This window comes from Williamsia sp. CHRR-6 (assembly GCF_018474015.1).
GTDB lineage: Bacteria > Actinomycetota > Actinomycetes > Mycobacteriales > Mycobacteriaceae > Williamsia_A.
The window spans coordinates 1-230,686 of record NZ_JAHCSG010000001.1; the positions used below are offsets into that span (position 1 = coordinate 1).

Sequence of the window (230,686 nt, forward strand, 5' to 3'; positions counted from 1 at the left end):
GAAAAACCAAACGAAACAACCACCCACACCCACAGGCACAGACAGCCGAATCAACACAACGTTTCCCAGCAGAGCAAAACCCCAACCAAAAAACAAACCAACACACAAAGCGCTGGCACAACAAAAACAACCCACCCACAACAGGCAGGCCAAAAAACGGCATAAACAAAATGTCAACACACTATTGAGTTCTCAAAGAACACACACCCACGGCCAGGCCGTGATGACCTGGGGGTCGTGAGCTCCCGTAGAGCGCGCTGTTACCCAACGTTCTCGATCGGGGGTTCGCACCCGAGTGCACGAAGCTCGGCGGGATTTCCCCGCTCTGCGCCGCGCTGCGGTGCAACACGTAAGTTACACAGATGGGAACAGGGCGTCAAATCGCCTGGTCACAGCGTTGTGTCCGCTTGGGAGAACCGTGCGCCGGCGATCGACTTCTTACCCCGTCGGACCACCAACCACTCGCCGCCCAGCAAACCTTGTGGATCGACCGTCCAGTCCTCGTCGGTCACCTTCGCGTTGTTCACGTACGCCCCTCCCTCGCCCACCACACGCCGAGCCGCCTTGTTGCTGTCGCACAGTCCCGTCGCGACCAGCAGTTCGACGATCGTCGGCGTAGATGTTGCGGCGAACTCCGCGACATCGGTCTCCGACACTGCCGCCCGCAACGTCGCAGCGTCGAGTTCGTCGAGCGCGGCCCGGCCGAACAACGCCTGACTGGCCAGCTCCACCGATCGCGTCGCCTCTGCCCCGTGCACCAGCGTCGTAGTCTCGGCGGCCAGACGCTTCTGCGCGGTCCGAAGATACGGAGCCTCGCGGGTAGCGGCGTCGAGCTCCTCGATCTCCGTGCGTGACAGGAAGGTGAACCACTTCAGGTAGCGGATGACGTCGGCATCTGCGGTGTTGAGAAAGTACTGATACCAGGCGTACGGGCTGGTCAACTCGGGATCGAGCCAGATACTGCCCCCGCCGGTGGACTTGCCGAATTTCGTGCCGTCGGCAGCGGTGACCAGCGGAACGGTCAGTGCGTGCACCGCCTCGCCGTCCACCCGGCGATTGAGATCAACCCCCGCGACGATGTTTCCCCACTGGTCGGAACCACCGAGCTGCAGGCGGCATCCGTAATCGCGGCGCAGCTGCAGGTAGTCGTTCGCCTGCAGCAACATGTAGCTGAACTCGGTGTAGCTGATCCCGTCGCCCTCGAGTCGCCGTCTCACCGTGTCACGGGCGAGCATCACGTTCACCGAGAAGTGTTTGCCGATCTCGCGCAGGAAGTCGATCGCCGAGAGCTGCGACGTCCAATCGAGGTTGTTCACCACCACCGCACCCGTCGCTGAATCGTCACGTGTGACGAAGCGCTGCAGCTGCGTGTCGATCCGCGCCGCCCAATCCGCCACGGTCTCGCGGGAGTTCATCACCCGTTCCCCGACATCACGCGGATCTCCGATGAGACCCGTAGCGCCTCCCGCCAACACGATCGGGCGGTGACCCGCAAGTTGGAATCGACGCAGGGTCAACAGAGGTACGAGGTGCCCCGCGTGCAGACTGGGACCGGTCGGATCGAAGCCGTTGTACACCGAGATGACGCCGGACGACAGGTCCCGGCGAAGGTCGTCAAGGTCGGTGGACTGCGCGATCAGCCCACGCCACTGCAGCTCGTCGATGATGTCGGTGCTCACGAGTCTGATCCTTGCCTATCGCGCGCAGCCGTCGCCACCTGCCGTCCGGCCCGGTAAGCCGACACCGCGGGCGAGTCGGCAAGCCACCAGCGCCACGCGCGGCGGGTAGCCACGCTCACACCCACCCGTGGACCCGAACGGATCTCCGTCGTGACACCCTCGCCCTCGATGCGGATCCGGCTCGACGGCGCCAACACATCGACACCGGTGTCGTCCAGGCTCACCCCGAGCGCGGCACCGAGGTTGCCCGGCCCCCGGGCCAGGCGATGGTCGATGACCGTTGCGCCGCGTCGCCGACGCGCGATCTCACCACCCACGGTCACCTCACCGGCCCGCAACAACACTGCGCCGCAGTGTCTCCCGGGTAAACAGGTGACGTTGACACACAGATGGATCCCGTAGGACCGGTACACATAGAGGTGTCCCGGACCGCCGAACATGATCGCGCTGCGTGGGGTGGGGCCACGCCACCCGTGCGAGGCCGGATCGGGATACTCGCTCTCAGGTGGCCCACCGTAGGCCTCCACCTCCACGATTCGGACCCCGACCACACCCGCCGCGCTCCGAGACACGACCATCGAACCGAGCAACGAGAGCGCTGCGGACTCGAGTCCGGTCTCCAGGGTCGCGCGCGAGAGTTCGATGGGCGTGGGTTCGTCGCTCAGCCCTCAGCCCTCAGTCCCCGACCTGGCGACCAAGGCGGCATGTTCGGCTTCGTCGGCCGTGCGTCCCTCGGAGACGAGCAACACGGGGATCCCGTCATCGATGCGGTACACCCGACGCAAGCGCGGGTTGTAGAGGATCTCTGATCCGTCGGTGTCGGTCACGTAGAGCAGGGGTCCGTGATCGTCGGGGCAGACCAAGCGTTCGAGCAGAATCGGGTCAAGCGGCATCGTGGTGGGTCCTAGCGTCGTGAAGAGTCCGGATGGAGCGCGTTCCCCACTCTACGAATCTCACCGCAGTCCGGCGGCCAACGCGTCGGGACCGTCGATCACCTCACCGAGCCCGTCCTGCGTCCAGTCCTTCTCCGCGAGCACCGTGCGCGTCAGCCTGCGGTAGCGCCCGTTGTCGTCGCGGTACCAGACGCGCGAGCTGGGTTTGGGAACGCCCTGTGCGGCAAAGGAGTTCACCAGCGGACGGAACGAGTGACTGAGCGGGATCTCGTCCACGGCCCAGATGATGTGTGGGCGTTCGACCGCGGGCAGCCCGGCCAACGCCACCCGCAAAGACGAGACCGTGAGATTGTTGGCCTGATCGCGCGGTGAGACGACCGCCACCGCCAGCTGCGACCCGGGAGCTCCTACCGGGTAGACGACCACGTGTTCGACGTCGGCGTGGCAGCTCAGCGCCGACGCGATGGGGTGTGAGTGGATCGGCCCGTCCGAGGACTTGATGACGCCGTGCACGCTGCCCATCAGCCAGTGATCGCCGTCGACGTCACGACTCATCAGTTGACCCGAGTTCTCCCAGCGATCCCGCGGACCGAACACATCGCGCAACACCGTGGCACCGAACTCATCTCGCTGGCGCGTCTGGGCCAACAGCACGCCCACCTCGTCGACGCCGGCCTCACGGACATAGCCGCGCGAGTCGAGCTGGAATCGTTCCTCGATCACATCCCAGGCGGCGATACGAACGCGATTGGTCTCCGGCAGCGGGCGCCCCATGGAACCGACCTTTGTGCCCGACAGATTGGCCAAGATGGCCGCGCCGTCGGCGGTGGCGAAGAACTCGATCACGCCCGCATCAGGGAATCGGGCGACGACGTCGTGCCACAGTCCGGCGGGCATACCGGAACCGATCAGCAGACGGATCGGATTGTGGTCGGTGATCGCGAGGTCGGGGTCCCGCACGATCTCACCCATCATCGTCCAGGTGTAGGACACCACCGTGATGCCGTACCGGTAGACCTCACGCGCAAAGCTCTCGGCGTTGATGCCCGACGACAAGGCGATGCGAGCGCCGCCGACCACCGTGGCACCCAGCGTGGTCAGGAGTCCCGAGGCGTGATGCAGCGGGGTGAGGCAGTACACCGTGTCGTTGTCCGAGAGGGCCGCAGCCGAGGCGGCACCGAACGCAGAGATGGCCCACCGGTGATTGGTGATCGGCCACTTCTGCAGTGACCCACCGGTGGTGGTGAACAAGATGAACGCGAGGTCTCCGGCTTGACCAGGATCGCGCCGGTACCAAGACGGGATCTCCACCGCGTCGGGATCGATGCGCTCCATGTCGACGACGTGATCGCCATCAGCATCGAGAATGCACCGAGAGTCACCGCCGCCGAGGACCAACACCCGTTCGGCGTGTTCAGAACAGCGCTGCAGGCTGGCCGGATCCGCGATCACGACGTGGACGTCGCCCAGCCGCAACATCTGATCGAGCTCACCGGCATCAGGCGGCAACGGGACCACGACCGCACCGAGACGTGAGAGGGCGGCGATCGCGACCAGAGCGCTCGGTCGCGTCTCCATCATCACCCCGACGTGTTCACCGGGACGGATCCCACATTCGATGAGACCGCGCACCACGTTGTCGATGCGTCGGTTCACCTCGTGGTGACTCAGTACGCGGTCCTCGAACAAGAACAGTTCCCGGTCGCCGGACCGGTCGGCGTTCTCGGTCATCAACTTGCCCAACGAGATGCGCGTGCCGGGCTGGATCTGCCCCAGCCGCACCAGGCGCGGCAGAGTGCGCACGGACTCCCGGAGCACTGCGTGCGAGGTCCGCTGGATGGTGGCGGCGGCGTTGACCAGATCACGCCCGACGCCCGCACCCACGTCGGCGACCGCGCCGATGCCGTGGGTGACACGTGAGGACAGGCTGACTCCAGACCCCGTGACACGCTCGGGATTGTCGGCCATCGGAGCCACGGCGCGTGGCATCTCCCCCAACCCCTCCTGCCACCGCAGCCACTCGACCGTCGTCGGCCAGCTCTGGGTTCCCGACGCCGACCCGACCACGAGCCCGAAGTGACCGACCGGAACCAAGGACTCGTAGACGCGGGCGCGCGGCGCTGCCCGTTTGATGCCACGGACCGCAACCGGTTGCCCGATGTCGTCGGCCTCGCCGATGAAAGCCAGGACCGGGCTGTCGATCTCGGCCAGGGTAACGAGCTGATCGCGGATCACGAATCCACCCGAGACCATCCGGTTGTGGACCACGAATTGCCGCAGCAGCTCCGCGATCGCCGGGCCCGACCACGCCACCCACCCGTCGGCCTCGAGGAACCGCCGCTGGTCCTCGCGGGGCAGTAGAGCGTCACGGTCGTGCAGCTGCAGCAGGAAATCGACCCGACTGCGCGCCGCCTTCACCGGATCGAGGAGCTGGAATCCGGTGCGCGCCATCCACCCTGGAAGCGCGATGCGGCTGAAGACGTTGTCGGCCATGAAATTCGCAAGCGGAGCCGCCACGTTTGCCGGCACCCCGAGCGGCAGCCCGGCCAGGACGTCGACCGGGCTCCCGAAGGTGGTGACGCTGGCGATGCTGCGCGAACGGCGATACGCCGCAGTCTGATACGCGAACATGCCGCCTTGTGAGTACCCGATGAGGTGGACCTGTTTGCCGGTCTCCTCGTGGATGAGATCGATGATCTCGCTGATCGCGATGACGTGATCGGCGAGAGTGCGTTCCTTGCCGCCGACCTCCTTGTCCGGGGACCCGAAGTCGGCCACCCACGGATCGATCCCACCGCGGTGCAACACCGATACCGCGCCGTAGTGCGGCGTCACGTCATAGACGTTGGCCGACACCATCATCGGCGGCACCAGCAGTGCCTGTGGTCCTTCGGTCAAGGCGTCCGGGAAATACCGGCGCAACCGGTACATGGGCGAGGTCTCCTCGACCCGGAACGGGGTGGGCCGGGTGCCGGTGTCGAGGCCGCCCATCCGGATGACCTCGAGTCCGTTCTGGGCGGTGGCCATGATGCGGTCGAGCGCACGACCCACGTTCGGAAGACCGACCACCTCAGCAACCTCCAGAAATCATTCTTGTGACCGCTGTCACTGTACTCAGGATCGTGAATGCCGGTTCGCCAGGTGCGTGTCGATCAAGGCTCGTCTCAGCCATCGGTCCACGCTCGCAGAGCTCGCGCACGATCGATGACACGCTCACGTTGCTCGGCGACCCGTGGTCCGGCGGTTCCGCCGTAAGCCGACCGCGACGCGATCGAGCCCTGCACCGTGAGGACCTCACGCACCTGCGGGGTGAGCGCGGGATCGACCCCGGCCAACTCGGCGTCGCTGAGCTCGTCGAGTCCCACCCCACGGCCTTCGGCCAGACGTACACACGCCCCGGCGGCCTCATGCGCCACCCGGAACGGGATGCCTTGACGCACCATCCATTCGGCGATGTCGGTGGCAAGGCTGAAGCCCGCCGGTGCCAGTTCGGCCATCCGCTCGGTGTGGAACTCCAGCGTCGCCACCAGCCCGGTCAGCGCGGGGAGCAGCAACTCGAGCTGGGCCACCGAGTCGAAGACCGGTTCCTTGTCCTCCTGCAGGTCGCGGTTGTAGGCCAGGGGTTGGGCCTTGAGGGTGGCCAACAGCCCCGCAAGATTGCCGATCAACCGACCGGCTTTACCTCGGGTGAGCTCGGCGACATCGGGATTCTTCTTCTGCGGCATGATGGAGCTCCCGGTGGACCAGGCATCGGCCAGCGTCACATAGCCGTATTCCGGTGTGCTCCAGGAGATGATCTCCTCGGCCAACCGCGACAGGTCCACCGCCGCCATCGCGAACACGAATGCCGCCTCGGCCGCGAAATCGCGCGCCGAGGTGGCGTCGATCGAGTTCTCGGTCGGCCCGTCAAAGCCGAGTTCGGCTGCGATCTTCTCCGGACTGAGCCCCAATGACGAACCTGCCAGCGCCCCGGAACCGTAGGGCGACAACGCGGTTCGACGATCGAAGTCCTGCAGGCGTTGCACGTCACGCAGCACCGACTGCGCGTGGGCCTGCAGATGGTGGGCCAGCAGCACCGGCTGAGCGGCCTGCGAATGGGTCTTGCCCGGCATCGCCGCATCGGCATGCGCGCCAGACTGCGCGACCAGTGCGTCGACCACGTCGAGCAGGCCCGATCCGACTCGTCGGGCGGCGTCGCGCAGCCACATCCGGAACAGGGTGGCCACCTGATCGTTGCGCGATCGCCCGGCCCGCAGACGTCCACCCACATCGGCACCCACGCGTTCGATGAGTCCCCGCTCCAACGCGCCGTGCACGTCCTCATCGGTCGCGGCGGCCACGAACTCCCCCGAGGCGACGTCGGCGGCGAGCTGTTCGAGTCCTGCGAGCATCGTCTCGAGGTCGGCTGATGAGAGGAGGCCGGCCGCGTTGAGCACTCGTGCGTGCGCCATCGAAGCCCTGATGTCGTACGGCGCGAGCACCCAGTCGAAATGCGTCGACTTGCTCAGGGCCGCCATCGCCTCGGCCGGGCCCGCCGCGAAGCGCCCACCCCACAACGCACCGGTGTTGGTGCCGTGGACGTGGGCGTCGGACGCATCGGCGGGCGGGTGCGCCGATGTCACAGCCCGAGGTCCCGTTTCGCGGAGATCTTCGACGACAACCCGTGGAGTTGGACGAAACCCTTGGCCGAGGACTGGTCGAAGGTGTCGCCCTCGTCGTAGGTGGCAAGGTTGAAGTCGTAGAGCGATTGCTCGCTGCGCCGACCGTTGACCACGATGGTGCCGGCGTGCAGGACCAGCCGGATGTCGCCGGAGACGTGCTCCTGGGTGTGGGCGACGAACGTGTCCAACGCCCGCTTGAGGGGTGAGTACCACAGCCCGTCGTAGACCAACTCGGCCCACTTCTGATCGGTCCGCCGTTTGTAGCGCCCCAACTCGCGTTCGAGGGTGACGTGTTCGAGTTCCTCGTGCGCCCGTATCAGCACCATCGCCCCCGGCGCCTCGTAGACCTCTCGGCTCTTGATGCCCACGAGGCGGTCCTCGACCACGTCGAGTCGACCCACACCCTGCTTGCCTGCGCGGGTGTTCAGTTCCTGGATGGCCTGCAGCACCGACACCCTTCGTCCGTCGATGGCGACGGGTCGACCCTTGTCGAAGCTGATGACGAGCTCGTCGGGAGCGTTGAAATGGACCGTCGGATCCTCGGTGTAGTCGTAGACGTCCTTGGTCGGCGCGTTCCACAGATCCTCGAGGAAACCGGTCTCCACTGCACGGCCCCACACGTTCTGGTCGATGGAGAACGGCGACTTCTTCGACACGTTGATCGGGATGTCGTTGGTCTCGGCGAAGGCGATCGCCTTCTCCCGGGTCCAGGCGTAGTCACGAACGGGTGCGAGGACCTCAAGTTCGGGGGCCAGGGTGTTGAACCCGACCTCGAAGCGGACCTGATCGTTGCCCTTGCCGGTGCACCCGTGAGCGACCACCGTGCCTCCGTGCGCGCGGGCGTTGTCGACGAGGTGCTTGACGATCAGCGGTCGGCTGATGGCCGAGACCAGCGGGTAACGGTCCATGTACAGCGCGTTGGAGGTGATGGTCGGCAGGCAGTACTCGTCGGCGAACTCGTCACGCGCGTCGACCACCACCGCCTCGACCGCACCGCAGTCGAGCGCTCGTTGCCGGATGATCTCCATGTCCTCGCCGCCCTGGCCGAGGTCGATCGCGACCGCGACCACCTCCTTGCCGGTTTCGGCGCCGATCCAGCTGATGGCCACCGAGGTGTCCAATCCGCCGGAGTAGGCGAGGATGACGCGTTCAGCCATGGTGTGAGATCTCCCGGTCCGTGAGGTTGTGGTGGTCGTGGGGGTGGTGGTCAAGGGTCAGACAGTCGAGGTGTCGGCGACAACGTACGGCAGCACCAGGCGCCCGAGCCCGGCGCGGGGGCGTGAGGTCGATCACCGCGCACGCCTGGTCACCGGAGAGCCTCGATGAGCTGCGCGAGCTCGGCACCGGTCATCGGCTCTCGGGCGATCACGAAGATGGTGTCATCACCGGCGATGGTGCCGACAACCGCAGGCAGACTGGCCCGGTCCAAGGCGCTGGCCAGGTACTGCGCGGCCCCGGGTGGGGTCCGCAACACCGCCATGTTCCCGCTGTGATCGGTGGCCACCAGCAGGTCGGCGAGCAGCCGTGAGAGCCGATCGGTACCGCCGGACACCCCTCGTACCGGCGAACCGTCTTCGGGCACCACGTAGACGCCCACTCCCCCGTCGGCGGCCCGTAGCTTGACCGCGCCGAGCTCGTCGAGGTCACGCGACAGGGTCGCCTGGGTCGCCTCGATCCCGGCCTCGGCCAGCCGTGCCTGTAGCTCGCCTTGGCTGCGTACCCGATGTTCGGCGAGGATTCGCACGATCTGCGCGTGGCGACCGGCACGCGTCGGCGACAGCCGACCTGCGGTGGAGTGCTGCTCGGAGATGCTCACGAGTGCTCCAACAGCCAGATCAGCAACGCCTTCTGTGCGTGCAGGCGGTTCTCGGCCTCGTCGAGAACGACACTGCGGGGACCGTCGAGGACCTCGTCGGTGATCTCCTCTCCCCGATGCGCGGGCAGGCAGTGCAACACGATCGCGTCGGAGGCGGCGTGGGCCAGCAACGCCTCGTTGACCTGGTAGGGCCGAAACGGGGCCACCCGGTCGAGTCCGTCGTCCTCGTCGCCCATCGAGGTCCAGGTGTCGGTGACCACGACATCGGCACCGGTCACCGCCTCGATCGGGTCGGCAGTGACCTTCGCGGTTGCGCCGGTTTGGGCGGCCCGCGTCCGCACCGCCGCCAGCACCTGCGGCGCAGGGATGAACCCCTGCGGAGCCGCGACGGTCACGCTCATCCCGGCCGTCACACCACCCAGCAGCAACGAGTGCGCCATGTTGTTGGCGCCGTCGCCCAGGTAGGCCAGCGACAGACCCGCCACGTTTCCCTTGTGCTCGATGATGGTCTGCAGATCTGCCAGCACCTGACACGGATGAAAACTGTCCGACAGTGCGTTGATCACCGGAACTGTTGCCGCCGAGGCCATTTCGTCGAGTCGGTCCTGACCGTGCGTGCGCCAGACGATCGCCTTGACGAACCGGGACAGCACCCGCCCGGTGTCGGCGAGGGTCTCGTCGCGACCCATCTGGGTGCTGCGCCCGTCGACGATGACCGCGTGCCCGCCGAGTTGGGCCACACCGACCTCGAACGAGAACCTGGTGCGGGTGGAGTTCTTGTCGAAGATCACCCCCACACCATGCGGACCCGCCAGCGGCCGGTGTGCGAACGGCTCCGCCTTCACCTGGGCCGCGAGCGCCAACACCTCGGCCTGCTCGGCCGGAGACAGATCGTCATCACGCAGGAAATGCCTGGGCGCCATCAGTTCTGACCGCCTGAGTGCGCGGCGACGGCGTCGTCGAGGATGCCGGGCAGGTCGGCGACGAACGCATCGGCCTGCGCGTCGGTGAGGACCAGCGGCGGCGCGAGGCGCACCACGTCAGGTCCGGGCGCGTTGACGAGATACCCAGCCGCCCGCGCGGCCGCTTCGACCGCAGCCGAGAACGGTTGGGTGAGAACAATTCCCAGGAGCAGCCCAGACCCACGCACGTGCGAGACCAGTGGATGCCCCAGCCCCTGCACTCCGGCGACGATCGACTTGCCCACCGCAGCGACGTGGTCGACGAGTCCGGTCGACTCGATGGTGTCGATCACCGCCAACGCCGCGGCAGCGCACACCGGGTTGCCACCGAAGGTGGTGCCGTGTTGACCAGGCGAGAGCAGTTCTGCGGCTGCCCCGGTGGCCAGGCAAGCCCCGATGGGCAGACCGCCGCCAAGCCCTTTGGCCAGCGTCATCACGTCGGGCACGATGCCGGCCGCCTGGTGGGCGAAAAACGTTCCGGTACGGCCGATCCCAGTCTGCACCTCGTCGAGGATCAGCAATGCACCCCGATCAGTGGTGATGCGGCGAGCTCCCGAGAGGTAGTCCGGCGGGGGCACGACCACACCGCCCTCACCCTGGATCGGCTCCAGGATGACCGCGGCGGTGTCGGTGGTGACCGCGGCGTCGAGTGCGGCAAGGTCACCGTAGGGGACGAAGGACACTCCCGCAGGCATCGGTTCGAAGGGTGCACGTTTGCCCGGCTGGCCGGTCATCGCCAACGCTCCCATGGTGCGCCCATGGAACCCGTTCTGGGCCGCCACGATTCCCGTCCGTCCGGTCCGACGCGCGATCTTGAAGGCCGCCTCGTTGGCCTCGGCGCCGGAGTTGCAGAAGAACACTCGACCCTCGACCCCGAACCGGGCCAACAAAGCCTCGGCCAGTTCAACCACTGGCTCAGTGAGGTAGAGGTTGGAGACGTGCCCAAGGGTGCTCAACTGCCGGGTGACCGCGTCGATCACGGCCGGGTGCGCGTGTCCGAGCGCGTTGACAGCGATGCCGCCGAGCAGATCGAGGTACTCACGGCCCTCGACATCGGTGACCACTGCCCCAGATCCGCTGCGTAGCGCGATCTTCGGGGTTCCGTAGTTGTCCATCAGCGCGGTGTGCCACCGCTGCTGCAGAGGTGTGGTCATGGGGTGGACTCCTCAGTGGTCGCCGTCGATGTCGGGACGACCATCGTCCCCACACCGTCCTCGGTGAACAGTTCCAACAACATCGAGTGCGGCACCCGACCGTCGATGACATGCGCGCGGGGGACTCCCCCGAGCACAGCCCGCAGGCAGGCTTCCATCTTCGGCACCATTCCCGAATCCAACTGCGGGAGCAGTTTTTCGAGCTCACCGGTGTCGACCGAGCTGACCAGCGACTCACGATCGGGCCAGTCGGTGTACAGCCCCTCGACGTCGGTGAGCATCACCAGCTTCTCGGCCCCCAGCGCCTGCGCCAGCGCAGCTGCGGCCGTGTCGGCGTTGATGTTGTGCACCACGCCGTCGACATCGGGTGCGATGGACGACACCACCGGGATCCGGCCGGCGGCGATGAGGTCGGTCACGGCGACCGGATCGACAGCGGTCACGTCCCCGACGAGGCCGATGTCGGTGGCCACCCCGTCGACGGCCACGGTGCGGCGGGTCGCGGTGAACAACCGCGCATCCTCGCCGGTGATGCCGACCGCGTAAGGACCGTGGGCGTTGATCAGGCCGACGAGCTCACGGCCGACCTGACCGAACAGCACCATCCGCACGACGTCCATCACCTCAGGTGTGGTGACGCGGTATCCGCCCCGGAACTCTCCGGACAGCCCGAGCCGATTGAGCATCGCCGAGATCTGCGGCCCCCCACCGTGCACCACCACGGGATGGATCCCGCACGTGCGCAGGAAGACCATGTCGGTCGCGAACGCCGCCTTGAGGTCGTCGTCGATCATCGCGTTGCCGCCGTACTTGACGACGATGATCTTGCCGGCGAACCGCTGCAGCCAGGGCAGCGCCTCGGTGAGGACGTGCGCCTTGTCCAGCGCACTCAAACCCACCGGTGCCGCCGACGCGAGAGGACCGGTCATGAGGAGTAGGCCGAGTTCTCTTCGACATAGGCGTGTGAGAGATCTGTGGTGCGGATCGTCGCCGTCGCCGACCCCGACTGCAGATCGATGTGCACCGCGATCTCCGGCCCGCCGAGGTCCACCTCGCGGGCACCGGGCACCCCGTGGCCATCGCGACAGACCGCATTCCCGTTGAACGACACCGCAATCCGATCCGGATCTATCGGGAACGGCGACATTCCCACCGCAGCCAACACCCGACCCCAGTTGGGGTCGGAGCCGAAAAGGGCGGTCTTGACCAGACTGTCTCGGGCCACCACCCGGGCCGCGACAAGGGCCTCGTCCTCGGTACGAGCACCGGCGACGGTCACCGCGATGCGCTTGGTCACCCCTTCGGCATCGGCCTGTAACTGCGCAGCCAGATCGTCACAGACCGCGAACAGCGCGTCGGCGAACTCGACTGAGTCGGGGGCGATGCCACTGGCACCCGACGCCAGCACCAGCACCGAGTCGTTGGTCGAGCACGACCCGTCGATGTCGAGGCGGTCGAAGGTACGCGCGGTGGCCGATCGCAGAGCCGAATCGAGTTGTGCTGCATCGACATCGGCATCGGTGGTGATGACCACCAGCATCGTGGCCAGCGACGGCGCCATCATGCCTGCACCCTTGGCCATGCCTCCGACGTTCCAGCCACCCACGTGGTGTAAGGCAACCTGTTTGGGCACGGTGTCGGTGGTCATGATCGCGTGTGCGGCATCGGTGCCACCGGTGAGACCGCCGCCCATGTCGTGCACGATCGTCTCGATACCCGACAGCAGTCGGTCCATCGGCAGCCGATCACCGATCAGTCCGGTGGAGCAGATCGCCACCTCGCCGGCACCAGTCTCGGTACCCCAATTGCTCAGTGCCGCAGCGGTCGCCTCGGCGCTGGCGTGGGTGTCACCGAACCCGAGTGGTCCGGTGCACGCGTTGGCCCCACCCGAGTTCAGCAGCACCGCCCGCAGTCGGCCGCCGGTGAGGACCTGTCGGCTCCAGAGCACCGGTGCCGCCTTGACCTGATTGCGGGTGAACACTCCGGCCGCGTGGTACTCGGGACCTTCGTTGAACACCAACGCGAGATCGGGCTTGCCAGATGCCTTGATACCGGCGGCGAGCCCGGCCGCGCGGAAACCGAGGGCAGCGGTGACACCCTGATCCCGGCGCAGCGAGAATCCTGTCTCAGTCATGGCGCCAGGCCCACAGTCGTCAGACCCTCGGTCTCACCGAAGCCCATCGCCAGGTTCATCGACTGCACCGCAGCGCCTCCGGTCCCCTTGGCGAGGTTGTCGATTGCGCCGACGACCACCATGGTCTGCGCCCGCTCGTCGACTTCGACGGCCAACGCGACGGAGTTGGAACCCAGCACCGAGGCCGTGGTCGGAAGCTGCCCAGGCGGCAGAACGTGCACGAAAGGCTCTGGCGCATAGGTCTCTTCGTAGACCTGGCGTACGTCGGCGACCGACATGTCGGTGCGGGCGGTGCAGGTGGCCAAGATGCCACGCGACATCGGCACCAACACCGGGGTGAAAGAGACGCTGACCGGCTGGCCGGCCGCTACCGAGAGCGCCTGGGTGATCTCGGGCGTGTGCCGGTGGCTGCCGCCGACGCCGTAGGCGCGCGCGGATCCGCTCACCTCCGAGGCCAACAGGTCCACCCGCGGCGACTTGCCCGCACCGGAGGTACCGCTGACCGCGACGATGGTGACGGCCGGTTCGATCAGGCCGTGTGCGACCGCAGGACGCAGGGCCAGCACCGACACCGTCGGGTAGCACCCGGGAACCGCCACCCGCGTGGCCCCGCTGAGCACCTCACGCTGGCCCGGGATCTCCGGCAGTCCGTACGGCCACGTGCCCGAGTGCTTCGACCCGTAGTAGCGCTCCCACTCCCGCGGATCGCTGAGCCGGAAATCCGCGCCACAGTCGATGACCACGGTGGTCGGCGGGAGACGATCGACCAGCGGACCCGACGATCCGTGTGGGAGCGCCAGAAACACCACGTCGTGGCCAGTGAGGACCGCTCCTGTGGTCTCCTCGAGGACGCGGTCGGCGAGCGGGTACAGATGCTGATGGTGCACACCGAGCGTCGATCCTGCGTTTCCGCCCGCGGTCAACGACCCGATGGTCACCTCCCCGGACACCACCCGCGGATGACCGAGCAACATGCGCAGGATCTCTCCGCCCGCGTACCCGCTCGCGCCGGCCACGGCCACAGAAATTGTCATGCGATCATTATGCAGCCTGGCGCAAGTTCATTCATCAGCGGGGGTGCGGGTTCAGCGCAGTCGGGCTCCACACTCCACCGAAGCACGCTCGACCGCTGCGGTCCGTGCTGCGGTGGCGTCGTCCTCGGTCAGGGTGCGGTCATGCGCGCGGAACCGCAGAGCGAAGGTCAACGACTTGTGTCCCTCGCCCACCTGGCTGCCGACGAAGACGTCGTACAACCGGATGTCCTCGAGGAGCTCACCCGCGCCGAGAGTGAGGGCTCGTTCGACGGCTGCTGCGGGCACGGTGTCGGCGACCACCACCGCGACGTCCTGCAGTACCGCCGGGAACAACGACAGCTGCGGCGCGGGCAACTCGGTGCGGATCGGCAGTCGGTCGAGCTCGAGTTCGACAGCGCAGGCCCGTGCGGGCAGCGCGGACTTCTCCACGATGCTCGGATGCAGCTCTCCTGCCCATCCGACGGTGATCGCATCATCGTCGTCGGTGACGACGCGTGCGCATCGACCCGGATGGAACGGCACGTGGGTGTCGGCCTCCAGACGCACCCGCACGCCCGCCGCGCGCGCCACCACCCGCGCCGCCTCGAACGCGTCGGCGGCCTCGGCCGGCCGACCCGTCCCCCACGGTCCAGGCAACTCACGAGATCCGGTCAGCACTGCGGCAACACGCAGCGGTTGATCCGGCAGCGAGCCCATCAGCGTCGCCACCTGCTCGTCGGACGGACGACCGGAGACGTCGATCGCCTCGACCGGCCCCGTGGCGTCGGTGCCGATGACGACCTGTCCGATGGTGAACAGGGCGAGATCGCGTTGCCCTCGGGCGATGTTGCGCGCCGCCATCTCCACCAGACCCGGCAGCAGCGTGGTGTTGAGCTCAGCGCGGGCCGATTCGAGCGGGTTGAGGACCGACACCACGCGACGGCGCACGTCATCGGCAGGGACGTCCCACAGGTCCATCACATCGGTGGGCATGAACGGGAACGGCAACACCTCGACGAACCCGGTTCCGGCCAGGGCACGTCCCACACTCCGACGACGCCGCTGGGCCGCAGTCAGGCCCGACCCGGCGGGTGCGGCGGGTGCGATGGGAGGGATGTTCTCGAGCCCCTCGAGCCGCACCACCTCCTCGACCAGGTCAGCAGGCTGGCGCAGATCCGGGCGCCAGGACGGCGGGGTGACCTCCACCATCGCCGCAACGGTGTCGCCGACCTGCACCACGCAGCCGACCTGCTCGAGTCGGCGCACGGTGGCGCCCTCGGGGTAGCTGACTCCGGCGACGCGCGCGGGTAGATCGATCGGCATGGTGACAGTCGGTCGAGCCACGTCGACACGAGCCTGCGAGACACCCGTTTCGGCTGTGCCGCCTGCGATCTCGGTGATCAACGCAACCGCGCGAGCAAGGGCGACGTCGGTGACCTCGGGGTCGACCGACCGTTCGAACCGCTTGCCCGCCTCGCTCGAGAGACGATGGCGGCGACCGGTCCGGAACACCGCCACCGGATCGAAGGTCGCCGCTTCGATGATCACGTCGGTGGTCTGGTCGCCGACCTCGGAGACCGCCCCGCCCATCACCCCGGCCAGCGCAATGGGCCCGTTGTCGTCGGCGATGACCACGTCGTCGGCGTCGAGGGTGCGCTCCACGCCGTCGAGGGTGTGCAGGCGCTCCCCGACCGCAGCCCGACGAACCGTGATGGTGCCCCCGACGCGGTCCGCGTCGAAAGCGTGCAGCGGCTGGCCGAGTTCGAGCATCACGTAGTTGGTCACGTCGACCACCGCCGAGATCGGGCGCACACCGGCCACGAGCAGCCGCTTCTGTATCCACCACGGCGAGATGGCTGCCGCGTTCACACCCGTGATCAGCTGAGCGCAGTACCGGATGGCCTTCGAATCGGGATCGATGCGGACTGGCCGGGCTCCGGGTCCCGGTGTGGTCGTCGATCCTGGCGCGGCGGGATCGACGAACGGGAGGTCGAAACTCGCGGCGAGCTCTCGCGAGAGTCCACGTGCACTGAAGGCATACCCCCGGTCGGGGGTGACGTTGACGTCGATGGCGACGTCGTCGAGTCCGAGTACCTCGTGCGCCGACGCGCCGGGCGTGGCCGTCCCCGGTGCGAGCACCAGGATGCCGGAGTGATCGTTGCCGATGCCCAGTTCCGACACCGAGCAGATCATCCCGTCGGAGGTACGACCGTAGGTGGAACGTGCGGCGATGGCGAAGTCTCCAGGAAGCACCACACCGGGCAGAGCCGCGACGATGAGGTCGCCTTCGGCAAAATTTCTTGCCCCACATACGATCCCACGCGGCTTATCTTCGCCGACGTCGACCTGACAGAACCGGATGGGTTTCTTGAAGCCGTCGAGCTCCTCGATCGCGGACACTCGACCGACCACCAACGGACCGGTGATGGTCGGAAATGCCGCCACCTCCTCGATCTCGAACCCGACGCGGACAAAGCCGGTGTCGAGTTCGTCGGTGGTGGCCACGAAGTCCGGCGCGCCCGCGCGCAGGGACTCGATCATCCAGGACTGGGGAACACGCACGGTGGCTCAACTACTTTCGAGTTCGAGAAGGGTGTCGGGGAGGCGCGGCGTCGCTACAGGGCGGGCCCGAACGGCAGGGTGAAACGGATGTCACCTTCGACCATGTCGCGCATGTCGGGCAGATCGTTGCGGAACTGCAGGGTGCGCTCCAGACCCATCCCGAACGCGAACCCGCTGTAGACCTCCGGGTCGATTCCACTGGAGCGCAACACGTTCGGATGCACCATTCCGCAACCACCCCACTCCACCCAGCCGGCGCCACCCTTCTTGGCCGGGAACCACACGTCGACCTCGGCCGACGGTTCGGTGAACGGGAAGTAGTTCGGCCGCATTCGCGTGGTGGTGTCGGGCCCGAACACGGCCTTGGCCAACAACTCCAGGGTGCCGCGCAGGTTGGCCATGGTCAGACCCTTGTCCACTGCCAGACCCTCGACCTGGTGGAACACCGGGGTATGGGTGGAGTCGAGCTCATCGGTGCGAAAGGTCCGACCCGGACACGCGACGTAGATCGGCAACTCACGCGACAGCATGGTGCGTACCTGCACCGGCGAGGTGTGGGTGCGCAACACCTGTCGTGAACCCTCGGGTGCGATGTAGAAGGTGTCCTGCATGGACCGCGCCGGGTGGTCGGGCAGGAAGTTCAGTGCATCGAAGTTGAAGTGCTCGGTCTCCACCTCGGGGCCTTCGGCGATCTCCCAACCCATCGCCACGAAGATGTCGGCGATCTCCTCGCCGATGACGGTGATGGGATGGCGCGCACCCAGCGGGATCCGGCTGCTCGGCAGCGTGACGTCGATGGCTTCGGACACCAGCACCTGGGCGTCGCGCTCGGCCACGAGGATCGCCAGGCGCGCGTCGTAGGCGTTCTGCACGGCGGTGCGCGCGGTGTTGACCAGCTTGCCGACGACCGACCGCTGATCCTTGGGCAGATCGGCCAGCGAGCGCCGCGCCAACGCGACCGGGGATCGATCACCGAGGTGGTCGGTCTTGGCCACGGCCAACGCCGCGAGATCGGGCGCCGCGGCGAAGGCCTCGACCGCAGCAGCCGTGGCAGCGGTCAGATCGTTCTCGGTCGGGACGACCGGATCGGTACTCGTCACGGGGGGCCGACTCCTCGAAGTGGTGGGGCTGCAGCGGAACGGGCGGGTCAACGCTGCGACGAGCGTATCCGATCGGGATGATCACAATCCGGGGCGGCGGCGAGCCCGGGCTCCGGCGTACATGCAGATCGCGGCCGCCGCAGCGATGTTGAGGCTCTCGGCGCCGCCGACGATAGGAATGGATACCCGGTGATCGGCGGATTCGACGAGAGCTTCCGGCAGCCCGTGCGCCTCGTTGCCGAACAACCAGGCAACGGGTCCGGCGATGATGTCGTCGGCCTCGTCGAGCGACAGCTCACCGCCGACGGTGGTGGCCAGCGTGGTGAACCCGACACCACGTAGCTCGGTCATGACGTGTGCGACGTCGCGCTCTCGGACGACGGGGAGGTGAAAGACGCTCCCGGCGCTCGAGCGCACACACTTGCCGTTGTGGGGGTCGACCGCTCCCGGACCGATGAGCAGGACGCCCGCGGCCCCCATCGCGTCGGCGGTGCGGATGAGGGTGCCGGCGTTGCCCGGGTCGGACAGACCGACGGCCACCGCAAGCATCGCGCCTCCCGCCGAATCGGCCAGCACATCGGTCAGAGAGTGCGTGAGCAGTGCGCACACGGCGAACACGCCGGGAGTGGTCTCGGTGTCGGCGAGCTTCGCTGCAGCGCGCGCGGTGACCTCGAGTACCTCGAGGCCCGCCGACCGAGCTGCTGCCTCGATCGTTGCGTGTCGTTCGCGGTGGTCGAGGCTGACGATGATCACTCGGGCGCGGCCGCTGGCGATCGCCGCATCCACCGCGTTGGCCCCCTCGACCAGGAAAAATCCGCGGTCCCGGCGCTCGGATGCTCGATGCAGCTTGGCAAACGAAACGACCCGCGTGGACCGCTCGGTAAGAGCGGTGTCCACAGCGGGTCGTGACGAACGAGATCGCGCCGGGTCAGACAGAGGAGCCGTCACCGGTGTCGCGCTTCTCGACTCAGGCAGCGGGTGCGTTGACGTCAGCGGGCAGGGCCTGCTTGGCCACGGCGACCAGACCGGTGAACGCCTCGGGATCGCTGACCGCGATCTCGGCCAGGATCTTGCGATCGACCTCGACCCCGGCGATCTTGAGCCCCTGGATGAAGCGGTTGTAGGTGATGTCGTTGGCGCGAGCCGCGGCATTGATGCGTGCGATCCACAGCTTGCGGAACTCACCCTTGCGCGCCCGACGGTCGCGGTAGGCGTAGGTCAGCGAGTGCAGCTGCTGCTCTTTGGCCTTGCGGTAGAGCCGCGAACGCTGTCCGCGGTAACCCTTGGACGCCTCCAGCGTTGAACGACGCTTCTTTTGGGCGTTGACCGCCCTTTTCACGCGTGCCACGTGATGTACCTCTTACTGTGTCGAGACCGCGCTCGGCGATCAGGGAAACGGATTGGGATGAGCGCGAGCTCAGATGTTGAGCAGCCGCTTGATGCGCGGGGCATCGACGTCGGCGACCACTGCGGTGCCCTCGAGACGACGAGTCCGCTTGGTGGCCTTGTGCTCCATCAGGTGGCGACGGTTGGCGCGCTGACGCAGTACCTTGCCGCTGCCGGAGACCTTGAAACGCTTTGCGGTCCCCTTGTGGGTCTTTGCCTTGGGCATGTTGTTCCTCGATGTCGGTGATCCCGCCGAGGGCGATGGCGGAATCCGTGTGGGTGCGGTGACGTTCCGACGGTGTCGGATCGCCACCGCAGGGGCGGTGCAGCCGGTGTGGCTTGGCGACCGTCAGGTCGCCGGCGGGGCGTCCGGTGCGGCGTCGGCGTCCGGGGCGGGAGCGACGTCGTCGCGCACCTGGGTCACCTTCGCCCGAGTCTTGGCACCCTTGTGCGGGGCCAGGACCATGGTCATGTTGCGGCCGTCCTGCTTGGCCGAGGTCTCGACGAAGCCGTACTCGCCGACGTCGGCGCCGAGGCGCTGCAACAGCCGGTAGCCGAGTTCGGGCCGCGACTGCTCGCGACCACGGAACATGATCGTGACCTTGACCTTCGACCCGGCTTCGAGGAAGCGGATCACGTGACCCTTCTTGGTCTCGTAGTCGTGGTCGTCGATCTTCGGCCGAAGCTTCTGCTCCTTGATGACGGTCATCTGCTGGTTACGGCGTGACTCACGCTGCTTCTGCGCGGCCTCGTACTTGAACTTGCCGTAATCCATGATCTTGCAGACCGGCGGCCGGGCGTTGGGGGCCACCTCGACGAGGTCGAGGTCGGCTTCGATGGCCAGTCGCAAGGCATCTTCAACACGCACGATGCCCACCTGCTCCGAGTTCGGCCCGACGAGTCGGACCTCCGGGACGCGGATGCGCTCGTTGATGCGGGTCTCTGTGCTGATGGGGCCTCCTAGTTCAAAACCAATGGGTGCCGCTGGCAGTCGCAGCGGTTGCGGGTGGCAGAGCCACCGACCGTGCACGCGAGCAACCGCACATCAGCACAAGGGCCCCTGTCCGACAACGCCGGAAAGAGGCCCGCTACTGACCGATCGATACCGTGCGAGAGCTCACGCCCAGCGGGTATCTCCTCCAACGCGAGGAACCGGCCCGGTGTTCCCGCAAGGGATCCGAGCTGGCGACCGGACCGGGCAACAAGCCCCGATCGCATCGGGCGTCGCACGGTGGGAGCGGAACTCCACTTGCAACCCCAGCGCTGGCCGGGGTGGTCTGACGTGAAAGTCTAACAGCCATGACCGAGAATCCCCATTCCGCCGACGACGTCGATGTGCGCGAGCTCGGCGACATCCCTGCGGTGGAGGTGATCACCCGGTCGATCGTGATGTTGATGAGCTCGGCCGCCGAGAAGTTAGGCCTGGCCGACGACCCGGCGGCGCAGTCACGGATCGACCTCGACGAGGCACGGCGACTAATCACCGCACTGGCCGGATTGGTCACCGCTGCCCTACCAGACCTCGGCCTGCACGCGGCGCCCATCCGAGACGGGCTCAAGAGCTTGCAGCTGGCGTTTCGCGAGGCCAGCAGCGTGCCCGACGAGCCTGGTCACGGACCCGGCGAGAAGCTCACCGGCCCCGTGCATTGACGCCGTCTGACCCCCGGACCCCGGCGTAGCGCGCGAGCGCTCCCGCCACCGCGGCGCCTTCACCTCGCCACGGCGCGGGACCGTTTGGTCGGGCCGGCCCCGGCCTTGTGGGTGGCCGACTTCTTCGTCGTCGACCTCTTGGCAGCGGCCGTCGCCTTCGTCGCCGGGGCACGGCGCGCGTTCGATGACGGCGGGGCTGATTCCGCGGACACCAGTTCGGCGAGGAAGCCGCCCGTGTGGCTCTCGGCGACTGCGGCGACCTCCTCGGGGGTTCCCTCGGCCACCACGCGTCCACCACCCGAACCGCCCTCGGGACCCATGTCGATCACCCAGTCGGCGGTCTTGATGACGTCGAGGTTGTGCTCGATGACGATGACCGTGTTGCCCTTGTCCACCAGTCCGTTGATGACGACCAGCAGCTTGCGGATGTCCTCGAAGTGCAGGCCGGTGGTGGGTTCGTCGAGGACGTAGATGGTGCGCCCGGTCGACCGCTTCTGCAGCTCGGCCGCGAGTTTCACGCGCTGCGCCTCGCCACCGGACAAGGTCGGCGCCGGCTGGCCCAGCCGCACGTAACCCAGCCCGACCTCGACCAACGTCTTGAGGTATCGGTGGATGGAGGTGACGGGCTCGAAGAAGTCTGCGGCCTCCTCGATGGGCATGTCGAGGACCTCGGAGATGGTCTTGCCCTTGTAGTGCACCTCCAGTGTCTCGCGGTTGTACCGAGCCCCGTGGCAAACCTCGCACGGCACGTACACGTCGGGCAGGAAGTTCATCTCGATCTTGATGGTCCCCTCACCGGTGCACGCCTCACATCGGCCGCCTTTGACGTTGAAGCTGAACCGGCCCGGCTGGTAGCCGCGCACTTTGGCCTCGGTCGTCGCCGCGAACAGGGTGCGGATCTTGTCGAACACGCCGGTGTAGGTGGCCGGGTTGGACCGTGGGGTGCGCCCGATCGGCGATTGATCCACCTGCACGAGTTTGTCCAGGTGATCCAGACCTGTGATGCGGGTGTGTCGGCCGGGGACCTGGCGGGCACCGTTGAGCTTGTTGGCCAGTGTGGTCGCCAGAATGTCATTGACCAGTGTCGACTTGCCCGATCCAGACACCCCGGTCACCGCGGTGAGAACGCCAAGCGGAAACGACACGTCGACACCGTCGAGGTTGTGCTCACGAGCGCCCACCACGGTGAGCTGACGCTTGCGGTCCACCGCCCGCCGAACCGTGGGGACGGGGAGTTCCTCTCGCCCGGAAAGGTAGGCGCCGGTGAGGGATTCGGTGTTGGAGAGCAGTCCGGCGTAATCGCCGCTGTGCACCACACGACCGCCGTGCTCGCCGGCGCGGGGACCGATGTCGACAATCCAGTCCGCGGCCCGGATGGTGTCCTCGTCGTGCTCGACCACGATGAGCGTGTTGCCGAGGTCGCGCAGCCTGGTCAGCGTCTCGATGAGTCGACGGTTGTCGCGTTGATGCAGTCCGATCGACGGCTCGTCGAGCACGTAGAGCACCCCGGCCAGTCCGGACCCGATCTGGGTGGCGAGCCGGATGCGCTGGGCCTCGCCGCCGGACAACGACCCCGCCGCGCGCGACAGCGACAGATACTCCAGGCCGACGTCGAGCAGGAATCGGATGCGCGCCTGAACCTCCTTGAGGACGCGGCCGGCGATGGCCGCCTCGCGTGCCCCCAGGGTGAGATCGGACAGGTAGTCGGCGCAGTCGGCCACCGACAGCGCACAGACGTCGGCGATCGACTTCTCCCCGAAGCGCGGATGGTCGAGGGTGACCGCGAGGATCTCCGGCCGCAGCCGAGCGCCGGAGCACTCCGGGCAGGGCACGTCGCGCATGTATCCCTCGTAGCGGTCCTTCATCTGCTCGGAGTCGGTCTGTTCCATGCGGCGACTCAGGAACGCCATGACACCTTCGAACTCGGTGTAGTACGAGCGGGTGCGTCCGTACCGGTTGCGGAACCGAACGTGCACCTGATGATCGCTGCCGGTCAGGATGGCGCGTCGAGCCTTGGCGGGCAACTGGTTCCACGGGGTGTCGACATCGAAACCCATCTCGTCGGCCAGACCCGTCAGCAACCGCAGGAAGTAGTCGGCGTTGTGTCCGGTCGACCACGGCGCGATGGCCCCATCGGCCAGACTCAGCTCCTGGTCGGGCACGACGAGCTCTTCGTCGACCTCTTTTCGGATCCCGAGACCGTCACATTCGGGACAGGCCCCAAACGGCGAGTTGAAGGAGAATGCGCGCGGTTCGAGATCGTCGATGGCGATGGGGTGGGCGTTGGGACATGCCATCTTCTCTGAGAACCGCCGCTCACGGTTGGGGTCGTCCTCGTCGAGGTCGACGAAGTCGAGGACGACGATGCCGTCGGCGAGGCGCAGAGCGGTCTCCACCGAGTCGGTGAGGCGCTGTTTGGCCGACCCCTTTACGGCCAGCCGATCCACCACCACCTCGATGTCGTGTTTCTCCTGCTTCTTCAACGTGGGGGGACTGGCCAACTGATGTACCACCCCATCGACCCGCGCACGCGAGAAACCTTGTGTCTGAAGCGATGCGAACAGATCGACGAACTCGCCCTTGCGGGTGCGCACCACCGGGGCGAGGACCTGGAACCTGATCCCCTCGTCCATCGCCAGCACCTGATCGACGATCTGCTGGGGTGTCTGCTTGGCGATGATGGCATTGCAGACCGGACAGTGCGCCTTGCCGGCGCGGGCGTAGAGCAGGCGCAGGTAGTCGTAGACCTCGGTGATGGTCCCGACGGTGGAACGGGGGTTGCGGTTGGTCGACTTCTGATCGATCGACACCGCCGGCGAGAGTCCCTCGATGAAGTCCACGTCGGGTTTCTCCATCTGCCCGAGGAACTGTCGGGCGTAGGCCGACAGGGACTCGACGTAGCGGCGCTGACCTTCGGCGAAGATCGTGTCGAAAGCGAGGCTGGACTTGCCCGATCCCGATAGACCGGTGAACACGATCAGGCTGTCGCGCGGGAGGTCTACGTCGATTCCTCGTAGGTTGTGCTCGCGAGCCCCTCGCACGATCAGACGATCTACCACCGTTGTCCTCTGCTCTCCGCCCGCAGATCTCGGCCTGCCGGCGCATCGACGTCTCGCGCGGGTCCTCGCACCCGACGTCGATGCCGGAGCGAGCGCAGCGCGCGCACTCGTGTTCATCGTAGGGGCGAGGTGAGACATTCACTGCGACGTGCGGATCGAGGGCGAGCGGATCACGGCTGCCCGGGTACCCACGCAGCGTGGGTACCGTTGTCCCATGACTTCTTCGGCCGTCGAGATCTCCGACCACTACACCGGTGACCTGTCCAGTGGGGCCCGCGTCCAGCGGCTGCACACCGACCACGCCAGTATCGCCAAGATGTCGGTGGGACCGATGGACAACAACGTCTACGTCGTCACCTGCACCGCGACCGGAGATCAGCTGCTCATCGACGCCGCCAACGACGGTCCCGACATCCTGGCCGCACTCGACCAGCTGCCGGGACAGCTGCGGATGATCCTCACCACCCACCAGCACCACGACCACTGGCAGGCGCTGTCGGAGGTCGCCGCGGCCACCGAGGTGCCCACCGCGGCCGGGCGCGTCGACGCGGCGGGGATCGACGTGGGCACCGACCGGCTGATCAGCGACGGCGAACAGGTCAGGGTCGGCGACCTGACCTTGACAGCCATCGAGCTCGTGGGCCACACCCCGGGTTCGATCGCCCTGGTGTTGCGCGACGGCGACTCGACCCACCTGTTCAGCGGCGACTGCCTGTTCCCGGGCGGGGTGGGCAAGACCTGGCAGCCCGGGGACTTCGAGACGCTGCTCGACGACGTCGAGTCCAAGGTGTTCGCGGCGTTGCCCGACTCGACGGTGGTCCATCCCGGGCATGGTCTCGACACCACCCTGGGTGCCGAACGTCCGCACCTGCCGCAGTGGCGAGAACGCGGCTGGTGACGCTCCCGCAGCCTGCCCCCCGCGTCCAACCCCGACGCACGTCGCGAGCGGTCAGCCTCAACTGAGGTACATCCTGGTCACGGTATGGGCACAACTCTGGGGCCGCTGCGCCCTGAACTGCAGCAACAGAGACCCGAGTCCGGTGTGCCCATCCCCCTGAAGCCTGTCGGGCGGTAACGTCGTTTGGGCTGTGCGGCCGATCCGCGCGAGGTCGCCGGCCCCGCGGTCCGCTCATGCGATGGTGTCCATCCGCCGAGCGCCCGGGCCCAGCCAGACGTCGACACGCGACCGCGAGAGGTGGCAGATCCAACCCATGATCCGAGGCCGGGAGAACAACGCCATCGCCACCACCGCGGGCGATTCGGAGCAGACTCGCCTAGACGCCGAACAGGCACACCTCGATGCTGTCTACGGACGCCTCGATCGGATGCGTCGGACCACGAACCGACGCCTGCAGACCGCGCTGCGGGAGAGCGACGGGACTCCGCAGTCGTACAGCGAACGCGAGTCCTATGAGCGGATGTACACCGACGACCTGACGAAGTACGACGCGGCCGAACACAACCTCTATTTTGGGCGGCTCGACCTCATCGACGGCGAGGTACGCCGGATCGGCCGCATCGGCATCCTCGACGACGACGACGAGGACACGACGCTGCTGTTGGACTGGCGAGCGCCGCTGTCTCGGCCGTTCTACCTGGCCACCCCGGCGTCGCCGGACGAGGTCGCGGTACGTCGCCACATCCGCACCCGCAACCGTCGGGTCACCGCGGTCAACGACGAACGGCTCGACATCGGCGACGTGGACGCATCCACCCGCGGCGACGTGGTGAACGAGACGGCACTGATCGGTGCGCTCAACGCAGCACGCACCGGCGAGATGACCGACATCGTCGAGACCATCCAGCGGGAGCAGGACCTGATCATCCGGTCCAGCCATCGCGGGGTGACCGTGGTCCAAGGCGGGCCGGGGACCGGCAAGACCGCAGTCGCCCTGCACCGAGCCGCCTACCTGCTGTACACCCACCGCGAGTCCCTCGCGCGCAGCGGCGTTCTCATCCTCGGCCCCAACGACGACTTCCTGCGATACATCGGGCAGGTCCTGCCGTCGCTCGGCGAGACCGGTGTGCTGCTCTCCACGATCGGGAACATCTTCCCCGGCGTGCGAGCCTCCCACGACGACTCCCGACGCAGCGCCGAGGTGAAAGGTCAGGTCAGGATGGCCGACGTGCTCACCGACGCGGTCCGGGAGTACGAGGCGCTGCCCACCGAGCAGGTGTCGATTCGTTTCGACGGCTACCCCCTCATCATCGACCGCGCCCTGGTCAAGAAGGCCCGCGGACGCGCCCGATCGAGTCGACGTCCGCACAACCAGGCGCGGCCGATCTTCATTCGATCGGCCCTCGACAGCCTGGCCCAGCAACACGCCCGACGGATCGGCGCGAGTGTCATCGACGGGTCACAGCTCCTCAGCGCCGGCGATGTCGCCGACATCCGGGAGGAAATGGACGGTGACGCAACGATTCTCGCCGCGCTTGCCCAATTCTGGCCATCACTTTCGCCCGAGCAGGTGCTGCACGATCTGCTGCGCTCACCCGACCGCATTCGTTCGGCCACAGCGGGATGGGAAGCCGGCGACCGGGATGCGTTGCTCCGATCACCCGGGGCACCGGCCGGATTCTCGGTCAGCGACATCCCGCTGCTCGACGAGCTCGCCGAGATCATCGGCTTCGACATCCGCGACGACGAACAGCAGGCCCAGGCTCGATGGCGTCGTCAGCTCAGCGAGGCTCAGGAGGCGTTGGACATCCTGACCGGTTCGGCCCCACAGGATCTTGAGGACGAGGTCGACCCCGAGATCCTGATGGCCTACGACCTGATCGACGCCGAGCAGCTGGCCTCGAGGCAGCTGACCCGCGAACACCTCACCACCGCCGAACGCGCCTACGGCGACCGAAGCTGGGCCTTCGGTCACGTGATCGTCGATGAGGCCCAGGAGATCTCGCCGATGGGCTGGCGCATGATCATGCGCCGCATACCGAGCCGGTGGATGACGATCATCGGCGACACCGCCCAGACCGGCGACCCGGCGGGCAGCACATCGTGGAGTGAGGCGCTGGCCCCGTTCGTGGCCTCGCGCTGGAAGCTGCACGAGCTCACCGTCAACTACCGCACACCCGCCGAGGTGATGGCGGTGGCGGCGCGCGTGCTCCACGCCATCGACCCGAACCTGACTGCGCCCACATCGATTCGGCGATCGGGTGTCGACCCCGTCTTCCGGGAGGTCGATCGCGACCGATTGGTCGATCAGGTGACCACCGAGGTCGCTGCACTCGGATCCGGGCGCGAGGGGATCACCGCGGTGATTGCACCTGTCGACCTGATCGACGAGGTCGCAGCGAAGGTCGCACACGACGTCCGGGTTCTCCGCGTCGCCGCGTGCAAAGGCCTCGAGTTCGATCGGATCGTGGTCGTCGAGCCCGCAGCCATCGTGGCCGCATCACCGCGCGGGCTCAACGACCTGTACGTGGCGCTCACCCGGGCCACGCAGCAACTCGCCGTCGTCCACAGTGCGCCGCTGCCCGACGCGCTGATCGGACCGAGGAGCACCTGACCGACGTGGCCTGGAGATGACAACGGCGGCCCGGTGCAGGGCCGCCGTTGTTGTTGTGCGCCAAACGATCAGACGGTGTGCACAATCAACACATCCGATCGCGACTTGCGCGCGACGTCGGCGGGAACCGAGCCCAGCAGTCGCCCGGTGATCGAGTTGAGTCCCTTGTTTCCCACGACGAGCAGGTCGGCGTCGATGTCTTCGACCAACTGCAGCAACGCCTCCACCGGCGCTCCCTTGACCGGGCGCACCGTCACGTTCGCGACGCCCGCACCAGCCTTGACCGCTCGCTCGCGGCCGGTCCGCAAGATCTCCTCGGTCGGGGTGGTGCCGTGCACCTGGTAGGCCTCATCCTTGAGCAGGTCCGACACCGCGCTGACATCACGCCCCTCGTTAGGGAAGAAGGCGCAGGCGATCACCAGCTGGGCTGTGGTCCCGACGATGGCACCGGCACGTTCGACCGCCTTGAGAGACGACTCCGATCCGTCCGTTCCGACGACCACCTTCGTGTACGCGCTCATCAATACCTCCGTCATCGCGGCTGATGGCTCAGCCTTCGAACTGGGACATTAATTGCAGCATGGCACCCTTGTCCGTCATTCGTGGGTATCGCCACACGGGCCGGGTCGGTGCGACCAAGCGCTCACAACCACGGTCGAGCGTGCCCACCATCGCCCGGCCCAGCGTGAAATGTGTTGTCCGTTCAGCGGATTCCCGCCGCGTCCATCCCCCGCAGTTCCTTCTTGAGGTCAGCAATCTCGTCGCGAAGACGGCCCGCGAGCTCGAACTGCAGATCACGGGCAGCGTTCATCATCTGCGCGGTGAGCGCGGCGATGAGATCAGCGAGCTCGGCGCGGGGCATCGCCGACACGTCACGCTTCTCGATGACGCCCGCCGATGTCCCCGATCGACCCGGCTCGCCTTGCGCGCGGCGACCGCGGCTGGCGTTGCGGCCTGAACCGCCGATCTCGGCGACCTCGTCCTCGGCCTCGCGGTACACCTGATCGAGGATGTCGGCGATCTTCTTCCGCAACGGCTGCGGATCGACACCATGAGCCTTGTTGTAGGCGATCTGCTTCTCGCGGCGCCGCTCGGTCTCCTCGATCGCATTGCGCATCGAGTCGGTCATCTTGTCGGCGTACATGTGCACTTCACCGGAAACATTGCGTGCGGCTCGACCGATGGTCTGGATGAGACTGGTCGTCGACCGCAGGAACCCCTCCTTGTCGGCGTCGAGGATGGCCACCAACGACACCTCGGGCAGATCGAGACCCTCACGGAGCAGGTTGATCCCGACGAGAACGTCGTATTCGCCCGACCGCAGCTGGCGCAGCAACTCGACGCGACGCAGGGTGTCGACCTCCGAGTGCAGGTAGCGCACGCGGATACCCAGCTCCAGCAGGTAGTCGGTGAGGTCCTCGGACATCTTCTTGGTCAGGGTGGTGACCAGCACGCGTTCGTCGCGTTCGGTGCGTACCCGGATCTCGTGGACCAGATCGTCGATCTGACCCTTGGTCGGTTTGACCACCACCTGCGGATCGACCAGACCGGTCGGGCGGATGACCTGCTCGACGAACTCGCCGCCGGACTGGCCGAGCTCATAGGGCCCCGGGGTGGCCGACAGGTACACCGTCTGCCCGATCCGGTCGACGAACTCGTCCCAGGTCAGCGGTCGGTTGTCCACTGCCGACGGCAACCGGAACCCGTACTCGACAAGGTTGCGCTTGCGGGACATGTCGCCCTCGTACATGCCTCCGATCTGCGGCACGGTCACGTGTGACTCGTCGATGACCAGCAGAAAATCGTCGGGAAAGTAGTCGATGAGGGTGGCCGGAGCGGTCCCGGGGCCTCGACCGTCGATGTGGCGCGAATAGTTCTCGATGCCCGAGCAGAAGCCGACCTGCCGCATCATCTCCAGGTCGTAACTCGTCCGCATCCGCAGCCGCTGGGCTTCGAGCAGCTTGCCCTTGTTCTCGAGTTCGGCCAGGCGCTCCTCGAGTTCGGCCTCGATGCTCGTCATAGCCCGTTCCATCCGCTCGGGTCCGGCGACGTAGTGCGTGGCTGGGAAGATCCGCAAGGTGTCGACCTGACGGATCACATCGCCGGTCAACGGGTGTAGGTAGTACAAAGCCTCGATCTCGTCGCCGAAGAACTCGATGCGGACGGCGAGCTCCTCGTACGAGGGGATGATCTCGACCGTGTCGCCGCGCACCCGGAAGGTGCCGCGCGTGAATGCGACGTCATTTCGGGTGTATTGCACGTCGACCAACAGCCGGAGCAACGCGTCGCGATCCACCTCCTGGCCTACGTCGAGGTGCACCGAGCGGTCGAGGTAGGACTGAGGCGTGCCCAGGCCGTAGATGCACGACACCGAGGCGACCACGACGACATCGCGGCGCGACAGCAGGCTCGAGGTGGCCGAGTGACGCAACCGCTCCACGTCGTCGTTGATCGACGAGTCCTTCTCGATGTAGGTGTCGGTCTGGGCGATGTAGGCCTCGGGCTGGTAGTAGTCGTAGTAGGACACGAAGTACTCAACAGCGTTGTTGGGCAACATGTCTCGTAGCTCGTTGGCCAGCTGCGCCGCCAAGGTCTTGTTGGGCGCCATCACCAGGGTGGGTCGTTGCACCCGCTCGATGAGCCAGGCCGTGGTGGCCGACTTGCCGGTACCCGTGGCACCGAGCAGGACGATGTCTTTCTCGCCTGCCCGCAGGCGCTGTTCGAGTTGCTCGATCGCGGCGGGCTGATCGCCGGCGGGCTCGTATTCGCTGACCACCTCGAACGTGGCCTCCGAGCGCTCGATCTCCCCCACCGGACGGAACTCGGAGTGGGCCACGATGGGATGTTCTGCCGCAAACGCCATGACACCAGCGTAAGCCTGTCCTGTGACACTCACAGCGATGACGATGAGCGGGCGGGCCTCACGCCGGCGCCGCACACCTCAGGCGCCGATCCGCGAGCTGACCTAGAGTCGCGGCCATGAGCGAGTCCGTCGCACATCCGCCGAAACGGGAGATCTTCGACGTCCCCGCCCGGGTCAACGTGGACAACAAGGGGGTGGCGCGGCCTGTCGAGGTGTATCAGACCACCGACTTCGGGCTGTACATGTCACGCGCGGCGGACCATCCCCTCTTCTCCCACCTCGAGTCATGGTTGTTGCCGCGACTCGGTTTACGGGTGAGCATCTTCCACTTCGTCCCCGGTCACCCGAGCAGGCAACGGCTTTACCTCGACGTCGGCGATTTCGAAGGTCCTGACCCGGCTGGGCGGTGGCACGCGATCGACTGGTATCTCGATCTGATCGACGTGCCCGGCGCCCCTCTCGAGTTGGTCGACGTCGACGAGCTGTTCGACGCACACCGTGCCGGACTGCTCGATCGCGGGGACGCGATCCGTGCCGTGCAGCTGGCGACTGATGCCTTGGTCGGGGCTGCGCGGCACGGTGACGTGGAGTCCTGGCTGGCCACCGTGGGCTGTCCCCTCACCTGGCGGGACTCGGGGTGAATCAGGTGGCCGGGGCTGACCAACCCGTCAGTGCTGCCCACTCGCGGACGCGTGGATACGTTGCGGCAAACCATGGCTCCTTGACCGCCAGGTACGCCTCGCGCTCACCCGTACGCGCTGCGGCTCGCTTCACGGCCTCGTACTCGGACCGAACCTGCGCCTCAGCGATCAGGAAATCCCGGAACTGCAGCGCAAACGTCTGATTCGCGGCGCCGTCGACTCGCACGTGGACGTTCGCGGGCCGACCGGGATCGGCGCTGCCGTGGCCGCGCTTGATCCATGCGGCCGGGTCGACCACATCGCCGTGTGGTTCGTCGGAGGTGTAGCCGGTGGCGGGGAAACCCGCCTCGACCAATCGGGCCGACACCGCATCGAGGTCATCTGGCCGGGCCACCGTCACCTGCAGGTCGATGACATCCTTGGCAGCCAGACCAGGCACCGCGGTGGAGCCGACGTGATCGACACCGATCGCCTCGGCCCCCGCCACCAGCCTCAGTCGGGCCGCGAGCCGCCGCGCCTGATCGGGCCAGGACGGGTCGGACTCGACGATCTCGTACCGACTAGGTGCAATGCGCTGCGCGGTCACGTTGGCGGCGAACGGGATCAGACGCTCGTCCCACACCACCGCCGCTGCCTCAGCCAACGCGGCTGGATCGCCACTGTTGTCCAACCACACATCGGCGACGGCGCGTCGTTGCTCGTCGGTGGCCTGGGCGGCGATCCGTGCCCGCGCATCGGCCGGAGCCATCCCCCGGTGCTCAGCCAGCCGGGCGATGCGGGTCTCGGTGTCGGCGTACACGATGACCACGAGGTTGAACATCGGCGCGAGACCGTTCTCCACCAGCAGCGGGATGTCCTGCACCACAACAGCATCAGCAGGCGCGGCGGTCAGCAGCTCCCAGGTCCGGGCGCCTACCAACGGATGGGTGATGGCGTTGAGCACAGCCCGCTGCTCGTCGTCGACAAACGCTCGTGCGGCCAGAGCCGGTCGGTCCAGCGACCCGTCCTCGGCCACGATGTCGGTTCCGAACGCCTCGATGAGCGCGGCGAGTCCTTCGGTCCCCGGCGCCACCACCTCACGGGCGATGACATCGGAGTCGATGAGGTAGGCGCCGCGATCGACGAAGGTGCGTGCCACGGTCGATTTGCCGGCCCCGATTCCACCTGTGAGCCCGATTCTGATCACGGCCCCAGTCTTGCAGACGCGAACGCGCGACCTACCTCGATGCCGCCGCGGGAAAGACTCCGAGCAGGTAGGACAGCTGCGTCGCGAGCGGGTTGAGGTCGAGCTTGTCCGGATCGCGTTTGGGTGTGGAGTCCCACGGCTGCGTGATGCGCGGGTCGCCGTATTTGGCGTTCTGCGCCCCGCGGACATCGGTCGGATTTCCCTGCGGCACAGCACAACGCGCATCGGTGTTGAACGGGAAGTCGTCGTAGTTGATGTCGAAGTTCGGGTTCTTGCGCTTCTCTTCGGCGATGATCTTCTGAGTGCCCTCGTACCCGACCGTGCAAGACGGCGGGTTGTTGGTCTCGAAGGTGATGCCGAAACGGATGTGCCCGTCACCGTTGGCGGTGCTGCTCGATCCGCCGGACATCTGCGACAGCATGGCCAGGGCCGGCGAGGCATTGAAGAACGTGCCCCGGACGTTGCGGACGTCGAGTGCGAGGTTGCGCACCGCCGTGGTGATGTCGCCGCCACTTCGGGTGAGCAACGCCGAGAGCTCGGAGGCCGAGGTGGTGCCGGTGGTCAGCAGTCGCCGAAGATCGGGATCGCTGGTGGCCAGCTGGGCGGTGATCAGCCCGAGGCTGCGCGACCACTCCAGGATCGCGTCGGACTGCTCGGACTGGGTCTGCAAGACGGTGTCGGAGTTACGGATCAGCGAGATGGTCTGCGGCAGATTGTCGTTGCCCGACTTGGACAGATTGCTCAGCGCGTTCACCAGCGATCGCAGATCGTCGCTGCGGCCGTTGAACGCCTTGCCCAGCTCGGTGATCACCGTGTTCAGGTCGTCCAGCGGCACCGACGAGGTGAGTTCGATGGTGCTGGCCACGAAATCCTCGACAGCGACCGGGACGCTCGTGTCGGTGATGACCGAGTTGTCCTCCAGGTAGGGACCCCCGGGGCGTACCGGTCGCAGATCGACGTACTGCTCCCCGATCGCCGAACGATTGGCCACCACCGCCTCTACTGACGCCGGGATCTTGGGGCCTCGGGAGGCCAGCTGCAGATCGACTCGGACTCCGTTGCGGGTCAGCTTCAGGTCGGTCACCCGACCCACGGGCACGCCCTGGTAGGTGACCTCTGCGTTGGTGAAGATGCCGCCCGAGTCGCCACTGAAGTCCGCGTGCACGGTGTATTGGCCGATCCCGGCCAGCGCATCGATGCGCGCGTAGCGAACGGCGACGACGGACAGAGCGATCAACGCCACGATGACCAAAGCGATCAGTTGCTTGATCTGCAACCTGCTCACCATGTTCATACGCGTGGTCCCCTCGTCCTCACAGATCGTTGCAGCCCGATGCGGGCAACAGAGCCGATTCGAGATTTGTCCGGCACCGTGGGGCCACCGGAGGCGGTGAGACCGTGACGTGCTCGGAAATCAACATATCCAACCCACACGTCACGATCGCCATCGAGGGACCGAACGCACGAAATTCGCGGTGTCGGTTGGCTCACATCATTCGGCCCCCGCCGGTTGGCTCACAGCGGCCGGGTCTCATCGAACGCGACGGTGGCGTGAATCCACACCGACAACAGACGCCCCGACCGGCAGGTCGGGGCGTCTGAAGGTGTCAGAGCCAGGTGTCAGGCGTTGCCAGACAGCTTCTCCCGCAGCGCCGCGAGCTGCTCGTCGCTGGCCAGCGACCCGCCGCGCGGAGCGGCCGGAGCAGAACCCTCGCCGGCCGCAGCCGACGGATCCGACGACTCCGAGGAGTAGTCGCTCGGCGCGTTGGCGGCCTCGGTGGCTGCCGCCGCGAACTTCTCGATCTGCACGGTGTGCATCTTGTGGCGACGCTCAGCCTCGGCGTACCGGGCCTCCCACGCCTCGCGCTGCTTCTCGAAGCCTTCGAGCCACTCGTTGGTCTCCGAGTCGAAGCCCTCGGGGAAGATGTAGTTGCCCTGCTCGTCGTAACTGTCGGCCATGCCGTACTTCGAGGGATCGAACTCCTCGGTGTAGTCCTCGTTGGCCTGCTTGAGGCTCAAGGAGATGCGACGACGCTCGAGATCGATGTCGATGACCTTCACCAATGCATCGTCGTTGACCGCGACGACCTGATCGGGCACCTCGACGTGACGCTCGGCCAGTTCCGAGATGTGCACCAGGCCCTCGATGCCCTCCTCGACGCGGACGAAGGCACCGAACGGCACCAGCTTGGTGACCTTGCCCGGCACGATCTGACCGATCGCGTGGGTGCGGGCGAACTGACGCCACGGATCCTCCTGGGTCGCCTTGAGCGACAGGGAGACACGCTCGCGGTCCAGGTCGACGTCGAGCACCTCGACGGTGACCTCGTCGCCCACGGCCACGACCTCCGACGGATGGTCGATGTGCTTCCACGACAGCTCGGAGACGTGCACCAGACCGTCGACGCCGCCGAGGTCGACGAAGGCGCCGAAGTTGACGATCGAGGACACCACGCCCTTACGGACCTGACCCTTGGCCAGCTGGTGGAGGAACTCGCTGCGGACCTCAGACTGGGTCTGCTCCAGCCACGCGCGGCGCGACAGGACCACGTTGTTGCGGTTCTTGTCGAGCTCGATGATCTTGGCCTCGATCTCCTTGCCGATATACGGCTGCAGATCGCGGACGCGACGCATCTCCACCAGCGACGCCGGGAGGAAGCCGCGCAGACCGATGTCGAGGATCAGACCACCCTTGACGACCTCGATGACGGTGCCCTTGACAGCCTCGTCCTTCTCCTTGAGCTCCTCGATGGTCCCCCAGGCGCGCTCGTACTGAGCGCGCTTCTTGGAGAGGATCAACCGGCCTTCTTTGTCCTCCTTGGTGAGGACCAGCGCCTCCACCGCGTCACCGACGTTGACGACCTCGTTGGGGTCGACGTCGTGCTTGATGGACAGCTCACGCGAGGGGATGACGCCCTCGGTCTTGTACCCGATGTCGAGCAGGACCTCGTCGCGGTCGACCTTGACGATGGTGCCTTCCACGATGTCACCATCGTTGAAGTACTTGATCGTGGCGTCGATGGCGGCGAGGAAATCCTCGGCAGAGCCGATGTCGTTGACGGCTACCTGCGGCGAGGTGATTGTGGTGGACGGCATGTGGTGGGTTGCTCCGGACACGTTGTTGTAGTTTGAGTCGATCGGGCGACCGTCGACGCGACGGACCCGCGCACGCATGGGCGCGCGCGCAGATCAGCGTACGCTCACGCCCGTGTCCTGGGCAAATGGCCATCGAACCCACGCGTGCGTCACCCCACCACCGGCGCATCAGCCGCCTCGGGCCACCGCCAGTTCCTCCCGGATCGTGCAGGAGCACGCATGAACACACCGACGACACGACTACGTCCCGACTCGGCCGTCAGCGAGGACGCCAATCGCCGGTGGTGGGATGCCGACGCGGCGAACTACCACGCCGAACACGGCCGTTTCCTCGGTACCGACTCGGTGCACGGCGAGTTCGTGTGGTGCCCGGAGGGTCTCCACGAAGGTGACGCGGCTCTGCTCGGCGAGGTCGCCGGGCGCGACATCCTCGAAGTCGGATGCGGCTCGGCGCCCTGCGCCCGATGGCTGGCGAGTCGCGGTGCCCGGGTGATCGGTCTCGATGTCTCCGCCGCCATGCTGCGCAGCGGTCCATCCGCCGGCGCGGGCGCCGGGCCCGCCCTCGTGCAGGCGGGCGCCGAGAACCTGCCGTTCGCCGACGCGTCGTTCGACATCGCGTGCTCGGCGTTCGGGGCGGTACCGTTCGTGGCCGACTCGGCGCGGGTGATGGCCGAGGTCGCCCGCGTCCTACGGCCCGGCGGCCGCTGGGTTTTCGCCGTCAACCATCCGATGCGTTGGATCTTCCCCGACGACCCGGGTCCGGTCGGCCTCACCGCGACGATCCCATATTTCGACCGGTCACCGTATGTGGAGGTCGACGACGACGGCACCGTCACCTACGTCGAGCATCACCGCACCATCGGCGACCGGATACGTGAGATCCGCTCGGCGGGACTGATCGTCGACGACATCGTCGAGCCCGAGTGGCCGGAGTGGCTGGACCAGCAATGGGGTCAGTGGAGTCCACTGCGGGGCCAGTACTTCCCCGGGACCGCCATCTTCTGCTGCCACAAGCCTGACTGAGCGCGGCGCACCGTCAGTGGGCGGCTGCGTCCCAGGACGATCCGAACCCGACCGACACATCCAGCGGCACCGACAGCTCGATGGCCCCGCCCATCTCGCGACGCACCAGAGCCTCGAGTTGTTCGCCCTCGTCCGGGGCCACCTCGAACACCAACTCGTCGTGCACCTGCAGCAACATCCGCGACCGCAGGCCGGCCTGCTCGATCGACCGCTGCACGTTGATCATCGCGACCTTGATGATGTCGGCCGCGGTGCCCTGGATGGGGGCGTTGAGTGCGGCCCGCTCGGCCACCTCGCGGCGCTGCCGGTTGTCGCTGTTGAGGTCGGGCAGATACCGCCGCCGCCCGAACAGCGTCGAGGTGTACTCGTTGCGCCGGGCGATGTCGACGACCTCGCGCAGATAGTCACGCACCCCTCCGAATCGCGCGAAGTAGGCCTCCATCTGTTCCTTGGCCTCTGACGTGCTGATCTTCAGTTGCGCGGCCAGCCCGAAGGCGCTGAGCCCGTACGCAAGTCCGTAGGACATGGCCTTGACCCGGCGACGCATGTCCGGGGTCACCTCATCGATCGGTACACCGAATGCCCGCGACCCCACGAAACTGTGGAGGTCCTCACCGGTGTTGAAGGCCTCGATCAGGCCTGCGTCCTTGGACAGGTGCGCCATGATCCGCATCTCGATCTGGCTGTAGTCAGCGGTCATCAGATTGTCGTAGGCCGCCGCCTCACCCTGGCCCAGTCCCACCACGAACGCCTTGCGGATGTCGCGACCGGCGTCGGTGCGGACCGGGATGTTCTGGAGATTGGGTTCGGTGGACGACAGCCGCCCGGTGGCCGCGATGGTCTGGTTGAACGTGGTGTGGATACGCCCGTCGTCTGCGACCGACTTGAGCAGCCCGTCGACGGTCACCTTCAGCCGGGTGGCGTCGCGGTGCTCGAGCAGGTGCTCGAGGAACGGATGACCGGTCTTCTCGAACAGCCCCTCGAGTGCGTCGGCGTCGGTGGTGTAACCGGTCTTGGTCCGTTTGGTCTTGGGCATCTCGAGTTTGTCGAAGAGCACAGTCTGCAGCTGTTTGGGCGATCCGAGGTTGATCTGCTCCCCGATCACCGCGTACGCCGCCTCGGCGGCGTCGGAGATGCGGGCGGCGAACGACTCTCCGAGGTTCTCCAGATGTGCTGTGTCCACGGCGATCCCGGTGGCCTCGATCTCGGCCAGCACGGTCTGCAACGGCAGTTCCATGTCGGTCAGCAGGCCCAGCGAGTCGATCTTCTCCAACTCGGCGTCCAGCGTCGTGGCCAGCTCGTGCACAGCCTGTGCAGCGATCATCTGTTGTTCACCGAGCCGGACGGCGTCGCTGCCCTCTTCGTCGAGCAGCGACATCTGACCGTCGGAGGGTGCATCGTCGGCGGTGAGCTCGCGGCGCAGATACCGCAACGCCAGGTCGTCGAGTTTGAACGACCGTTGACCGGGCCGCACCAGGTAGGCGGCCAGCGAGGTGTCGCTGGTGATCCCGTCGATACGCCAACCACGCCCACGGAGCGCGTGGATGGCCCACTTCGCCTCGTGCACTGCTTTGGCGATGGCAGGATCGGCCAGCCACTCCCCCAACGCCGCCTCGTCCTCGGGGGTCATGACGGCGGTGTCCAACCACGCGGCGCGGCCGTCGTCGGCGGCGAAGGCGATGCCCTCGGTGTCGGACCCGAACACCTGCTGCGGACCCACCACCGACAGGGCGGTGCGCCCGGTGCGGGCGTGCTCGTCCAACCAGTCGCGCACAGATCCACCCAACAGCACCTCACCGCGCACCTCGAAGCCCGACTCGGCCTCGGGCTCGACCGATGCCAACGTCGAGAACAGGCGATCACGGAGCACTCGGAACTCGAGATCGTCGAACAGCCGATGGATGCGATCGCGGTCCCAGGGCTGCAGGGCCAGGTCGTCCGGGCCCATCGGCAAACTCATGTCGCGCACGATCTCGGTCAGCCGGCGATTCATCTGGACCGAGGCAAGATTCTCCCGAAGTGCCTCGCCCACTTTGCCTTTGACCTGATCGGCGTTGTGTACCAGGTCGGCCAACGACCCGAACTCACGGATCCACTTGGCCGCGGTCTTCTCACCGACACCCGGGATACCGGGCAGGTTGTCACTCGGATCGCCGCGCAGTGCCGCGTAATCGGGGTACTGCGCAGGGGTCAGACCGTACTTGGACTCGACCTCCTCGGGGGTGAACCGCGTCAGCTCCGACACCCCGCGTTTGGGATAGAGCACCGTGGTGTGGGCGTCGACCAGTTGCAGCGCATCTCGATCCCCGGTGACCACGAGGACGTCGTAGTCGGCGGCACGCGCCTGGGTGGTCAACGTCCCGATGATGTCGTCGGCCTCGTAGCCCTCTATGGCCAGCACCGGGACACCCATCGCGGCCAACACGTCTTTGGTCAGATCGACCTGCCCGTTGAACTCGTCGGGGGACTTGCTGCGCTGCGCTTTGTACTCGGGGTACATCTGCGAGCGGAAGGTCGCCCGCGACACGTCGAAGGCAGCAGCGATGTGCGTGGGCGCCTCATCGCGCAACAGGTTGATCAACATCGACGTGAAGCCGTAGACCGCGTTGGTGGTCTGACCGGAGGCCGTCTTGAAGTTCTCCGCCGGGAGGGCGAAGAACGCGCGGTAGGCAAGCGAGTGGCCGTCGAGCAACATCAACCGCGGGGGTGTTGGGTCCGGCGTGGATCGCGATGTAGACGATCGGCGGGCGTTCGTGGATGACTCGGACGTTCGACTCGGGCTCACACCCGAAGTGTAGTGAGGGCATCGGACACCCGGCCGCGACCGGAGCCCGGGAGTGCTCGGCGATGGAGCACGAGCACAAGCTCGGCCCGACACACCGGTCGAGCACCGGATCGGCTTTCGTCCGACCAGATGGTCAGCCGCGCACTAGAGTCCATCTTCAAGGTGACGCGCGTGCGAGGAACGGACGAACGGAACCGGGCAACGATCATTGGGAGGAACACCGCTGATGCCTGTCCGAATGCCGGTACCGACGCGGCGATTGCCGTTTCGCGCCGCGCGCATGTGTGCGGGTCTGCTGCTCGCCGCGCTGACGTTTCTGACCGTCGGCGCCGTGGTCGACTCGGCCACCGCGAGCGCCGCGCCCACCGATGTCAAGATCTTCGGCACCCTGCGCAACGGGACCGATCGGGTGGCCGATGTGACGGTCAAGGCCACCGACGCCTCCGGTGCGGTGGTCGGGACCGCGAAATCCAGCGCCACCGGCGCCTGGTCTATCAGCCTGCCCCCGGGCAGCTATACCGTCACCATCGACGAATCCACACTGCCCCAGGGCATCTCGCTCCAGGAGAAGACCCGGTCGATCCCGGTGGTGCTCACCGCGGGAACCGACCGGCCGGTCATCTTCTCGTTCGGCGCCAAACGCACCTCCACCCAGATCTCGGCGGTTTCGAAGCTGACCCGCCTGGCCATCGACGGCATCCGCTTCGGTCTCATCATCGCCATCACCGGTGTGGGTCTCAGCCTCATCTTCGGCACCACCGGGCTGACCAACTTCGCCCACGGCGAACTGGTCACCCTGGGGGCGGTGATCGCCTGGGCGATCAACGTCAAGTTGGGGCTCAACCTCATCCTCGCCACCGTGATCTCCATCGTGGTCGGTGCGCTGGTCGGCATGCTCAACGAGCTCGGCCTGTGGCGAATACTGCGGCGGCGACGATCGGGTCTCGTGGCCCAATTGGTGGTGTCCATCGGTCTGGCACTCATCGCGCGGTACCTGATCCTCATCTTTTACTCCGACCGGTCCAAGCCGTTCGACGACTACCAGGCCCAGAAGCAGATCGGCTCAGGGGCTTTCGCGATCACCCCGGTGAACCTGTGGTGCATCATCATCAGCCTGATCGTGCTGGTCGCCGTCGCAACCATGTTGCAGCGCACGAAGATCGGCAAGGCCATGCGCGCGGTCGCCGACAACCGCGACCTCGCTGCATCCTCGGGGATCAACGTCGACCGCGTCATCCTCTTCGTCTGGGCACTCGCGGGCGCGCTGGCGAGTCTCGGCGGCGTGTTGTTCGGGCTCTCCGAACTGTCCGGGCAGGTCCAATGGGAGATGGGATTCAAGCTGTTGCTGTTGATGTTCGCCGGGATCACCCTGGGCGGCCTGGGCACCGCCTACGGCGCGCTTGTCGGCTGCGTGATCGTCGGCCTGTTGGTTCAGCTGTCGACCTACTGGATCAACCCCGACCTCAAGTATGTCGGCGGCTTGGTCGTCCTGATCGTCATTCTCTCCATACGACCACAGGGCATCCTCGGATCCCGCGCACGGATCGGATGAGCTGATGGATCTCGTCTCTGCACTGCAGCTCTCCCTCGCCCAACTCGTCGGGCCCTCGGCGATCTTCTACGCACTGTTGGCGATCGGACTCAATCTGCACTTCGGCTACACCGGTCTGCTCAACTTCGGTCAGATCGGCTTCGCCCTGCTGGGCGGATACGGCGTGGGCATCATGGCGGTCAAACACGACTGGCCCCTGTGGGCCGGTTCGCTCGTCGGCATCATCGCGGCCGGGGTCCTCGCGTTGGTGCTCGGTCTACCCACCCTGCGTCTGCGCGCCGACTACCTGGCCATCGTCACGATCGCGGCATCGGAGATCTTGCGTCTGGTGTTCCGATCGACGTCGACGACGAGCGTCACCGGCTCGACCAACGGTCTTTACGGGTACGCGGGCGGGTTCTACTCCCAGAGCCCGTTCGACAACGGCAAGACCTACTCGTTCTTCGGGGTCAAGTTCCAGGGCAGCGATCTGTGGTCGATGCTGATCGGATGGAGCATCGTGGCGGTACTCTGCCTGTTGGTGTTCCTGCTGGTACGCAGCCCGTGGGGGCGTGTGCTCAAAGCGGTCCGTGAGGACGAGGACGCCGCACGCTCGGTGGGCAAGAACGCCTACTCCTTCAAGATGCAGGCACTGGTGCTCGGTGGCTGCGTCGGTGGTGTGGCCGGAGTCTTCAACGCTTTGCAGACACAGTCGGTCAACCCCGACTTCTACTCCACCGCACAGACCTTCTTCGCCTACGGCGCCTTGATCCTCGGTGGTGCGGCCACGGTGTTCGGGCCGGTGGTGGGCGCCATGCTGTTCTGGTTCCTGCTCACCATCCCCGATGTGCTGCTGCGCCAGGCGGTCTCGGCGGACTACATCGACCTGACCCAACAGCAGGTGGGCGCCGTGCGTTACGTGCTGCTCGGCCTGGCCATCGCCTTGCTGATGGTGTTCCGGCCTCAGGGCATCCTGGGCAACAAACGAGAGGTCCAACTCGATGCCAAGTGAGACCACCGGCCGACCGGCCGACGACGCGACCCGGCTGTCCCCTCTTTCGGCCGCGCAGCGGGCAGAGATCTTCGCCGCGCTCGATCCCGTACCCGGCTGTGCCAAGCCCGACCCGGTCATCGTCGTTGATGGGGTGACCCGCAAGTTCGGCGGCTTGACGGCGGTGGACGTAGCCCACCTGGAGATCCAACGGGGTGCGATCACCGGACTCATCGGCCCCAACGGGGCCGGCAAGACCACCTTCTTCAACCTGATCACCGGCTTCGACAAGCCGAACACCGGGACCTGGGCACTCAACGGCGAGTCGTTGGGAAAACTCGTGCCCCATCAGGTCTCGCGCCGCGGAATGGTCCGCACGTTCCAGCTGACCCGCGCGCTGGCCAAACTCAGTGTGCTGGACAACGTCCGCCTGGGCGCTCGGTCGCAACGCGGCGAGAACTTCTTCGCCGCCCTGGCCCCGTGGACCTGGCGGTCGCAAGAGGCCGACGTGACCGAACGGGCGCACGCCCTGCTCAAACGGTTCAAGCTGGACGCCAAGGCGCAGGACTATGCCGGATCGTTGTCCGGTGGGCAACGCAAGCTGCTCGAGATGGCACGCGCACTGATGTGTGACCCCGAGGTGGTCATGCTCGACGAACCGATGGCCGGAGTGAACCCGGCCCTCACCCAGAGCTTGCTCGAACACATCAAGTCGCTACGCGACGAGGGCAGGACGGTGGTCTTCGTCGAGCACGACATGGACGTGATCCGCGACATCAGCGACTGGGTGGTCGTGATGGCGCAGGGATCGGTCATCGCCGAGTCACTGCCGCATCGCCTCGGCGAGAACGAGGCTGTGGTCGAGGCGTACCTCGGCGGCCATCATGACCAGATGCTCGAGTTCGACGCCGACGGCAACCCGGTCGGCGCCACCGCCGAGTTGGCCGAGGAGGTGGACGACGCCGTGGCGAAGGCCCTGCAGGCAGGCGGCGATCTGTCCACTGCGGGCACGCATCCCACCGGAGCCGAGGAGAAGACACTGTGACCGATCCGCAGGCCCTGAGCCCGGCCGAACTGGCCGCGACCCCCGAGGAACACCAGCGTCGGGCGGTGAACTCCCTGATCCGCGCCGACGACATCACCGCGGGTTATCTTCCCGGGATCAACATCCTCGAAGGCTGCAACTTCTACCTCGACCAGGGCGAGATCGTCGGCATCATCGGCCCCAACGGCGCCGGGAAGTCGACGTTGCTCAAGGCCCTGTTCGGCCTGATCCCCATCCGCAAGGGTGCGGTCACCATGGGCGGCGAGAACATCACCTCCGCCAAGGCACACCGCCTGGTGCAGCTGGGGGTGGGCTACGTGCCGCAGACCCAGAACGTCTTCCCGTCCCTGACCATCGAAGAGAACCTCGAGATGGGGATCTTCCTGCGGCCGAAAAAGTTCGCGGAACGGTTCGATGCGGTCGCCGACCTCTTCCCGCTGCTGTCCGAGCGGCGCAAGGTGAAGGCCGGGTCGCTGTCCGGCGGAGAACGGCAGATGGTGGCGATGGGGCGCGCGCTGATGATGGAGCCCGCGGTACTGCTGCTCGACGAGCCGTCGGCGGGACTGTCCCCGATGTTCCAGGACCAGGTGTTCATCCGTTGCAAGGCCATCAACGCCACCGGCGTCTCGATCATCCTCGTCGAACAGAACGCCCGGCGCTGCCTGCAGATCTGCGACCGCGGGTACGTGCTCGACCAGGGCCGCAACGCCTACACCGACACCGGCGAGTCGTTGCGCAACGACCCCAAGATCATCGAGCTCTACCTCGGCACTCTGGCCGGCAGCTCCGAGAAGACAGTCGAGGCCCCCAAGAAGGTCGACACCCAGGAGTAGGTGACCGACCCGCCGAGCTGATCTGGCGCGCAGGGCCCACACGGCACACAGACGACGACCCCGGTACGGAGATCTCCGTACCGGGGTCGTGGTGTCAGACGCGGTGGATCGACCTACTTGGCGGCCACCGACACGTACTTGCGCACCGGATCGAGCAGCTTGTTGTCCTTGTCGAACTCCAAGATCCCGTACGACCCGATGGACGGCTCGCCCGCGGAGTTGAAGTCGAGCGTGCCGGTGATCCCGTCGTAGTCGATGTCGGTGCCCTTGTTCACCAGATCAAGGCAGGCCTTGTAGTCGGTGCACTTGGTGCCGCCGGAGGTGACCTTGTTGATCTCGGCGGCGATGGAGCGGCCGTTGGTCGACTTGGCTTGTGCTGCAGCCAAAGCCGAAATCACCGTGGCGTCGTAGCTCTCACCGCCGTAGTTGAAGTCGACCAGCTTCGGGTCGACCGACTTCAGGCGCTCTTGGAAATCCTTGCCGGTGTTGGTCAGCGGCGTGGTGCCCTTCATGCCCTTGAGTAGCCCCTTGCCCACAGCCTCACCGAGCGCGTTGCCCATGTTGCCGTCGACGCCGTAGACCGACTTCCCGTCGGTCGGGCCGATGCCCACCTCGTGCATGCGGTTGATGATCTTGGCGCTCTCGTCGAAGCCGATCACCGCGATGCCGTCGGGGTTGAAGTTCTTCACCTTGTCGATCTCGGCGTTGAACGACTGGGCGTTGGGGTCGTAGATGATCTTCTGGATCTGATCCGATGGGATGCCTGCCGCCTCAAGGTTCTTGATGGCGTTGTCGGCCAGGCCCGTTCCGTACGGGTCGTTGAGCGCCAGGATCGACAGCCGCTGCACACCGTCGGCCGCGATGGTCTGGGCGAGAGCCTGACCCTGCAGGGTGTCCGATGGCGCGGTGCGGAAGTACTGACCCTTGTCCTTGTAGCAGGTGAACTGCGCTGAGGTGTTTGCCGGGGAGAACATGACGACGCCGGCGGTGGCGATCTTGTCGATCACCTTCAGCGACACCGACGACGACGCGGCCCCGACGATCACCTGTGCGCCACCGGCGATCTCGCGGTCGACCGTGGCACTGGCGGTGTCGGTGGTGGTGTCACCGGAGTCACCGGTGATCTCCTCGACCGGCTTGCCGAGTACGCCGCCGGCCTCGTTGATGTCCTTGACCGCGAGCTTGACGCCTGCGAACTCGGGGGGCCCGAGGAAGGCGAGGCTTCCGGTGGCCGGGAGCAGAGTGCCCACCTTCAGCGGTCCGGTGCTGACCGGACCCGGCGTGGCGACATCCGGGGCGCAGTCGAGCTTCTGCGCCAGCCCCAGACCCGCAGGCGCCGGGGTCGATTCGACCGCGACGCTCGCAGGCGCGCCGGAACTGCTGTCGCCGCTCGAGCCAGAACTGTTGTCGCTGCTACAGGCAGCAAGCGTCAGCACCGATACCGCTGCGACGACTGCACCACTCATCAGATGGCGACCCGACATCAATGTTTCTCCTCATGTGGACGTTCGTTGTGCACAACACCGCAACCGGGCAAATCCGACCCCAGGGGACCCACGACCCGCCGGCGGTGCGGTAAAGCTAGCGCGCTTGTGTTGCCCGCGAGTAACGATCCCCGAAAACTGCGTCCGTGTCGCGCCGAGCACGCCTCGTCCGTGCCGTACACCCGAACGCAGGGTCGTAGGGACACTCGGCTCAGGAGAGGCGGGGCTCCCCGTCGGTGTCGAGGGTCTCGATGATCACCGTCGCCACCGCCTTCATCGTCGTCCGCCGATCCATCGCCGCGCGTTGAATCCACTTGAACGCCTCGGGTTCGGTCAGCGACTGACTGCTCATCAGCAGCCCCTTGGCGCGCTCGACCATCTTGCGTGTCTCCAGCCGGTCGCTGAGGTCGGCGACCTCCGATTCCAGCGTCGTCAGCTCGGTGTAGCGGCTCACCGCCAACTCGACCGCCGGGACCAGATCCGACTTGGTGAACGGCTTCACCAGATACGCCAGCGCACCGGCGTCGCGGGCCTTCTCCACGAAGTCGCGTTGCGCGAACGCCGTCAACATCACCACCGGCGCCAACCGCTTGCGAGCGATCTCCGCAGCGGCATCGATACCGTCACGCACAGGCATCTTGATGTCCATGATGACCAGATCCGGCCGTAGCGATTCAGTCAGGTCGACCGCGATCTGACCGTTCGGCGCCTCGCCCACCACGTCATAGCCCTCCTCGCGGAGCATCTCGATCAGATCCATCCGGATCAGCGAGTCATCCTCGGCCACCAACACGCGGTGAGCGGGAGCTGGTGATGGACCCGACGATGCCGCTGGTTCGACTGTCACTTCGAGCACCTCCAGATCGTGGGACTCGACGGCTGCGGGCCGCGACGAGCTGAGGAGACAGTACCGGTTGGCGATTGTCGTCGCTGATCCACTAACGTGGTCCCGCGCGCCGCTGCCGGGCAGCTGCGCCCGACGCCCCCGTAGCCCAATTGGCAGAGGCAACGGATTCAAAACCCGTCCAGTGTCAGTTCGAGTCTGACCGGGGGCACTCACCGCACGCGAACTTCTCAGCTCTGGTCACACGCCCCACGGGTGCGTGCAATGCACCCCGACCCCCGTGCGGCACCGACAACTGCCTACGAATCCGTTCCCGCCGTCTCGCATTGACTGTCAATTCGTGACCTTCGAAAACGGCAGGCGTCGGCTTCTGCCCCCAATCGTGACCGTGGACGACCCCGGGACCAGGGTCAGCTGTGGAGAATAAGAGGTGATGCCGTCCACCTCGTCGCCCCGCCAACCGTCGCCCACCGGCGATGAAAGTCGTTCCCGCACAACGTCGCGCGGCGCCACCCGGTTCGCGACCAACCGATCAGCGATGCGTGTCGACACCCGCGAGAACCAACGACACAGCGGCGTCGATGACATGGTCGCCGGGGACCAGACCGTGCATGAGGATCGGCCAGATCACCGCGCCGGTCAGCATCGCGACCGCGGCGTCGACCGCTGCCGCCGCGGACACCTCCGACAGCATCGATCGCAGTCGGCTCTCCTGATCGGCAACCAGCCTGCGCCGGATGTCGGCGATCTCTTCGTGATCGGCACCCCACTGTGCCAACGCGACGTACACCCGGCCCAGGTTGCGCTCGACCGTCCCGGCCCGCATGGCACGCAACTCGGCCGCGAGATCGACCTTCAGGTCGCCCGTGGGAGCGGCGTGCGGGATGGAGTCGACCGCGGTCAAGGCCATCGCGATGAGGTCGACCCGCGACGGCCAATGGGTGTAGAGCGTGGTCTTCGAGTAGCCGGCGGCGCGAGCGACGACAGAGTGGGTCACTTCCTCCCACCCACGCCTCACCAGGACATCGAGCGCGGCGCGGGCCACGTCGGCACGGGTCCGGGCAACCCGGGCGTCCTCCCCCGGTTCCCGAGAATGGCCGGTCGGCATCGGAGCTCGTCACCTCCTCGATCACGACGTCAATCGCACGTTTGTTGTCGGAGAGAAAATACCTGTTGTCCTGGCGGTCCAGTACTGTACTGTTGGGTCACCAATATCCGTCTCGGCGTGGAAAACTCACGGCGCCAACGGATTTCGACGAGTCGCGCGCCTGTTCGTCGCTCGTATCCCCTGCACGCGATCCGCCTCGACGGGCGCGTCTCACAGCCTCTTCAGGAGGAAAACCCATGCCGTACATACTCTTCGGGTCGATCAGCACCGTGGCCGACACGTCGGAACTGCAACGCCAGGCCTTCAACACCGCATTCGCCGCGCATCACCTGAACTGGTCGTGGACACGCGATGACTACCTCGCGATGCTCGACACCAGCGGCGGCGAGCATCGCATCCGAGAGTACGCCCACGCCCAGGGCCAGACCGTCGATGCCGCGGCAGTACACGCCACCAAGACCGCCGTGTTCGCCGACCTGATCAGCCCCGCCACCGTGACCGCCCGGCCCGGCGTGGCGGCCACGGTCACGGCCGCACGGGCCGCAGGCATCCCGGTGGCGTTCGTGACCTCGACTGCGCGGAGCACGGTCACCGCGCTGCTCGACGCCCTCGCGCCCGAGCTCGGCCGCGACGCGTTCGATCTGGTCGTCGACATCGAGTCGGCGGGTGCGGCCAAGCCCGATCCGGCCGCATATCTCTTCGCGCTGCGAAAGCTCGGTGCCCAGCCCGGCGACTGCGTGGCCATCGAGGACAACCTCGGCGGGCTCGCGGCAGCGCGCGCGGCCGGCATCACCTGCGTGGCCTTTCCCAACCAGAACACCGCACACGCCGACTTCGCCGACGCGCACACCGCCAGCAGCGAACTGGACTTCACCGAGCTGAAATCACTGGCTCTCGCCGGGGCCTGAGCAGCATCTGCCCACCCGGTCCCACCACCCGATTCATCTGTCTCGAGGAGTACCCATGAGCACCATCCAGGCCAGTGTCACCGTCACCGACACCTCGTTCCACGTCGAGGGTTACGAGAAGATCGAGTACGACTTGATCTATGTGACAGGGGTTTTCGATCCCGCCAACACCGAGCTCGCCGACAGCTACCGCGCCTACGGCCGTACGTTGATGGTGATCGACAAGAACGTGTTGGAGCTCTACCGCGAGCAGATCGAGGCCTACTTCGCCGCGCATTCGATCGAGCTGACGATCGTCGAGGTCGGAATCGCGGAGAAGGCAAAATCGCTGGAGACGTTCGAGGAGATCGTCACCGCGTTCGACGCCTTCGGGCTGGTCCGCACCGAGCCGGTGCTGGTCGTGGGCGGCGGCCTGACCACCGACGTAGCCGGCTACGCGTGCGCGAGCTACCGCCGCAGCACCCCTTACATCAGGATCCCGACGACGCTGATCGGACTCATCGACGCCAGCGTGTCCATCAAGGTCGCGGTCAACCACGGCAAGCACAAGAACCGGCTCGGTGCCTACCACGCCTCGAGCAAGGTGCTGCTCGACTTCTCCTTTCTGGCAACGCTTCCCGAAGATCAGGTGCGCAACGGGATGGCCGAGCTGATCAAGATCGCGGTGGTGGGCAACCTCGAGATCTTCGAGCTCCTCGAAGCCCACGGACCCGACCTGCTCCGTACTCGCTTCGGGCACCTCGACGGTTCGGCCCGACTCCGCGAGGACGGCGCCCGACTCACCCACCAGGCCATCGAGACGATGTTGCACCTCGAGGCACCGAACCTGCACGAACTCGACCTCGACCGGGTGATCGCGTTCGGTCACACCTGGAGCCCCACCCTGGAATTGGCACCGAGTGAACCGTTCTTCCACGGCCATGCGATCGCCATCGACATGGCCCTGTCGACCACGTTGGCCGAACGGCGCGGACACATCACCGTGGCCGATCGCGACCGGGTGCTGACCGTCATGAGCGACCTCGGCCTGTCGCTCGACAGCCCGTACCTGACCGCAGAGCTGCTGACCGAGGCCACCGCCTCGATCCTGCGGACTCGCGACGGGCTGCTCCGGGCGGCGGTGCCCAACCCCATCGGCATCTGCCACTTCATCAACGACCTCAGCGACGCGGAGTTGACCGACACCCTGGAGATCCACCGGAAGATCTGCGCCGAGTTCGCACGGGCGGGCGACGGCGTGGACGCTTTCACCGCACCCGTCGGATGACGCCGACGACCATCCCGCCCACCGCCCACACCGCGACGCGACCCGGTTCGCCGCCGGGTCGACCGGTCACCCCGTCGACCATCATCGCCGCGGAGATCGGCGCACTGCGCGATGAGTTGAGCGTCGCCGGTCACCTCACCCCCGAGCTCGGCGCTCGCCTCGATCGACTGCACCGTCTGGCTGCGGGACTCGAGCCCTACGTCGGCGAGTGCACCAGCCCACCGTCGCGTGCATTGACGCAACTGGCCCATCGGACCGCCGAGACCCCCTGGTTCGGTGACGGTGCCGCAGCGCATGTGGTGCCGTTGGAGCAGGAGATGCTCTCGGGGCATGTGGAGGGTGCCCTGCTGGGGTTCCTGGTGGCGATGTCACAGGCCCGTCGGATCCTGGAGGTCGGGATGTTCACCGGGTACGCCACGCTGGCGATGGCGCAGGCCCTCGACGACGACGGGACGGTGGTGGCCTGTGAGCTCGATCCGGCGGTGGCCGAGTTCGCGCGCGCTGGTTTCGCGGCTTCCCCTGCGGGACAGAAGATCTCGGTCCACGTCGGGCCAGCCGGCGACACCCTGACCGGGTTCGCCGCGCAACCACCCGCCGAGCGTCCGGTTTTCGACCTCGTCTTCATCGACGCCGACAAACCCGGCTACCTCGGGTATCTGGAGACCATCCTGTCGGGTGGACTGCTGGCCGAGCACGGAACCGTGGTGGTGGACAACACCCTCATGCAGGGCGAGCCCTACCTGGACTGCGACGAACGATCGCCCAACGGCGAGGCCATCGCGGCGTTCAACGCCGCAGTTCGCGACGACCCACGCGTGGTTCAGGTGCTGCTGCCCATCCGGGACGGAGTGACACTGATCCGGCGGCGACCGGAGGCGAGCACGCCCCGATGAACCGCCGGACGACGAGACGCACGATCACCAGCATCGGGACAGCGAACACCGGGGCGTCGAACACCGGCGGTGGCGTGGCCCAAGCGCTACGCACCATCGGTGTGCTCGGCCTGCTCGCCACCGTGCTGCCGATCAACCTGGTGATCACCACCGTCGCCTGGGCGACCACCATCGCCGGGGTCGCCTCGCCGACGGTGACGCCCGCGTCGCGTCGGCGCACCGTGCTGATCACCGGCGGCAAGATGACGAAGTCGCTGGCGATCGCACGGGCCATGCATCTGGCCGGGCATCGAGTGGTGCTGTGCGAGGCGGCAAAGTACCGGTGGACCGGACATCAGTTCTCCCGCGCGGTCGACGTCTTCTGCACCACCCCCGACCCGAGTGCACCTGGCTATGCCCACGCGCTTCGCGACATCGTGCTCGCCGAGGGCGTCGACGTGGTGATCCCCGTGTCGAGTCCGGCCTCGAGCATCCCCGAGGCCGCTGCTCGGGTGGTCCTCGACGAGGTGTGCGAGGTGATCCATGGCGACATCTCGACGGTCCGCATGCTCGACGACAAGGACGAGTTCACGGCCACCGCGCGAGCTCTCGGTCTGTCGGTGCCCGACTCGTGCCGCATCACCGACCCGCACGGGGTGGAGACCTTCGACTTCCCGCCGGGCCGCACGTACATCCTCAAACGCATCGCCTACAACCCGGTCGGACGGATGGACCTGACCCCCCTGCGACGCGAGACACCCGCCGAGAACGCCGCATTCGCACGCAGCCTCGGCATCACCGCCGACGACCCGTGGATCCTGCAGGAGTTCATCACCGGCCGCGAGTACTGCACGCACGGGACCGTGCGGGCGGGCCGACTGCAGGTCTATGCCTGCTGCGAGTCCTCGGCGTTCCAGATCAACTACGAGATGGTCGACAAGCCCGCCATCCGGACCTGGGTCGAGAGATTCCTCGCCGCAACCGATCTCACCGGGCAGGCATCATTCGACTTCATCGAGTCGGCCGACGGGACCCCGTATGCGATCGAGTGCAATCCGCGCACCCACTCGGCGATCACCATGTTCTACGACCACCCCGACCTCGCCGCCGCCTACGTCGACAACCGCAGCGGGACAATCGAACCCACTCTCACCTCCCGCCCCACCTACTGGCTGTACCACGAGATCTGGCGGCTGCTCACCGAACCGGATCGGCGTGCTCGGATCTCGACGATCATGCGCGGCACCGACGCCATCTTCACCCGCTGGGACCCACTGCCGTTCTTGATGGTCCACCATCTGCAGATACCGAGCCTGCTGGTGGCAAACCTGCGTGGCCGACGCCGATGGTCACGGATCGACTTCAACATCGGCAAGCTCGTCGAACCCGGCGGAGATTGATGACCAGGGCAGCCACCGGCACCTCCCGGACGGTGCTCCACCTCGTCGGCTCCCCTACCGACGACTTCCACCTCGATCTGTCGATCGTGTACGCCCGGGGATGCCTGGCGGCGTTGAGCGCGCGAGATCGCGACCAGCACCACATCGCTCTGGTACATCCGGACCGGACCTGGCGCTTCCCGGTCGACCTGACCGCCGATTCCATCGCCGACTCGACGCCGATGGCGATCGCCGAAGCCATCTCCCACATCCTGTCGTTGGGCGTGGATGTGGCTGTGCCCCAGATGTTCTGCCACGCGGGCATGACATCGTACCGCTCGTTGCTCGAGGTGATCGGCGTCGAGTTCCTGGGCAACCGTGGTGAAACGATGGCGTTGGCGGCCGACAAGGCGCGCACCCGCGCCGTGGTGGCGACGGCAGGCGTCGCGGTGCCCCGGGGCGAGGTGCTGGCCGCCGGCGAATCGGCCACGCTCACCCCGCCGGTGGTGGTGAAACCGGTTGCCTCGGACAACTCGGTGGGGGTCACGCTGGTGACCGAGGCGAGCCAGTTCCCCGCCGCCGTCACCGCCGCCCAGCTCCCCTCCGGGGTGGCGTTGGTGGAGGAGTTCATCGCTCTCGGCCGAGAAGTGCGGTGCGGCATCATCGTCCGCGACGGCGCTCCGGTGGTGCTACCCCTCGAGGAGTACGCCGTGGACGCCCACACCCGGCCGATCCGTCGGCCCGAGGACAAGCTGGCCCGCACCGACGGAGAGCTGTTCCTGGTGGCCAAGGACGTGACCCGGGCATGGATCGTCGACCCCACCGACCCGATCAACGCACGCGTGGCGGCGATGGCAGTGCGGGCACACCGAGCCCTGGGGTGCCGACACCACAGCCTCTTCGACTTCCGGATCGACCCGCAGGGCAATCCCTGGTTCCTGGAGGCGGGCCCCTACTGCTCGTTCTCGCCGAGCAGTGTGATCGCGGTGATGGCGCGGGCCGCAGGCATCGACGTCACCACCCTGTTCGACATCGCCGTCGACGAACTGCTCTCGACGCACGAACCCAGACCTGGCCGAAACCACCCCGACGACCCGACATCAGGAGTCTGAGCACGATGCAGATCCGAACCGAATCACCCTGTGGAGCAACGGTCCTCGACCATGACGTGGCGGCGACGAGCGAGGACGACATCGCGGTGCTGCGAGGTCTGCTCGGCACCCATGGGGTCCTGGTGTTCCCCGATCAGGACGTCGACGACACCGGATTCCTGGCCTTCCTCACCGCCTTCGGCGATCCGATGTTCACCCCCGGCGAGACCCCGGTACCCGGACACCCCGACCTCAACGTGATCTCCAATGTCGGGCGGACGACCACCCCGCGGTCGGTGTTCCACACCGACACCAGCTACGTCCCCACTCCGCCGGCGTACACGGCTCTGGTGGCCAAGCAGGTACCGGCGCGCGGCGGACAGACCCTGTTCGCCGATCAATACTCGGCGTATGACGCAATGCCCGCAGCGCTGCACGCCAAGCTGGCGGGACGGACCATCACCCATGCCGCCGGCGCCATCGACAACGGTGTCGAGGCCCGGGCCGATCATCCTGCGTTCCTACAGCACCCCGTGTCGGGCCGCACTGCGGTGTACGTCTCCACCCCAGCGCGCTGTGTCGCGGTCAGCGGGATGGACGACGAGCAGTCCGCCGAGCTGATCGGAGCGCTCTACGAGCACTGCACCCGGGATGAGTTCGTGCTCCGCCATTCCTGGCGCGCTGGCGATGTGGTCATGTGGGACAACCGATGTGTCCTCCATCGGGCCGATCACTCCGAGGTGATCGGCGATCGGGTGATGCACCGGGGAATGGTCTGCGACCGGGCGACGCCCGGCGACCACAGCTGACGATCACCGCAGCCGAGCTCACCCGTACTGTCGGGTGACCACCTGGGCCCGGATCTGGGTGATGTTGTCGCGCAATAAGTCTGAAACGAGCTCATCGGTACGCGGGTCGGCCAGGATCTCGAAGATGACGCGAAGCGTTGTCTCGCTGGTCAACTCGAGAATCTCCCGGTGGAACGGCAGGTACCGCACGTAGCCGGCCTTGGGGTCGGAGACGATCTTCTCGGCCACCATGGCCTTGATCTCCACACGGTTCTCTTCCAGCGCCGAGGCGATGTTGCGGGTGTAGTGGCCGGTCTTGAGCACCGCGGCCACCTCGTCGAGGACGGCCACCGTGATCGGGTGTTTGACGCGATCGACCACCTCGTCGGTGAAGCGGTTGATCAAGGTAACCACCCATGGGGGCTGCTTGCCGCGACGCACGAAGTAGCGACCGACCAGCCAACCGATCCCAACGAGAACCACGATCGCGAACAACACCCAGCCCAGGATCGCAAACGCTGCACCCACCGAAGTCTCCATCACCCCAGCATGCCGAGGAATCCACACACGCGCCCGTGGTGGGTGCGGATGGCCATCGCGGCTGCCACGTCAGGGGCCAGGAGGTCGGCGGCTGAGATGGTCGGTTGGGATGGTCGGTTGGGATGGTCACGGTTGGTGGACTCGGGGCGGAAAGTGCCGGATCAATGCCTCCTGTGCCACCGTCACCGCCAGTCGCCCCTCGCGGGTGAAGAACCGCCCGGCCGCCAATCCGCGTGAGCCCGATGCCACCGGCGACTCGGTGGCGTAGAGCATCCACTCGTCGAACCGGAACGGACGGTGAAACCACATCGAATGGTTCACGGTGGCCGCGAACAGTCGGTCGATCCCCCACGACAGACCGTGCGTGGTGATCACCGAGTCGAGCACCGTGGTGTCGGAGGCGTAGCAGGTGACGGCGGCGTGCAGCAGTGGGTCGTCGGGCAAGCGTCCATCTGCCCGCATCCACACCCGATTGTCCTGGCGCCGCTCACCGGAATCGCGTGCCTTCCAGGTCGGATCGTTGGCGAATCGGATGTCGATGGGATGCAGTGCGTTGATGAACACTGCGATGTGTTCTTCGAAACCCTCGAAGTGGTCGCCGAGCGGCGGTAGGTCTTCGGGATAGGGGACATCAGGGATCTCGACGGCATGTTCGAGACCGGCGGCGGTGTCCTGGAAGGCGACGAGCATGGTGAAGATCTCGAGGTCGCCCTGCACCGCGGTCACCTGTCGGTTGGCGAAGGTGCGAGCGTCGCGAGAACGATGGACGTGATACTCCAGCGGCTGGGTGACGTCACCGCTGCGGATGAAGTGCGCGTGCAGCGCGTGCACCGGTGGCGCACCTTTGAACAGGGTGCGCCCGGCGGCGATCACACCTTGCGCCAGCAACTGCCCGCCGAACGTTCGCGAGGTGGTCTGCTCAGGGTGGCGCCCGACGAACCGATCAGGACCGCACGCTGTGATGTCCAACAACGCGACCAGCGTATCGAGGTCACTCTGCATGGTCGGTGCTCCGCCGGTCGGGATGAACATCTGGTCCGACGGGTTCAGAAGGTGTCCTTCGGCTCCGCGATCAGGGTCTCAGTGATCCTCCTCACCGATGCGGTGAACGTGGATCAGATTTGTCGAGCCTACGGTACCCGGGGGTGCCCCGGCCACGATCACCACCTGATCGCCGACGTTGAGCCGTGAGATCTTCAGCAATGAGCTGTCGACCTGTCGGATCATCGCATCGGTGGTCTCCACCCGATCGACGAGGAACGTCTCGGTACCCCAACTCAGCGCGAGTTGACTGCGCACCTCCGGCAGCGGGGTGAACGCCAACAACGGCAGCCTGGTGTGCAGCCGCGCCAGTCGACGCACGGTGTCGCCGGACTGGGTGAACGCCACCAGCGCCTTGGCGTCGAGTCGCTCACCGATGTCGCGTGCGGCGTAGGAGATGATGCCGCGCTTGGTGCGTGGGACGTGACTCAGCGGAGGCACATCCCGCGAGCCGTTCTCGGCGGCCGAGACGATCCGGGCCATCGTGCGCACGGTCTCCATCACGTGCTTGCCCACCGACGTCTCCCCGGACAACATCACCGCGTCCGCACCGTCGAGCACGGCGTTGGCCACATCAGACGCCTCGGCCCGGGTGGGTCGAGAGTTCTCGATCATCGACTCCAACATCTGGGTGGCCACGATGACGGGCTTGGCGTTCTCCCGTGCGATCTGGATGGCCCGCTTCTGCACCAGTGGCACATCCTCGAGGGGTAGCTCCACCCCGAGGTCGCCGCGTGCGACCATCACGGCATCGAAGGCCAGCACGATCGCCTCGAGGTTGTCGACCGCCTCGGGCTTCTCGAGCTTGGCGATCACCGGTACCCGTCGGCCGATCCGGTCCATCACCTCATGCACCAGCTCGATGTCAGAGGGTGACCGCACGAACGACAGTGCCACGAGGTCGACCCCGAGCCGCAGCGCGAACTCGAGGTCGGCGATGTCCTTCTCCGACAGCGCCGGGACCGACACGTTCATGCCCGGCAGCGAGACGCCCTTGTTGTTGCTGACCGGTCCACCTTCGGTGACCCGACACAGCACGTCGTTGCCCTCGATGTCGACGACGCTCAGACCCACCTTGCCGTCGTCGACGAGGAGACGATCACCCGGTTGGGCGTCGGCGGCCAGCTCGCGATAGGTGGTGGAGACCCGATCGTGGGTGCCCTCGATCTCCTCGACGGTGATCCGGATCAACTCGCCGGTGGCCCACTCGGTGCGACCCTGGGCGAACCGACCGAGTCGGATCTTGGGCCCCTGCAGATCGGCCAGGATGCCCACCGCTCGGCCCGTCGTGTCGGATGCCTCCCGAACCCGCTTGTACATCGCCTCGTGGTCGGCGTGGGAGCCGTGGCTGAAGTTCAATCGGGCCACGTCCATTCCGCTCTCGACGAGTTCGCGGACCCGTTCGTTCGAGTCGGTGGCCGGTCCGAGGGTGCAGACGATCTTGGTTCGACGGTTCACCCGGACGAGCCTAGTCCCGAGGTGCTGTCATCTCCATCACAGCGCCGACTTGTCATCCGATGTGCATCGTCGAGCACAGCACACGACACTGAGCGCGGCCCGCACCGCCGCCGCGCCCCCTCGGATCTGGTCGCGCCCGCCGATCGAACACCCCGATCAGACACCCCGAGCACTAGCCGACGATGACCGATCGTCATCGCGGTGAGAGCGGCCGAGCAGCAGGATGCACCGGCGCGGGTAGATCCGAGGACCCCATCAGGTACTCGTCGACTCCCCTTGCTGCCGAACGTCCTTCGGCGATCGCCCACACCACCAGCGAGGCGCCGCGATGGGCATCACCGCACACGAAGACACCTTCGGCGTCGGTGTGCCAATCGGCCGAGCAGCCGATGGTCCCACGCGAGCCCCGCGTGAGCCCGAGATCGTCGAGCAGCGTCGATGGCTCAACACCTTCGAAGCCGATCGCGAACAACGCCATGTCACAGGGGATCTCGAACTCGGGGCCGACTGGACGGATCGAGCGCCCGCCGTCGTCAGCACGCACCACCTCGACCTCGGCGAGCACCAGGTGCGACACCTGCCCCGTCGAATCGCCTCGAAACCGTTGTACCGCAACCTGATGCCGGCGTTGTCCACCCTCGTCGTGCGACGACGAGCTACGCATCACCAGCGGCCAGGTGGGCCACGGCGAGAGCGCGTCGTCGCGTTCGGTCGGCAGGGCCGGGTTGTAGTCGAGCTGGGTCACCGAGGCGGCCCCCTGGCGATGCGCGGTGCCCAGACAGTCCGCGCCGGTGTCGCCGCCACCGATGATCACCACGTGTTTACCCGCAGCCGTGATGGTCGACGGGCCGTCGCCCTCGCACTCGCGGTTGGCGGCCACGAGATGTTCCATCGCCAGATGGATCCCCGCCAGATCACGACCTGGCACCGGGTTGTCGCGGGCATCGAGTGCGCCCAGCGCCAGCACCACCGCGTCGTGGGCGTCACGCAACTGCGCCACGGTGACGTCGACCCCGACCTCACATCCGGTGCGGAATCGTGTTCCCTCGTCTTGCATCTGACCGATTCGCCGATCGATGTCGGACTTCTGGAGTTTGTACTCGGGGATCCCATAGCGCAGCAGTCCCCCGAGCCGATCGTCCCGCTCATAGACCGTCACCTGATGTCCGGCCCGGGTAAGTTGTTGGGCGGCAGCCAATCCCGCCGGCCCCGAGCCGACCACGGCCACCGATTTCCCGCTCTGATGGGCCGCCACCTCGGGCTTGATGTGGCCGGCGTCCCAGGACATCTCGGCGATGGTCTTCTCGATGCGCTTGATCGTGACCGCGCCGCCGGTGTCGGACTCGGCGATGGACAACACGCACGCCGACTCGCAGGGGGCGGGACAGATCTTGCCGGTGAACTCGGGGAAGTTGTTCGTCGCGTGCAGTCGCGCACTGGCCGCCTCCCAGCGGTCGCGCCGGACGAGGTCGTTCCACTCCGGGATCAGGTTGCCCAGCGGGCAGCCCGCAGAACCCGAGTGACAGAACGGAATCCCGCAATCCATGCAGCGACGCGCCTGGGTGGCCACCTCGATGCGAAGCTCCCGCAGGTCACGATCGACGTAGACATCGCGCCAATCGCCCACCCGCTGCGCCGGTGGTCGGGCGATCTCGTCGCGGCGCGAGACCTCCAGGAATCCACGTGGGTCAGCCACGAGCAGCCTCCATGATCGCGGTGTCCACGTCGCGGCCCTCGGCCTGAGCCATTCGCGCGGCGTCGAGCACCCGTTGATAGTCGGTCGGCATCACCTTGGTGAAGGCCAGACACCGCCGGGGCCAGTCCGCCAGGATCGACGCACCGGCGGTGGACCCGGTGAGGTGAGTATGGGTGGTGATGGCTTCGCGCAACCAGAGCAGATCATCGGGGTCAGGGCGCTGCAACGCCACCATCGCAGTGTTCACCCGACTCGGGTCGAGGTCGTGGACGTAGGCGATGCCACCTGACATCCCGGCCGCGAGGTTGCGCCCGGTCGGCCCCAGCACCACTACCCGCCCACCGGTCATGTACTCGCACGCGTGGTCACCCACACCCTCGACCACCGCGGTCGCTCCGGAGTTGCGGACCGAGAACCGTTCGCCCACCCGGCCGCGCAGATAGACCTCACCGGAGGTGGCCCCGTACAGCAGGGTGTTGCCCGCGATCACCTGATCCTGCGCCACGAAGGTCGCCGCCGGGTCCGGACGCACGATCACCTTTCCGCCGCACAGTCCCTTGCCCACGTAGTCGTTGGCGTCCCCGGCCAGGTCGATGGTGATGCCGCGCGGCAGGAATGCACCCAGCGACTGCCCCGCCGACCCGGTGAGCCGCACCGTGATGGTGTCGTCGGCCAGCCCTGCGGCACCGTAGCGACGGGTGACCTCGGAGCCGAGCATCGTGCCCACGGTGCGGTTGACGTTGCGTACGGGCAGCTCAAGGGTGACCGGGTGCGCATCCTGCACCGCACCTTCGGCCAACGCGATCAGGGTCTGATCCAGCGCCCGGTCCAGACCGTGGTCTTGGGTCACCACACGCCGACGCGCTCCCTCGGTGGGCGGCGTGGTGAAGATCGGGCGCAGGTCGAGGCCTGCGCTCTTCCAATGCGCCACCCCAGCTGCGGTGTGCAGCAGATCCGCCCGGCCGATCGCCTCGTCCAGAGTCCGCAATCCCAAGCGCGCCAGGTGTTCTCGCACATCCTGGGCGACGAACCGAAAGAAGTTGACGATGTGGTCGGCCTTGCCGGTGTACCGAGACCGCAGCACCGGGTTCTGAGTGGCAATACCCACCGGGCAGGTGTCGAGATGACACACCCGCATCATGATGCAGCCGGCCACGATGAGCGGCGCGGTGGAGAACCCGAACTCCTCGGCCCCCAACAGGGCGGCGACCATGACATCGCGCCCAGTCCGTAACGCCCCGTCGCACTGAACGGTGATCCGATCGCGTAATCCGTTGAGCAACAGGGTCTGCTGCGCCTCGGCGAGTCCGATCTCCCACGGCGTACCGGCGTGCTTGAGCGAGGTGAGCGGCGAGGCGCCGGTGCCGCCGTCATGACCGGAGATCAGCACCACGTCGGCGTGCGCCTTGGACACCCCTGCGGCCACGGTGCCCACCCCCACGGCGCTGACGAGCTTGACGTGAACCCGGGCATCGGAGTTGGCGTTCTTGAGGTCGTGGATGAGCTGGGCGAGATCCTCGATCGAGTAGATGTCGTGATGCGGCGGGGGCGAGATGAGGGCCACACCAGGCGTGGAATGCCGCGTCTTTGCGATCCACGGATACACCTTGTAAGCCGGGAGTTGGCCGCCCTCACCGGGTTTGGCCCCCTGCGCCATCTTGATCTGGATGTCGCTGGCGTTGACCAGGTAATCACTGGTCACCCCGAAGCGTCCGCTGGCGACCTGCTTGACCGCGCTGCGCCGAGCGGGGTCGTAGAGTCGCTCGGTGTCCTCACCGCCCTCACCAGAGTTCGATCGGGCTCCGATGCTGTTCATCGCAATCGCCATGGTCTCGTGGGCCTGCGCCGAGATCGAGCCGTAACTCATTGCGCCGGTGTTGAATCGGGTCATGATCGACTCGATGGGTTCCACCTCGTCGATGGGTATCGCGGTCGCGACGTCGGCGAACTCGAACAAGCCTCGCAAAGTTCCGCCCTGCGCCGAGAGTCGGTTCACCTCATCGCAGTAGCGCCGGTACACCTGCTCCTTGCCCGTGGACGTGGCGTGTTGCAGCAGGAACACCGTCTCGGGGGTGAACAGGTGCAGTTCGCCCTCCCGGCGGAACTGGTACTCGCCACCGACCTCGAGGCGCCGATAGACCTGCTCGGTCGCGTTGTCCGGGAACGCGCGCCGATGCCGGATGGCGACTTCTTCGGCCAGTTCCTCCAGTCCCACGCCTTCGATCCGGGACAACGTCCGGGTGAAGTACTCCTCGATTACCTCGCGACTGAGACCCACGGCCTCGAAACACTGTGCGGCAGTGTAGGAACTGACGGTGGAGATACCCATCTTGCTCATCACCTTGAGCACGCCCTTGCCCAACGCCTGCAGGTAGTTGCGCACCGCGCGCGTGGGCTCCACGCCGGTCAGCTCACCTTCGGCGATGAGATCCTCGATCGACTCGAACGCCAGATACGGGTTGACCGCGGCGGCCCCGAACCCGATGAGCAACGCGATGTGGTGCACCTCGCGGGCGTCACCGGATTCGACCACCAACGCCACGCGGTTACGTTCTTTGGTGCGCACCAGATGGTGGTGGATGGCCGACACCGCCAGCAGCGACGGGATGGGGGCATGGTCGCGGTCAGATTCCCGGTCGGAGATGACCAGGGTCCGAGCACCCTCGGCGATCGCCGCGCTGGCGCGGGCACGCAGCTGGCTCAAGGCCGTGGCCAGTCCCGCACCGCCCCCGGTCACATCGAAGTGGGCACGCAGCACCCGTGCGGCAAAGCCCGGATGGTTGCCGTCGTCGTCGATGTGGACGATCTTGGCCAGCTCGTCGTTGTCGAGCACCGGCCAGCGCACCACGATCTGCCGACACGACGCGGCCGTCGGCTGCAACAGGTTGTGTTCGGGGCCCATGACCCGCTGCATCGAGGTGACGATCTCTTCGCGGATGGCGTCGAGTGGCGGATTGGTCACCTGCGCAAAGAGTTCTACGAAGTAGTCGTAGAGCAACCGGGACCGCTGCGAGAGCACAGCCACCGGGGTGTCGGTGCCCATCGATCCCAGCGGCTCGGCTCCCGTGGCCGCCATCGGAGCCAGCAACACCCGCAGGTCCTCTTCGGTGTATCCGAACGTGACCTGTCGTGCCACCACCGACTCGTGACTGGGGACGAAGCGCTCGCGGTCAGGCAGGGTGGCGATGTCGAGTAGCCCGGCGTGCAGCCACTCCTCGTAGGGTTGGGCCCTCGTCAGCTCGGACTTCACCTCATCGTCGGAGACGATGCGGCCGCGCGCGGTGTCGACGAGGAACATCTTGCCCGGCTCCAGCCGGCCTTTGGCCACGACATCGGCGACCGGCAGGTCGAGCACGCCGGACTCCGAGGCCAGGATCACCCGGCCGTCGCGGGTCTGCCACCACCGCCCCGGTCGCAGACCGTTGCGGTCGAGCACCGCCCCGACCACGGTCCCGTCGGTGAAGGTGACGCAGGCCGGCCCGTCCCACGCCTCCATGATCGAAGCGTGAAACCGGCAGAAGGCGCGCCGCGCCGGATCGTCGTAGACGGCGTTCTCCCACGCCTCGGGGACCATCATCATCACGCAGTGGGCCACGTCGCGGCCCCCGAGATGCAGCAACTCCAGCACCTCGTCCAGCGACGCCGAATCCGAGGCCTCTGGCGTACAGATCGGGAACAGCCGGCTCAGGTCTCCTGGGATCAGGTCGGTGGCCAGCAGCGCCTCCCGCGCCCGCATCCGGTTGCGGTTGCCGCGCACGGTGTTGATCTCACCGTTGTGCGCGATGAACCGGAACGGGTGAGCCAACGGCCACGACGGGAACGTGTTGGTGGAGAAACGCGAGTGGACGATCGCGATTGCACTCCGGCAGCGCGGGTCACGCAGGTCAGGGTAGTAGCGGCCCAGCTGGGCGGTGGTCAGCATGCCCTTGTAGACGATGGTGCGACTCGACAGGGACGGGAAGTAGACCCCGGTCCCGGCTCTGCGCACCTCGTCGTCGACCCGCTCGGCCCGTTTACGCAGGGGGTAGACCAGACGGTCGAGGTCGAGCCCGGCGGCCCGTGGTCCTGCGTCGACCGGGTCGACGGTGACGAAGAGCTGCATCATGACCGGCATGCAGGCGCGGGCGGTGGCTCCGATGTCGGCGCCGTCCACGTCGACCGGAACCGCACGCCACCCGAGGATGCGTACCCCTTCGTCGGCCGCGATGGCCTCGACGCGGGCGACCGCGCCAGCGCGCAGTCCGGGATCGACAGGCAGAAAGCAGATCCCCGCGGCGTAGGTGTTCGCGCCGGCGACGGTGGGTGCGGGAAGATCGAACTCCACCTCTGCGCGCAGCATCGCATCGGGCAGCTGGATCAGGATGCCTGCGCCGTCGCCGCTGGTGGTCTCGGCTCCGGCCGCTCCACGATGGTCGAGGTTCTCCAAGGCCAGCAGCCCGTCGGCGACGATGTCGTGTGACGACCGACCGTGCACGTCGCAGACCATGGCCACGCCGCACGCGTCGGACTCGTTGTCCGGGTGGTAGAGGCCCTGGGGGCCGGGGGCGCTGGAGAAGAGCATGAGAACCTCCGCGAGCGCAGCCTGCAATGGGCGGCGCGAAAACGTGGGAATCCTCAGGACGACAGTGGCCCGCGGTGAGAAGTCGACGCTGGCTTCACGGTGAAAGCCGATGGTAACACCGGGATCAGCCGAGTGCGCTGCCCTTTCGGGCCCACCGCGACGGCATCAGGCGGCCTACGGGTGCGTCAGCCACTCGCAGTCGGGGTAGCCGACCCAGAGGCGCTCTCGCCTGCACCGGGCTCTGCGTCGCGACCACCCGACCCGGTGGCCACCGACTCGCCGGTGTCGGGTTCGCCGACTGTCTCGTCGTCAGACCGGCTCGACCGGTTGCGGTACACCTGCGCCGATGTCTCCCGGCCCTTGGGCGCGAGGACGACGTAGGCCACCGCGCAGGCGAAGACGAGCGCCGCGGTGAACAGGTTGATCCGGATACCGAAGATGTGGGTGGCCGCGTCGTCACGCAACATCTCGATGAAGAATCGGCCGACGCAGTACCCGGCCACGTAGAGCGCGAACAGTCGACCGTGGCCGATGCGCAGCCGACGGTCGACGACCACGAGCACCACCACGATCAGCAGGTTCCACAGCAGCTCGTAAAGGAAGGTGGGCTGCACGATCGCGACGACCCTGCCGGTGGATACGCCGTCGATCAGGTTGGGGCCGACGTTGCCGCTGCTGTCGGACCTCTCGTAGATCTTCAAACCCCACGGCAGGCTGGTGGGTCCGCCGTAGAGCTCCTGGTTGAAGTAGTTGCCCACCCGACCGATGGCCTGCGCCAACAGGATCGGGGGCGCGATCGCGTCGCCGAAGGGCGGCAGTTTGATGCCTGCGCGTCGTGCCCCGATCCAGGCGCCGACCCCACCGAGGGCCACCGCACCCCAGATGCCCAGCCCACCGTCCCAGATCTTGACCGCGTCGATCGGCGACTTGGGGCCGTCGCCGAAGTAGGTGTTCCAGTCGGTGGCCAGGTGATAAAGCCGACCACCGAGCAGACCGAACGGGACGGCCCAGATGGCGATGTCGAGGACTTCGCCGTCGCGTCCGCCGCGGGCCTGCCAGCGCTTGTTGCCCCACCAGACCGCGACGATGATGCCGGTGATGATGCATAGCGCGTAGGCGCGGATGGGGAAACCCCCGAGGTGCCAGACCCCCTGCTGCGGGCTGGGGATGTAGGCCAGGACGGTCGGGTCGCTCACCGTGCCACAGTAGCCGAGGGTGCACTGGCCGAACGCACGCCGACGGCGAGCTCGGCGACGAGGTCGCTCAACGCGCTGCCACCGGCCTCGACGGCGCTCACCAGGGCGGATCCGACGATCACGCCGTCGGCGTAGGCCGCTATCTCGGCGGCCTGGGCACCGCTGCGCACGCCGAGTCCGACGCCGATGGGGATGTCGGATTCCGCACGGATGCGCGCGCACAGTTCCGGAGCCGCGTTGGATACCGCGTCGCGGGCGCCGGTGACTCCCATGGTGGAGGCGGCGTAGACGAAACCGCGGCACAGGCTGACCGTCGTGGCCAGCCGCTCCGGAGTCGACGACGGTGCGACCAGGAAGATCGGATCGAGGTGATGGGTGGCGGCCGCGGCCAGCCACGCGTCGGCCTCCTCGGGGATCAGGTTCGGGGTGATCATCCCGCGGCCACCCGCGGCGGCCAGATCACGGGCGAACGCGTCGATCCCGTAGCGCAACACCGGATTCCAGTACGACATCACCACCGGCGCTCCGCCGGCGTCGGCGACCACGTTGCACGCCTGAAAGACGTGGTGGACGCGCGAGCCGGCCCGCAGCGCGGTGTCGGCGGCGTTCTGGATGGTCAGGCCGTCCATCACCGGATCGGAGTAGGCGATGCCGAGTTCGACGATGTCGCAGCCGGCGGTGACGAGCTCACGCATGAGATGCATGGAGGTGGGCACGTCGGGGAAACCCACCGGGAGATAACCGATCAGAGCGGCGCGATTCTCCGCGCGACAGGTCTGAAACACCGACGCGAGCTGTGAATGCGGTTGTGCCCCTGCAACTTCTGGGCCCGCTTTCACTTCTGGGCCCGGTGTCACTTCTGATCTCCGGTCACGTCGGTGTCCTCGTCGAACAACCCGAACCAGCGGGCTGCGGTGTCGACGTCTTTGTCTCCGCGCCCGGAGAGGTTGATGACGATGATCGCGCCGGCGCCGAGTTCGTGACCGAGCGTCAGAGCGCCGGCCACCGCGTGCGCCGACTCGATGGCCGGGATGATCCCCTCGGTCCGGCTGAGCAATGACAGCGCGTTCATCGCCTCGGTGTCGGTGATGGGCCGATACTCGGCGCGGCCGATCTCCTTGAGGTGAGCGTGCTCGGGTCCCACGCCTGGGTAGTCGAGTCCGGCTGAGATGGAATGTGACTCGACGGTTTGGCCGTCCTCGTCCTGCAGCAGGTAGGAGTACGCCCCCTGGAAGGCCCCCGGGGTGCCGCCGCTGAAGGTGGCCGCGTGCCGCCCGGTCTCCACGCCGTCACCGGCCGCCTCGTAACCGATCAGGCGGACGTCGGTGTCGGCGAGGAACGGGTGGAAGATGCCGATCGCGTTCGACCCGCCGCCCACACACGCGACCACGGCGTCGGGCAACCGACCGGCCTGATCGAGGATTTGCGCGCGCGCCTCCATACCGACGATGCGTTGCAGGTCGCGCACCATCATCGGGAACGGATGGGGTCCAGCGGCGGTTCCGAAGCAGTAGTAGGTGGCTTCGGCGTTGGTCACCCAGTCGCGCATGGCCTCGTTGATGGCGTCCTTGAGGGTGGCCGAGCCGTTGGAGACCGCGACGACGCTGGCACCGAGCAGGCGCATGCGGGCGACGTTGAGCGCTTGACGCTCGGTGTCCACGCGACCCATGTAGACGATGCACTCCAGGCCCAGCAGCGCGCAGGCGGTCGCCGTGGCCACCCCGTGCTGACCGGCACCGGTCTCGGCGATGACGCGCGTCTTGCCCATCCGCTTGGCCAGCAGAGCCTGCCCCAACACATTGTTGATCTTGTGGGAACCGGTGTGGTTGAGATCTTCTCGTTTGAGGAAGATCCGCGCTCCCCCGGCGTGGGCGCTCAGGCGCGTGGCCTCGAACATCGGCGACGGACGCCCGGTGTACTCACGCTGTAACCGGTCGAGCTCGCCGAGGAACTCGGCGTCGCTGCGCATCTTCTCGTAGGTGACCGTCACCTCGTCGATGACGGCCATGAGGGCCTCGGGCACGTGACGGCCACCGAAGTCACCGAAGTAGCCCCGCGCGTCGGGGTCCACCTCAGAACGCTGGGAGACGCCATCACTGGCTTGGGGCAGGTCGCGGGTGGGGTGGATGTCGATCGTCATGGCTGCGTCTCAGCGTACCGGTTTGGGACACGACGGATGGGTACCGGCGGTGACCAGCTCGGCGACCGCCGCACGGGGATCACCGCTGGTGACCAAGCCTTCGCCGACCAGCACCGCATCGGCGCCGGCGCCGGCGTAGGCGAGCAGATCGGCCGTCCCACGGACGCCGGACTCGGCGATCCGGATTATCTCGGTGGGCAGGCCCGGCGCGATGCGGCCGAAGCAGTCGCGGTCGACCTCGAGGGTCTTGAGGTTGCGGGCGTTGACGCCCACGATGGAGGCACCCGCCTGCAGCGCGCGGTCGGCCTCTTCCTCGGTGTGCACCTCGACCAGGGCGGTCATCCCCAGCGACTCGGTGCGATCGATCAACGAGGCCAAGACGTTCTGTTCCAGCGCGGCCACGATCAGCAGGATCACGTCGGCACCGTGGGCGCGCGCCTCGTGGATCTGATACGGCCCGACGACGAAATCTTTGCGCAGGACCGGGATCTGCACTGCGGCCCGCACCGCGTCGAGGTCGGCCAGCGAACCACCGAACCGGCGTTGCTCGGTGAGCACGCTGATGATCCGCGCCCCGCCGGCCGCATACGCACCGGCCAGCGCGGCCGGATCGGCGATCGCGGCCAACTCGCCCTTCGACGGGCTGGCTCGTTTGACCTCGGCGATGACTCCGATACCGGGCTCGCGTAGCGCGGCGGCGGCGTCCCGGGGAGCGGGTGCCGCGGCGGCGGCGGCCTTGACCGCAGCGAAGTCGAGCGTCGCCTCGCGCGCGGCGACGTCGGCGCGGACACCATCGAGAATCGAATCCAGAACAGTCGGCGAACTCATGGCTGCTCAACCCCCCTTTCGGCGGTGTGGTGGCGTCCGCTCGGCGAGGCGGCCGTTGACGCGGTTCTCGTCCGCCACAGGGTAGCCCGCAGCCCACCCGTCAGATCGAGCGGGTCGGGGGTTCCCAGGCCCGCAAGATCCTGGTCTCAGCCACCGCGTCACTCACCGCTCCTGGTCGGACGGACCGGATGTGGCGCCGGGGCTGGTGGGGTCGTCGCCGCTGTCGAGGGCATCCCAGAGCATCCGCTCGGTCAGCTCGGGGTCGGCGCCGTGGGTCCCGGTGTCTGCAGCCCGCGGCGAGTTCTCGCCCGTCGCCGCCCGAGCACGCTCGGCGAACACCTTCTCCTCCAGCTCCGCACGCCGCGCCGCGGGCGACTGATAGCGGGTGGAGAGGGCACCGGCACCACGGGCTGCCCGCAGCAGCACCACCGCTGCGGCCACGGCCAGCGCCGAGGCAAGCAACACCAGCAGCGACACCGCCTTGTGCGTCTCCACCGACAGTGGTCGGTACAGCGACGGGAGGTCGACGGCCTTACTGGCATAGGTCACCGCGTTGGACTCGGTGAGCAGCGAGACGGCGGGGATGGCTCCCACCACGGCGACGATCGCCACGATCACCGCCACCAGAGCCAGCGCCCAGCCGCGCACCGCGACCGCCGCAGCGATGGCCGCCACCACCACGATCGCCAGCGGGGTCAGCACCGGGCTCCAGTCGGCGCCGTGCACGGTGAACTCGCGCGGTGGACTCATCCCGTCGGCGGCCACCAGCTTGGCCCACGGCAGCCGCGAGCTACTCCACATCGCTGCCGCGGCCAGCGCGAGCAGGACCGACGCGACGGTCAACCGACGTCGCCGGGCCGAGGCAGGCAGCGTGGGGTCGGGGGAACCGCTGGACTTCGCGGAATGGCCGGAGCGGGGGGTGGGATCGGAGCCGGGATCGGAGCCGGCGCTGGTCATGGGTTCTCCTCTGCGGCAGTCGCGGTGGTGACCGGGGCGTGCGCGGAGACCCGTTGCATCGTCTGCGCGGCGGCCACTGCCGCGAGCACGGTGCGTGCCTTGTTGCGAGCCTCGTTGAACTCGTACTCGCCGACACTGTCGGCCACCACTCCGCCACCGGCCTGCACATATGCGGTCCCCTCCGACATCACCGCGGTGCGGATGGCGATGGCGGTGTCGGCGTCGCCGGCGAAGTCGAGGTAGCCGACGATGCCGCCGTAGAGACCGCGGCGGGTCAGTTCGTGTTCGTCGATCAGTTCCATCGCCCGCACCTTCGGGGCGCCGGTCAACGTGCCCGCCGGGAAGCATGCGGTGACCGCGTCCAGGGCACCCGCCTCGGGACGGAGCCGACCGGTGACCGTGGAGACCAGATGCATGACGTGGCTGTACCGCTCGATGTGTCGGTAGTCGTGCACGCTCACCGTGCCCGGCTCGCACACCCGCCCGAGGTCGTTGCGACCGAGGTCGACGAGCATCAGGTGCTCGGAGTTCTCCTTCTCGTCGGCCAACAGGTCCTTGGCCAGCAGGGCGTCCTCTTCCTCGGTGGCACCACGCCACCGCGTGCCCGCGATGGGGTGGGTGGTCGCAGTGCGGTCAGACACCGTGACCAGCGCCTCGGGACTCGATCCGACGATGGTGAACGGCGCGCGACCGATCCCCGGTACCCGCAGCAGATACATGTAAGGGCTCGGATTCGATGCTCGCAGAACGCGATACACGTCGATGGGGTCGGCGTCGGTGGTCATCTCGAACCGCATCGACGGCACCACCTGGAAGGCCTCACCGGCCTCGATCTCGCCCACCAGGGTGGTGACGATGTCGTCGTAGTCGGCGAGGCTGCGTTGGCTGCGATAGTCGGGGTCGGGCCGCGAGTACGTCGACACCGTCGAAGGCGCCGGGGCCGCGAGCGCAGCGGTCATCCGATCCAGCCGGGCCACCGCGTCGTGGTAAGCCTCCTCGGCCCGATCGTCGGTGCCGTCGAAGTTGATGGCGTTGGCGATCAGGGTGATCGAGCCTTCGTGGTGATCCACCGCTGCGAGGTCGGCGGCCAACAGCATCATCATCTCGGGGATGCCGAGGTCGTCGACGGTGGTGTCGGGCAGCCGTTCGAGCCGACGCACCGCGTCGTAGGCGAGGAAGCCGACGAACCCGCCGGTGAGCGGCGGCATGCCCGGCAGCCGGTCGGTGGCGAGCAACCGCAGGGATTGCGCCAACGCCTCCAACGGATCGCCGTCGCGTGGGGCGCCCGCGGGAACGGTCCCCCACCAGTGCGCCTGGCCGTCGACCACGGTGAGTGCGGCCGGCGATCCGGCGCCGATGAACGACCAGCGAGACCAGGAGCGGCCGTTCTCGGCCGACTCCAACAGAAAGGTCCCGGGACGATCGCCGGCCAGCTTCCGGTACGCCGAGAGCGGCGTCTCGGAATCGGCGAGCACCTTGCGGGTGACCGGCACCACGCGGTGGTCGCGGGCGAGATCGAGGAAGTCGGCCAGGGTGGTCGTCGGGTCGTGCGGCGCGGAGGTCACCCCGTCATTGTCCCAACGGTTCGCCACCGACTCCCCAGTGGGACCTGGGGACCTCGGTGATGGTGACCCAGACCTGATCGGGGTTCTTACCGGTGGCCTTGGCGTAGGCCTCGGTGACCGCGGCGATCGTCTCGCGTTTGACGCGGTCGCTCAGGCCAGGCGTCTGGGAGATCTGGATGAGGGGCATCGGGTTCCTCTCTGGGCTGTGTCGTCCACCCTACGAGGCCGGGCGTGTCCGACGATCAGACTCGGTCGCCGCATCACGCAGGGGCCGGTGGCTGGGATGGTTCGAATGTCACCCACCCGCACCGGCAGTGGGGCCGGCGGCGGTGTCGGGGTCCTAGCCGCCGTCGGGGTAGGTGTCCATCAGCAAGCTGCGGGTGTCGTCGAAGCAACTGTGGGTGCCGGTGTGACACGCCGGACCCACCTGATCGACGACGAGCAACACCGCGTCACCATCGCAGTCGATGCGAACGTCGTGGACCGCCTGGGTGTGACCACTGGTCTCCCCCTTGACCCAGTACTGCTGGCGGGACCGCGACCAATAGGTGGCGCGCCCGGTCCGCAACGTGCGGTCCAACGCCTCGTCGTCCATCCACGCCAGCATCAACACCGCGCCGGTGGCGCGTTCCTGCACCACCGCAGCGATCAGACCATCAGCGTTGCGGGACAGGCGGTCTGCGATCTCCGGAGCCAAGGCCACGGCAAAATCCTCACTGTTGCAGCGGTTGAAGGTCAGCGCACGGTGACGCCGGCGGAGCGCATCGCGACCTTCACCTCGTCGATGCTCAACTCGCCGAAGTGGAACACCGACGCCGCCAACACCGCATCGGCTCCGGCGTGCACCGCAGGCGCGAAGTCCGCAGCGGCACCCGCACCGCCGGAGGCGATGACCGGCACCGACACCGCAGCACGCACCGCGGTGATCATCGGCAGGTCGAACCCGTTCTTGGTGCCGTCGGCGTCCATCGAGTTGAGCAGGATCTCGCCCACCCCGAGATCCTGGCCGCGCCGCGCCCATTCCACCGCGTCGATGCCGGTTCCGCGGCGACCACCGTGGGTGGTCACCTCCCACCCCGATGGTGTGCGCTGCGCGCCGGTCGGCACGGTGCGGGCATCCACCGACAGCACGATGCACTGGGCACCGAACTGCCTGCTCATCTCCGCGAGGACCTCCGGGCGGGCGATGGCTGCAGTGTTCACCCCCACCTTGTCGGCCCCGGCGCGCAGCAGCACGTCCACATCGTCGACCGTGCGTACACCGCCTCCGACGGTGAGCGGGATGAAGACCTGATCCGCGGTCCGCCGGACCACGTCGAGCATGGTGGCGCGCCCCGAACTCGAGGCCGTCACATCGAGGAACGTGAGCTCGTCGGCCCCGGCCGCGTCGTAGGCGGCCGCCAACTCGACCGGGTCGCCGGCGTCACGCAGATCGACGAAGTTGACGCCCTTCACCACCCGTCCGGCGTCGACGTCAAGACACGGGATCACCCGTACCGCGACGGTCATGACCGGCCCGCCGGGTCGCCCACTGCGGCAATGATCTCGAGGAGTTCGCGGTGCACGCCCGCATTCCCGGCGAGCATCGACGGCGACAGGGCCGTCCACGGCGCGCCGAAGAGGTCGGTGACCACGCCACCTCCGGCGCGGACGAGAGCGGCACCGGCCGCGTTGTCCCAGGCGTGGTGGCCGAAACACACTGCACCCCCGACGTTCCCGGCGGCACACAGCGCCATGTCCATGCCGGTGCTGCCCAATTGTCGGATCCGGGACACCCGCCGAGAGATCTCGCCGAGGACGTCCACCCGCCATCGGCCGGGGAATCGACCGCCGTGGTCGAGGTTGAAGGCCCCGAAGGCGATCACCGAATCGGCCAGCGCCGAACTACGCAGTGGCGCAATGGGTTCGCCGTTGCGGATGACCGGACCCTCGACGAAGGCCTGCAGGCGCATGTCCACCATCGGCAGCCAGGTGAGACCCAGGACCGGCTGTCCGTCGTGCAGCAGCCCGAGCAGGGTGCCCGCGAACGGCAACCCGGCCGAATAGTTGTAGGTACCGTCGATCGGATCGACCACCCACACCGTGCCCTCGGTGACCGGTGGTCCACCGAACTCCTCACCGTGGACCGCGATGCCCGTGCGCTCGGTCAGCTGGGCGGTGATGGTGCGTTCGAGCTCGAGGTCGAGCTCGGTGGCGAAGTCGTTGCCCCCCTTGTCGACTGCGCTCGGTGCCCCCACCCCCGCCAGGAACCGGGGGGTGATCTCGTCGAGCAGGTCGGCCGCGATCGACAGCAGTCTCGGCGGATCGAGCTCAGAGGGCAACTGCAGACTCATCGGGCCACCGCGGCCAGCGCCTCGGGCAGGGTGAAACGACCGGCGTACAGCGCCTTTCCGATGATCGCCCCCTCGACGCCGCGGTCGGTGAGCTCGGCGATCGCAGTGAGATCGGCCAGCTCGGAGATACCGCCGGAGGCGATGACCGGCGCGGTGGCGGCATCGGCAACCGCAGCCAACAGCTCCAGATTCGGTCCGGTCAGGGTGCCGTCCTTACCCACGTCGGTCACCACGTAGCGGCTGCACCCGTCGCGTTCGAGGCGTTCGAGGACTTCCCACAGGTCGCCACCGTCGGTCACCCAGCCCCGTCCGCGCAGCCGGAACTGTCCGTCGACGTTCATCGCATCGAGGCCGACCGCGATCCGCTGCCCGTGCTCACCGAGGACCCGCGCGCACCACTGGGGGTCCTCGATGGCCGCGGTACCGAGGTTGACCCGGGTGCATCCGGTGGCCAGGGCCGCCGCCAGTGACGCGTCGTCGCGGATTCCGCCGGAGAGTTCGACGTTCACGTCGAGCTCCCCGATGACCGCCGCCAACAACTCGCGGTTGTCGCCACGCCCGAACGCGGCGTCGAGGTCGACCAGGTGAATCCACTGCGCGCCGTCACGCTGCCAGGCCAGCGCCGCCTCGCGCGGCGAGCCGTAGGAGGTCTCCGATCCGGCCGCCCCCTGCACCAACCGCACGGCCTGACCGTCGGCCACATCCACAGCGGGCAGCAACTGCAACGTCGTCCCCATCGTCGCGTCCATCTCCTCGATACTCATGTCTGATCGGTGTTCATGTCTGATCTGCCTCCGTCGATCCCAGGGCAGCTGGATCCGGCCTCTGCGCACGGGCGCTCGCGGTGCTCGTCGCGGCCACCGCCCGGTTGACCATCCGGTTGGACACCAGTGCCATCACCGCGATCATCGCGACGATCGCCAGCACTGCGACCACCAGTGCCGCAGGCGGTGACACCCGGGTGACGGCGTAGACGACCGGTGTCGAGACGACCAGCACGAGCACCCCGGACCCCAGGGTGACCACCGCCAAACGCGCGATCGACAGCCGCGCGCCGCTCACAGCGACGCCACCCAGTTGGCCAGCAGCCGGGCCCCCGCGTCGCCAGACTTCTCGGGATGGAACTGGGTGGCACTGAGCGGACCGTTCTCCACCGCGGCCAGGAACCGCGCACCGTGCTCGGCCCAGGTGGTGATCGCGGGCGCGATCACCGAACCGTCGGAGTCCAGTTCCCAGGTCTGCGCGGCGTAGGAATGCACGAAGTAGAAGCGGGTCTGGGCGTCGAGTCCGTCGAACAGAACCGATCCGGCCCCGACGTCCACGGTGTTCCACCCCATGTGCGGCAGCACCGGTGCAGGCAACCGCGTCACGCTGCCCGGCCACTGGCCGCACCCTGCGGTGTCCACCCCGAACTCCACGCCGTGCTCGAACATGATCTGCATGCCCACGCAGATGCCCAAGACCGGACGCCCGCCGGAGAGGCGGCGGTCGATGATCCGCTCGCCGCGGACCGCGCGCAGACCCTTCATGCATGCTTCGTAGGCACCGACACCCGGCACCACCAGACCGTCACTGTCCCCGGCCACCGCGGCATCGGAGGTGACCGTGACCTGCGCACCGGTGCGTTCGAGCGCGCGCTGCACCGACCGCAGGTTGCCCGACCCGTAGTCCAAGACGGCAACCGTGGCCGTGGAGGTCACAGAGCACCCTTGGTCGAGGGCACCCCGGACACCCGCGGGTCGGACTCGGTGGCTGCGCGCAACGCCCGCGCCACCGCCTTGTACTGCGCCTCGGTGATGTGGTGTTGATCGCGTCCGTGGACGACCCTGACATGCAACGCGATTCGCGCGTTGATGGCGAACGTCTCGAAGACGTGCCGGTTGATCACCGTGTTGTAGGCGACCCCTGGGTTGCCGCCGATGACCGCGGTCAGCAGGTGGTCGGGTTCCCCGGTGTGCACGAAGTACGGACGACCGGACACGTCCACCGCGGCGTGGGCCAATGTCTCGTCCATCGGGATCCACGCGTCGCCGAAACGCCGGATGCCACGCTTGTCGCCGAGGGCCTGTGCGAACACCTGCCCGAGAACGATGGCGGTGTCCTCGACCACGTGGTGCGACTCGATCTCCACGTCGCCGATGGAGCGCACGGTGAGGTCGAAACTGCCGTGCGCCCCGAAGGCGGTGAGCATGTGGTCGTAGAACGGCACCCCGGTGCTGATCTCGGTGACCCCGGTGCCGTCGAGATCGAGGCTGACCTCGACCGACGACTCGCGGGTGGTCCGTGCGAGGTGGGCGGTGCGGTGCTCGGTCACTGGGGTCCTCCGGATGCTCGCAGGGTTCGGGCGGGTGCCGCCGACAGGTGGCCCGCGGCCACCAGCGCGTCGGCGGCGGCCAGGAACGCGTCGTTCTCTGCGGTGGTCCCGATGCTCACCCGCAGATGGTGTGCGATCCCTACGTCGCGGATCAGGACGCCGTGATCGAGGAAGAACCGCCACGCGGTCGCTGCGTCGTCGAGTCCCCCGAAGAGCAGGAAGTTCGCGTCGGACTCGACCACCGAGAACCCCAGTTCCAGCAACGCCGCCGCCACCCGCTGCCGTTGCGCGATCAGCTCGTCGACGGTGGCCAGGGTGTCGTCGGCGTGGCGCAGCGCAGCGCGGGCAGCAGCCTGGGTGAGCGCCGAGAGGTGATACGGGAGACGGACCAGCAGCACCGCCTCGATGAGCGCGGGCGCAGCGACCAGATAGCCCAACCGCCCGCCTGCGAAAGCGAAGGCTTTGCTCATCGTGCGACTCACCACCAGACGGTCGCCGAACCGGTCGAGCAACCCGATGGCGCTGGGGCGGTCGGAGAACTCGGCGTACGCCTCGTCGACCACCACGATTCCCGGCGCCGCCTCGATCAGGGCGGCGATGTCGTCGAGTGCGACCGAACTGCCGGTGGGGTTGTTGGGCGAGGTGAGAAAGACGACGTCGGGTGTTCGCGCACGGACCTGCGCCACCGCGGCCGCCACGTCGAGGCTGAAGTCGTCGGCGCGGATGAGCTCCAGCCAGGTGGTGTCGGTGCCGCCGGCGATGATCGGGTGCATCGAGTACGACGGCACGAACCCCAGCGCGGTGCGGCCCGGACCCCCGAAGGCCTGCAGTATCTGTTGCAGGATCTCGTTGGATCCGTTTGCTGCCCAGACGTTCTCGACACCGACGGGCACCCCGGTGCGCTCGGTGAGGTAGCGGGCGAGATCAGTCCGCAGCTCGACGGCATCACGATCGGGATAGCGGTGCAACGACCGGGCCGCATCGGCGACCGACGCGGCGAGATCGGCGATCAGCGCCGCCGAGGGCGGGTGGGGGTTCTCGTTGGTGTTCAGCGTGACCGCGACGTCGAGTTGTGGTGCACCGTAGGCCGATCGACCACGCAGCGACTCCCGCAGCGGCAGATCGGCGAGGGTGACCTCAGCGCCGGGTGCGTTCACCGCGGTCCGCCGGGCGATGCCGACGCGTCGCCTCGATCGTCGGCGAACCGCACCCGCACCGCGTCTCCGTGTGCGGGCAGGTCTTCGGCGTCAGCCAGGGTGGTCACCGCATCGGCGACGTCAGCCAACGCGGCACGGTCGTAGTCGACGATGTGCAGTCCGCGCAGGAAGGTCTGCACCGACAGTCCGGAGCTGTATCGGGCCGAACCCGAGGTGGGCAGAACGTGATTGGACCCGGCGCAGTAGTCACCCAGACTCACCGGCGAGTAGCGACCCACGAAGATGGCTCCGGCGTTGGTGATGCGTTCGGCGACCGCCGCCGCGTCCTGAGTCTGGATTTCGAGGTGCTCGGCGGCGTAGGCGTCGACCACCGCGATGCCGTGGTCGAGGTCGTCGACGAGCACGATCCCCGACTGCGGACCCGCGAGTGCAGCGGCCACCCGATCGGAATGCTTGGTGCTCGCCACCTGGCGATCCACCTCGGCGGCCACCCGATCGGCAAGTTCAGTGCTGTCGGTGACCAGCACCGACGCGGCCAACACATCGTGTTCGGCCTGACTGATGAGGTCTGCGGCGACAGCCACCGGGTCGGCGCCGGCATCGGCGAGGATGGCGATCTCGGTCGGTCCGGCTTCTGAATCTATCCCGACCACGCTGCGGCACAACCGTTTTGCCGCGGTCACGTAGATGTTTCCCGGTCCGGTGATCAGATCCACCGGGTCGAGCACCGAACCGTCGTCCTCCACTCCCCCGTAGGTCAACAGGGCCACGGCCTGGGCCCCACCCACGGCCCACACCTCGTCCACCCCGAGCAGCGCACATGCGGCCAGGATCGTCGGGTGCGGCCAGCCGCCGAACGAGGCCTGCGGCGGTGACGCCACCACCAGCGATCCGACGCCCGCCTCCTGCGCGGGCACCACGTTCATCACCACACTCGACGGGTAGACCGCGTTGCCGCCGGGCACGTAGAGGCCCACCCGACTCACCGGCACCCACTTCTCGGTCACTGTGCCGCCGGGTGCCACCTGGGTGCGCACGGCGTCGCGACGCTGATCGGCGTGCACGATCCGCACCCGGCGGATGGATTCCGACAGAGCTGCACGCACCGACGGGTCGACGGCCGCCAATGCGTCGGCGAGTACCTGGGCCGGAACCTGCACCGACTCGGGGGTGACGCCGTCGAACTGCTGCCCGAACTCCAGCGCCGCGATCGCACCTCGCTCCCGCACGGCCGCGACCACCGGGGCGACGGTCCCGAGTACCGAGTCGACATCGGTTCCCCCTCGGGGCAGCGCGCGACGAAGCTGTGCGGCATGACGGGTGCCACCACGAAGGTCGGTTCGGGAAAGCATGCGGGCGCGATCTCCTGGGTCGTTCGGGCCTGGTCAATTGAGGATATGCGGTCCGGCCAGCCGATTTTTCATCGCGGTACCCCGGTGGGTCGGGCGCGAGGTGATCGGCGACGATCACCACGCGCGACCCCGCGCATGACATCGGCCGCCGGATCCACCGAGTAGGCGGGTTCCGACGGCCGATGGCGTTCGGTCTGGCAGGTGCGATCGCGGGATCACCGCACACCTGGTGGGGTCAGACCGACGTCATGTCACCGCAGCATTCGCGGTGTACACCAGCGCACCGAGCACGCGATGGGGTCCAGCCCGGCGGGGTCGGTCAGGCGAGGCTGGCGATGTCGATGACGAAGCGGTATTTCACATCCGACTTCACCACCCGGTCGTAGGCCTCGTTGACCTGATCGGCGGTGATCGTCTCGATCTCGGCACCGATGTGGTGTTCGGCGCAGAAGTCGAGCATCTCCTGGGTCTCGGCGATGCCACCGACCAGCGATCCGGCGATGGATCGACGGTTGGTGAGCAGGCTGAAGGCACGGATCTCCAGCGGATGCTCGGGTACCCCCAGTTCGACCAGGGTGCCGTTGATGGCCAGCAGCGACAGGTACTTGTCCAGCGGCAGGTTGACCGAGACGGTGTTGACGATGAGGTCGAACTGCCCGGCCAGCTCGCTGAACGTGTTCTTGTCGGAGGTGGCGTAGTAGTGGTCGGCACCGAACTTCTTGCCGTCGGCCTCCTTGCTCAACGACTGGCTGAGCACGGTGACCTCGGCGCCCAGTGCGTGCGCGATCTTGACACCGATGTGTCCGAGACCGCCCATGCCGAGCACGGCGACCTTCTTCCCCGGCCCGGCACCCCAGTGCTTGAGCGGCGAGTACAGCGTGATGCCGGCGCACAGCAGGGGCGCGGCCTGGTCGAGCTCGATGCCGTCGGGGATGCGGACGACGAACTTCTCGGTCACCACGACCTGCTGGGAGTAGCCGCCATGGGTGGGTTCGCCGGTGTACTCGGCGGAGTTGTAGGTGGAGACGACGCCCTTGGCGCAGAACTGCTCGTAGCCGTCCTTGCACGCCGCACACTCACCGCAGGAGTTGACGAAGCAGCCGACCCCGACGCGGTCGCCCACCTTGTGCAAGGTCACCTCGGACCCGACCGCAGCGACGGTGCCCGCGATCTCGTGACCGGGGACGACGGGGTAGCTGGTGCCGCCCCATTCGTCGCGCGCGGTGTGGATGTCGGAGTGGCAGATGCCGGCAAAGGCGATGTCGATCAGCACATCATGGGGGCCCAGCTCGCGTCGCTCGATGGTGGTACGGACGAGGGGCTCGGTCGCCGACACGGCGGCCACGGCATTCACGGTTGGCACAAAAGATCCTTTCGAAACCATGCGTTCATGCGACCGGTGGGTCACATGGTCGTACGCGAGGCTCAACATCAGGCTCGCGCCGGTTTATGCCCGCATGCGCATGATTGTGGTCTGCGCCGCACCGTCGATGCCGGCCACCGGCCGGTGGGCCTCACATGTCCAGGCCGAGGTCCAAGACGCGTACCGAGTGGGTCAGCGCGCCCACGGCCAGGTAGTCGACACCGGTTCGCGCGTAGTCGGCCGCGACCTCCAACGACAGCCCCCCAGAGCTCTCGAGCTTGGTGCTCGGCGCAGCGGAGTTGCGCCGCTGTACCGCCACCCGGGTCTCCCACAATGCGAAGTTGTCCAGCAGGACCAGCCCTACGTCGAGGCCGAGGGCCTCGTCGAGTTGGGCCAACGAGTCCACCTCCACCTCCACCGGCAGCTGTGGCGCCATCGCCCGGACCGCCGCCAACGCTGCGGTCACCGAGCCGGCCGCCGCCACGTGGTTGTCCTTGATCAGCGCGGCGTCACCCAAACCCATCCGGTGGTTGTGGCCGCCGCCGGCACGAACGGCATATTTCTGCAGGCCGCGCAGGCCCGGCAGCGTTTTGCGGCTGTCCCGGATCACCGCGCCGGTGCCGTCCACCGCGTCCACCCACGCCGCGGTGGCCGTGGCGATTCCGGACAGGTGACAGAGCAGGTTCAACGCCGTGCGTTCGGCCGTCAGCATGCCTGCGGTCGGGGCGTCCAGGCGCAGCACGATCGACCCGGGCTGCACGCGGTCGCCGTCGGCCACCCGGTCCGAGACGGTGTAATCCGACCCGATCACCTCGTCGAACACCATCAGGGCCACGTCGAGGCCTGCGATCACTCCAGCACCTCGCGACGCGATGACCGCAGTGGTGCGGGCACCCGCGGGCACGGTGGCCGCAGTGGTGATGTCGGGCCCGTAGCGCAGGTCCTCGTCGAGGGCCCTACGGATCAGTGCCCTGACCTCGTCGTCGTCGAGGTGCTCGTCGACGAGACGACTCGGCTGCGTCATTCGCCACCCCCACCGGGGGTACCGATGGCGATCATCCGCTCGACGCTGGTCCGCGCAGCCGCGGTGATCTCGGCGGGTACGTGCACCTCGTCGGTCCCGTCGCGCAGGCTGCGCAGCAGCGCCTGCGGGGTGATCATCTTCATGTAGCGGCACGAGGCTTTCGGGTTGACCGGCTGGAAATCGACCTCCGGGGCTGCCCGTCGCAGTTGGTGCAACATACCGATCTCGGTGGCCACCAGCACTTCTCGCGCCCCCGTCGAACGGGCAGCGTCGAGCATGCCGCCGGTCGAGAGGATCTTGACCTTCTCGGCGGGCACCGCGCCCTCGCCGGCGAGGTAGAGCGCCGATGTGGCGCAACCACATTCGGGGTGCACGTAGAGTTCGGCGTCCGGGTGGGCAGTGGCCTGCGCGGTCAGTTCGTCGCCGTTGATACCGGCGTGGACGTGACACTCTCCGGCCCAGATGTGCATGTTCGTCCGACCGGTGACCCGCTTGACGTGCGCACCGAGAAACTGATCGGGCAGGAACAGCACCGTGCGATCGGGGTCGATGGAATCGACCACCTCGACGGCGTTGGACGACGTGCAGCAGATGTCGGTCAGCGCCTTGACCTCGGCAGTGGTGTTCACATACGACACGACGACCGCGTCGGGGAACTCTGCCTTCCACGCGCGCAGGTCACCAGCGGTGATCGAATCGGCCAGCGAGCACCCGGCGCGGGCATCGGGGATCAGCACAGTCTTCTCGGGAGCCAATATCTTGGCCGTCTCGGCCATGAAGTGCACCCCACAGAACACGATGGTCTCCTCCGAGGCCGCCGCCGCGATGCGCGAGAGCGCCAGCGAGTCCCCCACGTGATCGGCGACGTCCTGGATGGCCGGCAGCTGGTAGTTGTGCGCGAGGATCGTCGCGCCACGCTGCCGCGCCAGCGCTTTCACCTCCTGCGCCCACTCCGGGCCGGGATCACCGGACTGGGCATCGCCGGACTGGGCATCGCCGGACTGGGCATCGGTGGTGGGGAAAGCTGCAGTCGACATCGGCCGCATCCTCTCGCGAGTGGTGGGTCCCGTCAGGGCTCGGCGAGGCTGACGCCGAGGGTTTTCGACTGATGATCGACAACTTGCTCCCAGGGTAGCACCCCCGCGCCACGATCGGCGCGGACCGCACGTCCACGGCCCGCCCGCTCGACCCCGGCCGACCTGCTCCGTCGCCCTACACTGAGCCCCATGACGCCCCCGAGCATCGCCCATGAGGTTCTCGGCGCGGTGTTCGCGGTCGACACCGACAACACTCCCCCACGACTGTCGGTGCTGCTGTGGGAGCGCGCCCAGGATCCCGCCCGCGGTACCTGGTCACTGCCGGGCGGGGTGTTGAGCCCCGACGAGGACCTGAAGTCGTCGATGCGCCGACATCTCGCCGAGAAGGTGGACCTGCGAGAGGTGGCCCACCTCGAGCAGTTGGCCGTGTTCTCCGATCCACACCGCATCCCCGGCCCCCGCACCCTCGCCTCCACGTATCTGGGCCTGGTGCGGCCGGATTCGCTGAATCATCCCGACGCGCAGCTGCCCGCCGACACCCGCTGGCATCGACTCGACGACCTGCCGCCGATGAGTTTCGACCACGCTGCGATCGTGGCGCTGGCCCGAACCCGCTTGGCCGCCAAGCTCTCCTACACCAACATCGCGTTCGCCTTGGCGCCGACAGAGTTCTCGATGTCGACCCTCAGCGACGTCTACGGCGCGGCGCTGGGCTACCCGGTCGACTCGACCAACCTGCTGCGCATCCTCAGCCGACGTGGGGTGGTGGCGGCGACGGGGACCGTGGGGCGGACCGGGCGCAGTGGTGGTCGCCCACCCGCGCTGTACCGCTTCGCCGAGAACGGATTACGGGTCACCGACGAGTTCGCCACCCTGCGTCCGCCGCCGTGAACAGGCACCGCCGGCCAGTCGATCAGCGCCTGAACGCAGGTCAGTTCGTCGGCTCCCGCACACCAAGTGCTGGATCGCGGGCCCGCAGGACCGCCACCAGGTAGACGATCAGCGCCACGGTCGGGGTCACCGTCACGATGGCCCACGACAGGTCCAGAGCACCGATGCCGGCGCCGCCCAGTCGCAGGCTGACCGAGGACTGGAAATAGCCCCCCGGCGAGGTGTCACCGGCACCGGGATGACGAACTCCTGAGATCAGCCCACCGATGCCGACCCCGAGACCTGATCCGGCCGCCCCTGCCAGCACCAGGACCAGTACCCCGATCGGCCCGCGCACCGCGCGCACCGACCACACGATCACTGCGCTGATCACCCCCACCACCGCACTGATGCAGGCATAGAAGGCGATGGCGTCGAAACGGTGCACGGTGTCTGCGGTCAGGTCGGAAACTCGATCGGTTGCGATCACCACCCCCGCGACACCGGGGGTGATCAGTCCCCACACCACGCCGCCGAGGCTTCCGAGGAGCAGCAGGACACCTGTCACCACGGCGATCGGCGTGAGCGCGGCGAAGGGGTCGCGCCGTGACGGATCGATGCGAGGCGGGTCGGGGAACTGCCCGCTCGCAGCCGAGGTGGAGGTAGGCGCGATCGCCGACTGATCGTCGAACGATCCGGTCATCGTCGACCCAGTTCCGCCGAGTCGACCATTCCGTGCCGCGAGCAGCGCGCCGTCCACCCGGTGGGCACCACCTGCACGATCATCCGACGGCCACACTGCCCGCAGAACCGTGGCGGCTCCAGCCCCAACTGGGCGGCCCGCGGAACCCGTTGCGCGGCATCGTCATCGACCGGCGTACCGGTGTACACGGCGTATCGCAGCGGCTCGGCCAACGGCGACCGACCGGTCGCGGCGACCGCGCGGGGCTCGGCGTCGCGCGGGTCGGGCTGCACTGGGGTGACCGTCATCGCCGCACCTCAGATGCTGTCGTTGAGGGCCTTGATCGGCATCTGCAGATCAGCCAACAGATCCAGGTCGGCCTCAGCCGGACGACCCAGCGTGGTCAGGTAGTTGCCGACGATCACCGCGTTGATCCCGCCGAGGATGCCCTGTTTGGCACCCAGGTCGCCCAGGGTGATCTCGCGGCCACCGGCGAACCGCAGGATGGTGCGTGGCAACCCCAGTCGGAACGCCGCCACCGCGCGCAGGGCATCGGCGGCCGGCAGTACGTCGAGGTCGCCGAACGGGGTGCCCGGGCGCGGGTTGAGGAAGTTCAGCGGCACCTCGTCGGGATCGAGGGCGGCCAGTTCGGTGGCGAACTCAGCCCGCTGCTCCAGCGACTCGCCCATGCCCAGGATGCCGCCGCAGCAGACCTCCATGCCGGCCTCACGGACCATGCGCAGGGTGCCCTCACGCTCCTCCCAGGTGTGGGTGGTCACCACGTTCGGGAAGTGGCTGCGCGCGGTCTCGAGGTTGTGGTTGTAACGGTGCACGCCCATCGCGGCGAGCTCGTCGACCTGCTCCTGGGTGAGCATGCCCAGGCTGCAGGCGATCTGGATGTCGACCTCGTCACGGATGGCCTCGATTCCCGCGGCCACCTGGCTCATGAGTCGTTTGTCGGGGCCACGAACGGCGGCGACGATGCAGAACTCCGTCGCGCCGGTCTTGGCGGTCTGCTTGGCCGCCTCGACCAGCGACGGGATGTCGATCCAGGCGCTGCGGACCGGGGAGGTGAACAGACCCGACTGCGAACAGAAGTGGCAGTCCTCGGGGCAGCCGCCGGTCTTGAGCGAGATGATGCCCTCGACCTCGACCTCGGGTCCACACCACTTCATCCGGACGTCGTGGGCCAGCTGCAGCAGTTCGGTCAGCCGATCGTCGTCGAGGCGCAGTACCTGCAGCACCTGCTCGTAACCCAGGGGTTCGCCGCGCTCCAACACCTGCTCACGGGCGAGCGCGAGGATGTCACCCGCCATCTCGGCTGGGTTGTCTCCGGGGGTGTCGGGGCGTACTGGAGCCTGGGTCACGGGCCCTCCTCGAATGCGAGTCAGATGTGGTGGCCGATCGGCCAGAACCCGCCGTGGCGAGACCGGACGGAGACGACCGTTTCGCCATGAGTCTGCCTCATACCGAGCGAACGCTCTGCACCCAGTCCGGGACGAACCAGGTGGGCGCCGCAGCACAGAACGCGTCGCGGTCCCATGCCCCAGCGCCCTCGGGCACCACCCCGACCACATCGACGCCGGTCAATCGAGGCAGATCGGTGCGGTTGCACTCTTCGGCGAGTCCTGGCTGGGCGGGCCAGGAGCCGATCACCAGGCCCGCGACGCGGAGGCCGCGATCGGTGACGGCACCGACGGTCAGCTCGGTGTGGTTCAACGTGCCCAGCCCGGCCCCGACCACCACCAGCACCGGAGCCTGCAGTGCGTCGGCGACGTCGAGCAGGGTCAGGTCCGGGCCCAGCCGCACCAGCACCCCGCCGGCACCCTCGACGAGTACGTGGTCGTGGTCGTGGAGTTCGCGCACGGCGGCGACGATGGGCCCCAGCGTGGCCGGTGCCATCCCGGCGCGGGTCGCTGCTGTCTCCGGGGCCAGCGGATCTGGATAGCGCAGCACTTCTCGGGTGTCGCGAACGCCGGCCAGTCGAACTATCTCGGCCAGGTCACCGGGCTCATCGACCCCCACCCCGGTCTGCACCGGCTTGCACACCGCCACCGATGCGTCGCGACCGTCACCCCCGGTCAGCGTCGCGGCCAGTGCGGCAGTGGCCACCGTCTTGCCCACATCGGTCGAGGTGCCGGTGACGACGATGACGCTCATCGCGGCAGGCCGAGCTCAGCGACCGCCTCATCGGGCTGGTCGAGGACCTCAGCCCGCGCCGCGCAGACCACCGCGGCCACCCGATCGATCGCGGCGTCGGTCAGGTCGGCGCGCACCGTGAGCCGGATGCGGGAGGTGCCCGGCGGCACCGACGGCGGCCGGAAACACCCGACCAGCACCCCGTCGGCGCGACACCTCTGCGCGAGCGCCACCGCTGCGGCCGGGTCGCCGACGATCAGCGACACCACCGCCGCCGATGGATTGGGGGCGCCGCACGCCCGGGCCAACCGGGCGGCGTTGACGCGCACCCGGTCGACCACCTCTGGTTGCGCCCTCAGCACGTGCAGGGCGGCGCGCGCAGCGCCCACCGCGGCCGGGGCGAGTCCGGTGTCGAAGATGAAGGTGCGAGCCCGATCGATGAGGTGATCGCGAACCGCCTGGGATCCCGCCACCACGCCACCTTGGGCACCGAGCGACTTGGACAACACCCCGGTGACGATCAGATCGGCGGCACCGCTGAGCCCGAGCTCGTCGACGATCCCTCGACCACCGCGCCCCCGGACCCCGATCGCGTGGGCCTCGTCGACCACCAGGACCGCGCCGTGTGCGCGGGCGGCGGCGTAGAGCTCGGCCACCGGAGCCACCTCGCCGTCGATGCTGTAGACCGAGTCGGTGACCACCATCGCGCGTTCCTCGTCGCGGTGGGCCAGCGCTTGTCTGACCGCAGCGTGATCGCCACGATCGACCACCACGACCCGGGCCCGCGACAGGCGACACCCGTCGATGAGCGAGGCGTGGGCACCTGCGTCGCTGACGATCAGGTCGCCGCGACCCATCAATGCGGTGATCACCCCGACGTTGGCCAAGTATCCCGACGAGAAGACCACCGCTGCGGGTGTGCCCAGGAACTCGGCCAGATCGGACTCGAGCTGATCATGTAGCTCGGTGGTGCCAGTGACCAGACGTGACGAGGTGGCCCCGGTACCCCAGGTGCGCACCGCGTCCACTGCGGCGTCGACGACCCGCGGGTCGCGGGCCAGGCCGAGGTAGTCGTTGGAGGCGAGATTCAGCAGTTCCTCCCCGACCCGACGTGGCATCAGCGTGCGGTGCAGCCCCTCGTCGGCCCGGACCGCGGCAGCATCGGCCAACCAGGCCAGCGCCGAATCGGCCACAATCGGGTCCGACCCGGACGGACGCGACACGGCCGGGTTCGACACGTCACCGGGGTGGGGTTCATGGGCAGTCATCGTCTCCGACCATCTCACACCGGTTGGCTCAGCACGCCGACCACCGCGGTAGCGAGGCCGTCACCGGTTCTGACCGTCGAGGTGACGCGCATGGTCGGTCACCACCGCGGCGATGCCGGCGACGATGGTGTCGATGTCGGCGTCGGTGCAGACGAACGGCGGCATGGTGTAGACCAGCGCGCCGAACGGTCGCAGCCACGCCCCCGCCGCCGTCGCGGCCGCAGTGGCTCGTTCCATGTCGGCCGGGGAGTCGAGTTGCACCACACCGATGGCTCCGAGAACGCGAACGTCGGCGACGCCGGGACGGTCGCGCAGCGGTTCGAGACCGGCACGCAGGCGCGTCTCGATGCCCCGCACCCGGGTCCGCCAATCGTCGGCGAGCAGCAGGTCGATCGAGGCCTGCGACACCGCACAGGCCAACGGGTTGGCCATGAACGTCGGGCCGTGCGCCAGCACGCCCATGCTCCCGCCGCTGATGGCGGTGGCGATCTCGCTCGTGCAGAGCGTGGCCGCCAGGCTGAGGTATCCACCGGTCAGCGCCTTGCCCACACACATGATGTCGGGGGTGACCCCGGCGTGATCGGCCGCGAACAGCTCTCCGGTGCGACCGAACCCGGTGGCGATCTCGTCGAAGATCAACAACACCGCGTTCTCGTCACAGATCCGACGTAGCGCACGCAGCGTATCGGGCTGGTGAAAGCGCATACCACCGGCGCCCTGCACGATCGGCTCGACGATCACCGCCGCCACCTCGTGCGCGTGCTCCACCACCATGCGCTCGAGTTCGGCGACGTAGTCCTCGTCGTGTCGCGGCGGCGGCGCAGGCGCGAACAGGTGCTCGGGCAGCACCCCGGTCCACGCCGAGTGCATGCCGCCGTCTGGATCGCACACGCTCATCGGGGTGAAGGTGTCGCCGTGGTAGCCGCCGCGCCAGGTGAGCAGCCGCGTGCGATCGATCCCCTGACCGCGCCAGAACTGCAACGCCGTCTTGACGGCCACCTCGACCGCCACCGACCCGGAGTCGCTGAAGAACACGTGAGCCAGGCCCTGCGGGGTGAGATCGACCAGCGTGCGCGCCAGCCGTGCCGCGGGCTCATGGGTGAGCCCACCGAACATCACATGCGACATCGACTGCAGTTGGGTGGTGACCGCGGCGTCGAGTACCGGATGCGCGTACCCGTGGATGGCCGCCCACCACGAGCTCATCCCGTCGACCAACTCGGTGCCGTCGGCCAGGTGAAGCCGGACGCCCTGCGCGGAGGTGACCACCAGCGGCGCGGGGCGCCGTGCGGGCAGCGAGCCATAGGGATGCCAGATGAGGTCGGCATCGATCGCGGCGATCTCGGACGGGGTGAGACGAGGTGCAGACATCACCGGCCACGGTAATCGCCGCCATCGGTCACCGACATCGCCGCCATCGGCGACGACGTGACTCCCGCCGAGGCCACGACCGGGGCGCGCGCCGCGCCGAGTCGGAGCACTGCACACGCAGTCCGGCCGAGTAATCTCTCGATTGCCAGCGTCGGCGGATCGGTGGAGACCACCCGCGGTATTCGCCGCCCGGCCGTGGTCTCCCGAGCCAGGAACCGGCCACCGAGGTGCCTGGGGCGCGACGGCCCCTGACGCAAACAGGCCCAGCCGCAAACAGGCCCAGCCGCAACGGGCCCTGACGCAACCAGCCCTGACGCGACGACAATTTCTGAATCGAGCACAGCGACGTGGTGACCGCACCCACCCGACCGACCGCGTCGGCACATGCGCGTCGGGGCGCGGGCGGCCACCGGCGCGATCTCGACGGGTTGCGCGGCATCGCGATCGTGTTGGTGGCGTGTTTTCACATCTGGTTCGGCCGGGTGTCGGGAGGCGTGGACGTCTTCCTCACCCTGTCGGGGTACTTCTTCGTCGGTTCTCTTCTGCGTCACACGATCTCGTCGCTGAACCAGCAACCGTCCGGGTGGCCGCAATTGCTCTCGGCGGTGAACCCGGGGCCTCGATTGGTCCGGTTGGTGCGTCGGCTGCTGCCGGGTCTGATCGTGGTGTTGGTGGCGATCACCGTGTTGACCGTGGAGGCGTTGCCGCGCACCCGATGGATGCCCACCTTCCACGAGGTGGTCGCGTCGGCGCTGTACTACCAGAACTGGTTCCTGGCCTTGAACTCCGAGGACTACGCCGCGGCGAGCTCGGCGAACAGTCCGCTGCAGCACCTGTGGTCGATGTCGGTGCAGGGACAGTTCTTCGTGGTGACGCTGGTCAGTGCCCTCGCCCTGACCGGTGTGCTCTCCGGCGCGGCGCAGCTGCCGGTGCTGCAGCGCTTCGGTGTCCTGCGACGCGAGAGCGTGATCCGGGCAGTCGTCGGGGTGGCGATCGCAGCGGTGGCGGCGGTGTCGTTCGCGTGGGCGACCCACCGGATGTCGATCAACCAACCGTTCAACTACTACGACACGATCGCGCGTACCTGGGAGCCGCTGGCCGGTGGCCTCCTCGCCGTGTACACCCCCCGCCTGCGGGTGCCACTCGCGCTGCGTACCGGCATGATCGCGGTCGCGCTCGGGGTGATCGTCAGCTGCGGGTTCTGGATCGACGGCGTGGACTCCTACCCGGGCCCCTGGGCGCTGGTCCCGGTGTCGGCGACCCTCATCATCATCTGGGCCGGGGCGCAGGCACCGGACACCGCGCAACGTTCGCCGATGACCGCACTGCTGGCCGGTCGGGTGACCGTGTGGTTGGGGTCGATCTCCTACGCGTTGTATCTGTGGCACTGGCCGTTGCTGATCTTCTACCTGGCCCACCGCGGGATCGACCATGCCTCGTTCGTCGAGGGTCTCGGGATCCTCGTGGTGTCGATCGGGGCGGCGTGGATCACCACCGTCTGCGTGGAGAAGCCGTTGCGGGCTCCGTCATCGGCGGCCGGTTCGACCGGCACCCACCGAGCCCGGTCGAGTGTGCGGTGGCGCCGTGCATACCCGGTGCTGCTCACCGTCTGCCTCGTCGCCGCCACCGTGACATGCGGCGTCGGTATCCGCGCCTGGGAGCGCCATGTCGACCGGATCGTGGTGAACACCGCCGCCCTGGACCCGGAGGTGTATCCCGGTGCCCGCGCCTTCTTCGACGGTGTTCCGGTTCCCCGCGTGGATCCCGTGCCCGAGGCGTTGGCCGTGGTCAAGGACCTGCCCGCCACCGTTCGCGACGGCAACATCAGCAACTTCACCGACCCGACCATCCGGGTGGGCGTGTACGGCGACCCGACGGCCACACGCACCATCGCGCTGGCCGGTGGTTCGCATGCCGAGTACTGGATCACCGCACTCGACCTGATCGGAAAGATCCAGCACTTCCGGGTGACGACGTACCTGAAGTTCGGATGCCCACTGTCAAGCGACCCCGCACCGGTGGTCAACGGGGTGCCCTACCCGCAGTGTGGTGATTGGGTGAACCGCGTGATGGACCGGATCATCGCCGATCGTCCCGATGCGGTGTTCACCAACACCACCCGGCCCCGCGACGGCGTCGTCGGGGAATGGGTGCCACCGGATTACCTACCCATCCTGGACCGATTCGATCGGGCCGGGATCCCCATCCTCGGTGTGCGCGACAGTGTGTGGCCGCACAGCGCCACCGGCCCGATCGACACGCCCACCTGCCTGGCCGGCGGGGGCACCGCACGCAGTTGTGGGACCACCCGCGCGAGCGCGTACGACGAAGTCAACCCGACTCTCGCGCTGGTCAGCCGCTTTCGGATGCTCAAGCCGATCGATCTGTCCAACGGCTGGTGCGACCGCTCGTTCTGCCCGGCGGTGGTGGGCAACATCAGCGTGTACCGCGACTGGCACCACCTCAGCGCGACATTCGTGCGCAGCTTGGCCCCGGAACTGCAGCGTCAACTGCGCGCCGCGCTGCCGTGGGCGTGAGCGTGGCGTTCGGACTGAGAGCGCCACGCCGGGCGACTAGGGTTGCCTCATGACGTCGCGAGAGCACGAATGACCACAGCGCCCAGCGCAGGGCCGGAACCCACCGACCCGAAGGTCACCGACGCACCTGGTTCAGACACCTCTGCCACGCCGCTGATGGTGTGGCCCGGGACGGCCTACCCGTTGGGGGCCACGTTTGACGGTGCCGGGACCAATTTCTCGCTGTTCTCCGAGGTGGCCACCGCAGTCGAGCTGTGCCTGATCTCCGACGAGGGCACCGAGACCCGGATCCGCCTCGAGGAGGTGGACGGTTTCGTATGGCACTGCTATCTGCCTGCCGTCGCGCCTGGACAGCGCTACGGGTTTCGCGTCCACGGCCCCTACGACCCGGACCGCGGATTGCGTTGCGACCCATCCAAACTGCTACTCGACCCGTATGGGAAATCGTTTCACGGACACTTCGACGGCGATCGGTCGTTGTACTCCTACCCCATCGATCTGCCCGACATCGAGACCGACGGCGACGCAGGATCGAGCGATGTGGAGCCGACCAGTGTCGAGGCGGTCGATGGCCCCGGTTCCCACGTCACCGGAACCGACACCCACGCCACCACCCAGACCGAGACGGTCGACGCCGAATCCACCGACGCCGAATCCACCGAGGCCGATCTCCCCGAGTCCGGTACCAAGATCGCCGCCACCCCAGCCGAATCCGCGGGGACCATGAGCCTCGAGGAGGCCGAGACCCTGCCGGTGGAACCGGAGCGTCCGGAGCTGCCCGGCCTGGACTCGTTGGGCCACACGATGGTCTCGGTGGTGATCAACCCCTTCTTCGACTGGCAGAACGATCGTGCACCCAACCGCCCGTACCACGAGACGGTGATCTACGAAGCGCACGTGAAGGGCATGACCGCAACACATCCCGATGTGCCCGAGCAACTACGCGGCACCTATGCGGGGCTGGCCCACCCGTCGATCATCAACCACCTCAAGGGTCTTGGTGTCACCGCCATCGAGCTGATGCCGGTGCATCAGTTCATGCACGATCAGACCCTGCTCGACCAAGGGCTGCGAAACTACTGGGGGTACAACAGTTTCGGGTTCCTGGCACCACACGCCGACTACGCCATCCGCGGCCAGCTGGGAAATCAGGTGGCCGAGTTCAAGACTATGGTGCGGGCGTATCACGACGCAGGCATCGAGGTGATCCTCGACGTCGTCTACAACCACACCGCCGAGGGCAACCACCTGGGACCGACCATCTCGTTGCGGGGTATAGACAACGCCGCCTACTACCGCCTCGTCGACGGCGATCCGGCGATGTACATGGACTACACCGGAACCGGCAACAGCCTCAACGCCCGCCATCCCCACACTCTGCAGCTGATCATGGACTCGCTGCGGTACTGGGTGCTGGAGATGCACGTCGACGGGTTCCGTTTCGACCTCGCCTCCACCCTGGCCCGCGAACTGCACGACGTGGACAAGCTCTCGGCGTTCTTCGACCTGGTGCAACAGGATCCGGTGGTCAGCCAGGTCAAGCTGATCGCCGAGCCCTGGGACGTCGGTGAGGGCGGGTACCAGGTGGGCAACTTCCCGGGCCTGTGGACCGAGTGGAACGGCAAGTACCGCGACACCGTCCGCGACTACTGGCGGGGCGAGCCGGCCACGTTGGGCGAGTTCGCATCCCGGCTCACCGGGTCGTCGGACCTGTACGAGGCGACCGGTCGCCGGCCCAGTGCCAGCATCAACTTCGTCATCGCCCACGACGGATTCACCCTACGAGACCTGGTGTCGTACAACGAGAAACACAACGAGGCCAACGGCGAGGGCAACCGCGACGGCGAAAGCCACAACCGGTCGTGGAACTGCGGGGTGGAAGGCCCCACCGACGATCCGGCGGTCGAGGCGCTGCGGGCGCGCCAACAGCGCAACATCCTGGCCACCCTGGCCTTGAGTCAAGGCACCCCGATGATCGCCCACGGCGACGAGATGGGCCGAACCCAGTTGGGCAACAACAACGTCTACTGCCAGGACTCTGCTCTGTCGTGGATGGACTGGACCTTGGCGCAGACCAACGCCGACCTCGTCGAGTTCACCCGTCGCGCCTTCAAGCTGCGACGCCAGCATCCGGTGTTCCGTCGGCGCCGGTTCTTCGCCGGGCGTCCCATCCGCTCGGGCGATCAGGTCCGCGACATCGCCTGGCTCACCCCGTCGGCGCAGGAGATGACCGAGGCCGACTGGGACAGTGGATTCGGCAAGAGCCTGGCGGTGTATCTGAACGGCAACGGGATTCGCGAGAAGAATGCCCAGGGAAGCAAGGTGGTCGACGACAGTTTTCTCATGCTGTTCAACGCCCACCATGAGCCGATCGACTTCGTGGTACCCGGCGACTCCTACGGGTCGCACTGGGTGGGCGCACTCGACACCGCCACCGCCACCGGGAGCACCGAGGTGACTGCGTCGAGCGGGGCGACCGTGCGGGTGCGTGAGCGCTCGTTGCTGGTGTTACGCGCGCCCCGCTGATGCGCCCGATCCACGCCACCTATCGGGTGCAGTTGCACGCCGGGTTCACCTTTGCCGACGCCACCGCGATACTTCCCCATCTGCAGCGCCTGGGAGTGAGTCACCTGTACCTGTCGCCCATCGGGACTGCGATGGGCGGCTCGACCCATGGCTACGACTGGATCCCACCGGTCGAGGTGGCTGCCGTCCTCGGTGGAATCGAGGGTCTGCGGGCGCTGCGGACCGCAGGCCGCGACCACGACATCGGCCTGATCGTCGACATCGTGCCCAACCACACCGGGATCGACGATCCCCGCCAGAACATCTGGTGGTGGGATGTGTTGGGCAACGGTGAGGCCTCTCCCTACGCCGACTACTTCGACATCGACTGGGCGCCGGACAACGGGGCCGACGGCGCGATCGCTCTGCCGGTCCTGGGCTCGGCGGACGACCTGGCGGCCCTGTCGTTCGCCGAGGGTCCAAACGGGACAACGGAACTGGCCTTCTACGACCACCGGTTCCCCTTGGCGGCGGGTACCGACACCAGTGATCCGATCCGCGCCCACGATGCCCAGCACTATCGGCTGGTGCCGTGGGACAGCGGGGTGATCGGATACCGCCGGTTCTTCGCGGTGAACGGTCTGGCCGCGCTGCGACAGGAAGATCCTCGGGTCTACGACGCCACGCACATCATGCTGCGTCGGCTGATCGCCGAGGATCTCATCGACGGTGTGCGCGTGGATCACCCCGACGGTCTCACCGATCCGGTCGGATACCTGACCCGCCTGCGCGCCGACATCGGCCCGGATCGACTGCTGTGGATCGAGAAGGTGCTCGCCGTCGAGGAGGATCTCGATCCGGCGCTGCCGGTCGACGGCACCACCGGCTACGACGCCCTGCGGGTCCTCGACGGCGTGTTCGTCGACTCCGACGCCGAATCGGCGTTCGGTGAGGTGCACCGGCAGTGGACGGGAAACGACGGTGGGGCAACGTGGTTGGCCGAACACGAACACCAGGCGAAGCTGCAGACGCTCGCCGAGATGTTTCCCGCCGAACGCGCGCGGCTGATCCGATCGGTCCTGCAGGCCGCCCGCGATGACGGACACCTCGATCCCGCCGGCGTGCACCTGGGCGACCTCACCGAGGCCGTCGGGCAGGTCGTGGCCACCCTCGGGGTGTATCGAGCCGATTACCCCAGTCTGCGAGCGCGCTTGGACACCACCATCGCCCAGGTCGGCGACCGGATGCCAGGCCTGCGCCCGGCCCTACGGATGATCGCGCGCGCGGTGGGCGACGAGGGTGAGGCGTCGCAGCGGCTGGCGCAGGTCGGCGGCGCCACCACCGCCAAGAGCGTGGAGGACTACCTGTTCTATCGCACCGCGCGCCTGGTCAGCCTGCAGGAGGTGGGCGGAGACCCCGGTCGTTTCGGGGTGGAGGTGGCAGAGTTCCACGCGTTCAACGTGGCCCGGTCACGAGACTGGCCGTCGGCGATGACCACCCTGTCGACCCACGACACCAAACGCGGTGAGGACGTACGCAGCCGCATCGCCCTGCTCACCCATCACCCGGATCGTTGGCGGTCGTTGACCGACACGCTGCGCACTGCGACCGACGCCGGGGTGCTCGGCGAGATCGAGGGCACCACCGCACTGCTGTTGCTGCAGAACATGATCGGGGTGTGGCCCGCTCAAGGCGGCGTGGACGCGCCACGGCGTCGACGGCTACACGACTACGCCACCAAGGCGGCCCGGGAAGCGGGCATCATCACCGCCTGGACTGCGGTGGACGCCGCAGCCGAAGCCGCGATGCACGCCTGGATCGACGCGGTGATCGACGGCCCGGTGGGCGCCGAGGTGAGCCGACTGGTCACCGATCTGGGTCCTGAGATCGAGCGAACGAGTGTGGCCCACAAGGTTCTCAGCCTCCTCGTCCCCGGCGTCCCCGACGTGTACCAGGGCACCGAATGGTTTGAGGACAGCCTGGTCGACCCGGACAACCGTCGACCGGTCGACGTCTCGGCGAGCCCAGAGGTCAAGACCAGCGCGGTGCGCACCGCCCTGTCGGTGCGCCGCGCCCATCCCGAATCCTTCGGTGCCGCAGACAGTTATCGGCCACTCGCCGCTCGTGGCCGACAGGCACATCGGGTCATCGCGTTCCTGCGGGGCACCGACGTCGTGGTGATCACCTCCTGCCTACCGACCCTCGACCCCGACGACGACACCGCCGTCGACCTGCCACCGGGAAGGTGGCGACTGGTCGGGGCCACTGATCACCCCGAGCTGTCCGGATCGGCTCAGGTGTCGACGGTGTTGTGCGACAGGGCCGTTGCGTTGCTCGAGACGATCACGCCGAATCCTTGAGCAGCTCGTCCACCATCGCGCGGACACCCACCGTCCGCAGGCGCGCCAGCGCCCAGGTGTAGGGCTCGACGAACCCCGGTCGCTGGGCCAAGTCGCCGAACAGATCCGGGACCGACACGAAGGCCAGCGGCTCGTCGCGACTGCGTCGAGCCAACGGCACCAGCAGATCTCGCCGCTGATCGACGATCTCGATCGGTTCACCCTGCTCGTCGACGCCCTCGGCATATCGGGTCCAGGCCGCGATCACCGCCGCAGCGAATCGCACCGACCCGCCGGCATCGAGGCGCTGCGCCACCACCGGGACCAACCACTGCGGTATGCGGTCTGAGGATTCGGCGCACAACCGCGCGATGGTGTCGCCGATGGCGGGGTTGGCGAATCGCTCGATCAGCGTGTCGATGTATACGTCGAGGTCCACACCGGGAACCGCGGCCAGCGTCGGACGTCCCTCCTGCTGCATGTACGCACGTAACAGCCTCTGCACCAACGGATCCGCGGTGGCCTCGTCGACCTTGCGGTAGCCCATCAGGTAGCCGACGTAGCACAGCGTCTGATGCCCGGCGTTGAGCAACCGCAGCTTCATCAGCTCATACGGCGCGACGTCGGTCACCATCTGCACCCCCACCGCCTCGAAGGCCGGGCGCCCGGCGGAGAAGTCGTCTTCGAGAACCCACTGGGTGAACGGCTCGGCCACCACCGGCCACCGGTCGATCACACCGGTTCGGGCGGCCACCTCGTCGGCGAGGTCGGTCGGTGTGGCGGGGGTGATGCGGTCGACCATCGAGTTGGGGAAGCTGGTGTGCAGCTGCATCCATTCGGCCAGGGCAGGCTCCTGTGCTCGCGCGAAGGCCGTGAACACCCGCCTGGCCATGTGCCCGTTGCCGGGAATGTTGTCGCACGACATCACCGTGAAGGATGCGATGCCGCGGGCGCGACGCCGCCGCAGGGCCTCGGTGATCAGTCCGAACGTGGTGCGCGGGATCGCGTTCGGGACGAGATCGGCGGCCACGTCCGGCGCCGAGAGGTCGAACTCGCCGGTGGCACCGGAGATGTTGTACCCACCCTCGGTGACGGTCAGCGAGACGATGCGCGTGGTGGGTGCCGCCAGCGTCTCGATGACTTGCTCCGGATCGTCGGGGGCGAAGAGATAGTCCACGATCGACCCGATGACCGAGGTCTCGACCACGCCGTCGGGGTGTTTGAGGGTCAACGTGTAGAGCCCGTCTTGGGGCACCAGCGCGTCACGCATCCGCGCATCGCCCGGAAGCACACCGACGCCGCAGATCGACCACGGCGGCAACGGTGTCGCGGCGAGGAGACGATCGACGTACATCGCCTGATGCGCCCGATGGAACCCTCCGACCCCGAAGTGGACCATGCCACAGGGGTTCTGGCGCCTTCGGTAGGTCGGAACGGCGATCGAACCGATCTGGGGCAGATGCGCCTCGTCGAGGCGGACCGGCGAGGACATGTCACCCACGGCCTGGGTCATGATGTGTGCCTCTCGTCTGATGAAGCCCTGTTGCCCACGAGGCGCCCAGGGAAGACCACTGCCTTGATGCTGCCCGCCACGCGGTCGGCGTCGAGGGCATCAGCCACCTCGTCGAGCGCGAAACGCCCGGTGACCATCGCGTCGAGGTCGACCAGACCTGCGGTCACCAGCGCGGTGGCGGTGGGCCAGGTGTTGGCGTAGCGGAACACACCGGTGAGGACGAGTTCGCGGTTCTGCACGATCGACACCGGGATGGTGAGGTCGCTGGCGCCCATACCGACCAGGACGACCCGTCCACCAGGGCGCACCACGCCGATTCCGGTGGTGATGGCCGACGGCGCGCCGGAGGCGTCGACGAACGCGTCGACAGGCTCGAGTCCGACGACGTCGCCGGGACCGACGGTGGCCGTCGCACCGAAACGCGTGGCCGTCTCTCGGCGGGTGGAATCGATGTCGGACACCACGATCCGGGTGGCGCCGTGGGCTCGGGCGACCTGCGCGCAGGCCAACCCGATCGGGCCCGCTCCGGCGATCAGCACCGACCCGCCGACGGTGAGACCGGACTTGCCGATCGACGCGATCCCCACCGAGAGAGGTTCGAACAGCGCCGCAGCCACGTCGGTGACGGAGTCGGGCACCCGGTGGGCGAAGGCCGCACCGATGGTCGCGTACTGGGCCAGTGCACCGTCGATGGGGGGCGTCGCATAGAACTGCATGTGCGGACACAGGTGGTAGTCGCCGCGACGCGATTCGGCCGAATTCGGGTCGGGGCGTTGGGGTTCGATCGACACCCGCTCGCCGATCCGCGCCGGCGACACTCCCGCGCCCACCGCGACGATGCGCCCCGACGCCTCGTGACCGAGCACGATGGGGCCGGTCACCACGTGATCGCCGATGCGACCGTGGCGGTAATAGTGCGCGTCGGATCCGCAGACGCCGACTGCGGCGATCTCGACCAGGACGTCTCCGGGCCCGGGGGTCGGGACGGGCCGGGTCTGGGTCGCCACACGCCCGGTCTCCACCAGCACCGACGCGGTCATCGTGTCAGGAAGATGCGGATTCACCCCTGCGAGTGTTGTGTGCGTCACATTCCAGATGCTAGCGTACTGAACATATGAACCGCTAGTGAGCATATGCTCACCCTCGATGTGGAGGAGGTCGACGATGACCGCACCGCAGGCACCGCGGCAGACCCCGCCGTCACCGGGCGCCGGCGGCGACTCCGGCCACGACGTGCGGCTCCTGCTACGGGCTGCCACCATGTATCACCTCGAGGGGGCCACTCAGGCCGAGATCGCCGAGCGTCTCGGGGTGTCGCGCCCCACCGCCGGACGCCTCGTCGCCCGCGCGCGAGCCCAGGGTCTGGTCACCGTCTCGGTCACCGCTCCAGCTCACCTGCAGAACTCCATCCACCCCGACACCGAGCGGGCCCTCGAGCAGGCCTTCGGCCTCGACGAGGTTCTCATCATCGACTCCCCCGCCGACGGCACTCCATCGGGCGACGCCGCTCTTGGTCGAGCAGGCGCCTCGGTGCTGGCCCGCCGGGTCCATCCCACCGACACCTTCGGATTCACCTGGGGGCCGGAGCAGGTCGCCGTGGCCGACGCCCTGGCCACCCGCAACACCTCGTGCCGGCGAGTTGTCCAGATGGATGGATCGATGACCTCAGTCGACTACCAGACCGGTGTCGATCATGCGCTGACTCGTTTCGCCGAACAGCTTCGAGCCCAACCGATGCGACTGATCGCGCCGCTCTACGCCGACGCCGACACCGTGGCCGCCATGCGTCGCGACTCGGTGCTCTCGACCCCGCTGCGGGCTGCCGAGGATGCCGACATCATGCTTTTCGGCGTCGGATCGGTTTCCACGTCCACCACCTTGTTCGAGGGGGCGTTCATAGACAGCGCGGTTCTCGACGAACTGCTCGAGCTCGGCGCCGTCGGGGAGATAGGGGGACGGTTCTACGACATCGACGGACAGCCGGTCTCCTCCTCGCTGGCCGGTCGCACCGTGTCGGTACCGCTGGAACGCATCAACACCTGCGCCACCACCATTCTCGTCTCCGGTGGAACCCACCGGCAGGAATCGATTCTCGGAGCATTGCGCGGCGGGTTCGCGACCATCCTGGTCACCGATCTGCCCACCGCGAACTGGCTGCTCTCCGAACAGAAAGGTCAACGGTGACCGACAATCACGCCGCAACCGCGAACGCGATCGCACCGACCCGAGAACCACGGTCCCGACCACGACGACGCCGACGGACCGTGGCGGCGCTGCTGGCGACCGTCGCGATGATCGCCACCGGATGCGCGGGCGCCGGATCGTTCACCGACGGCGGATCCGGCGCTGTCACCATCGCACTGGTCTCCAATTCGCAGATGACAGATGCGATCTCGCTGTCCAATCAGTTCGAGCAACAGAATCCGGGGGTGCGTCTGAAGTTCGTCACGCTCTCGGAGAACGAGGCTCGCGCAAAGATCACCGCATCGGTGGCCACCGGCGGTGGCGAGTTCGACGTGGTGATGATCAGCAACTACGAGACCAAGATGTGGGCGCAGAACGGCTGGCTGGTCAACCTGTCGCCGTTCATGAACGCCGACCCGTCCTATGACGCAGCCGATTTCATCCCCACGCTCCGAGATGCTCTGTCGTACCGAGGTTCGATGTACTCCGCCCCGTTCTACGGCGAGTCCTCGTTCCTGATGTACAACAAGAAGATGTTCGCCGCGGCCGGGGTCACCCTGCCGGCGCAGCCGACGTGGCCACAGGTGGCCGAGGCGGCTCGAAAGCTCAACCGAGGCAAGGTCTCCGGGATCTGTCTGCGCGGCAAACCCGGATGGGGCGAGGTGCTGGCCCCGCTGAACACCGTCATCAACGCCTTCGGCGGTCGCTGGTACGACGAGAACTGGAACGCCCAACTCACCAGTCCCGAGGTGACCGAGGCGGTGACGTTCTACGTCGACACCGTCCGCAGGTACGGCGAACCGGGCGCGGCATCATCTGGCTTCCAGGAATGCGGAAATCTGTTGTCGCAGGGCCAGACCGCCATGTGGTACGACGCGACGTCGGCGGTGTCGGTGCTGGAGAGCCCAGACACCTCGACCATCGCCGGCGACGTCGGATACGCGCAGGCGCCGAGTATGGCCAAGGGTGCCAACGGCTGGCTCTACACCTGGTCGCTGGGTATCCCGTCGAGCAGCACGAAGAAGAACGACGCCTGGAAGTTCATCAACTGGATGACGAACAAGCGCTACATCGCCTATGTGGCAGCGAAACTGGGCCCCAGTCACGTTCCCCCCGGCAGCCGCCTGTCGACCTACCAGCTTCCGGAGTACCGGAAGATCTCGGCGGCCTTCGCCGAGCCCACCCTCTCGGCGATGAAGGCGGCCGACCAGCTCAAGCCGAGCCTGAAGCCGGTGCCCTACACCGGTGTGCAGTTCCTCGCGATCCCCGAGTTCCAAGACCTCGGTACTCGGGTCAGTCAGCAGATCAGCGCCGCGATCGCCGGTCAGATCAGCGTCGAGGCGGCCTTGAAGCAATCACAGATCTACGCCGAGGCAGTCGGCAAGACCTATCAGAAGGAGAGGTGAACAGCGTGGCCACCACACTTGCCGAACCCGGTCCCCCGCAGGACGTCGGCGAATCCAGCCGACCGCCCCGACTGAGGTCGAGGCGCGATCAGATCAGTCGTGCCGAAGGCTGGCGTCGACGCGGACCGCTGCTACCCGCGCTGATCTTCATGATCGTGGTCACCCAGATCCCGTTCCTGTTCACCCTCTATTACTCGACGCAGTCGTGGAACCTGGTCCGGCCGGGATCGCGAGAGTTCAACTGGCTCAACAACTACGTCGACGTCTTCCGCGACAAACAGTTCTGGTCGGTGACCGGTCACACCGTGCTGCTCATCGCGGGCACGGTCATCATCGCGGTGATCCTGGGTCTGGGGTTCGCATTGCTGCTCGACCGTTCGTTCGTGGGCCGCAACGTGGTTCGCACCCTGCTCATCACGCCGTTCCTCATCACCCCGGTCGCCTCGGCACTGCTGTGGAAGACCAGCCTGCTCTCGCCAACCAACGGATTGTTGCAATGGGCGCTGAGTCCGTTCGGGGTCACGACCGACTGGCTCACCGAGTACCCACTGGCCAGCGTGATGGCCGAGCTGGTCTGGCAGTGGACACCGTTCATGATGTTGCTCATCCTCGCGGGCCTGCAGTCGATGCCCAAGGACATCACCGAGGCCGCTCGTGTGGACGGTGCGAGCAGCCTGCGTCTGTTTCGTGAGCTGACGCTGCCGCACCTGCGACGGTTCATCGAACTCGGCACCGTGCTGGGCGCCATCTATCTGGTCAACACCTTCGACGCGGTTTACATGATGACCTCCGGAGGTCCGGGGGTGGCGAGCTCGAACCTGCCGTTCTACATCTATCAGCGCGCCTTCCTCGGCTTCGACATCGGACAGGCCGCCGCGATGGGCGTGGTCACCGTCGTCGCGACGATGGTCGTCGCCACCGCCGCCCTTCGCCTGATATTCACCAGTTTCAGCCCCACCGAGGAGTCGGTCTGATGGCCATCACCACACCCGTTCGCGCGCACCGCGACGACTCACCACGTCCCAGCCGCGCACGCAACCCGCGCGGCATCGCCCTGACCTGGCTCACCTGGATTCTTGCCATCGGGTTCTTCTTCCCGGTGCTGTGGATGGTGCTCACCGCGTTCAAGAAGGAGAGCGACGCCAACACCGATCCACCGACCTTCTTCTTCACCCCGACGCTGGAGCAGTTCCGCAACGCATTCGACGCGGGTATCGGTACGCCCTTGCTCAACTCCGTCTTCGCCACCGTCATGTCGACAGTCCTGGTGCTGGCGCTGGGCGTGCCGGCGGCGTTCGCGCTGTCGTTACGGCCGGTCCGCAAGACCTCCGATGCGCTGTTCTTCTTCATCAGCACCAAGATGTTGCCGATCGTCGCCGCGATCATCCCGCTGTACGTCATCGTCGGGAAGATCGGCATGCTCGACAACATCTGGACGCTGGTCGTGCTCTACACGGCGATGAACCTGCCCATCGCGATCTGGATGATGCGGTCGTTCTTCCTGGAGGTACCCGCTGAGTTGCTCGAGGCCGCAAGCATCGACGGCGCGAGCCTGTGGACCTCGGTCCGCGAGGTGAACCTGCCGCTCATCTCGCCCGGCATCGCGGCCACCGCACTGATCTGTGTCATCTTCTCGTGGAACGAGTTCTTCTTCGCGGTGAACATGACCGCGGTCAACGCCCAGACCATGCCGGTGTTCCTGACCGGGTTCATGTCCGGGCAAGGCCTGTACTGGGCGCAACTCTCTGCGGTGTCGGTGCTGGCGGCACTGCCGGTCGTCGTCTGCGGATGGATCGCCCAGAACAAGTTGGTCCGCGGCCTGTCCTTCGGTGCCATCAAGTGACGCCCCGCTGAGCCGACCATCGCGTGACCCCAGCCATCGCGTGACCCCAGCCATCCCGTGACACCGTGACCATCTGACCCGCTCACCGCGACCTCCCTTCGATTCCGATCCGCCTGCGACACAGGAGAACACCATGGCCTCGATCACCTACGACAAAGCGTGCTGCGTCTACCCCGGCGCCGACACGCTCGCAGTAGACTCCCTCGACCTCGACATCGCCGACGGCGAGTTCGTGGTCCTCGTCGGGCCGTCGGGATCGGGGAAGTCGACCGCGCTGCGCATGCTCGCCGGTCTGGAGGAGATCGACTCCGGGTCGATCAGCATCGGCGGCGCCAACATGGTCGGGGTCGCTCCGAAAGACCGCGACATCGCAATGGTGTTCCAGAATTATGCCCTCTACCCCAACAAGACCGTCGGGGAGAACATGGGTTTCGCGTTGAAGATGCGGGGCGTCGGCGTCGAGCAACGCAAACAAAAGGTCGCCGAGGCCGCGCGGCTGCTCGACCTCACCGACTTCCTCGACCGCAAGCCGGGCAAGCTGTCGGGCGGGCAGCGGCAGCGGGTTGCCATGGGCCGAGCCATCGTTCGTGATCCACGGGTGTTCTGCATGGACGAACCGCTGAGCAACCTCGATGCCAAACTGCGGGTGCAGACCCGCACCCAGATCGCGGCGTTGCAGCGACGCCTGGGCACCACCACCGTCTACGTCACCCACGACCAGGTGGAGGCGATGACGATGGGTGATCGGGTGGCCGTGCTGCGCAACGGCACCCTGCAGCAGTTCAGCACACCCACCGATCTCTACGACCGTCCCCGCAACGCCTTCGTGGCCGGGTTCATCGGCTCGCCGGCGATGAACCTGTTCTCGGCTCCACTGCACGATGAAGGGGTGTCCATCGCCGGGGCCACGATCGCCATCGAACGCTCGGCGCGCGCACAGCTCACCGGTCAGGGCCTGAGCACGGTGGTGGTCGGGGTGCGCCCAGAGTCGTTCTCCCTCAGCGATTCCGGTGATGGCGTGCCGGTCACGGTGAGCCTGCTCGAGGAGTTGGGCAGCGAGACCTATGTGTACGCAACCGTCGACGACCCGCGGGTGAGGACCATCGACGGGGATCCGGTCACCCTGGTCGCGCGCACCTCCCAGCGCCGTCCGGCCGCCATCGGCCAACAGATCCGGTTCACCCAGACCGAGTCCACCGTGCACCTGTTCCACCCGGACACCGGGGCCCGCCTCGTGGACTGAACACCCGGGGCTCGCACTCGGGCTTCGACAACCGCTGTTCGACAACCGTTGCTCGCCAACGCAGATCACTGCAGGCACCGTCGACGCCAGGTGGCACCGCGTAGCGTCACCGGAGAACGCTCGTGGCGGACAACCGCGGCGGTACGTCACACAACACCGTGAGGCGAGACAGCAGAGGAGGTGGCGTGGTGGGACTGGTGGCCGGGATCGATTCGTCGACCCAATCGTGCAAGGTGGTCGTCCGCGACAGCGATGACGGGCAAGTGGTACGCAGCGGACGCGCCCCTCATCCGGCTGGGACCGAGGTGGACCCGCGTGCCTGGGTGCGCGCGATGGAGGCGGCGGTCGCCGACGCCGGCGGGATAGACGACGTGGATGCGGTGTCGGTCGGCGCCCAGCAGCACGGCATGGTGTGCCTCGACAGCACCGGCCAACCGGTGCGAGATGCGTTGCTGTGGAACGATATCCGCTCCGCAGCGGCTGCGGAGGCGCTGATCGGCGAGCTGGGTGGCGCGGGTGAGTGGGCGCGTCGGGTGGGTGTGGTTCCGGTCGCCGCCATCACCGCCGCCAAACTGCGCTGGCTCGCCGACCACGAACCCCAGCACGCTGACGCGACTGCGGCGGTGTGTCTTCCGCATGACTGGCTCACCTGGCGGTTGAGCGGGTCGACAGACATCGCCACGTTGACCACAGACCGCAGCGACGCAAGCGGCACCGGGTACTTCTCGGCCCGGACCGGCGAGTACGACCCCGCTCTGCTGAGCCTGGCCATGCACGGTCGCACTCCGCTGCTCCCCCGCGTTGCGGGGCCGTCTGAAGTCGTCGGCCACACCGTCTCGGGCGCAGCGCTGGGACCGGGCGCCGGCGACAATGCGGCCGCAGCGTTGGGGGTCGACGCCGGCCCAGGCGACGTGATGGTGTCGGTAGGCACCTCGGGCGTGGTGTGCGCGGTCACCGACGTCGCCACCGCCGACGCCGACGGCTATGTCGCCGGGTTCGCCGACGCCACCGGCCATCAGCTGCCCCTGGTCTGCACGCTCAACGGCGCCCCGGTCCTGCAGACCATGGCGGCGCTGCTGGGCGTGACGCTCGACGAGTTCTCCGATCTCGCCCGCACGGCGCCCACCGGCGCCGACGGTGTCACCCTGATCCCCTACTTCGCCGGGGAGCGCACGCCGAATCTGCCCGACGCCCGGGCCGCCATCAGCGGGCTGTCGTTGCATTCCACAACACGTGCAAACCTGGCTCGAGCGACCGTCGAAGGTCTCCTGTGTTCGCTGGCCGACGGGCTGGAGGCGATCACCCGACACGGGGTGGGTGTCGAGAGGATTCTGCTCATCGGCGGTGGCGCACAGTCATCGGCAGTGCGAACGATGGCGCCGGCAGTGTTTGGCGTGCCGGTCTGGGTTCCCGATCCCGGTGAGTACGTCGCCGACGGCGCGGCCCGCCAGGCCGCATGGACACTCTCGGGTGGCACACGGCCCCCGGCGTGGCCGACCGCGGGCGGGCGGGAGTTCACGGCCGATCCGACGCCTGAGGTACTCGACCGGTACCGGGCGGCCCGCCCGATCGGCTGACCTCGTTCGGTCCCACGCATCGAATCGGCATCGGGCACGCCCACCATCGCCACGGCCCAGCCGTTACCGTCGACGCATGGGCACAGACGACGACTACGCAGTGTGGGCACCGAACGCACGACAGGTGATCCTCGTGCTGGACCGAACCGATCCGGGGCGCGAGGCGGTCGAGGTGGCCCTGCACGCCGACCTCGGGTGGTGGCGACTGCCCGACGACGCTCCCGAGATCGCTTCGGAGGTGGCGCGTTACGGGTATCGCATCGACGACGATCCCACTGTGCTGCCCGATCCGCGCTCGCCGCGCCAACCCGACGGCGTACACCGGCGCTCCGCACCCTTCGATGCAGGCGCCTTCGACTGGTCAGATTCGGCGTGGACCGGTCGGTCGGTGGCCGGCGCCGTCCTCTACGAACTGCACATCGGAACCTTCACTGCTCCAGGCACCTTCGACAGCGCCATCGAACGCCTCGATCATCTGGTGGCCCTGGGCGTGCAGTTCGTGGAGGTGATGCCCATCAACGCGTTCAACGGCACCCACAACTGGGGCTACGACGGCGTCGGCTGGTATGCCGTGCACGAGAACTACGGCGGCCCAGCCGGATTCCAACGTTTCGTCGATGCCTGCCACCGCGTCGGGATCGGCGTGATCCTCGATGTGGTCTACAACCACCTCGGGCCCTCGGGCAACTACCTGCCGCGCTTCGGCCCCTACCTCACCGACGGCGCGAACACCTGGGGACAGTCACTCAACCTCGACCGCGCACAGTCCGACCCCGTGCGCGCCTTCGTCATCGACAACGCCGTGCGGTGGATGCGCGACTTCCACGTCGACGGACTGCGGCTCGACGCCGTCCACGCCCTGGTCGACGCAACGGCGGTGCACCTGCTCGAGGAGTTGGCGATTCGCACCGAGGCATTGTCGACAGAGTTGGGTCGCCCACTGTCGCTGATCGCCGAGAGCGACCTCAACGATCCACGACTGGTGACCGCGCGTTCACTGGGCGGGTACGGGCTCACCGCACAGTGGGACGACGACGTCCATCACGCCATCCACACCGCGGTGTCTGGTGAAAGGCAGGGCTACTACTCCGATTTCGGCAGCTTCGAGTGTCTGGCTACGGTGTTGACCGGTGGCTTCTTCCACGCCATGACCTACTCGTCTTTTCGCCGACGTCGGCACGGACGCCCGATCGACCCCGATCGGGTGCCCTCCACCGCGATGGTCGTCTACACCTGCAATCACGATCAGATCGGCAATCGCGCCGTCGGGGACCGACCCACCGCCTACCTCGACGATGGACAGGTTGCCATCAAAGCGGCCCTGGTGCTCACCTCCGCCTTCACCCCGATGCTGTTCATGGGTGAGGAGTGGGGCGCTCGAACACCGTTTCAGTTCTTCACCTCTCACCCGGAGCCGGAACTGGGTCGGGCCACCGCTGACGGCCGCAAAGCGGAGTTCGCCGACCACGGTTGGGCCGCGGCCGATGTACCCGACCCCCAGGATCGGGCGACCTTCGAACGGTCACACCTGGACTGGTCTGAACTCGACCGAGGCGAGCACCGACGGATCTTGGAGTTCTACCGAGCACTGATCGCGTTGCGCGAGGACTACCCGCAGGATCTGCGCGCCAACGACTTCCGTTCCACCCGAGTCGAGTTTGATTCCGACGCAGGCTGGTTCATCGTCCACCGCGGTTCGGTGGTGGTGGCGTGTGTGTTGGGTTCCGATCCGGCCCGGATCCCCGTCGACATCGATCCGCTGCTGAGCTGGGTCCCGGTGCGGGTGGGCGCCGATGGCATCGACTCACCTGGACACAACGTGGTGATCGGACGGCGCTCAGGTGAGGTAGCGGTAGGCAGGTGAGCCCGGTTCGAGGCGCTCGGTCGTGAGCCGCGACTGCTTCATACGTTCGAGCAACGTGGGCAGACCAGCCGCCGAAGCGAGCTCGATACCGACGAGAGCGGCGCCGACCTCACGGTTGTTGCGTTTGACGTACTCGAAGAGCGTGATGTCGTCGTCGGGCCCGAGGACCTCGTCGAGAAACCCCCGCAACGCTCCGGGCTCCTGCGGGAAGTCGACGAGGAAGTAGTGCTTGAGTCCGCGGTGCACCAACGATCGTTCGATGATCTCGCCGTAGCGGGACACGTCGTTGTTACCACCGGAGAGCAGACACACCACCGAGGTGTCCGGTGCGATCGTGATCTCATCCAGTGCCGACACCGACAGCGCCCCAGCAGGTTCGGCGATGATCCCGTCGTCCTGATACAGCTCGAGCATGGTCGAACACAGCGCGCCCTCGTCGACGTGCATCACGTGGGCACTGCCCGCGGGCAGCGGGCCGGAGCCGGCCACCGTGCGATCATTCGGCAGGTCGGGGTGGTCGGCCACCGTCGGCGAGAGAGCGGAGATCACCGAGAAGCACAGGTTCCCCACCCGTTTGACCGCCGCACCGTCGACGAAGGAGTTGATCTCCGACAGCGTCACCGGTTCACCGGCGAGCAGTGCTGCGGCCAGCGACGGTGCGCCCGTCGGCTCGACCCCGATGATGGTGACGTCCTCGCGCAGTGACCGCAGGTACGTCGTCATCCCCGACAGGCAGCCACCACCGCCCACCCCGACGATCACGACGTCGGGTACGTGGCCGAGTTGTTCGACGATCTCCACCGCGATCGTGCCCTGCCCGGCCGCGGTGCGGGGATCGTCGAACGCGTGGATCCAGGAGGCCCCGGTGGCGGCGACGTCGGCCAGTGCTGCGGTGGCCGCCGCGTCGTAGGTGGGGCCGGTGGCGATGAGTTCGATGGCGTCGCCGCCGTGCCATCGGATGCGGTCGCGTTTCTGTTTGGGCGTGGTGGTGGGCACGTAGATGCGTCCGCGGATACCCATTGCGCGACAGGCGAACGCAACTCCCTGCGCGTGGTTGCCGGCGCTGGCGGCCACCACCCCGGCCGCACGCGCGCCCTCGTCGAGGAGGGCGATCGAGTTGTAGGCGCCGCGGATCTTGTATGACCGCACCGACTGCAGGTCCTCGCGCTTGAGATAGACCTGCGCCCCGGTCCGCGCCGACAGTCGGCCGTTGATCTGCAGCGGCGTGCGCGCCACCACGTCACCGATTCGTCGGGCGGCGGCGCGGATGGCATCGGCATCGAGCACCGGAGACTGCACGGAAGTCGGGTTGGTCACCGGCCCATCGTCTCACCACCGAGCCGCCGCATCACGCGCAGGAGCATCCGGTACACCGATGTCGCGAACGGACCGCCGACATCAGTTCTGGACGGGTTCGAGCACGAACACCGGGATCGAGCGATCGGTCTTGGCCTGGTAGTCGGCGTAGGGCGGATAGGCCGCAACGGCACGCTCCCACCACAGGGCTTTCTCGGCACCGTCGACCTCGCGGGCCACCATGTCGAACACCTGCTCGCCGTCGCGCAGCTCAACCCGGGGATGGGCGATGACGTTGTGGTACCAGACCGGGTTCTTCGGTGCGCCGCCCAGTGAGGCGACGGCCGCGTAGGCGCCGTCGTGTTCGACTCGCATGAGCGGGGTCTTGCGCAGCTTTCCGGTCTTGGCCCCGACCGAGGTGAGCAGCACCACCGGCATGCCGTTGAGCTCGGTCGCCTCGGTACCGCCCGAGTTCTCGATTCGTTCGGCCTGATCGCGAGCCCAATCACTGGTACTCGGTGCGTATTCGCCCTCGAGTGGCATCGTTGCTCCTTCGTTTCCTCGCCGCTGATGGGCGGCACGTACCCCGAAGTTCGGCTATCCGAACTCTGAGGTGTAGGGTGACCTATTCTTGCGAGGTCAGCTGTACACGCCCACCGGATCGAGTCCGTCGGATGACCACACCGAGCCAGTCGCCGCCAATCTCACGCACCCCCGAGGATACGTCGCGCACGATGCTCGTCGCGGGTGTGGCGTGGCCGTTGTACAAGGTGCGCACGCTCGTTATCGGTGCGCTGACCGCTCTGCTCGCGTTCGCGATGACCGGATCGGGTGAGGTGACCGCGTGGGCGGTCGTGGTTGCGGTGGGGCTGTGCTGGTGGCTACGGCATCCGGCGGTCGCCCGGCCGTGGCCGAACCCCACCGACCGCACCCCTGGCGCCGGTGGCGGCGCCGGGGGCGACATCACCGTCAGCTGAGACAGCTGGGTCCCAGCAGGGCCTTCAGGTCACCCATCAACGCCGAACTCGGGGTCACCCGCAACTTCTCGTCGAGGCGCAGCGTGGTCGAGGAGTCACCGCTGGTCAACCGCACGTGGACGTCAGCTGTTCCGGGATGGCGACTCAACACCTGCTTGAGCGCAGTGACCCGGTCCTGGGTGCACAGCCGAGTCGACATCGTCAGCGCCACCGGTTTGGACGCACCCGCCTGCGAGAGATCAGGCACCGCAAGGTCATTGGCGTTGATCATCATCGACTCGTCCCGGAAGCTGACACGCGCCTTGATGAGCACCACCGCGTCGGCCACGATGTCCATCCCGTAGGCCTGGAAGGCACGCGGGAAGAAGTAGACCTCCACCCCACCAACCATGTCCTCGAGGGTGACCACCGCGTAGGGCTCACCCTTCTTGTTCACCCGTCGGGTGACCGCGGAGATGATCCCGCCGATGACGATCTGTGCCCCGTCGGCGACGTTGCGCTCGAGCAGGGCCGAGATGGAGGTGTCGGTCTGAGCCGAGATGACGTGCTCCACACCGGCGAGGGGATGCCCGGACACGTACAGTCCCAACATCTCTCGTTCCAGCGCGAGCTTGTGCTTGGTATCCCATTCCTCCTCGGGCACCTTCACCGCGAACACGTCGTCGAGCACTCCCACATCGGTACCCACGTCGCCGAACAGGTCGAACTGACCGATCGCCTCGGCCTTCTTGGTCCCGAGCACTGCGTCCACAGCGTCGGAGTGGATGAGGTAGAGCCCCTTGCGGGGATGGCGCAGGGAGTCGAACGCCCCTGCCTTGACCAGTGATTCGGTCACCTTCTTGTTGCACGCGGTGACGTCGATCTTGCCGAGGTAGTCCGAGAAGCTGGTGAACTTCCCCTTTTCCTCCCGCGCGGCGATGATCGCCGAGACCACGTTGGTGCCCACGTTGCGCACCGCAGCCAATCCGAACCTGATGTCGCCGCCGACTGCGGCGAAGTTGCGCTGTGACTCGTTGACATCCGGTGGGAGAACCGTGATCCCGAGCTTGCGGCAGTCGGCGAGGTAGATGGCGGCCTTGTCCTTGTCGTCGCCGACCGAGGTGAGCAGACCGGCCATGTACTCGGCGGGGAAGTTGGCCTTGAGGTAGGCGGTCCAGAACGACACCAACCCGTAGCCGGCGGCATGGGACTTGTTGAAGGCGTACCCGGCGAACGGAAGCACGGTGTCCCACAGCGCTTTGATGGCGGGCGCCGAGAACCCGTTGCCGCGCATACCTTCTGCGAAACCCTCGTAGGCGTCGTCGAGGATCTCCTTCTTCTTCTTGCCCATCGCGCGGCGCAACAGATCGGCCTGGCCCAGCGAATAACCCGCCACCTTCTGAGCGATCTGCATGATCTGCTCCTGGTAGACGATCAGACCGTAGGTGTCGGCCAGGATCTCCTTGAGCGGTTCTTCGAGTTCGGGGTGGATGGGCGAGACCTCTTGGCGCCCGTTCTTGCGGTCGGCGTAATCGTTGTGGGCGTTCATGCCCATCGGGCCGGGGCGATAGAGCGCGAGCACCGCCACAATGTCCTCGAACCCGGTCGGCTGCATGCGCTTGAGCAACTCGCGCATCGGCCCACCGTCGAGTTGGAACACCCCCAGGGTGTCGCCACGAGCGAGCAGGTCGTAGGTCTTGGGGTCGTCGAGAGGTGCTGCGTCGGTGTCGAAGTCGATGCCACGGTTGGTCTTGATGTTCTCGATCGCATCGCCGATGACGGTGAGGTTGCGCAGACCGAGGAAGTCCATCTTCAACAGACCCATCGCCTCACACGAGGGATAGTCGAAGCCGGTGATGATCGCGCCGTCCTGGGCGCGTTTCCACACCGGGATCGCCTCGGTCAACGGTTCCGAGGACATGATCACCGCACACGCGTGGACACCAGCGTTGCGGATCAAGCCCTCGAGGCCCAAGGCGGTGTCGTAGATGCGCTTGACGTCGGGATCGGTCTCGATCAGGCCGCGCACCTCGGCGGCCTCGTTGTAGCGCTCGTGGTCGGGATCGGTGATGCCGGCGACCGAGATGTCCTTGGCCATGATCGGCGGCGGCAACGCCTTGGTGATGCGGTCGGCGATGGCAAATCCGGGCTGCCCGAACTGCACGCGCGCCGAGTCCTTGATGGCCGCCTTGGTCTTGATGGTGCCGAAGGTGATGACCTGGGCCACCTTGTCGCTCCCCCACCGTTCGGTGGCGTAACGCACCATGTCACCACGGCGGCGATCGTCGAAGTCGATGTCGATGTCGGGCATCGACACGCGCTCGGGGTTGAGGAACCGCTCGAAGAGCAGGCCGTAGGGAATGGGGTCGATGTTGGTGATGCCCAGCGCCCACGCCACCAACGAACCGGCTGCCGACCCACGGCCGGGGCCCACCCGGATCCCCACCTCGAGGGCGTGGCGGATGAGGTCACCGACGACGAGGAAGTACGCAGGGAACCCCATCTGGATGATGACGTCGAGTTCGTAGTCGGCGCGACGGACGTACTCCTCGGGTACCGGGCCGTCGGGAAAGCGCCGCGCCAGACCAGATTTCACCTCGCGACGCAGCCAGCTGTCCTGCGTCTCGCCCTCCGGGACCGGGAACACCGGCATCCGATCGCGGTGGGCGAACACCTCGGCGTAGTCGCCGATGCGCTCGCCGATCTCCACGGTGTTGTCACACGCCCCGGGGACCACGTGATCCCACTGCGCACGCATCTGGGCAGCGGACTTGAGGTAGTAGCCGTCGCCGTCGAACTTGAAGCGGGTGGGATCGGAGAGGGTCTTTCCGGTCTGGATGCACAGCAGCGCCTCGTGGGTGGCGGCGTGATCCTTCTCCACGTAGTGGCAGTCGTTGGTGACGATCGGCTTGATACCGAGCTTGCGGCCGATGTCGAGCAGGCCGTCCCGAACGCGACGCTCGATCTCGAGGCCGTGCTCCATCAACTCGAGGTAGAAGTTGTCCTTGCCGAAGATCTCCTGCCACTTGGCCGCCGCCTCCAACGCCTCGCGCTCGTGGCCGAGCCGCAGTCGGGTCTGCACCTCACCCGACGGACAACCGGTGGTGGCGATGATGCCTTCGGCGTGGGCGGCGATGAGATCGGCGTCCATCCGGGACCACTTGCCCAGCTGACCTTCGATGGACGCCATCGAGGACAGGGTGAACAGGTTGCGTAGTCCGGTGGCGTTCTCGGCCACCATCGTCATGTGGGTGTAGGCGCCGCTACCGGAGACGTCGTCGCTCTTCTGGTCCCGATCGCCCCACAGGACACGTTTTGTGTCAAAGCGTGAACCCGGCGCGATGTAGGCCTCGATCCCGATGATCGGTGTGATGCCCGACTTCTTGGCCACCGTGTAGAACTCACTGGCGCCGAACATGTTGCCGTGGTCGGTCATGCCCAGCGCCGTCATCCCCAACCGCTGCGCCTGCGCGAACAGTGGCGCCACCTTCGCCGCCCCGTCGAGCATCGAGTACTCGGTGTGATTGTGAAGGTGGACAAAGGATTCCGACACTATCGACCTCTCGATGACGCTGGTGGGCAACCGGCCCGGATCGGCTGCCCCGACGGCCCCACGCGAGGACCGACGAAGCCGCGACGATCATTGGTCTGGCTGCCCCAGTCTAGGGGCAGCCACCGTCGTCGTCGGGTTGCCACACCCGGCTCGACACCACCGGTCGGCCGCCACGCCGCGCGACACGCCGACGTCAGTCGCCGGAGCGGAATTCAGGCCGGAGGCACCGGGCCGGTGTCCACCGATGGGCCCACCCGCCCGGTCGTCTCCGGCAGCAGCGGCACCACCGCGAAACGTCCACCTGCGGCATCGGCAGGCAGCACCTCGACCGCCCGGACCTGCGGACGCGCTGCGAGCTGCCGCAGCGTCGACGGCAGTCCACGAACCACCAGCGCCACCACACACGCGCAGTCGCCGGAGAGGCGACGGACCACCAGTCGCGCGATCGCCGCACTGCGCGCGGTGTCGGGGTCGGGGGCAGGAGCAGGGCGGTCGCCGGCGGTGCTCGGGTTGGCAGACACCGCGTCTGCCTGCGCGTCCGACACCGCCTGACCACGGGCCAGGTCGAGTGATCGACGGATGTCGGTCACCGGGACCAGCAGCGTCGGCGTGGCCACCTGCGGCACCGCGACGTGGAACGCCACCTGCGACCGCATGGTCCCCGAGGTGACCGCCCAGGCGGCTTCGTCGTCGAGACCGGCGCGCAGCGACACCAACGCCCATCGGGCACCGGCACGAGCCCCGGCCAGCGACGCGGACGACTGTGACAGATACTCCTCGACCAGTTGCCCGTTCTCCGGTCCGAGCCGATCGGTCCCGACGGCAGGACGTGCGGGCGGATGGGTGAGGCCGACGACGTAGAGCAGACCCACGAACACCGCCGACACCACCACGACCACGATCGGGATGCGCCCGCAGCCGAGCAGCCGGCTCACCCGGCCCGCAGGAGATCCAACGCACCCCGCAGATCATCGGGGTACGGGCTGGTGAACTCGACGGCGCGACCATCGGCGGGATGGGCGAAGGACAACGCCCGCGCATGCAGCCACTGTCGCTGCAGACCGAGCCGCCGCGCGAGCACGGGGTCGGCTCCGTAGGTGAGGTCCCCGCAGCACGGATGGTGCAGGGCGGAGAAGTGCACCCGAATCTGATGGGTCCGACCGGTCTCCAGGTGGACATCGAGAAGGCTTGCCGCAGCAAACATCTCGAGGGTGTCGTAGTGGGTGACGCTGGGCTTGCCCGCGGTGGTCACCGCAAACTTCCACTCACTGCCCGGGTGACGCCCGATGGCCGCGTCGATGGTGCCCGAGGACGGATCGAGGTGACCTTGCACCAGCGCGTGATAGCGCTTGTCCACCGTGCGTTCCTTGAAGGCGCGTTTGAGCAGCGTGTAGGCACGTTCGGACACCGCCACCACCATCACCCCGGATGTCCCCACGTCCAAGCGGTGCACGATGCCTTGGCGTTCGTGCGCCCCCGAGGTGGAGATGCGAAAGCCCGCGGCGGCCAGTCCACCGATGACCGTGGGCCCGGTCCAGCCCACCGAGGCGTGGGCGGCCACGCCGACCGGCTTGTCCACCACCACGATGTCGTCGTCGGCGTAGAGAACGTCCATGTCTTCGACGGCCAAGACCGGGTTCTCGAGTTCTCGGGCCGGCTCGGGCAGGGTCACCTCCAGCCAGGAACCTGCGCTGAGCCGGTGCGACTTGCCCGCCGCGACACCGTCGATGCTGACATCGCCATCGTCGGCCAGCGCGGCGATGACTGTGCGAGAGAGCCCGAGGATGCGGGAGACCCCCGCATCCAGGCGCATCCCGTCGATGCCGTCGGGAACCGGCATGGAACGACTTTCACGCATCCGGCGAGCCGTTCGGCGACGGGGTAGCCGCGTTCGGGGTGGGCGATTTGGGGGTGGGCATTTGCGGGGTGGGCGATTTCGGGGTGGTCGCCTCAGGCGTCCCCGCGATGTTCGATGCCGCAGCGGCCGAGTCGGATTCAGTCTTCGGTGAGCGCCCAGAGGGTGTGCGGGTGCCGTCGAGTTCCACGCCGAACAGGGTCAGGGCCACCAGCAGCACCGCCCCGCACACCACGGCCGAGTCGGCGATGTTGAACACCGGCCACCACCCCACCGAGATGAAGTCGACGACGTGACCACGTAGCGGTCCGGGCGATCGGAAGATGCGATCGATGAGATTGCCCAGCGCACCGCCGAGTATCAGCCCCAGTCCCACTGCCCACCAGGCCGAGCGCAGCCGATTGGCGAAGCGGATGATCACGCCCACCACGATCAGCGCGACGATCGTCAGCACCCAGGTGTATCCGGTGGCCAACGAGAACGCTGCACCACTGTTGCGCACCTGGGTCAGGGTGACCGTGTCACCGATGATCTCGATGGGGTCGGTGGCCTTGATGGTTGCCACCACGACCATCTTGGTCACCAGATCCAGGATCAGTGTCACCCCGGCGACCAGCGGCAACAGGCTGACGATCCCGGGCCGTCGACCTCCGCGCACGGCGGACGCGGCCGGCGAGTTCGGGGCGGCAACAGTCGGGGCGGCAACAGTCGGGGCCGCGTCGTCGGAGTCGGCGCGGGCGTGGCTGGTGGAGAGGTCATCGGGGTCGGTGCTCACCCCGCCATTGTCCACGACGCCAAGCCCGCCGACGCCGACGGCCGACGTGCCGGCACCCACGACCTCCCAGCGAGCGTCTGCCGACAGTCGGCACCGATAGCCTCGAGTAGTGATCGATGTCCGCCCCTCCACCACACCCGTCTCGACTGGCGGGCACAACTCAGCACACTCCGGCCGTCCGCGGTGTGAGGTCGTGGCGGCGTTGCTCGCCGTGGCGGCGACGGCGCTGACCGCGTGTGGTTCCGGTGGCTCGGAATCGACGGCGAGCAGTCGCGCCACTACGTCGAGCACGAGTGCGGGCTGCACCACCGACTCGACGGTCAACGCGCCTGCGGTGTCTCTGCTCCCGATTCCGCCTGCCGCGGTCACCGTCGACGATCCGGGCGTCGAACCACGGGTCGTCACAGCCGCATCCGCCGACAACACCTCGCCACAGCGCGTGGTGCTACGCACGTCGTCGACCTCGACGAGCGCAGGACCCGGCCGTCCGGCGGAGAACAGAGACCAGAGCGTCGAGCTGGGTCTGACCGCACGCTTCCTGTGCACCGATCCCACCGACGTCGAGCTGGCGCTCGATTCGGCCACGTCGCCCGAGCCCGGATTGGCGTCGTCGCTGCGTAAGGTCGTCGGTTCTCGGGCCGGACTGGCGGTGGCCAGTGGTTCGGTCCCGGGGGCGCTTCGGCTGCTGCCCGCCGCCGAGGCCGACGATGCGGCCCGATCGGCGGTCGAGCAGTCACTGCTGCAGGCGCTGACCCAGTCGGTGACGTTGCCGACGGTGCCCATCGGAGTGGGTGCCCGCTGGCGCGCGGTCCGCACGGTGTCGGGCGGGGCGACCGTCACCCAGACCCTCACCGCGACGCTGCGGGCCCGCTCCGGCAACCGACTGACCGTCGACGTGGCCATCGACGAGGAACCGGTGAACTCAGTGTTCGTGGTGCCAGGGACCGACACCACCCTGACCATCGCCGCCTACAGCTCCAGCGGAACCGGAACCGTCACCCTCGACCTGTCCCGCGGCCTCCCGGTCGACGGCGGCCTGACCGTCTCGGGCGGACGTTCACTCGTCGGCGCCGACCCGAATGCTCCGCTGCTGCAGCGGACCAGCTTCTCGGCGCGCTGGCAGAGCCGCTGACCGATCCCGGCCGGCGGCCGGTCACGACCAGCACGCCAGCTGCACACGACGTCGCGGAGCACGACCGGTGCCCCCGGTAGGACGAAGCCCCCGAGAGCGGTCTCGGGGGCTTCGTGGTCGGGCCCGTGGTCGGCCCCGTGGTGATTGAACCTGCTCAGTTGGCCTGCGCGGGGCACATCGGGCTGGCCACCTTGTTGGTCTGCAGCAGCAGACAGACGGTGCTCTTGGCGAGCTTCCACTTGCCCTGGTCGTAGATGATCTGCGCCTCGACGGTGAGTGCAGGCTGCTGTGGCACGGTCACCTTCACCTTCACAGTCGCCTGACCCGGACCGGTGGCGATGACCGGTGCCTGCAGCACGTACGTGACGTCTGGGTTCTGCTTCTTGGCGGTCACCAGCTTGTCGAAGAGCTTGGGGTCGGCCGAGGAACCCTGCACCAGGGCCGTCTTGGCGCTGTTCGGTACCGCCGGGTCGAGCGCCTTCTCCAACAGTCCGTTCAGCGTGACTGCGCTCGGCGGCTTCGACGGGTCCGACACCCCGCCGTCGGCGCTGGTCGCCGCAGTCGTCGAGGCGGTGGTGGCTGCGGTGGTCTCGTCGCCTCCGGAGCCGCCGCTGTCACCGCAGGCCGCGATGGTGAGGAATGCGGCCACAGCCATACCCGCAGTGGCGATCTTGTGCAGCTTCACGTGTTCGTCCTTCATGTTGATTGCTCGTATGGATTCGGCCGATCAGGATTCCGCCGGTCGGGGTCCAGCTCGGGCGAGGCAGCGTGGTGGACCCGGGCCGACGGTCGGCCGAAACAGGGGCCCGGGTGACCGAACCGCGCACGGCACCGGCCGAGCCGAACTCGGCGGCCCCCGCGTCGGACCCACACTATGCCAAGTCGTTGTCCGATGATCCACCCCGTGACCGGCCACGGACGTCGGCGGACGGGCCCGATTTGACCGGTGACCAGGTACCCATCACTGTGATCGATCATGGCCGCTCCCCCGCACATCGTCCTCATCGGCACCGGCGGAACCATCTCGGCGGTGGCTGGGGGCGACGGGTTGATCGCGACCCGAACCCCCGACGAGTTGCTCGCGCCACACCGCGGTGACGACGTCACGGTGTCGACGCGCACAGTGCTCAACGTCGACAGCGCCGCCATCACCCCCGACGAGCAGTATCGACTTCTCGGCGCCGTGCTCGAGGCCCTCGACGACCCGACTGTGACCGGCGTCGTGGTCACCCACGGCACCGACTCGTTGGAGGAGTCGGCGATCCTGTTGGACCTCGCGCACCGGGATCGGCGGCGTGTCGTGCTGACCGGGGCACAGTTGCCCGCCGACTCCCCCATCGCCGACGGACCGGCCAATCTCACGGCGGCGTTGCGGTTGGCGGCCACCGGCCCCGGAGCTCCTCGTCCTGTCGCTCTCCGTCCCGACACCTCTCGTCCCGACACCTCCCGTCCCGACACCTCCCGTCCCGACACCTCTCGTCCCGACACCTCTCGTCCCGACACCTCCTATGTCTCGCATCCGGGAGCCGAGATCGGGGTGTCGGTGGCCTTCGGTGGACAGGTGTTGCCCGCTCGCGGGCTGTTCAAGTCCCACCTGACCGATGCGGCGGCATTCGACTGTGTGGCACCGGCACTGCATCGGGTGCTCACCCCGGACTGGGACCGCGCGCTGCTGACCGATCCGGCGGCGCGATCGGCAGCACTGGCGGCCGCCCGAGTCGACATCATCGCGCTGCACCCCGGCGTAGACCCCGACCTGCTCGCCGCCCATGTGGCCGCAGGTGCTCGGGCGTTGGTGCTGATCGGTCTCGGCTCGGGCAACACCCATCCCGGTGTGGTGGACTCCGTGCGCCGCGTCGTATCCGACGGCACGCCGGTGGTGGTGAGCACGCGCGTCCCGCATGGCGCGGTGCATCCGACCTACGGGGGCGGTGGCGGCGGAGTGGACCTGGTGCGCGCGGGTGCGACCCCGTCGACCTGGCTGCGGCCGCCACAGGTTCGAATGGCACTACAGGCCTTGCTGATCAGCGATCCGAGCGGGTTCACGGTCGGCGACTTCTTCGCCCGCACCCAGCCGATGTGAACGCGGCCGCACAGACCCCACGATCAGGCCTGCAGGGGCCCCTCGCGCTCGGCCGCGGTCCAGTCCAGGCTGTCGAGCGGGTCGGCGATCTGCAGTTCGGGTAGTGCGGCCGGGAATGTGCGGGCCGGGCCCGGACCACTCGCGCGGGTCTCGAACCGCACGGTGACCACTCCGTGGCCGCTGCCCTGCACCCAGCCGTGACCGAGGTCGGGGTGGTGGACATCGGTTCCGGTGATCCAGGTGACCTGCCCTGACTCGTCGACCACGCGTCCGCTGCGCTGTTGCACTCCGGCCACCTGGTCGTCGCCCCCACCGAGTGCCTCGGGGTCGTCGGAGACGGTCGGCGACTGCGGTTCGTCGGCGTTCGCCTCGGTGGGTGCCCCGATGGGCGGCACAGCCGATGCGGCGGGATCGAACAACAGGAACTGTTCCACCGAGCTCAGGCCGGCGTATCCGACACCCACCAAGCGCACCGGTCCGATGTCGACCGGGTCCAACGCCAGTCGCTGCGCCACCGCTTCGAGCACCTCCAGATCGGTGGTGGCCGTCGGCAGCGTGGCCGAACGGGTGAGAACCGCCATGTCCGCCTTCTTCATCTTCACCACCACCGTTCGCGCGCCGCGGCCGTCGTCGAGCAGCCGCCGGTGCGCAGCGGATGCGGCGCGAGAGATGGCCGGCCGCAACGCATCCAGGGTGATCACATCGTCGGCGAAGGTCGATTCGGCACTGATCTGTTTGGCCGAGGCCCGTTCGGCAACCGGACGATCATCGACGCCGTGGGCCAACCGGTGCAGCGCCGGACCCAACGCGGTGCCCAGGATCGAGGTCACCTCCATCGCCGACAGGTCGGCGAGCTGACCAACGGTGTCGATCCCGAGCCGGTGCAGACGATCACCGGCCACCGGGCCGATTCCCCACAGCGCCCGAACCGGTAGCGGCCGCAGGAAGTCCTGTTCGTCCTCGGGTGAGACGACCAGTACCCCATCGGGTTTGGCGAGACCGGAGGCGATCTTGGCGATCTGCTTGCCACTGCCGGCACCGAAGGAGACGGTGAGCCCCAGCTCGGCGCGCACCCGCGATCGGATCCGTTCGGCGAAGTCGACCACCTCGTCCACCGACGCCCCGACCAGCGCCTCCGGTTCCCCGAAGGCCTCGTCGAAGGAGAGCATCTCGATCACCGGAAGGTGCTCGCGCACCAGGGCGAACACCCGGCGACTGACCACCCGGTACACCCCGATGCGCGGCGGCACCACCACCGCACCGGCACCGACGAGTCGACGCGCCTGCTGCATCGGCATCGCCGAGTGCGCGCCGAACCGTCGCGCCTCGTAGCTGGCGCCGGCGACGACGCCGCGGCCACCGACCCCGCCGACGAGGACCGGCCGACCCCGCAGTGTCGGGCGGGTGAGCTGCTCGACGGAGGCGAAGAACGCGTCCATGTCGATGTGCAGGACCCACCGCGCCGTCCCCGTCCGGTCTGCCTGCACCACCGCTCCAGCCTAGGCAGCGCGCACCGACCGCCCGTCAGGCGCGGGGGTCAGCAGGAACGCCGGGATGAGTGACGCGATCGCGCGCAGTTCGGTGTCGGTCGAGCGGTGAGACACGTCGCCTCGGGGCCGGTCGCTGCGGGCGATCGCGCGGGACCTGGGCGTCGTCTGCTGCGCGGTCTACCGGTACGTCCGCAGCCGAGACGAACTGCTCACCCTGCTCGTCGTCGACGCGTCCACCGAGCTCACCGCCGCCGCGGTCACCGGGGTCGACGACGCCCGCGCCCGGATGGTGGCGCCCGGATGGTGGCGCCCGGCACGGCGACGCGGACCTGGGCACTCACCGAACCAGCATGCTGGGCCCTGCTGGACGGCACACCGGTTCCCCGGTTACGAAACCCCCGGTGAGCAGTGATCAGACCCGGGTCAGTTCCCCTCGTACACCGTCGCCGAGGTCCGTCGCCTCCGCGGCGAGGTCCGTCGGATCGACGACGTCGAGACGCACGGCGAGCACCTCGCCGGCGATGAGATCGCGGTGACGCCGCGCCCACTCCTGCCGCTCCTTCGGCACACCGAGACGCACCTCGATGCGGTCGGAGACGTCGAACCCGTGCGACCGGCGCGCGTCCTGCAGTTCCCGGATGCGATCCTTCGCCCACCCCTCGGCCTCGAGTTCCTCGGTGACGGTGGTGTCGAGCACCACCAGCCCCCCACCCGAAGGCAGCTCGGCCGTCGAATCCGGTTCCACAGCAACCAGTTTGCGACTGAACTCATCGCCGGTCAGGGCCAATCCGTCGGCCACCACCGTCTCGACACCATCGACGACCTCCAGACTCCAGGCCCCGGACTTGACCGCCTTGATGGCTCGCTGGACGTCCTTGCCCAGGCGAGGTCCGGCAGCGCGCGCATTGACCACCACCTCCACCTTCCCGAAGGCGTCGGCGTCGGCAGACAGCTGCACCGCCTTGACGTTCATCTCATCGGCGATCAGGTCGGTGTAGCCGACCAACCGAGCCGCTGAATCACCGGCGACGGTCAACGCGGGCAACGGAAGTCGCACCCGCAGCTTGTTCGCCTTGCGTAGGCTCGAGGCCACCGAACACACCTGCTGCACCTCGTCCATCGCGGCGACGAGGTCGGCATCGGCCGGTAGGTCACCTGCGGTGGGCCAATCGGCCAGATGCACCGAGCGACCACCGGTCAGTCCCCGCCACATCGCCTCGGTCAGCATCGGCAGCAACGGCGCCGCCAGCCGACAAGCCACCTCCAGGACCGTGTAGAGGGTGTCGAACGCGTCGGCTGCGGGCTCGCCGGCCACCTGCGCGTCTTGACCGGCCCAGAACCGTTGGCGTGAACGGCGGACGTACCAATTGGTCAGCGCATCACAGAAGTCGCGGAACGCCTCGCAGGCACCGGCCACGTCGTAGGTCTGCAACGCCGAGGTCATGGTGTCGCGGGTGACGGCGAGCTTGGCCAGGATGTAGCGGTCCAGAGTGTTCGTCGAGTCGGTCCGCCACGTGGCGGGCCGATCGGCGTAGAGCGCGAGGAAGCTGTAGGCGTTCCACAGGGGCAACATCGCCTGGCGCACACCCTCGCGGATGCCGCGCTCGGTGACGACGAGGTTGCCACCCCGCAGGATCGGCGAGGCCATCAGGAACCACCGCATCGCATCGGAGCCATCGCGGTCGAACACCTCGTTGACGTCGGGATAGTTGCGCTTGGACTTGCTCATCTTCGCGCCGTCGTCGCCCAGGACGATCCCGTGAGCGGCGGCCGTACGAAACGCCGGCCGGTCGAACAGTGCGGTGGCCAAAACGTGCAGGTTGTAGAACCAGCCGCGGGTCTGCCCGTTGTACTCGACGATGAAATCGCCCGGATTCCGCGCCGGCACCCCGGCTTCGGGGTCGCCGTCGAACCAGTCGGCGTTCTCGAACGGGTAGTGCACCTGGGCGAACGGCATCGAACCCGACTCGAACCAGCAGTCGAGCACCTCGGGGACCCGGCGCATGGTGGAGCGCCCCGTCGGGTCGTCGGGGTTGGGCCGGGTGAGCTCGTCGATGTGCGGCCGGTGCAGGTTGGTCGGGCGTACCCCGAAATCCCGCTCGAGCTCATCGAGGGAGCCGTACACGTCGACACGTGGGTGTTCGGGGTCGTCGGAGATCCACACCGGGATGGGCGCACCCCAGTAGCGGTTGCGACTGATGTTCCAGTCCTTGGCACCTTCGAGCCACTTGCCGAACTGCCCGTCCCGGATATGCGCGGGTGACCAGGTGATCTGCTGATTCAGCTCCAGCATCCGCTCCTTGATCGGGGCGACCGCGACGAACCACGACGGCACCGCCATGTAGATCAACGGTTTCCCCGACCGCCACGAGTGCGGGTAGCTGTGCTCGATCGTCTCGTGCCGCACGATCCGACCACTGTTCTTGAGGTCCTTGATGATCACCGGGTTGGCGTCGAACACCATGAGTCCCTCGTACGGGGCCACCGCGGAGGTGAAGCGTCCACCCGAGTCCAGCGGTTGCACCACCTCGATCCCGTTGGCGACTGCCAACTCCATGTCCTCCTCACCGAACGCCGGTGCCAGGTGCACGATCCCGGTGCCGCTGTCGGTGGTCACGTAGTCACCCAACAGAGTTCGATGCGCACGCGGATGGTCGACGAAGAAGTCGAACGGCGGCGTGTAGGTGGCCTCGGCCAGATCACGGCCGGCGTAGGTGTCGAGGACCTCGGCGTTGTCCCCCAGCTCGCGGGCGTAGCTCGCGATCCGGGCCGACGCCAGCAGGTACTCCTCGCCGTCCGCGGCGCGCACGCGCGCGTACTCGACATCGGGATTGACCGCGATGGCCAGGTTCGACGGCAACGTCCACGGGGTGGTCGTCCAGATGAGCGCTTTGACCCCCACCAGGTCCTCTGGCACCCCACCGGTCAGCGGCATGGCCACCGTCACGGCGGGATCCTGGCGCATCCGGTAGGCGTCGTCGAGCTTGGATTCCTGGTTGCTCAGCGGCGTCTGCTCGTACCAGCTGTAGGGCAGCACCCGATAGCCCTGATAGATCAGGCCCTTGTCGTGTAGACGTTTGAACGCCCACATGACCGACTCCATGTAATCCAGGTCGAGGGTCTTGTAATCGTTGTCGAAGTCGACCCAGCGGGCCTGGCGGGTGACGTAGGCACGCCACTCATCGGTGTAGCGCAGCACCGACTCGCGGCAGAAGTCGTTGAACTTCTCCACGCCCATCTTCTCGATCTCGGACTTGTCGGTGATCCCCAGCTGCCGCTCGGCCTCCAGCTCGGCGGGCAGACCGTGTGTGTCCCACCCGAATCGACGCTCCACCTTCTTGCCGAGCATGGTCTGGAAACGCGGAACGATGTCCTTGACGTATCCGGTCAACAGGTGTCCGTAGTGCGGCAGGCCGTTGGCGAACGGAGGGCCGTCGTAGAAGACGAACTCCTCGGCGTCGGCGCGCGCGGCGATCGAAGCGACGAAGGTGTCGTCGACGGCCCAGTAGTCCAGGACCGCCTTCTCCAGATCGGGGAATCGAGGAACTGACGCGCCGGTGCCGGTGACGTCGACGATCGGGTACGTCCGCCGACCTGTGGCCCCGTCCGACACAGCAGACTGGGCCGAAGCAGACTGGGCCGACGATGACTCGGTGGTGCGCTCGGTGCTCACAGCGAAAACTCCTCGTGCCAGGTCGTGGTGGACGACGTGTTCGGCACGGGGACGACGAAGACCTCGCCGCGGTACCACCCCGCTTGCACCGACATGCGGTGCCACTCATGACGATCCGCGGGTTCGCAGACCACCGACGGCTGTGTCGGGCCGTACCCGTCCGGTTCTACTGCCGCGACACGATGCCGCGGGTTCTTCCGGATGCTCCCCGGTGATGGCCGGATCGACGCTCCTGCGAGTCTAGGCCACAGTCGTCAACGACGTTCACAGGCCAACGCTCAGGAGCTCGACCCGTCGGCGCGGTGGCGGGCACGTGAATCGGCCCCGCGGCCTTCGACGGAGGGGACTTCGACGATGCGTGGGATCTCCGCAGTCGTCTCGGAGGCGGATTCAGATGCCGACACCTCGGTCGGCTCGGGCGGCGACGAGACCGGCTCAGGGGCCCTCGACGACCGGGCCATATCCGGCGCAGCAGGTGACCCTTCGCCGCCAGAGTCGTCGTGGGATCCGATCTGCGAACCCGAGACCTCGGGCTCAGGTGTGGGCGGGTCGGACACCACCGGGATCGGCGCGGTCAGCTCGGCTGCCGAGGGATCCTGCGAGGCCGGCTGCGCGGTGCGCCGACGACGGCGACCACTGCGAGCAGTGTGGACGGCGTTGCGGGTGCGAGTGACATACGGCGCCGCCGACCGCGTCAGCGCCGACGACAGCCCCAGAGTGTCGGCCAACAACAACAGGCCACCGACAACGCACACCACGATGCAAGCCACCGCCAACCACAGCGTCCCGGTGACCAGCGCCACGACCAGGAGGGCGAACCCGATGAGGGTGGCGGCCAGCGCCGACACGAGCACTGCGCTCAGCCTCCTCGAGCGGTCCAACAGATGTCACCGCCCAGATCACCCAGGCGAGAGCGGAACAAACCACCGTGTTGTCGGCAGAATCAGAGATCAGCCTGCCGACCGCCACGACGTCAGCCTGCCGGCTGCCACGACGTCAGCCTGCCGGCTTGGCGAACCCAGCCGAATTCGTGAAACCGCCATTGCCCGGGTCCGACGAGAAGGCGTCTGCGGGGCGCCCGCCGTTGTCCACCGGTGCCGCGCTGTCGCGCTGCTGCAGCTCCTCGAGCTGGGACTCCAGGTAGGTGCGCAGACGGGTTCGGTACTCGCGCTCGAAGTTCTTGAGCTGCTCGATCCGACCCTCCAGCACCGACCGCTGCTGGTTGATGGTGCTCATGATCTCGGTGTGCTTGCGCTCGGCGTCGGCGGCGAGGGCGTCGGCCTTTTCCTGGGCCTGACGCGTGGTCGCCTCGGCCCTGGTCTGCGAGTCGGCGAGAATGGCCTCCGAACGCTGCCGCGCATCGGCCAACATCCCCTCGGACTTGGTGCGTGCCTCGCTGACCATCGAGTCCGCCCGGGCCCGCGCGTCGGCGAGCAGTCCTTCGGACTCGGTGCGCGCATTCCCGGTCAGCCGATCGGCGGTGTCCTGGGCCAGGCTCAACACCTTGGCGGCGCGCACGTGTGAATCGTCGTCGGTGCTCGGGGTCGGGGCAGGCTCGCTGTAGGCCCGCGCCGGTGGCGCGAAAGACGCGGCCGGCGCTTCGTCGGCCCGCGGGCCCGACGATGTGGCCGAACGGGCCTGCGACAGATCCCCTTCGAGCTCCTCCACCCGCTGCTTGAGGTCGGTGTTCTCCTCGATCAGGCGCGCGAGCTCGGCTTCGACGAAGTCGAGGAACTGATCGACCTCGTCCTCGTTGTAGCCGCGTTTACCGATCGGAGGTTTGCTGAACGCGACGTTGTGCACATCAGCCGGTGTGAGCCGCATTGTCGGGTCCCCTTTAACAAATTGTGGTTCAGGCCATCAGGTAGTGGTCTTCAGGACATCCTCCACGGCACGTACGGTGCCGCCTTGGCCATCCCCGGTGTAACTAGCGTCCCATCCTGTCACATGAGAACCGTTTGTCGCACCCGGTCGCGGCATTCGCACCCCGGGAACCACAGCGTCGAACCCCATGCCCGCAGGTCGACGGCTTCCGGTGGTGTGGAGCCGATGATCACGTCCCCGGTCACAATAACGGCCCATATGGACTGTGATCCACTCACCGGCGCGGCGCACACACCCGAGGTGGGCCCATCGGCGGTCAGCCCGCGGTGGAGACCACCGACATCGCGATGAGGACCACGATCATCGTGATCATCAGCGACAGGTCCAGTCGGACCGGACCCAGCGGGATCGGCGGGATGATCCGACGAAGCGCCTTGATCGGCGGGTCGGTGCTGGTGAACACCGCTTCTATGGCCACCACCGAGGCACCCTTGGGACGCCACTCCCGAGCAAAGGAACGCACGAGCTCGACCACCAATCGCCCGAGCAACAGCAACCAGTAGATGAACAGCAGGGCGTAGAGCACCTCACGAACGATCGTCACGTCTCAACTCTGCCTGATGGTTGGATGGGCGGTGCAACCCGCATGTCCTCGACAGCGGGTCGCAGCAGGTCAGCTCTGGTTGTAGAACCCGGTCTCGACGATCCGGCGGCGGTCTTCGGGCGAGACGTCGACATCGGCGGGCGAGAGTAGGAACACCTTGGTGGCCACCTTGTCGAATGCGCCGCGCAGCGCGAACGCGAGTCCGGCCGCGAAGTCGACGAGTCGCTTGGCGTCCTCGTTGCTCATCTCGACCAGGTCCATGATGACCGGGCTCCCGTCACGGAACCGCTCACCGATCGTGCGGGCCTCACTGTAGTCACGGGGGCGCAGGGTGGTGATCTTGGCCAGCGGACTGCCCTCCTCGAAGACACGATCGATCGATTCCCGTGGATCCAGGGCCAGGGCGCCCCGGGTCACACGACCTCCCGCTCGCACCGGGCCCGCCGAACGCGCGGCGAGCGGCTCCAGGCGCGCGGGACGCCCGAGGCGCTCCATGGGTGCCGCGGTCCGGTCGGCTGCGCGTGCCGGACCGGCGTAGGCGTAGTCCGGAACTCGATCGAAATCACCGGCCTCGTCGCGGCTGACGTATTCACGGCCCAGGTAGTCCGGCTCGGCGTACCGGCGATCATGCACGTCGTACTCGGTCACCCCGCGCACGTCGTACTCGTCGGCGGCGTACCCGCCCCGCTCGGAGAACTCGTCGCGGCGCGACGATCGTGCGTAGTAGTCGTCACGTTCACGGCCGTCGTCGAGATAGTCGTCGTCGTAGTCACCGGGTGGGACCATGCCGAAGTAGGCCTTGAAGCGCTGCATGGTGGTCATTGTCTGCCTTCCTCACCTTCGGCTCCGCCGCAGGACGGTTGTGAAAGCTGGTGTCGCTGGTTCGCATGTGACTCATGTGGTTTAGCTAGGGCGAGACTAACGGCCGCGCACCCATGATCGCGGTACCGACACGCACGCAGGTGGATCCGTGGCGCACGGCCTCGTCGAGGTCCCCCGACATCCCGGCCGAGAACTCGTCGGCGTCGGGGTGGTGATCGAGGAAACCCGAACGGATCGCAGCTGCTCGCTCCATCCACATCGCCGGCGTCGATGACTGCGGAGCGATGACCATCAGGCCGCGCAGACGCAGCGCACGCTTGCTGCGCACGGCGGCGGCCAACGCGTCCAGATCGGTCGGCATCACACCACCTCGATCAGGCGCACCGTCGAGGTTGACCTGCACCAGCACATCCAGCAGGTCCGATCGCTCGCCCGAGTCCAGGGCGGTGCGCACGGCAACGTCGAGGGCATCGGCCAGCCGGGCGCTGTCCAGTGAGTGCACGACGTCGGCCCAACGACCGACCGAGCGGGCCTTGCGTCGCTGAATCTGTCCGATCATGTGAAACGCGATGGGGTCGTCGACCACGGCGCGCACCTGATCGGCCTTGGTGCCCGCCTCCGGTTCCCGAGACTCACCGAAGGCGCGGCAGCCCAGGTCGTAGAGGGCTAGGACGTCAGCGGCCGGAAAGAACTTGGTGACCACCAGCAGGTCCACCTCGGCCGGATCACGTGCGGCGCGCGCGCACGCCGCGTCCAGACGCGTGCGCACCTGCTCCAACCGGCCGGCCAGGTCGGCCACCCGCACAGGATCCGGTCGTCCGGCGCCGGGATCGTGGGCGGTCATCGGCCCGAACCGGCCGAGGCTTCCGAGTCGATCCAGATCACCGACGCCAAGCGTCCGGTGGGCGCACCTGCGCGATGGCTGAACAGGGTGGGATCGGCGATGGTGCAGCGCGGATCTCGTGCCACCGCAGAGACTCCGGCGTCCACCAGCTGCCGAGTGATCCCGGCCCGCAGATCCAGGCCCGGGGTCCCCTTGGTCGTGCGGGTGGCACTGCCGGGCAGGTGGGCCTCGACATCGGCCTGCATATGGGCGGGCACCTCGTAGCGGTCACCACCGGCCGCGGGACCCAGCAGCACGCCCATGCGCTCAGGCCGCGCACCCAGTGCGATCATCGCCTCCAGGACCACCGGGATGATCCCGATGCGAGCGCCCACCCGTCCGGCATGCGCGGCGGCGATGACCCCGGCCTCGTCGTCGCTGAGCAACACCGGCACGCAGTCTGCGGTGACGACCACCAACGCCAGATCGGGTTGGGTGGTCACCAGCGCGTCGGTGGCCGGCACCGCGGTGGCACGCGGACCATCGACCACGGTGACGGTGCGACCGTGGATCTGTTCCATCCACACCATTCGGGACTCGGCCACACCGATCTGCACGGCCAGACGAGATCGGTTGGCCCGCACGGCTGCTGGGTCGTCGCCCACATGATCGCCGAGATTGAAGGTGTCGTAGGGCGGGGCCGAGACACCACCGGCGCGGGTGGTGATGACCCGTCGCACCCGCCAGGTGGGGGTCGTGACGGAAGACACGGAGAGCTCAGCGCTTCATGAACGGCGGCACGTCCACGTCGTCGTCATCGTCGAGGGTGACAGCGTTGCGACGCGGAGCCGGGCTGTCGGCGAACGGATCACCTGGGGCGGGCCGATCGCCGAAGACACTGTCGGTCGAGGTGGGGCTGTTGACCGAGCCGGCACTGGCCGAACCCACCGTCGAGCGGCCCGTGGTGCTTGGTGTGCGCAGCCGCGACGGAGCGCCCGCGTCGAATCCGGCGGCGATGACGGTGACCCGTACCTCGTCGCCGAGGTTGTCGTCGATCACCGTGCCGAAGATGATGTTCGCGTCCTCGTGGGCCGCCTCCTGGACCTGGCTGGCCGCGTTGTGGATCTCGAACAGACCCAGGTCGCTACCACCGGCGATGGACATCAGGACACCGCGCGCACCCTCCATCGACGCCTCGAGCAGGGGCGAGTTGATCGCTGACTCGGCGGCCTTCTTCGCCCGGTCCTCACCGCGGGCGGAGCCGATGCCCATCAGCGCACTACCTGCGTCTTTCATGACGCCCTTGACGTCGGCGAAGTCGACGTTGATCAGTCCCGGGGTGGTGATGAGGTCGGTGATGCCCTGCACACCGTTGAGCAACACCTCGTCAGCGCTGCGGAACGCGTCCATCAGCGTGACTGCCGCGTCACCGAGCTGCAGCAGCCGGTCGTTGGGGATGACGATCAAGGTGTCGCAGGACTCCCGCAGGGAGGCGATGCCTGCGTCGGCCTGTCCACCGCGGCGCTTGCCCTCGAAGGAGAACGGCCGGGTCACCACACCGACGGTCAGTGCGCCGAGCTTGCGGGCGATGCTCGCCACGACGGGCGCACCACCGGTGCCGGTGCCACCGCCCTCGCCTGCGGTGACGAACACCATGTCGGCACCTTTGAGTAGTTCTTCGATCTCGTCCTTGGCGTCCTCGGCGGCCCGCCGACCCACTTCTGGATCGGCGCCCGCGCCGAGGCCACGGGTGGAGTCGCGACCCACGTCGAGTTTGACGTCGGCGTCGCTCATCAGCAGGGCCTGGGCGTCGGTGTTGATGGCGATGAACTCGACACCCTTGAGGCCCTGTTCGATCATCCGGTTGACGGCGTTCACGCCACCGCCGCCAATGCCGACGACCTTGATGACGGCCAGGTAGTTGTGCGGTGGCGTCATGACACTCGCCTTCTGTGCGTGGTTGTGCGTGTTCAGGGTCCGGCTGCGGCGACCGTCCGCGCAAAGGCGTTGAGGCACCGAGCCCGCACCCGACTGCTCGGAACCCTCGACCTCAACCATAGGGTTAGAGTTATGTCAAGTAGTCGGGCGCTGATGAGAACGCTAGGCACCCATCGGTCGTCGATCCAGGAGGCTGGCGGCGTGTCGCCGAGATATCGCCGCGCAGACAGGCGAATTCGGTCCTCCGCACGCCCAAGCGGTGAGCGATCGTTCAGCGGTAGGTGGGAAACATCGGGCTGGTGACGTCGTACTGGGTGGCAGGCCGGGTCAGCAGATAGCGCAGGGTGCGCGCCTTCTCGTCGGTCCGCTCGGCGTCGCCCCACACCACAACTCGCTTGTCGCGCAACGTCAGGCGCACGTCGGCGGGGGTGTTCGCCGCCACCTCGATCACCTGACCACGCACCGGATCGGGCAGGCGCGCGGCCACCTCGAGGGCCGATCGTCGCGACGCCTGATCCATCCCCGCCGCGGGCTCGACGAGCCGCGGCAACGCCGGCAGCACCGCCGCGCGACCTGACGCAGACCTGAGGGGGAGATCTGCGGCCGTGGGCACCCCGAGGTCCACACCGTCGACATCGAACAGATGTGGTGCACCCGAACGCATCACGAACACCACCGGAACCCGCTCGACGATCGAGACCGCGATCGCCGACGGGTAGGAGCGGGTGACGCGCACAGACTTCACCCGCACGATGCGCGCGATCCGTTCGGCGGCCGGCCGGGTGTCGACCTGCAGCAGCGGAGTCCCCGGTCGGATTCCCGCGGCGACCCGGATCTGTTGGTCGTCGACGGTGGCAGCCCCGGTGACCGTGACAGTGCGCACCGACATCAACGGCGAGACGTAGGCCACCACGCCTGCGGCGATCAGCGCCACGACGGCCACCACGGTTGCGATCGCGGTGCGTGCACCTCGTACTCGGCCCTTGCTCGTGCGAACCCGATCCACGCCCGCGCCACCAGAGCGCGCACGTCCAGACCGGGCACGCCTGGACTCCGACCCTCGAGCCGAAGCGGTTCGGGCAGAACCGGTTCGCTGCGCCTCGGGCTCGTCACCGTGATCGCGGTGCGCGGGCTCATCGCGGTCGGGGCGGGTGTCGCGGTCGATGACGTCGTCTGTGGTCACATCTGTCCCCGTCGCGTGAGTGCGCTGATGATCTCCGGCCCCTGCATGGTGATGTCACCGGCACCGAGGGTGATGATCACATCCCCGGGTCGGGCCAGGTCGGCGACGTGGCCGGCCACCGCCGACAGGTCGGCGACGAACTCGACGTCGACCGACACCAGTGCGGCCACCGTGCGCCCACTGATCCCGTCGATCGGCTCCTCCCGTGCGCCGTAGACGTCGAGCACCACCACATGGTCGGCGAGGTCGAGTGCCGTGGCGAACTCAGCTGCGAATGTCGCTGTGCGCGAATACAGATGCGGCTGGAAGACGGCGACCACCCGACCCCCGGTGGTGGCCTCGGCGAGCTGCCGCGCCGCGATCAGCACCGCGCGCACCTCCGTCGGGTGGTGGGCGTAGTCGTCATACACCGCCACATCACCCACCCGGCCACGCAGCTGGAACCTGCGGTGAACGCCGGTGAACGACTCCACCCCGGCGATCACCTCGGCGAGCTCCGCGCCCACCACGAGACCGGCGACCGCGGCGGCAACGGCGTTGCGGGCCATGTGAACACCGGGCACACCGACGGTCAGAGGCACCGAGGTGTCCAGGCTCAGCGGCGGGTGCAGTGTGACGGTCGCGGTGCTGCCGGCACCTCGCACCCGCCAGTCCGAGAGCACCGCCGCGTGGTGCACCATCGGCGCCAGATGCGCGAACTCCCCAGTGCCGTACCCGATCACCTGCACTCCGCGAGCGGTCAGCGGGGCATGTGTTCGGGCTGCCAACTCCGCAGCTCCTGGATCATCGAGGCAGACCACGAATGTGCCACCAGCGGTGAGCCGATCGACGAAGGCGTCGAACACCGCCGTGTAGGCGGCCACCGACCCGAAGTGGTCGAGATGATCGGCCTCCACGTTGGTCACCACGATCACGTCGGGGCGATATTCCAGCAGCGATCCATCACTCTCGTCGGCCTCGGCCACGAACACCTCACCCACACCGTGGTGGGCGTTGGTGCCCGATTCGTTGAGCTCGCCCCCCACCGCGAACGACGGGTCGAACCCACAGTGCTGCAGCGCGACCACGGTCATCGAGGTGGTCGAGGTCTTCCCGTGAGTGCCGGCGATCAACACGCTGCGATGATCGTTCATCAGCCTGGCCAAGACCGTCGGACGCAACAACACCGGGACACCGCGCCGATGTGCTTCCACCAGTTCAGGATTCGACTTCGGGATGGCGGCGTGGGTGGTGATGACCGCAGTGGGTCCACCGGGCAGCAGATCGAGTGCGCCGGCAGCATGACCGATGGTGATCACCGCACCGCGGGTGCGCAGCGCATGCACCCCACGACCATCCTTGGCGTCTGACCCCGACACCTGTCCGCCCCGAGCCAACAGGATGCGAGCGAGACCAGACATCCCGGCGCCGCCGATCCCCACCATGTGCACGCGTTCGAGTTCCGGCGGCAGCGCGACCGGCGGACCGACCGGGACCGCCGGGGACACTCCGGCGTGCTCGCTGTGCCCGGAACCGGGATTCTCCGGGGAAGGGTTCTCGGGATCGATCACGGTGCTGCCGTCCGATCCCGGTAGACGCGGGCCAGTTCGAGGCCCGCCTGCGCCACCGCGGCCGCGGCGTCACGGTGGCCCACCGACGCTGCGGCCAGCGACATCTGTGACAGGTGCTCGGCATCGGACAACAGCGTGGGAATGGTGTCGGCGACCCACTGCGCGGTGAGTTCGGAGTCGTCCAGCAGGATCCCGCCGCCCGCCGAGACCACCGGCACTGCGTTGAGCCGCTGCTCGCCGTTCCCGTGCGGAAGCGGGACGTACACCGCCGGCAACCCGGTCGCCGAGATCTCGGCCACCGTCATCGCTCCCGAGCGACAGATGACCAGATCGGCTGCGGCGTAGGCGAGATCCATCCGCTTGAGGTAGCCCACCGCCACATAGGGCGGAGCCCCGGCAGGCGAGTCGACCACGATGGAGTTCTTCGGACCGTGGGCGTGCAGCACCCCGATCCCGGCTGCGCCAAGGGCTCCGGCGGCATCGGCCACCGCGGTGTTGATGGTCCGGGCACCCTGAGATCCACCGAACGCCAACAGCGTCGGGGCATCGGGATCGAGTCCGAAGTAGTGGCGTGCCTGAGCTCGCAGCGCACCGCGGTCGAGTCCGGTCAACGATCCGCGGACCGGGATGCCGACCACCGTGGCCTCGATCCCCGATCCGTCCACTGCGGCGAGCACCGTGTCGGCCATGCGCGCACCGATCCGATTGGCCACTCCCGCACTCGCATTGGCCTCGTGAATCACCACCGGGATGCGGGCGCCGGGCGCCAAGCGCAACCGCGCGGCCAGATAGGCGGGCAACGCGACATACCCTCCGAAGCCGATGACCACGTCGGCTCCCACCTCGGCGAGCACCGCTCGCGTGGCGCGTACCGACCGCAGCAGCCGGAAGGGCACGCTGAACAGATCACGATTGACCTTGCGCGGCAACGGCACCGGCGGGATCATCGCCAGCCGGTACCCGCGTTCAGGGACCAGCGTGCGTTCGAGTCCGCGCTCGGTGCCCAGCGCGGTGATCCGTGCGTCGGGTTCCAGCAGACCCACCGCGTCGGCCACCGCGAGCGCAGGCTCGATGTGACCGGCCGTGCCACCACCGGCCACCACCACCGACAGCGGTCCACGTGCCGAGGGGTGCGCAGATCGACGTGTCCTCATCGTCTCCCCCACCGTCTCGATGAGCCAGGACCGCGTTCGGCGGCCATCGACTCGGCTGCCCCAGGCCGACCGGAGGCAGAGGCGACCCGGCGAACCGGGGTCTGACCCGACGACGACCGGCCTCGGGATGGCTGCGATCGACCGGTGCCTGCTCTGCTGGAGCCGGCGGTGCCCAAGCGCCCAGACCCGGCGGTGCCAGAACGCCCGGACCCGGCGGTGCCCGAACGCCCGGACCCGGCGGTGCCCGAGCGCCGCGATCCAGCGATGCCCGGGTTCGAGCGTGACCCGGCGGCGGTCTGCCCCAGCTCGCCGGCGGCACGGGTTCGACGAGTTCGCCACAGCGCGGTCCGATCCGGCTGGTAGGCCCGCGGGGTCGGAAGCCGCAGCAGGCGGCCGAGGCGACTCTCGCCACCGGCCGACAGAGCGGCCACCGCCTCGGGTTCGTGGCGGGCCGCATTGGCCATCAGGCCCAACATCACCAGCACCGTGAACGTGGAGGTTCCGCCGGCCGACAGCAGCGGCAACTGGATACCGGTGACCGGGAGTAGTCCGATCACGTAACCGATGTTGATCAGGGCCTGCGCGCTGATCAACACTGTGATCGTCGCGGTGAGCAGCCGGATGAACGGGTCGGTGGCGCGAACCGCGATCCGCAGACCGACATACGCCAGGGCCGAGAACAGCCCGATCACCAGCAGGCCCCCGAGCAGGCCGAGTTCCTCGCCGATGATCGCGAAGATGAAGTCGTTGTGCGCGTTGGGCAGATAGTTCCACTTGGCCCGGCTCTGGCCGAGGCCCTGCCCGAAGAACCCCCCGTTGGCCAGCGCGTATCGGGCCTGTCGCGCCTGATATCCGGCCCCCAGCGGATCGTCGATGTTGCCGAGGAAACTCTGCACCCGCTCAGACCGGTAACCCTCGACCATCGCCAACACGATCGCGATGGACGCACCGGCGATGACGAAGCCGGCGAACACCCGCAGCTGCAGACCGGCAAACCACAGTTGGGTACCCACGATGATCGCGATGGTGATGGTGGTGCTCAGGTTGGGCTCGAGGATGATCAGGGCGCAGATCAGGACGGCTACCGGAACCAGCGGCACCAGCAGCTCGCGTAGCGTGGCGCGGTCGCGGATGCGTGAGGCCAGCAGGTGCGAACCCCACAGGCACAGAGCCACTTTCACCAGCTCCGAGGGCTGCACCGAGAACCCGGCCACCACGAACCACCGCCGCGCGCCACCGCTGAGGTTGCCCAGGCCCGGCACCAAGACCAGCATCAGCATCACCGTGGTGATCACCAGTGCGGGTGCAGCGATGCGGCGCATGAAGCGCACCGACAGACGTAGCGAGAAATAAAACAGGACGCTGCCGAAGACCGCGAACACCACCTGCTGGGTGAACAGCCCATACGCCGAACCGTTCTTGGAGTATCCCTCCACCGACGAGGCCGAGAGCACCATGATCAGACCGAAGACGGTCAACGCCACCGTCAGCCCGACCACCAGATGAAACGATGCCAAGGGCCGCCGCAGCATCGCACCCAGCGCAGATCGGACCGAAGCGCTCGATCCGGTCGGCTCGCGACGTTGCGCGTCGACGAGAGTCGAACCGATGTCGCGGGTCATCGGGGATCGTTCCCGGGCGCAGTACCGTTCTCGCCGACGTGCCGATCAGCGGCTCGAGCGCTGACCGCCCCGATCGCCACGGCCCCGCGCGCGAACTCATCGCCACGCGCACCGTATCCGTCGAACATGTCCAACGATGCCGCGGCCGGCGCCAACAGCACCGCCTCGACCGTGGCACCGGCACCCGATGCACGAGCCGCCAGCTGCCAGGCCGTCGCGACCGCTGTCGCCATCACCGCAGCGGCCGGGTCACCGCCATCGGACCCGATCACCGGCGGCACGGTCAGATCGGACGGGCCGGACGGGCCGATCGCTGTGTTCACCGCACCATCGTCGCCTGTGAACACTGTGACTATTGGGATTGTTGGGGCGTGTCGCGCAAGAGCAGCGGCGATCACGTCGCGATCGACCCCGATCACCACCGCCGCCACCAGTCGATCGGCCACCTCCTCGAACAGGTCATCGACCGACGCTCCCTTGAGCTGCCCACCACCCACCCACACGATGTGGCGGTACGCCCGGATCGACACCGCAGCCGCATGCGGGTTGGTGGCCTTGGAGTCGTCGACGAACAACACCCCATCGCGATGAGCCACCACCTCACCCCGATGCCGCCCCGGCACAAACGCGACGAGCCCCGCCGCGACGGACTCCGCCGGAATACCGATCGCCAAGGTCAACGCCGCCGCCGCAATCGCATCAGCCCGCCCGGCCGGGCCAGGCGGGACGATCATGTCGATGGCCACGATTGAGCGCGGCGCGGACCCGAAAGCACGGTCGACGATCATCCCGTCGGACGTACCGATCTCCCCCGGCCCCGGTTCGGCCAGCCGCGCACGGACCGTACGGGCCTGCGGGCCGGCCGAGAGCCCCGCCGCGATCGGATCGTCGGCGCCGATCACCCCGATCGGTCCACGCAAGGCACCGGACTTCGCCTCGATGTAGGCCGCCATCGAGCCGTGCCATTCGAGATGGTCCTCAGCAATGTTGAGCACCACACCAGCATCCGGGGTCACCGACGGCGCCCAGAACAGCTGAAACGACGACAGCTCCACCGCCAACACCTCGACCCGCGGCTCTCGGCACAACGCATCGAGCACCGGGAGTCCGATGTTGCCGCACGCTGCGCCCGTGCGCGGCGACGCGTCGAGAATCGCCTCGACCATCGACGTCGTGGTGGTCTTGCCGTTGGTACCGGTGATCACCAGCCAGGTGCGCGGCGGTCCGAGCAGCCCGCAACGGTCGACATGCCAAGCGAACTCGACGTCACCCCAGACCGCTGTCCCAGCCGCACGGGCCGCGGCCACCACTGCAGAATCCGGACGAAATCCTGGGGAGACGATCAGCAGTTCAGTACCGGCGATCGACTCGATCGCCGCGGCGACCCCGATCACCTCGATTCCCGCGGCGCGCACGACCGCCCCCGCACCGGGTCGATCGTCACAGACGCGAACCCGGGCACCGCGCTGCGCGAGAAAGACCGCAGTAGACGAACACGCCGTTCCCGCACCCGCGACGAGCACCACCAGGCCATCGAGCTCGGGGAGCGTTCGCGCACCGGTCATCTCAACCGCCTACCGCACGACCCACTCAACCGCCTGCGGCTCCACCCACTCAACCGCCTGCGGCTCCACCCACTCAACCGCCTGCGGCTCCACCCACTCAACCGCCTGCGGCTAGGAACTCGCTGTAGAACAGCGACAGCCCCAGCGCACACGAGATCGCGGTGAGCAACCAGAACCGGATGATCACCGTGGTCTCAGCCCAGCCCGCGAGCTCGAAATGATGATGGAACGGGGCCATGCGGAACACCCGCCGACCCGTCGTCCGGAAGAACGCGATCTGAATCACCACCGACACCATCTCGGCGACGAACAACGCGCCGATCACCACCATCAGCAGTTCGGTTCGGGTGGTGATCGAGAGTCCGGCGACCAGGCCACCGAGGGCCAGAGATCCGGTGTCACCCATGAAGATTTTCGCCGGGGCCGCGTTCCACCACAAAAACCCCAGGCACGCTCCGCCGGCCGCCACCGCGATCAACGCCAGATCCAGCGGATCGCGTACGTGATAGCAGCCCGAACTCGAGTTGCCGCCGCCGTCCGCCCCGCCGGCGCACGCATTGCGGTACTGCCAAAACGTCACCAGCACATAGGAACCAAGCACCATCGCCATCGACCCGGCCGCCAGCCCGTCGAGGCCGTCGGTGAAGTTCACCGCGTTGGACCACGCCGCCACGACCAACCAGCAGAAGACGACGAAAGCCACTGAACCCAAGGACACCGCATCGATGTCGCGGACGTAGGAGAGTTTGTCGCTGGCCGGGCTGTCGCCGTTGGTGTTGCGGAACTGCAGCGCCAGGATGCCGAACAACACCGCCGCGGTGAACTGCCCGACCGACTTCGCCGTCTTGGTCAGTCCCAGGTTGCGCTGCTTGCGGATCTTGATGAAGTCGTCGAGGAATCCGACCGCACCCAGCGCGGTGGCCAGACCGAGCACCAGCATCCCCGACGCCGACGGACCCACTCCCCCGTTGACCAGTCCGGCCAGATGAGTGCCCCAGTACCCCGCCCACAGTGCGGCGATGATGGCGACCCCACCCATCGACGGGGTGCCACGTTTGGTCTGATGCCACTGCGGGCCTTCGACCCGGATCTCCTGCCCGAATCCCTGCCGCGAGAACACCTTGATCAGCACCGGCGTGAGCAGGATCGACACGGCCAGAGCCACCGCGCCTGCGATGAGAATCTGGGTCACCGTCCGCTCCCTCCCTGTTCACCCACGTGCGTGATGCCGGTCATCCCGACGTCGCACCGAAGGTGACTGTGTATCGGTCGCTATCCAACAGGCTCTGCGCCACCAGCGACAAATCGTCGCGGCCGGTCCCCCCACCCCCAGCGAGCAGCACCACGTCGCCGTCGGCGAGGTCCTCGAGCAGCATCTGCACCGCAGCCGCAGGATCATCGACCAGGCGGGCCTCGTCGCCCCACGAGCCCTCCATCACCGCCCCTTGATGCAGGGCGCGCACCACGCGGGTGGTACCGACGCTCACGACGTAGTCGACCGCCAGACGCACCAGGAAACGACCCACTCGGTCGTGCTCCACGGCCCGGGCGTTCTCCGCAGCGCGCACGGCGTCACCGTCATCGGGCTCACCGCCCGGGCCCGCCAGCTCGCCGAGAACCGCCCAGCACCGCCGCCCCACTCCATCGCGACTGGTCTCCACCAGGTCACGCAGCACCGTACGCACGGCGTCGGTGTCCATCGGCCCGGATCGATCGATGACGGTTATCTGTCTGCTCACTGAGAACTCCCCTGCTCCCGCGCGGTCAACGCCGCGGCCAGCACGATGCGGTCGTCGAAGGGTGTGATGGTGCCGGCCACTTCCTGACCGGTCTCGTGTCCTTTGCCTGCGACCACGACGACGTCGCCGGTCCGTGCCCACCGGACCGCGTACTCGATGGCCTGTGCCCGATCGCCGATCTCGGCGATCGGTTCTGCTGCGCGGGGACGCTCGTCGAGCGGGACCGCTTGCGCCCCAGCCAGAACTGCGGCCCGGATGTCGGCGGGTGGCTCGTCGCGCGGATTGTCGTCGGTGATGACCACCAGGTCGGCGCCACGCGCGGCTGCCTCGCCCATGAGGGGGCGCTTGCCGGTGTCGCGATTCCCGCCGGCTCCCACCACGACAGCCACCCGCCCCGGTGTGCTTGCGCGCAGAGTGGCCAGGACGGCACCCACCGCTGCCGGCTTGTGGGCATAGTCCACCACGGCGAGGAACGACTGGCCCCGATCGACCCGTTCCAATCGTCCCGGCACCGACACCCCCGCGATTCCTGTAATCGCCTGTGCCACATCAATACCCGCACACGTCACCACCGCGACCGCCAGCAGCGCATTGGCCACGTTGTAGCGCCCGGGGATCGCCACCTCCATCGTCTGAGCAGGCTTGTTCGGTCCGACCACCTGCACCCGCTGGACCCCGGCGGGAGTGGTCACCGCGTCCCCGGCCTGCCAATCTGCCGGGGTGGCAGTGGTTCCCGCCACGGTGACCACTCCCGGCCCGACGATGCTCGCCAGTGCGCGCCCCCACTCGTCGTCCACGCAAACCACCGCCTGACGCGCGCGCATTGGCGAATCCGGCTCGAACAGCCGAGCTTTCGCTGCGAAGTAGGCGTCCATGGTGTGGTGGAAGTCCAGGTGATCCTGCGACAGGTTGGTGAACGCACCGATCGCGAAGTCGGCCCCGGCCACCCTTCCGAGAGACAACGCGTGGCTGGAGACCTCCATGACAACGGTGTCCACACCCTGCTCCAGCATCGCTGCGAGCAGCCCCTGCAACACCGGCGCTTCGGGCGTCGTGAGGGAGGTGCGTTGGGCGACGCCGTCGATGCGCGTCCCGACCGTCCCGATGAGGCCGACGGTGCGGCCGGCCGACCGCAGCGCGGATTCGACGAGGTAACTCGTCGTGGTCTTGCCCGACGTTCCCGTGATGCCGATGAGTTGCAGATGCTGTGACGGATTTCCGTACACCCGCGCACTGAACGTCCCGAGCACCGCGCGCGGATCCGGGTGGATCACGATCGGGACGTCGAGCCCCGCCATCAGATCGGCCCCGTGCGGGTCGGTCAGCACCGCGCATGCACCCGAGGTGACCGCATCGGCGGCAAACGTCGCCCCGTGCACGCGGGAGCCGGGTAGTGCAGCGAACACGTCACCGGCGTGGGCATCCTGGGCGCGAAGGGTGATGCCGGTCGCGACGACCGTCGGGTCACCACGCACCGACGCCCCGATCAGGTCGGCGAGAGCACCGAGCGGGTTCGACACCGGGTGCACCGGACGCAGCGGATCTGGCTGCGGGGTGTTGCCGCCGTCGACCATGCTCGTTCACCTCCTTGCCCTCGTCGCCGTGTCACCGCCGCGCCGGAGGCCACCCGTCTCCGAGCATTCCGAACCCAGCGAGCATCCCAAACCTAGCGGGCGCAGCGCCGAAACCGACTCCCGGCCCGACGCTTCGTACCTCGAACCGTCCGACGCGCACACGGTGACCGACGATCGCTCAGTCGGCCTGTAGCACCAGCTTGGGAGTCGCGTTCGCCGACAGCGGGACGCGTTCACGTTGGAGCATCCACGAGGCGATGGTCTCGAAGAGCGGAGCCGCCGACGCGCCTGCCGATCCGTCGGCACTGCGCGCCGGGTTGTCGAGCATGATCCCGACCACGAACCGTGGATCGTCGGCGGGGGTGATACCGGCAAAGGTGATGTTGTAGTTCGAGTTGGAGTAGCACCCACAGCTGGGATCGACCTGCTGCGCGGTTCCGGTCTTCGCGCTGACCTGATAGCCCGGGATCGCACCCTTGGCGCCGGTGCCCTGCTGCACCCCGGTGGGGTCGGACTGCACGATGGCGCGGAACATGTTTCGGACCGTCTTGGCGGTCTGCGGGCTGACCACCTGGACACCGCTGGGCGCGGGCTGATCATCCCCACCCGAGACCGACTTGATGATCCGTGGTGGGATTCTCAGCCCATCGTTGGCGATGGCCTGATACATGCTCGTCATCTGCAGCAGGGTCATCGAAAGCCCCTGGCCGATGGGCAGGTTGGCGAAAGTGCCGCCCGACCACTGGCTGCGGGCGGGTACGTCACCGGCGCTCTCGGCCGGCAGACCCACACCGGTGCGGCGACCGAGTCCGAATCGATTGAGCATGTCGGCGTAGCGGGCCTCCCCGATCCGCTGGGCCAGCATCAAGGTGCCCACATTGGACGACTTCCCGAAGATGCCCGTGGTGGTGTACGGGGCGAGGCCGTGCGACCAGGCGTCGTGCACGGTGACTCCAGCCATGTTGATGCTGCCCGGGACCTGATGCACCTGGGTGGCAGTGGTGATCCCGTATTCGATTGCCGCCGAGGCGGTCACGAGCTTGTTGACCGATCCGGGCTCAAAAGGAGAGGTGACCGGCAGGTCACCCAGCTGCGCATCCTGCTGCTGCGCCAACGGCTTCGACGGATCGAAGGTGTTGTCGTTGGCCATCGCCAACACCTCGCCGGTCGTGGCGTCGAGCACGACCACCGACGCGTTGCGCGCGCCCGAGAGCTCGCGGGCGCGTTGCACCTGGGTCTGCACGAACCACTGGATGTCGGAGTCGATGGTGAGGGTGACGGTACGACCGTTCTCCGGCGGGTGCACGTTGCGGGTGCTGCCCGGGATGACCGCGCCGTCAGAGCCCTGATCGTAGGTTCGGGAACCGTCGCGTCCGGCGAGAACCGGCTGCATCGATGACTCCAGCCCGATCAGACCGTTGCCGTCGAAGTCGACGTCTCCGACGATGTTGGCCGCCAGCGGCCCACCCGGGTAGAGACGGATGTCTTGACGCTCGGCTCCCACCTCGGGGAACTCGTCTCGAATCTTCTGCGAGAGTTCAACACTCACCGATCGAGCTAGGTACACGAACGGCTCGGTGCTCGAGAGCTGTTGTAGCAAAGATGATTCGGGCACCGAATCACCGAGCAATCGATGGATACCGGCGGCGATCTCACGCAACCGAGTGTCCGCGGTCGGCACCGATGGATCCTTGGCGTGCGCCGCATCCATGGCCGCGCGCTCCTTCACCGGCTGAAAGGTCAGCGCGCGCGCTTCGTCGGTGTAGGCGATCGGGGTGCCGTTGCGGTCTTCGATGGCGCCCCGCTTGGCGGCGAGCACCTCGACCACGGCGCGTTGCTGAGCTGCCTGCGCCGAAAGGCCACCGGACTCGACTGTCTGCAGCACCAACAGCTTTCCCGCGACCAGCACCGCTGCGAGTCCGAGAACACCGCCGCCGACCCGCGTCCGGGTGAAGAACTGCCTGGCCCCGTCGCCACCGGCAGCGCTGCGTCGATCGTCGGTGATGGAACCAGAGTGCGGACGCCGACGTCTGCCGGTGAAGTCGACGCGATTGGGAGGCAACGAAGCGCGCGACCCTCGACCACCGGTGGGACGACGACGGCTGGACCCGGTCATCGCGAATCTCCCTCGGATACAGCCGAACATGGCCTACACATAGCTGAATTGTCCACTGTTCTGGTCGATGTGGCGGTATCCGAAGTCGGCGTGGCGCATATCGACCCGGTGCGTCACCGTGTCGGCTGCGCCGCGGCGTCGGCCGGTGCCGAACCAGGCAGCACGTTGGGGGCAGGCGCTGTCGCCACCTCCACCGGCGGGGCCGCCGGCGGGGCCTGCGCGGTACCCCCGACAGGGGCCGTACCCGGTTGGGGTGCTGGAGAATTGACGCCCGAGCCGACACCCATGGCTCGATCGGGAGCACCGACGGCTGGACTCGGGGTGCCGACCATCCGGGCGCGTCCGTCGGACCCGACCACCACGCGGGGCCGGTCCTTGACCGGGATCATGCCCAGCGCCACCGCCTTGTTGGCGATGGCAACCGGCGAATCACCTGACTCGAAGGCCTTTTTCAGGGCATCTCGCCGATCGGTCAACGCCTGATTCTGCTTTCGCGCCTCCGACAGCTGATACGAGTCCTGAGCCGAACGAGTGGACAGCCAGAGCGTCAGCGCCAACCCGAACGCGAGAACGGCGATCACCAACACTGCGAACGGGATTCGCGCCACCAGTTCGGTCGGACGACTCAGCCGGGTCCGAACTCCGGCGGAGGAACGTCGGCGATCGACGATGCCGACCGTCGATCGTTGGGTGGCACGACGGCGACGGCGGTCCAGAGCACGCTGTGCGGCAGGAGAACGGTTGGCGCGCGGCCGATCTGCGGCACCCACCCGGGAGCGTCGAGTGGTCGACCCGCGAGCACCGGGTACGTCGGCGGAATCGCCGGGCTCGTCGACGTCGGACACGCCAGCCTCCGCCTGGGCTGTACTCATCGGTTCTCCCTGTCGGTCTCGGCGATGCGTTCGATGGCCCGGACCCGGACCGGGGCCGAGCGGGGGTTGGCGGCGATCTCGGTGTCGTCGGCCCGTTCGGCGCCCCGGGTGACCAGGCGGAACGACGGCGCGGTTCCGGGCAGGTCGAAGGGCAGTCCCGGCGGTGTCGTCGAGGTGACCCGTTGCGCGAACTCGTGTTTGACGATCCGGTCTTCCAACGACTGGTAGCTCATCACCACCAGTCGACCGTCGAGGTTCAACGCGTCCAACGCGTTCGGTAGCGCTGCCCGCAGCGAGTCCATCTCGCCGTTGACCTCGATACGTAGGGCCTGAAAAGTGCGCTTGGCCGGATGGCCTCCGGTTCGGCGGGTGGCGGCTGGGATGACACGGTAGAGCAGCTCCACCAGGCGTGCGCTGGACTCGAACGGCGCACGATCACGCTCGCGGAGAACGGCAGAGGCGATCTTGCCCGCGAAGCGTTCCTCGCCGTACGTGGAGAGGACCCGCGCCAACTCGCCGTGCGAGTAGGTGTTGAGCACGTCGGCGGCGGTCATCGGGTCGTCGGGGTTCATCCGCATGTCCAGCGGGGCGTCCACCGAGTAGGCGAACCCTCGCTCCACCTGGTCGAGCTGCATCGACGACACCCCGAGATCGAACAACCCTGCGGTGAACCCGCTGCATCCGGCCTCGGCGAGCACGTGATCGACCTCGTCGTATCGCGCCTGTACGGCCTGAAATCGAGATCCGAAGGGGGCCAGTCGTTCTCGAGCAGCTGCGAGGGCACGGGTGTCGCGGTCGACACCGATCACGCGGATACCAGGAAACGAGGCGAGGATCAGCTCGGAATGGCCACCGGCACCCAGGGTTCCGTCGAGGAACACGGCGCCGGATCCGTCGGCCGAGATCGCGGCGACAGCGGGGGCGATCAGCTCCAGGATCCGTTCGGCCATCACCGGGACGTGGCCGTGCGCGCCCGACTTCGATTCCACTGCAGGCCCTTTCACACACCACCCGGCTGCGGCGGTGGATCGTGGTCTCTGCCCGAGGCCGCACCTGGCGCTGGGGAAGTGCGCCAGGGTCGGTTCGGACAGAGGCCGCGTCCCACCGCGGTGGTCCGGGCGTGTCGCCGACGGTCGTGCCGACGAGCGTTGTGGTCCCGCCGCTGGTAGCGACAGCGGGACCGTGGTCACAGGATCGCCCCCAGCGCGGGGTTGGTCCCTCGCGAGAAGCTCTCCTCGTGGGCGCGGTTGTACTGCTCCCACATCTGCTCATCCCAAATCTCGAGATGATCGACGACTCCGTTGACCACGCAGGTCTTGCTCAGGCCGGCGTACTCACGCAGCTTCGGGCCGAGGCTGATCCGACCCTGGGCGTCGGGCACCAACTCCTCCGTGCCCGAGAACAACAGGCGCAGGTAGCTGCGTGCACCCTCGTCCACCTTGCTGGTGGATGAGGTCGCCTTCAGAGCCACCTCGTTGAAGTCAGCCGGGAGGTACACCGACAGGCAGCGATCCAGACCTCGTGTGACCATCACGCCTCCCGCCAACTGCTCTCGGAACTTCGCGGGAAGCGTCAGCCTGCCCTTGTCGTCCATCCGGTGCGTGAAGGAGCCGAGGAACGCCACGACACCTCCCGCCGACCAGAGATCGGAGTCCGGCACTCCTCCCTCTGCGCACCACAGTACCCCACCACGCCCCACTTTCCACCTCTATGAGCCACTTTCCCCCACCCGGGGGAGCCGTACATGGCCTGAGCTGGCCAGATGCGAATTCGGGATAGCCCCGAGGTCGCCGGTGTCGCACCGCGAGGGGCGTCCTCGAATACAAATCCATGCGCAGATCGCAGGTCACATGCCGCCGCAGGGCCATCGATGGCGGTTGTGGGGGAAAGTGGGAGACGGCGAAATTGCTGCACATACGACAACCGCCGCGCACCCGATGGGTGCGCGGCGGTGATTGGACGATTCGCCGATCAGGCGGGTGGCGTCACTCCTGCTCGAAGCGGCGGTTGAAGCGCTCTTCCATACGTTGGCTGAACGAACGTGAGGAGCCACGTCCCGAGCGGGACGACTGCTCGCCACTGGCAGCGGCTGCCGCGGGTGCGGAGCCGCCACCCGACAGAGCCATCAGGCCGGCGCCGAACATGACGAGGAAACCCACCAGGCTCACGATCGGGAACCCGCCGATCGTGACGTCGATGATGAGTCCACCGATCAGCAGAGCGAGTCCGATCGCGAACACTGCAGCCGCCTGCAGACGCCGCCGAGCGGTGGAGCCGCCGCGACCGATGCGTCGACGACGAACACTCGAGGCGAACTTCGGGTCTTCGGCATACAGCGCGTTCTCGATCTGTTCGAGCATTCGCTGCTCGTGCTCTGAGAGTGGCACCGGCCCCCTCCTTCAGCACATTGATCCGGGTCGGATGTCTGTTGACGGCAACCGACCGCGTCGGCACCGAGCTCGCGTCACGAGCCACGCGTTCGATGATACGAGGTGAACGACAAGTCGACCACTATTACCCAGGGTGAGTGTCACAGGTCCCACCGATCATGCTGTCCGCCGGGATGTCGCTGTGACAGAAACCGATCCCGCGACCTCGGCCCGACCACCTCGGGCGTGGCGCAAGGCGCCGCCCGAGGTGGCCAGACCGGCCTCCTCGCGCTCCCAGGCACCGACGAGCTCGTCGATGTCGTCGACGAAATCGACCACCCGTCGGCGGAGTTCGGCGACCACCGATTCGGCCACCTCCCCCACCACGCCGATGTCGAGGTCGGCGCACAGCCGAGCGACCCCGGCGAAATAGGTGGACCAGGTGGTCAGCTCGGGCAGCACGCGCGGAAGCCGAGCCCACGCGCTCGCCGAACCGCGACGGGCCCGCGGCGTCTCAGCCACTGCGAGTACGGCTCCAGCCGCGCGTAGGGCCGCGAAATAGAGGTCACGCATTGCGTCGGCGCGATCTGTCGCGTCGGCCGAATGGGCGACGAGGACATCGGCTCGAGCCAGAAGTTCACGTGCTCGCACCAGGTCGCGGCCACGGTGTGCTGTTCGAGTCGCCATCTCGCTCACATCCTCTCCAGGTCCGATGTTCGGTGGTTGCACCCCGCTCGACGGTGGTTGCACGCGGTGACTGATGTGTTCAGTCAGCCACAGCGGTACGACATCGCAGTGTCGACGCCGACCCCAGAGCACCGGTGGTGGTTGATCGGAGTCCGCAGGCCAGGATCGGTCCGACGGGAACGCTTCCCTCGTTCACCGCCGGACCGTCCATCGGTCGTCGGGTCACGAATGCACTCGTCGCGGAGGTTGAGTTCTCGAACACCCGTTCGACATATTCAATATAACCAGAAGTCGCCCTGGTCTCAAGAGGAGTGAACATCCGTGCCCGTCCGCCTGGTCGAACTCACAGCGGACGACGCGCACCGGACCGACGGCGGTGGGTGGTTGTCCCCCGCGCTCGACGTGTACGTGTCCGCCATGAACTATCCACGCGGCACCCAGCTGCACCGCGCGCCGCTGTGGCAGGACCACATGACCCGACCCGGTTGGGTGGCGATAGGGGCCGTGCACCAGGCGTCGGCCGAGCGCCCCGAGACCCTGGTCGGGATCGCCTACGGATATCGCGGTGCCCCCGATCAGTGGTGGAACCAGCAGTTGTGCGCAGGCCTGCGGCTCGGCGGTTACCGTCGCGAGCAGATCGACGAGATCACCCGGAACTATTTCGAGCTCACGGAATTGCATGTTCATCCCTCCATGCAGGGGACGGGCACCGGCCAACGACTGCTGCAACGACTGCTGCGCGACCGATCCGAGAACAGTGTGCTGCTCTCGACACCGGAGGTACCCGATGACGACAACCGTGCCTGGCGGCTCTACCGCCGCCTGGGCTTCACCGACCTGCTCCGACAATTCACCTTCACCGGCGATCCCCGACCCTTCGCCGTGCTCGGGCGCCGACTACCGGTGCAGTGACCGATGACCGCGGCCGCACCGACGCCCGGGCCCTCACCGACACCCACCGCACCCCGCATCCACGACTGCATCGTCGTGGGCGCCGGTCACAACGGACTGGTGGCCGCCTGTTACCTGGCCCAGGCGGGCGAGGACGTCCTGGTCGTGGAGCGTGATTCGATTCCCGGCGGAGCGGTGTCGACGATCGAACGTTTCCCCGGCTACCGCGTGGACCGCGGCTCGTCGGCGCACATCATGATCCGACACACCACCATCCTCGATGACCTCGAGCTCGACCGGTTCGGGCTGCGCTACCTCGACTGCGATCCGTGGGCGTTCGCGCCCGCGGACGGTGATTCACCAGGGATCGCGTTTCGGACCGACCTCGACGCAACCTGTCGGTCCATCGAAGCCGCCTGCGGGACAAGGGATGCCGAGGCATACCGCAGGTTCGTGGAGGTGTGGGGTCCGCGGTCGGCTGCGGTGATGAGCATGTTCACCCGCCAGCCGACGCCCGGACGGTTCGCCCGCGCGTTCTGGGGCATGCCCACCCGTGACGGCCGCACCGGACGCGCCGCCGGTCCGGAACTGTCCCAGGAGTTCATCCGCTCCGGAGATGCCCTGCTGGACAGCTGGTTCGAGTCCGAACGTCTCAAGGCAGCCCTGGCCTGGTTCGGCGCTCAGTCCGGGCCCCCGATGAGCGAACCCGGCACCGCCTCGATGGTCGGCATCGCCGCACTGATGCACCGCATCCCACCCGGCCGAGCCGTCGGCGGCAGCGGCGCCCTGACCGAGGCCCTGGTGGCTCGGTTGCGATCCGATGGCGGCACCCTGCGGTGTGACGCGCCGGTCACCGCCCTGAGTCGGATCGGCGACCACTGGGAGGTTCGCACCGACGACGGACAGGTCCACCGAGCGCGCTCGGTGGTCGCGGCCTGCCATGTGTTCACCACCCTGGCCGCCCTGACCGCGGGCGGGTTCGACGCCGACACCGCGGCCCGGTGGCAGAGCCGCACCGATCTGGGACCCGGGATCGGCAGCGCGATCCGGGTGGCCACCACCGAGCTGCCCCGCTACCCCGGTCTGCCCGACGAGCTACCCGCGCACGGGGTGCACTCGGGGCTGGGACTGCTGGTGTCCGACCGTGGTCACATGGCGCAGGCGTGCGGCGACTCGCGCGCCGGTGAGCTGCCGCGCCGGCCGGTCGTGCTGGCCATGAGCTTTTCTGCCATCGATCCGTCGTTGGCCCCGCCCGAGCATCATCTGATCACCCTGTGGGCGCAGTGGCATCCGCGGCAGCTCTCCGGTGGTCGTGCCTGGTCAGACCACACCACCGAGGCAACCGACGCTATCCTCGGCGAGATGGACCGCCACGCACCGGGTTTCATCGAGTCCATCGCTCACGTGCACGCACAGACGCCGGATCGACTGGAGTCGGAGCTGGGCTTGGTCGGCGGCAACGTGATGCATCTGGAGATGTCGATGGACCAGATGTTCCTGTGGCGCCCGCACCCCGACCTGGCCGGTCGGCGTGTGCCGGGGGCTCCCGCGCTGTATCTGGCCGGCGCCTCGACCCACCCCGGCGGCGGGGTCAGTGGCATCAGCGGCTCGTTGGCCGCAGCGCAGGTCCTTGCCGATCGACCCGGGCGGTCGCGTCGACTTCTCGCCGGTGCGGCCACCGCCGTGCGGAGCCGGGTCACCGGGGGCTCGAGCGCCGCAGGCCGATGATCGAGGCGAGCAGGTCATCCACACCATCACCGCATCGGCGTCGCCCGGTGGTGATGGTCGGCCTGCTCGCCATCGGGGCGTCCATCGCCGCGCAGATCGTCTACCCGCTGGTGTCCGGGTCGACCCGCGACGCCGCCACGGTGGTGGTCGTGTGCGCCGCCGCCTTGGCCATGGCCTGCGATGCGGTCGCTCGCCGCGGGCCGGCGGGGGCTGCGCTGATCATCGTTCCGGTGGCGGCCATCTCCTACGGGGCCGAGGTGATGGGTACGCGGACCGGCTTTCCGTTCGGCGAGTACAGCTATGCGCAGGGCCGCATCGGCCCGTCCCTGTTCGAGGTCCCGGTGGTCATCACCGCAGCCTGGTTCATGGGCGGCTACGCGGTCTGGCGCATCGCCGCCTTCGCCATCTCCGGCACCGTGTCTCGGATCGTGATCGCCACCGTGGCCCTGGTGGGCTGGGACCTCTACCTCGACCCGCAGATGGTCGAGGCGGGCCTGTGGCGATGGGTGCAGACCGACGCGGGTCCGCCGGGGATCGAACAGATCCCGCTGACGAACTTCGCCGGCTGGGCGCTGTTGGGGGTGGTGGTGTTCACCGTCCTGACCTGGACCGACCCGCCCGACCCGGCGGCGTCGCGGTCGGCGGGGCCAGAAGGCGTTGTCTGGCACAGCTTCCCGCTGATCCCGATGATCTGGTTCGGCTGGACCTGGCTGGGGTCGGCGCTGGCGCAGTTGGTCCTGCTCTACGACGGTCGGCTCGCCACCGGGGTGCCCTACGCCGTCGTGGCGATGGCTGCGCTCGGTGTCCCGGCGGCGGCCCGGGCGGCCAGATGTCGCCGATCGGATCACCCACCTGGCACGATGTCGGGGTGCGTGCCATGAGGACAGACGTTCGCCCATCGCCGACCCGCCGCAACCGGGGTCGACGCATTCGCTCATACGCAGCGTTGCTGATGGTGATCACGACGCTGTCGCTGACGGCCTGTACCCAGCGATCGCCGTATGTGGGCGACCGGGTGTGGGGTGAGCTGGTGGTGGCCTCGAAGGTGGCCGCAGGCGAGAAGGGACCCACGGTCGACGTGCCCCAGTCGCTGTCGGGCGTACTGGCCGCGAGCCCCTACTCCGACAAGGGCACCGGCATGGTCGGCAGCCGAATCGTGTTCACGGCGCTACCGGTCGGTCAGATCGGCGATCTGGCCGACCTGCTGGTGTCGGCCTTCCCGACGAGTTCGGTGAGCATGGACCTGTCGATCACACGCGACGGCGACGTGGTGCGATTCCGTGGCGCCAGCGACCTGTCATCACTTGCCCCCGGACAGGACACGGTCGCCCTGAGCATCCGGTTCGCCGGACCGATCAGCGCGACCAACGGCAGGCAGTCCGCCGACGACACCGTGAAGTTCAGCCCGGAATCAGGCAAATCGACCAACTTCTCCGCCGAAGCCGACTACGCGGATCCGAGCACAGCGGCATTCGGCGACTGGACCTGGATCGTCGCCGGCTTGACGCTGGTGGTGGTGATCGCGGTGGGGGCCTTGGCGTATCTGGCTCGCGACACCTCTCCGCGGCCGGGCCAACCCGCTCGCAGGTGAGCCCCGATCTGCGCACGGTGATCGGCCGCGGCGCGTCCGGGGTGACCGTGGGATGGGCAACGCTCACTCTCGGCGTGGCCGTGGCCAACACCGTACACATGCGAGGCCTGGACCCGGGATCGGAACAGGCCGCCGACCCGGGTGTGTCCGACGCGGCTCCGCCGGTCGTGGTCTGTGTGCCGGCCCGCGACGAGGCACCGCGGATCGGTGCGCTGGTGGGTGATCTGTGTGCCCAACGCGGCGTGGGAACCCTGCGGGTGGTCGTCGTCGACGACGGGTCCCGCGACGGCACCGCCGACGTCGCTCGCGCGGCCGCGGCCGGCGATCGACGGGTATCGGTCATCGACGGCGGTGGCGCCGCGGTCCCGCGCGGCTGGACCGGCAAGGCGTGGGCGCTGCACCGAGGAGCACAACAGGTTCTCGCCGACCTCGACGACCCGGATCGCTGGATGCTGCTGTTCGTCGACGCAGATGTCCGCCTCGGTCCCCACGCCGTGGCGCGCGGCGTGGCGACCTTCGCCGCACTGAACCGCAGCGGCTCACCACCGGTGGCCCTGTTGTCGGTGTGGTCCAACCAGGTGGCCCGCACGCCGATGGAACGACTACTGCAACCGCTGTTGTGCTGGTCGTGGTTCGCCACGCTGCCGGTGGCGATCGGCGAACGACAGTTGCGACCGTCCACCGCCCTGGCCAACGGCCAGTACCTGCTGACCCCGGTGACCGCGTACCGGGCGATCGGCGGGCATCAGGCGGTGGCCGGTGCGCTGACCGACGATCTGGCGTTGGCGCGGGCGTACCGACGTGCCGGCCATCGAACGGTGATGCGTTTCGGCCTCGACGACGTGCGGTGTCGGATGTATCGCAGCAGCGCCGAGCTGCGTTCGGGCTATCGCAGGTGGGTGGCCTCAGAGTTCGGCGGGCCGGTACCGGCCTTGATCGCCGCGACGGTGATCGCCGGGACCGGGACAGCCCCGGTAATCGGGCTGTGCGGACGCCGGCGCCGACGCGCAGGCCTGCTGTACGCGATGAACGTGACATCACGGCTCCTCACCCGGCGCAGCGAGATCGGTCGGGTGGATGTGGCCGAAGTTGTTGCGGCACTATGCCATCCGTTGGCCACCGCGGTCGCCGCGGGGGTCATCGTGGACTCCGCGACCCGCACCCGCGCTCATGACCTGCGATGGAAGGGCCGGGTGATGCAGCTCCACACGGACTGACCATGCAGGCCGCGGCTACCTCAGGGGACCAGGACGTCCATGCCGAGACGCTGCAGCACCTCGGTGGTGGCGCGAGCGAAGTTGAGACTGCAGAAGTGCAGACACGGAGCACCCTCGGCGATGAGACGTTGCGACATCTCGGTGGCGAGATCGATGCCGACCGCCCGGACGGCCTCGCGGTTGACGTCCTCGTCGTCGCCGGCCGCAGCGGCCAGTCGGGCATCTACATCGGCGGGCAATGTCGAACCAGACAGTTCGACCATGCGCCGGACCGAGGCCAGCGAGGTGATCGGCATGATGCCCGGGATGATCGGCTTGGCCCCCTGCTCGGCGTCGGCTGCGACCACCCGGTCACGCAGTCGGAGGTAGTCCTCGACGTCGAAGAACATCTGGGTGATCGAGTACTCGGCGCCCGCACGCAGCTTGGCCAGCAGATGGCGGGTGTCCTCCTCCAGCGACGGCGACCGATGATGGCCCTCCGGGAACGAGGCGACCCCGACCTGGAACTCACCCAGCTCACCGACCAACCGAACGAGCTCTTCGGCGTACTGGACCCCGTCGGGATGTTTGACCCACTCACCCATCGGGTTGCCCGGCGGATCGCCACGCAGCGCAAGGACGTTGGTGATGCCCTGATCTGCGTACGAACCGACCATCGCACGCAGCTCGTCGAGACTGTGGTTGACCGCGGTCAGGTGGGCGACGGTGGTCAACGTGGTCTCGCGGGCGAGCTCCCCGGCGATCCGCACGGTCCGGTCGCGGGTGCCGCCGCCGGCCCCGTAGGTCAACGAGACGAAAGCCGGACGCAGACGCTCGAACGTGCGCACCGCCCGCCACAGCCGTTCCTCGGCCGGCGCGTCTTTCGGCGGGAAGAACTCGACAGAGAACGGGACAGGACCGGGATGGGGTTGTGACAGTCGGCCGACCACGGTGCCCTGGGGATCACTCACGGGCTCAGCATACGGTCCGTGTCGGTAGCCGCTCGGCCGACGCAGATCGCCCGTCGAGGGGTGCCGACGCCGCGATCGTCGAGTGGTGAGACCGGTGGCGATCGGTAGTGTTGGCCTCATGCGCAGCACCAACGCTCCCGAGGGCCATCGGCGGTGACCATCGACAGCCCGAATTCTGTTGTCCACGACCACAACCAGGTCCAACAGACTCACCGCGACCCGGTCCCGACGTCGGGTCCCACACCCCGTTCGCTGGCCGAGGTGCCGGCTGCGGCCAAGGCGCTGCTGCACGGTTACTTCCTCCGGCGCCGCGCCGATGTGGCGCAGATCTCGCCGCAGACCGCCGAACTGATCGACCAACTCGAGACGTTCACCCTCGGTGGTGGCAAGCGTGTCCGACCCACCTTCGCGTGGGCTGGTTTCCGCTGTGCCGGTGGCGACCGGACATCGGTGATCGCCGATCCCGCGTTGCAGGTGTGCTCGGCACTGGAGTTGATACAGGCCTGCGCCCTCATCCATGACGACGTCATCGACCGGTCGGACACCCGGCGCGGGAACCCGACGGTGCACCGGTCGATCGGCGCCACCCACGGGCAACGACAGTGGTCTGGCGACGGCGACCATTTCGGGGTGTCGACAGCGGTCCTGCTCGGCGACCTCGCACTCTGTTGGGCCGACGACATGGTGGCCGAGGCAGCGCTTCCCGTCGAGCGGAGTGTGGCGATGCGGCCCATCTGGTCGGCGATGCGCACGGAGGTCTTGGTCGGTCAGCTGCTCGACATCACCGTCGAGGCATCGGGCAGCGAGTCGGTGGAGGACGCCTTCCAGGTGATGCGCTTCAAGACTGCGGCCTACACCGTCTCCCGGCCACTGCAACTCGGTGCCGCGTTGGCCGGGGCCGACGATCAGGTGATCGACATGCTGGGCGCCATCGGGGACGGACTCGGGATCGCCTTCCAGCTGCGTGATGACCTTCTCGGCGCCTTCGGTGACCCCGCCAAGACCGGGAAACCCTCCGGCGACGATCTCGTCGCCGGCAAACGTACAGCCCTGCTGGCGTTGGCCCTGAAGTCTGCAGATGAGTCGGACCCCGCCGCGGCACAGTTTCTACGACAGACGATCGGACACCCTATGAACGACGACGAACTGACCCGGGTCCGCGCGATCCTGCACGAGGTGGGCGCGGTCCGCGCGGTCGAAGACGACATCGACCGCCTGGTGGAGGAATCGTTGGCCACTCTGGCGCAGGCTCCGTTCGACGCAGCAGCCCGCACCGATCTGACCGCCACCGCCACCGCCATCGCCGGACGTCAGGCATGAGCGGCATCCGGACCGTCGAGGGCCCGATCGGTCATGTGGTGGTCGTCGGCGCCGGTCTGGCCGGGTTGTCGGCGGCGTTGCACCTGCGGGGTCAGGGCATCGACGTCACCGTGCTCGAGGCCGGCCCGACCCCGGGTGGTCGGGTGCGCACCGAGGAGATCGACGGGCACCTGTTCGACACCGGCGCATCGGTGTTGACCATGCCGTCACTGATCGAGGCGCCGCTGGCCGCGGCGGGGATGGCGCCCGAACGCACCCGAGAGCTGCTCGACCTGACCGACCTCGACCCGACGTATCAGCTGCGCTACGCCGACGGCACCGATTTCTCGGTGGCCCGCAATCCCGAACAGCTCGCCGCCAACATCGGGGCCACGTTCGGTCCGGCCCAGGAGGCCGGCTTCCGCAAGTTGCGGACCTGGCTGCAGGAGCTCTACGACGTCGAGATGGACGACTTCATCGACCGCAACGTCGACGGGATCGCCGACTACCTGACGCAGCCCGATCTGCGAACCGGGGTGAAGAAGTTGGTGACGATGGGCGCGGTCCGGCGGCTGACACCGGCGATCGCCCGCTTCATCAGCGACACCCGGCTGCAGCGTGCCTTCACCTTCCAAGCCCTCTACGCCGGAGTGCCGCCGGCCAAGGCACCCGCCATCTACGCGGTCATCTCGCACATGGACATCGGGATGGGCGTCTACTACCCGCGCGGCGGAATGGGACGGGTGGGCGCGGTGATGGCGCAGGGCCTCGTCGAGGCCGGCGGCGTCATCTCCTACGACACCCCGGCACGTCACATCCGATTCGCCGGCGCCGGCGCCCGTCCGCGTGCGGTGGCCGTGCAGACCGCGTCCGGGGACATCGCGTGTGACGCCGTCATCGTCACCACCGATCAGCCGGTGACCGAGACCCTGTTGGCCAACGCCCCGGCCAAGAAGCGCAAGATCCGCTACTCCCCCAGCGCAGTGGTCAGCCACATGGCCGTGCCGGTTGAGCACACACGGTCCTGGCCCGGTGGTCACCACACCATCGACTTCGGGGCCGCCTGGGACGAGACGTTCGTCGAGTTGACCTCCCGCCCTGGACAACTCATGTCCGATCCGTCACTGCTGCTCAACCGTCCCGCGCTGACCGACCCGGACAACTTCATCCGCGACGGTCTGGAATCGGTCACCGTGTTGGCGCCGTGCCCCAACCTCGAGAGCGCCGATCTGCCCTGGGATCACCTCGCCGAACCATATGTGGCCGAGGTGTGCGGGGTACTCGAACAGCGCGGGTACACCGGCATCACCGCCGGCCTGACCTCTGGACAGGTCAAGCGGATTGACCACCCCGGGGTGTGGGCTCAGCAGGGCATGTCGGTGGGCACCCCGTTCGCCGCGGCACACACGCTGTTGCAGACCGGTCCACTGCGCGCCCCCAACCTGTGGCCCGGTGCGGCCAACGTCGTGATCGCGGGCAGCACCACGGTGCCCGGGGTGGGCATGCCGCCGGTGCTGGTCTCGGGACGGTTGGCCGCCGAACGCATCACCGGCTCCACTCGCCGGTGAGCACGGCCGCGGTCGGCACCGATGTGGCCGACCGGTTCTCGGCAGACGCCGAGTTCTCCTGGCGGCGGCCACATCACACACGGGCCGGACGCACAGTGCTCTGCGGGTTCGCGGGGTCGGTGCTCATCGCGCTCGGCGGGATCGGGGTGGGCGACATCCCACGCGCAGATGATCGGCTGCAACGTTGGTCGATGGCGTGGCTCACCTACGGTCACGGCAGGTCGCTGTCGTCGCTGCTCTTCTGGGCCGGCACCGCGTTGTTGGTCGTGTCGTGGATCACGCTGGGCCGCATCTTGATCGGGCGGTCGACGGCTCCGGTGGCGACGGGGTTGCTGCGGCAGGCGGCGGTGACGTGGAGTCTCCCCCTCCTGGTGACGGTGCCGCTCTACAGCCGCGACGTCTACGCCTACCTCGCCCAATCCGCCCTGCTGCGTGATGGATTCAACCCCTACGTGGACGGACCCGCCCGCAATCCCGGCCCCCTGGTCGACAGCATGGCGCAGGTGTGGGCCACCACCACCGCTCCCTACGGGCCGTTCTTCATGGGCGTTGCACGCGGGGTGGTCGAGGTGACCGGCGACGACCCCGTCAGCGGCGTGCTCGCGATGCGGCTGGTGTTCCTGCCGGGCTGGCTTCTGGCGATCTGGGCGGTGCCGGCGATCGCAACCCACCTCGGTCGTGACCCTCGTGTCGCACTGTGGGTGTCAGTGCTCAACCCGATGCTTCTGGTGCACGACGTCGGTGGCCCACATGTGGAGATGCTGATGTCGGGGGTGCTGGCGGCCGGGGTGTTGCTGGCCCTGCGCCGGCACCACGTGGCGGGTGTGATCGTGATCGCGGTGGCGATGTCGATCAAGGTCACCGCCGGAGTGGCTTTGCCCTTCGTCCTGTGGATCTGGTTGGCCCACACGCGTTCTCAGGCTCCACCGAGCCGGCGAGCGGTGCTCAAGACGGTGAGCACGATCGTGGGTGTCAGTGTCGCAGTCTTCGCGGTGTTCACCGCCGCCCTCGGGCTGGGGCTGGGATGGCTGCACGGCCTGGGTTATGCCGACCGGATCATCAACTACCTCAGCCTGCCCACCGCGGTGGCGCATCTGGTCACCGTGATCGCCGCCCCCGTCGCTGCGATCCCGCTGTGGCCGGTGGTGACGGTGAGCCGGGCCGTGGGTGCGGTGATCCTGGGGCTGGCGTTGATCTGGATCTGGTGGACCCGACGCGCCGACGAGCGGTCCGCAGTGACCGGGATCGCCGTCGCGATGCTCGCGGTTCTCCTGCTCGAACCGTCGACACTGCCCTGGTACTACACGTGGACGTTGATCTTCGCCGGTGCTGCGGTGCTCTCCGCACGAGTGCTGGCGGTGATCGTCGCCGGCGCGGTGTTCGGCCTGATCGCCTTTCAACCCGACGATTCGATCCTGCTCTACGAGACTTCCGGGGTCCTGAAAACAGTTGCGGCATCCGCGTTCTGCGTGTGGCTGCTGCTACACCGCGACCGCCGAGGGCCGCTGGTCGGTCAAGTCACGGCAACCCCCACAGCCGACCCGCGTACCACGTGCACACCCGCGGCGACCGAGCCCCGACCGGAGAAGGACACATGACGACGATCAACCCGCTGACCACGATCGACCCGGCCGCCATCGAACGGGGTTACCTGCGGTCGCAGGAGTCGACGGCCCGTCATGGTCGGACCTACTACCTGGGGACGCGTTTGCTGCCCCTGCACCGACGCCGGGGCGTCTACGCGCTCTACGGGTTCGCCCGGATGGTCGACGACGTTGTCGATCTGCCCGGTCACCCCGACCCCGTCGGTGCGCTCGACACCTACGAGAACCAGCTGTTCGACACCCTCGCGGCCAACCCCGAACCTCGTCCGGGGCTCGAACCGGTTGAGTTGCAGGCTGATCCCGACACCGACGAGCAGATCCTGGCGCTGGTCGACACGATCCGACGGTTCGACATCCCCGAACCGTACTTTCGCGCCTTCATGGTCTCGATGCGCATGGATCTACCCGGTAGTTCGGTGTTCAAGACGCGCTACCGGACCATCGCCGAACTCGACGAGTACATGTACGGCTCGGCGTCGGTGATCGGCCTGCAGATGCTTCCGATCCTGGGCACCCTCGACGACGAGGCCGCGCTGGCTCCGGCCACCGCGCTCGGCGAAGCGTTCCAGCTGACGAACTTCATCCGAGACGTCGGCGAGGACCTCGACCGCGACCGCATATATCTGCCCACCGATGAGCTCGCCGCCTTCGGGGTGGACGAGGCGATGCTGTTCAGCGCGCGCCAGAGCGGCGTCACCCCACCAGAACTCACACGCGCACTGGCCCATTGCATCGCCATCACCCGCCATCGCTATCGACTGGCCGAGCCGGGTGTGGCCCTGATCGAGCCGCGGAGCCGTCCGGCGATCCGGGCCGCATTCGAGCTCTATCGCGACATCCTCGGCGAGATCGAGGCCGCCGATCACCAGATCATCGGCCGCCGGGTGTCGGTGGGTGGTCGGCGCCGGCTGCGGCGCGCGGTGGCAGCGGTGGTCACCCGTCGCTGAACTGCACGACAACACGCGGGCACCGAAGCACTCAGAGGGCCAGAGCCTGTGCGCGCCTGATCATCTCGCGCGCGGCATGGCTGTGCAGGGCCCGGGCGGGGTACTCGCCGATGTCATCCTGCGCGGTGAACAGCCATCGCATCGCGGAGTTGCGATCGAAACCACCGTCGATGAGCACGTCGATCAGTCCGGTCAGATGTTTAGCCACCTCCGACCCGTCGAGGAACACCTCGGGGATCATCGGTGTGCCGTCCCGGTTCACGGCGAGCAGGTGGTGTTCGGCGATCAGGTTGCGCACCTTGCCCGCAGAGACACCTAGGCGCCGAGCCACCTCGGCGATCTCGAGAACGGCTTCGTCGGAGGGCAGGAGATCGTCAGGCGACATCGGCAGTGAGACCACGCACAGACCATACCCAGCGCGCTCGAGCCGTGCGATCGGATCGCCGGGGCATCGCTAGTCTGGATGTCGACAGACTGCGCTCGCACCGCCGAGCCCGACGGGAGGCAACAGAGGTGAGCACACCGCCTGATCCGTTGCTTGGCGCTCGGCTCGACGGCCGCTATCGGATCGACGCTCTGATCGCCCGCGGCGGGATGTCGGGGGTGTACCTCGGTGTCGACCTGCGACTGGACCGACCGGTTGCGGTGAAGGTGATGACCCCGCACTACAGCGCCGATCCACAGTTCTTGAGCCGCTTCGAGTTCGAGGCACGCTCGGTGGCCCGCCTCAAGGACCCCGGCCTGGTCGCGGTCTACGACCAGGGTCACGACGGCGACTATGCGTTCCTGGTGATGGAACTGATCGAGGGCGGGACGCTGCGCGAGCTGCTGCGCGAGCGCGGCCCCATGCCGCCGCACGCCGCCACCGCCGTGCTGATCCCGGTCCTCGGCGGTTTGGGCGCCGCGCACGCCGCCGGCCTGGTGCATCGGGACATCAAACCGGAAAACGTCCTCATCTCCACCTCAGGCGAGGTGAAGGTGGCCGACTTCGGTCTGGTCCGCGCCATCGCCGCAGCCCAGATCACCTCCAACAGCGTGATCTTGGGTACCGCCGCCTACCTGTCGCCCGAGCAGGTGGAGTCGGCGATCGCCGACGCCCGCAGCGATGTCTACGCCACCGGAATCCTGCTGTTCGAGATGCTCACCGGGACAACGCCGTTCACCGGTGACACGACCATTGCGCTGGCCTACGCGCGGCTACGACACGATGTGGTGCCGCCGAGCCGCGTCATCGCCGGGGTGCCCCGCGAGTTCGACGATGTGGTCCTCACAGCCACCGCCCGCGATCCGGCCCACCGCTACGCCGACGGAGCCGACATGCTGGCCGCGGTGATCGAGGTCGCCGATCGACTCGCGTTGCCTCCGTTCACCGTTCCCGCCCCCGCAGTATCGGCCGAACGGACCACAGCCATGGCGTTTCGCAACCGGATGGGCAACCAACCCGCGACCGTCGACCCGGGAGCGACCCGCACTGGCACTGCAGTGATCGACCCTGACCACGTCGATCATCTCGACGACCCGACTTCGCGCGCCGACGCAGACACCGGCCGCCGAGCGACCCGGATGATGAGCGCGGCAACCCACCTCGCCGCCGAACCCACAGATCCCGACGACACCGCCGAGCCGCATCCACTGCGCCCGCAGTTGATGAGGGCCGCAGCAGAATTCGAGCTCGCGCGCGAACGTGGTCGGCGACGGGCGAAGATCATCACCGCGGTCGTGGCGCTGCTCGTGGTGGCACTCGCGGTGGCCGGCTACCTCGCCGGGGTCAGCCTGGCCGGCGGCAGCATCACCGGCTCGCCTGAGATCGCGCTCGTGGAGGTGGTGGCCCAGGCGCCGACGACACTCACGGCGACGCCCGCGCCGTTGCCGACCGACTGAGTTCGCCTCAGCCGCGCAGCATCTCAGCGACGAGGAACGCCAACTCCAACGACTGCTGGGTGTTCAGTCGCGGATCGCAGGCCGTCTCATAGCGGCCCGCCAGGTCGAGGTCGGAGATCTCCTGCGCGCCACCGAGGCATTCGGTGACGTCTTCGCCGGTCAGCTCGATGTGCACACCACCGGGGTGTGAACCCAACGCACGGTGCACCTCGAAGAACCCCTGCACCTCGTCGACGATCCGGTCGAAGTGACGGGTCTTGAACCCAGTGGAGGCCTCATGGGTGTTGCCGTGCATGGGATCGCACTGCCAGATCACCTTGTGTCCGGTGGCCTCGACGGCAGAGACGATGGGCGGCAACACACTTCGCACATTCGCGTTGCCCATTCGCGCCACCAGCGTCAGCCGACCGTCCACCTTGTGCGGATCGAGCCGGTGCACGTACTCCACGGCCTGCTCCGGGGTGGTGGTGGGCCCGATCTTGACCCCGATCGGGTTGGCGATCAGTTCGGCCAACGCGATGTGGGCGCCATCGAGCTGGCGAGTGCGTTCACCGATCCACAGGAAATGGGCCGACAGGTCGAACAATTCCTGCTCACCCGACGCCGTCTCGGCCAGCCGCAGCAGACCACGTTCGTAGTCGATCACCAGCGCCTCGTGCGAGGCGTAGATGTTGGCCGACTCCAGGTTCGAGTCACGAACGTCGCAGGCGTCCATGAATCGCAGTGCCCGGTCGATCTCGGCGGCCAGTGCCTCGTAGCGCGCCCCGGCCGGCGAGGTGCGCACGAACTCCTGGTTCCAGTCGTGGACCCGGTGCAGATCGGCGAGTCCGGCGCCGGTCAACGCCCGCACCAGGTTCATCGCGGCGCTGGCGTTGGCGTACGCCCGAACCAGTCGGGACGGATCATGAGCCCGTGCGGCGTGGTCGGCGGTGAACCCGTTGACCATGTCACCGCGGTAGGAAGGCAGACCCAGCGCGTCGGTGTCCGACGACCGGGGCTTGGCGTATTGCCCGGCGATCCGCGCCACCTTCACCACCGGCATACTCGCGCCGTAGGTCAGCACCACCGCCATCTGCAACAAGGTCCGGATGTTGCCCTTGATGTGTGGCTCGGTGTTGGCGGCGAAGGTCTCGGCGCAATCACCGCCCTGCAGCAAGAACGCTTGCCCGCGCGCCACCTGCGCCAGCTGCGCGGACAGCTCGACCACCTCTTCGGGCATGCAGATCGGCGGCACACTCTCCAGCACGGTGCGCATCGCGCGCGCTTTGTCCTCAGGCCAGCTCGGCTGCTGCAGCGCCGGCCGCGCGAGCATCGAGGCGAACCGTTCGGCCAGCGCCCCCGGCAGGGGCGGGAGCTCGGGTAGTTCGTCGATCGGCACGTCCACGGTCCAGTTCACCACGGAGCCAGCCTAGTGCCTGGCTCGGCGGCGCCCACACCGCCGGTGCTCTCGGTCGCGACCATCGCAGCCGAGATCAGACCGACAGCATCGCCTGCCACCGCGAAAGGTTGTGGCGGGCATCGGCCAGAGCGTCGTGGGCGTTGGCCGGTGCGGGCGGCAACTCGGGCCGCCCCACCGACTCCCAGTGCTGCTTGAGTTCGCGGGTGAACCGCGGGATCGGGCGGGGCAACGCAGTCATCGACCCCCACAGCTGACACAGGGCCACGTGGTCGTAGGCGCCGATCCACGCCCACAACTCGATGTCACCGGGTGTCTCGGTGAGAAACTCCAACAGCCGGTCCCTGATCTGCCGACGGGACTGCCATGCCTTCGACGCCGGCGACGGCAACTGACCGAGCACGTTGGTCCGCACCCAATCACCGGCCCTGGCCGGATCGAACTCGGTGGACACCGCGTAGAACTCGCGGCCGTCCTCGGCGACGACCCCGATGGAGACGAGCTCGATCGTGCGACCGTCCTCGATGAACTCGGTGTCGTAGAAGTAGCGCATGTCTGCACACTATGCGCCGCCAACGCGGCGACAGGACGCGAGGACTCGGTGCGGCCCGCCCAGACGCAGACGCCGTGAGCTCAGGCTGCGGGAGTCTCGCGATCTGTGGTCGGCGGAGCGTTCTTGAGGCTGGCCGCGTACACGTCCACGTAGGGCTGGCCGCCGAGCCGCATCAGTTCGTACATGATCTCGTCGGTGACGGCCCGCTCGATGAAACGGTTGCCCTCCATCCCCTCGTACCGGGAGAAGTCCAGCGGCTTACCGATACGCACTTCCACCCGGGCGAAGCGCGGGATCGTGGTGCCCGGCGGGTTGAGCTTCTCGGTGTTGATCATCACCACCGGGATGACCGGAACGCCGGTCTCCAGGGCGATGCGCGCAAGCCCGGTCTTGCCCTTGTAGAGACGACCGTCCGGTGAGCGGGTGCCCTCGGGGTACATACCCATCAGGTCTCCGTGCGCCAACTTGCGCTTGGCCGAGATCATCGCGCCCTCGGCCGCACTGGCACCGGAACGATCGATCGGGATCTGACCCGACGAGCGGAAGAACCACCGCTGGAACCTGCCCTTGAGTCCACGACCGGTGAAGTATTCACTCTTGGCCAGGAAGTAGATCCGTCGCGGCACCATCAGCGGGAGGTAGAACGAGTCGACCACCGCGAGATGGTTGCTGGCCAGGATGGCCGGCCCCTTCTCCGGGATGTTGTCGAGACCTTCGACGCGAGGCCGCCCGATCAACGACAGCAGCGGGCCCATCAGCACGTACTTGAACAACCAGTACCACATTGACCAGCGACTCCGATCGACCAGACGCTCCCGAACCTGACGGCTATGACTCTACTCACCGATCAGGATGCGGACACCTGTACAACCCGAGAACGCGCGATCGCTGCGGCCCCGATCATCCCGGCGGCCTCGCCGAGCTGAGTGCCGCGGATTCGCGCCAGACGCCGATGGCCCGACCCGGTGAGCAACGCCCCGTAGTGTTCGCGGGCCTCGTCGAGGAACAGCCCACTCGAGGCGCCGACACCTCCGGCCAGCACGATGAGGTCGGGATCGAAGATGTCGCCGATCATCGCCAGGCCGAGACCCAACCATTGTGCGAAATCGGCGAATGCGGCCAGCCCTACCGGGTCACCGTCATGAGCTCCGGCCGCGACTCGTCGGCCGGTCAACGAACCCGGGTCATCGGCGATCTCACGGGCGATCTGACTGAACGGATACTTGCCGTCCGCGACCAACTCGACGACGTTGTCCACCAACGCTGTTCCGCTGCAGTACCGCTCGAAACAGCCGTTCTTGCCGCAGGCGCACAGCCGCCCCGACGGGACCACCCGCAGATGTCCCAGCTCGGGGGCCACGCCGTGGCTGCCTCGGTAGATCTCGCCGTCGAGCAACAGCCCGGCCCCGATGCCCGTGCCGATGGCCAGCACCACCACGTTTCGTCCACCCGCTGCCGCCCCGAAGCGACGCTCGGCGATGGCGGCCGCGTTGGCGTCGTGTTCACACGCCACCGGCAGTCCGATCCGAGCGGTCATGTCGGCGGCCACCGCCGCCTCACGCCAGGGCAGGTGGGGGCTGAAACGCACGCGCGAACAGTCCGGGGTCAAGAAGCCCGCGATGGCCAGGCCCACCGCCGACACCGACCACCGCGACGCGAGGTCGAACACCAGCCGATCCAGACATTTCTCCAATGCGGGCGCGGTGGCGGGGGTCTGGGCCCGGACGGTGTCGAGGATCTCCCCGCGCTCGTCGACGACCGCCGCCCGGATACTGGTGCCGCCGATGTCGATGCCGACGGTGTGGTGGGTGGTCATCGGTCACCGTCTGCGAGGTCGATGTCGACCTCGATCGTCTGAAATCCCGTGCTCCGACGCGACCCGGATGCAGTGCTCGCCCGCCGACTGAAGGTCTCGTCGAGAACCGCGGAGATGGCTTCGAGTACCGAGATGATCGCGGCGATGAGGGCGTGGAGGAAATCGCCGATCTCACCGAGGATCGACTCGGCGGAGATACGGAAACCGCGATCGCCGACGCGCGGATCGGCCGGGCCGACGGCGAAGCCGTCCACCTCGCCGCGCCCGGACGCACCGCCACGATCCCGGTCGGCGATGACCGACGTGGCAAATCCCTCGATCCGATCCAGCAGGGAGAGCACCAGAGCGCGAACCGCGTCGGCGTCGGGCACCTGGTCGCGGCTTCGGGCCGAATCGCTCATCCTCACCTCTCCGCGGTCGTCGATGGTGCACCCGGGGGTGCGATGGTCAGTCGACCGCGCTGCCGTTGCGTGGCCACACGCGCGGGTCGGGCTGGAACCGAACGCTCAGCATGCCATCCTCCCACCGCGCGTCGTGCACCGTACACCGACGGAGCACCGACGGCAGCGTCACCCGGTGGCGATACCCGCACAGTGACACCACGAGGTCATCACCGGATCGACCCATCGACAACGTCCGCGGATCGGGTAGGGGTTGTGGCCAACTCAGCCGGAACGTGGTCGTCAGCCCGGTGCCGCCGAGTTGCTCGACCCGGGCGGCGCTCGATCCGGCGGCGCGGCGCGGCGCGGTGTCCAAGCGTGCCCCGACCTTGCGCAGCGCAGCCACCGTCCGCGGGGGCTGCGGCAGCAGACGAGTTGTGGCCCAGTCGATCTGGCCGGTGGGATCGAGGCGCTTGCGAATCTCGACGGGGAACTCTCGCCCGGACACGCCGCTCGGTCCGGTCGGATGACCGTCGGGCGTCCCAGGTGCGAACCCGGCAGGTTCGAGCCCATCGGGATCGAACACGGCAGGATCGAACACAGCGGATTCGGATCCGATCGGGTTGGCCACCACCGATCCGACCGCGACACCGAGCAGGCTGAGCACCGCGAGTTGCCGTTCGCAGGTCTCCACGCCGTACAGGTCGGGCCGGTGGACCAGGTGCGCACGGACCACGCTCGGATCGACCAACAGTTCGGCCAGATCCGTGCAGTCGGATACGACGGCATCCACGACAGCCGCGCCGCCGGTGAGTCGCGGATTCTCGGTCACCCCGGTGAGTCGACGCTGGCGGGGCCAGATCCGTTCTATGTACCCGGCGACCATGGTCGGGACGGCCAGGAAGGACAACGGATCCGACGCACCCGAGCAGTCGACCACCACCCTTGTCCACCGGCCGGAGACGGCCTCGTCCCGTATCCGTCGCCACGCCAGGAACTGTTCGACACCGGGCAGGCCGGTCAGCTCGGCGGGGTCGATGGTGCCCACCTCGCCGAACACCGAACCGCCGGCCACCGCGACGACGCCCCGCAGCGTCGACCACAGATCGGCCACCTGGGCGAGGGTGTCGATCTCGAGGAGATCAACATGTTGGGACACCGGGATAGGTTGCCCTGGAGTGGAATACACGCCAAAGGTTCGGGCGCCCTGGCGAAAGCGATCCAGGGTGACGATCAGGGTCCGCCCCTTCTCGACTGCACTGCGACCACCGTCGAGCGCGACGGCCGCAGATGCGGCCACCGTCGACACCCCCGCTCCGCCCGATCCCAGTACGACATGGATGGGCGCCAGATCGATCAGCCTTCGACCCTCTTCTTGAGTTCCTTGAGCGCGGCGTCGGTGATCGCCTTCTCGGCCCGCCGCTTGAGCGCCCCGATGATCGGGATGGCCAGGTCGACCATCAACTCGTAGGTGACCTTCGTCGATCCCGAAGCCTGCTGCACCAGTGTGTATTTCCCTTGCTGTGCGGTCTGCAGCTCGCTGCTGACCAGGTCCCAGGAGACCTCCCGACCCGATGCCGCCCAACGATAGGCCAGCACGTAGGTGTCACGCAGCGCGCCGGCGTCGAGGCGGAACCGGACACGGGCGGCCCGCCCGTGCGGGCCGGGCTCGACCACCTCGACGAGGTTGGCCGCCGAGACCCACTCCGGGTACCGCTCGAAGTCGGCGATCACAGCCATGATCGCCTCCGGATCGGCGTTCACCACGATCGACTGCTCGGTGCGATCGGCCATCGGCTCAGCTCCCTGCCACGGCCGGCATCCCGACCTCGCGTCCGAGTTCGAGCCGATCCTTGACCTCGGTGGACATGACCCGCCCCGCGACCCGGCGTCGATGGTTCTCCGCCGTGAGGTCGACTCCGTCACGGTTCGGTTCGGCATGGAGGAAATAGTGCAACACGAAACCGTCGAGCATCTCCTGCAGCCACAGTTCCATGGTGCCGGTCAGTCCGCCGGTGACGGTCCATCGGATGCCCTCGGACCCGCGATCTTCCACGACCGTGAGTCGCAGGTCAGGCCACCAGCGACGCCAATGGCCGCGATCGGCGATCACCTGCGGTGCGGCGAGCGCAGACGCCGCCACGAAGGTCTCGTCAGCCACCTGGATGCTGCTCACGTGCACTAGCTTCACACACCTGCTGTCGGCGACCGGCACACACCTGCTGAGTTGCCCGGTTCCGGTCACAACAGCGTGGTCAGACGGTGAGCCATCGTCGGCCACTGCCACCGCGACAGCACCCAGTCCCGCCCGGCCACACCCATCGCGACACCGGCCGCCCGATCGGCGAGCACCGAACTGATCGCCTCGGCCACCGCGACACGGTCCCGCCCGTCCACGACGTGACCGGTCTCGCCTTCTCGGACCGTCTCCGGTGCGCCCCCCGAGGTCCCGGCCACCACCGGGACGCCGCTGGCCGACGCCTCGAGGTAGACGATCCCCAGACCCTCCACGTCCAAGCCGCCGCCACGGGTGCGCGACGGCATGGCGAACACATCGGCCGCCGCGTGGTAGGCCGGTACGTCCTCGACATCGACCGATCCGGTGAGTGTCACGTGATCACCCACCGACGAGTCGGCGATCATCGCCTCCAGCGTCGAGCGGTAGGGCCCGCCGCCGACGATGAGCAAGCGGGCGTCGGGTACGCGTCGCACGATCTGAGGCAACGCGTCGATGAGCACGTCCTGACCCTTGCGGGGAACCAACCGCGACAGACACAGGATGGTCGGGGCGTCGCCAAGACCATGGCGGTCGCGGATCCGCAGCCGCGCGGCGGCGTCGGGGGCGAATCGGGCTGTGTCCACTCCTGGTGGCAGGTGCTCAAGTGCGGCGTCGCGACCGAACGCCGAGGCGAATCGCCGCCGGGTGTAGCGGCTGACAAAGGTCACCACGTCGACGTTGTTTCCTATGTGGCGCAATGTGTTTCGCGCGACCGGAAGCATCGACCAGCCCACCTCGTGGCCGTGGGTGCTCGCCACGATGCGACGCGCGCCCGCCGACCTCAGCGCCGGCGCCAGCACCGCGAGCGGAGCGGCGGCACCGAACCAGACGGTGTGGATCTCGTGCTCGATGATCAGTCGGCGCGCACGACGCACGACGCTGGGGCTGGGCAGCATCAGAGTCGTGGGGTGGCGATGCACGTCATAGGCGGCCGCGTGGTCGAACTCCTCGGCGCCGCGCCAGCGCGGGGCGTAGACCACCAGATCGTCGGCCGGCAGACGATCTACCAGACTCTGCAGATACGACTGGATGCCCCCGGGTCGGGGCGGATAGTCGTTGGTGAGGAGCAGCGTGCGATGCATCGGCGACAACGCTACCCAAGCCCGGTTCCCAGCGCGGTTGCGGCGCCGTTGCCATGACCGCACCGCGCACCGGTGACCCGACCAGTGCGATCCATACCGGAGCTGCGGATCAGAACGAGCGCAGCAACCAGTTCCGCCAGCCGAGCAACACCGTTCCCGACGGCTGGCCGAGCGCGGCGGTGATGGCCGACTCCTGCGCGCTGACTGTCGTCGGCCCGGCCGACAGAGCCAGATAGAGGCCACGCAGCCGCACCTCACCCGACGTGGTCGCCACGTACTGGGCGAACGACCAGGCCGTCTGATACGCCATGGCCGATCCAGCCCCGGTCAGGGTGAAGTCGGCGTCGGTGGGCAGGCCCGGCGGCGGTCGCCCAGTGCGCACGGCCGTCGCCAGATCGGGTGCGGCGTCGGCAGGGCGGGCGAACGTGCCCTTGCGGCCGACGTACTCAGCCACGCCCTCGGTGATCCATTTGGCCGCCGTCGCCCCGGTGCGCCCTGCGGCAGCGACATGGAACAGTTCGTGCCGGAGAACCAGGTCGAGGGCGGGACCGGCCAGGGTGGCGGCTTCGGGGGTGAACACCACCCGCTGTCCCACGGTTGGGCCGTTGCCCGGGGCCGAGATGGTGGCCGCCGCCGCGAACTCCGACACCGCTGCGGCACTGCCGGAGAGCGCACCGAACTCCGCGGGCGTGTCGGCGGCGATCACCGCGGCTCGGCGCGGCCACTGAGGTCCCCAGAAAGCGCTCACCGCTGCTACTGCGCCGGGCAGCGCCGATCCCAGGCGGCGGCCCAGTGCCACCGATCCCGGATAGGACACCACCACCGACTCGCCGCCTGCCGTGGCCACCCGAACCGCCGTGGACCCGGGAAAATCCCAGAACTGAGGGGTGGGCGCCGCGAGGCCGGCCTGCTCCCCCACCACCTGCGCAGCATCACCGAGCACTTTCCAGCGGTCGCCGTAACGGACCATCACCAGGGGGCGGGCGATCGTGATCGGCGACTCCGCGAATCCGGCGAGCGTGTAGGTGATCTCGATTGGGCTCACCCAGGAATCGGTGGCGCCCTGGGCGTCCAGGCGATCCTGCACCCCAGCGGGTAACAGGAGTTCGTCGATACCGTCCTCGCGCAGCCTGGTGCCTATTCGATAGCCGAAGGCATCGACGCCGACCGACCGGATGGCCTGCGCCTGCAGCAACAGTCCGTCTCGAAACGCAGTCGTCGCCGACGGATCGACGACGGCGTCGATCGCGGTGCGGTCGCCGGATCGCTGGGCCGCAGCCAGCGCGGTCAACGCAGCGTTCACCCCACTGGTGCGGGCCTCGTCGTAGTAGTTCGCCGATGACCCCGCGGCCGGACGAGGGGCGTCGGATCCACAGCCTGCGGCCAGTGCCACGAGAGCGCCGAGGAGGATCGAGGACGCACCGCGCACCAGCGGCCGAGAGAACCGGATCAATATCTGCGGGCCGATTGGTAGGGTCCGGCCGCGTCGATGGGCACCACCTTGACCGGCACACCGAAGGTGGACGCGTGCACCACATATCCGTCGCCGACATACATCCCGACGTGGCTGGCATCGCCGTAGTAGATGATCAGGTCGCCCGGCTGCAGATCCTTGCGATCGACCGGTGTACCCGAGGCCTGCTGGGCCTCACTGGACCGGGGCAGCGTCTTGCCGGCCTGCTTGTAGGCCCACACCATGAGTCCGGAGCAGTCGAACTGACTCGGCCCGGTGGCGCCCCAGACGTATGGGTCACCGATCCGTGAGAGCGCGGCCGTCACCGCCACCGCCGACGCCGAGGTGCCCTTGGGTACGAGCGCGGCGTCGAAGGTGATGGTCGGACCGCGCAGGGTCCGGAGTTGGGCTCCGGTGAGCGATTCGTAGATCGCCTTGACCTGTGCGATGCGGAACTGGAGGTCGGTTTGTTTGGTTTGCAGTTCACTGCGGGTCTTGTTGACTGCAGCCACCGCCGCCGACGCCACCGCACCCGCCTTCTCGGCGGCAGTGCGCGCCCGCAGGGCCGACGCGCTCGCCTTGCGGTAGGAACGCAGGTCCGACGTCGTCTGCCGGGAGATCTGTTCGAGACCTGACATCTGATCGAGCAGCGCCTGGGGCGAGTCGGCCACCAGCACCGCGTACAAACGGTTCACCTTGGCTCCGCGATATCCGGCACGCACCAGCGTGTCCACTCGACCCTGGAGATCGTCGAGTCGCGTGCGCAGGCCGTTCAGCGTCGCCGTGGCTGCGGCGGCATCGGCGGCGGCCTTGGACTGGTCAGCCTTGCGTTTGCCGAGTTCGATCTCAGCATTGTGCATGGCCTCGGCCGACTTCTCGGCCTCTCGACCCAATTCCTGATAGCGCGCCAGCAACGCATCGGGGCCGTTCTGCGGGGCGGCCGACACGGGCGGGGCCGCCGCGACGAAGGCGAACGTGCTGACGAGCATCACGAGCACGGCCGACACGAGTTCGGGAAGGCTCCGCCTCGACGCACCCACATCGATCACCTGATCTCCACACTTGCCGTATTCAACCCACAGTGGCCACGTCGACCTCCGGATGCTCGGCCCGAACCGATCCCGTACCCAGCCACCGGACCAGCACACCTTACGTGCTGGTCGAGGCAGACTCGCCGACAATCTTCGGACCGACTCCGTGGTCTGCGGACAAGCGACGGGGCCGACGAACCGATCAGAGTCCGGTCAGTAGCGGCGGGCCGCGTAGAAGTCCATCACCGAGAGGCTGGCCCGCTGCACCGGCTGGCCCTCGGTCACCGAATGCACGATCGTTCCGTTGCCGATGTAGATCCCGGCGTGCGAGCCGCCGTTGAAGATCACCACATCGCCAGGCCGCAGGTCCGCCTTGGCGACCGGAGTACCGCCACCGAGCTGGCCGTAGCTGTCGCGCGGGATGGTGACCCCGACCTGCTTGAACGACCAGTACACCAGGCCCGAGCAGTCGAATGCCGACGGTCCGGCGGCTCCGTACTGGTAGGGCGATCCGATGCGAGTGATCGCTGCGGAGGCGGCCCGTTGTCCGAGTGCGCCCATCTGGCGGTTGATGTCAGGGGTCGCCGACGGCCCTGCGTTGGGGCGCGGCTTGGCCTTGAACTGGGGCGGTATCTGGTTCTCGCTGATGCCCGGGATCTCGAAGGTGCCGATCCCGGGAATGTTCACCGGAGCGGCGAAAGCCGGGCCGGCTCCCATCGCCACAGTGCCCAGGGTGATGGTCCCTGCGATGACTGCGCCACGAGCCGTGCGCAGGCCGGTTCCGGGCTGCTCCAAACGGTGTTTCGCCACGAAGCGGGTTCTCCTCAGTTCTTCCTCGACCGCCGACCGGGTTAGCTGTCGGGTTCGGGCCGGAAGAATGGCCCTACCCCCAGCGTGCACGACAGAGCGTTGCGCGCAAGGAGGATTCACCCCGATCGGGCCGCAGCCCGAGGTGTTGGTTCCCCGATTCGCCCGTGCGGGCGATTGAGCGGTGACCTCACGCTCCACGACGCTGTGACGCGGGACTATCCGCAAGGTCTCGGGAAGGTTACGAAACCGAACGGTGGTCTGTCCACCGGAACACGCCGACGACGGGCCGATCTCGTGCGGGTCACACCGCGCGCAACCTTGAGCCTTCGGCCGCTCCAAAATTCCGCTCAGCAGCCGGTTCCCGAAGGATGGACGCCTCATGCGCCACAACTCCGACCAAACCGGCGCGCACGAACACATCAACCGCGCGATGAAGTCGCTCAGCCTCGCGAGCTGCCGCGATCTCCTCCTCACGAGCCTTCGCAGAGCCAAACCCCATGGTCGGGGGCTCGAGTAGCACGGTCATCATGCAGCCTGAGCACGCGCGAGGGCGTCCCGGACAGGTGTCGCAGTCAAGGTCCACTGTGATCTCCGTCTCATTTGTGTGGCGGTGGGCATATCCGACCCGGATCTCGTTGCGATCCGACATCGAGGCGAACGCTAGAACGCACCTCTGACACCTCCCGCGCCAGGCGCACGGCAACACGCTGCAGACGCCGACTGTCAGACCGTCGAACTAGTGTTCGTCACATGGGAATCCCCCGTCACACGCGCCACTCGAATCCGCCTGAGCTCATCGGCACCGGGACGCGCATGTCCACCGGATCGCAAGTGCTGCGGGGCCAGAGCACCACCGCGACGCAGCTGAGTTTCGACTCCGTTGTCGACTCAGGCTTCGACGCCCTGCTCAGTGAGGTCACCTTCGTGGTGGTGGATCTCGAGACGACCGGTGGCAGTCCACGAACCGACCGGATCACCGAGATCGGCGCGGTCAAGGTGCGTGGCGGTGAGGTGCTCGGTGAGCTCGCGACGTTGATCGATCCCGGGTGTCCCATCCCGCCGCATATCGTCTCCCTGACCGGCATCACCGAGGCCATGGTCTATCGGGCTCCCCGCATCGACGAGGTGTTGCCTGCGTTCCTCGAGTTCGCACGCGGATGTGTTCTGGTCGCCCACAACGCACGGTTCGACACGGGTTTCCTGCGTGCCGCGGCCGCGGAGTCAGGCCACGCGTGGACCCTGCGACAGGTGCTGTGCACGGTCACCCTGGCGCGCCGGGTACTGCCACGCGACGAGCTGCCCACGGTCAAGTTGTCGGCGTTGGCCCGCCACTTCTCGGTGCCCACCACACCGACCCACCGAGCTCTCGACGACGCACGTGCAACCGTGGAGGTGATGCACGCGCTGTTCGAGCGAGTGGGCAACATCGGCGTGCAGACCTATCGCGAGCTGCTGGACTACCTGCCGAATCTCACTCGCGCACAACGGGCCAAGCGCGACCTGACCGACGGGCTGCCGGCACGCCCAGGCGTCTACCTCTTCCGAGGTCCTACCGACGAGGTGCTCTACGTCGGAACCGCAACCGATCTGCGTCGCCGTACCCGGCAATACTTCTCGGGTTCGGAGACCCGCAGCCGGATGCGCGAGATGATCTCGCTGGCCACCCGGGTCGACCACGTCGAATGCGCGCACCGGCTCGAGGCCGGGGTCCGGGAACTACGCCTGCTGGCCGCGCACGCTCCGGCGTTCAACCGACGCTCCACCGCACCGCATCGCGCCTGGTGGGTGTCCCTGACCGACGAGGCGTTCCCACGCCTGTCGATCACTCGCCGCCCGACCGAGACCGCAGTCGGTCCCATCCGATCGCGCGCCGACGCCAGCGCAGTCGCCGGGATCATCACCGCGGCCACCCGATTGCGATCCTGCACCCACCGGATAGGCGTCGCGGGCCTGCACACGTGCTCGGTCGACGACGGGCGCCGACCGGTGGGCGGCTGCCATGCCGCCGCCGCGGCCCCCCTGGGACCTACGGAGTACGGCGACCGGGTGACCGCGGCCGCCGCGGTCATGGCCGGTCACGACGACGCCCCGCTGATCGCGACCCTGCAACGCCTGCACCGACTGTCGGAATCGGAGATGTTCGAGTCGGCGGCCCGGCTACGAGACCGCATCGACATCACCTTCGCCGCGCTGGGTCGGTGCCAGCTGCTCGCCGGACTGTGCGCAATCGCCGAGCTGGTCGCTGCGGGACCGGATGGAACCGGTGGGTGGGAGCTGATCGTGGTGCGTCACGGGCAGCTCGCGGCCGCAGGCACCGCGCGTCGCGGTGTGCCTCCGATTCCGGTGGCCGCGGCACTGGCCGCATCTGCTCAGACCATCACCCCCGAAGCCGGCCCACTGCGCGGCGCACCCGCCGAAGAGGCCTGGCTGATCTACCGGTGGCTCACCTCTGGTGACACCCGGATCGTCTGCAGCACATCGGGTTTCACTTCCCCGGTCGGCTCGGCGGCGCGGTGGTCGACCTGGCGTGCGACTGCCGCCGCAGCCCGATCGCGCTACCGCGAGCTGTTCGCCCTGGCGAGCTGAGGGATTCACCCCGGCGAGGTCGTCGCGAACGCCTAGAGTTGGACAGATGATCACGGCCATCGTCCTCATCTCCGCCGACGTGCACACCATCCCCGAGACCGCCCAGGCCGTCGCCGACGTCGACGGGGTCAGCGAGGTCTACTCGTGCGCAGGTGACGTCGACCTCATCGCGAAGGTGTCGGTTCGTGACCATGAACAGATCGCCACCGTGGTGACCGCGACCATCAACCGACTGCCCGGCGTGCGCCACACCGCCACCCACATCGCCTTCAAGAGCTATTCGAGCTCCGACATCGAGGCCGGGTTCTCGATCGGCGAGTGACCGCGACGCGGTTCGCCGATCCCGTCTCAGGAGAACGCGATCCACCGATCCAGCAGCGCCGCCGCCGCACCGGTGTCGAGCACCTTCGCCGCCCGCCGCAGACCGTCGCGCATCCGCTCGTAGAGAACCTCCGAGTGCGGGTTCTGCTCTGCCGACCCACCCACGAGACCGAGATCTTCCACCGGCGCCGCGGCCATGTCGAAAGCCACGATGGCCGCCGCCGAGTTGAGCAGCACCGCATCTCGGACCGCACCCGCGCGCCCGGCGAACAGATCGCGCGCCACGTTGGCGTTGACTTCGGCGTCGCCCCCACGCAGGTCGGCCGGATCACACCTGGCGACCCCGACCCGATCGGGATCGAACGCGACCCGGGTCACCGTGCCTCCCGACGCGATCCACACCACCGAGGTGGTGGTGGTGGTCAGCTCGTCGAGACCGTCGTCCCCGCGCACCACCAGCGTCGAATCACCCCGTGCGGCAAAGGCTTGCGCCATCACCGCCGCCAGGTCGGCAAAGGCGCAGCCCACCAGTCCCGCAGAGGGCTGAGCTGGGTTGGTCAGGGGGCCCAGGACGTTGAACACCGTCGGGATCCCGATCTCTTTGCGCGGCGCGGATGCGTAGCGCAGTGCGGGGTGGAACACGGGTGCGAAACAGAACCCGATACCGATCTCGGCGACCGAGCGGGCGACCGCGCCGGCATCGCGCGTGATGTCGACGCCGAGACTCTCGAGGACATCGGCACCGCCGCTTCGTGAGGACGCGGCTCGGTTGCCGTGTTTGACCACCGGGACACCGGCGGCGGCCACCACCACCGAGGACATCGTCGAGATGTTGACGGTGTGCGAGCGATCGCCGCCGGTGCCCACGATGTCGACCGCCGCACCATCGATGTGCACCCGCTGCGCGTGCGCCAACATCTCGGCGGCCAGCGCGTTGAGTTCGCTCGCGGTGGGACCCTTGATCTTCATCGCCACGCCGAATGCTGCGATCTGGGCGGCGGTGGCGTTGTCGGACATGATCTCGTTCATCGCCCAGCGCGCATGGGCCTCCGACAGCGCGCCACCGGCGGCCAACTGTCCGATGATCGAGGGCCAGGTGGCCGGCGTGTCCACGTCGTTCGACGACCCCGCACTGTTCATGGGGTCACAGCGTATTCGCCACCGATCTCCACCCCCGAGTCAGCTCGCCGCCCACGCGAGTCAGGGTCGCTGCAGAACCTGCCAGCCCAGAACCTCACCGTCGTGTCGGGCTCCCAGACCCGCCATCCGCGCACGCTCCTGCGAGCAGTGCAGAGCGTCGACGAGTTGAGCGCGGGCCAGCACCAGCAACACCGACCCCTCGCCGGCACGCGCACCGGGATCGGAACTCGAGCCCTCGACACGCTCGTATCCGTCCTGTTCGGCAACCGAGACCGCTTCGTCGACACGATCCGGTGGCATCGCCAGGAAGTGCGCCAGCACCGCCTGCTCCGTGGGCACCCACCTCGACGCCTCCAGGACCGACGAGCTCGCCGCAGCCTGGTCGAAGCTCTCAGCGACCACGACGAGATCGGGATCACCGGGGCCCAGGTCCGCATCCGCCGCCGACCCCCGGGAGAAGCGGGCCAGAATCCGCCGAACTGCCCCCTGACGCACCGGTTTTCCGTTCAGATCGCGTGCCATCGCCGCCCTTTCGAAGAAACGCTCGTGATTTATCCGACCCCGATGGTCAGGAGGTACTACGAACCGTCATACTCGAACACGTGACTAGCGCTGTAAGTACCTCGGGCACGGCCATCACCTCGAGAGTGCACTCACTCAACCGACCGAACATGGTCAGTGTGGGCACCATCGTCTGGCTGTCCAGTGAGCTCATGTTCTTCGCCGGCCTGTTCGCCATGTACTTCGTGGCACGGTCGAACTCCGGCGGCGACTGGCCACCGGAGCCCACCAAGCTCAACCTGTACCTGGCCATCCCGGTGACCGCAGTCCTGGTGATGTCGTCAGTCACCTGCCAGATGGGTGTCTTTGCCGCCGAGCGCGGTGACGTCTTCGGTCTGCGTCGCTGGTACATCATCACCTTCGTGATGGGCGCGTTCTTCGTCGCCGGTCAGGGCTACGAGTACTACCACCTGGTGCACGAGGGCACGACGCTGTCGTCCAGCGCCTACGGCTCGGTCTTCTACATGGCGACCGGCTTCCACGGGCTGCACGTGATCGGCGGCCTCGTCGCCTTCATCTTCCTGCTGATCCGGACCAAGCTGAGCAAGTTCACCCCAGCCCAGGCCACCGCCGCAATCGTCGTGTCCTACTACTGGCACTTCGTCGACATCGTGTGGATCGGCCTGTTCGCCACCATCTACTTCATCCGGTGACCGCCCGGCCGGTCATGACACGGCCAGCCTGGTCACCAGCTCAACAGATTTCGACAGAGAGAGCACAGATGAGTTCACCCACTCCCGCCGGCCCATCGGAAGACGCCACCGCGCCCGTCCCGGCCACCGACCCGCAGCGGGCCAAGGCTCGGCGCAAGCTGCGTCGGCGCGCGTCCGGCGCGCTGTTGCTGCTGGCCGGCCTCGTCGTCGCCGGTGGGCTGGCCTCGGTCATCACCCCCACCCCGCAGGTGGCCACCGCAGAGACGCAGAGCAACGCCGCTCTCATCCAGGACGGCAAGAAGCTCTACGAGACCGCGTGCATCACCTGTCACGGCAAGAACCTCGACGGCGTCGCGCAGCGCGGCCCGTCGCTGGTCGGTACCGGTGACGCTTCGGTCTACTTCCAGGTGTCCTCCGGGCGCATGCCCGCCGTCCGCGGCGAAGCACAGGTCGCTCGCAAACCACCGAAGTTCACCGAGGCGCAGGTCGACCAACTCGGCGCCTACATCCAGTCCGTCGGTGGCGGCCCCCAGGTGGTCTACGCCAAGAACGCAGATGGCTCGGTGAAGATGAAAGACGGCTATCCGGTCATCGCACAGGGCGAGTTGCGCGGCACCAACATCGGTCTGGGCAGCGAGCTGTTCCGCCTCAACTGCGCGTCATGCCACAACTTCACCGGTCGCGGTGGTGCCCTCTCCTCGGGTAAGTACGCGCCTCACCTCGACCCGGCCAACGAGCAACAGATCTACACCGCCATGCTCACCGGCCCGCAGAACATGCCGAAGTTCTCCGACCGCCAGCTCACCCCGGAGGAGAAGAAGGAGATCATCGGCTACGTGCGCTACGCCAGCGAAACCCACCCGCAGGGCGGCTACGCCCTCGGTGGTTTCGGCCCCGTGTCCGAGGGAATGGCCATGTGGGTGGTCGGTGTGGTCGCGATCGTCGCATCAGCTATGTGGATTGGATCTCGTTCATGAGTGACGCGCAGCAGTCTCCGCAGCCCTCGGAGGAAGAACTGCAGAAGATGTCCCACGACGAGCTGGTGAAGCTCGGCACCAACCTCGACGGGGTGGAGATCATCCATCGCCGCGAGCGATTCCCCGAGCCAGGGACCAAGGCCGAGAAGCGCGCCGAGCGCACTGTCGCGACCTGGTTCGTGATCGCAGGGGTGTCGGCGGTCGCCTGTTTCGTCATCTTCCTGTTCAACCACTGGGAGTTCGTCCTCCCGGACCAGAAGAACTATCTGCTCTACACGCTCAACACCCCGTTGATCGGGATCACCTTCGGTGTCTCGATTCTGGCCTTCGGCGTCGGGATCATCCAGTACACCAAGAAGTTCATCCCCGAGGAGATCTCGGTTCAGGACCGTCACGACGGTGGATCCAACGCCGTCGACAAAGCCACTGCGGCGGCCATGTTCGTCGACGCCGGCACCACCTCCACCTTCGGCCGCCGCAAGATGATCATCGGCTCGGCGGCATTCGGCCTCGGCGCCTTCGCCGTGACCGGCGTGGTCGCACTGCTTGGCGGCATCGTCAAGAACCCGTGGGCCAAGGGCAAAGACGCCGAGCTCTGGCACACCGGGTGGTCGCCGATCTACAACGACCCCAAGACGCCGAACGAGACGGTGTACCTGCGTCGCGACACCGGAGACCCGAATCAGGTGGTCCTGGTTCGGCCCGAGGATCTCGACGCCGGCAGCATGGAGACGGTGTTCCCGTGGCGCAAGTCCGACGGCCTCGGCGAGACCGAGGAGTCGCGTGAGAAGCTTCACAAGGGCCTGAAGCTGGTGCGTAATCCCGTCATGTTGATTCGCCTACGGTCGTCCGACACTGCCAGGGTGACCAAGCGCAAGGGCCAAGAAAGCTTCAACTACGGCGACTATTTCGCCTACACAAAGGTGTGTTCGCACCTCGGGTGCCCCACCTCGCTCTATGAGCAGCAGACGAACCGGATCTTGTGCCCCTGTCACCAGAGTCAGTTCAACGCACTCGAATACGGCAAGCCGATCTTCGGACCCGCGGCCCGGGCACTGGCGCAGTTGCCGTTGACGGTGGACGATAGGGGATACATGGTTGCAGCAGGTGACTACATCGAGCCCGTCGGACCCGCTTTTTGGGAGCGGGGCCAGGGGAAGGACAAGCCATGACCGTAATTGCGGACAGAGTGGCCGTTCAGGCCGAAGAAGTTGATTCGCGGTACCACCTAGCCGCCGGTGTTCGTCGTCAGATCAACAAGGTCTTCCCGACGCACTGGTCGTTCCTCCTCGGCGAGGTGGCGCTGTACAGCTTCATCATTCTTCTGATCTCCGGCGTGTATCTCACGCTTTTCTTCGACCCGTCGATGGCCGAGGTGACCTACAACGGGTCCTACCAGCCGCTCGTCGGTGTCGAGATGAGCAAGGCCTACGCCACCGCGCTGGACATCTCCTTCGATGTCCGCGGCGGACTCTTCGTGCGTCAGATCCACCACTGGGCGGCACTGCTGTTCGCCGCGGCGATCATCGTGCACATGATGCGCGTGTTCTTCACCGGTGCATTCCGTCGCCCGCGCGAAGCCAACTGGGTCATCGGCTGCTTCTTGCTGATGCTGGCCATGTTCGAGGGATTCTTCGGCTACTCGCTGCCCGACGACCTGCTCTCAGGTACCGGTGTCCGCGCGGCCATGTCGGGCATCGTGATGGGAATCCCGGTGGTGGGCACATGGATCCACTGGGCCCTGTTCGGTGGTGACTTCCCCGGCGAGATCATCATCCCGAGGCTCTACATCCTGCACGTGCTGCTGTTCCCGGGGATCATCCTTGCGCTGATCGGCGCGCACCTGGCACTCGTGTGGTACCAGAAGCACACCCAGTTCCCCGGCCCCGGCCGAACCGAGAACAACGTGGTCGGCGTGCGCATTCTGCCGGTGTTCGCGACCAAGGCCGGCGCGTTCTTCGCGGTGGTCGTCGGCATCCTGTCGATCATGGCGGGTGTACTGCAGATCAACCCGATCTGGGTGCTCGGACCGTACAACCCGGCACATGTCTCGGCTGGATCCCAGCCCGACATCTACATGATGTGGACCGACGGCCTGGCCCGGCTGATGCCGGCGTGGGAGGTCTACTTCGGCAACCGCTACATGATCCCCGCGATCTTCTGGGTCGTCGTGATCATCGGCATCGTCGTGACCGCCATGATCGCCTACCCGTGGATCGAGAAGCGGCTCACCGGCGACGATGCGCACCACAACCTCCTGCAGCGTCCCCGCGACGTCCCGGTGCGCACCGCGATCGGCGCCATGGCTCTGGCGTTCTACGTGGTCCTGACGCTGTCGTGCATGAACGACATCATCGCGCTGAAGTTCCACATCTCGCTCAACGCGACCACCTGGATCGGCCGTATCGGCCTGGTGGTGCTGCCGCCGCTGGTCTACTACATCACCTACCGGTGGGCGTTGGCTCTGCAGCGCAGCGACCGCGCGGTGCTGGAGCACGGCATCGAGACCGGCATCATCAAGCGCCTGCCGCAGGGCGAGTACATCGAGGTGCACCAGCCGCTGGGGCCGGTCGACGACCACGGTCACCCGATCCCACTCCCCTACCAGGGTGCGGCGCTGCCCAAGCGGATGAACAAGCTGGGTTCGGCCGGAGCACCTGGTTCTGGCTCGCTCATGGTGGCCGACTCGCCCGAGGAGCAGGCTCTGAACGCACGTCTCGCCCACGAGGCTCACGTTCAGGAGCACGAGGCGCTGTCCAAGCTGCAGGCCAAGGGCGGCAAGATGCTCGAGAAGTAGTCACTTCTCCTACGTCGACGGCACAGGCCGGTACTTCCGCAAGGAGGTGCCGGCCTGTTCTGTTGCCGTCGGCGCGTGCGCGAGAAGGTGCTTTCTCGAATCGCCGCTCAGCGTTGGCGATCACGACCGATCACCACGGATCACCGTCCCGCATATCGGCGATGAGTGTCTGGCCGGGGGCGTCGGGTAGGCCCCACACCATCACGCTTCCCCGATCGTCGGGTGTCGGTTCCAGCCCTGCCACGCTCAACGCAACCAGTGTGCCGGTCCACGGCACCCACCCGCGTCGCAAGTACAAACTGCGGCCGGCGTCGCTGGCCGACAACGCACCGAATTCGTATCCGGTGACGATGATCGCGGCGACGTCGTCCATCACCAACCCACCGATCCCGTTGCGCTGGGCGTCGGGGGCCACGGCGACGGCCTCGACGTACCCGACACGACGCCATCGGCCTGCGTGGTGTAACCGACGAGCGACCACAGCGGCATGGCCGATCAGCCTGCCCTCGGTGTCCTCAGCCATCACGTGGATTCCGCCGAGCGCATGGTCGAAGTCGTCGTCGGAAAAGTCGTCGCCGAACACCTCATCGAGCAGCCGTCGGAGATCGCTGAGGGCTGCCGAACTCAGGTCTGCGGTGTGCATACGACGGAGGGCGGGTGCACCAGCACCCGCCCTCCGCGTCGTGTTCTCAGTGCCGTCCGTGCGCGACGGCCGACGGTTGTCTCTCAGTGCTTCTCTGGTCCCACGTGGTACTCGAAGACGAGTCCACCGACGGCGGTGATGATCGCGACCGCGCCGACGGCAACCAACCAGAAGTTGGCAGTGGCCAGGGCGACTGCGAACAACGCGGCCGAGGCGGCAATGAGGATCGGCCAGAACGACCCGGGGCTGAAGAAGCCCAACTCACCCGCACCGTCTTCGATCTCGGCGTCTTCGAAGTCCTCAGGGCGGATGTCGACGCGGCGAGCGACGAATCTGAAGTACGTGCCGATGATCAAGGTCAGTCCGCCGGTCATGACGATGCCGGTGACACCCACCCACTCCACGTTGCGGGAGGAGAACCCGGTGAAGATGCCGTAGAGCACGGCAGTCCCGAAAAAGAAGACGGTCAGGATCTCGAAGATGCGGGCCTCGATTTTCACTGCTGAACTCCTTGCACCGTGCAGCCCGGGATGGACGTGTTCTGGGTGTCACCGTTCTTCTGCGGGGTGGACTTACCCGAGGTGGAACGGCGGGTGTCGTATGGGTGCGTGGTCACCGAGACAGGTTGCTCGCAGATCTTCTTCAACGCCTCGGCGTTCGTCAGCGAGGGATCTTTAGCCCGCATCCGGATGTAGGCCTCGAACTTCTGCGGCGTCACCGCACGAACCTCGAAGTTCATCATCGAGTGGTACGTGCCGCACATCTCCGCGCAGCGGCCGACAAAGGCCCCCGTGCGGTCGATGGAGCTGACCTGCCAGCGATTGTCCTGGTGGTTCTGCTTGGGGAACGGGAACACGTCGCGCTTGAACAGAAATTCCGGCACCCAGAACGAGTGGATGACGTCGGCGGCGGCCTGCTCGAACTCGATGCGCTTGCCGGTCGGCAGCACCAAGACCGGGATCTCGTCCGAACTGCCCTGAGTCTCGATCTTGTCGAACTTCAGGTAGTTACGGATGTCGTCGTCGCGACCGCCGGCCGGCAGCGGGACTTCCTTGCCCTCGCGCTTCTCACGCTCGCGTTGGAACTCGAACGGGCTGCCGTTGCGCTCGAAACCGTTGTACTTCTCGCCGTTGTCCATCGTCACCTGGCGGTATCCGAACTTCCAGTTCCACTGGAACGCGGTGATGTCGACGACCACGGCCGGATCGGCCTGCTTGGCCTCCACCTTGTTCTGGACGATGATTGTGAAGTAGAAGAGCACCGCGACGATGATCAGCGGGATCACGGTGTAAGTGAGCTCCAGCGGCACGTTGTAGGCGGTCTGACGGGGGAACTCTTCGTCTGCGGTCAGCGGTCCGCGGCCCTTGCGCCGGTGGAAGGTGATGGTCCAGAAGGTCAGACTCCACACGATGATCCCCATCAGCAGCGCAGCGACCACCGACCAGGTCCACAGGTGGCGCATGTCCTGCGCTTCGGGGGTAACACCCTTGGGCCAACCGAAGCGCATGGCTTCGTCCAGGCTGCAGCCCGTCATGAGAAACGAACTGAGCCCCAGAGCCGCAAGCGCTGTGAACTGCTTCAGTCGCCGTCCACCGAGTGTCATGGTCACGCCTTTCCCGCCTGTTCGTTCACGCTTGTCGCGTACGCGTGCGCACACGCTGCAGAGGGCGACGCAGCGGGTCCACACGCTAGTACTACAGAGCGTAGACCAACTGGGACCCGCTGTGGCCATCGGGGTTTCCCGAACTCGGCATCGGGGTGCGGCATACTCGTGGCAGATCCGACCGGGGTCTGAGCTGGCACAACCTGGTCACCCGGAGTCGACGATCTCCCGGGGACCCCGACGAATCGAGGAACTTCGCGTGTGTGGCCTGCTGGGACTGTTGAGCAGCGCTGAATCGGCCGACAGCGCGAGAGACTCGGTGGCCGCCGCACTGCACTGCATGCGCCACCGCGGCCCCGACGACCCGGGTGTGTGGAACGACACCGATGTGGTGTTCGGCTTCAACCGGCTCTCGATCATCGACATCGCCCATTCCCACCAGCCGCTGCGCTGGGGGCCGCCGGAGTCACCGGACCGCTACGCATTGGTCTTCAACGGCGAGATCTACAACTACCTCGAGTTGCGCGCGCAGCTCGCCGCCGACGAGGGTGCCCGGTTCCGCACCGAAGGTGACGGCGAGGCCATCGTCGCCGCCTTCCACCACTGGGGACCCGGCGCGGTGTCGCGCCTGCGCGGCATGTTCGCCTTCGCGATCTGGGATACCGAGACGCGCTCGATGTTCCTCGCGCGCGACCCGTTCGGGATCAAGCCGATGTTCATCGCCACCGGTCCCGGTGGCACCGTTTTCGGCAGCGAGAAGAAGAGTCTGCTCGAACTGCTCGGACAGGTGGGCCTCGGTGATGAACTCGACGCCCGCGCCATCGCCCACTACACCGTGTTGCAGTACGTGCCCGAGCCCGAGACCCTGCACGCCTCGATCACCAGGCTGGAGTCGGGGACCTACGCCACGGTGACTCCGGGCACTCGCCCCCGCACGCACCGCTACTTCTCGCCGCAGTTCGAGTCCCGCCCGGTTCCTGCGGGTGCTGAGCAGCGTGTGTACGACCGGATCGCCGCGGCCCTGTCGGACTCGGTGGCCAAACACATGCGGGCCGACGTGACCGTTGGATCGTTCCTGTCCGGCGGCATCGACTCGACCGCCATCGCGGCGCTGGCCATCGGCCACAACCCAGACCTCATCACCTTCACCACCGGTTTCGAACGCGAGGGCTACTCCGAGGTGGACGTGGCCGCAGAATCGGCGGAGGCGATCGGGGCGCGGCATGTGGTGAAGGTGGTCGGGCCGGCCGAGTTCGCCGCCGCCATTCCCCAGATCGCCTGGTACCTCGACGATCCGGTGGCCGATCCCGCACTGGTCCCTCTCTTCTTCGTGGCTCGCGAGGCCCGCAAACACGTGAAGGTGGTGTTGAGCGGCGAGGGGGCCGACGAATTGTTCGGCGGCTACACCATCTACAAGGAGCCGTTGTCGCTCAAGCCTTTCGAGCACCTACCCGCAGGACTACGACGCGCGGCGGGGCGTCTCTCACAACGGATTCCCGAAGGCACCCGTGGCAAGAGCCTGCTGCACCGCGGTTCGATGACCCTGGAGGAGCGCTACTACGGCAACGCGCGCAGCTTCGACGACGCACGCCTGCGGGCCGTGTTACGCGACTACCGGCCCGACTGGACGCACACCGACGTGACCGCGGCGATCTATGCGACCACCGTCGGCTGGGATCCGGTGGCCCGGATGCAGCACCTCGACCTGTTCACCTGGCTGCGCGGCGACATCCTCGTCAAGGCCGACAAGATCACCATGGCCAACTCGCTGGAGCTGCGGGTGCCATTCCTCGACCCCGAGGTGTTCGAGGTGGCACGGACCCTGCCCACCGATCAGAAGATCGCCGGTGGCACCACCAAGTACGCGCTGCGGCGCGCACTCGAGCAGATCGTGCCTGCGCATGTTCTGCACCGTAAGAAGCTGGGATTCCCCGTACCGCTTCGACATTGGCTGGCCGGCCCCGAACTGCACGACTGGGCTCGAGAGACCATCGCCGCCTCGGGCACCGACCACATCTTCGACAAGTCCGCTGTCGCGACCATGCTCGACGAGCATCGCGCCGGCACGGTCGACAACAGTCGGCGGCTGTGGACGGTGCTGTTCTTCATGGTCTGGCACGCGATCTTCGTCGAGGGCACCATCACCCCGGACATCGACGAGCCGACCTATCCGGTCGAGTTGTGAACCACATCTGACCTACAGTCCGGTGGCGCTCTCCATCGTGCCGCGCCCAGCACCCGGAAGCGCAAAGCATGGTGACGCGTTGGAGTCCCGTCGAGCCGTGAGCTCGACGGGACTCCGGCGATCAGGGTAGGACGGCGCCGATCTCGGCGGCGGCGTCCTCACCGTAGGCGCCGGCCAACCGAGCCAGGGCGCTCTCCCGATCCCAGGTCCAGTCCTGGGGGGCGACGGTTTCGAGCACGAGCACGGCGATCAACGAGCCGAGCTGCGCACTGCGTTCGTGACTGAGACCCGCAGCGTTGCCCACCAGGAACCCGGCCCGGAACCCGTCACCCACACCGGTCGGATCCACCTTGGCGGTCTCGGGCACCACACCCACCTGCACGCGGGTGCCGTCGGCGGAGATGATCTCGGCGCCCTTGCTGCCGAGGGTGGTGACACGCAGCCCGACCATCGCCGACACCTCGTCGGCGGACAGCCCGGTCTTCTTTTGCAGCAGACCCCACTCGTACTCGTTGGTGAACAGGTAGGTGGCGCCGTGCAGCAACGCGGTGATCTGCTCACCGTCGAGCAGCGCGAGCTGCTGCGAGGGATCGGCAGCGAAGGGGATGTCCAGATCACGGCAGGCCTGGCTGTGGCGGACCATCGCCTCGGGATCATCAGCGCCGATCAGCACGAGATCGGGGCGACCGATCTCGTCGGAGAGATCCGACAGTGAGATCTGGCGGGCCTCGGCCATCGCGCCCACGTAGAAGCTGGCCAGCTGGGCCATGTCGTCGTCGGTGGTGCACATGAACCGAGCTGTGTGCGCGGTCCGGGACACGCGGACACCGGAGCAGTCGACCCCGTTACCCTCCAACCAGGTCCGGTAGTCGTCGAAGTCGTTGCCCACCGCACCGACGAGAACAGGGTTGGCCCCCAGCACGCCAAGCCCGTAGGCGATGTTGCCTGCCACCCCGCCGCGACGGACGACGAGGTCCTCCACGAGGAAGCTCAGCGAGATGTGGTTGAGGTGCTCGGCGAGCAGTTGCTCGGAGAACTTCCCCTTGAAGCGCATCAAGTGATCGGTGGCGATGGACCCGCAAATGGCGATGGGCACGGCGGTGAGAACCTTTCGTCTACAACACGTCGGTGAACCCCAAGGGCACGCGCTGGCTGTGCGGAGCCGGGGATGTTCGGCGACAACGCTACCGCGCACGACGCTCCCGCCTGACATCGGCAGACGCAGCCACCGACGACAACGGGGCCCGTCTCCGATGGTCGAAGACGGGCCCCGTCAGCACCGACCCGCGGCCGGCGGAGGTCTCAGTTGAACGAGTCGCCGCAGGCGCAGCTGCCGGTGGCGTTCGGGTTGTCGATGGTGAAACCCTGTTTTTCGATGGTGTCGACGAAGTCGATCGAGGCGCCCTGCACGTAGGGCGAGCTCATCCGGTCGACGGCGAGCTTGACGCCACCGAAGTCGGTGACGGTGTCGCCGTCGAGGCTGCGGTCGTCGAAGAACAGCTGATACCGCAGGCCGGCGCAACCGCCGGGTTGCACCGCGATGCGCAGGGCGAGGTCGTCACGACCCTCCTGGTCGAGCAACGCCTTGGCCTTGCTCGCGGCGGCATCGGTCAGGACCACACCGGTGGCAGTGGCCTCGTTGGTGGTGTCGACGGTCTGGTTCTCAACGGTCATGGGGGCAGGTCTCCTCGCTTGCAGGCTTGCGACTCGTGGGCGGCGACACGGAAAGCATCTGAACGCGACTCGAGTCGTCATGCGTGTACAGACAACGGTACCCCCAGCGGTTCTGTTCCGCCGCGACCACCGAGGTGAGGCGCCCGAGGTGACCACGCTGTCGGTGTCATCACCCCTCACGGGTCCGGGCCCCAGGACCCGGCGATCTCGGCGGCGAGTCGTTGCAGCAGTTCACCGGCGCTGGTCATGGCGTGGTCGATGGAGTCGGCGACGTCGACGATGGCGTACGCGGCGTGGACACCACTCGCGGCGATCTCCGCCGACGACAGGGCGATCTGACCCGCCACGACCACGGTGTGCACGTGGTGATCGCGTGCGGTGCCGGCGACAGCGGCAACCACCTTGCCGCTCAGGGTCTGTCGATCGAACTTCCCCTCCCCGGTGATCACCAGATCGGATCCGGCCACGAGGCCCACGAGCCCGATCGCCTCGGCGATCACCGTGGCCCCGGACACCCGCTGCCCGCCCAGTGCCAACAGCGCTGCCCCCAGGCCGCCGGCCGCACCCGCGCCGGGTAGCTGCGCCACATCACGACCGATGACCGCCGCGATGGTGGCGCTCCAGCGGTCCAGCCGCTCCTCGAGGCGGGCGACCGTGGGCTCGTCTGCGCCCTTCTGCGGCCCGAACACCACTGCGGCACCGTCGACTCCACACAGCGGGTTGTCCACATCCGAGGCCACCACGATGCGCACAGCGCCCATGCGTTCCCGCGCGGCCTGCAGCGCGTGTGCCGCGCGGTCGCCTGGCGGCCCCGACACCCTGTCGTCTGACAGCCCCGACACCCTGTCGTCTGACAGCCCCGACACCCTGTCGTCTGACAGCCCCGGCACCCTGTCGTCTGACAGCCCTGGCACATCGTCGACCGACAGTCCGGCGAGTGCGGCCACGGCACCCAGTCCGCCATCGGTGCTCGACGATCCACCCAGACCGACCACCACGCGCTGCACACCGGCCTCGAGCGCGATCGCGATCAACTCACCAACCCCGAATGTCGTTGCTCGCCAGGCGCTGTCGGGTGTCAGCTGCTCGATCAACGGAAGTCCACAGGCTTGTGCGCACTCGATGTAGCCAGTGGCGGTGGTCATGTCGAGCAGCCACCGCGCCTGCACCGGCTCCCCCAGCGGCCCGGTGACGCTCGCCGACATCGGGGTGCCGAGCCGACTGGCGAGGACGTCGACGAATCCCGGACCACCATCGGACAACGGCGCGCACACGATCTCGTCGGCCGGGCGGGCGTGGCGCCATCCCTTGGCGATCGCCTCAGCCGCAGCCACCGCGGTGAGGGTGTCTCCAAAGGAATCCGGCGCGATCAGGGCCCGCATGGCGTGAGTATAGGAACGCCGTAACGGTTCGGCAGGGTGTGACGCACCATGTTCATCTCCGCTGTACGCACCGCCGATGTCGGCGAGCGCGGGCATCAAATATCCTGAACACGTGAAGCTGCCCTGGAAGAACGACGACGCCGTCTCCGACGACCGATCGACGCGCGCCGAGCCCGGCACCTCCGGGTCGAGTGCGGGCACGACGACCGAGACTCGGCCGGGCACCACACCGGGCAAAGGGCGCCCGACCCCGACCCGCCGGGAAGCTCAGGGTCGTCGTCGCGGCCCGGTCACCCCGGCGCCCCTGACGCGCGCCGAGGCCCGCGCACGGCGCAAGGAACTCGGCAAGGAGAAGTTGACCCGCGAACAGCGCAAGAAGCGTTCCGACGAACGTCGCGCCGCCCGCAACGAGCAGCGCGAACGGATGATGGACGGTGACGAGCGCTTCCTGATGCCTCGCGACAAAGGCCCTGTCCGCCGGTTCGCGCGCGACATCGTCGACTCGCGACGCAACCTCGCCGGACTGTTCATGCCGTTTGCGGTCCTGCTCATCGTCGTCATGTTCTTGCCCGCCACCCAGGGCATCGCCACCCTGGTCATGCTGGTCTTCACCGTGTTCCTGATCGTGGACGGGGTGATCCTGGGCCGCCTGGTCAACAAGCGGGTGCGAGAACGGTTCCCCGACACCATCGACGGGGGGTTCAAGCTCGGCTGGTACGCGTTCAGCCGTGCCATGCAAATGCGGTTCATGCGCGCGCCCCGCGCCCAGGTCAGCACCGGCGACGCGGTCTGACCCAGCATGCGCACACTGGTGCTGGGTGGCATCCACTCGGGCAAGTCGGCTCATGCCGAACACCTGATCGCAACCGCGCTGGCCGAGACCGGTGCGCAGCGGGTCCGATACGTGGCGACCGCTGCGACGCCCCCGACCGGCGACCCCGAGTGGTCCCGGCGGATCGACCGCCATCGACGACGTCGACCCGCCTCGTGGTCGACGGTGGAGACCAGCGACCTCGCCGGCGAACTACGCACCGAACCGTCGGTCCCCACCCTCGTCGACGACCTGGGCAACTGGGTGTCGACCACGGTGGACGGCCTGGGCGGCTGGGATGATCTCGATCTCGACATCGGAGCGCAGATCGCTTCCGTGGCCGACGCGGTGGCTGCGTTCAGCGGAGAACTGGTCCTCGTCAGCCCCGAGGTCGGCTTGTCGCTGGTGGCTCCGACCCCGGCGGGGCGACGCTTCCAACAAGACCTCGGATCGCTCAATGCCGCAGTCGCGCAGGTCTGCGATCGTGTGGTGCTGGTGGTGGCCGGCCGGGTCATCGAGCTGACCGGGCGCGCCGAACAGCAGCTGGTGCTCGCGGACCGCGCGAGGACAGCGCAGGGGCCGCTCACGCCATCACCCGCACCCGCACCCGAGGCGACCACGTCGGAGTCGCTCACACCCGAACCGACCCCTGCGGCTGCGGCCACCGCGCCATCTGTGTCGGCGAAATCGGCCGCACCCACAGCAGTCGCCCGCGTCGGCGATCACCACCGCGCACCCGACGAGTTCGATGTGATCGTGTCGCCGGATTCAGCGGTGGCACAGCAGGCCCGGCAGCGACAGGCGCAGCTCACCAAGCCAGCCGGGTCGCTGGGGCGTCTGGAGGAGATCTCGATCTGGGCGGCCTCCTGTCAGGGGGCCTGCCCGCCCGCACCGTTCGCCAACCCCACGGTGGTGGTGTTCGCAGGCGATCACGGTGTCGCCGCCGCGGGCGTGTCGGCCTATCCGCCGGAGGTGACGGCACAGATGGTCGGCGCGGTGGCTGCCGGCGGTGCCGCGGTGTCGGTGCTGGCCCGGCAGGTCGGTGCTCAGGTCCGGGTCGAGGACCTCGCGGTCGACGCCGACACCCCCGCCGAGCTCAGCCGCTTCAAGGTTCGCCGTGGGTCCGGCGACCTGCGCGTGCAGGACGCGTTGTCGGCCGACGAGGTCCGAGCAGCGGTGGCCAATGGCCGTGCGATCGCCGACGAACTCGTCGATGCGGGTGCGGATCTGGTGATCGCAGGCGACCTCGGCATCGGGAACACCACTCCCGCAGCCGTTCTCGTCGGAGTCCTGACCGACACCGAACCGGTGGTCGTGGTGGGTCGCGGCACCGGGATCGACGATGCGGGCTGGATCCGCAAGACCGCCGCCATCCGTGACGGCATGCGTCGCGGGCGGGCTGTGGTGCGCTCTCCGCTGGACCTGCTGGCTGCGGTCGCCGGTGCCGACCTTGCCGCCATGGCCGGGTTCTTGGCCCAGGCCGCATCGCGACGCACCCCGGTCATCCTCGACGGCGTGGTTGTGACCGCAGCCGCCCTGGTGGCCGAGGACCTGGCTCCTGGCGCCGCCCAGTGGTGGCTGGCCGGACACCGATCCGCCGAGCCCGCGCACTCTATCGCGTTGCGCCAGTTGGGACTCGACCCGGTCCTCGAGTTCGACATGCGACTCGGCGAGGGCAGCGGAGCGGTGCTGGCACTGCCCGTCGTCCAGGCCGCGGTGGCCACACTCGGTTCGATGTCGACCTTCGCCGAGGCCGGGGTGAGCGAGCAGGACGCGACCGCCGTCGTCGACGCCTGAGGCCGTGGCCGGTCCGGGCGCGGGGTTGCGCGCGGTGCACATGGCGTTCAACTGGTTGACCGTGCTGCCCCTTCCGCAGCCACGCACCGCGCCCGACCGCGCCGCCGGCGCGGGAGCGATCGCGGCGGCACCGGTGGTCGGACTCGCCCTCGGCGGTGCGGTGGCAGGACTCGCCGCCGCCCTCGTGCACACCGACCTCCCGGCCATCGCGGTGGGCACGCTGATGGTCGCCGCACTCGCGCTGACGACCCGCGGCATGCATCTCGACGGGCTGGCCGACACCGTCGACGGCCTGGGCTGCTACGGATCGCCCAAGCGCGCGCGTGAGGTGATGCGCAGCGGATCGGTGGGTCCGTTTGGGGCGGCGGCGTTGACGATGATCCTGCTGGTGCAGGTCGTGCTGTTCGCTGCGCTGGCCACCGATCACCGCTGGGTGGCGATCGCGGCTGCGGTCACGGTGTCACGCTGCGCGGTGGTGGCCGCGTGCCGAACCGGCCTGCAGCCGATACCGGGCGGCTTCGGCGCGTTGGTGGTCGGCACCCAGCGCGCGGCTATCGTCGGCTGGGGGCTGGCCGCCCTGTTCGCCGGGTTGCTGGTTTCCGATCAGTGGTGGCGGGGACCGGCCGCCGTGGCGCTGGTAGCCGGATGGACCTGGTTGATCACCCGGCACTGCGCGCGACGCTTCGAGGGCATCAACGGCGACGTGTTGGGTTTCGTGGTCGAGACATCGTGCGCTGCAGCGCTTCTCGTGCTCGTCGCCTGAGCGCCGGGGCAGGTGGTCAGGCGCCGCGGTAGAGCTCGGTCATCCACCCGTGGGTGTCGGCGAAGGTGCCACGCTGGATGCCGGTCAGGGTGTCGCGCAGCGCGGTGGTCACCTCGCCGGGCTCACCGTCACCGATCTTGTAGTCGTCGGTCTCGCTCTTGACGTGGCCGACCGGGGTGATGACCGCAGCCGTGCCACAGGCGAAGACCTCGGTGATCTCGCCGGCGGCCACGCCGTCGCGTAGTTCGTCGCGGCTCACCTTGCGCTCCTCGACCCCGATCCCGGAGTCGACCGACAGGGTCAGCAACGAGTCCCGCGTGACCCCGGGCAGCAACGACCCCGACAACTCGGGGGTGACCAACCGCGCGTCCGGACCGGAACCGAAGACGAAGAACAGGTTCATCCCGCCCATCTCCTCGATGTAGCGGCGCTCGACGGCGTCAAGCCACACCACTTGCTCACATCCCTGGTCGGCGGCTTGGGCCTGGGCCAGCAACGAGGCGGCATAGTTGCCGCCGGTCTTGGCATCCCCGATACCCCCGGGAGCTGCGCGCACGTATTCGGTCGACAGCCAGACGCTGACCGGCTTGACGCCCTGGGCGAAGTAGGCACCCGCCGGTGAGGCGATCACCACGTACCGGTAGCTCTTCGACGGTCGGACACCCAGTGCCGCCTCGGTCGCGAACATGAAGGGGCGAAGGTACAGCGAGTCCTCACCGCCGGCGGCGGGCACCCACGAGTGGTCGGCGGCGAGCAACGCCCGCAGCGAGGCTATGAAGTCGTCGCCGGAGAGTTCCGGCATGGCCAGGCGCCGCGCCGAGCGGTTGAGTCGCGCCGCGTTGGCGTCGGGCCGAAACGAAGAGATGGTGCCGTCGGGCTGCCGGTAGGCCTTGAGTCCCTCAAAGATCTCCTGCGCGTAGTGCAGCACCATCGCCGAGGGATCGAGTGCGATAGGACCGTAGGGCAGGACCTGAGCCGAATGCCACCCGCGATCGACGTCCCAGTCGATGATCACCATGTTGTCGGTGAAGTGGCTGCCGAACCCGGGAGCCGCGAGGATCTCGGCGCGTCGGGCGTCGGACACCGGGTGGGGATGTTCGGTCCGAGTGAACTGCAGGGTCATCGGGCAATCCTAACGTCCGGTTGCCGTGCGTCTGGAGCCCTGGTCAATCGGTGGACGGGGTGACGAACGGCGGCGCCACCACCTCACAGGGCAGGTCGCGACCCCGGACGTCGACCACCACCGTGTCACCGTCGGAGACTTCCGCCGCAGTGTCGATCAGCGCCAGCGCGATGCCCTGCTTGAGGCTGGGTGAGAAGGTACCCGAGGTGCAGAATCCGACGGTCTGGTCTGCGACCCGAACCACACAGTCGGCGCGGGGCACACCACGACCGAGTGCTCGCAACCCGCGCAGGCGCCGCACCGGACCTGCCTGCTTTTCCGCCAACAGCGCTGCGCGACCAAAGAATTCGGGCTTGGACCACCCCACTGCCCACCCGCTGCGCGCCTGCAGCGGGCTGATCGTGGCCGACAGTTCGTGCCCGTGCAACGGATAACCCATCTCGGTACGCAGGGTGTCGCGGGCTCCCAGTCCGGCAGGCAGACCACCGGCCGCGCTCACCTGGGCGAGCACCGCGGTGAACACCGCTGCGGTGTCATCCCATTGCGGCACCAGTTCGTATCCGTGTTCACCGGTGTATCCGGTGCGGCACACCCGGATCGGCCGGGCCACCCCATCGAGTTCGATCTCCGCGTCGGCGAAGGCCATATACTCCATGTCGGTGGGCAGATCGAGGGCGTTGAGGACCTGGCTCGATCTCGGGCCCTGCACTGCGAGCACGCCGAAGTCACGGTGGCGATCCCGCACCTCGATCCCGTCGGGCGCCACCGCCGCCAGAGCGGCCACCACCGCGGCGGTGTTGGCCGCGTTGGGCACCAGGAACACATCGTCGTCGGACACCAGGTAGGCGATGAGATCGTCGACAACCCCACCGGAGTCGTTGGCACACAACGTGTATTGCGCTTTACCGGCAGCGATGCGGCCGAGATCGTTGGTCAGCGTGCGGTTGACGAACTCGGCGGCGCCGGGCCCGGTCACCGAGGCCTTGCCCAGGTGCGACACGTCGAACAGTCCAACGGTTTCCCGAACCGCGGTGTGCTCGGCCACCGTCCCCGAGTACGAGACCGGCATCGACCAGCCGCCGAACTCGGCGAACGTCGCCTCGAGACCCCGATGCAGGTCGTCGAGGGGGCCGAGCAACGGTGCGGGGTCCGACGCGCTGTGCTCACTCATGGCGCCAACCTATCCCAGACCTTCACTAGGCTGACGAGGTACGCGACGCCACCGGGTTCGAAGCGGCGCGCAACCGATCGACCGCACCATCGGACCTCGATCGGCCATCCCTCGACCACCCTTGGAGGAATCACTCGTGACCACAGCCGGCGCCCGCACACTCGGACCCACGCTCACCCTCGCCACCACCTTGCCCGATCCGGGTGCGACACCCGGCCCCGAGGTCCTGGTCATCGGGCTGTTGCGCGTCACCGGCGATGACGACTCCGCCACCGACCCGGCGCTCGCGGTTGGGTCGGGTCTGCTGGCGGACACGGTGGTCGCCGAGATCGCCGCGGGGTTGGCGGCGGTCGGGGCCACCGGCACCACCGGTGAGCTGTCGCGGATCGCCGCTCCTGCGGGCCTCGGTGTACGCAGCGTGCTCGCCGTCGGGCTCGGTGCACAGACCGAGGATCCGACCGCGGAGTCGGTGCGCCGGGCCGCCGGCGTCGCCGCGCGCGCCCTGACCGGCACCGCGTCGGCGATCACCACGCTGTCGACGTTGGACCCAGGTGCTGCGGCCGAGGGGTTCTTCCTCGGCGCCTACCGGTTCGAGGAGTTCCGGACCCCGAAGTCGGCTTCGGACACCGCCCCGTTGGGCGCGGTGACGCTGCTCGGATCTGCCGACGACGCAGCTGCGATCGACCGAGCTGCTGCCATCGGTACTGCGGTGGCCACCGCGCGCGATCTGGTCAACACCCCGCCCAGCCATCTCTATCCCGAGGTGTTCGCCACGCGCGCAGCCGAACTCGGCGCCCAGGCCGGCCTCGAGGTGGAGGTCCTCGACGACGAGGCGTTGGTCGCGGGTGGATACGGCGGGATCGTCGGCGTGGGCAAAGGCAGTTCTCGTCTGCCCCGGATGGTGCGACTGCACTACAGTGCGCCGACACCAGAAGCGAAAACCGTTGCGCTGGTGGGCAAAGGCATCACCTTCGACACCGGCGGCATCTCCATCAAACCGGCTGCGGGCATGGAGAACATGACCTCGGACATGGGTGGTGCGGCCGCGGTGATCGCGACGGTGGTGTTGGCCGCGCAGCTGGGGGTCGGGGTGAACGTGACCGCCACCGTGCCGATGGCCGAGAACATGCCCTCGGCCACCGCGCAGCGGCCTGGCGACGTGCTCACCCAGTACGGGGGGATCACCGTCGAGGTCATCAACACCGACGCCGAGGGGCGCTTGATCTTGGCCGACGCCATCGTGCGGGCGTGCGAGGACCGACCCGACTATCTCATCGACACCGCCACCCTCACCGGCGCGCAGATGGTGGCGCTGGGTACCCGCACGCCGGGGGTGATGGGCACCGACGAGTTCCGCGATCGCGTGGCTGCCATCTCCCAGTCGATCGGCGAAAACGGCTGGCCGATGCCGTTTCCCGAGGAGCTCGCCGCCGACCTGAAGTCGCGGGTGGCCGATCTGGCCAACGTCACCAACCACCGGTGGGGCGGCATGTTGGCGGCCGGTGTCTTCCTGCGCGATTTCGTGGCCGAGGGCGTTCAGTGGGCTCACATCGACGTCGCGGGCCCCGCGTTCAACACCGGAGGGCCGTGGGGCTACACGCCCAAGGGTGGCACCGGCGTACCGGTGCGCACGATGATCGCCGTCATCGAGGACATCGCCGCCGCAGGCTGACCGGGGCCCGCGAAACGTGCCCACGATGTGACCGCAGTTCGACCCGGCCGCACCAGAGCCTGCGGGTAGGGTTTTCTCCAGAGGGGGCGGGCTACACCACGCCGCGCCCGCAGCTGCCCGGTCGCCCCACCCGTGCGACCTGACACGCGACCGCACACACATCGGATCTCGAGTCGAGGAGTCGACAGCATGGCCTTCTCCGTCAACATGCCCGCACTGGGTGAAAGCGTCACCGAGGGAACGGTGACCCGTTGGTTGAAGCAGGAGGGCGACACCGTCAGCGAAGACGAGCCGTTGCTCGAGGTGTCGACCGACAAGGTCGACACCGAGATCCCCTCCCCCGCTGCCGGTGTGCTGCTGAAGATCGTCGCCGCCGAAGACGACGTGGTGGAGATCGGTGGACTGTTGGCCGAGATCGGTGAGGCAGGCGAGGCCGCCGCGCCCGAGGACACCCCAGCTGCCCAAGCCCCCGCTGATCACACTCCTGCGGCCCAGACTCCCCCCGCCGAAGCAGCCCCCGCCGCACAACCGGCAGCTGCGGCGCCCGCTCCCGCGGCCCCGGCTGCCGGGGCGACCGGGACCACCGTCGCGATGCCCGAGCTGGGCGAGAGCGTCACCGAGGGCACGGTCACCAACTGGCTCAAAGCCGTCGGTGACACCGTGGCCGCCGACGAGCCGCTGGTCGAAGTGTCGACCGACAAGGTGGACACCGAGATCCCGTCACCGGTTGCAGGCACCTTGCTGGAGATCGTCGCGGCCACCGACGACGTGGTCGCCGTCGGCGGACCGTTGGCGATCATCGGGTCAGCCTCAGCCGCCCCGACTCCCCCACCCCCGGCTCCTGCTCCCGCCGCCCCCGAACCCGCTCCCGCCCCGGCGGCCCCCGAGCCGGCCCCGGCGGCAGCGACGCCTCCGCCGGCACCTGCGGCAGCGACCGCTGCTCCGACACCGCCTGCTCCGGCTGCCGCTGCACCGACTGCCGCGCCGTCATCGGGCTCCACCGGTTCCACCCCGTACGTGACCCCGCTGGTCCGGAAACTGGCAGCCGAGAACAACGTCGACCTCAACACGGTGACCGGCACCGGCGTGGGCGGCCGCATCCGCAAGCAGGATGTGCTGGCCGCTGCCGAGGCCGCTGCGGCACCGGCCGAACCCACCCCGACGCCTGCTGCACCGACCCCAACCGCATCGGCACCGGCGGCATCGGCACCCGCGGCGTCGGCGACGTCGGCCGCGCCGACGGCACGACCTGAACTCGAGGCATTGCGCGGCACCAGCCAGAAGGCCAGCCGTATCCGTCTGATCACCGCGAAGAAGACCCGTGAGTCGCTGCAGACCAGTGCCCAGCTCACCCAGGTCTTCGAAGTCGACCTGACACGCGTCGTCGCGCTCCGCGCGGCCGCCAAGGAGTCGTTCGCGGCGTCGCAGGGCGTCAACCTGACGTACCTGCCCATCATCGCCAAGGCGACGGTGGAGGCACTGAAGGCGCACCCGAACGTCAACGCCAGCATCGATGAAGACGCCAAGGAGATCACCTACCACGGCTCGGTCAACCTCGGCATCGCCGTCGACACCGAGCAGGGTCTGCTCTCGCCGGTCATCCACAACGCAGACGACCTGTCGATCGCCGGCCTCGCGCGGGCCATCGCCGACATCGCCGCCCGCGCCCGCAGCAACAACCTCAAGCCCGACGAGTTGGCCGGCGGCACGTTCACCATCACCAACATCGGTAGCCAGGGAGCGCTGTTCGACACCCCGATCCTGGTCCCGCCGCAGGCGGCCATGCTAGGAACCGGAGCGATCGTCAAGCGCCCCACCGTGATCACCGCTGAGGACGGTTCGGAGTCGATCGCGGTGCGGTCGATGTCCTACCTACCGCTCACCTACGATCACCGCCTCATCGACGGCGCCGACGCCGGACGTTTCCTCACCACGGTGAAACAGCGCCTGCAGGACGCGGCCTTCGAGGCGGAACTGGGACTGTAGTGCGCGTTGCCATCGCCGGGTCGTCAGGTCTGATCGGTACCGCACTACGTGCGTCGCTGCTGCGGGACGGCCACGACGTGGTGCGGCTGGTGCGCCGCGAACCTCGGGCACCGGGCGAGGTGGGTTGGTCGCCGGCAACCTTCGGTCTCGGCACCGACGCACTCGACGGTGTAGATGCCGTGGTCAACCTGTGCGGGGTCGGCATCGGTGACCGTCCGTGGTCTGGTCAGTTCCGACAGACATTGCGCGACAGCCGGATCACCCCCACCGAAGCTCTCATCGACGCAGTTGTGGAGCGAGGGGTGAGCACCGTGCTCAACGCCAGCGCCACTGGCATCTACGGGTACACCTCCGGCGAGGTGGTCACCGAGCGCAGCCCCGCCGGGACCGGATTTCTCGCCGATCTGGTCAGCGACTGGGAACAAGCAGCCACCGCCGGGGTGTCCACCCCTGGATGCACCACCCGCGTAGTGCTGATGCGCACCGCGCCGGTCCTGTCGTCATCGGGTGGGCTGTTGGGCAAGCTGCGACCGCTGTTCCGACTCGGACTCGGTGGCCGACTCGGTGACGGTCAGCAATACCTGTCGTGGATCACACTCGCCGACCACATCCGCGCGATGCGCCACGTGCTGGACGGACCGGCGACGGCGGTCAGCGGGCCGGTGAACTTCGCCGCGCCACATCCGGTCACCAACAGCGAGTTCACCCGCGCGTTCGCCGCCGCCCTGGGCACCAAGGCCCGGGTATCGGTACCGGGCCGCGTGTTACGGACGGTGGCCGGTGGACTGGCCGAGGAGATGCTGCTCGGCGGCCAACGCGCGGTACCCGAGGTGCTCACCACGTCGGGGTTCGAGTTCTCCCATCCCACGATCGACGAAGGTCTCGCCCATGTCATCCGATGAGCGGCGGCCGGCAACCAGTGCCCGTCGCGACCCGACCGACATCGAGGTCCGTCAGCTCGGAGTGGTCGACTACGCCGACGCGTTCGCCGAACAACACCGACTGGCCGCCGAACGGGCCGAAGGCACCCTCGACCACGACGTGCTGTTGATGCTCGAACATCCGCCGGTGTACACCGCCGGACGGCGCACCGCCCCCGAGGACCGCCCCGTCGACGACACGCCGGTGGTGGATGTCGATCGTGGCGGGAAGATCACCTGGCACGGCCCGGGACAGCTGGTCGGGTATCCGATCGTCGCGTTGGCCGAACCACTCGATGTCGTCGACTACGTACGACGCATCGAGGAGGCGATGATCTCAGCATGCGCGGGTGTCGGTGTGGTCGCAGTACGGGTGGCCGATCGCTCCGGGGCGTGGGTGCTGGGCGACCCGGCTGCGGGAACCACCGACCGCAAGGTCGGTGCCATTGGCATTCGGGTGGCCAAAGGGGTTGCGTTGCATGGCTTTGCGCTCAACTGCAACCCCGATCTGACTGCCTTCTCCGCCATCGTCCCGTGCGGTATCCCCGACGCCGGGGTGACATCTTTGTCGACCGAGTTGGGTCGAGCGGTGACGGTCGCTGAGATCACCGAATCGATGGCACGCGCGGTCATCGACGCACTCGACGGACGATTGCCGGTGGTCCCCACCGCATCGGGCACGACGACCACCGCAACGGCGCCGCAGGTCCTGACCCCGCCCCCGGCGTAGGATCGTTTCGGTGACCGACTCTGCGCCAACCGGACAGACTGCACCCACGGCTCCGTCGGGCCGCAAGCTGTTGCGGCTCGAGGTCCGCAACGCCGAGACCCCCATCGAACGCAAACCCGCATGGATCCGCACCCGCGCCACCATGGGACCCGAGTTCACCGAGCTCAAGAGCCTGGTGAAACGCGAAGGGCTGCACACGGTGTGCGAAGAGGCAGGATGCCCCAACATCTACGAGTGCTGGGAGGACCGGGAGGCGACCTTCCTCATCGGCGGTGAGCAGTGCACACGGCGCTGCGACTTCTGCCAGATCGACACCGGGAAACCCGCCGACCTCGACCGCGACGAGCCGCGCCGGGTCGCCGAGAGCGTCCAGGCGATGGGACTGCGCTACTCGACCATCACCGGCGTGGCCCGCGACGACCTCCCCGACGGTGGCGCATGGCTGTACGCCGAGACGGTCCGCGAGATCAAGCGCCTCAACCCGGCGACCGGTGTGGAGCTGTTGATACCGGACTTCAACGCCGACCCCGATCAGCTGGCCGAGGTGTTCTCATCCAGACCAGAAGTGTTGGCCCACAACGTGGAGACGGTTCCGCGTATCTTCAAACGGATCCGGCCCGCGTTTCGCTACCAGCGCAGTCTCGACGTCATCACCGCAGCGCGCGCAGCCGGTCTGGTGACGAAGTCGAACCTCATCCTCGGCATGGGTGAGACTCCTGAGGAGGTACGTGCGGCGATCACCGATCTACACGGCGCCGGCTGCGACATCCTGACCATCACCCAGTATCTGCGACCCTCGCCGCGCCACCATCCCGTCGACCGGTGGGTGAAACCCGAAGAGTTCGTGGAGCACTCGGAGTTCGCCGAGGCCGCGGGATTCGCCGGGGTGATGGCCGGTCCTCTGGTCCGGTCGTCGTATCGGGCCGGTCGCCTGTATGCACAAGCGATGGCCCACAACGGTCGCGAGGTCCCGGCGTCGATGGCGCATCTGGCCGACGAGTCCGGCGCGGCTCAGGAGGCCACCTCGGTACTGGCCCGTCTGGCGCGCTGAGCAACCACCCAGCCCCGGCCACCTCGGCGTCAACCGTGTGATTCCCCGGCCACGTCGGCCAGTATCCTGAACCGCATGGCGAAGGCACCGGATTCCAAAGAAGCCAAGGCCGCGGCCAAGGCCGCGCGCAAGAAGGCCTCACGCGAGCGTCGATCTCAGCTGTGGCAGGCGTTCAACATGCAGCGCCGCGAGGACAAGTGGCTGCTCCCGTTGATGATCGGTTCGCTGCTCGGCGTCATCGCGTTGTTCACGGTGCTCGGTATCGTCTTCGGCCTGCTGCTCTTCCTGCTTCCGCTGGGCATCTTGCTGGGAATCCTGGTCGCGTTCATCGTGTTCGGCCGCCGAGTGCAGAGCACTGTGTTCGCCCGGGCCGAGGGTCAGGCGGGCGCTGCGGGCTGGGCCCTGGACAACATGCGCGGCGCCTGGCGGGTGAAGCAGGCTGTCACCGGAACCGCTCATCTCGACGCCGTGCACCGGGTGATCGGCAAGCCAGGCGTCATCCTGGTCGCCGAAGGCGCACCCAGTCGGGTCAAATCACTTCTCGCGCAAGAGAAGAAGAAGATCGCGCGGGTGGTCGGCGACACGCCCATCTATGACGTGGTGGTCGGCAACGACGAGGGGCAGGTGCCCCTAAAACAGTTGGAGAAGTTCCTCAACAAGCTGCCGCGCAACATCGACACCAAGCGCATGGACGCCCTCGAGTCACGCTTGTCTGCCCTGGGTGGCCGGCAGGCCGGACCACGAGTGCCCAAGGGCCCGATGCCCGCCGGGGCGAAGATGCGTAACGTTCAACGCGCTGCTCGCAAACGCGGCGCCTGATCGATCCCTGTCGACGCGAGTTCAGCGGGTGCGCACCAACGCGGTCTGGGTGGCGCGATCGTGTAGTCCACGGCCATCGGGGTCATTGATCAGCGGCGGGACCAAGAAGACGATCAACACCTGACGCGCGAGAGCACGCACGATCCCGACCGACGCGGCACCGTCGACTCGAACCACCTTCACGCCGGTGATGAACTGTCCAGGCGTGAAGGAGAACAGCGTCACCGACACGACCCCGATCACGAACCACACCGCGAGGACCACCGTGGAGATCGACGGTGAGGTGAACCGGACGAAGAGCAACGCGATCGCCCCGGCCATGAACCAGTCGACGAACAGCGTGAGAACCCGATGCCAGGACGAGGCCAACGAATTCGGTCCGGACTCGGCGAGACCCAGTTTCTCCCCGCGATACGCACCCACGTCGGCGGGCTGATCGAACGCAGCCTGCGGACCGGAAAGCCAAGAACCCGTCATACGACCCATGTCTCCACTATAGGCAGTGTTCGCGGTCGCTCCCGGGGGCTAATGTGAAGCGCGCACCACACGTTCGTCACGCGGTCGTCACACGACGGTCGACATCAGCAAAGGAGACACCAGACGGTGTACAGCACACAGGAAGAACTGCTCGAAGGCATCAAGGCCGAGGGCGTCGAGTATGTCGACATCCGCTTCTGCGACCTGCCCGGCGTGATGCAACACTTCTCGATCCCCGCCTCGGCGTTCGACGACAGCGTCTTCACCGACGGTCTGGCGTTCGACGGGTCGTCGGTGCGCGGCTTCCAGTCGATCGACGAGTCGGACATGATGCTGCTGCCCGACCCGGCCACCGCGCGAATCGATCCGTTCCGCAAGGCCAAGACGATGAACGTCAGCTTCTTCGTCCACGACCCGTTCACCCGCGAGGCCTACAGCCGCGACCCCCGCAACGTCGCCCGCAAGGCCCAGGACTACCTGGCCTCCACCGGCATCGCCGACACCTGCTTCTTCGGTGCCGAGGCCGAGTTCTACATCTTCGACTCGGTCTCGTTCAGCTCGGACATGAACTCCACCCACTACGAGGTCGAATCAGAGTCGGGATGGTGGAACGCGGGCTCGCCGACCGATCCCGACGGTTCGCCGAACCTCGGCTACAAGGTGCGCCCCAAGGGCGGCTACTTCCCCGTCGCCCCGTACGACCACTACGTCGACCTGCGCGATCAGATGGCGACCAACCTGCAGAACTCGGGGTTCACCCTCGAACGCGGCCACCACGAGGTGGGAACCGCCGGCCAGGCCGAGATCAACTACAAGTTCAACACGCTGCTGCACGCGGCCGACGACGTGATGCTGTTCAAGTACATCATCAAGAACACCGCCTGGCAGCAGGGCAAGTCGGTCACCTTCATGCCCAAGCCGCTCTTCGGTGACAACGGTTCGGGCATGCACTGCCACCAGTCGCTGTGGAAGGACGGCAAGCCGCTGTTCCACGACGAGGCCGGCTACGCGGGTCTGTCGGACCTGGCGCGCCACTACATCGGCGGCATCCTGCACCACGCGCCGTCCCTGCTGGCGTTCACCAACCCCACCGTGAACAGCTACAAGCGTCTGGTGCCCGGCTACGAGGCCCCCATCAACCTGGTCTACAGCCAGCGCAACCGCAGTGCCTGCGTGCGCATCCCGATCACCGGCAACAACCCCAAGGCCAAGCGCCTGGAGTTCCGTTGCCCCGACAGCTCAGGCAACCCGTACCTGGCGTTCGCGGCGATGATGATGGCCGGACTCGACGGCATCAAGAACAAGATCGAGCCGCACGAGCCCGTCGACAAGGACCTCTACGAGCTGCCGCCCGAGGAAGCCAAGGGCATCCCGCAGGCCCCCACCTCGCTGGCCGCAGTCATCGACCGCCTCGAGGAGGATCACGAATACCTCACCGCCGGTGGCGTTTTCACCGAGGACCTGATCGAGACCTGGATCAACCTCAAGCGTGAGAACGAGATCCTGCCGGTGCAGATCCGCCCGCACCCGTACGAGTTCTCGCTGTATTACGACTGCTGAGTCGTCCGTGCTGATCGCGACCCGCTCCGGCAACCGCCGGGGCGGGTCGTGTCACATTTGCCCGGGCATGTGTCTGGTTGCGCCACGGATGTGATTGCCTTGACATATGACTGAGCCACATCCGCGCGAGAAGTCATTCGGGTACGGGGAGTATCCGACCCCCCAGGGTGAGCCCACCAACCCTGCATCGCCCGGTCCCGAGAGGATCTGGCCACCCGCTATACCGCAGTCCTATCCGCCGCCGGTCCCACCACGTTCGGCCACGCCGCACCGAGAAGTACCCCGGGTCCCGGCGCCTGAGACCGCACGAACATCACCGCCCACCTACACCGCACCGAACCAGCCGCCACCGGCAGCAGGACAGTACGGTTCAGCTCTCCCGACGCCACCCGGGCCCGGCCCGCATCCGCCCACCGGTCCGTATCCGCCGGCTGGGTTCCCCGGCCCTCCCGGCATCCCACCGCCCACCCCACAGTGGCCGAACCAGCCGCCCCGGCAGGGTCTGTCGACCGGCGCGATAGTAGCCATCGTGGTCGCGATCGCCGCGTTGCTCGTCGGCGGTGGCGGACTGGCGATCTTCTTCATCAACCGCTCCGACGACTCAAGCACCACCACCGACGCCGACTCGAGATCGTCGGCGACCGTTCAGAACTCCACACTGCCGAGTTCCGCGGTTGACGACTCCTCCGACCCGGATTCGTCGCCGAGTGGCGCCGAGGTACCGAGCACCGAATCGGCACCGACGACCTCGGCGGCAGCAGCCGCACCACCGCCGCCGCCCATCGACTACTTCGGGGCCATCGCGATCTCGCGGACCACCGCTGACGTCGGCTACGCGATAAACATGCGCGATCAGGCGTCGGCCAACAACGCCGCCATGTCCCAATGCGGCCAATCCACGTGTGAGATCGTGGCGAGCTTCCGCAATGCGTGCGGAGCCGTGGCTCAGTCTCCGGTGAACCTTTATTGGGGGTGGTCCTCAAACGGGTCCAAGCAGGTCGCGATCAACGAAGCGATCGGTCAGGTGCAGGGCCCGGATCCCAAGGTCATCACCGCACAATGCACCGACAACGCCTTGCCATGATCCCCGCCGCGCGTGCACCGATCAGCGAACGACCAGATCGGCCACGATCCCACGGTGATCTGAGCCGTTGATGGCGAACGCATCGAGGCCGTCTGCGACGAATCCCCGCGCCACGATGTGATCGATACCGATCAACGGTGGATACCACCGGTCCGCCGGATAGGTGGGCACCCAACCTGCCCCCGACTGCTCGGCGGCATCGGCGTATCCCCCGTCAAGTAGCTCGCGGAACTGTGCGTGATCCCAGGTGGCGTTGAAGTCGCCGGCGGCCACCACTCGAGAAACTTTCTCGGACTGCAGGATCGAGCGAATGCGGCCCATCTCGCGCACCCAGTTGCCCGGGTCGTACGGGTAGGGCGGGATGGGGTGCAGTGCGTACACCGCCGTCGGTAGGGAGCCCGGAAGGTCGATGACCGCGCGCACGTTGTTGAACTCGAACTCGTCGAAGTGAATGGTCTCACGCAGCGGATAGCGGCTCACGATCGCACTCCCCACCCCGCCGCGTCCCGGCATCACATATGCGTACGGCAGGTGCGTGGACAGCGCGGTACGCGACAGACGTTGCTGCGCTTGCGGAGTCAGCTCGACGAGGGTGAGGATATCCACCTTGCGGACGATTGCGCGACGCGCCAGCGCGTCGACGTCGGCCAGGCCGAGCTTGAGGTTGGCCTGCATGACGGTGACTCGGGTGCCCGTCGACACTCCCGCCGAGACGAACAGCGGCATCTGGGTCGCCAGCGTCGCCGCCACCAGCGTCGCGGCGAATGCGGTCGAGATCCAGCGGCGGGTCACTCCGAACACCACCACCGCGACCATCGCGGCCACCGCGGCCAGCGGTACTCCGGCGGCTGCCGCAGTCGACACCCGTCCGCGCCCGGGATGCAGGTGCAACCACACGCCGGTGGCGGCGATCGCGCAGAGCGCCCACGCCGTCGCCGACACGACGGCCGCCCCGATAGCTGCTCGCCGCGACGACGGCGTCCGACTCACCCGCCGAACACCTTGAGCACCACGGCTTTTGCTCGCCGGGTGACGCGCAGATAGTTGTCGAGGAACTCGGCTGCCTTCTCATCTCCCCAGCCTGCGGCAAACGCCACCGCGCGCAGATGCGCACCCGGGCCAGGTAGTTCGTCAACGGCCTTGCCGCGCACCAGGACCAACGCGTTGCGAGCTGCGGTCGCGGTCAACCACGCCTCCTTGAGCAGCACCACATCGGTCTCGCTCAGCAGTTCGGCGGCGCCGATGGCGTCGAGGGTCTGCAGGGTGGAAGTGTTGTGCAGCGACGGAAGCCGGTGCGCGTGACGGAGTTGCAGCAGCTGCACCGTCCACTCGATATCGGCCAGCCCGCCGCGACCGAGCTTGGTGTGCATCGCCGGGTCGGCCCCACGCGGCAGCCGTTCGGCGTCGACCCGAGCCTTGATGCGCCGGATCTCGTTGACCGCCTCCGCCGACACCCCACCCTCGGGATAGCGCACCGGATCGATCGTGTGCAGGAACTCCAGGCCCAGCTTCTCGTCACCGGCCACCGGGTGAGCCCGCAACAGTGCCTGCACCTCCCACGGTTGCGCCCACTGCTGGTAGTAGGCGGCGTAGGAGGCCAGCGTCCGCACCACCGGACCGTTGCGACCCTCCGGCCGCAATCCGGTGTCCACCTCCAGCGGCGGATCGGCGCTCGGGGTTCCCAGCAGGGTGCGCACCCGATCGGCCACCGTGTCCGCCCATCGCACTGCCTCCGAGTCGGCCACGCCGGAGGAGGGGTCGCACACGAACAACACGTCGGCATCGGAGCCATAGCCCAGCTCGCCGCCGCCGAGACGACCCATCCCGATCACCGCCAGCCGCCCGGGTGGTGGGCCGACGCGCTCGGTGAGATCGGCCACGACCACCGCGATGGCCGCGTTGAGCACGGCCGACCAGACCCGCGACAGCGCCTCGCAGACAGCCGGGATGTCGAGCAAGCCCAGCAGGTCGGCCGAGGCGATACGGGCGAGCTCAGCACGCCGATGCGACCGGGCGACGGCGATTCCGCGACTCGGATCACCCTGCCGAACAGCCGAGGCCACCAGTCCGTTGACGATGTCGTTGGGATCGACCTGTGTGAGTTTCGGTCCGGTGGCCGAGTCGGCGTAGAGCCGGATGGTCTCCGGTGAACGGATCAACAGGTCTGACACGTACGCCGAGGTGCCCAGCACCCGCATGAGTCGCTCGGCCACGACACCCTCATCGCGGAGCAACCGTAGGAACCACTCCTGGTCGGACAATGAGTCGCACAGGCGCCGGTAGTTCAACAGGCCCGAGTCGGGGTCGGGGGTACGACTGATCCACTCCAACAGCGTGGGCAGCAACAATTCCTGGATCTGCCCGCGCCGACCTGGGGCCGAGATCAGCGCCCGCAGGTGACTCAGCGCGTGCTCGGGTTTGGCGTACCCCAGTGCTCGCAGACGACGCACCGCAGCGGTGTCGGACAGCCGCAGTCCGTCCCGGTCGATGCGGGCAACCGCCTCCAACAACGGTCGGTAGAACAACTTCTCGTGCAGGCGCCGAACCCGTTGCGACTGCCGCCTGATCTCCTCCCGCAGCGACCCGGCCGCATCCAGACCGCCCTCGGGCCGGAAGTGGGCGGCCCGGGCCAGCCAGCGCATCGCCTCGGCGTCGTCGAACTCGGGCAACAGGTGGGTGCGCTTGAGACGTTGCAGCTGCAGTCGGTGTTCGAGCAGTCGCAGGAACTCGTACGACGCGGTGAGGTTGGCCCCGTCATCGCGACCCACATACCCACCGGCGGTCAACGCGGTCAGCGCGTCGACGGTGGACAACACCCGCAGCGACGTGTCCACCCGGCCGTGCACCAACTGCAGCATCTGCACCGCAAACTCCACATCCCGCAGGCTGCCGCTGCCGAGCTTCAACTCCCGGGCCCGAAGACTCTCGGGCACAGCGCTTTCCACCCGTCGCCGCATGGCCTGCACTTCGGACACGAAATCGTCGCGCTCGCAGGCCAACCACACCATCGGCGACACCGCGTCGAGGTAGTCGCGGCCCAGCGCCATGTCACCGGTCATCGGGCGGGCCTTGAGTAGCGCCTGGAACTCCCAGGTCTTGGCCCACCGCTGGTAGTAGGCCACGTGCGAGGCCAGGGTGCGGGTCAACGCCCCTGCCTTGCCTTCGGGCCGCAGCGCGGCGTCGACCTCGAAGAAGGCGAGGTTGCCGATCCGCATCATCTCACCGGCTAGCCGCGACGACATCGCATCAGCCGGTTCGCTGACGAAGATCACGTCGACATCGCTGACATAATTCAGTTCTCGGGCGCCGCATTTGCCCATCGCGATCACCGCGATACGCACCGGCAGCGGTGCGGTGGGACAGACCTCGGCGATGGCCACGGCCAACGCTGCGGTGAGCGCCGCATCGGCCAGATCGGCCAGGTACTCCCCCACCTGCCGCAGCCACAGCACCGGCTCATCCTCCACAGCTGGGGCCAGATCACGAGCCGCCAACTGCAACAGTGCGTTTCGATACGCCGACCGCAGCGCTACGATGGCCGGCGGGCCGGTCACCGAGGCCCGGAACAACCGCCCACCCGCCGCGACATCACGGGTCTGACCGTCGTGCGGATCGGGCTCGCACACAGCACCCACCGCATCGAGCAAGACGGTGAACATCTCCTCGGGGGTCGGCAACTCATCGCAATCGAGCAGCCGCCAGCTACTCGTCTGGGCCACCAGGTGATCGGCCAATGCCTCCGACGAGCCCAGCACCCCGAACAAGCGTCCACGGAAACACGGCCGGTCTCGTAACCGCTGATCGATCTCGGCCCAGTCGTCGCCGACCGCTGCATGCAACCGCACCAGGCCACGCAAAGCCAGATCAGGGTCGGGTGCCCGCGACAACGACCACAGGACGGGGATGTAGGCACCCGTGGACCAGCCGAGCGTGGCCAGATCGGTGGGTGCGGTCGCGTCCAGCAAGCCCAACCGACCCGGTCCGGGCACCGTTGCCCGAGGTGCAGCAGATGTCACAAGAGACGACGGTAGCCGTAGGGCGCGACGATGATGAAAACCGTGGCCGACCCGGCCGCGTCACCACCGCACCGGTGGGCTACAGGCTGAGGTAACGGTTCAGCTCGAACGGGGTGACCAGGGCGCGATAGTCGTTCCATTCGGTCCACTTGTTGCGCAGGAAGTAGTCGAAGACGTGCTCACCGAGGGTCTCTGCCACCAACTCGGACTGCTCCATCGCCTTGAGCGCCTCGGCCAGACTGCCGGGCAACTCCCGGTAGCCCATCGCCGCACGCTCCACCGCGGTCAGGGCCCAGACGTCGTCCTCGGCTTCTTCGGGCAGTTCGTAGCCCTCTGCGATGCCTTTGAGCCCAGCCGCCAGCAGCACCGCGAAGGTGAGGTAGGGGTTGCAGGCCGAATCCGGGCTGCGCACCTCGATGCGTCGCGACGACGCCTTGTTGGGGGTGTAAAGCGGCAGCCGAATCAGCGCCGAACGGTTCGCTCCACCCCAGGTGGCTGCGGTAGGCGCCTCGCCGCCGTGCACCAACCGCTTGTAGCTGTTGACCCACTGGTTGGTCACCGCGCTGATCTCCGAGGCGTGGTGCAGGATTCCGGCGATGAACCGTCGGCCGGTCTCCGAGAGCTGCATCGGATCGTCGGGGTTGTGGAAGGCGTTGGTGTCACCCTCGAACAAGCTGAGGTGGGTGTGCATGGCCGAGCCCGGGTGCTCGCTGAACGGCTTGGGCATGAACGTCGCCCAAGCCCCCTCGGCCATCGCCACCTCCTTGACCAGGTAGCGGAAGGTCATCACGTTGTCGGCCATCGACAGGGCGTCGGCGTAGCGCAGGTCGATCTCCTGCTGCCCGGGTGCACCCTCGTGGTGGGAGAACTCGACCGAGATGCCCATCGACTCCAACGCGTCGATGGCGTGTCGGCGGAAGTTGGGTGCGCTGCCGTGCACCACCTGGTCGAAGTAGCCGCCGGTGTCCGACGGGATCGGCGGGCTGCCGTCGGTGGGCGCCTCTTTGAGCAGGAAGAACTCGATCTCGGGATGCACGTAGCAGGTGAAGCCCTGATCAGCCGCCTTGTTCAGTTGGCGCCGCAGCACGTGCCGGGAATCAGCCCAGCTAGGGGTCCCGTCCGGCATGGCGATGTCGCAGAACATCCGCGCCGAGTGCAGCTTGCCCGAGCTGGTGGTCCAGGGCAGGACCTGGAAGGTGGACGGGTCGGGCTTGGCGATCGTGTCGGCCTCCGACACCCGAGAAAAGCCCTCGATGGACGAGCCGTCGAAGCCGATCCCCTCGACGAACGCTCCCTCTAGTTCAGCCGGTGCGATGGCCACCGATTTGAGGTAGCCGAGCACATCGGTGAACCAGAGTCGGACGAATCGGATGTCGCGTTCTTCGAGGGTGCGAAGCACGAATTCCTTTTGGCGGTCCATGAGGCCCGACGATAGAAGTGTGCTGTTAATTCCATGTTACGGTCGCAAGACAAACGCTGGGAGCTGGAGCTTCATACAGCCCATCTCAGCAAGTGAGACCCGGCGTCGGCAGTGTGAGATCGACCAGGTACGCCGTCAACGGTCCGTCCAGGCACATGTTGCCCTCGAAGGACGCCGTGTGCTGGGTACCGCGGAACGTCACCAGTCGGGCCTTGAGCTGATCGGCCAACGACACCCCCGCCGCGTAGGGGGTGGCTGGGTCGTTGGTGGTCGACACGACCACCGTCGTCGCCAGCTCCGGGATGGACAGCTTGTGCGGCTGGTAGGTGACCGGGACCGGCCAGAACGCGCACGCGTCCTTGCCCGTCGCCCCGGTCCCCTTGCCGTCGTCACGGTAGGGAGCGACGGTCCGCAACGTCGTGTCGAGCTTGTTCAGGGTGGCTTGGTCGGTGATGGCCGGTTCGTCGACGCACCGGATGGCCAGGAACGCATCCGATGAGTTGTCGTACTTTCCCTGCCGATCCCGACCCTCGTAGAAGTCGGCCAGCCGCAACATGGTGTCGCCACTGCCCCGGGTCAACTCGGTCAGCCCGTCGCGCAGGAACTTCCAGAGGGTGTCGGAGTACAGCGCCTGATTGGTGGCGGTGATGGCGTCGCCGAAGGACAGTCCACGAGGGTCCTTGGTCTTGGCCGGCGTGGTGATCAGCGGCCGCACCAACTGGTGATATCGCGCGACGAACTGCGCCGGGTCGGCCCCCAGCGGGCAGCCGGGTTTGGTTGCGCAGTCGGCGGCGAACTTGTTGAACGCCAACTGGAATCCGGCACTCTGGTTGACGATGTCGGCAACCGGGTCGGCCGTCGGATCGACGGCGCCGTCGTTGATCATGGCCCGCACGCGATTCGGGTACTTCTCGGCGTAGGCGCCGCCGATCTTGGTGCCATAGGAGTAACCGAGGTAGTTCAGCTTGTCGAAGCCCAGGACCGCCCGCAGCACATCCATGTCCTGGATCACGTCCGCTGTTCCCACGTGCGCCAGGAATGTGCGTCCCATGCGTTGCACGCACTCCCTGCCGATCTGGGTGTTCACCGCCTCCTGCCGGGCGATCCCAGCGGGACTGTTGTCGACGTACTCGGCCCGGTAGGCGTCGCGCTCGCTGTCGGTCTGACAGCGGATGGCCGGGGTTGATCGACCGATCCCGCGGGGATCGAATCCGATGAAATCCAGGGTCTGGCTGACCGGCATCTTCGCGAAATCAGCGGCGGTCCCAGCCATGTAGTCGACTCCGGAGGCACCCGGGCCACCGGGGTTGGTCAGGACGATCCCGCTGGCCTGCTGCGACGCCTTGAGCCGAAAGACTGCAATCGACGCCGTGGCGCCATCGGGGGCCGCGTAGTCGACGGGGACCTGGAACCGACCACACTCACTGCGGTCCTGGGGGTACTCGGCATCGGGAACGAAGTCCTTGCACGATCCCCAGTCGATGGTCTGTCGGAGGAACCGGTCCAACCCCTTGCCAGGCAGTTGCGCGGCGTCGCGGGTCGGACGAGCGGTGCCATCGACGGTGCAGCCGGCGAACACCGTGGCGACGGTGACCATCACCAGCCCGGCGAACACCGCCTCACGGACCGGACGACGGCGCCCGCGGCGCGGTGCGCCCGACGGCGCGGCAGGGTGGCGGGCGGCGGTCGAAGAGGGCACGAACTGCATCCCGCCATCGTGACACGCCCAGGTCGACATGTGGTGTCAACCCGCCTTCCCACACCTGTTGCTGCGAGACCAGGTATCACCGACCGCGGCAGAGGATGTGAGCGAAGACACTCACCGGGGCCGTGTTCGACCTCGCCGGCTGGTGGGACCATGAAGGCGTCCCATCCACCCGGGTACTCGGCCGCCGAGACTCGAGGCACGAAAAGAGACAATGATGTCCGACGTATCTCCGTACGGTTCTGCTGCCACTCCCGCACCGACGGCTCCCCGGCGGGTCACCCGCGTTCACCACCTCGCCCAGATGAAGGCTGAGGGTGAGAAGTGGTCGATGCTCACCGCCTACGACTACTCCAGTGCTCGACTGTTCGACGACGCAGGCATCCCCGTCCTGCTGGTCGGCGACTCCGCCGCGAATGTCGTCTACGGCTACGACACCACCATCCCCATCACCTGCGATGAGTTGATCCCGCTGGTGCGCGGCGTGGTCAAAGGCGCACCCCATGCGCTGGTGGTCGCCGACCTGCCGTTCGGCAGCTACGAGGGCGGCAGCGCACAGGCTCTGGCCAGCGCCACCCGGTTCTTCAAGGAGGCCGGCGCCCACGCGGTCAAACTCGAGGGCGGCGAACGGGTCGCCGACCAGATCGCGACGCTCTCGGCCGCAGGCATCCCGGTCATGGCGCACATCGGGTTCACCCCACAGTCGGTCAACGGGCTCGGCGGCTTCCGGGTCCAGGGCCGTGGTGACGGTGGCGACCAGCTGATCGCCGACGCGATCGCGGTGGCCGAAGCAGGCGCGTTCGCCGTCGTCATGGAGATGGTCCCCGCCGAGCTGGCCGGCCAGATCACCCGCAAGCTGACCATCCCCACCGTCGGGATCGGAGCGGGCAACGAGACCGACGCACAGGTGTTGGTGTGGCAGGACATGGCCGGGTTCACCCACGGCAAGACCGCACGCTTCGTGAAGCGCTACGCCGATGTCGGCGGCGAATTGCGCCGCGCCGCAGAACAATACGCCGACGAGGTGCGCCGCGGGGTGTTCCCCGGGCCCGAACACAGCTACTGATCCGCCCGCCGACATCGCGCCCGTGGGTTCTCGGCGCGATGTCGGCAAAGCCACGAGAAGACCACGATCGGCCGGGCACCATGGGCTCGGTGCACCCATTGGGCATAGTGGTCGCATGCGTGACTTCTACCCCGCGATCGCCCCATACGAGCGCGGCATGCTCGATGTCGGTGATGGCCAGCAGATCTACCACGAGTCCAGCGGCCGACCCGATGGCAAACCGGCGCTGTTCCTCCACGGCGGCCCCGGCGGCGGCACATCCGACGAGCATCGGCGGTTCTTCGATCCCGAGACCTACCGGATCGTCCTGTTCGACCAACGTGGGTGCGGTCGCTCGACCCCCCACATCGCTGACGAGGCCGACCTGTCGGTCAACACCACCGACCACCTCATCTCCGACATCGAACGGCTCCGGGTGCACCTCGGGATCGAGCAGTGGCTGGTCTTCGGTGGATCGTGGGGCTCCACGCTGGCGCTGGCATACGCCCAGGCACACCCCGACCGGGTCAGCGAACTGGTGGTGCGCGGCATATTCCTGCTGCGCCGCAGCGAGATCGACTGGTACTACAACGGCGGGGCCGCCCACCTCTTCCCCGACGAATGGGAGCGATACCTGGCCCCCATCCCGGAGGCCGACCGCGATGGCGATCTGGTGGCCGCCTACCACCGGCTGCTCACCGGAGGCGATCGGCAAGTGGCTCAGGCCGCCGCCACCGCGTGGACCACGTGGGAACAGCGCACCAGCTATCTCCTCCCTCGCCCAGACGACCCCACCGTCGACGCGCGCTTCGATCTTGCGTTCGCGACCATCGAGAACCACTACTTCATGCACGGCGGGTTCATCGAGGAGGGTCAGTTGCTGCGCGACATCAGTCGGATCGCCCACATTCCCGGGGTGATCGTGCAGGGCCGATACGACGCGGTCTGTCCGATGCGCAGTGCCTGGGATCTGCACCGCGCGTGGCCGCAGGCCGAGCTGCGAGTCGTGGCCGACGCCGGCCACGCCGCCTTCGAACTGGGGATCCGCCGGGAACTGGTGGCTGCCACCGACCGTTTCCGCACCACAGGACAATCCGATGCGATCGCAGCCGAGTCCATCAACGGGCCAGCCGGGCCGTGAGCGGTGAACACGTGCCGACCGCGCGGCACGCGACGTCACAGCGCGACACGATCGCTACGCACACCAGAGCCGACAGACGGGACCAGGGATGAGTGACCACCTCGAGATCGAGCTGAAACTCGACGTCGACCCACACACCCCGACACCGGATCTGCGCTCGCTCCCCGGTGTCGCCGTCACCGTGGGACCGATCGTCGAGCACCTCGACGCCACCTACTTCGACACCGACGACCTGGTGCTGGCGGAGAACCGGATCACGCTGCGTAGACGCACTGGCGGGCACGACGACGGGTGGCACCTCAAGCGTCCGGGCACCGACCTCGGCCGCCGGGAACGCCAGGCCCCCTTGGGGACCGGCGCCGAGACCACCCCGCCGCCGGAGATCGTCGAGCCGGTGACGGTGCATCTGCGTGGACGATCGGTGGCACCGATCGCTGTCATCAACACCGTGCGCCACATCACCGAGCTGCGCGGCGACGATCACCGGCTGCTGGCGATGCTGTGTGCCGATCAGGTCACCGCACGATCACTGCTGACCAACGGCACCAGCCGACGTTGGGCCGAGTGGGAGTTCGAACTCGTCGACGGCGACGCCGCGCTGTTGGCCGAGGCCGAGAACCTCCTGCGTGCTGCAGGTGCGCGCACTGCGTCCAGCGCGTCCAAGCTGGCACGTGCCATCGGGGCCACCCCGACGCGCGCGCCCGTGGCGACGCTGGGCAAGAAGGCGTCGGCGCTGGAGGTGGTGATCACCGAACTCCGTCGGCACCGCGATCAGTTGATCGCCGTCGACCCCACGGTGCGAGACGACGAGGACGACGCCGTTCACCAGATGCGGGTGGCCACCCGGCGGCTACGCAGTGTGTTGCGCGCATTTCCCCAAGTGATCGGCGGAGACCAACCGACGCGCATCGACGACGAGCTGCGGGAGTTGGCGGCGGTACTGGGCGTGGCCCGTGACGCGGAGGTGGCCGCCGCCCGGTACCGCACGCTACTCGCCGACGAGGACCCCTCACCGGCGCTGACCGCAGCACTGGTCGACGAGCAGATGCGTCGCTACCGGCGTGGGTTGAAAACCTCAGTGGCCGCGATGAACTCGTCGCGGTACTTCGCGTTGCTCGATGACCTCGACGCGATGATCGCCGAGCCGACGCCGGGCCCCGACGCCGCCACGACCGCTGCTGCCGCACTGCACAGTGCAGTGCGCTCATCACGCCGCTCGGTCCGTCGCGCTGAACGCCGCCTCGCCCACCTGCCGGCGGGCACCGAGGAGTGGACAACCGCCATGCACGCCATCCGCAAGAAAGCCAAGCGGCTGCGGTACGTGGCGGAGTCGGGCGCGGCGATCTCGACCACGCGACACCGCCGGATCGCCGGTGCGGCCAAAACCATCCAGAGCACCCTCGGCGACGTCAACGATGCCGCGCTGAGCCGTGCGTTTCTGGCTGCGGTCACCGCCCGCACCACCGACCCGCGCGACAGCTTCGTCCTCGGGCGGCTCGACGCGCGTGAGCAGGCCGCACATGACGCGGCGCTACAGGCCTACGTCGCGGTGTCGGGAGAACTGCTCGACTAGCTCGGTGCACTACCGCGGGCACCCCTCGCGCAGGGGGCGGGGGCGAACGAGTCGACCTGTAAGCCGGATCCTGTCCCGACCCGGAGGTCGGCGGCGATCATCCATCTGGGCACACCGTCACCGGGTACCTCAAGCGGTCCACCCGCAGGCTCAGGCGAGCAGCCCTCGAGCACCTGCGCAGCCGCACCGCAGGCGGTGCGACCTTCGACCTTGCTCCGGGTGGGGTTTACCGAGCCGCCGCGGTCACCCGCGGCGCTGGTGCGCTCTTACCGCACCGTTTCACCCTCACCGCCCTCAGGTCCGCGAGGGACACCGACGACGGCGGTCTGTTCTCTGTGGCACTGTCCCGCGGGTCGCCCCGGGTTGTCGTTAGCAACCACCCTGCTCTGTGGAGTCCGGACTTTCCTCGACGTGCGGCGTGTCACCGTGCGGTGATCGTCCCGAATGTCGCGATCGCCCGGTCGGCTCGTTCGCCCGGTTATGCTAACAACGCTCCACGTCGGCGCCGACATATCCGACGCCGACTGCGCCGCTGGGGGGACGGGTCGGACGTGGTCCGACGATGGGAGCAGAAACATTGGGGGTAAGAGAATGATTCGTCGCGCCACCGCGTCGGTCTCAGGTGTCATCCGATCGAGCGTCACCGTGATGACGACCGCGACCTTGGCCGTGACCGGCGTGACCGCAGTGGCAGGGGCCGTGGTGTCGGCGCCGGCCGCAGCCGCACCTGGTAGCGCGACCGCGGCCCGCGCCTCGATCCTGTCGATCAAGAAGGTCACCACCACGCGCAGCCGCGTCACCGTGTACTCGCCGTCGATGCGCCGCACCATCGCCCTCGACGTGCTGACCCCCGCCGCACGGTCGGGCAAACGACCCACGCTGTACCTGCTCGACGGCATCGACGCCGGCAGCAGCACCAACTTCGCCCAGAGCGACTGGTTGCGGGCCACCGATGTCGAGAAGTTCTTCGCCGACAAGCAGGTCACCGTGGTGTTGCCGATCGGCGGGCCGGCCAGCTACTACACCGACTGGAACCGCACCGACCCCACCCTTGGTCGCTACGCCTGGGAGACGTTGCTCACCACCGAACTCCGGCCGGTGATCGAGGCCGCCTTCGACGGCAACGGGCGACGCGCGCTGGCCGGGGCGTCCATGGGCGCATCCGGCGCTCTCACCCTGGCCGCCCGCCACCCCGGGCAGTACCGAGCTGTTGCCGCGTTCAGTGGCTGCCTGAACCTGCTCAGCGCAGAAGGCACCGCTGTCACCGTTACCGGCATCTCCGGGAAGGGCGGCAACCCGAACAACATGTGGGGTCCGCCGGGCAGCGCGGGATGGCGGGCTCACGACCCGAGCACCAACGTCAAGGGATTACGCGGCACCTACGTCTACGTGTCCGCCGGTGACGGTCGTGGCGACTCCGGTGTCGCACTGAGCCCGACGGACAAGATCGCCGCGCCGATCGGTGCCGCCTACGAGGTCGGCGCGCTCACCTGCACGCGAGGCTTTCTCTCGGCCGCCACAAGGGCGAAGGTCCCGGTGACGTTCGATCTGCATCGCGGATATCACATGTGGGCCTTCTGGTCGCGCGACATCAAGCGCGCGTGGCCCGGCATCGACAAGGCACTCTCGACGCGCTGAGCCGATCCTCAGGGGATCACCGGGCGGGTCGCTAGACTCGCGCCGGTGAATTCCCCATGGACGTGATTGCGCTCGCATTGATGGCGATCACCCTGGGGTGTGCGATCGTACGACCGCGCGGGCTCCCCGAGGCCGCGTTCGCGCTTCCCGCAGCGGCAGTGGTACTCGCGCTGGGGCTGGTCTCCCCCGCCGCCGCGCTGCGGGAGCTTGGGCAGCTCGACACCACAGTGGTGGTGCTCGCCGCGCTGCTCACGCTGTCCTACGCCAGCGCAGCACTCGGGGTGTTCGACTGGCTGGCCGCAGTCATCGGCCGCATCGGGGGCGCCGGCCCGATGTCGTTGTTCGCGTGGGGATTCGGGGCCGCAGCGTTGGTGACCGCAACGCTCAACCTGGATGCGACGGTGGTGCTGCTGACGCCGGTGCTGATCACCTTGACTCGATCAGCCCGAGTCGATGTCGCCCCGCTGGGCTACGCGACGATCGGCTTGGCCAACGCCGCGTCGTCACTCATGCCCGTCTCCAATCTCACCAACCTGTTGGCCTTTCAGGCATCCGGCCTGACCTTCGCAACGTTCACCGCCACGATGGCCCTACCCTGGGCCCTCACCCTGGCGATCTGGTGGCTGGTGTATCGCGCCTACTTTCGGCGCCAGCTGCAGCACCCGCCGCACCCCACCCCGAGGGTGGACATCGGGCCGGCCCCGACCGCGGCCCTGACCGTTCTGGGTATCACCCTCGCGGGCTTCGCTGCGGCCTCACAGGTCGGCCTAGAGCCGGCGTGGGCTGCGGTGGCGGGAGCAGTCGTGATGTCTGGTCTGGCGCTGCGGCGACGCGCCGCAGGCATGATTGCGCTGTTCGCAGCAACCAATCCGGCGTTCCTCCTGTTCGTCCTCGCGTTGGGCGTGCTGGTCGCCGCCATCTCCCGCGGCAGGGTGGGCGACTGGCTGAGCCAGGTCCTGCCCTCGGGAACCGACCTGGGGTCGTTGCTGATCATCGCCGCGGTCGCTGCCGTCGCGGCCAACCTGGTCAACAACATCCCCGCCACGCTGCTGCTGCTCACTGCACTGGGGACGCACGCGCCCGCTGCCGCCGTGTTGGCCATGGTGTTGGGGGTCAACATCGGCTCAGCCATCACCTACGTGGGGTCGCTGGCCAACTTGCTCTGGCGCCGCGTGTTGACCGACCACGGCGTACCGACGTCGGCCCTGCGGTTCACCACGCTGGGATTGTTGGCCGCGCCCCCGTCGATAGTGGCCTCGGTCACTGCACTGTGGCTCACCTCCTGACCGAAAACGACTGCACCCCTGCGGATTACGTCCATCAGGCGATCCGACCCGCGGGTCACCGGGACCGGCGCGGCGAGTCCGAGTGGGTTCACCCGCACCCGTTCGGATACCGTCATCGCAACGCAGACACCTGCGGGCGCCCGTCGGGGGGGTGTTGGCGAAAATCGGAGGAACAATGTCTCGACGCGTACGCGCGGCAACGATCGCTGCGGTCATCGCGACCACCGTGGCCACGCTGCTCACCGTCCCGACCGCAGTGGGCGCCGCACCCATCTCGGCCGCACCGGCGGCGACGGCAAAGCTGTTGTCGGCCAAGGTGACTGCCCCTGGACGCACCCGCATCACGGTGTTCGCCCCGAGCATGGCTCGCCGGATCACACTCGACGTCCTCACGCCCAAGAGCAAGGGTCCACGGCCGAGCATCTACCTGCTCGACGGCATCGATGCCGGCGTGGACACCAACTTCACCCAGAGCGACTGGACCAAGTTCACCAAGGTCACCACCTTCTTCGCCAAGAAGAACGTCAACGTGGTCATCCCGATCGGCGGAACCGGCAGCTACTACAGCGACTGGCTGCGCACTGATCCGGCCTACGGCCGCTACCTGTGGGAGACCTTCCTGACCAAGGAACTACCACCGCTGATCGACGCGAGGTTCACCGGCAACGGAAAAAACTACGTGGCCGGGGTGTCCATGGGAGCCACGTCTGCGATCGCCCTGCTGGCCCGAAACCCGTCGGTTTACACCGGCGCCGCCGCGTTCAGCGGCTGCCTCGACCTGAGAGGACCGCTGGGCATCGCCACCGTCCAGGTCGGCATCAGGGGACGCATGGGCAACCCTGACAACATGTGGGGACAGCCCAACAGCCCCACGTGGCGGGCACACGACCCGATTCGCCTCATCCCCAAACTGCGGGGCAAGCATGTCTTCGTGGCGTTCGGTGACGGGTCGATCGATCTGAGTGCCAACATCCCCGCCGAGCAGTACCTCGCCGCGCCCGTCGGATCGGCCTTCGAGGCGGGGGTCAAGGTGTGCAGCGAACAGTTCGTGGCCGCTGCTGCGCGCCAACGGGTTCCGATCACCGTCTACCGGCACGGCGGACTACACACCTGGGGCTACTGGGAACGTGACCTCCGCGTGGCGTGGCCCGGGATCGCGCGCTCGCTGGGTGTCACGAGCTGACAGCCCCGCAGTCTGAGCGCTGGCCGACCGCTAGTCGAGGTGATGGGTGTCGTTGACCAGCTTCACCGACGTCCCGCCGTCGGGATAGAACTCCGCGACGCTCAACGACGCCAGATCCAGGTGCAGGCGGTACAGCAGCGAAGGGCCTGCCGCCAATGCAGTCCGCAGCACCGTCTTGATCGGCGTCACATGCGACACCACAAGTACGGTGCCCGGTCCGTAGGTACGCACCACCTCATCGGTGGCCGCGTTCACCCGGGCGGTCACCTCGGCGAAACTCTCTCCCCCCGGTGGGGCCACGGTGATGTCGGACAACCACCGCCGATGCAGCTGAGGGTCCTGCGCCACCGCCTCGGCGAAGGTCAGCCCCTCCCAGGTCCCGAAGTCAGTCTCGATGAAGCCGTCGACCACCGTCACCGGTAACCCGAGCCGATCGGCCACCGCACCCGCAGTGACGCGTGCCCGACTCAACGGCGAGGAGACCACCGCGACGATGTCGTCACGCTCGCCCAACCGCTGCGCCGCGCGCTGTGCCTGCCCGTGCCCCACCTGGGTCAACTCCGGGTTGCCGCGACCGCTGTATCGCCGCTGCACCGACAGCGCGGTCTGCCCATGGCGCAACAGCAGCAACCGGGTCGGTGCACCCGAGGCACCGGTCCATCCAGGCCCCGCCGTCGCCGCCGACTCGACGCCCGCGTCGGTGTCTCCCTCGACGCCCGCGTCGGTGGTCCCGTCGACGCCCGCGTCGGTGTCTCCCTCGACGCCCGCGTCGGTGTCTCCCTCGACGCCCGCGTCGGTGTCTCCCTCGACGCCGCCGGTGTCCATGGCCTCGTTGGCCAGTCGGTCGGCGTGTGAGTTCCGTTCTCGGGGAATCCATTCGAAGTCGACCGCCGTGAACCGGTCGCGCAGTTGTCGAGCCTGTGCGGCCAACTCGATCATGTCCGGATGCTTGACCTTCCAGCGCCCCGACATCTGTTCGACGACGAGTTTGGAGTCCATCCGCACCGACACGTCCTGCGCGCCGAGTTCGGCTGCCGCAGTGAGGCCCGCGATGAGTCCGCGGTACTCGGCGACGTTGTTGGTGGCCACTCCCAGAAAGCCCGAACGTTCGGCCAACACCTGTGTGCGCGCCCCGTCGAACACCACCGCACCGAAACCGGCCGGCCCCGGGTTCCCCCGTGACCCCCCGTCGGCCTCGACCCAGACGCGCACGTCCTCAGAGACCCGACTCGTGGGTGCGCACCAGGATGGCGCCGCACTCGTCGCAGCGCACCACCTCATCGGCAGCCAGTCGCGCGATCCGACTGAGGGTGCCGCGGTCGAACTCCATCCGGCACGCGCCACAACTCGCCTGACGCAACAGTCCGGCGCCGGACGAACCGGTGACGCGCTGCCGGTCGTACACCGCGAGCAACTCCTGGTCGATCTGGGTCCGCAACGAATGTCGTTTCTCCTCGGCGACCACCCGGGCCGCCGCGATCGACTCGAGTTCTGCGGCCAGTGCCGTGCGCGCTGCAGCCAACTGTTCCTCGGTGTGCGACACCACCGCTGCGGCCCGCAGTTGCGCCGCCGCGGTGGCCTCCTGCTGCTCCATCACCTCGAGCAGTTCGTCCTCCAGGACGGCCCGGCGGCGAGCAATACCGGACAGCTCGTGCTCGAGCTCGGTCAGGGCCTTACCGCTGAGGGTGCCGCCGTTGAGCAACGCGGAGTCCTTGCGCTCACGGTTGCTCAGCACCGCGATCTCGTTGTCCAGACGCCTGACTTCCCGGTCGAGGTCGTCGGCGGCGATGTCGGCGGCCACCGCCTCGTCGCGGCTGCGCTGCAGAGCCGATTCCAGCTCGGTCACCGCGAGACCTTCCGGCGAATTCGCCACCCGATGATCCAGACGTGCCACCTCGGTGTCACGTTCGGCCAGGTCCAGCAAGAGTCGCTGATCGGCCGGGGCTGCCTTCATCGTCGGGTGGTGTCCTCTCGAGCTGTGGCGTCACGGCGCACCTCGCTGCCGCGCGGGCACCGACCTCGGTGACGCCCGATGCAGCGAGACTACCGGTCGGATACGTGATGTCCGGCCGGTGCATGCACGGTGAACGGGTCGGTCGGGGTCGCGAACATCGACACCCTCAGGTCATCGGCAAGTCCCTCGATCACACGCGCGACCTGCGCGCACCACGGGAACTCGGTGGCCCAGTGCCCGGCATCGACCACCGCAGGACCACCCCGACGAAGGTGTTCATCGACCGGATGGTGCCGCAGGTCGGCGGTCACGTAGACGTCTGCGCCCACGGCACGCACAGTGTCGAGCAGCGAGTCACCGGCCCCACCGCACACCGCCACCGTCGAGACGATCTGATCGGGGTCCCCGGCGGCCCGCACCCCCCACGGGGCCACGCGCAACCGATGTGCCACGTGGGTTGTAAAGTCCCGCAACGACATCGGCGACTCCAGCCGTCCGATGCGGCCCAGTCCCAGCCCGGTAGGGACGGCGGCGAGCTCGACGAGGTCGAAGGCCACCTCCTCGTACGGATGGGCGGCGAGCAGCGCGGCATGCACCGCCGACCGCAGCTGCCGTGGCGCCACCATCTGGACGCGATCCTCGGCCACCTGCTCCAGCGACCCCACCGACCCGATGGCCGGCGATGCACCCGACCCGGGCCGGAACTGACCTGAACCGGTCACCCGCCAACAGCACTCGGTGTAGTCACCGATGGCGCCTGCGCCTGCGGCGAACATGGCCGCGGTCACCGAGTCAGTGGAACCGACGGGCACGAGCACCGTCCAACTGTCGCGGGCGGGGCCCGCCACCGGCTGCATCGGAACCGTGTCGGTCACACCCAAGGCCTGCGCCAACGCATCCGAGACCCCAGGACGAGCGCGATCAGCGTTGGTGTGGGCGGTGTAGAGCGCACATCCGGCGCGGATCAGTCGATGGATCAGCAACCCCTTCGGCGTGTGCGCGCCCACCGTGTCGACACCACGCAGCAGCAGCGGATGGTGAGCCACGATGAGCTCGACACCGCCGCGCACCGCCGTGTCGACCACGGCGTCGGTCACATCGACACACGCCAGCACCGTCGACACCGACTGCTGCGGATCTCCACACACCAGTCCCACGCTGTCCCAGGACTCGGCCAGGTGCGGCGGATAGTGCTCCTCGAGGGCGGCGATGAGATCGGCGAGGACAAGGCTCACAACAATTCCTTCCGGGAAGTCACACGGGCAGGGCGATCACACGGTCAGGTCGATCACACGGTCAGGGCAGGTCACGAGGGCCAGGCGGCCACGAGTTGAGCGACGGCCTGCGCGTCGCGGACGGCGATCCGCAGGTGATCACCGTCGAGTCCGACGAAATTGGCGCAGCTGCGCACGGCGAACCCGCGGCGGGCCAGCTCGTGTTTGACCTCGGTGCCGTGCGGTACCCGCACCAGGACGAACGACGCCGCCGGTGCGCCACACACCTCGATCCCCCGCGCGCGCAACGCCGCAACCATCGACTCGCGTTCGGCGGCGACCATCTGCGCCTGGTGGGCCGCGTAGGCCGCCCCTCGGTCCGACGCCGCTGCCGACAGCGCGGACAGCTGCAAGGTACCCAAAGGCCAGTGCGGGCGGCGTGAGCTCAGCCGCGCGATCACCGCTGGATCCGCCAGCAGGTAGCCCGCGCGTAGGCCGGCCAACGCAAATGTCTTGGTGACGCTGCGGATCACGATCACGTCGGGTGCAGCGAACCCGGCCAACGACTGCGGCTCGCCCGGTCCGGTCGGGACACCGAGGGTGACGTCGGCGAAGGCCTCGTCGACGACGATGATGCGGCCCGGCCGTCGCAGGGCGAGAATCTCCTCACGGGTGTGCAGCACCGAGGTGGGGTTGGTGGGGTTGCCGATGATGACGAGGTCGGCGTCATCGGGTGTCGCCACCGCCGCCAGCGTCCACGGCTCGTCGAGCACGACGTGTAGGACGTCGACACCGGCGGCGAGCAGGGCCCGTTCGGGTTCGGTGAACGACGGTTGAATCAGCGCGGCTGTGCGGCAACCGAGGGCGGGCAGGAGACTGAAACCTTCGGCCGCACCCGCCAACAACAGCACCTCGTCGGCGGTGCGCCCGTGTCGGGCGGCGACCGCGGCGACGGCGGCATCGTGATCGGCGGTCGTCGGATAATGCGCGAGATCAGTGATACGACAACTCAACTCAGCCAGCATCCAGTCCGGTGTGCGGCCACGTACGTTGACAGCGAAGTCGATGAGACCCGGCCCCACATCGGCGTCTCCGTGGCGGCCTCGGGCCGCCAGTTCGTCGCTGGTCACAGGCACCACCCCACCGAATGTCATGGGTATAGAGCCTACGGGGGACAATCAGTAGGTGTCTGCCACCGATACCGCCGACCTGCACAGTCCCCGATCGGCCGCACCCGCCGCGGTCGGCCCCGATCCTGCCGACGGCGGCACAGTGTTGCTGTTCGACCTCGACGGCACGATCACCGACTCGGCCGCCGGCATCGTCGGCAGCTTTCGTCATGCGCTGCGCTCGGTAGGCCACCCGGAGCCCGCCGACGATGTGATCGCCGGCATCGTGGGTCCACCGATGATCGACACGCTGCGGGGGTGCGGTCTCACCGAGGACGCGGCGCACACCGCGATGGCGCATTATCGGTCGCACTACTCCGAAGTGGGTTGGGCGCAAAACGCGGTGTATCCGGGTATGGCTGAGCTCTTGGCCGATCTCGCGGCCGCGGGCCGGACGCTGGCGGTGGCCACCTCCAAGAATCAGGCCACCGCGCACCGGATCCTGTCGCACTTCGGCCTGGTCGACCATTTCGTCTATGTCGCCGGCGCGAGCGGCGACGGTACGCGGCGCGCCAAGTCCGACGTGATCGCTCACGCGCTGTGCGCCCTCGGTGTGCAGCCACGTCGGGGCCCCGATCGCCCCGATGGACTGCCGGTGGTGATGATCGGGGACCGGTCGCACGATGTCGACGGTGCCGCCGAGTTCGGCATTCCGGTGGCGCTGGTCGGTTGGGGGTACTCGCTTCCCGGCGAGGGTGAGCGGGCCCGCTGGCACATCTCGACGGTCGCAGCGCTGCGGGGGGTGCTGGGTGTCTGATCGGTTGCACATCTGCTTCGTGTGTTCGGGCAACATCTGCCGATCGCCCATGGCGCAGAACATTGTTCGTGCCGCAGTGGCCCAGGCGGGGCTGTCGCAGCTGGTGCTGGTGGACAGCTGCGGCATCGGCGCCTGGCACGTGGGCGAGCCCGCCGATGATCGTGCGCGCACCGAGTTGCGTCGGCACGGGTATTCCGACGACCATGTCGCGGCCGTGCTCGGTCGCTCACACGCCGCGGCCGATCTGCTGATCGCCATGGATCGCGGGCACCTGCGGGCGTTGGTGCGCCAGCGGCTCGGGGACCGCACCCGGCTGTTGCGCAGCTTCGATCCGACGGTCGGCGACGACGACCTCGACGTGGTGGACCCGTATTACGGCGGGGCCGACGATTTTGCCCGCGTGCGGGCCGAGATCGAGGCGGCGACCCCGGGGCTCCTCGCGTGGATCACCGAGCAGGTGCGCCGACGCCACCAGGGGTGAGCGGGTCAGGCCTCGGCGGGCTCGATCACGGAGTGGACGAAGGCCATCTTCTCCAGCACCGGACCCGGCAGGACGAAGGGGTAGAGATCCTGGTGTCCCATCGAGCGGTTGATCTGGTTGAGTGACCAGCTCAGCGGCAGCCACCACTCGATGACCCGTTCGAATCCGACGTCGCCGGGCAGGTCGCTGTCCAGTGTCGCCGAGGCCGGGGCCATCGCGAATGCTGCTGCGGTGTCCAGGGTGTCGCGGATGTGCAGGTAGTGGGCGAACGTCTCGGCCCAGTCCTCGGCGGGGTGCATGGTGGCGTAGGACGAGACGAACGTGTCCTCCCACTGCGGGGGCGGCCCCGACGAGTAGTGCCGGTCCAGGGCAGCCTGGTAATCGGCGTCGGGGCTGCCGAACAGTTCGTCGAATCGCGAGCGCTGTGGCCCAGACCCCACGAGAACCATCTGGTAGTAGTGGCCGATCTCGTGGCGGAAGTGTCCGATGAGAGTGCGATACGGCTCGGCCATCGAGACACGGAGCTGCTCACGGTGCACGTCGTCGCCCTCGGCGAGGTCGAGGGTGATGACGCCGTCGGCGTGACCGGTGATCACCGACTGCTCGGCGCTGGACAACAGATCGAAGGCCAGCCCGGTGGCGGGGTCGTCGGTCCGGGCGACGATGGGTAGGCCGAGTTCGGTGAGCTCGAGCACGACGCGACGCTTGGCGGCCTCGGCCACCGCGAACTCCGTCAGCGCATCGGTGTCTCCATCGCCGGGTCGAGTGCGGGTGAGCCGGCATGACTCACACATGGCCTCACCGCCCACCCGCTGGGGCACCAGCCAGTTGCAACTCGCCACCAGGTTGTTGGCGCATCGGATGAGTGCTGTCCCGTCGACCTCGGCGGTGCCGTCGTCACCCACGGTGACGATGCTGCGACTGGGTAGGTGAAAACCCAGTGGCCGTGAACACTTGAGGCACAGGGTGTTCTCGAACGACAGTTGCTGCCCGCAGTTGTGGCAGACGAAGTCACGCATGTGGTCCTTGCTGGTATCGGTGAAGCCGGCCAAACGACCGGTCGGTGCGAACAGCCGGTCAGCCCTGGGCGTTGTGCCCGTCGTGCGCCCCGGTGTCGATCAGAGGCTAACCGAATGGACCTGGAGTTCGAGGCGCCCGAGGGTGCGCGGCGTCTGAGGGTGCCGGGCGACTGAGGTGCGGGGCGTCGGGGCACAACGCTCAGACCGGGCCGAGCGGTAATCTGGACACCATGTCGTGGCTGCGCACCTTCATCCGACCTGGATGGGTGGCGCTCGCGGTGTTCGTCGTCGCATTCACCGCAGCGTGTTTCTGGGTGCTGGCCCCGTGGCAGCTGGGGAAGAACTCCTCCACCGAGCAGCAGAACAACCAGATCAAACGCGCTCAGAAACTCGATCCGGTGCCGATCGATCGCGTGTACTCCGGGACCGGGCCGCTGCCGCGTGAGGCGCAGTGGCGCGAGGTGACCGTCCGTGGCCGATACCTTCCCGACAAGCAGGTGGTGGTGCGTCTGCGATCGATCGACGACAGCCCGGCCTTCGAAGTGGTCACCCCGTTCGTGGCCGACGACGGGCGAACGTTTGCGATCAACCGCGGCTACGTACGGCCGGTGACCGGGACGGCGCTGCCGGCGGTCACCCCTGCGCCCGATGGCCCCACCTCCATCAACGCGCGCGTGCGCGCACCGGAGGGAACCGCACCCGGTCGTGGCGCCCGGGTCGATGCAGGCGTTCTGCAGGTGTACACCATCGACCCGGTCACCATCGGGCGTGCGGTCGAGTTGACCTTGGCGCCGACGTACCTGCAGTTGCGATCAGGGCAGCCGGGCTCGCTCGCCGAGATCCCGTTACCGCAGCTGGATTCGGGACCGTACCTGTCCTACGGGCTGCAGTGGATCGCGTTCGGCGTCATGGCGCCGCTGGGGTTGATCTATTTCGTCCGCTCGGAGGTCAGGCACCGCCGCGCGCAGGCCCAGATCCGCGCGAATGCTCTACTGCACACCGAGACAGACGATCTCGAACCCGAGCAGCAGAGCCCGCTGCCGGGCGATCGGGCAACCGATCAACGCGCGCTCGGCGACGGTCCGGTCACCTCACGGACGGCACGGGGCCGCGAGCGTCGCCGGATGGTGGCAGCGGCATCGACCTCTGGAGTGGGCGGTACCCGGGTCACCGGGGTGATCGGCGCTGGGCCTGACCACGAAGCTGCCCCAGACGCGGTGCGGCGCAAGCTCGCCAATCGCTACGGCGACTGAGGCCGTTGCCCGCGGCGGCCGCCCGACTGCACCCTGCATCGGCTCGCGAGCAGCGCGATCAGCGCCGCTCCCCCGGCGCTGACCGTCTGGACCCGTCGCGACATGCTCACCGCGGCGCGCAGATCGGACACCTCCGGCGCCCGGCCGTCACCCAGGCGCGGCCGCTGTTCCACTCGATGCGGATAGACCGTCGGGCCTCCCAACCCGACACCGAGCGCACCGGCGAACGACGCCTCGACCACCCCGGCGTTCGGGCTCGGATGTGCAGCCGCGTCGGCGCGCCAGGCGCGCACGGCGCCACCACGATCAGGACCCGAGGCCACGACCACCGCGCCGGTCAGTCGGGCCGGGACGTAGTTGGCCACGTCATCCAGACGTGCTGATGCCCAACCGAATCGGAGGTAGCGCGGCGATCGGTACCCGACCATGGCGTCGAGGGTGTTGATCATGCGGTAACCGATCAGACCGGCCGGTCCAGCCATCGCGCCCCACCACAGCGGCGCAACGGTGGCATCAGAGGTGTTCTCCGCCACCGATTCCAGCGCCGCTCGCACCAGCCCGGTCTGATCCAACGACTGCGGGTCGCGGCCGCAGAGACTGGGGATCAACGCACGCGCAGCGTCGACATCGTCGGCTTCGACCGCGTCGGCCACCTGCTCCCCTACCCGCGCCAGCGTGGTTCCGCCGAGGACGGCCCAGGTGGCCGCGGCGGTGGCAGCGAACTCGACCGTTGGTCCACCGCGACGGGTGGGGGCCACCAGCGCAATCACCGCCGACACACTGCCGATGGTGAACATCACTCCGGCACTGCGGTTGTCGCGGTAGACAAGGCGCTCCAGCAACCCGGCCAGCCGGCCCATCCCGGCCACCGGATGACCACGTCTGGGGTCGCCGAACGCACGATCGAGGACGAACCCGACCACCAATCCCAGCGGGCGGGCGTTACGCGCGGAGAACATCATGGCGCTCAGCCTGCCAGCACCGTTCGCTGCCGCGACCGCGGGACTCGTCAGCGACGCCCGCCCAGATGTGGCCGGTAGGCTCCCCGGTATGGCCGGTCGGCGCACACCCACACCGCAGGCGGGTACCCACCCCATCGACAGCGGCACGTGCCGCATCGTCCGCGACGCCGACGGACAGGGCTGGTTGGTGGAGATCAACGGCGTGCAGAGTTCCCATATCGACCTCGACGACCCGTTGCGGTTGGAGTTCGAGTACATGCGGCAGATGGTCGCGGTGATCGAGGCTCGCCACGCGAGCGCCGATCCGTTGCGGGTACTGCACCTCGGGGCCGGCGCGTGCACCTTGCCGCGGTATCTGATCGCCCGCTTTCCCCAGTCCCGGCAGGTCGCCGTCGACGTGGACGGCGCGTTGGCCACCCTCATGCGCGAACAGTTCGACCTGCCCCGAGCCCCGCTGTTGAGGATTCGGGTGGGCGACGCTCGCGCCGTGGTGGAATCACTCAGCGATCACAGCCGCGACATCGTCATCCGCGATGTGTTCGCCGGCGCGCTCACCCCGCGAGGTTTGACGACCACAGAGTTCACCGAGCAGGTACGACGAGTTCTGCGACCCGGCGGGCTGTACCTGCTCAACTGTGCCGATACCCGTGATCTGACCTTGGCACGCTCCGAGATATCAACGGTGGCAGCACAGTTTGCTTCCGTGGCCATGATCGCCGACCCTGCGATGTTCAAGGGCCGTCGCTACGGCAACCTCGTCATCGCCGCCACCGACGGGACACTGTCTGCTGATCCTGGCCTGGTCAAAGATCTCCTGGCCGGCGCGGTACCGGCGCAGATCCGAATGGACGCACGGGAATTCGCAGCCGGCATGCCCGCGCTGCACGATCAGAACTGATCGAGCAAGACGTTCTTGCGCACCTTGCCCATGGCGTTGCGGGGTAGATCATCGACCACCCGCACCTCGCGGGGTCGCTTGTGCACCGAGAGTTGCTGGGCCACATGATCGATCAGGCTCTGGGCGTACTCGGGCCCCGACGTCACGACGTCCTGGCTCTCGGGGGCAGGCACGACGAACGCGACGATCCGCTGACCGAGGTCGGGATCAGGCACACCGACCACTGCCACCTCACCGACCGAATCATGGTCGCGCAGCACCGATTCCACCTCCCCGGCGCCCACCCGGAATCCCCCGGTCTTGATCAGATCGGTGGACATGCGCCCGACGATGCGATGCGAGGCGTCGGCATCGATCGCCGCGACGTCCCCGGTGGCAAACCATCCGTCGCCGCACCAGCTCTGCGCCGTGGCCTCGGGCTGATGGTAGTACCCGCTGCCCAGCATGGGACCGCGAACGAACAGTTGCCCGATCGACTCACCGTCGTGGGGCAGGTCGGTGCCGTGTTCGTCGCAGATCTTGGTCGACACCCCCGCCAGCGGGGTGCCGACCCAGCCCGCCCGACGCACACCGTCGGCCCGTGCGCTGACGGTGATCAGCGTCTCGGTCATCCCGTAGCGCTCGACCACCTCGTGCCCGGTGAGCTCACGCAGCGACTCGAACACCTGGGTCGGCAGCGGAGCACTACCCGAGACCAGCAGCCGCGCCGACCGCAGCGCCGCGGCGTGGGCGGGTTCGGCCGCCACCCGCGACCACACCGTGGGGACCCCAAAGTAGATGGATCCGCCTGCGGCGGCGTACTTCTCAGGGGTGGGACGGACGGTGTGCACCACCGGCGACCCGATCCGCAGAGGGCCGAGCACACCGAGGATGAGCCCGTGAACGTGGAACAGCGGTAATCCATGGACCAGTGTGTCCGACTCGGTCCACGCCCACGCCTGGGCGAGGGCATCAATGCCCGCGGCCAGGGCTCCATGGGAGAGGACCACACCCTTGGGGCGACCGGTGGTGCCCGAGGTGTACATCAGCATCGCGGGACTCTCGGCACCCGGTGCGGGATGTCGATGGAAGGATCGGGCATAGAGCCGCACGGGTAGATGCGGACGACCACGGGCGTCGGCCGGCGCTGACCCGACCCACAGCCGGGCTCCGGAATCGTTGAGCACGTGATCTCGCTCGGCGGGCCCGGAATCGGGCGGGATGGGGATGACCACCACCCCGGCGATGAGAGCGGCCACCACCGCCACGACGGTGTGCAGCGAGGCATCGGCTTCCACGGCCACCCGATCCACTGCACCGAGTCGCTCGGCGGTGGCGGTCGCGGCACCGACGAGGTCTGCGCGCGAGATGTGCTGGTCACCGACGGTGACTGCGGGCGTGGTGTCGTCAGGTGCGGCAGCCACAGCTGCGGGGGTGAGCAACGGAAGAAGCACGGGACCCACTGTCGCACAGGTGGCGCCGGGGGCACAGCTGCTCCTCTGGGTGCTCGGCGCAGGGCCTACGGTGAGGTCATGCGAACCGTGGGGATCGACCTGGCTGCCGAACCGGCCAAGACCGCAGTGGCGACCATCGAGTGGGGCGACGGTGGCGCCGAGGTCGTCTCGATCACCGTGGGTGCCAACGACGACGACATCGTTCGCATCGCCACCGACGCCGACCGGGTCGGCATCGACGCACCGTTCGGATGGCCGGACGCGTTCGTCGAGTTCGTCTCCGCACACCATCGCCACGGCCCACCCTCGTGCGGTCCGCTGAACACCCGGGCCGCGCGCGGGCCGTTGGTCAGGCGCCGAACCGACGATGTGGTGCGCGAACAGACCGGACTGATCCCGTTGAGCGTGTCGGCTGATCTGATCGCGCACGTCGCATTGCGTTGTGTGGGGGTGGTGGCGGCGCTGGGCGTCACCGACCGGGTCAACGGTGTGGCCGTCGAGGTGTATCCCGCCGCCGGCCTGGCGTCGTGGGGGTTGCGCTCACGCGGCTACAAGGGCGCGGCCAATGTGGCCGCACGGGCCGCGCTGATCGACGAGATCAGTTCCGCCGCTCCGTCGTTGCGCTTCGGAGAGTGCATGCAGCAGTGTCGAGACAGCGACGACGCCCTCGACAGTGTGGTGGCGGCGTTGATCGCTCGGGCGGTGGCCGTCGGTGCCACGCGGCCTCCCACCGAACTCGACACAGACGCGCCGAGCCGCGAAGGATGGATTCACCTACCCACCGGGACGCTCGCCGATCTGATCTGATCTGACCTGGGACCTGCGACGAGGCGCGAGCTCACCGTAAACAATTGTGGCTCAACGACTGCCGGGCAACCCGAAGGTTCGGGTGGCGTCGACGTAGATGGACCGCTGCGCATCGCGTGAGGGGGGTAGCAGGTTGTCCACCCATCCGGTGGGATGGGTGGTTGCTCCCACGACAGGCAGGCCCGCGATGGTGAAGTCGGTGACCACCCGGCGCACGTGATTGGCGCTGCTGACCACGACCACGTTGACCGCACCGCGCGCCTTGAGCAGCGGAGCACTGAACAGCGCGTTCTGCACCGTCGACCCAGCCCGTGACTCGACGATGATCCGCGATGCCGGGATTCCGCGCTGCACCAACCAGTTCCGCATCGCGGCGGCCTCGGTGATGCCGCCACGCGGGTTGCCACCGCTGACCACGATCGGCGAGAAAGGTGCGGCGATCGCCTGCAGCCAGGCCGCCCCGAGGCGATCCTGCAGCTCCGGACGGATGGTGCCGTTGTCGAGCAGACCGAACCCCATGACCGCGATACCGGTTCGGGCATTCACCAGCCCCGGAAACGGACTGGGCAGAGTTGCCACCCCGGCCCCGATGGCCCTGAACACTGCGTTGACCCCGGCCGCGGTGGGCGGCGAGACGGCGCCGAGTCTGGCCATCGCAGCGCTGCGGGTGACGAGATCGTAGGCGTAGTCAGCCCAGATCGCCTGGAGGGCAAGGGCTTGCCGGTCGCGCGGAGCGATCCGGACCAACGCGCCGATGTCGCGCAGCGCACCTGGCGTGTCACCGCGGGAGAACTTGACCTGCGCAGAGTTGTAGAGGGTGGTTGTCGGCGGTGGCGCGGCCTGCGCGGCGGGCGCGGCGATCAGTCCGGCCGCGACCGCGATCACGGCTGCCGACCCGATGATGAGGCCGAGTCGACGGATTGGTGACAACACAGACATTGGCGCACTCCAGATTTACCCACGCGGCGCGCGTTGCCTCGCACCACGAGGTGCAAGACGCGCTGCAGCGAGACCGATGGGGTCAGCGTAGTGGGGCTGGTGTGACAAACGAGGTCAGTGTGACAACAGTTACGTCACGAAGACACAACAGGGTGCGGCGAAATCAGTTGGTCGAGCCCGCCGCGGGGTAGGTCGACATCGTCTGATGTGCCGACTCCAGATCGGAGAAGTCCGGGGTGCGGACGGCACCATCGGGCGCCTCGGCAGCGACTTCCGGGGTGGTCGAGTGTGAGAAGAGTCCGTGATATTCCATGTGTTTCCTGTCGTGTTCGCCGGCAACGCGCCGGGCAGACGATCATGATCGAGTGAGCGAGCCACGATGACCGGGCTCAGAGCATCACCTGGCCGACGACCCCGGGCTGGGTCTGAGAGCAACGAGGTGCTGGTGGCCATACCGCCGCGTGGGCGCATGACCGATGTCCCCGATCAGATCGGATCGGATGAGCCAACGCTACACCCGGGCCGGGTGCCAACGACGCAGCCCGCCGCGCCGAGTCGGTTCACGCCCGACGCGGGTCGTGAGCAGTCTGCGATGGTGTCCACCCGCGCCGCTGCCGACAGCACAAGGCGGCCAGCACGCTGCGGGCGAACTCCCGAACTGCTGTTGCCTGGTGCGCGCGGAGGGATTTGAACCCCCGACCGCTGGTGTGTAAGACCAGAGCTCTAACCACTGAGCTACACGCGCGGGACCGACGAATGACATCCGCCACACGACGGTAGAGAACTTAGCGCGCACCGACGTGCCAGGGAAATCGACCTCGGCGGCCCGCAGCTCTGTCGGGGCAGACTCTGTCGGGGCGGACGCTGTCGGCCGCTGAGAGTTCCGGGCACCGGCGGTTCTCACGCGGTGAGGACTGCAGCCGCCGCATCCCAGATGTCGGTCCCGCGCTGTTCACCCGGACCCACCATCTGCGAGTACGCGATCACCCCGTCGACGTCGACGACAAACGTCCCGCGGTTGGCGTAGCCCGCCCGCGAGTTGAACACGCCGTAACTCATCGCGGTGGCACCGTGTGGCCAGAAGTCCGACAGCAGCGGAAAGAGGAAACCCTGCGCCGACGCCCAGACCTTGTGCGTGGGCGGTGGGCACACCGACACCGCGAGCAGCGCGGTGGAGTCTGACTCGAACTGCGGCAGATGATCTCGGAGATAACCCAATTCGCCTTCGCAGGTGCCCGTGAAGGCGAGCGGGAAGAACACCACCAGCACCTTCTTGGTCCCTCGGTGCGCACCCAGCGAGACCCGCCGGTTGTTCTGATCGCGTAGCTCGAAATCGGGTGCCCGCACACCGACAGCCA

At 67.7% G+C, this 230,686-nt stretch carries 198 protein-coding genes, 2 tRNA genes, 1 other RNA gene, 1 pseudogene and 1 riboswitch (1 of these 203 cut by a window edge); of the genes and pseudogenes, 71 read left to right on the forward strand and 131 right to left on the reverse strand.

Translation table 11 applies throughout. The features are described from left to right. Positions 1–241: hypothetical protein (locus KIK15_RS00005; protein WP_214242149.1), on the forward strand; the 241-nt coding region annotated here is incomplete at its 5' end. Positions 242–389: 148 nt separating this feature from the next. On the opposite strand, the gene tyrS is transcribed toward KIK15_RS00005, so the two are convergent. From tyrS to infC, 18 genes are all read right to left on the reverse strand, one after another. Then, complete coding sequence (gene tyrS, locus KIK15_RS00010) at positions 390–1,679, reverse strand: tyrosine--tRNA ligase (RefSeq protein WP_214242150.1); 1,290 nt, start codon at positions 1,677–1,679, stop codon at positions 390–392. Continuing rightward, positions 1,676–2,323 carry a DNA-3-methyladenine glycosylase gene (locus tag KIK15_RS00015; protein ID WP_214243142.1) on the reverse strand — a complete coding sequence of 216 codons (648 nt, stop codon included), beginning with the start codon at positions 2,321–2,323 and terminating at the stop codon, positions 1,676–1,678. Before KIK15_RS00015 ends, tyrS begins: the two co-directional genes overlap by 4 nt. 24 nt (positions 2,324–2,347) lie before the next feature. Beyond that, complete coding sequence (locus KIK15_RS00020; protein ID WP_214242151.1) at positions 2,348–2,572, reverse strand: Trm112 family protein; 225 nt, start codon at positions 2,570–2,572, stop codon at positions 2,348–2,350. Positions 2,573–2,632: 60 nt separating this feature from the next. Further along, entirely contained in the window at positions 2,633–5,641 is a 3,009-nt protein-coding gene (locus KIK15_RS00025; RefSeq protein ID WP_307851663.1) for an AMP-binding protein, read from the reverse strand. Positions 5,642–5,736: 95 nt separating this feature from the next. Then, positions 5,737–7,194, reverse strand: a complete 1,458-nt coding sequence (gene argH / locus KIK15_RS00030) for an argininosuccinate lyase (protein ID WP_214242152.1) — start codon at positions 7,192–7,194, stop codon at positions 5,737–5,739. Then, positions 7,191–8,390: an argininosuccinate synthase gene (locus KIK15_RS00035; RefSeq protein ID WP_214242153.1), complete on the reverse strand. Its 1,200-nt coding sequence runs from the start codon at positions 8,388–8,390 to the stop codon at positions 7,191–7,193. Before KIK15_RS00035 ends, argH begins: the two co-directional genes overlap by 4 nt. A 149-nt stretch (positions 8,391–8,539) precedes the next feature. Continuing rightward, positions 8,540–9,043: an arginine repressor gene (locus KIK15_RS00040; RefSeq protein ID WP_214243144.1), complete on the reverse strand. Its 504-nt coding sequence runs from the start codon at positions 9,041–9,043 to the stop codon at positions 8,540–8,542. A 2-nt stretch (positions 9,044–9,045) separates the two neighbouring features. Continuing rightward, complete coding sequence (argF, locus tag KIK15_RS00045; RefSeq protein WP_214242154.1) at positions 9,046–9,972, reverse strand: ornithine carbamoyltransferase; 927 nt, start codon at positions 9,970–9,972, stop codon at positions 9,046–9,048. Next, the gene (locus KIK15_RS00050; RefSeq protein WP_214242155.1) at positions 9,972–11,165 is read right to left on the reverse strand and encodes an acetylornithine transaminase; all 1,194 of its coding nucleotides are present in this window, start codon (positions 11,163–11,165) and stop codon (positions 9,972–9,974) included. Before KIK15_RS00050 ends, argF begins: the two co-directional genes overlap by 1 nt. Next, positions 11,162–12,094 (reverse strand): acetylglutamate kinase, encoded by a 933-nt coding sequence (gene argB / locus KIK15_RS00055; RefSeq protein ID WP_214242156.1) that lies wholly within the window; start codon positions 12,092–12,094, stop codon positions 11,162–11,164. Before argB ends, KIK15_RS00050 begins: the two co-directional genes overlap by 4 nt. Next, positions 12,091–13,299: a bifunctional glutamate N-acetyltransferase/amino-acid acetyltransferase ArgJ gene (gene argJ / locus KIK15_RS00060; RefSeq protein ID WP_214242157.1), complete on the reverse strand. Its 1,209-nt coding sequence runs from the start codon at positions 13,297–13,299 to the stop codon at positions 12,091–12,093. The genes argB and argJ overlap by 4 nt, the downstream gene beginning before the upstream one ends. After that, positions 13,296–14,333, reverse strand: a complete 1,038-nt coding sequence (gene argC, locus KIK15_RS00065; protein WP_214242158.1) for an N-acetyl-gamma-glutamyl-phosphate reductase — start codon at positions 14,331–14,333, stop codon at positions 13,296–13,298. The genes argJ and argC overlap by 4 nt, the downstream gene beginning before the upstream one ends. A gap of 51 nt (positions 14,334–14,384) precedes the next feature. Continuing rightward, positions 14,385–16,874 carry a phenylalanine--tRNA ligase subunit beta gene (gene pheT, locus KIK15_RS00070; RefSeq protein WP_214242159.1) on the reverse strand — a complete coding sequence of 830 codons (2,490 nt, stop codon included), beginning with the start codon at positions 16,872–16,874 and terminating at the stop codon, positions 14,385–14,387. 53 nt (positions 16,875–16,927) lie between these two features. Then, positions 16,928–17,974, reverse strand: a complete 1,047-nt coding sequence (pheS, locus tag KIK15_RS00075) for a phenylalanine--tRNA ligase subunit alpha (RefSeq protein WP_214242160.1) — start codon at positions 17,972–17,974, stop codon at positions 16,928–16,930. A gap of 81 nt (positions 17,975–18,055) precedes the next feature. Continuing rightward, complete coding sequence (locus tag KIK15_RS00080) at positions 18,056–18,871, reverse strand: RNA methyltransferase (RefSeq protein WP_214242161.1); 816 nt, start codon at positions 18,869–18,871, stop codon at positions 18,056–18,058. A gap of 70 nt (positions 18,872–18,941) precedes the next feature. Next, a complete protein-coding gene (gene rplT, locus KIK15_RS00085; protein ID WP_214242162.1) occupies positions 18,942–19,322 on the reverse strand; it encodes a 50S ribosomal protein L20 in 381 nt (126 codons plus the stop codon). Between the two features lie 69 nt (positions 19,323–19,391). Further along, positions 19,392–19,586, reverse strand: coding sequence for a 50S ribosomal protein L35 (rpmI, locus tag KIK15_RS00090; protein ID WP_214242163.1), 195 nt, complete (start codon positions 19,584–19,586; stop codon positions 19,392–19,394). A 123-nt stretch (positions 19,587–19,709) separates the two neighbouring features. Next, positions 19,710–20,357, reverse strand: a complete 648-nt coding sequence (gene infC, locus KIK15_RS00095) for a translation initiation factor IF-3 (protein ID WP_374222813.1) — start codon at positions 20,355–20,357, stop codon at positions 19,710–19,712. A 302-nt stretch (positions 20,358–20,659) separates the two neighbouring features. Here infC and KIK15_RS00100 point away from each other — a divergent pair, with 302 nt between their 5' ends. After that, entirely contained in the window at positions 20,660–21,010 is a 351-nt protein-coding gene (locus KIK15_RS00100) for a DUF1844 domain-containing protein (protein ID WP_214242164.1), read from the forward strand. A gap of 59 nt (positions 21,011–21,069) precedes the next feature. On the opposite strand, the gene uvrA is transcribed toward KIK15_RS00100, so the two are convergent. After that, positions 21,070–24,069: an excinuclease ABC subunit UvrA gene (gene uvrA / locus KIK15_RS00105; protein WP_214242165.1), complete on the reverse strand. Its 3,000-nt coding sequence runs from the start codon at positions 24,067–24,069 to the stop codon at positions 21,070–21,072. Between the two features lie 214 nt (positions 24,070–24,283). Here uvrA and KIK15_RS00110 point away from each other — a divergent pair, with 214 nt between their 5' ends. After that, positions 24,284–24,967: an MBL fold metallo-hydrolase gene (locus KIK15_RS00110; protein ID WP_214242166.1), complete on the forward strand. Its 684-nt coding sequence runs from the start codon at positions 24,284–24,286 to the stop codon at positions 24,965–24,967. Positions 24,968–25,280: 313 nt separating this feature from the next. Beyond that, entirely contained in the window at positions 25,281–27,581 is a 2,301-nt protein-coding gene (locus tag KIK15_RS00115; RefSeq protein WP_214242167.1) for an ATP-binding domain-containing protein, read from the forward strand. Between the two features lie 68 nt (positions 27,582–27,649). Here KIK15_RS00115 and KIK15_RS00120 read toward each other — a convergent pair whose 3' ends face one another. Then, positions 27,650–28,102, reverse strand: coding sequence for a universal stress protein (locus tag KIK15_RS00120; protein ID WP_214242168.1), 453 nt, complete (start codon positions 28,100–28,102; stop codon positions 27,650–27,652). Between the two features lie 182 nt (positions 28,103–28,284). Next, a complete protein-coding gene (gene uvrB / locus KIK15_RS00125; RefSeq protein ID WP_214242169.1) occupies positions 28,285–30,444 on the reverse strand; it encodes an excinuclease ABC subunit UvrB in 2,160 nt (719 codons plus the stop codon). 116 nt (positions 30,445–30,560) lie between these two features. Between uvrB and KIK15_RS00130 the strand changes: the two genes are divergently transcribed. Next, a complete protein-coding gene (locus tag KIK15_RS00130) occupies positions 30,561–31,085 on the forward strand; it encodes a DUF402 domain-containing protein (RefSeq protein ID WP_214242170.1) in 525 nt (174 codons plus the stop codon). 1 nt (position 31,086) lies between these two features. On the opposite strand, the gene coaE is transcribed toward KIK15_RS00130, so the two are convergent. The 3 genes from coaE to rpsA form a co-directional block, all read right to left on the reverse strand. Beyond that, positions 31,087–32,271 (reverse strand): dephospho-CoA kinase, encoded by a 1,185-nt coding sequence (gene coaE, locus KIK15_RS00135; protein ID WP_214242171.1) that lies wholly within the window; start codon positions 32,269–32,271, stop codon positions 31,087–31,089. A 31-nt stretch (positions 32,272–32,302) separates the two neighbouring features. Beyond that, positions 32,303–33,559: an MCE family protein gene (locus tag KIK15_RS00140; protein ID WP_214243146.1), complete on the reverse strand. Its 1,257-nt coding sequence runs from the start codon at positions 33,557–33,559 to the stop codon at positions 32,303–32,305. A gap of 332 nt (positions 33,560–33,891) precedes the next feature. After that, the gene (rpsA, locus tag KIK15_RS00145; RefSeq protein ID WP_214242172.1) at positions 33,892–35,367 is read right to left on the reverse strand and encodes a 30S ribosomal protein S1; all 1,476 of its coding nucleotides are present in this window, start codon (positions 35,365–35,367) and stop codon (positions 33,892–33,894) included. A 219-nt stretch (positions 35,368–35,586) separates the two neighbouring features. Between rpsA and KIK15_RS00150 the strand changes: the two genes are divergently transcribed. After that, entirely contained in the window at positions 35,587–36,390 is an 804-nt protein-coding gene (locus tag KIK15_RS00150) for a class I SAM-dependent methyltransferase (protein ID WP_214242173.1), read from the forward strand. 13 nt (positions 36,391–36,403) lie between these two features. Here the strand turns inward: KIK15_RS00150 and polA are convergent, their stop codons facing one another. Further along, positions 36,404–39,085 carry a DNA polymerase I gene (gene polA / locus KIK15_RS00155; RefSeq protein ID WP_250323947.1) on the reverse strand — a complete coding sequence of 894 codons (2,682 nt, stop codon included), beginning with the start codon at positions 39,083–39,085 and terminating at the stop codon, positions 36,404–36,406. Positions 39,086–39,455: 370 nt separating this feature from the next. Between polA and KIK15_RS00160 the strand changes: the two genes are divergently transcribed. From KIK15_RS00160 to KIK15_RS00175, 4 genes are read left to right on the forward strand one after another with little or no spacing between them, the layout of a single operon-like run. Then, positions 39,456–40,727, forward strand: coding sequence for a branched-chain amino acid ABC transporter permease (locus KIK15_RS00160; protein ID WP_214243147.1), 1,272 nt, complete (start codon positions 39,456–39,458; stop codon positions 40,725–40,727). 4 nt (positions 40,728–40,731) lie between these two features. Further along, positions 40,732–41,718 carry a branched-chain amino acid ABC transporter permease gene (locus KIK15_RS00165; protein WP_214242175.1) on the forward strand — a complete coding sequence of 329 codons (987 nt, stop codon included), beginning with the start codon at positions 40,732–40,734 and terminating at the stop codon, positions 41,716–41,718. After that, on the forward strand, positions 41,708–42,742 hold the full coding sequence (locus tag KIK15_RS00170) for an ABC transporter ATP-binding protein (protein WP_214242176.1): 1,035 nt from the start codon (positions 41,708–41,710) through the stop codon (positions 42,740–42,742). Before KIK15_RS00165 ends, KIK15_RS00170 begins: the two co-directional genes overlap by 11 nt. After that, positions 42,739–43,575, forward strand: coding sequence for an ABC transporter ATP-binding protein (locus KIK15_RS00175; protein WP_214242177.1), 837 nt, complete (start codon positions 42,739–42,741; stop codon positions 43,573–43,575). Before KIK15_RS00170 ends, KIK15_RS00175 begins: the two co-directional genes overlap by 4 nt. A gap of 113 nt (positions 43,576–43,688) precedes the next feature. On the opposite strand, the gene KIK15_RS00180 is transcribed toward KIK15_RS00175, so the two are convergent. Both KIK15_RS00180 and KIK15_RS00185 read right to left on the reverse strand, forming a co-directional pair. Then, positions 43,689–45,059, reverse strand: coding sequence for an ABC transporter substrate-binding protein (locus KIK15_RS00180; protein ID WP_214242178.1), 1,371 nt, complete (start codon positions 45,057–45,059; stop codon positions 43,689–43,691). 211 nt (positions 45,060–45,270) lie between these two features. After that, complete coding sequence (locus tag KIK15_RS00185; RefSeq protein ID WP_307851664.1) at positions 45,271–45,906, reverse strand: response regulator; 636 nt, start codon at positions 45,904–45,906, stop codon at positions 45,271–45,273. Between the two features lie 134 nt (positions 45,907–46,040). On the opposite strand from KIK15_RS00185, the gene KIK15_RS00190 reads away from it, so the two are divergent. Further along, a tRNA-Leu gene (locus KIK15_RS00190) sits at positions 46,041–46,114 on the forward strand. 321 nt (positions 46,115–46,435) lie between these two features. On the opposite strand, the gene KIK15_RS00195 is transcribed toward KIK15_RS00190, so the two are convergent. After that, positions 46,436–47,011, reverse strand: a complete 576-nt coding sequence (locus KIK15_RS00195) for a TetR/AcrR family transcriptional regulator (RefSeq protein WP_214242179.1) — start codon at positions 47,009–47,011, stop codon at positions 46,436–46,438. A 236-nt stretch (positions 47,012–47,247) separates the two neighbouring features. Here KIK15_RS00195 and KIK15_RS00200 point away from each other — a divergent pair, with 236 nt between their 5' ends. From KIK15_RS00200 to KIK15_RS00225, 6 genes are read left to right on the forward strand one after another with little or no spacing between them, the layout of a single operon-like run. Next, entirely contained in the window at positions 47,248–47,919 is a 672-nt protein-coding gene (locus KIK15_RS00200) for an HAD-IA family hydrolase (RefSeq protein WP_214242180.1), read from the forward strand. Positions 47,920–47,974: 55 nt separating this feature from the next. Beyond that, positions 47,975–49,186, forward strand: coding sequence for a sedoheptulose 7-phosphate cyclase (locus tag KIK15_RS00205; protein ID WP_214242181.1), 1,212 nt, complete (start codon positions 47,975–47,977; stop codon positions 49,184–49,186). After that, a complete protein-coding gene (locus KIK15_RS00210) occupies positions 49,183–50,079 on the forward strand; it encodes an O-methyltransferase (RefSeq protein ID WP_214242182.1) in 897 nt (298 codons plus the stop codon). The genes KIK15_RS00205 and KIK15_RS00210 overlap by 4 nt, the downstream gene beginning before the upstream one ends. Beyond that, the gene (locus tag KIK15_RS00215) at positions 50,076–51,458 is read left to right on the forward strand and encodes an ATP-grasp enzyme (protein ID WP_250323873.1); all 1,383 of its coding nucleotides are present in this window, start codon (positions 50,076–50,078) and stop codon (positions 51,456–51,458) included. The genes KIK15_RS00210 and KIK15_RS00215 overlap by 4 nt, the downstream gene beginning before the upstream one ends. Further along, a complete protein-coding gene (locus tag KIK15_RS00220) occupies positions 51,458–52,549 on the forward strand; it encodes a D-alanine--D-alanine ligase (protein WP_214242183.1) in 1,092 nt (363 codons plus the stop codon). Before KIK15_RS00215 ends, KIK15_RS00220 begins: the two co-directional genes overlap by 1 nt. Positions 52,550–52,554: 5 nt before the next feature. Beyond that, on the forward strand, positions 52,555–53,337 hold the full coding sequence (locus KIK15_RS00225) for a TauD/TfdA family dioxygenase (RefSeq protein WP_214242184.1): 783 nt from the start codon (positions 52,555–52,557) through the stop codon (positions 53,335–53,337). A gap of 18 nt (positions 53,338–53,355) precedes the next feature. Here KIK15_RS00225 and KIK15_RS00230 read toward each other — a convergent pair whose 3' ends face one another. The 24 genes from KIK15_RS00230 to nadA form a co-directional block, all read right to left on the reverse strand. Beyond that, positions 53,356–53,856, reverse strand: coding sequence for a hypothetical protein (locus KIK15_RS00230; RefSeq protein WP_214242185.1), 501 nt, complete (start codon positions 53,854–53,856; stop codon positions 53,356–53,358). A 126-nt stretch (positions 53,857–53,982) separates the two neighbouring features. Continuing rightward, positions 53,983–54,858 carry an acyl-CoA thioesterase II gene (locus tag KIK15_RS00235; protein ID WP_250323874.1) on the reverse strand — a complete coding sequence of 292 codons (876 nt, stop codon included), beginning with the start codon at positions 54,856–54,858 and terminating at the stop codon, positions 53,983–53,985. Positions 54,859–54,936: 78 nt separating this feature from the next. Further along, complete coding sequence (gene pyk, locus KIK15_RS00240; protein ID WP_214242187.1) at positions 54,937–56,355, reverse strand: pyruvate kinase; 1,419 nt, start codon at positions 56,353–56,355, stop codon at positions 54,937–54,939. A 193-nt stretch (positions 56,356–56,548) separates the two neighbouring features. Beyond that, a complete protein-coding gene (locus tag KIK15_RS00245) occupies positions 56,549–58,051 on the reverse strand; it encodes a glutamate synthase subunit beta (protein WP_214242188.1) in 1,503 nt (500 codons plus the stop codon). After that, the gene (gene gltB / locus KIK15_RS00250; RefSeq protein WP_214242189.1) at positions 58,044–62,612 is read right to left on the reverse strand and encodes a glutamate synthase large subunit; all 4,569 of its coding nucleotides are present in this window, start codon (positions 62,610–62,612) and stop codon (positions 58,044–58,046) included. The genes KIK15_RS00245 and gltB overlap by 8 nt, the downstream gene beginning before the upstream one ends. A gap of 185 nt (positions 62,613–62,797) precedes the next feature. After that, on the reverse strand, positions 62,798–63,808 hold the full coding sequence (gene lgt, locus KIK15_RS00255; RefSeq protein ID WP_214242190.1) for a prolipoprotein diacylglyceryl transferase: 1,011 nt from the start codon (positions 63,806–63,808) through the stop codon (positions 62,798–62,800). Beyond that, positions 63,805–64,647, reverse strand: coding sequence for a tryptophan synthase subunit alpha (gene trpA, locus KIK15_RS00260; protein WP_214243150.1), 843 nt, complete (start codon positions 64,645–64,647; stop codon positions 63,805–63,807). The genes lgt and trpA overlap by 4 nt, the downstream gene beginning before the upstream one ends. Before the next feature lie 14 nt (positions 64,648–64,661). After that, positions 64,662–65,948 (reverse strand): tryptophan synthase subunit beta, encoded by a 1,287-nt coding sequence (gene trpB / locus KIK15_RS00265; protein ID WP_214242191.1) that lies wholly within the window; start codon positions 65,946–65,948, stop codon positions 64,662–64,664. 9 nt (positions 65,949–65,957) lie between these two features. Then, entirely contained in the window at positions 65,958–66,776 is an 819-nt protein-coding gene (gene trpC / locus KIK15_RS00270; RefSeq protein WP_214242192.1) for an indole-3-glycerol phosphate synthase TrpC, read from the reverse strand. A 162-nt stretch (positions 66,777–66,938) separates the two neighbouring features. Beyond that, positions 66,939–67,733 (reverse strand): TIGR02234 family membrane protein, encoded by a 795-nt coding sequence (locus tag KIK15_RS00275; RefSeq protein ID WP_214242193.1) that lies wholly within the window; start codon positions 67,731–67,733, stop codon positions 66,939–66,941. Further along, complete coding sequence (locus KIK15_RS00280) at positions 67,730–69,298, reverse strand: anthranilate synthase component I (protein WP_214242194.1); 1,569 nt, start codon at positions 69,296–69,298, stop codon at positions 67,730–67,732. The genes KIK15_RS00275 and KIK15_RS00280 overlap by 4 nt, the downstream gene beginning before the upstream one ends. A gap of 4 nt (positions 69,299–69,302) precedes the next feature. After that, positions 69,303–69,485 carry a tautomerase family protein gene (locus KIK15_RS00285; RefSeq protein WP_214242195.1) on the reverse strand — a complete coding sequence of 61 codons (183 nt, stop codon included), beginning with the start codon at positions 69,483–69,485 and terminating at the stop codon, positions 69,303–69,305. Positions 69,486–69,638: 153 nt separating this feature from the next. Then, entirely contained in the window at positions 69,639–70,001 is a 363-nt protein-coding gene (gene hisI / locus KIK15_RS00290) for a phosphoribosyl-AMP cyclohydrolase (RefSeq protein ID WP_214242196.1), read from the reverse strand. A gap of 32 nt (positions 70,002–70,033) precedes the next feature. Further along, complete coding sequence (gene hisF / locus KIK15_RS00295; protein ID WP_214242197.1) at positions 70,034–70,807, reverse strand: imidazole glycerol phosphate synthase subunit HisF; 774 nt, start codon at positions 70,805–70,807, stop codon at positions 70,034–70,036. Next, the gene (locus tag KIK15_RS00300; RefSeq protein WP_214242198.1) at positions 70,804–71,631 is read right to left on the reverse strand and encodes an inositol monophosphatase family protein; all 828 of its coding nucleotides are present in this window, start codon (positions 71,629–71,631) and stop codon (positions 70,804–70,806) included. The genes hisF and KIK15_RS00300 overlap by 4 nt, the downstream gene beginning before the upstream one ends. Beyond that, positions 71,628–72,368, reverse strand: a complete 741-nt coding sequence (priA, locus tag KIK15_RS00305; protein WP_214243151.1) for a bifunctional 1-(5-phosphoribosyl)-5-((5-phosphoribosylamino)methylideneamino)imidazole-4-carboxamide isomerase/phosphoribosylanthranilate isomerase PriA — start codon at positions 72,366–72,368, stop codon at positions 71,628–71,630. The genes KIK15_RS00300 and priA overlap by 4 nt, the downstream gene beginning before the upstream one ends. Before the next feature lie 40 nt (positions 72,369–72,408). Then, positions 72,409–72,693 carry a hypothetical protein gene (locus KIK15_RS00310; RefSeq protein WP_214242199.1) on the reverse strand — a complete coding sequence of 95 codons (285 nt, stop codon included), beginning with the start codon at positions 72,691–72,693 and terminating at the stop codon, positions 72,409–72,411. Beyond that, positions 72,690–73,331 carry an imidazole glycerol phosphate synthase subunit HisH gene (gene hisH, locus KIK15_RS00315; protein ID WP_214242200.1) on the reverse strand — a complete coding sequence of 214 codons (642 nt, stop codon included), beginning with the start codon at positions 73,329–73,331 and terminating at the stop codon, positions 72,690–72,692. Before hisH ends, KIK15_RS00310 begins: the two co-directional genes overlap by 4 nt. Continuing rightward, positions 73,328–73,945: an imidazoleglycerol-phosphate dehydratase HisB gene (gene hisB / locus KIK15_RS00320; RefSeq protein WP_214242201.1), complete on the reverse strand. Its 618-nt coding sequence runs from the start codon at positions 73,943–73,945 to the stop codon at positions 73,328–73,330. Before hisB ends, hisH begins: the two co-directional genes overlap by 4 nt. Further along, positions 73,942–75,102, reverse strand: a complete 1,161-nt coding sequence (locus tag KIK15_RS00325) for a histidinol-phosphate transaminase (RefSeq protein ID WP_214242202.1) — start codon at positions 75,100–75,102, stop codon at positions 73,942–73,944. The genes hisB and KIK15_RS00325 overlap by 4 nt, the downstream gene beginning before the upstream one ends. Then, positions 75,099–76,454: a histidinol dehydrogenase gene (hisD, locus tag KIK15_RS00330; protein ID WP_214242203.1), complete on the reverse strand. Its 1,356-nt coding sequence runs from the start codon at positions 76,452–76,454 to the stop codon at positions 75,099–75,101. Before hisD ends, KIK15_RS00325 begins: the two co-directional genes overlap by 4 nt. Before the next feature lie 319 nt (positions 76,455–76,773). After that, the gene (locus KIK15_RS00335; protein WP_307851665.1) at positions 76,774–77,817 is read right to left on the reverse strand and encodes an NAD(P)-dependent alcohol dehydrogenase; all 1,044 of its coding nucleotides are present in this window, start codon (positions 77,815–77,817) and stop codon (positions 76,774–76,776) included. A gap of 151 nt (positions 77,818–77,968) precedes the next feature. After that, positions 77,969–78,841: a carboxylating nicotinate-nucleotide diphosphorylase gene (gene nadC / locus KIK15_RS00340; protein WP_214242205.1), complete on the reverse strand. Its 873-nt coding sequence runs from the start codon at positions 78,839–78,841 to the stop codon at positions 77,969–77,971. After that, entirely contained in the window at positions 78,838–79,887 is a 1,050-nt protein-coding gene (nadA, locus tag KIK15_RS00345; protein WP_374222793.1) for a quinolinate synthase NadA, read from the reverse strand. Before nadA ends, nadC begins: the two co-directional genes overlap by 4 nt. A 180-nt stretch (positions 79,888–80,067) precedes the next feature. Here nadA and KIK15_RS00350 point away from each other — a divergent pair, with 180 nt between their 5' ends. Continuing rightward, positions 80,068–80,769: an NUDIX domain-containing protein gene (locus KIK15_RS00350; RefSeq protein WP_214242207.1), complete on the forward strand. Its 702-nt coding sequence runs from the start codon at positions 80,068–80,070 to the stop codon at positions 80,767–80,769. Between the two features lie 40 nt (positions 80,770–80,809). Here KIK15_RS00350 and KIK15_RS00355 read toward each other — a convergent pair whose 3' ends face one another. The 6 genes from KIK15_RS00355 to KIK15_RS00380 all read right to left on the reverse strand — a co-directional run bounded on the left by KIK15_RS00355 (position 80,810) and on the right by KIK15_RS00380 (position 86,208). Further along, entirely contained in the window at positions 80,810–81,451 is a 642-nt protein-coding gene (locus KIK15_RS00355) for a DUF2567 domain-containing protein (RefSeq protein WP_214242208.1), read from the reverse strand. Further along, positions 81,448–81,738, reverse strand: coding sequence for a hypothetical protein (locus KIK15_RS00360; RefSeq protein WP_250323875.1), 291 nt, complete (start codon positions 81,736–81,738; stop codon positions 81,448–81,450). Before KIK15_RS00360 ends, KIK15_RS00355 begins: the two co-directional genes overlap by 4 nt. Before the next feature lie 9 nt (positions 81,739–81,747). Then, positions 81,748–82,797, reverse strand: coding sequence for a biotin synthase BioB (gene bioB, locus KIK15_RS00365; protein ID WP_374222794.1), 1,050 nt, complete (start codon positions 82,795–82,797; stop codon positions 81,748–81,750). Between the two features lie 97 nt (positions 82,798–82,894). Continuing rightward, positions 82,895–83,590: a dethiobiotin synthase gene (gene bioD / locus KIK15_RS00370; RefSeq protein ID WP_214242209.1), complete on the reverse strand. Its 696-nt coding sequence runs from the start codon at positions 83,588–83,590 to the stop codon at positions 82,895–82,897. Continuing rightward, positions 83,587–84,837, reverse strand: coding sequence for an 8-amino-7-oxononanoate synthase (locus KIK15_RS00375; protein WP_214242210.1), 1,251 nt, complete (start codon positions 84,835–84,837; stop codon positions 83,587–83,589). The genes bioD and KIK15_RS00375 overlap by 4 nt, the downstream gene beginning before the upstream one ends. Positions 84,838–84,897: 60 nt before the next feature. After that, entirely contained in the window at positions 84,898–86,208 is a 1,311-nt protein-coding gene (locus KIK15_RS00380) for an adenosylmethionine--8-amino-7-oxononanoate transaminase (protein WP_214242211.1), read from the reverse strand. Positions 86,209–86,555: 347 nt separating this feature from the next. Between KIK15_RS00380 and KIK15_RS00385 the strand changes: the two genes are divergently transcribed. The 3 genes from KIK15_RS00385 (at position 86,556) to treY (ending at position 93,610) form a co-directional block, all read left to right on the forward strand. Next, positions 86,556–88,745, forward strand: coding sequence for an acyltransferase family protein (locus KIK15_RS00385; protein WP_214242212.1), 2,190 nt, complete (start codon positions 86,556–86,558; stop codon positions 88,743–88,745). Between the two features lie 69 nt (positions 88,746–88,814). Then, positions 88,815–91,271, forward strand: a complete 2,457-nt coding sequence (glgX, locus tag KIK15_RS00390) for a glycogen debranching protein GlgX (RefSeq protein WP_214242213.1) — start codon at positions 88,815–88,817, stop codon at positions 91,269–91,271. After that, the gene (treY, locus tag KIK15_RS00395) at positions 91,271–93,610 is read left to right on the forward strand and encodes a malto-oligosyltrehalose synthase (protein ID WP_214242214.1); all 2,340 of its coding nucleotides are present in this window, start codon (positions 91,271–91,273) and stop codon (positions 93,608–93,610) included. The genes glgX and treY overlap by 1 nt, the downstream gene beginning before the upstream one ends. On the opposite strand, the gene KIK15_RS00400 is transcribed toward treY, so the two are convergent. Then, entirely contained in the window at positions 93,594–95,081 is a 1,488-nt protein-coding gene (locus KIK15_RS00400) for a mannitol dehydrogenase family protein (protein WP_214243154.1), read from the reverse strand. The genes treY and KIK15_RS00400 overlap by 17 nt on opposite strands. A 17-nt stretch (positions 95,082–95,098) precedes the next feature. After that, positions 95,099–96,142: an NAD(P)-dependent alcohol dehydrogenase gene (locus KIK15_RS00405; RefSeq protein ID WP_214243155.1), complete on the reverse strand. Its 1,044-nt coding sequence runs from the start codon at positions 96,140–96,142 to the stop codon at positions 95,099–95,101. 124 nt (positions 96,143–96,266) lie between these two features. Here KIK15_RS00405 and KIK15_RS00410 point away from each other — a divergent pair, with 124 nt between their 5' ends. The 7 genes from KIK15_RS00410 (at position 96,267) to treZ (ending at position 105,219) form a co-directional block, all read left to right on the forward strand. Next, on the forward strand, positions 96,267–97,286 hold the full coding sequence (locus KIK15_RS00410) for a sugar-binding transcriptional regulator (protein ID WP_250323876.1): 1,020 nt from the start codon (positions 96,267–96,269) through the stop codon (positions 97,284–97,286). Between the two features lie 107 nt (positions 97,287–97,393). Further along, a complete protein-coding gene (locus KIK15_RS00415; protein ID WP_214243156.1) occupies positions 97,394–98,692 on the forward strand; it encodes a sugar ABC transporter substrate-binding protein in 1,299 nt (432 codons plus the stop codon). Between the two features lie 5 nt (positions 98,693–98,697). Next, positions 98,698–99,666 (forward strand): carbohydrate ABC transporter permease, encoded by a 969-nt coding sequence (locus KIK15_RS00420; protein ID WP_214242216.1) that lies wholly within the window; start codon positions 98,698–98,700, stop codon positions 99,664–99,666. Then, entirely contained in the window at positions 99,666–100,535 is an 870-nt protein-coding gene (locus KIK15_RS00425) for a carbohydrate ABC transporter permease (protein WP_214242217.1), read from the forward strand. The genes KIK15_RS00420 and KIK15_RS00425 overlap by 1 nt, the downstream gene beginning before the upstream one ends. A gap of 133 nt (positions 100,536–100,668) precedes the next feature. Next, entirely contained in the window at positions 100,669–101,778 is a 1,110-nt protein-coding gene (locus KIK15_RS00430) for an ABC transporter ATP-binding protein (protein ID WP_214242218.1), read from the forward strand. A gap of 188 nt (positions 101,779–101,966) precedes the next feature. Continuing rightward, a complete protein-coding gene (xylB, locus tag KIK15_RS00435; protein WP_214243157.1) occupies positions 101,967–103,355 on the forward strand; it encodes a xylulokinase in 1,389 nt (462 codons plus the stop codon). A 76-nt stretch (positions 103,356–103,431) separates the two neighbouring features. Then, a complete protein-coding gene (gene treZ, locus KIK15_RS00440) occupies positions 103,432–105,219 on the forward strand; it encodes a malto-oligosyltrehalose trehalohydrolase (protein ID WP_214242219.1) in 1,788 nt (595 codons plus the stop codon). Here treZ and ilvA read toward each other — a convergent pair. Both ilvA and KIK15_RS00450 read right to left on the reverse strand, forming a co-directional pair. Beyond that, positions 105,193–106,536: a threonine ammonia-lyase IlvA gene (gene ilvA, locus KIK15_RS00445; RefSeq protein WP_214242220.1), complete on the reverse strand. Its 1,344-nt coding sequence runs from the start codon at positions 106,534–106,536 to the stop codon at positions 105,193–105,195. The two genes, treZ and ilvA, sit on opposite strands and share 27 nt — an antisense overlap. Before the next feature lie 81 nt (positions 106,537–106,617). After that, complete coding sequence (locus tag KIK15_RS00450) at positions 106,618–107,058, reverse strand: nitroreductase family deazaflavin-dependent oxidoreductase (protein ID WP_214242221.1); 441 nt, start codon at positions 107,056–107,058, stop codon at positions 106,618–106,620. Between the two features lie 131 nt (positions 107,059–107,189). Here KIK15_RS00450 and KIK15_RS00455 point away from each other — a divergent pair, with 131 nt between their 5' ends. Next, positions 107,190–107,492, forward strand: coding sequence for a hypothetical protein (locus KIK15_RS00455; RefSeq protein WP_214242222.1), 303 nt, complete (start codon positions 107,190–107,192; stop codon positions 107,490–107,492). Here KIK15_RS00455 and dnaE read toward each other — a convergent pair. The 4 genes from dnaE to lspA all read right to left on the reverse strand — a co-directional run bounded on the left by dnaE (position 107,485) and on the right by lspA (position 113,654). Further along, positions 107,485–111,024 carry a DNA polymerase III subunit alpha gene (gene dnaE / locus KIK15_RS00460; protein WP_214242223.1) on the reverse strand — a complete coding sequence of 1,180 codons (3,540 nt, stop codon included), beginning with the start codon at positions 111,022–111,024 and terminating at the stop codon, positions 107,485–107,487. The genes KIK15_RS00455 and dnaE overlap by 8 nt on opposite strands. A gap of 212 nt (positions 111,025–111,236) precedes the next feature. Further along, entirely contained in the window at positions 111,237–111,959 is a 723-nt protein-coding gene (locus tag KIK15_RS00465; protein ID WP_214242224.1) for a hypothetical protein, read from the reverse strand. Next, positions 111,956–112,882, reverse strand: coding sequence for an RluA family pseudouridine synthase (locus KIK15_RS00470; RefSeq protein WP_214242225.1), 927 nt, complete (start codon positions 112,880–112,882; stop codon positions 111,956–111,958). Before KIK15_RS00470 ends, KIK15_RS00465 begins: the two co-directional genes overlap by 4 nt. Further along, positions 112,875–113,654 (reverse strand): signal peptidase II, encoded by a 780-nt coding sequence (gene lspA / locus KIK15_RS00475; protein WP_214242226.1) that lies wholly within the window; start codon positions 113,652–113,654, stop codon positions 112,875–112,877. Before lspA ends, KIK15_RS00470 begins: the two co-directional genes overlap by 8 nt. A gap of 193 nt (positions 113,655–113,847) precedes the next feature. On the opposite strand from lspA, the gene KIK15_RS00480 reads away from it, so the two are divergent. After that, positions 113,848–114,786 (forward strand): hypothetical protein, encoded by a 939-nt coding sequence (locus tag KIK15_RS00480; protein WP_307851667.1) that lies wholly within the window; start codon positions 113,848–113,850, stop codon positions 114,784–114,786. 154 nt (positions 114,787–114,940) lie between these two features. On the opposite strand, the gene KIK15_RS00485 is transcribed toward KIK15_RS00480, so the two are convergent. Continuing rightward, positions 114,941–115,471 (reverse strand): hypothetical protein, encoded by a 531-nt coding sequence (locus KIK15_RS00485; RefSeq protein ID WP_307851668.1) that lies wholly within the window; start codon positions 115,469–115,471, stop codon positions 114,941–114,943. A gap of 291 nt (positions 115,472–115,762) precedes the next feature. On the opposite strand from KIK15_RS00485, the gene KIK15_RS00490 reads away from it, so the two are divergent. After that, positions 115,763–116,869: an asparaginase domain-containing protein gene (locus KIK15_RS00490; RefSeq protein WP_214242228.1), complete on the forward strand. Its 1,107-nt coding sequence runs from the start codon at positions 115,763–115,765 to the stop codon at positions 116,867–116,869. A gap of 23 nt (positions 116,870–116,892) precedes the next feature. Here KIK15_RS00490 and KIK15_RS00495 read toward each other — a convergent pair whose 3' ends face one another. Then, positions 116,893–118,308: a DNA polymerase IV gene (locus KIK15_RS00495; protein ID WP_250323963.1), complete on the reverse strand. Its 1,416-nt coding sequence runs from the start codon at positions 118,306–118,308 to the stop codon at positions 116,893–116,895. A 175-nt stretch (positions 118,309–118,483) separates the two neighbouring features. Here KIK15_RS00495 and KIK15_RS18170 point away from each other — a divergent pair. Then, positions 118,484–118,768, forward strand: a pseudogene (locus KIK15_RS18170) (TetR family transcriptional regulator); the annotation flags it as partial. A 3-nt stretch (positions 118,769–118,771) separates the two neighbouring features. Here the strand turns inward: KIK15_RS18170 and ileS are convergent. The 22 genes from ileS to KIK15_RS00605 form a co-directional block, all read right to left on the reverse strand. Further along, positions 118,772–121,972 carry an isoleucine--tRNA ligase gene (gene ileS / locus KIK15_RS00500; protein WP_214243160.1) on the reverse strand — a complete coding sequence of 1,067 codons (3,201 nt, stop codon included), beginning with the start codon at positions 121,970–121,972 and terminating at the stop codon, positions 118,772–118,774. A gap of 338 nt (positions 121,973–122,310) precedes the next feature. Then, positions 122,311–122,886, reverse strand: a complete 576-nt coding sequence (locus tag KIK15_RS00505; protein ID WP_214243290.1) for a hypothetical protein — start codon at positions 122,884–122,886, stop codon at positions 122,311–122,313. A 142-nt stretch (positions 122,887–123,028) separates the two neighbouring features. Then, on the reverse strand, positions 123,029–123,856 hold the full coding sequence (locus KIK15_RS00510) for a DivIVA domain-containing protein (RefSeq protein ID WP_214242229.1): 828 nt from the start codon (positions 123,854–123,856) through the stop codon (positions 123,029–123,031). A 316-nt stretch (positions 123,857–124,172) separates the two neighbouring features. Continuing rightward, on the reverse strand, positions 124,173–124,460 hold the full coding sequence (locus KIK15_RS00515) for a YggT family protein (RefSeq protein ID WP_214242230.1): 288 nt from the start codon (positions 124,458–124,460) through the stop codon (positions 124,173–124,175). A 69-nt stretch (positions 124,461–124,529) separates the two neighbouring features. After that, the gene (locus KIK15_RS00520; RefSeq protein ID WP_214242231.1) at positions 124,530–125,282 is read right to left on the reverse strand and encodes a cell division protein SepF; all 753 of its coding nucleotides are present in this window, start codon (positions 125,280–125,282) and stop codon (positions 124,530–124,532) included. 85 nt (positions 125,283–125,367) lie between these two features. Beyond that, positions 125,368–126,126 carry a YggS family pyridoxal phosphate-dependent enzyme gene (locus KIK15_RS00525; RefSeq protein WP_214242232.1) on the reverse strand — a complete coding sequence of 253 codons (759 nt, stop codon included), beginning with the start codon at positions 126,124–126,126 and terminating at the stop codon, positions 125,368–125,370. After that, positions 126,123–126,875, reverse strand: a complete 753-nt coding sequence (gene pgeF / locus KIK15_RS00530; RefSeq protein ID WP_214242233.1) for a peptidoglycan editing factor PgeF — start codon at positions 126,873–126,875, stop codon at positions 126,123–126,125. The genes KIK15_RS00525 and pgeF overlap by 4 nt, the downstream gene beginning before the upstream one ends. A 7-nt stretch (positions 126,876–126,882) precedes the next feature. Continuing rightward, the gene (gene ftsZ / locus KIK15_RS00535) at positions 126,883–128,043 is read right to left on the reverse strand and encodes a cell division protein FtsZ (RefSeq protein ID WP_214242234.1); all 1,161 of its coding nucleotides are present in this window, start codon (positions 128,041–128,043) and stop codon (positions 126,883–126,885) included. Positions 128,044–128,314: 271 nt separating this feature from the next. Next, positions 128,315–129,226: an FtsQ-type POTRA domain-containing protein gene (locus KIK15_RS00540; protein WP_214242235.1), complete on the reverse strand. Its 912-nt coding sequence runs from the start codon at positions 129,224–129,226 to the stop codon at positions 128,315–128,317. Beyond that, positions 129,223–130,650: a UDP-N-acetylmuramate--L-alanine ligase gene (gene murC, locus KIK15_RS00545; RefSeq protein ID WP_250323967.1), complete on the reverse strand. Its 1,428-nt coding sequence runs from the start codon at positions 130,648–130,650 to the stop codon at positions 129,223–129,225. The genes KIK15_RS00540 and murC overlap by 4 nt, the downstream gene beginning before the upstream one ends. A gap of 122 nt (positions 130,651–130,772) precedes the next feature. Continuing rightward, positions 130,773–131,942, reverse strand: coding sequence for an undecaprenyldiphospho-muramoylpentapeptide beta-N-acetylglucosaminyltransferase (gene murG / locus KIK15_RS00550; protein WP_374222795.1), 1,170 nt, complete (start codon positions 131,940–131,942; stop codon positions 130,773–130,775). Continuing rightward, positions 131,927–133,552 (reverse strand): putative lipid II flippase FtsW, encoded by a 1,626-nt coding sequence (ftsW, locus tag KIK15_RS00555; RefSeq protein WP_214242238.1) that lies wholly within the window; start codon positions 133,550–133,552, stop codon positions 131,927–131,929. Before ftsW ends, murG begins: the two co-directional genes overlap by 16 nt. Then, entirely contained in the window at positions 133,549–135,117 is a 1,569-nt protein-coding gene (gene murD, locus KIK15_RS00560; protein ID WP_214242239.1) for a UDP-N-acetylmuramoyl-L-alanine--D-glutamate ligase, read from the reverse strand. Before murD ends, ftsW begins: the two co-directional genes overlap by 4 nt. 97 nt (positions 135,118–135,214) lie before the next feature. Then, positions 135,215–136,309, reverse strand: a complete 1,095-nt coding sequence (gene mraY, locus KIK15_RS00565) for a phospho-N-acetylmuramoyl-pentapeptide-transferase (RefSeq protein WP_214242240.1) — start codon at positions 136,307–136,309, stop codon at positions 135,215–135,217. A gap of 40 nt (positions 136,310–136,349) precedes the next feature. Further along, on the reverse strand, positions 136,350–136,856 hold the full coding sequence (locus tag KIK15_RS00570; protein ID WP_214242241.1) for a glutamate ligase domain-containing protein: 507 nt from the start codon (positions 136,854–136,856) through the stop codon (positions 136,350–136,352). Further along, the gene (locus KIK15_RS00575; protein WP_214242242.1) at positions 136,853–138,430 is read right to left on the reverse strand and encodes a UDP-N-acetylmuramoyl-L-alanyl-D-glutamate--2,6-diaminopimelate ligase; all 1,578 of its coding nucleotides are present in this window, start codon (positions 138,428–138,430) and stop codon (positions 136,853–136,855) included. Before KIK15_RS00575 ends, KIK15_RS00570 begins: the two co-directional genes overlap by 4 nt. A 178-nt stretch (positions 138,431–138,608) precedes the next feature. Continuing rightward, entirely contained in the window at positions 138,609–140,546 is a 1,938-nt protein-coding gene (locus KIK15_RS00580) for a penicillin-binding protein 2 (protein ID WP_250323877.1), read from the reverse strand. 113 nt (positions 140,547–140,659) lie between these two features. Further along, the gene (locus tag KIK15_RS00585) at positions 140,660–141,418 is read right to left on the reverse strand and encodes a hypothetical protein (protein WP_214242244.1); all 759 of its coding nucleotides are present in this window, start codon (positions 141,416–141,418) and stop codon (positions 140,660–140,662) included. Continuing rightward, complete coding sequence (gene rsmH / locus KIK15_RS00590) at positions 141,415–142,407, reverse strand: 16S rRNA (cytosine(1402)-N(4))-methyltransferase RsmH (RefSeq protein WP_307851669.1); 993 nt, start codon at positions 142,405–142,407, stop codon at positions 141,415–141,417. Before rsmH ends, KIK15_RS00585 begins: the two co-directional genes overlap by 4 nt. Positions 142,408–142,604: 197 nt before the next feature. Next, positions 142,605–143,078, reverse strand: a complete 474-nt coding sequence (gene mraZ, locus KIK15_RS00595) for a division/cell wall cluster transcriptional repressor MraZ (RefSeq protein ID WP_307851670.1) — start codon at positions 143,076–143,078, stop codon at positions 142,605–142,607. A 325-nt stretch (positions 143,079–143,403) separates the two neighbouring features. Then, complete coding sequence (locus KIK15_RS00600; protein ID WP_214242245.1) at positions 143,404–143,805, reverse strand: DUF3040 domain-containing protein; 402 nt, start codon at positions 143,803–143,805, stop codon at positions 143,404–143,406. Between the two features lie 159 nt (positions 143,806–143,964). After that, on the reverse strand, positions 143,965–144,474 hold the full coding sequence (locus tag KIK15_RS00605; RefSeq protein ID WP_214242246.1) for an SAV_6107 family HEPN domain-containing protein: 510 nt from the start codon (positions 144,472–144,474) through the stop codon (positions 143,965–143,967). 321 nt (positions 144,475–144,795) lie between these two features. Here KIK15_RS00605 and KIK15_RS00610 point away from each other — a divergent pair, with 321 nt between their 5' ends. The 5 genes from KIK15_RS00610 to KIK15_RS00630 are packed head-to-tail and all read left to right on the forward strand — an operon-like array spanning position 144,796 to position 149,901. Continuing rightward, complete coding sequence (locus tag KIK15_RS00610) at positions 144,796–145,386, forward strand: GNAT family N-acetyltransferase (RefSeq protein WP_307851671.1); 591 nt, start codon at positions 144,796–144,798, stop codon at positions 145,384–145,386. A 3-nt stretch (positions 145,387–145,389) separates the two neighbouring features. Further along, positions 145,390–147,093, forward strand: coding sequence for an NAD(P)/FAD-dependent oxidoreductase (locus tag KIK15_RS00615; protein ID WP_214242247.1), 1,704 nt, complete (start codon positions 145,390–145,392; stop codon positions 147,091–147,093). A 53-nt stretch (positions 147,094–147,146) separates the two neighbouring features. Then, positions 147,147–147,974, forward strand: coding sequence for a carotenoid biosynthesis protein (locus KIK15_RS00620; protein WP_214242248.1), 828 nt, complete (start codon positions 147,147–147,149; stop codon positions 147,972–147,974). Beyond that, positions 147,971–148,684 (forward strand): DUF3153 domain-containing protein, encoded by a 714-nt coding sequence (locus KIK15_RS00625; RefSeq protein WP_214242249.1) that lies wholly within the window; start codon positions 147,971–147,973, stop codon positions 148,682–148,684. The genes KIK15_RS00620 and KIK15_RS00625 overlap by 4 nt, the downstream gene beginning before the upstream one ends. Further along, a complete protein-coding gene (locus KIK15_RS00630; RefSeq protein ID WP_214242250.1) occupies positions 148,681–149,901 on the forward strand; it encodes a glycosyltransferase family 2 protein in 1,221 nt (406 codons plus the stop codon). The genes KIK15_RS00625 and KIK15_RS00630 overlap by 4 nt, the downstream gene beginning before the upstream one ends. A 20-nt stretch (positions 149,902–149,921) precedes the next feature. On the opposite strand, the gene metF is transcribed toward KIK15_RS00630, so the two are convergent. Next, entirely contained in the window at positions 149,922–150,851 is a 930-nt protein-coding gene (gene metF, locus KIK15_RS00635; RefSeq protein ID WP_307851672.1) for a methylenetetrahydrofolate reductase [NAD(P)H], read from the reverse strand. A gap of 153 nt (positions 150,852–151,004) precedes the next feature. On the opposite strand from metF, the gene KIK15_RS00640 reads away from it, so the two are divergent. Genes KIK15_RS00640 through KIK15_RS00655 form a run of 4 tightly spaced genes read left to right on the forward strand, consistent with a single transcriptional unit; the run spans position 151,005 to position 156,269 of the window. Further along, a complete protein-coding gene (locus tag KIK15_RS00640; RefSeq protein ID WP_307851673.1) occupies positions 151,005–152,171 on the forward strand; it encodes a polyprenyl synthetase family protein in 1,167 nt (388 codons plus the stop codon). Next, positions 152,168–153,718, forward strand: a complete 1,551-nt coding sequence (crtI, locus tag KIK15_RS00645; RefSeq protein ID WP_214242252.1) for a phytoene desaturase family protein — start codon at positions 152,168–152,170, stop codon at positions 153,716–153,718. The genes KIK15_RS00640 and crtI overlap by 4 nt, the downstream gene beginning before the upstream one ends. Then, positions 153,715–155,316, forward strand: coding sequence for an alpha-(1->6)-mannopyranosyltransferase A (locus tag KIK15_RS00650; protein ID WP_214242253.1), 1,602 nt, complete (start codon positions 153,715–153,717; stop codon positions 155,314–155,316). The genes crtI and KIK15_RS00650 overlap by 4 nt, the downstream gene beginning before the upstream one ends. Further along, positions 155,313–156,269 (forward strand): phytoene/squalene synthase family protein, encoded by a 957-nt coding sequence (locus tag KIK15_RS00655; protein WP_214242254.1) that lies wholly within the window; start codon positions 155,313–155,315, stop codon positions 156,267–156,269. The genes KIK15_RS00650 and KIK15_RS00655 overlap by 4 nt, the downstream gene beginning before the upstream one ends. A 31-nt stretch (positions 156,270–156,300) precedes the next feature. Here KIK15_RS00655 and KIK15_RS00660 read toward each other — a convergent pair whose 3' ends face one another. Continuing rightward, complete coding sequence (locus tag KIK15_RS00660) at positions 156,301–156,669, reverse strand: Rv2175c family DNA-binding protein (RefSeq protein WP_214242255.1); 369 nt, start codon at positions 156,667–156,669, stop codon at positions 156,301–156,303. A gap of 113 nt (positions 156,670–156,782) precedes the next feature. On the opposite strand from KIK15_RS00660, the gene KIK15_RS00665 reads away from it, so the two are divergent. Beyond that, positions 156,783–158,150, forward strand: a complete 1,368-nt coding sequence (locus KIK15_RS00665; protein ID WP_214242256.1) for a protein kinase — start codon at positions 156,783–156,785, stop codon at positions 158,148–158,150. Between the two features lie 7 nt (positions 158,151–158,157). On the opposite strand, the gene KIK15_RS00670 is transcribed toward KIK15_RS00665, so the two are convergent. From KIK15_RS00670 to KIK15_RS00725, 12 genes are all read right to left on the reverse strand, one after another. Next, positions 158,158–159,549: a class II 3-deoxy-7-phosphoheptulonate synthase gene (locus tag KIK15_RS00670; protein WP_214242257.1), complete on the reverse strand. Its 1,392-nt coding sequence runs from the start codon at positions 159,547–159,549 to the stop codon at positions 158,158–158,160. Between the two features lie 73 nt (positions 159,550–159,622). After that, positions 159,623–160,099 carry a polyadenylate-specific 3'-exoribonuclease AS gene (locus KIK15_RS00675; RefSeq protein ID WP_214242258.1) on the reverse strand — a complete coding sequence of 159 codons (477 nt, stop codon included), beginning with the start codon at positions 160,097–160,099 and terminating at the stop codon, positions 159,623–159,625. 80 nt (positions 160,100–160,179) lie between these two features. Next, positions 160,180–160,884 (reverse strand): 1-acyl-sn-glycerol-3-phosphate acyltransferase, encoded by a 705-nt coding sequence (locus tag KIK15_RS00680; protein WP_214242259.1) that lies wholly within the window; start codon positions 160,882–160,884, stop codon positions 160,180–160,182. Between the two features lie 62 nt (positions 160,885–160,946). After that, positions 160,947–161,915 (reverse strand): ROK family protein, encoded by a 969-nt coding sequence (locus KIK15_RS00685; protein ID WP_214242260.1) that lies wholly within the window; start codon positions 161,913–161,915, stop codon positions 160,947–160,949. Next, the gene (locus tag KIK15_RS00690; RefSeq protein WP_214242261.1) at positions 161,912–162,316 is read right to left on the reverse strand and encodes a hypothetical protein; all 405 of its coding nucleotides are present in this window, start codon (positions 162,314–162,316) and stop codon (positions 161,912–161,914) included. Before KIK15_RS00690 ends, KIK15_RS00685 begins: the two co-directional genes overlap by 4 nt. A gap of 46 nt (positions 162,317–162,362) precedes the next feature. Continuing rightward, positions 162,363–163,655 (reverse strand): ArsA-related P-loop ATPase, encoded by a 1,293-nt coding sequence (locus KIK15_RS00695; RefSeq protein WP_250323978.1) that lies wholly within the window; start codon positions 163,653–163,655, stop codon positions 162,363–162,365. Then, complete coding sequence (locus tag KIK15_RS00700) at positions 163,652–164,089, reverse strand: SRPBCC family protein (protein WP_214242263.1); 438 nt, start codon at positions 164,087–164,089, stop codon at positions 163,652–163,654. The genes KIK15_RS00695 and KIK15_RS00700 overlap by 4 nt, the downstream gene beginning before the upstream one ends. A 4-nt stretch (positions 164,090–164,093) precedes the next feature. Next, positions 164,094–164,471 (reverse strand): polyketide cyclase / dehydrase and lipid transport, encoded by a 378-nt coding sequence (locus tag KIK15_RS00705; RefSeq protein ID WP_214242264.1) that lies wholly within the window; start codon positions 164,469–164,471, stop codon positions 164,094–164,096. A 65-nt stretch (positions 164,472–164,536) separates the two neighbouring features. Further along, positions 164,537–165,655, reverse strand: coding sequence for a glycosyltransferase family 4 protein (locus tag KIK15_RS00710; protein ID WP_214242265.1), 1,119 nt, complete (start codon positions 165,653–165,655; stop codon positions 164,537–164,539). Between the two features lie 109 nt (positions 165,656–165,764). Beyond that, positions 165,765–167,048, reverse strand: a complete 1,284-nt coding sequence (locus KIK15_RS00715) for a hypothetical protein (protein ID WP_214242266.1) — start codon at positions 167,046–167,048, stop codon at positions 165,765–165,767. 56 nt (positions 167,049–167,104) lie between these two features. After that, positions 167,105–168,097, reverse strand: a complete 993-nt coding sequence (locus tag KIK15_RS00720; protein WP_214242267.1) for an NlpC/P60 family protein — start codon at positions 168,095–168,097, stop codon at positions 167,105–167,107. 255 nt (positions 168,098–168,352) lie between these two features. After that, a complete protein-coding gene (locus KIK15_RS00725; protein ID WP_214242268.1) occupies positions 168,353–168,949 on the reverse strand; it encodes a C40 family peptidase in 597 nt (198 codons plus the stop codon). 15 nt (positions 168,950–168,964) lie between these two features. After that, a riboswitch (cyclic di-AMP (ydaO/yuaA leader) is annotated at positions 168,965–169,140 on the reverse strand. A 622-nt stretch (positions 169,141–169,762) separates the two neighbouring features. Between KIK15_RS00725 and KIK15_RS00730 the strand changes: the two genes are divergently transcribed. Together KIK15_RS00730 and KIK15_RS00735 are read left to right on the forward strand one after the other, a co-directional pair. Next, positions 169,763–171,535, forward strand: coding sequence for a DEDD exonuclease domain-containing protein (locus KIK15_RS00730; protein WP_214243165.1), 1,773 nt, complete (start codon positions 169,763–169,765; stop codon positions 171,533–171,535). A gap of 46 nt (positions 171,536–171,581) precedes the next feature. Further along, the gene (locus tag KIK15_RS00735; RefSeq protein WP_214242269.1) at positions 171,582–171,857 is read left to right on the forward strand and encodes an Lrp/AsnC family transcriptional regulator; all 276 of its coding nucleotides are present in this window, start codon (positions 171,582–171,584) and stop codon (positions 171,855–171,857) included. 26 nt (positions 171,858–171,883) lie between these two features. Here KIK15_RS00735 and trpD read toward each other — a convergent pair whose 3' ends face one another. Continuing rightward, positions 171,884–172,996, reverse strand: a complete 1,113-nt coding sequence (trpD, locus tag KIK15_RS00740; RefSeq protein ID WP_214242270.1) for an anthranilate phosphoribosyltransferase — start codon at positions 172,994–172,996, stop codon at positions 171,884–171,886. A gap of 60 nt (positions 172,997–173,056) precedes the next feature. Then, the gene (locus tag KIK15_RS00745) at positions 173,057–173,518 is read right to left on the reverse strand and encodes a hypothetical protein (RefSeq protein ID WP_250323879.1); all 462 of its coding nucleotides are present in this window, start codon (positions 173,516–173,518) and stop codon (positions 173,057–173,059) included. 80 nt (positions 173,519–173,598) lie between these two features. Here KIK15_RS00745 and KIK15_RS00750 point away from each other — a divergent pair, with 80 nt between their 5' ends. The 4 genes from KIK15_RS00750 (at position 173,599) to KIK15_RS00765 (ending at position 177,984) form a co-directional block, all read left to right on the forward strand. Beyond that, on the forward strand, positions 173,599–174,210 hold the full coding sequence (locus KIK15_RS00750; protein ID WP_214242271.1) for a heme-copper oxidase subunit III: 612 nt from the start codon (positions 173,599–173,601) through the stop codon (positions 174,208–174,210). 68 nt (positions 174,211–174,278) lie between these two features. After that, entirely contained in the window at positions 174,279–175,187 is a 909-nt protein-coding gene (locus KIK15_RS00755) for a c-type cytochrome (RefSeq protein ID WP_214242272.1), read from the forward strand. Then, on the forward strand, positions 175,184–176,359 hold the full coding sequence (locus KIK15_RS00760) for a ubiquinol-cytochrome c reductase iron-sulfur subunit (protein ID WP_214242273.1): 1,176 nt from the start codon (positions 175,184–175,186) through the stop codon (positions 176,357–176,359). Before KIK15_RS00755 ends, KIK15_RS00760 begins: the two co-directional genes overlap by 4 nt. Continuing rightward, on the forward strand, positions 176,356–177,984 hold the full coding sequence (locus KIK15_RS00765) for a cytochrome bc complex cytochrome b subunit (protein WP_214242274.1): 1,629 nt from the start codon (positions 176,356–176,358) through the stop codon (positions 177,982–177,984). The genes KIK15_RS00760 and KIK15_RS00765 overlap by 4 nt, the downstream gene beginning before the upstream one ends. 130 nt (positions 177,985–178,114) lie before the next feature. Here the strand turns inward: KIK15_RS00765 and KIK15_RS00770 are convergent, their stop codons facing one another. From KIK15_RS00770 to KIK15_RS00780, 3 genes are all read right to left on the reverse strand, one after another. After that, positions 178,115–178,627 (reverse strand): GNAT family N-acetyltransferase, encoded by a 513-nt coding sequence (locus KIK15_RS00770; protein ID WP_214242275.1) that lies wholly within the window; start codon positions 178,625–178,627, stop codon positions 178,115–178,117. Between the two features lie 83 nt (positions 178,628–178,710). Continuing rightward, on the reverse strand, positions 178,711–179,127 hold the full coding sequence (locus tag KIK15_RS00775; RefSeq protein WP_214242276.1) for a cytochrome c oxidase subunit 4: 417 nt from the start codon (positions 179,125–179,127) through the stop codon (positions 178,711–178,713). Continuing rightward, entirely contained in the window at positions 179,124–180,230 is a 1,107-nt protein-coding gene (locus KIK15_RS00780; protein WP_214243167.1) for a cytochrome c oxidase subunit II, read from the reverse strand. The genes KIK15_RS00775 and KIK15_RS00780 overlap by 4 nt, the downstream gene beginning before the upstream one ends. A 259-nt stretch (positions 180,231–180,489) precedes the next feature. On the opposite strand from KIK15_RS00780, the gene asnB reads away from it, so the two are divergent. Further along, the gene (asnB, locus tag KIK15_RS00785; RefSeq protein WP_214242277.1) at positions 180,490–182,415 is read left to right on the forward strand and encodes an asparagine synthase (glutamine-hydrolyzing); all 1,926 of its coding nucleotides are present in this window, start codon (positions 180,490–180,492) and stop codon (positions 182,413–182,415) included. A gap of 121 nt (positions 182,416–182,536) precedes the next feature. On the opposite strand, the gene KIK15_RS00790 is transcribed toward asnB, so the two are convergent. The 3 genes from KIK15_RS00790 to KIK15_RS00800 form a co-directional block, all read right to left on the reverse strand. Then, positions 182,537–183,511 carry a carbohydrate kinase family protein gene (locus KIK15_RS00790; protein ID WP_214242278.1) on the reverse strand — a complete coding sequence of 325 codons (975 nt, stop codon included), beginning with the start codon at positions 183,509–183,511 and terminating at the stop codon, positions 182,537–182,539. Positions 183,512–183,717: 206 nt separating this feature from the next. Further along, positions 183,718–184,089 (reverse strand): iron-sulfur cluster assembly accessory protein, encoded by a 372-nt coding sequence (locus tag KIK15_RS00795; protein ID WP_214242279.1) that lies wholly within the window; start codon positions 184,087–184,089, stop codon positions 183,718–183,720. 176 nt (positions 184,090–184,265) lie between these two features. Next, positions 184,266–185,471, reverse strand: coding sequence for a glycerate kinase (locus KIK15_RS00800; protein WP_214242280.1), 1,206 nt, complete (start codon positions 185,469–185,471; stop codon positions 184,266–184,268). Between the two features lie 112 nt (positions 185,472–185,583). Here KIK15_RS00800 and KIK15_RS00805 point away from each other — a divergent pair, with 112 nt between their 5' ends. From KIK15_RS00805 to KIK15_RS00815, 3 genes are read left to right on the forward strand one after another with little or no spacing between them, the layout of a single operon-like run. Next, positions 185,584–186,264: a DUF3043 domain-containing protein gene (locus tag KIK15_RS00805; protein ID WP_307851674.1), complete on the forward strand. Its 681-nt coding sequence runs from the start codon at positions 185,584–185,586 to the stop codon at positions 186,262–186,264. A 6-nt stretch (positions 186,265–186,270) separates the two neighbouring features. After that, entirely contained in the window at positions 186,271–188,079 is a 1,809-nt protein-coding gene (gene cobT, locus KIK15_RS00810; RefSeq protein WP_214242282.1) for a nicotinate-nucleotide--dimethylbenzimidazole phosphoribosyltransferase, read from the forward strand. 4 nt (positions 188,080–188,083) lie between these two features. Beyond that, on the forward strand, positions 188,084–188,842 hold the full coding sequence (locus tag KIK15_RS00815; protein WP_307851675.1) for an adenosylcobinamide-GDP ribazoletransferase: 759 nt from the start codon (positions 188,084–188,086) through the stop codon (positions 188,840–188,842). A gap of 16 nt (positions 188,843–188,858) precedes the next feature. Here KIK15_RS00815 and KIK15_RS00820 read toward each other — a convergent pair whose 3' ends face one another. Next, on the reverse strand, positions 188,859–189,965 hold the full coding sequence (locus tag KIK15_RS00820) for a branched-chain amino acid aminotransferase (protein ID WP_214242283.1): 1,107 nt from the start codon (positions 189,963–189,965) through the stop codon (positions 188,859–188,861). A 43-nt stretch (positions 189,966–190,008) separates the two neighbouring features. After that, the gene (gene gcvT, locus KIK15_RS00825) at positions 190,009–191,136 is read right to left on the reverse strand and encodes a glycine cleavage system aminomethyltransferase GcvT (protein WP_214242284.1); all 1,128 of its coding nucleotides are present in this window, start codon (positions 191,134–191,136) and stop codon (positions 190,009–190,011) included. Between the two features lie 136 nt (positions 191,137–191,272). Here gcvT and KIK15_RS00830 point away from each other — a divergent pair, with 136 nt between their 5' ends. The 6 genes from KIK15_RS00830 (at position 191,273) to KIK15_RS00855 (ending at position 198,314) form a co-directional block, all read left to right on the forward strand. Continuing rightward, positions 191,273–192,808, forward strand: a complete 1,536-nt coding sequence (locus KIK15_RS00830; RefSeq protein WP_214242285.1) for a leucyl aminopeptidase — start codon at positions 191,273–191,275, stop codon at positions 192,806–192,808. A gap of 189 nt (positions 192,809–192,997) precedes the next feature. Continuing rightward, the gene (sucB, locus tag KIK15_RS00835) at positions 192,998–194,794 is read left to right on the forward strand and encodes a 2-oxoglutarate dehydrogenase, E2 component, dihydrolipoamide succinyltransferase (protein WP_214242286.1); all 1,797 of its coding nucleotides are present in this window, start codon (positions 192,998–193,000) and stop codon (positions 194,792–194,794) included. Then, positions 194,794–195,696, forward strand: coding sequence for a TIGR01777 family oxidoreductase (locus tag KIK15_RS00840; RefSeq protein ID WP_214242287.1), 903 nt, complete (start codon positions 194,794–194,796; stop codon positions 195,694–195,696). The genes sucB and KIK15_RS00840 overlap by 1 nt, the downstream gene beginning before the upstream one ends. After that, entirely contained in the window at positions 195,683–196,444 is a 762-nt protein-coding gene (lipB, locus tag KIK15_RS00845; RefSeq protein WP_214242288.1) for a lipoyl(octanoyl) transferase LipB, read from the forward strand. Before KIK15_RS00840 ends, lipB begins: the two co-directional genes overlap by 14 nt. 10 nt (positions 196,445–196,454) lie before the next feature. Beyond that, the gene (gene lipA / locus KIK15_RS00850; protein ID WP_374222796.1) at positions 196,455–197,495 is read left to right on the forward strand and encodes a lipoyl synthase; all 1,041 of its coding nucleotides are present in this window, start codon (positions 196,455–196,457) and stop codon (positions 197,493–197,495) included. Between the two features lie 75 nt (positions 197,496–197,570). Next, positions 197,571–198,314, forward strand: a complete 744-nt coding sequence (locus KIK15_RS00855; RefSeq protein ID WP_214242289.1) for a DUF4191 domain-containing protein — start codon at positions 197,571–197,573, stop codon at positions 198,312–198,314. A gap of 21 nt (positions 198,315–198,335) precedes the next feature. Here KIK15_RS00855 and KIK15_RS00860 read toward each other — a convergent pair whose 3' ends face one another. Next, on the reverse strand, positions 198,336–198,800 hold the full coding sequence (locus KIK15_RS00860) for an RDD family protein (protein ID WP_214242290.1): 465 nt from the start codon (positions 198,798–198,800) through the stop codon (positions 198,336–198,338). A 117-nt stretch (positions 198,801–198,917) separates the two neighbouring features. On the opposite strand from KIK15_RS00860, the gene glnA (KIK15_RS00865) reads away from it, so the two are divergent. Then, positions 198,918–200,351 (forward strand): type I glutamate--ammonia ligase, encoded by a 1,434-nt coding sequence (glnA, locus tag KIK15_RS00865; protein ID WP_214242291.1) that lies wholly within the window; start codon positions 198,918–198,920, stop codon positions 200,349–200,351. A 529-nt stretch (positions 200,352–200,880) separates the two neighbouring features. Further along, the gene (locus KIK15_RS18655; protein WP_214242292.1) at positions 200,881–201,435 is read left to right on the forward strand and encodes a DUF4189 domain-containing protein; all 555 of its coding nucleotides are present in this window, start codon (positions 200,881–200,883) and stop codon (positions 201,433–201,435) included. A gap of 21 nt (positions 201,436–201,456) precedes the next feature. Here the strand turns inward: KIK15_RS18655 and KIK15_RS00875 are convergent, their stop codons facing one another. From KIK15_RS00875 to KIK15_RS00890, 4 genes are all read right to left on the reverse strand, one after another. Then, entirely contained in the window at positions 201,457–202,425 is a 969-nt protein-coding gene (locus tag KIK15_RS00875; protein WP_214242293.1) for an endonuclease/exonuclease/phosphatase family protein, read from the reverse strand. After that, complete coding sequence (locus KIK15_RS00880) at positions 202,422–205,451, reverse strand: bifunctional [glutamine synthetase] adenylyltransferase/[glutamine synthetase]-adenylyl-L-tyrosine phosphorylase (RefSeq protein ID WP_214242294.1); 3,030 nt, start codon at positions 205,449–205,451, stop codon at positions 202,422–202,424. Before KIK15_RS00880 ends, KIK15_RS00875 begins: the two co-directional genes overlap by 4 nt. Before the next feature lie 79 nt (positions 205,452–205,530). Continuing rightward, the gene (glnA, locus tag KIK15_RS00885) at positions 205,531–206,871 is read right to left on the reverse strand and encodes a type I glutamate--ammonia ligase (RefSeq protein WP_214242295.1); all 1,341 of its coding nucleotides are present in this window, start codon (positions 206,869–206,871) and stop codon (positions 205,531–205,533) included. 85 nt (positions 206,872–206,956) lie between these two features. Then, a complete protein-coding gene (locus KIK15_RS00890; RefSeq protein WP_250323992.1) occupies positions 206,957–208,468 on the reverse strand; it encodes an alpha/beta hydrolase in 1,512 nt (503 codons plus the stop codon). Between the two features lie 325 nt (positions 208,469–208,793). Between KIK15_RS00890 and panB the strand changes: the two genes are divergently transcribed. The 3 genes from panB (at position 208,794) to KIK15_RS00905 (ending at position 212,335) form a co-directional block, all read left to right on the forward strand. Then, positions 208,794–209,642 (forward strand): 3-methyl-2-oxobutanoate hydroxymethyltransferase, encoded by an 849-nt coding sequence (gene panB / locus KIK15_RS00895; protein ID WP_214242297.1) that lies wholly within the window; start codon positions 208,794–208,796, stop codon positions 209,640–209,642. A gap of 115 nt (positions 209,643–209,757) precedes the next feature. Next, positions 209,758–210,762 carry a prolyl aminopeptidase gene (gene pip / locus KIK15_RS00900; protein ID WP_214242298.1) on the forward strand — a complete coding sequence of 335 codons (1,005 nt, stop codon included), beginning with the start codon at positions 209,758–209,760 and terminating at the stop codon, positions 210,760–210,762. 88 nt (positions 210,763–210,850) lie between these two features. Beyond that, on the forward strand, positions 210,851–212,335 hold the full coding sequence (locus KIK15_RS00905; protein WP_214242299.1) for a CYTH and CHAD domain-containing protein: 1,485 nt from the start codon (positions 210,851–210,853) through the stop codon (positions 212,333–212,335). 43 nt (positions 212,336–212,378) lie between these two features. On the opposite strand, the gene rnpB is transcribed toward KIK15_RS00905, so the two are convergent. Beyond that, positions 212,379–212,804, reverse strand: an RNA gene (gene rnpB / locus KIK15_RS00910) — RNase P RNA component class A. Positions 212,805–212,983: 179 nt separating this feature from the next. Here rnpB and KIK15_RS00915 point away from each other — a divergent pair. The 3 genes from KIK15_RS00915 to KIK15_RS00925 all read left to right on the forward strand — a co-directional run bounded on the left by KIK15_RS00915 (position 212,984) and on the right by KIK15_RS00925 (position 216,442). Then, positions 212,984–213,973: an alpha/beta hydrolase family protein gene (locus KIK15_RS00915; RefSeq protein ID WP_214242300.1), complete on the forward strand. Its 990-nt coding sequence runs from the start codon at positions 212,984–212,986 to the stop codon at positions 213,971–213,973. Between the two features lie 56 nt (positions 213,974–214,029). Then, positions 214,030–215,259 (forward strand): SLC13 family permease, encoded by a 1,230-nt coding sequence (locus KIK15_RS00920; protein ID WP_214242301.1) that lies wholly within the window; start codon positions 214,030–214,032, stop codon positions 215,257–215,259. Positions 215,260–215,434: 175 nt separating this feature from the next. Next, the gene (locus tag KIK15_RS00925) at positions 215,435–216,442 is read left to right on the forward strand and encodes an alpha/beta hydrolase family protein (protein ID WP_214242302.1); all 1,008 of its coding nucleotides are present in this window, start codon (positions 215,435–215,437) and stop codon (positions 216,440–216,442) included. A gap of 30 nt (positions 216,443–216,472) precedes the next feature. Here KIK15_RS00925 and KIK15_RS00930 read toward each other — a convergent pair whose 3' ends face one another. The 4 genes from KIK15_RS00930 to cobC all read right to left on the reverse strand — a co-directional run bounded on the left by KIK15_RS00930 (position 216,473) and on the right by cobC (position 220,740). After that, entirely contained in the window at positions 216,473–217,654 is a 1,182-nt protein-coding gene (locus KIK15_RS00930) for a bifunctional RNase H/acid phosphatase (RefSeq protein WP_307851677.1), read from the reverse strand. 4 nt (positions 217,655–217,658) lie between these two features. Further along, a complete protein-coding gene (locus tag KIK15_RS00935; RefSeq protein WP_214242304.1) occupies positions 217,659–218,396 on the reverse strand; it encodes a zinc ribbon domain-containing protein in 738 nt (245 codons plus the stop codon). An 89-nt stretch (positions 218,397–218,485) separates the two neighbouring features. Then, positions 218,486–219,631, reverse strand: coding sequence for a Nif3-like dinuclear metal center hexameric protein (locus KIK15_RS00940; RefSeq protein ID WP_374222797.1), 1,146 nt, complete (start codon positions 219,629–219,631; stop codon positions 218,486–218,488). A 71-nt stretch (positions 219,632–219,702) separates the two neighbouring features. Beyond that, positions 219,703–220,740, reverse strand: a complete 1,038-nt coding sequence (gene cobC, locus KIK15_RS00945; RefSeq protein WP_374222798.1) for an Rv2231c family pyridoxal phosphate-dependent protein CobC — start codon at positions 220,738–220,740, stop codon at positions 219,703–219,705. A 79-nt stretch (positions 220,741–220,819) separates the two neighbouring features. Here cobC and KIK15_RS00950 point away from each other — a divergent pair, with 79 nt between their 5' ends. After that, on the forward strand, positions 220,820–221,536 hold the full coding sequence (locus KIK15_RS00950; protein WP_250323994.1) for an HAD hydrolase-like protein: 717 nt from the start codon (positions 220,820–220,822) through the stop codon (positions 221,534–221,536). After that, positions 221,529–222,017: a low molecular weight protein-tyrosine-phosphatase gene (locus KIK15_RS00955; protein WP_214242306.1), complete on the forward strand. Its 489-nt coding sequence runs from the start codon at positions 221,529–221,531 to the stop codon at positions 222,015–222,017. The genes KIK15_RS00950 and KIK15_RS00955 overlap by 8 nt, the downstream gene beginning before the upstream one ends. A gap of 5 nt (positions 222,018–222,022) precedes the next feature. Here KIK15_RS00955 and KIK15_RS00960 read toward each other — a convergent pair whose 3' ends face one another. Continuing rightward, complete coding sequence (locus tag KIK15_RS00960; protein WP_214242307.1) at positions 222,023–223,036, reverse strand: putative zinc-binding metallopeptidase; 1,014 nt, start codon at positions 223,034–223,036, stop codon at positions 222,023–222,025. Positions 223,037–223,266: 230 nt separating this feature from the next. Here KIK15_RS00960 and KIK15_RS00965 point away from each other — a divergent pair, with 230 nt between their 5' ends. Beyond that, positions 223,267–224,289 (forward strand): SURF1 family protein, encoded by a 1,023-nt coding sequence (locus KIK15_RS00965; protein ID WP_214242308.1) that lies wholly within the window; start codon positions 223,267–223,269, stop codon positions 224,287–224,289. Here KIK15_RS00965 and KIK15_RS00970 read toward each other — a convergent pair. Then, the gene (locus KIK15_RS00970) at positions 224,277–225,251 is read right to left on the reverse strand and encodes a cobalamin biosynthesis protein (RefSeq protein WP_374222799.1); all 975 of its coding nucleotides are present in this window, start codon (positions 225,249–225,251) and stop codon (positions 224,277–224,279) included. The genes KIK15_RS00965 and KIK15_RS00970 overlap by 13 nt on opposite strands. An 88-nt stretch (positions 225,252–225,339) precedes the next feature. Here KIK15_RS00970 and KIK15_RS00975 point away from each other — a divergent pair, with 88 nt between their 5' ends. After that, the gene (locus tag KIK15_RS00975; protein WP_214243173.1) at positions 225,340–226,149 is read left to right on the forward strand and encodes a fused MFS/spermidine synthase; all 810 of its coding nucleotides are present in this window, start codon (positions 225,340–225,342) and stop codon (positions 226,147–226,149) included. Here the strand turns inward: KIK15_RS00975 and KIK15_RS00980 are convergent. Beyond that, on the reverse strand, positions 226,140–227,582 hold the full coding sequence (locus KIK15_RS00980) for an acyl-CoA synthetase (protein WP_214242309.1): 1,443 nt from the start codon (positions 227,580–227,582) through the stop codon (positions 226,140–226,142). The two genes, KIK15_RS00975 and KIK15_RS00980, sit on opposite strands and share 10 nt — an antisense overlap. Before the next feature lie 78 nt (positions 227,583–227,660). On the opposite strand from KIK15_RS00980, the gene KIK15_RS00985 reads away from it, so the two are divergent. Then, positions 227,661–228,389, forward strand: coding sequence for a DUF429 domain-containing protein (locus KIK15_RS00985; RefSeq protein WP_214242310.1), 729 nt, complete (start codon positions 227,661–227,663; stop codon positions 228,387–228,389). A gap of 51 nt (positions 228,390–228,440) precedes the next feature. On the opposite strand, the gene KIK15_RS00990 is transcribed toward KIK15_RS00985, so the two are convergent. The 4 genes from KIK15_RS00990 to KIK15_RS01005 all read right to left on the reverse strand — a co-directional run. Next, positions 228,441–229,328, reverse strand: a complete 888-nt coding sequence (locus KIK15_RS00990; RefSeq protein ID WP_214242311.1) for a YdcF family protein — start codon at positions 229,326–229,328, stop codon at positions 228,441–228,443. A 163-nt stretch (positions 229,329–229,491) separates the two neighbouring features. Further along, positions 229,492–229,641 carry a hypothetical protein gene (locus tag KIK15_RS00995; RefSeq protein ID WP_214242312.1) on the reverse strand — a complete coding sequence of 50 codons (150 nt, stop codon included), beginning with the start codon at positions 229,639–229,641 and terminating at the stop codon, positions 229,492–229,494. Between the two features lie 356 nt (positions 229,642–229,997). Continuing rightward, positions 229,998–230,073, reverse strand: a tRNA-Val gene (locus KIK15_RS01000). Positions 230,074–230,228: 155 nt separating this feature from the next. Continuing rightward, positions 230,229–230,686: the 3' portion of a peroxiredoxin gene (locus tag KIK15_RS01005; RefSeq protein WP_214243174.1), read on the reverse strand. It continues 70 nt past the right edge of the window; 458 of the gene's 528 nt are visible here — the last part of the coding sequence; its start codon lies beyond the right edge, outside the window; the stop codon is at positions 230,229–230,231.

Excerpts from the sequence above, each read along its gene's own strand:
- argF (WP_214242154.1), bottom strand. The coding sequence starts at position 9,972 with ATGGCGCCCAGGCATTTCCTGCGTGATGACGATCTGTCTCCGGCCGAG.
- KIK15_RS00770 (WP_214242275.1), bottom strand. The coding sequence starts at position 178,627 with ATGCACACCGCAGACCTGAGTTCGGCAGCCCTCAGCGATCTCCGACGG.
- KIK15_RS00995 (WP_214242312.1), bottom strand. The coding sequence starts at position 229,641 with ATGGAATATCACGGACTCTTCTCACACTCGACCACCCCGGAAGTCGCT.
- KIK15_RS00915 (WP_214242300.1), top strand. The coding sequence starts at position 212,984 with ATGACGACCGCGACCTTGGCCGTGACCGGCGTGACCGCAGTGGCAGGG.
- KIK15_RS00605 (WP_214242246.1), bottom strand. The coding sequence starts at position 144,474 with ATGGCGACTCGAACAGCACACCGTGGCCGCGACCTGGTGCGAGCACGT.
- KIK15_RS00615 (WP_214242247.1), top strand. The coding sequence starts at position 145,390 with ATGACCGCGGCCGCACCGACGCCCGGGCCCTCACCGACACCCACCGCA.
- KIK15_RS00495 (WP_250323963.1), bottom strand. The coding sequence starts at position 118,308 with ATGGACGCGTTCTTCGCCTCCGTCGAGCAGCTCACCCGCCCGACACTG.
- KIK15_RS00860 (WP_214242290.1), bottom strand. The coding sequence starts at position 198,800 with ATGGGTCGTATGACGGGTTCTTGGCTTTCCGGTCCGCAGGCTGCGTTC.
- treY (WP_214242214.1), top strand. The coding sequence starts at position 91,271 with ATGCGCCCGATCCACGCCACCTATCGGGTGCAGTTGCACGCCGGGTTC.
- KIK15_RS00400 (WP_214243154.1), bottom strand. The coding sequence starts at position 95,081 with ATGTCCTCGCCGGTCCGCCTCGACGAGGCGCATCTGCCCCAGATCGGT.
- priA (WP_214243151.1), bottom strand. The coding sequence starts at position 72,368 with ATGGGGACGACGTTGCAGTTGCTGCCCGCTGTGGATGTGGCCGACGGT.
- KIK15_RS00205 (WP_214242181.1), top strand. The coding sequence starts at position 47,975 with ATGAGCACCATCCAGGCCAGTGTCACCGTCACCGACACCTCGTTCCAC.
- KIK15_RS00990 (WP_214242311.1), bottom strand. The coding sequence starts at position 229,328 with ATGTCTGTGTTGTCACCAATCCGTCGACTCGGCCTCATCATCGGGTCG.
- KIK15_RS00230 (WP_214242185.1), bottom strand. The coding sequence starts at position 53,856 with ATGGAGACTTCGGTGGGTGCAGCGTTTGCGATCCTGGGCTGGGTGTTG.
- KIK15_RS00115 (WP_214242167.1), top strand. The coding sequence starts at position 25,281 with ATGATCCGAGGCCGGGAGAACAACGCCATCGCCACCACCGCGGGCGAT.
- KIK15_RS00160 (WP_214243147.1), top strand. The coding sequence starts at position 39,456 with ATGTGTGCGGGTCTGCTGCTCGCCGCGCTGACGTTTCTGACCGTCGGC.
- KIK15_RS00655 (WP_214242254.1), top strand. The coding sequence starts at position 155,313 with ATGACGACGATCAACCCGCTGACCACGATCGACCCGGCCGCCATCGAA.
- KIK15_RS00360 (WP_250323875.1), bottom strand. The coding sequence starts at position 81,738 with ATGACGGTCACCCCAGTGCAGCCCGACCCGCGCGACGCCGAGCCCCGC.
- glnA (WP_214242295.1), bottom strand. The coding sequence starts at position 206,871 with ATGGACCGCCAAAAGGAATTCGTGCTTCGCACCCTCGAAGAACGCGAC.
- treZ (WP_214242219.1), top strand. The coding sequence starts at position 103,432 with ATGGGCACAGACGACGACTACGCAGTGTGGGCACCGAACGCACGACAG.
- KIK15_RS00765 (WP_214242274.1), top strand. The coding sequence starts at position 176,356 with ATGACCGTAATTGCGGACAGAGTGGCCGTTCAGGCCGAAGAAGTTGAT.
- KIK15_RS00215 (WP_250323873.1), top strand. The coding sequence starts at position 50,076 with ATGAACCGCCGGACGACGAGACGCACGATCACCAGCATCGGGACAGCG.
- KIK15_RS00165 (WP_214242175.1), top strand. The coding sequence starts at position 40,732 with ATGGATCTCGTCTCTGCACTGCAGCTCTCCCTCGCCCAACTCGTCGGG.
- KIK15_RS00100 (WP_214242164.1), top strand. The coding sequence starts at position 20,660 with ATGACCGAGAATCCCCATTCCGCCGACGACGTCGATGTGCGCGAGCTC.
- hisF (WP_214242197.1), bottom strand. The coding sequence starts at position 70,807 with ATGACCGTCGCGGTACGGGTGATCCCGTGTCTTGACGTCGACGCCGGA.
- KIK15_RS00855 (WP_214242289.1), top strand. The coding sequence starts at position 197,571 with ATGGCGAAGGCACCGGATTCCAAAGAAGCCAAGGCCGCGGCCAAGGCC.
- rpmI (WP_214242163.1), bottom strand. The coding sequence starts at position 19,586 with ATGCCCAAGGCAAAGACCCACAAGGGGACCGCAAAGCGTTTCAAGGTC.
- rpsA (WP_214242172.1), bottom strand. The coding sequence starts at position 35,367 with ATGCCGTCCACCACAATCACCTCGCCGCAGGTAGCCGTCAACGACATC.
- nadA (WP_374222793.1), bottom strand. The coding sequence starts at position 79,887 with ATGCGGCCGATGTCGACTGCAGCTTTCCCCACCACCGATGCCCAGTCC.
- KIK15_RS00625 (WP_214242249.1), top strand. The coding sequence starts at position 147,971 with ATGAGGACAGACGTTCGCCCATCGCCGACCCGCCGCAACCGGGGTCGA.
- ftsZ (WP_214242234.1), bottom strand. The coding sequence starts at position 128,043 with ATGACGCCACCGCACAACTACCTGGCCGTCATCAAGGTCGTCGGCATT.
- glgX (WP_214242213.1), top strand. The coding sequence starts at position 88,815 with ATGACCACAGCGCCCAGCGCAGGGCCGGAACCCACCGACCCGAAGGTC.
- KIK15_RS00525 (WP_214242232.1), bottom strand. The coding sequence starts at position 126,126 with ATGACCGCCCACGATCCCGGCGCCGGACGACCGGATCCTGTGCGGGTG.
- trpC (WP_214242192.1), bottom strand. The coding sequence starts at position 66,776 with ATGAGTTCGCCGACTGTTCTGGATTCGATTCTCGATGGTGTCCGCGCC.
- KIK15_RS00380 (WP_214242211.1), bottom strand. The coding sequence starts at position 86,208 with ATGTCTGCACCTCGTCTCACCCCGTCCGAGATCGCCGCGATCGATGCC.
- KIK15_RS00020 (WP_214242151.1), bottom strand. The coding sequence starts at position 2,572 with ATGCCGCTTGACCCGATTCTGCTCGAACGCTTGGTCTGCCCCGACGAT.
- KIK15_RS00415 (WP_214243156.1), top strand. The coding sequence starts at position 97,394 with ATGATCGCCACCGGATGCGCGGGCGCCGGATCGTTCACCGACGGCGGA.
- KIK15_RS00755 (WP_214242272.1), top strand. The coding sequence starts at position 174,279 with ATGAGTTCACCCACTCCCGCCGGCCCATCGGAAGACGCCACCGCGCCC.
- KIK15_RS00800 (WP_214242280.1), bottom strand. The coding sequence starts at position 185,471 with ATGCGGGCCCTGATCGCGCCGGATTCCTTTGGAGACACCCTCACCGCG.
- crtI (WP_214242252.1), top strand. The coding sequence starts at position 152,168 with ATGAGCGGCATCCGGACCGTCGAGGGCCCGATCGGTCATGTGGTGGTC.
- KIK15_RS00730 (WP_214243165.1), top strand. The coding sequence starts at position 169,763 with ATGTCCACCGGATCGCAAGTGCTGCGGGGCCAGAGCACCACCGCGACG.
- KIK15_RS00745 (WP_250323879.1), bottom strand. The coding sequence starts at position 173,518 with ATGGCACGCGATCTGAACGGAAAACCGGTGCGTCAGGGGGCAGTTCGG.
- KIK15_RS00300 (WP_214242198.1), bottom strand. The coding sequence starts at position 71,631 with ATGAGTCTGCAGTTGCCCTCTGAGCTCGATCCGCCGAGACTGCTGTCG.
- lipB (WP_214242288.1), top strand. The coding sequence starts at position 195,683 with ATGTCATCCGATGAGCGGCGGCCGGCAACCAGTGCCCGTCGCGACCCG.
- argJ (WP_214242157.1), bottom strand. The coding sequence starts at position 13,299 with ATGACTGAGACAGGATTCTCGCTGCGCCGGGATCAGGGTGTCACCGCT.
- polA (WP_250323947.1), bottom strand. The coding sequence starts at position 39,085 with ATGTTGCTCGACGGCCACTCGCTTGCCTACCGCGCGTTCTTCGCCCTC.
- KIK15_RS00675 (WP_214242258.1), bottom strand. The coding sequence starts at position 160,099 with ATGCGCTACTTCTACGACACCGAGTTCATCGAGGACGGTCGCACGATC.
- argB (WP_214242156.1), bottom strand. The coding sequence starts at position 12,094 with ATGACCGGTCCTCTCGCGTCGGCGGCACCGGTGGGTTTGAGTGCGCTG.
- KIK15_RS00795 (WP_214242279.1), bottom strand. The coding sequence starts at position 184,089 with ATGACCGTTGAGAACCAGACCGTCGACACCACCAACGAGGCCACTGCC.
- KIK15_RS00195 (WP_214242179.1), bottom strand. The coding sequence starts at position 47,011 with ATGCCGACCGGCCATTCTCGGGAACCGGGGGAGGACGCCCGGGTTGCC.
- KIK15_RS00780 (WP_214243167.1), bottom strand. The coding sequence starts at position 180,230 with ATGACACTCGGTGGACGGCGACTGAAGCAGTTCACAGCGCTTGCGGCT.
- KIK15_RS00180 (WP_214242178.1), bottom strand. The coding sequence starts at position 45,059 with ATGTCGGGTCGCCATCTGATGAGTGGTGCAGTCGTCGCAGCGGTATCG.
- KIK15_RS00130 (WP_214242170.1), top strand. The coding sequence starts at position 30,561 with ATGAGCGAGTCCGTCGCACATCCGCCGAAACGGGAGATCTTCGACGTC.
- cobT (WP_214242282.1), top strand. The coding sequence starts at position 186,271 with ATGCGCACACTGGTGCTGGGTGGCATCCACTCGGGCAAGTCGGCTCAT.
- KIK15_RS00455 (WP_214242222.1), top strand. The coding sequence starts at position 107,190 with ATGACCACACCGAGCCAGTCGCCGCCAATCTCACGCACCCCCGAGGAT.
- gcvT (WP_214242284.1), bottom strand. The coding sequence starts at position 191,136 with ATGAGTGAGCACAGCGCGTCGGACCCCGCACCGTTGCTCGGCCCCCTC.
- KIK15_RS00120 (WP_214242168.1), bottom strand. The coding sequence starts at position 28,102 with ATGAGCGCGTACACGAAGGTGGTCGTCGGAACGGACGGATCGGAGTCG.
- sucB (WP_214242286.1), top strand. The coding sequence starts at position 192,998 with ATGGCCTTCTCCGTCAACATGCCCGCACTGGGTGAAAGCGTCACCGAG.
- KIK15_RS00720 (WP_214242267.1), bottom strand. The coding sequence starts at position 168,097 with ATGCTCGTCAGCACGTTCGCCTTCGTCGCGGCGGCCCCGCCCGTGTCG.
- KIK15_RS00620 (WP_214242248.1), top strand. The coding sequence starts at position 147,147 with ATGGTCGGCCTGCTCGCCATCGGGGCGTCCATCGCCGCGCAGATCGTC.
- KIK15_RS00405 (WP_214243155.1), bottom strand. The coding sequence starts at position 96,142 with ATGACCGCGTCGGTGCTGGTGGAGACCGGGCGTGTGGCGACCCAGACC.
- argC (WP_214242158.1), bottom strand. The coding sequence starts at position 14,333 with ATGACAATTTCTGTGGCCGTGGCCGGCGCGAGCGGGTACGCGGGCGGA.
- KIK15_RS00970 (WP_374222799.1), bottom strand. The coding sequence starts at position 225,251 with ATGATGTTCTCCGCGCGTAACGCCCGCCCGCTGGGATTGGTGGTCGGG.
- KIK15_RS00425 (WP_214242217.1), top strand. The coding sequence starts at position 99,666 with ATGGCCATCACCACACCCGTTCGCGCGCACCGCGACGACTCACCACGT.
- trpD (WP_214242270.1), bottom strand. The coding sequence starts at position 172,996 with ATGAACAGTGCGGGGTCGTCGAACGACGTGGACACGCCGGCCACCTGG.
- KIK15_RS00905 (WP_214242299.1), top strand. The coding sequence starts at position 210,851 with ATGAGTGACCACCTCGAGATCGAGCTGAAACTCGACGTCGACCCACAC.
- KIK15_RS00470 (WP_214242225.1), bottom strand. The coding sequence starts at position 112,882 with ATGCGTGAAAGTCGTTCCATGCCGGTTCCCGACGGCATCGACGGGATG.
- KIK15_RS00960 (WP_214242307.1), bottom strand. The coding sequence starts at position 223,036 with ATGCGTGACTTCGTCTGCCACAACTGCGGGCAGCAACTGTCGTTCGAG.
- KIK15_RS00035 (WP_214242153.1), bottom strand. The coding sequence starts at position 8,390 with ATGGCTGAACGCGTCATCCTCGCCTACTCCGGCGGATTGGACACCTCG.
- KIK15_RS00580 (WP_250323877.1), bottom strand. The coding sequence starts at position 140,546 with ATGACCGGGTCCAGCCGTCGTCGTCCCACCGGTGGTCGAGGGTCGCGC.
- KIK15_RS00690 (WP_214242261.1), bottom strand. The coding sequence starts at position 162,316 with ATGAGCGATTCGGCCCGAAGCCGCGACCAGGTGCCCGACGCCGACGCG.
- KIK15_RS00235 (WP_250323874.1), bottom strand. The coding sequence starts at position 54,858 with ATGCAGAGTGACCTCGATACGCTGGTCGCGTTGTTGGACATCACAGCG.
- KIK15_RS00430 (WP_214242218.1), top strand. The coding sequence starts at position 100,669 with ATGGCCTCGATCACCTACGACAAAGCGTGCTGCGTCTACCCCGGCGCC.
- hisD (WP_214242203.1), bottom strand. The coding sequence starts at position 76,454 with ATGCTTTCCCGAACCGACCTTCGTGGTGGCACCCGTCATGCCGCACAG.
- KIK15_RS00585 (WP_214242244.1), bottom strand. The coding sequence starts at position 141,418 with ATGAGTACAGCCCAGGCGGAGGCTGGCGTGTCCGACGTCGACGAGCCC.
- KIK15_RS00890 (WP_250323992.1), bottom strand. The coding sequence starts at position 208,468 with ATGGTCACCGTCGCCACGGTGTTCGCCGGCTGCACCGTCGATGGCACC.
- KIK15_RS00140 (WP_214243146.1), bottom strand. The coding sequence starts at position 33,559 with ATGGTGAGCAGGTTGCAGATCAAGCAACTGATCGCTTTGGTCATCGTG.
- bioD (WP_214242209.1), bottom strand. The coding sequence starts at position 83,590 with ATGAGCGTCATCGTCGTCACCGGCACCTCGACCGATGTGGGCAAGACG.
- KIK15_RS00935 (WP_214242304.1), bottom strand. The coding sequence starts at position 218,396 with ATGAAGGCAGCCCCGGCCGATCAGCGACTCTTGCTGGACCTGGCCGAA.
- pip (WP_214242298.1), top strand. The coding sequence starts at position 209,758 with ATGCGTGACTTCTACCCCGCGATCGCCCCATACGAGCGCGGCATGCTC.
- KIK15_RS00410 (WP_250323876.1), top strand. The coding sequence starts at position 96,267 with ATGACCGCACCGCAGGCACCGCGGCAGACCCCGCCGTCACCGGGCGCC.
- KIK15_RS00985 (WP_214242310.1), top strand. The coding sequence starts at position 227,661 with ATGCGAACCGTGGGGATCGACCTGGCTGCCGAACCGGCCAAGACCGCA.
- KIK15_RS00210 (WP_214242182.1), top strand. The coding sequence starts at position 49,183 with ATGACGCCGACGACCATCCCGCCCACCGCCCACACCGCGACGCGACCC.
- KIK15_RS00450 (WP_214242221.1), bottom strand. The coding sequence starts at position 107,058 with ATGCCACTCGAGGGCGAATACGCACCGAGTACCAGTGATTGGGCTCGC.
- KIK15_RS00050 (WP_214242155.1), bottom strand. The coding sequence starts at position 11,165 with ATGACCACACCTCTGCAGCAGCGGTGGCACACCGCGCTGATGGACAAC.
- KIK15_RS00925 (WP_214242302.1), top strand. The coding sequence starts at position 215,435 with ATGTCTCGACGCGTACGCGCGGCAACGATCGCTGCGGTCATCGCGACC.
- KIK15_RS00520 (WP_214242231.1), bottom strand. The coding sequence starts at position 125,282 with ATGACCACCATGCAGCGCTTCAAGGCCTACTTCGGCATGGTCCCACCC.
- KIK15_RS00350 (WP_214242207.1), top strand. The coding sequence starts at position 80,068 with ATGACGCCCCCGAGCATCGCCCATGAGGTTCTCGGCGCGGTGTTCGCG.
- ftsW (WP_214242238.1), bottom strand. The coding sequence starts at position 133,552 with ATGACCCGCGACATCGGTTCGACTCTCGTCGACGCGCAACGTCGCGAG.
- KIK15_RS00680 (WP_214242259.1), bottom strand. The coding sequence starts at position 160,884 with ATGTGGTACTGGTTGTTCAAGTACGTGCTGATGGGCCCGCTGCTGTCG.
- KIK15_RS00275 (WP_214242193.1), bottom strand. The coding sequence starts at position 67,733 with ATGACCAGCGCCGGCTCCGATCCCGGCTCCGATCCCACCCCCCGCTCC.
- KIK15_RS00685 (WP_214242260.1), bottom strand. The coding sequence starts at position 161,915 with ATGACCACCCACCACACCGTCGGCATCGACATCGGCGGCACCAGTATC.
- KIK15_RS00510 (WP_214242229.1), bottom strand. The coding sequence starts at position 123,856 with ATGCGGCTCACACCGGCTGATGTGCACAACGTCGCGTTCAGCAAACCT.
- KIK15_RS00150 (WP_214242173.1), top strand. The coding sequence starts at position 35,587 with ATGAACACACCGACGACACGACTACGTCCCGACTCGGCCGTCAGCGAG.
- KIK15_RS00965 (WP_214242308.1), top strand. The coding sequence starts at position 223,267 with ATGTCGTGGCTGCGCACCTTCATCCGACCTGGATGGGTGGCGCTCGCG.
- KIK15_RS00110 (WP_214242166.1), top strand. The coding sequence starts at position 24,284 with ATGACTTCTTCGGCCGTCGAGATCTCCGACCACTACACCGGTGACCTG.
- nadC (WP_214242205.1), bottom strand. The coding sequence starts at position 78,841 with ATGACGCAGCCGAGTCGTCTCGTCGACGAGCACCTCGACGACGACGAG.
- KIK15_RS00575 (WP_214242242.1), bottom strand. The coding sequence starts at position 138,430 with ATGGTCGACGGCGGCAACACCCCGCAGCCAGATCCGCTGCGTCCGGTG.
- KIK15_RS00760 (WP_214242273.1), top strand. The coding sequence starts at position 175,184 with ATGAGTGACGCGCAGCAGTCTCCGCAGCCCTCGGAGGAAGAACTGCAG.
- KIK15_RS00735 (WP_214242269.1), top strand. The coding sequence starts at position 171,582 with ATGATCACGGCCATCGTCCTCATCTCCGCCGACGTGCACACCATCCCC.
- KIK15_RS00920 (WP_214242301.1), top strand. The coding sequence starts at position 214,030 with ATGGACGTGATTGCGCTCGCATTGATGGCGATCACCCTGGGGTGTGCG.
- KIK15_RS00700 (WP_214242263.1), bottom strand. The coding sequence starts at position 164,089 with ATGGCCGATCGCACCGAGCAGTCGATCGTGGTGAACGCCGATCCGGAG.
- gltB (WP_214242189.1), bottom strand. The coding sequence starts at position 62,612 with ATGCTCTTCTCCAGCGCCCCCGGCCCCCAGGGCCTCTACCACCCGGAC.
- murC (WP_250323967.1), bottom strand. The coding sequence starts at position 130,650 with ATGGTGGGGATCGGCGGCGCCGGGATGTCTGGTCTCGCTCGCATCCTG.
- murD (WP_214242239.1), bottom strand. The coding sequence starts at position 135,117 with ATGACCGGTGCGCGAACGCTCCCCGAGCTCGATGGCCTGGTGGTGCTC.
- KIK15_RS00490 (WP_214242228.1), top strand. The coding sequence starts at position 115,763 with ATGGCCGCTCCCCCGCACATCGTCCTCATCGGCACCGGCGGAACCATC.
- KIK15_RS00710 (WP_214242265.1), bottom strand. The coding sequence starts at position 165,655 with ATGCATCGCACGCTGCTCCTCACCAACGACTATCCGCCCCGACCCGGG.
- trpB (WP_214242191.1), bottom strand. The coding sequence starts at position 65,948 with ATGACGATCGACATCCACCCCACCCGCGACCTGCCCCAAGCCAGTGAT.
- KIK15_RS00975 (WP_214243173.1), top strand. The coding sequence starts at position 225,340 with ATGGCCGGTCGGCGCACACCCACACCGCAGGCGGGTACCCACCCCATC.
- KIK15_RS00355 (WP_214242208.1), bottom strand. The coding sequence starts at position 81,451 with ATGACCGGATCGTTCGACGATCAGTCGGCGATCGCGCCTACCTCCACC.
- KIK15_RS00170 (WP_214242176.1), top strand. The coding sequence starts at position 41,708 with ATGCCAAGTGAGACCACCGGCCGACCGGCCGACGACGCGACCCGGCTG.
- KIK15_RS00375 (WP_214242210.1), bottom strand. The coding sequence starts at position 84,837 with ATGACTGCCCATGAACCCCACCCCGGTGACGTGTCGAACCCGGCCGTG.
- panB (WP_214242297.1), top strand. The coding sequence starts at position 208,794 with ATGTCCGACGTATCTCCGTACGGTTCTGCTGCCACTCCCGCACCGACG.
- KIK15_RS00220 (WP_214242183.1), top strand. The coding sequence starts at position 51,458 with ATGACCAGGGCAGCCACCGGCACCTCCCGGACGGTGCTCCACCTCGTC.
- KIK15_RS00225 (WP_214242184.1), top strand. The coding sequence starts at position 52,555 with ATGCAGATCCGAACCGAATCACCCTGTGGAGCAACGGTCCTCGACCAT.
- uvrB (WP_214242169.1), bottom strand. The coding sequence starts at position 30,444 with ATGGCGTTTGCGGCAGAACATCCCATCGTGGCCCACTCCGAGTTCCGT.
- KIK15_RS00285 (WP_214242195.1), bottom strand. The coding sequence starts at position 69,485 with ATGCCCCTCATCCAGATCTCCCAGACGCCTGGCCTGAGCGACCGCGTC.
- KIK15_RS00200 (WP_214242180.1), top strand. The coding sequence starts at position 47,248 with ATGCCGTACATACTCTTCGGGTCGATCAGCACCGTGGCCGACACGTCG.
- KIK15_RS00820 (WP_214242283.1), bottom strand. The coding sequence starts at position 189,965 with ATGACCCTGCAGTTCACTCGGACCGAACATCCCCACCCGGTGTCCGAC.